Below are 230,686 nucleotides of genomic sequence, written 5' to 3' on the forward strand. Positions count from 1 at the left end.
CCCTGGTACAGGAACATCGTGACCCGGCGCTGGACAAGGTCATGGTGATGGTCACCCAGATCGGTGAGTTCCGCGCCATGTTCGTCATCAGCGCAGTCCTGACCCTGCTGCTGGTGCTGCTGCGCCAGTGGCGCCAGGCGGTATTCGCCGGCGCCACGCTGCTGTGCACCGCGCTGGCCAATACCGCCAGCAAATGGTTCTTCGCCCGAGTGCGTCCCGAGGTGCTGACCGAGCCGCTGACCAGCTTCAGCATGCCCAGCGGGCATTCCTCCGGATCCTTCGCGCTGTTCCTGACCCTGGCCGTACTGGCCGGGCGTGGCCAACCGCCGCGGATGCGCCTGACATGGCTGCTACTGGGCTGCCTGCCGGCGCTGTCGATCGCGATGTCGCGGGTCTACCTGGGAGCCCACTGGCCTACCGACATTCTCGCCGGAGCCATGCTGGCGACCTGCGTCTGTGCTGCGAGCCTGACCCTTTGCCAGTGGCAGGCCCCGCTCAAGCCGATGCCGGCCAAGGCCTGGTGGCTGGTACTGCCGGTGATGGTCCTGCTGTGTGCCTTCATGTCGATGCGGCACCTGCCACAGGCGCTGCTGCGCTACGCCTATTGAGGCGGGCTGCGCGGCGGCTCAGGCGAAGAGCTCGCCCTGCAGCTCGTCCAGCAACTGCTGGATCGCATCCAGACGCTGCTGCGGATCGTCCAATTGCAGCAGGTCGATCTTGTCCAGCTCGGTAAAGGGCAGCAGATAGGCCAGCTGATTGCCCAGGGACAGTTGTCCGGCCGCCTCGGCCCCCATTTCCAGGGCCTCGACCATGGGGTGTTCGGCCAAGGCCTTGAGCAGCGCCACCAAGTCGGCATCGTCGTCCCGCAGCGGCTGCTCCGTCGCCTCCTCCAGCCATTGCACCCGGGCCACCGTCAGCTGGTCCTTCTGCACCTCGCTGTCCAGTACGCGAAAGCGCCGCCCGCCCTTGACCCGGATTCCCAGCAGGCCGTTGTCCTGCTGGTGGAAGTCGGTGATCAGCGCCTCGCAGCCCACCCGGGCATAGCCCTGGGGCGCAAGGCCGGTCTCCTCGCCCTCCAGGATGCACACCACACCGAAACCGCTGCCCTGCTTCATACAGCGACCGATCATGTCCAGGTAGCGCGCCTCGAAGATCTGCAGGTCGAGGATGCACTCGGGAAACAACACGGTATTCAGGGGGAACAACGCCAGACTCATGCCACCATCCTCAAACCAGCAACGACACCGCCAGCGGCAGCAGGACCGCCGTGGCCACGCCCATCAGACTCATCGCCAGCGCCGCGAAGGCGCCACACTCCTCGCTTTCCTGCAGGGCCACCGAAGTGCCCACCGCATGGGCCGTCATGCCCAGGGCCATGCCCCGCGCCTCCGGCGCCTCGACCCCCAGGCGATCCAGCAGCGCCGGGCCGAAGATCGCCCCCAGCACCCCAGTGATCAGCACGAATACCGCCGCCAGCGCCGCCACGCCGCCGATCTGCTCGGCCACCAGCATGGCGATCGGTGACGTCACCGACTTGGGCGCCATGGTCATGAGGATCATGTGCTCGGCACCGAACCACCAGCCCAGCAGCACTCCCAGGCTGGTGGCCAGGACTCCGCCCAACACCAGCGTAGTAAAGATCGGCCAGAACAATTGGCGGATGCGTCGCAGGTTGAGATACAGCGGCACCGCCAGGGCCACGGTGGCCGGTCCCAGCAGGATGCTCAGGATCTCGGTGCTCTTGCGATACTCGGTGTAGCTCAGGCCACAACCGACCAGGACACCGATCACCAGCAGCATGGACACCAGCACCGGTTGCAGGAATATCCAGCGGGTCTTCTCGAAGGCCGCCAGCACCAGTTGATAGGCCCCCAGGGTGATGCCGATGCCGAACAGCGGATGGTGGATCACCGCCGCCCAGGCCCCCTGCCAGTCGAAGGTCATTGGCCATCCTCCCGACGCGCCTGGCGCTTGACCAGGCGCTGCATCAGCACACCGGCGAAGGCCATGGACAGCACCAGCGACAAGACCAGTGCCCCGACGATGGCCCAGAAGTCCGCGGCGATATCCCGGGCATAGACCATCACCCCAACGGCGGGCGGCACCAGCAGCAGCGGCAGGTAGCGCAACAGGCTACCGGCGGCCTGGCTCAAGGGCTCGCCCACCTCACCGCGGATGATCAGGAACACCAGGAGCAGCAACAGGCCGATGATCGGACCGGGAAGCACGGGCAACAGCAAGTGATTGAGCGCCGTCCCGAGCAGCTGGAACAGCACCAGCCATGTCAAACCCCGTAGCAACATACCGCCTCTCCAGCCAGATACCGTGGCGCATTATAAACACGCAGGCGCTATGAACCGGCATTCGCCAAAAGCATGGACGTTTACCCGGGCCGGATCGCCATGATGATCTACAGTGGTGATTCCGGATCGAAAAACACCCTATCGATCACTAAAACCGTTGAAACCAAGGAGAGTGTCAATGCCCTATGTTCCTGCTGCAGAGCTCAAGGACTATGTTGGGAAGGAACTGGGACGTTCCGCATGGCTCACCATCGACCAGGAGCGTATCAACCTGTTTGCCGAGGCCACCGGTGACTTCCAGTTCATCCACGTGGACCCGGTCAAGGCCGCACAGACTCCGTTCGGCGGCACCATCGCCCATGGGTTCCTGACCCTGTCGCTGATCCCCAAGCTGATGGAAGACATCCTGGTGCTGCCCAAGGGCCTGAAGATGGCGGTCAACTATGGCCTGGACAGCGTGCGCTTCATCCAGCCGGTGGCGGTCAACTCCCAGGTGCGACTCAAGGTCGACCTGACCGACGTCACCGAGAAGAAACCCGGCCAATGGCTGCTCAAGGTCACCGCCACCCTGGAGATCGAAGGCCAGGAAAAACCCGCCTACATCGCCGAGCCCCTGTCGCTCTGCTTTGTCTGATGCCTCTCGATGCGAAACAGCTCACGCTGTTTCGCTCGGTCTCTCTATATACAAGGCATACCGCTACGGCATACTCGGCCCCCTAATCATCCGGAACCCGTTATGCGCCCACTTGTACCCCTGGTCATGACCCTCCTGCTCAGCGCTTGCGGTGACGGCGAATCGCTGTTGCCGCCCGATGCCCGCCTACCGGATGGCGGCCGCTACCGGGGCGACCTGGTGGACGGCCTGCTGCAGGGCCAGGGGCGCATCGACTATCCCAACGGCAGCTGGTACGCCGGCCAGTTCGACAAGGGCCAATGGCACGGCCAGGGCGAATGGCACGGCAGCAATGGCGAGGTCTATCGCGGCCAGTTCCAGCAGGGGCTGTTCCACGGCCAGGGCACCCTGACCACCAAGGACAGCAACTACAATGGCGGCTTCAAGCTGGGGCGCCGGGATGGCGAAGGCACCCTCAAGGAAGACGGCATGACCTACCGGGGCGAGTTCAAGGCCGACCTGTACTCGGGCCTGGGCCGCCTGGAGCTCGAGGACGGCAGCCAGTACCAGGGTCAGTTCGCCAAGGGCAAACCCAATGGCGAGGGCCAGCGCAGCGACTCCAGCGGCAACCAGTTCAGCGGCCACTTCGTCGATGGTCAACTGGAGGGCAATGGCACCTTCAACAGCGCCGAAGGCGATATCTACGTCGGTGGCTTCAAGCACAACCAGCTCAACGGCAAGGGCCGCTACGAAAACTCCGATGGCGATGTCTGGATCGGCCAGTTCAAGGAGGGCGCCCTGGGCGGCAAGGGCGAGCTGATCGGCGCCGACGGCAGCCATTACATCGGCACCTTCAGCGACTGGCGCTTCAGCGGCGAAGGCCGCCTGAACCTCACTGACGGCAGCTTCTACATCGGTGGCTTCGACAGCGACAACTACCAGGGCCGCGGGGTACTGGTACTGCGGGACGGCAGCGTGCAAAGCGGGACCTGGAACAACGGCCTGCGAGTTCGCGACGCCGAGGGCAAACTGCTCCCCGACCCGCTTGAAGGCGCCCTGCTGGCCCAGGGCCGCTTGCTTCAGGAGGCCCTCGATGCCGTGCCCGCCTCCACCCCGGCCATCGAGCTCTACAGCCTGACGCTCGCCGGCGATGGCAAGCAGAGCGTATTCCTGCGCGAGGCCGACTACGTCAGCAACATGCTCACCAGCCGCTTCGGCGCCCTGGGCCAGGTTCGCCTGGTCAACCACCGCGACCAGATGATGACCCGCCCCATGGCTACCAGGGAAAACCTGCGCCGTGCCGCCCAGGTCCTGGCCGAACGCAGCGGCCCCGAGGACCTGGTGTTCATCTACCTCACCAGCCACGGCACCAGCGAACATGAGCTGGTCCTGGACCAACCACGCCTGGAGCTGGCGGACCTGCCTGCCGACGAGCTGGCCAGCGCCCTGGCACCGCTGAAGAATCGCGACAAGATCGTCGTCATCTCGGCCTGCTATTCCGGTGGTTTCATTCCAGCCCTCAAGGATGAGCGAACCCTGGTCATGACCGCCTCCCGGGCCGACCGGGTGTCCTTCGGCTGTTCCGAGGAAGCCGACTTCACCTACTTCGGCGATGCGCTGTTCGCCCAGGCCCTGAACCAGACCGACGATCTGGAGCACGCCTTCCTGCTGGCCAAGGCGACCGTGGCCGAACGTGAGCAGGCCGAAAACTTCGAGCCCTCCGAACCACAAATCTGGGCGCCCAAGGGAGTACTCGCCCACTGGCAGCAACTGCGCAAGCAGCAGGCACGAAAAGCGCTGCAGAGTGTCTCTATCAGCAACAAGGAAGCGCAGAGCTACTAAGCTGAAACTGTATCAAGGGGGAATGACCATGTACCTGACGCCTCAGCATATCCTGCTGGCCGGCGCCTCTGGCCTGACCGGAGAGCAACTGCTCGATCGCCTGCTCAGCGAGCCCACCATCAGCCGCGTCCTTGCCCCCAGCAGACGCCCGCTGAGCCAGCACCCGCGACTGGAAAACCCGGTAGGCGACCCTGCTGTGCTCCTGCCCCAGTTGAGCGGCAAGGTGGAGATCGCCTTTTGCTGCCTGGGCACCACCATCAAGCGCGCCGGCTCCGAGGCGGCCTTCCGCGCCGTCGACCTGGACCTGGTCGTAGCGTTCGGCAAGCGCGCCCTGGAAATGGGCGCACGGCACCTGGTAGTGGTCAGCGCCCTGGGCGCGGACCCCAAGTCGTCGATCTTCTACAACCGGGTCAAGGGCGAGATGGAAGAAGCCCTGAAGCGCCAGGGTTGGCCGCAACTGACTATCTGTCGACCTTCCCTGTTGCTGGGCGACCGGGTCGAACCACGCCTGGGCGAACAACTGGCCGGTCCGCTGTCGCGACTGATTCCCGGCAAGTACCACGGCATCGAGGCCTGCCAGCTAGCGCGAGCCATGTGGCGCCTGGCCCTGGAAGAACAAAGCGGCACCCGGGTGGTGGAGTCCGACGAGCTGCGCAAACTGGGTAAATGATCTCGCGCTACAAACCGCCCGTGGCGCGAAACCCCACCCCCAGTGCCGTCAGCACTGACAACGGCAGCAGCAGGGTATCGAGCAAGGCGCTGGCCGGCAGGTCCAGCCCCGGGTAACCGGGAGCCTGGGCGCCGAAGCGATCCACCGGGCAGCAACCGCCCTGCATTGCATACAAGTCCAGGCGCGTTCCGGCGTATACCACCGGCGCCCCGGGCTTCGCCGCATCCAGGGTACGGGCCGTGGCGCAGCCGCCCAACTGCAGGGCGGCCAGCAACATCAGCAGGGCTTTACTCATCACTGCTCAAGTGATGTTCGCCCCAGCGGGGCAGCATGTCCTGGGGAATATTCAGCAGGTTGAGAATCCGCGCCACGACGAAATCCACCAGGTCATCGATGGTCTGCGGCTGGTGATAGAAGCCCGGCGACGCCGGCAGGATGGTCACGCCCAGGTTCGACAGCTTGAGCATGTGCTCCAGGTGAATACTGGAGTACGGCGCCTCGCGCGGCACCAGGATCAATTGCCGACGCTCCTTGAGGGTAACGTCCGCAGCCCGCTCGATCAGGTTGTTGCAGGCCCCGGTGGCGATCGCCGACAGCGTGCCGGTGGAACACGGCACCACCACCATCGCCGCGGGCGAGCCGGAGCCAGAGGCCACCGGCGACATCCAGTCTTCCTTGCCATAGACCCGGATCTGCCCCGCCGCCGCCCCTGTGTATTCGGTGAGGAAGGCCTGCATCAGTTGCGGCTTGGCCGGCAAGGTCACGTCGGTCTCGGTGGCCATCACCAACTGCGCGGCCTTGGAGATCAGGAAATGCACTTCCCGGTCCTCGCGGACCAGGCAGTCGAGCAGGCGCAGGCCATATTGGGCGCCGGACGCCCCGGTCACGGCCAGGGTGATGCGTTCCGGGCCGTTGTTCATTGCAGCGCCTCGGCCAGCTTGCCGTGCAGGCCGCCGAAGCCGCCGTTGCTCATGATCACCACCTGGGTCCCGGGCTTGGCCTGGCTCTTCACTCGCTCGATGATACCGTCCAGCGAATCGCTGACGATCGAGGGTACCGTGCACTGGGCCGCAGTGGCCGCCAGGTCCCAACCCAGGTTGGGCGGCGCGTACCAGATCACCTGGTCGGCCTGGTTGACGCTTTCCGGCAGGCCGTCACGGTGGGCACCGAGCTTCATGGAGTTGGAGCGCGGCTCGATGATGGCGATCACCGGCGCCTCGCCGACGCGCTTGCGCAAGCCATCCAGGGTGGTGGCGATGGCGGTCGGGTGGTGGGCGAAGTCATCGTAGATGGTCACCCCTTGCACCTCGGCGACTTTCTCCATGCGCCGCTTCACGCTCTTGAAGGCACTCAGCGCAGCGATGCCCATGGCCGGCACCACGCCCACATGACGGGCCGCGGCCAGGGTCGCCAAGGCGTTGGCGACGTTGTGCTGGCCGGTCAGTTCCCACTCGACCACGCCTTGGCTCACACCCTCGAACAACACCTCGAAGGCCGAACCGTCTTCGCTGCGCAGCTTGACCTGCCATTGACCACCGGCGCCGGTAGTCTGTACCGGAGTCCAGCAGCCCATCTCGATCACTCGCTGCAAGGCGGGTTCGGTGGTGGGGTGGATCACCAGGCCTTCGCTGGGGATGGTCCGTACCAGATGGTGGAACTGCCGCTCGATGGCCGCCAAGTCCGGGAAGATATCCGCATGGTCGAATTCGAGGTTGTTGAGGATGGCAGTGCGCGGACGGTAATGGACGAATTTCGAGCGCTTGTCGAAGAAGGCGCTGTCGTACTCATCGGCCTCGATCACGAAGAACGGCGTACCGCCCAGGCGCGCCGAAACCGCGAAGTTCTGCGGCACGCCGCCGATCAAAAAGCCCGGGCTCATCCCGGCATGCTCCAGCACCCAGGCCAGCATGCTGCTGGTGGTGGTCTTGCCGTGGGTACCGGCCACCGCCAGGACCCAACGCCCTTGCAGCACATGGTCCGCCAGCCACTGCGGGCCGGACACATAGGGCAAGCCCTTGTTCAACACATATTCCACCGCCGGGTTGCCCCGGGACATGGCGTTGCCGATCACCACCAGGTCCGGCGCCGGGTCCAGCTGGGCCGGGTCATAACCCTGGGTCAGCTCGATGCCCTGGGCTTGCAGCTGGGTGCTCATCGGCGGATAGACGTTGGCGTCGGAGCCGGTGACGTGGTGGCCGAGTTCTTTGGCCAGAACCGCCATCGACCCCATGAAAGTGCCGCAGATACCGAGAATATGGATGTGCATAGTCGACCTCATAAAACATCGGCGCAGGGTAGCCTAGAGGGCTGCAAATCGCACCCTTTAGCTGACGGGGAGATGCCGCCGCGGCCTGGGCCACGGCTGGCGATGGACGTGCCTGGGCTCAGCGCGAAATGCCGTGCTTGCGCAGCTTGCGATACAAGGTGTTGCGACTGACCCCCAGTTGCTCGGCGGTATGGGTCATGTGCCAGCGCTGCTGCTCCAGTGCCGCCAGCAGCGCCTGGCGCTCGGCGTCGTCCAGGGGGCGCTCCGGCTGCGCCTCGAGCGCTTCGCTCGCCGGGGCCAGGCGGCTGCCCTGGCGAATCATCGCCGGCAAGTCGTCGACACCGATCCGACCGTCTTCGCACAAGGCCGCCAGGGTCCGCAGCACATTGCGCAGCTGTCGTACGTTGCCCGGCCAGGAATAGCCCAACAGCGCCTGGCGTGCAGGCTCGTCCAGGCCCACCGGCTGCGTGCCCGCCTCTTCGGCCAGGAGGAAGTCCAGCAACTGGGATTTGTCACTGCGTTCACGCAAAGCCGGCAGGGCGATCTCCAGGCCATTGAGCCGGTAGTACAAGTCTTCACGGAAGCTGCCATCGCGCACCCGCTCCTGCAGGTCGCGGTGAGTGGCACTGATGATGCGCACATTGACCGGTTGCGGCTCGCCGCCGATGGGCACCACCAGCCGATCCTCCAGGACCCGCAGCAAGCGGGTCTGCAAGGCCAGCGGCATGTCGCCGATCTCATCCAGGAACAAGGTGCCGCCGTCGGCCTGCTGCAGCTTGCCGCGCATGCCTTCCTTGCGCGCCCCGGTGAAGCTGCCGCCGCGGTAGCCGAACAGTTCGCTCTCGATCAGGCTTTCCGGAATCGCCGCGCAGTTGAGGGCGACAAAGGCCTTGTCCGCCCGGACGCTGCCCTGGTGCACGGCCTTGGCGAACGCCTCCTTGCCGGAGCCGGTCTCGCCATTGATCAGCAGCGGCACATCACGCTCGAACACCCGCGAAGCCCGGCGAAAATCGTTCTGCAGGCCAGCGTCCCCCAGGCAGATCCCCGGGGCGCGGGGCTGGAGCACTTCCAGCGGCGCGCGCAACAAGGGTGGCGTGACGGGCTGCGGGGCACCGCGCAACAAGGCGAACAAACGCCGTCCGTCCCGGGTTCGCAATGGCCAGCTGGCGCTGGCATTGAGGCTGGCGCGAGCGAACAGCTCATCCAGGGAACAATCGAAAAAACTCTCCACGGGCTTGCCCAGCAGGCCACCGCGAATATGCCCCAGCAGGTTCAGGGCACTCTGGTTCACCGCGCAGATCCGCCCTTCGCCGTCGAACGCCAGCAGCCCCTCGCTGAACAGCCCCACCGACTCGGCCTGCAAGTGAAAGCGCAGCAACCACTGGTTTTCGAAGTAACGCAGGAAGTAACAGCTCTCGATCATCTTCGCCGAGAGATTGACCATGGCCATGGTGTGGAACTGGCTCTGGCGGGAAACATCCTGGCGGGCCGAAGACACGTCCAGTACCGCCAGCAACTCGCCATGGGGATCGAACACCGGGCTGGCGGAGCAGGTCAGGCCGGTGTGCCGGCCACGGAAATGCTCGTCCTGATGGATGGTCAGCGACTGGCGTTCCACCAGGCAGGTACCGATGCCGTTGGTGCCCTCGCGGGCCTCGCTCCAGTCGGCGCCGAGCCACAGGCCGGCATGCTCGAAGATCTTGCGCTCGCTGGGAGCGGTGATGCAGTTGAGGATGACCCCGCGGGCATCGGTCAGCAGCACCGCGTGACCGGCACCGGACAACTGCTGGTGCAGGTTGGCCATTTCCGTGCCGGCGATCTGCAGCACATCGCGCAGGCGTTCGCGGCTCTCCAGCAAGCGACCGTGCTCGAGCACCGTCGGCGCCATGGCCAGTGCCGGGTCGAGGTGATAGTCCTCCAGGCAGCGCAGCCAGGAACGGGCGATGGATGGATCGCTGCCAGGTCCCTGCAGATGGGCCTTGCCCCGGGCGACCGTCAGCACTTGCTGGGCATGGCGGGTCAGATGATTGCTGCTGTGCATTTCTTATTGTTCTCCTGCTGTGCTGTCACGCGCGGGCGCCATCCTGTAGCCGCCGAAAGTTCGGGAATCGCTGCCAGCCGACAAAAACTCCGAGGATTCAGCGGATTTGTCCGACAGGATTCGACACGCGAATCAGCATCCTCCAGCCGTGACCGCATTGCAACGTCGGCTTGACCCACAAGTCACAGGTTGTGCCATCAAGGTTACAAACTGTCACTCGATACTGCGCCAGATTTGCCACAGCCCAGGTCGAGGGACTGCGACCTGTTGTCGCAAGACCTTGATTCACCTGGCATGGAGCACACTGGCCCGGGCTTTGCTCTACGCTTGCCATGCGCTAAAGCGCGTCCTCCCCCATAAGCATAAAAGCCAGGAGATACCCCATGCGTTACGCACACCCCGGTACTGAAGGCGCTATCGTTTCGTTCAAGAGCAAGTACGGCAACTACATCAACGGCGAATTCGTCGCGCCCATCAAAGGCCAGTACTTCACCAACACCTCGCCGGTGAACGGCAAGCCGATCGCCGAATTCCCGCGCTCCACTGCCGAAGACATCGATAAAGCCCTGGACGCCGCCCATGCCGCCGCCGATGCCTGGGGCGCGACCTCGGTCCAGGCCCGCTCGCTGATCCTGCTGAAGATCGCCGACCGTATCGAGCAGAACCTCGAACTGCTGGCCATCACCGAAACCTGGGACAACGGCAAGGCCGTACGCGAGACCCTGAACGCCGACATCCCCCTGGCCGCCGACCATTTCCGCTACTTCGCTGGCTGCCTGCGGGCCCAGGAAGGCAGCGCCGCCGAGATCGACGGCAACACCGTGGCCTACCACATCCATGAGCCACTGGGCGTGGTCGGCCAGATCATCCCGTGGAACTTCCCAATCCTGATGGCCGCCTGGAAGCTGGCCCCGGCCCTGGCCGCCGGCAACTGCGTGGTGCTCAAGCCTGCCGAGCAGACCCCGCTGGGCATCACCGTGCTCATGGAAGTGATCGGCGACCTGCTGCCAAAAGGCGTGCTCAACGTGGTGCAAGGTTTCGGCCGCGAAGCCGGCGAGGCCCTGGCCACCAGCAAGCGCATCGCCAAGATCGCCTTCACCGGCTCGACCCCGGTGGGCTCGCACATCATGAAATGCGCCGCCGAGAACATCATCCCGTCCACCGTGGAACTGGGCGGCAAGTCGCCGAACATCTTCTTCGAAGACATCATGCAGGCCGAGCCGAAGTTCATCGAGAAGGCCGCCGAAGGCCTGGTGCTGGCGTTCTTCAACCAGGGTGAAGTCTGCACCTGCCCATCCCGCGCCCTGGTGCAGGAGTCGATCTACGACGAATTCATGCAAGCGGTGATGAAGAAGATCGAGCAGATCAAGCGTGGCGACCCGCTGGACACCGACACCATGGTCGGCGCCCAGGCATCCGAACAGCAGTTCGACAAGATCCTGTCCTACCTCGACATTGCCAAGAACGAAGGTGCGCAACTGCTCACCGGCGGCAAGGTGGAGAAACTCGAAGGCGACCTGGCAACCGGCTACTACATCCAGCCGACCCTGCTCAAGGGCACCAACAAGATGCGCGTGTTCCAGGAAGAAATCTTCGGGCCAGTGGTGAGCATCACCACCTTCAAGGACGAAGCCGAGGCCCTGGCGATCGCCAACGACACCGAGTTCGGCCTGGGGGCCGGGGTCTGGACCCGCGACATCAACCGCGCCTACCGCATGGGCCGTGGGATCAAGGCCGGTCGCGTGTGGACCAACTGCTACCACCTGTACCCGGCGCACGCCGCGTTCGGTGGCTACAAGAAATCCGGCGTGGGCCGCGAGACCCACAAGATGATGCTCGACCACTACCAGCAGACCAAGAACCTGCTGGTGAGCTACGACATCAATCCGCTGGGCTTCTTCTGATCGACCCTCCCGGCGACCCCAAGGTCGCCGGGAGGTTTTTTTCGCGGCCCTGCCGCACATCTACACCTTCGTGGTCCGGTGCCACTGGCTTGCCGGACGGGACGCTGCTGTCGGAAGTTCTGAGTCAACGACCTCGCGCGCACAGCCCCGGGCTTGAACAAGAGCCTTGAAAAACAATAAGACAAGGGAGCAAAGCAATGGACCAGATCGGCAACTACGTGCTCTACCTCATCATGCTCTGTGCCGTGCTCGGCGCCCTCGCTGCCATCTATGACAGCGATCGCGGGCTGGGCAAGGAGTTCATGGAAGGCATCCACGCCACGGGCTACATCTTCGTGCCGGCGGCGGGGATCATGGCTTCCATCCCCTATCTCACCGTATTGATCGAATCGGTCTTCGGACCCTTCTTCGAATCCCTGGGCGCCGACCCGGCCCTGGCGGCGACCATGATCATCGCCTCGGACATGGGCGGCTACCACCTGGCCTCGGCCCTGGCGGCCAGCAAGGAAGCGCTGGTGATGGCGTTGATCACCGGCTTCATGGGTGGCGCCACCATCGTCTTCTCGATCCCCATGGGCCTGGCGATGCTCGACAAGCGCGACCACAAGTACATGGCCCTGGGGATCATGTCCGGCATCCTGACCATCCCGGTCGGGGTGATGGTGGCCAGCCTGATCCTGGCCTTCAGCAACCCGATGGTCCGCGAGCTGGTCAGCACCAACTCCGAGGCCAGCTACCAGCTGGCCCTGGCCGTGGGCGGCCTGTTCGCCAACCTGCTGCCGATCCTGATCTTCGTCGTGGCCCTGGCCCTGGGCCTGCGCTTCCTGCCGGACCTGATGATCAAGGGTTTCATCATCTTCGGCCGGACCCTGGACGCAGTGATCAAGCTGGTGCTGGTGGCGTCGATCGTCCAGCACTTCACCGGCGTGTTCACCACGGTTTTCGGCAGCTGGGGCTTCCACCCGATCATCGCCGACGCCGAGGACCAGACCCGCGCGCTGGAAACCGCCGGCTACATCGGCATCATGCTGGCCGGGGCCTTCCCCATGGTCTACCTGCTGCGCAAGTACCTGGGCAAGCCCCTGGAGAGCCTGGGCGGCAAGGTCGGCCTGAGCGCCGTGGGCAGCGCCGGCATGCTGGCCACCATCGCCAACATCCTGGCGATGTTCCGCCTGGTGCGCTACATGCCGCCAAAGGACAAGGTGGTCAACATCGCCTTCGGTGTCTGCGCGGCCTTCCTGCTGGGCGACCACCTGTCCTTCACCGCCAACTTCCAGCCGACCATCATCCTGCCGGTGCTGATCGGCAAGCTCAGCGCCGGTTTCGTCGCGGTGGGCCTGGCCTACTGGCTGTCGGTGCCCAAGGCCCTGCAACTGGAAGCCCAGGACCGCGCGGCCGGGATCATCGCCGAGGGCGAATACCTGGGCGATAGCGTGCAGCAAGCACCAGCAGCGCCTGGGCAAAAGGCCACAGCCTGAGCCCGGCACGGCGAGGAACGCCTGCATGCAAGCCATCACGGGCGGCGCACCGGTATTGCTGCTGGGACTGGACTTCGGCTCCACCACCAGCAGCGCGCTGATCGCCCAGGCCAGCCTCAGCAGCCATTGCGTCACCGGACGCATGGCCCTCAATGAACCCCGGGTGCTGTTTCGCGGCGACCCGGTGTTCACGCCGTTCAAGGACGACATCATCGACACCGGGGCCATCGGCGGCTTGATCGAAGGCTGGCTGGAACAGGCCGGAGTCCGTCCGCAGCAGCTGTTTTCCGGCGGGGTGATCATCACCGGCCTGGCCGCCCGGCGGCACAATGCCCAGGCCCTGGCGCACCAGGCAGGACAACTGCTCGGCAACGCCCTGGTGACCCGGGCCGACGACGGCGGCCTGGAATCCTGGCTGGCCTTCATGGGCAGCTGTTCAGCCCTGAGCCGTTTCCATCGCCAACAGCCACTGCTCAACCTGGATATCGGCGGCGGTACCACCAATGCCGCCTGGGGCCTGGATGGCAATGTCCTGGCCACTGGCTGCCACTTCATCGGCGCCCGGCACTTGCAATTCCACCCCGGTAGCTATCGGCTCAGGGAGCTCTCGGCGTTCGGCCGGGCCCTGCTCCAGCACCTGGGCATCGCCAGGGAATCCGGCCAGGAGCTCATGCCCCTGGAGCGAGACGCCGTGCTCGCCTGGTACGTCGCGGCGCTGCTGGCCATCGCCGAAGGCGACCGGGCATTCTTCGCAGGACCGCTGGGCCGGCTGGTCGAGCAATTGCCGCTGCTCTTGCCCCAAGGCCAGGCAAGCGCCGCGCTGACCTTTTCCGGCGGCGTCGGCGAGTTGCTCTATCGCCACCTGCAAGGCGAAACGCTGCCCGGCACCACCTTCTATGGCGATTTGGGCATCGACCTGGCCCTGGCCATCGCTCGCCAGCCCCGACTGGTGGGAGACGCCACCCGACTGCTGCCGGAAAACCGCGGGCGAGCCACGGTCTATGGCCTGACCCTGCACAACACCGAGATTTCCGGCAGCACCCTGTTCTTGCCACGACCACAGGTGCTGCCACTCAAGGACCTGCCCATCGTCGCGCGCCTGCCCATCGATGCCAGCGAGCGCCAACTGGGCGACGCCCTGGGCCTGGCCCTGGGCAGCCGCGACGGCGCCTGCCTGCAATTGCTCGATGACGGCCAGGCTCCCCGGCTGGAGCAGGTCCGCCAGCTGGGCACGCGCCTGGCCCAAGCCCTGCAAACCGCGGCCCCGGAGCCGCAGTGGCCACTGGTGCTGCTGCTGGAAAGCAACATCGGCAAGGTCCTGGGCAACTACGCCACGGACTGGGGGCGCAGTGCCTGCAACCTGATCGTCATCGACGAGGTACGCGAGCGCTCGGCGCACTTCATCAACCTGGGAAAACCCCATCAGCACATCGTGCCCGTCGCCTTCTACGGCGTGCACTGAGGCGATGCGAACCAAGGAGAGTCCTGCCATGCCACTCACCGAACTCCAGCACATCCGCCTGCCCGAGATACCCGCCGAGCGCAGCTACGGCACCCGGGTCCTGGATCGCGAGATCCACTTCGCCAACCTCAAGGCGGTGCTCGGCGCCGCCGACATCAGCAAGGCCGGGGACCGCGTGGCCGGCCTCGCGGCGGCCGACGAAATCACTCGCGAAGCGGCCCGCAAGGTGCTCTCGGAGCTGACCCTGGGCCACTACTTCGAGCACCCTCTCACCGATCGACATGGCCGTATCGACAGCGTGATGCAGGTCAACTACGACATCGACCACCAGGTGTTCGCCGAGATATCCGGGCTGACCCTGGGCGCCCTCAAGGATCGCTTGCTGCGCAGCCACGGCACGCAGATCCGCCGCATCGGCACGGGCCTGACCGGGGTGATGGTCGCCGCCCTGGCCAAGCTTCTGGACGTGCACGAGCTGATCCTGCTGTCCAAGAAGCTCAAGAGCGGTGCAGCCGCCAAGGCCCGGACCCTGGTGGGCCTGCCTGGCACCCTGTCGTCGCGCTTGCAGCCCAACCACCCCACCGACAACCTCAGCGGCATCACCCTGCTGGTGTACACCGGGCTGAGCATGGGCTCGGGCGACGCGCTGATTGGCCTCAACCCGGCCATCGACACCGTGGACAACATCAGCGCCACCCTGCGCCACCTGGACAAATTGCGCCGGGAAACCGGAGCGCCGACGCAGATCTGCGTGCTGTCGCACATCAAGACCCAACTGGCCTGCCTGGACCAGGGCGCGCCGGTGGAAATCATGTTCCAGAGCCTGGCGGGCACCGAGCGCACCCTGACCGACGAGTTCGACGTCACCGTGCAACTGCTCGACCAGGCCTGGCAGGCCATGGCCGAGCGGGGCCCACTAAGGGACGTGGCGGAAAACTTCATGTACTTCGAGACCGGCCAGGGCAGCGAGCTGACCTACGGCAAGCACGAAGGCATCGACATGACCACCTGCGAGGCGCTGTGCTACGGCCTGGCCCGGCGCTACCGCCCGTACATGGTCAACAACGTCACCGGTTTCATCGGCCCGGAAACCCACCTCGACAACTTCGAGATGACCTACGCCTGTCTGCAGGACCAGTTCATGGGCAAGCTGCTGGGCCTGCCCATGGGCATGGCGCCCTGCTACACCTTGCACTCCCAGGTGACCCTGGAAGGCCAGCAGATGGCCACCGAGCTGCTGACTGCGGCCGGCGCCAACTTCTTCATGGACGTGTACCTGAGCACCGACCGCATGCTGGCCTACTTCGACACCAGCGCCCACGACAACCAGACCCTGCGCGAAGTCCACGACCTGGCGCCGGCTCCGGAGTACCTGCGCTGGGCCCTGGGCAAGGGGATCTTCCAGGAAGATGCCCATGGCAACGTCGAGCGCGGGCCGAACTGGGGCAACCCGCGGATCTTCTGCGAGTCGGACATCGACTTCCAGCGCCTGCTGGAATCCACCCCGGCCACCTACGGTTTCGACAATGCCGGGCCGCGCCCGGCCAACAACGTCTCGCGCATCGTGCGGGCCAACCTGGCGGTGGCCCGGGAGGCGATCTACGTCGACCTGCGTCCGGCCGAGTTCGGCGAAATTCCCCTGCGCGAGCTGCGCACCGCCGCCCCGGACAAGCTGGCCCACCTGCAAGACCCGGAACTGGGCGCGCGCCTGACCGAAGAGGTACTGCGCCAGCTACAACCGGAATACAACGACGTGCAGATCGTGATTTCCGATGGTCTCAGCGCCGAGGCCATCCACCACAACATTCCCGAACTATTGCCCGTGCTGATGGACGGTCTGCGCAGCCGCGAACTGCGCGTTGGCCAGCCGATTCTCGCGCCCTATGGCCGGGTCAAGCTGGCGGAATCGGTGGGCGAGGCGCTGCAACCGCAGCTGATCATCGTCTTGATCGGCGAACGTCCCGGCGGCGATGCCCTGGCCTCGCGCAGCATGTCCGCCTACCTGGGCTATCGCCTGCCGGACGACCAGGCCCGGCGCGCGGCGGCGCAGTTCAGCGGCAACCCGCAGATCGGCTACGAATACACCGTGATCTCGAACATCTACAGCGGCGGCCTGCCGCCGCTGGAAGGCGGCAGCCTGGTGGCGGAGAAGGCCTTCGCCATCCTGCAGCACCGGGCTGCCGGCAACCGTCTGGAAAACCTGCTGAAGAAGGTGGCATCCTGATGATCCGCCAGCATTCGGCAACGCCCCTACATCGTTGAAACGGAGACTGAGATGGCCCAATTTTCCCACAGCGTAGGTTCTCAGACCTATCGCTTCGACAGCCTCAAGGAAGTCATGGCCAAGGCCAGCCCCGCGCGTTCCGGGGATTTCCTGGCCGGGGTCGCCGCCCTCAACGACGGCGAGCGAGTGGCCGCCCAGATGACCCTGGCGGACATCCCCCTCAAGCACTTCCTCGAGGAAGTGCTGATCCCCTACGAGTCCGACGAAGTCACCCGGCTGATCATCGACAGCCACGACAAGGCGGCCTTCGCCCCGGTCAGCCACCTGACCGTCGGTGGTTTTCGCGACTGGCTGCTCAGTGACGCTGCCGACGAGCAGAGCCTGCGCGACCTGGCCCCGGGCCTGACCCCGGAAATGGCCGCGGCGGTATCGAAGATCATGCGCCTGCAAGACCTGGTGCTGGTGGCGCAGAAAATCCGCGTAGTGACCAAGTTCCGCGGCACCCTGGGCCTGCGCGGGCGCCTGTCCACCCGCCTGCAGCCCAACCACCCCACCGACGAACCGGCCGGCATCGCCGCGAGCATTCTCGACGGCCTGCTGTACGGCAACGGCGACGCCATGATCGGCATCAACCCGGCCACCGACAGCATCGCCTCGATCTGCGCCATGCTGGAGATGCTCGACGCCATCATCCAGCGCTACGAGATTCCCACCCAGGCCTGCGTGCTGACCCACGTCACCACCTCCATCGAGGCGATCAACCGTGGCGTCCCCCTGGACCTGGTATTCCAGTCGATCGCCGGCACCGAAGCGGCCAACGCCAGCTTCGGCATCAACCTCAACATCCTCAAGGAAGGCTACGAAGCGGGGCTGAGCCTGAATCGCGGCACCCTGGGGCAGAACCTGATGTACTTCGAGACCGGCCAGGGCAGCGCGCTGTCGGCCAACGCCCACTTCGGCGTCGACCAGCAGACCTGCGAAACCCGCGCCTACGCCGTGGCGCGGCACTTCAAGCCGTTCCTGGTGAACACCGTGGTCGGTTTCATCGGGCCGGAGTACCTGTACAACGGCAAGCAGATCATCCGCGCCGGCCTGGAGGATCACTTCTGCGGCAAGTTGCTGGGCGTGCCCATGGGTTGCGACATCTGCTACACCAACCACGCCGAGGCCGACCAGGACGACATGGACAACCTGCTGACCCTGCTGGGGGTGGCCGGGATCAACTTCATCATGGGCATCCCGGGCTCCGACGACATCATGCTCAACTACCAGACCACATCCTTCCACGACGCCCTCTACGCCCGCCAGACCCTGGGCCTGAAGCCCGCGCCCGAATTCGAGCAGTGGCTGGCGCGGACCGGGATCTTCACCCAGGCCGACGGCAAGGTGCATTTCGGCAACAACCTGCCTCCGGCCTTCCGCCAGGCACTGGCCCAGCTGGGATAAGGAACAGGCTCATGCAAAAACACCCGAGCGACTCGCAAAACCCCTGGCTGGAACTGCGCCGCCTGACTCCGGCGCGCATCGCCCTGGGCCGCACCGGCACCAGCCTGCCCACTGGCGCCCAGCTGGATTTCCAGTTCGCCCATGCCCAGGCCCGGGATGCCGTGCACCTGCCGTTCGACCATGCCGGACTCAGCGCCCAGCTGGCCGAGCGGGGCCGCGACAGCCTGCTGCTGCACAGCGCCGCCACCGATCGCCACAGCTACCTGCAACGCCCTGACCTGGGGCGCCGGCTCAGCGACGAGTCGGCCCAGGCCCTGCGCGAATATGCCCAGGCCCACCCCGGCGGGGTCGACCTGGCGGTCGTGGTGGCCGATGGCTTGTCGGCGCTGGCAGTGCATCGCCATACCCTGCCGTTCCTGGCGCGCATGGAAGAACAGACCGCCGCCGAAGGCTGGTCGCTGTCGCCGGTGATCCTGGTGGAACAGGGCCGGGTGGCGGTGGCCGATGAAATCGGCCAGCTGCTGGGCGCCAAGATGACGGTCATCCTGATCGGCGAACGCCCGGGGCTCAGTTCTCCCGACAGTCTGGGGCTATATTTCACCTACCAGCCGAAGGTCGGGCTCACCGATGCCTACCGCAACTGCATCTCCAACGTACGCCTGGAGGGCCTGAGCTACGGCATGGCCGCCCATCGGCTGCTGTACCTGATGCGCGAAGCCTGCCGCCGGCAATTGTCGGGGGTGAACCTCAAGGACGAGGCGCAGGTCCAGACCCTGGACAGCGACTCGCCCGCGGACATGAAGGGCAACTTCCTCCTGGGCCCGCCCCAAGTGTGATTTTGCAAGACGATTGCGCTTTTTAACCGCTTTGGGCAGCATCGCAACGCGGCTGCCCGAGTTCTCCAACCTGTGCCGTCACATCCACTTGAAGTTGAGAGCCATCATGCGGATTACTCAAGCAACCCTCGAGCACCTGGATCTGTTGACCCCGCTATTCGTCAAGTACCGCGAGTTCTATGGCGCCCTGCCTTACCCGGACTCTTCCCGGGCGTTCCTGGAAAAGCGCCTGCGGCGCAAGGAGTCGGTGATCTACCTGGCCCTGGCCGATGACGACAGCAGCAGGTTGCTGGGCTTCTGCCAGCTCTATCCGAGCTTCTCGTCCCTGTCCCTCAAGCGTGTGTGGATCCTCAACGACATCTACGTTGCCGAGGATGCTCGCCGCCAACTGGTGGCCGACAACCTGATGCGCACCGCCAAGAAGATGGCCAAGGAAACCAATGCCGTGCGCATGCGGGTCTCCACCAGCAGCGACAACGAAGTGGCGCGCAAGACCTATGAATCCATGGGATTTCGCGAGGACACGGAGTTCAAGAACTACATCCTGCCCATAAGCGAAGACTGAGAACGGGCCCCGGCCTGATGCCAGTCAATTGAGCAAGGCGATCCTCCGTAGAAGCTGCCGGTCGCCCCTCGATTGCTCGCGATGCGAGCTAACGGTAGTGCGTGTCGACTGGATAAATGCAGCGCCCTGAAGTCCATCGCGGGCAAGCCTCGCTCCTACCCTCTCCTTAACTGATCGGCATTCGCCCCCGGTCCCAGACCGCGGAGCCTGTCAGCGTGCCGACAGGTTGCGGATCGACATGTGCCGCTACAATCTGAACACGCATTTCACCTGCCAGCCTTTATAATGCCGACCTTTCCGCCCCCCCAAGAAAAGTCGCATCCCTTCATAGCCCTTTTCTCATAGCAATCGCACAGGCCTGCCGAGTCAGGCCATCACCACAGGTGCTTCAATGGATTTCAACCCGATCGACCTAATCCTCCATCTCGACGTCTATCTCGACATGCTGGTGACCAACTACGGGCCCTGGATCTACGCCATCCTGTTCCTGGTGATCTTCTGCGAGACCGGCCTGGTGGTGACCCCCTTCCTGCCGGGGGATTCGTTGCTGTTCATCGCCGGCGCGGTGGCTGCCGGTGGCGGCATGGACCCGGTGCTACTGGGCGGGCTGCTGATGCTGGCGGCGATCCTGGGCGACAGCACCAACTATGTGATCGGACGAACGGCTGGAGAACGCTTGTTCAGCAACCCCGACTCGAAGATCTTCCGCCGCGACTACCTGCAGAAAACCCACGATTTCTATGAAAAACACGGTGGCAAGACCGTGACCCTGGCGCGCTTCCTGCCCATCATCCGGACTTTCGCGCCTTTCGTGGCCGGCGTGGCGAGAATGCCCTACCCGCGTTTCTTCGCTTTCAGCGTGGCGGGCACCATCCTCTGGGTCGGTGGCCTGGTGACCCTGGGCTACTTCTTCGGCAACGTGCCGTTCATCAAGAAGAACCTGTCGCTGCTGGTGGTGGCGATCATCCTGCTGTCCCTGGTGCCGATGATCATCGGCGTGCTGCGCAGCCGTTTCGGGCGTGGCGCTGAAAAAGCCGGGAGCCGCTGAGCGGCATGTGGTCCTTGAGTGCCTGGCGCCGTAAACGCCGGCTGGCCAGGCATCCAGTCAGCGACCGGACCTGGCAGCAGGTCCGCCAGCAATTGCCCTTCCTCGACGGCATCAGCGCCGCCGAGGACCAGTGGTTGCGCGAAGCCAGCGTGCTGTTCCTGGACGACAAGCACCTGACAGCCCTGCCAGGGGTCGAGCTGCACCAGGAACAGCGCCTGTTGCTGGCCGCCCAGGCCCAACTGCCGTTGCTGCACCTGGGCGACCTGAACTGGTACCAGGGTTTCCACGAAATCATCCTCTACCCCGACGACTTCAAAAGCCCCCAGCGCCATCGCGATGCTAGTGGCATCGAGCACGAATGGGACGGCGAACACAGCGGCGAAGCCTGGCAACAAGGGCCGGTCATCCTGGCGTGGCCCGGGGTCCTGGCCAGCGGTGGCTGGGAGGCCTACAACCTGGTGATCCATGAGCTGGCCCACAAGCTGGACATGCTCAACGGCGACACCAACGGCCTTCCACCGCTCCACAGGGACATGCGCGTCAGCGACTGGGCCCAGGTCATGCAGACCGCCTACGACGATCTCAATCGCCAGCTGGACGAGGACCCGGATAGCGAGACAGCCATCGATCCCTACGCAGCGGAGAACCCCGCGGAATTCTTCGCGGTGACCAGCGAGTATTTCTTCAGCGCTCCGGATTTGCTGGTAGCGGCCTATCCACAGGTCTATGAACAGCTACGGTTGTTCTACCGGCAAGACCCACTGGCGAGGTTGCAGCAACTTCAGGCCCACGATCCGGTCTATCAAGCGCAGCACTAATGTCTTGCCAGGCAGTTACGTCATTCATCCGAAGGCACTGCGACAGGCCATGCCAGGCTCGCCTGCAAGGCGCCGCGACCAAGGTTCTACGACCCTTGGCACGTGGCATAGATAGCGGAGTGTGTCTATAATCTGCGCCACTTTTTGGTCAATCAACGGGGGCAACGCCCAATGAGCTACAGCAAGATTCCAGCGGGCAAGGACCTGCCGAACGACATCTACGTCGCGATCGAAATCCCGGCCAACCACGCGCCGATCAAATACGAAATCGACAAAGACAGCGACTGCCTGTTCGTTGACCGTTTCATGGCCACCCCGATGTTCTACCCGGCCAACTACGGTTTCATCCCTAACACCCTGGCCGACGACGGCGACCCCCTGGACGTGCTGGTCGTGACTCCCTATCCGGTAGCTCCGGGTTCGGTGATCCGTGCTCGTCCGGTCGGCATCCTGAACATGACCGACGATGGTGGCGGCGACGCCAAGGTGATCGCCGTTCCTCACGACAAACTGTCCCAGCTGTACGTGGACGTGAAGGAATACACCGACCTGCCAGCGCTGCTGCTGGAGCAGATCAAGCACTTCTTCGAGAACTACAAGGATCTGGAGAAAGGCAAGTGGGTGAAGATCGATGGCTGGGGCAACGCTGACGCCGCCCGCGCCGAGATCCAGAAGTCGGTTGCCGCCTACAAGGGCTGAGAAGCAGCTACGAGCTTCGAGCGACACGCTTCAGGAAAAGCCCCGAGTGATCGGGGCTTTTTCATGAGTGACAGAAACCTGGCTGGCAGGCCGCATCCTTTCGTAGCCTGGGTCCCAGGGAAGATATTTTTCTGTTTCAGGCCTCTGGCTCGCGCTTTACGCTGGGAATTCCAGATGAATATGCGTATGCTGCGCCCCACCTTTGCGCATCGGCCCCCATGGCCAGATCGCCCGACGAGGCGGATGACTTTCCCGCCAGTCCCACAGCCAGCCGCAAGAGCTGGGTGTACGTTTTGCAGGCTGGTGCGGCTTACCAAAAATAAGCCAAGCCAGCCCCCGAGAAGCCGGCCACAAGCCGGCTTTTTAATGCCTGTAGCTAAATCTTTAGTGGTTCAAAAGGCCTTTCTGGATCAAAGCCCATGCCTGAATTGGCCTGCAACTAGGCACTCGCCGCCACCTCGCGATATTGGAGTGTTTTTTATCGCCACCAAGCATCTTTATTCGAACGAGTGCGGTCACTCCACTGACCATCTTCGAGGGCAAGCTTTCGGCAGGCATCCTACTGAAAGCCGCATGGTAATCCTGATGAAAGGCGTGAACGAAAACCAAGCCATCGTGATCTAATCTCGATAGGGCTATGTAACCAGCCTGGATGAGCAGATTGCTAGACCGTTAAAACATCCTTGCCATGATGCGTCTATCTCTGGAACACATCTTTTGCAATGATGAGTTTTGCCCCGACTACTCACACTTGCTTTCTGGCGCGAAATCATATGGCCACTATCGTGTCGAGAGTCTTTCAAGGCAACAAAAATGGTGAAATACGGCTGTATCAGGTACTTGCTGCAAGTACCTGACAGAGGCCTTGAGGAGAGATCTCTCCTTGGCTTTGAGCGAACTACATCAAGATGCGGGGACCCCGGTGTACTGGATAATCGGTTCAGACAATTCCCACCGCAAAGCAACAAAGCCTTAAAATGCTCCCCCGATTTTATTATCAGGATGAGTTGGGATATGCTCAGCCGCGCTCCTCATATGGAAACTCAATTCATGACATTGATTTTATGAGAGATTTATATCGGATGTTTTTTAAGGAGACGGGACGATGAACGGAAGCACCAAACTGGCTATTACTGCCGATGACATCCGTTCATCCGAAAGTAATTCGAACCTATCAAGCTCCAGCGCGAGCCTGCATCGGACGGCAACTGACTCGGACTCAGAAGGCGCGTCAAATCAGTCGCGTGGCCGCATACTCATTCCTACTGTTCTTTGCGGCGGCGCCGGCTCCAGATTGTGGCCTGTTTCACGCGAACTGCACCCCAAGCCCTTTATTCGTCTAACAGACGGCCAAAGCCTGTTACAGAAGGCCTTTCTACGCGGAGCCCATCTGCTCGGTGCCGCGGAAGTGCTGACCGTTACCAACCGAGAGTTGTTTTTCAAGACTGACGATGAATATCGCGAGGTTAATGCAGCAGGGCTGGCTACCTCATTCATACTCGAGCCAGTGGGTCGAAACACCGCAGCAGCCATTGCCGCGGCGACATTGCAAGTTGCCGGCACCCATGGCGAAGATGCCATCATGCTGGTATTGGCCGCCGACCACCTGATATCCGATCAGTTCGCTTTTGAAGGAGCCGTCACCACCGCGTGTGCGCTGGCAGAGCAAGGTAAACTGGTAACCTTCGGTATCCAACCCGACTCACCCGAGACCGGTTACGGATATATCGAAGCGTCAGGGCAGAACGTCATTCAATTCGTCGAAAAACCTTCTTTGCAAAAGGCGGAGCAGTACCTGGCAGCAGGGAACTTCTACTGGAACTCAGGAATGTTCTGCTTCACGGCAAAAACGATGCTGCAAGCGATGGAGCAGCACTGCCCCGAAATTCTCAATGCCACTCAAAGTTGCATCACCCAGTCTCAGACCTCCAAGGGCCCTGGGCTTATCCAGGTAAAATTGGACTTGGATAAATTTTCCGCGGTTCCGGAAGACTCTATTGACTATGCGATCATGGAAAAATCCCAGAATGTCGCCGTTGTCCCATGCAACATTGGGTGGAGCGACATCGGATCTTGGACTGCTCTCGGAGACCTGACCCCGTCGGATGCGGAAGGTAACCGAGTAGAGGGCGAGGTTTCGTTGCACCACACCAGAAACTGCACCATTCATAGCAAGGACCGCATGGTTGGAGTCGTCGGTGCGAGCAACCTTGTCATTATTGATACAGCTGATGCTCTTCTGGTTGTTGACAAGTCCTGCACTCAGAATGTGAAACACATTTACTCGGATCTCAAGGCCAGGGGGCATGAAGCGCACAAGCTACACAGGACAGCACACCGCCCCTGGGGAACATATACGGTACTGGAAGAAGGTAAAGGCTTTAAAATCAAGCGAATTGAGGTCAAGCCCGGTTCAAGCTTGAGCCTGCAAATGCACCACCACCGCAGCGAACATTGGGTTGTGGTGAGCGGTCAGGCAAAAGTAGTCAATGGTGAACGAGAAGTTTTGATCAAAACCAATGAGTCAACTTTTATTCCGGCGGGCCACAAGCACAGATTGACCAACCCTGGAACAGAAACTTGTGTGATGATTGAAGTTCAAAGCGGCGAATATCTCGGAGAGGATGACATCGTCCGCTTTGAAGATAATTATGGTCGAGCAAATTAACGAACGTTCGGGATGCATTTCATGCAAGCAAATGGAAGTAACAACCCAAACTTATCTGATAGCTCGTTTTTTCATGGGCGCAAGGTATGGGTGACAGGACATGGAGGCATGCTTGGCGCCGCCATGGTTAGGAACTTGCAGAATAAGGGGGCGAGTTTACTGCTCACTACCAGATCCGAACTGGATCTGACGAACCAATCGGCAGTATTGGAGTGGGCAGAAAAAAACAAACCGGAATTGATTTTCCATATTGCAGCAAAAGTTGGGGGTATCTATGCAAATGCTACCCTGCCCTCTGACTTTCTGCGCGAGAACCTATTAATTCAGACAAGTGTAATTGATGCCGCTTATAAAGTCGGAGCTCAAAAGCTCGTATTTGTAGCATCCAACTGCACTTACCCAACCCAGGCCAAGAACCCGATCTCGGAAGATTCTTTGCTAACGGGCATGTTCGACCAGAATATCCGCGCTTACGCCATCAGCAAAATTGCAGGCATTGAGATGTGCCGTGCATACCATCGCCAACATGGTTGTGATTTCATTTCCATCATCCCGCCCAATCTTTACGGCCCCGGTGACAACTATCACCCCGAGCACGGTCATGTTGTAGCGGGAATCTTGCGAAGAATACATGAAGCGAAGCAGTCAGGAAGTAAAGAGTTCGTAGTATGGGGAGATGGCACCCCGAGAAGAGAGCTTCTTCATGTCGATGACCTTGCCAGTGCTCTGGAGTTCGTCATGAAGTCACCGACAACACACGACCTCTATAATGTCGGCTGTGGCCACGATCTGACAATTGCAGAGATAGCAAAAATAGCCTCTGAAGTTGTTGGATTTGAAGGCAATATCTCCTACGACACATCCAAGCCCAACGGAACCATGCGCAAGCTACTTGATAGCTCACGCATCCGTGATCTTGGATGGCAAGCAAACATCAACGAGCGTGATGGTATGCAAAGCGCCTACGCTGACTTCCTGAGTAGATATTAAGTTCATGACAGAACAACCTTTTGTAATACCGTCCGGCGCAATTGGTCGATTTGCTATCGTAAAGCTTTGGCCTGAAATCAAAACAGCGGAAGACGAGTGTATCGCACGCCTGAAAATAGCCGCGAAAAACCTAGGCATCGAATGCATAGAAGTTCATGCGGACGGCAGTTTTCTTTCTCATCCTCAAGTAAAAGCATCGAAAGAAAATGTAGATTTCGTTCTTCATCTGCACTACGACACACCTAAACAGTACGATGCCTTTTCCATTGTAGCACTCTGGAATCCATTGAGATTTTACCATGAGTGGGGCTACGAAAGAACTTCGCGAAATCTGACTACACACGATGACTTTATAAGTTGTAGTTCAGATGCGGCGGATGATCATGTAGCTAGAATGGTAAGAAATACATTTACCCACCTACCTGCCCGATTCCATCTGTACCACTCTACTGCAGATTTAGTCTATCCACCGGCACTTGGTGACGGTAAACTATTTTATGCGGGAATCAACTGGGAGGCTATTAGCGGTGGAGCCTCTCGCCATCAGGAGGTTTTAAAACGTCTTGATACAACAGGTTTAATGCGCATCTATGGCCCGACTATATTCCAAGGCGTGAGAGTTTGGGCTGGATATGAAAGCTACGTAAAAGAGATTCCCTTTGACGGAATTTCGATGATGGATGAGATATCCAAAGCGGGCATTGCATTAGTCCTATCATCCCAGGCTCATAAAGAGTCTGAGTTAATGTCCAACCGCCTATTCGAGAGTATTGCATCTGGCGCTCTCATTATCTGCGATGAAAACCCCTTCGCTAAAAAATTTTTTGGTGATTCATTACTTTATATCGACAGCCGCTCACCGGTAGAACAGATATATTCTGACATTGTCAAGCATCTCGAATGGATCAAGAAAAATCCATCTCAAGCACTGGCAATGATTGAGAAAGCCCAAGATATTTTCCGGCAGCGCTTTACCCTGACCCGCAACCTCAGAGACCTCTACGAGTCTCTTGCAGATAGAAAGCAGCAGCTACTGGAATTAAGCAATCCTTCCAGCACAACTGCGATCAGCCTGTCCGTCAACCTGTTAATGCCTGAGTACTCACCGGCAGTACTGCAGGATCACCTAAAGAGCATTCAGGTCCAGGACTACTCCGAATTCAAGGCTTTCCTTGTTGTAGACAAGAAAGATGCGAGTACCTTTCGGCGAGACATCGAGGCAGCGGTCAATAGCTCTGGGCTGTCGATTGAGATAGTTGAAGTAGAATTCTTCAAATACGGAACTCACGCCGACATAAGATCTCGTACACGCTTGGGCCAAATCATCAATGAAAGGATAACTGAAAGTCGAATTTTCGATGCCTTCATGGTTGTAGCACCCAACGAAAGATTGCAGTCCAACCATCTTACAATCCTTTGCGGAGCACTCAGACGCGATCCGAATACACAATGTGCGGCAACCGCTGCCCTGTTGATTAACGGCGATGCTCCCATCCATACCATTCATGAGCTAATCGACTTTGGCCATGTAAACCGTGCAGGCCCAACTGGCTACGGTCGGTTTATTTTCCGCACAAAGGGAATACCAGAAGATATTGGTATTGCTTTACCTTATTTGGACGGTCGCCCTTTAGCTGTTTTGGTCGGCGATAATATAATTGCACAACAATTGCCAGCCTCAATTGCTATTGATATCCGCCAAGACTTTCCTGAAAGAACATGGGATGACGCAGCCGAAAATGAGGTTATCCATCACTACAGTTCAAAGGCCATGAACCTTGCTATTGGCTTCGGGCCACGACCTGTCTTAGCCATGCCTAGCGCCCCGATGGTTATCAAATCCAGGCTTATGAGCAAACTATTGAATCGACGCTGGATGATGGCTCAAATGCACGCCATACGTAAGCAAGGTTTAAGCGCGCGCCTCAAAGTCCTGAAAGCCAAGCTGGAGCTTTGAAGCGCTAGTTCAATGTAATGCTCAAAACGGAAAATCGTTCTCAAGAGTGCTGCCTGAGAAGGGGTATCTTTATACCCCTTACAACATCAGAAGAACACCCCATGAGACTTATAATCGTTTAACTTTATAGCTAAAACAAAACAAATTTTAATTCAATTATTTTAAAAACCAAGCCTGGACCACAGCCGTAATCCCGCTGGGAGAATATCAATAATGCAGAGATTTTCCATTTCGCCTGCAGAAATAGTAAGTAGCTTCTGGCGAAACCGAGAGCTCATATTTACGCTAATCAAACGCGAAGTTATAGGTAGATATCGCGGCTCGGCCATGGGAATACTTTGGTCTTTTTTCAACCCGATCCTGATGCTAGCTGTATATACCTTTGTATTCAGCGTAGTGTTCAAGGCTCGCTGGCATAACGGTAGCGATTCGAAAATAGAATTTTCTCTCATACTTTTTGCAGGCTTGATAGTATTCAACCTATTTGCAGAGTGCGTAAACAAATCACCCACACTGATTACATCCCACACCAACTATGTAAAGAAAGTAATATTTCCTTTAGAAATACTACCCTGGGTAACTCTTGGCTCTGCAATGTTCCACTCACTTATCAGCATAGGTGTCTGGTTGATCGCTTATTTTATTTTCTTTGGCACACCTCACCTAACCGTACTCCTGCTACCAGTCGTATTACTGCCCTTACTCATGTTCATCATGGGGATCAGTTGGACTCTGTCGTCGCTGGGAGTCTATCTACGGGACATACCACACTTCATCGGAACAGTTACAACTGTGATGATGTTTCTTTCTCCTATCTTCTACTCTATAAATATTCTTCCCGAGCAATACCGCCCTCTTTTTATGGCAAACCCGCTGACCCCGATCATCGAGCAAACAAGAGAGGTCTTATTTATTGGGGTTGCACCCGACTTTACCGTGCTGGCGCTTTACCTGTTAGGCTCTATACTAATTGCCTGCATTGGATTTATATGCTTTCAGAAAACGCGAAAAGGTTTTGCTGATGTCCTCTGAAATCGCCATCACGGTTGAAAATTTAAGTAAGTGCTATCAAATTTACGAACAACCAAGAGACCGTTTGAAACAAGCTATCATTCCGAGGCTCCAGCGCCTCACAGGAAGTAAAGTAAAGCAGTATTTTCAAGAGTTTTGGGCTCTTAGAGATGTAAGTTTCGAAGTAAAAAAGGGCGAGTCCGTTGGAATCATCGGCAGAAACGGGAGTGGAAAAAGCACCTTACTCCAGTTAATTACTGGCACTTTGATGCCAACCATGGGGACGGTGACCACTCATGGCCGAATCGCCGCCCTGCTCGAATTAGGATCCGGCTTCGACCCAGATTTTACTGGTCGAGAGAATGTGTATCTTAACGGCGCATTGCTTGGCATCAGCAATCACGAGATTGATGAGCGTTTTGATAGCATTGCGTCATTTGCCGATATTGGAGAACATCTCGACCAACCGGTAAAGACTTACTCCAGCGGGATGCTTGTGCGATTGGCTTTTGCAGTTCAAGTCCAAGTAGAACCAGACATATTGATCGTTGATGAAGCACTGGCAGTGGGCGATGCCTTGTTCCAGAAACGTTGCTTTCAACGCATCGAAAAGCTGGTTTCAAATGGCACGACTGTTTTATTCGTCTCCCATGAACAAGAAAGTGTCAGGACGCTGACCAATCGCGCCTTGCTATTGAAGGACGGCCGGCCCCGGGCCTGGGGCCTGTCTTCCGATGTGGTGTTGGAGTATCGGCGCTTGCTGCATGAGGAAGAAACGGCCTATCTATCTTCTATAGTCAAAGAGGCAACGGTAAACAGAAGCGAGGAGGTGCAATCAAGGCCTACGCTTGAGGACAGCACCTCCCTATCGGATAAAATGTCGTTTGGAGACGGCGGAGTGACGATCATTGGCGTCCAGACGCTCAGTGACGAAAATCAGGCTTGCAATATCTACTACCCGGGACAGGTCTTGAGAATCAAGGTCACCTGCCGCTCCACCATAAAAATCGACAAATTGAACGTTGCGATACGTATTCGTAATAAAGAAGGCGTCAAAATATATTCGTGGGGCACCTTGAACCAAGACATGGCAGCCATTGCCTCAGGTAGTGACAGGCAGCTGTTCTGGAACAGGCTCGTTGAGCCTGGAGAACAATTCGAGGTGATTCTAGAGGCACCTTGTGATCTCGGAGCAAATCTATACGAGATTCAAGCGGCCATTTCTCATGAAGACACTCCTGATTATCAATCCCAGCGGATGTTGCACTGGGTCGATGAAGCCGCTTTTTTCCAGGTCATGATGATGATGGACAAATATTTCTTCGGTGGCGTGTCCGACCTGAGAATGGGTGCGAAATGGTGATGACACTGAAAAGTCAGAAGGCTTATTGATGACTGATTATAGAGCTGAGTATGACGACTATTGGTCACGAGCCGATAGAATCGGTGAATCCAGTGGTGACGTTGAGGTCGTAGCAGACCATATTGTCGATACGTGCGGTCTCGGCAGCGTGCTTGACCTTGGATCAGGCGAAGGTCATCTGGTCGGCGCTCTCCTGCGCCGAGGCGTAGATGCGAAAGGCCTTGATGTCAGTGCTGTAGTGGTTGAACGCTGTAATGAAAGATTGCCGGGACGTTTCCTGCATGGCTCGATCCTTGACCTTCCTTTCAATGACGATGCGTTCCATACCATCGTCTCGACAGATTGTATGGAACACCTGGCCAAGGAAGACGTCCCCCAGGCACTCAGCGAGATCTTCAGGGTCGCTGGCAGATATGTATTTTTGCAACTGGCAACCACCCAAGATAGAGACGGGCATTGGCACTTAACAGTCGAAGGGCGAGCATGGTGGGAATCCACATGCTTTGCAGCCGGGTTCAGAAAGCATCCTAATTATTACCGCCTGAATGAATATGAAGCGCTTAATAGCGACGGTTGGCAAATCTATATCCTGTTGGAAAAGATTCCTCCTATAGCACTGAACGACTATCCGTTGGAGTCTCTAAATGCAGAGCGTGGTCTGCATATGGACATGACACGTGACACCGGAGAACGTTCAGACGCTCACATCATTCGCTATCAATGGGCGTGTAATTACATTAAACCAGGTGATCGCGTGCTGGATGCTGCATGTGGACTTGGTTACGGTGGACATATCGTTCGCCATCTGACCGAAGCAGCATCGGTCACCGGTATTGACGGCAGTGAATATGCTATCGATTACGCGAAGAAGTCTTTCCCTTTCAAAGGAGACAGAGCGGAATATCTGGTCGGCATGCTCCCGGAGGCCCTATCGCAATATGAGGATGGCTCCTTCGACATCGTCATCTCGTTTGAAACTTTGGAGCATGTTGAAAAGCCAAGGGAATTGCTTCAGGAATTCTATCGAGTCCTTACCCCCGGCGGCAGGGTCATTGTCAGCGTTCCCAACGACTGGAGTGATGAAACCGGAACCGACCCGAATCCTTTCCATCTTCATGTCTATGATTGGAAGCGGCTGACATCCGAGCTGACTGCCAGCTTTTTGCTGGAAGACGCTTATGCGCAGACTGCCAGCCAAGTGAAAGTTGGAGGGCAAGGTTGTGTCTGGGAGCGCCGTGATCGATCACTCAAGCAGGTGACGCTATCCGATGAGTCACCAATGGACTGCGAATGGTGGCTGATGACAGCAATGAAGTCGCCGCTTGAGTCCAGTCAACATTATGAAGAGCGCGTTTTTTCAAATATCGCCGGTTCCGGGCATCCGTCTATTCGTTACTCAGAATATTTCGAAAGTCCATGGCTCGTTTACGCCATGGTCAATGTCAGTTACCGCCTAAAAAATACAAAGGCACTGGTGGCACTTGCTGAGCAGGTAATTCACACCATGCCCTCGTCATCCAATGATTATGCTGCCGCACTCTGCGTAAAGGCTTATTCTCTTCTTGAATCTAACATCGAAAACACTGCTATTATACATGAGACCCTCGTAAAGATTGATCACCTTACAGCACAAGCTTGTAAGGATCATATGAGCGTACGCTGGAAAGTTTCACTTCTGATGGTCAAAGGAAAATTGCTTCAAGCCATTGGCTGCCTGGAAGAAGCAAGAGATGCCTTTGCTGCATGCGCTGAACTTGATATCCATGAGTTTGGCATTCACTTAGCTACTAAAATCACCGAGTCTTTTTACCAAGCAGGTAAAATTTCCTACTCGCTTGGAAAAATCGATGAAGCGCGGCAGAGCTGGGCGAACGGTATTTCTTTTGGCCAAACCCTGCTTGAAGCTTCGCCTGAAGAAATATTTATCGAGCAAGACTACCCAAATCGCTTCAATAACGGTGATGGAGTCCGCGAGTACACTGTTTCCTGGGACAACATTGCAAGATGCGCGAATGGCCTGTATTTACTGAATCTTGGCTATGGCCTGAGCTATCAATCATTGGAGAGCTGCCTCCAAACTGAATATAGAAGCGTCAACAATCAACTATCTACAGTTCGTCAAACGTTGATTGAGCGTACTCGGCTTCTTGAAAAAACCAAGAATGAACTTGCAGAGCTTAATCGCGACTTGATCGACACTCGTCAGACGCTGATTGAGCGTACTAGGCTGCTAGAGCAAGCCAACAGTGAACTGGTTGATCGAACAGCAGACCTGGTGGACACACGCCAAGCGCTGATCGAACGAACAGAAAGACTGGAAAACCTTTTGAAAACTCACGAGGAATAGCCGCCGAGGAGCTCAAAACGATGGCCATCGTCATTTATGAGCTCCAAAGCTCCAGGCAGGACAAGAACGTTCATTAACGTAAAACTTAAGTGCTGGCTCCCTGCAACTGAAGCCCGCTTTAAATGCAAAAATTGAATTTTCTTATCACTGCCTCTACTCAGGGCCACGTGCCAGGCAATATCAAAAGTAATCAAAACACTGAAAACATCCATCAACATAAGTGCAGATCATGAAAAAAGTAGCTTTAATCACTGGTGTAACAGGTCAAGACGGAGCTTATCTGGCCGAGCTTCTTTTGAGTAAAGACTATGAAGTCCACGGAATAAAGCGCCGTAGCTCCCTGATCAATACCGATCGTATTGACCATCTTTATCAAGACCCGCATGAGCCAGACCAGCGCTTTATCCTTCACTACGGTGACATGACCGATTCTTCCAGCCTGATCCGGATAATTCAGCAGGTACAACCGGACGAAATCTACAACCTCGCCGCCCAGTCACACGTAGCGGTTTCCTTTGAAGAGCCCGAATATACTGCCAACTCGGATGCCTTGGGGGCACTGCGAATCTTAGAAGCCATCCGGATTCTTGGACTGGAAAAGAAAACTCGCTTTTATCAAGCATCCACGTCCGAACTGTATGGATTGGTCCAGGAAATCCCTCAGAAAGAGACTACACCCTTCTATCCACGATCGCCTTACGCGGTCGCCAAGCTTTATGCATATTGGATCACTGTCAACTACCGTGAAGCTTACGGAATGTATGCCTGCAACGGCATTCTGTTCAACCACGAAAGCCCTATTCGTGGTGAAACATTCGTAACTCGGAAGATAACTCGCGCGCTGGCCCGAATCAAACTGGGGCTGCAAGACTGCTTGTACCTGGGCAACATTGATGCGAAACGTGACTGGGGCCACGCGAAAGACTATGTAGAGATGCAGTGGTTGATGTTGCAGCAAGATAAGCCAGAAGATTTCGTGATCGCCACCGGAGTTCAATATAGCGTGCGCGAGTTCGTCGAACTGGCGGCAAAAGAGATCGGTATTGATATTAATTGGAAAGGTGAAGGTGTCGATGAGAAAGGTTACGACGCGCAAGGTAAGTGCATCGTATCCATTGACCCTCGATACTTCCGTCCAACTGAAGTAGAAACACTTCTTGGCGATGCCTCTAAAGCAAGAAAAACTCTCAACTGGGAACCTAAGATTAGCTTCCGTGAATTGGTTTCCGAAATGATGCGTGAAGACATGAAAACAGCAGAGCGAGATGCCCTGGTGACTAAGCATGGATACTCTGCTTACAATCGCCACGAGTAAATAAGCAATGGACAAAGCCTCCAAAATATATATCGCCGGCCATCAAGGCATGGTAGGTTCAGCCATCAAGCGGCGACTTCATGCGGAAGGCTACGTCAATCTGCTGTTTCGCACTCATGCTGAACTAGACCTGACCAATCAACTTGCTGTAGATGAATTCATGCAGCTTGAAAAACCAGACTATATTTTCCTTGCTGCTGGGAAAGTTGGTGGCATTCATGCCAACCAGGTTTATGGTGCTGAATTCATCTACCAGAATTTGATGATCCAGGCGAATGTTATACATTCCGCCTGGAAGGCTGGTGTTCAACACCTGCTATATCTTGGTTCAAGTTGCATTTACCCGCGTGAGTGCCCTCAGCCGATACTAGAGGACTATTTGCTTACAGGCCCCCTAGAGCAGACCAATGAGCCTTATGCTGTCGCAAAAATTGCAGGACTTAAACTTTGCGAGAGCTACAATCAGCAATATGACACAAAATATGTTTCCATTATGCCAACGAATCTCTATGGCCCTAACGACAACTATGATCTGAACAACAGTCACGTATTGCCGGCCTTGATCCGAAAAGCTCATGAAGCGAAGATCAATGATAGAAAGCAACTAATTGTTTGGGGCACGGGAAAATCCAAGCGTGAATTTCTCTTTGTTGACGATCTGGCTGACGCTAGCGTCTTCCTCATGGAAAACTCAATCAATTCCGGTCTATTTAATATCGGAACAGGCAAGGATATAACAATTCATGAGCTGACCAAGATCGTAATGCAGGTCGTCGGCTTTGAGGGAGATATCATCTTCGACAACGACAAGCCAGACGGAACCCCAAGAAAGCTTTTAAATATAGACCGAATGCACAATCTAGGCTGGAGCGCAAAAACTTCACTGCAAGATGGCATCGCCCATGCGTACAAAGACTTTTTGTCCCACGTTGCGGAGTAACTCTGTGCCTGCTCCTTTGATTACCATTGCAGTGCCTTCCTACAATCAAGGACAGTTCCTTGATGATGCTCTTTCGTCTATCTTTCAGCAGGATGTACCTGTTGAGGTTTTTGTGCTAGATGGTGGCTCGAGTGATAACTCCATCGAAATCATTCACAAATGGGAGCACCGCCTAAGCGGATGGCGCAGTCATCGTGACGACGGCCAGGCCGCAGCAATCAATGAGGGTATTTCCCAAGGGACAGCTCCCTATGTTTGCTGGTTAAATAGTGATGACTGGTTCCTCCCGAATGGATTAGCGACTCTGCTTAAGGAGTTACAGGCCTCTGAAGATGTACCGGCAGTTTATGGTCGTGCCTGGAATGTCATTCATAAAAGCGGAAAGCGCACTCCGGTTTGGGTGGAACCCTTCCGGGAGAATCGGCTGGCCTTGCGCTGCATTATATCTCAGCCCGCAACCCTGATTCGTCGTGCTGCTTGGGAAGCAGTGGGCGGGGTTGATGGAAAGCTGCATATGGCAATGGACTATGATTTATGGTGGAGGTTATACAAGCAATTAGGAGCTATGCAGTTTGTAGATGACTACGTGGCTGTAAACCGTGAGCATGAAGCGACTAAAACTAAGACATTGAGAAGACGGCATTATCAGGAAGCGATGGCCGTGGTACTTAAATACCATGGAAGCTTGCCATTAAAGTGGTGGTTAGCCCAGCCCTATGCCGTGTGGTTCAAGTCAATTGTCGGTTAGTTTAAAGGTCCGAACTGGTATGAGAGTTCTTCATTTTTATAAGACATCCTTCCCGGATTCAGTGGGGGGTGTCGAACAGGTTATCAGTCAAATCGCCAGAGGGGCCAGCCGGCTTGGGGTTCAAACGGATGTCCTCTCACTCACATCCGAAAAAGCGCCGAGAACAATAGAGCTCGATGGCTATCTTTCGCATAGGGCAAGACTCGACTTCCAAATTGCTTCAACAGGTTTCTCTGCTTCCGCCTTTTTGCGGTTTGCACAGCTCGCCAAAGAGGCAGACGTCATCCATTTCCACTTCCCGTGGCCATTTATGGACTTACTGCATTTAACGATGCGGATTAAAAAACCTACTGTGGTGACCTATCACTCGGATATCGTACGTCAAAAACATCTACTTAAAATCTATCGCCCGATACAAAAACTGTTCCTTAACAGCATGAACTGTATCGTAGCCACCTCGCCAAATTATCTCGCCACCAGCTCAGTGTTAAACATGTATACCGACAAGGTCAAAGTCATACCTATCGGACTAGATAAATCTAGCTACCCAACACCGGAGGTTGAACGCCTGGAATTTTGGCGAAAAAAGCTTGGAGGCAAATTTTTTCTGTTCGTCGGCATGATCCGTTACTACAAAGGCCTGCACATCCTGATGGAGGCTGCACATGGAACGGACTATCCAATAGTAATAGTGGGTGCTGGACCGATAGAAAATCAGATAAAGGAACAGGCAGCAAGTCTCGGATTGCAAAATATATATTTTCTAGGCCAACTTTCCGATGAAGACAAGGTAGCTCTTCTTGAACTTTGCTATGCCGTAGTTTTCCCTTCACATTTGCGCTCAGAGGCTTTTGGCATTTCATTACTGGAAGGCGCCATGTTTGGAAAGCCGATGATTTCCAGCGAGATAGGGACCGGAACTACATTTATAAATATAGCCAATGAAACAGGCTTAGTTATTCCCCCTAGTGATCCTGACGCGTTACGCCAAGCCATGCGTTATCTTTGGGACAATCCTAAGGAGGCAGCCACGCTCGGTCGAAGAGCCGAAGAACGTTACTGGAAGCACTTCACGGCAGAAAAGATGGTTAACGACTATGTCTGTCTTTATCACAAACTTGCCGAAGCCTAATCACCACCAAGGATCTGATACTGGTTTCGTCATTGCCTCGCGACGGTATAAGTTGAAGGCCATCAGCGTCTGAACGACGCCCCTAAACCTCCAAGAAAGCCGACGGCGACAGCTTGAATGTTGCTTCGCCATACAGTCCGATGCAGTAACTGTGAACCACCACCCAAAGCGCCATTACAAGGCACTTGGCCAGCATTTCAGGGACACTCGCAGCAAGAATAAAATCGCCGCTTTCCAGGACTCTCGGATGACAAGGAATGTGGAATAAAGAAACCGCCATCAGTCACTTGAACTCTCACGCCCACGCTGGCAGCACCGGGCGTTGTGCGGCCTACACCCGGCAGGCCATCGAAGCCGGCGGTGGCGGCGTCATCCTGCACAGGAAGCATTCGGCCAAGGACTTCGGCCCCTCTCTGACCGCGGCTGGGTTCGTCGAACAACCTACCGGCCAGGCACCGCAAGCTGGCGACGTGGTGATCATCCAACCCATCCCCGGCCATCCTCACGGCCACATGGCGATGTTCAACGGCAAGCTTTGGGTGTCAGACTTCAAGCAGATGCACGGCTTCTACCCGGGGCACTCCTATCGGGTACAGAAGCCTGAATACAAAATCTACCGTCATCCGTAAGGGGTTCCCCATGAGAATGCTCTTCTGCTCGCTGCTGGCGGCCATTGCCCTGCACCAGCCGCTGGCCCTGGCCGATTGCGCGAGTTCGCCCAAACCTGCGACCCAGGCGTTCTACAGCTGGTACCTGCAAACCTACAGCCAGGACAAGGATCCGCTGACCGACAACGCCCCCGAGATGAAGAAGTACGTCTCGGAATCGCTGATCGCCAAGATCAAGAAACAGATGGCAAGTCCCGACGGCCTGGAAGAGGACTACTTCCTCAAGGCCCAGGACTACATGGATGAATGGCTGACCCAGATCCAGGTCAGCGAACCGCAGATCCAGGGCTCCAGCGCCAAGGAACAAGTGACCTTGGGCAACACGCCGGACACCACCCAGATCGTCGATGTGCGCATGGTCAAGGACAAGGGCTGCTGGAAGATCGACGAAGTGATCTCCACTGCCGATCAAAGCGACTGAGCCTGTAGCCGATGCCAAGTCGGCTGCTCTTGCCAAAGATCGAGACAGATCGGACGGCGTGCTAATCTGCGCGCCGCCCCGGGCCCGCTCCCGGGGCGTTCCTCTCTGAAAAAGGACTTCCAGTCATGTCGTTGCCGGCTGCAGTACGCCTGCCACTGTCGTTTCTCTCATTATTCTCCATCCTCAGCCTGACCAGTATCGGCGCCCATGCGCAAGCATCGGAAGACGTTGCCAAGGGCCGTTGGCAGGGCCTGGCGGGTATGGCCAACCTGTACCTGGACGATGCCAGTCCCGAAGACTTCATCGAAGCCGGGGACAATGAAAAAAGCCAGCACGACAACTATGCCGGCGCCCTGGCTTACTACCTGACCGCCGCTCGTCTCGACCCGAAGAATGCCTTCGCCTCCTACCAGGCCGCCGGCAGCCTGGCCGCCATGGACAAGAACAAGCGCGCCGCCCAATACCTCGACCAGGCCCGCGAGCGCGGCTTCTGGCAGTTGGTGATCCTCAAGGAGGACGACGAACTGCAAGGCCTTCAGCAAGACCCAGCCTACAAGAAGCTGCTGCAAGCCGCCGAGAAGAACTACCCGGCCAAGGCCAGGGATGCGGGCCTCGCGGCCTTCAGCATTCCCCAGGGCAAGGCGCCGGCCGCAGGCTGGCCAGTGCTGGTCTGGTTGTCGGGGTTCGGTACCGAAGGCAGCAACGACCTCGATATGCGTACCGACCTGCTGGGGGAAAAAGCGGTTCTGGTGGGTATCAATGGCACCCTCAAGCGCGATGAGCATCAATTCATGTGGCAGCAAAAGTCGGTGGCACCGACTCAGGAGGCCGTCAGTGCGGCCCTGAAGAAGCTGGAGCATCGATCGCTCGCGAATTGCCCTGATGGGCTTCTCCCAGGGGGCCGAGCATGCCTCGCACCTGATCGCCGAGTACCCACAGCAGTACAGCGGCGCACTATTGTTGTCACCCGGCGGCTACCGGATTCCCTTTGGCGAATCCAAAGCTCGGGACAAGCGCATCGTCATCGTCCATGGCGCCAAGGAGCACGAAAGCAATCAGAAGCTCACAGTCGCCACGCAACAGGCCCTGGAGCCTGGCAATCAGTTGCAGAGCCACGAACACGATCAGGGCCACAGCTTCCAGGACGACTGGCGCCAAGTGTATCCGGGCTATCTGAAGTTCATCCTCAACCTCTGAGCATTGTCCACGGCGCCGCGGGTCCATGGCTTCAACCTGCGGCGCAGCACCCGTCCAGAACTATTGCTTGCCCGGCGCTATCGGTCCCGGCGCCTTGACCTGGGTCATCAGGTCGTCATCCCACTGTCCCTCCACCTTGACCTGCGCCAGAGCCCCCAGATCCATGGCCTCGATCAGGTTGTGGCTGAGGTACACATAGGTGCCCGGCTGCTTGAAGGTGTAGAGCGCCGCCAGGGCCGAGCCACCGGGGATGAACCAGGTTTCCAGGTTGCGTTGCGGGGCGTTGGCGAACTTGCCGGTGGTCCAGACCCAGTCGCCGTGGCCGCCGATCAGATGCGGGCGGCTGTCGCGATTGGCTTGCGAGTGAATGAACAGCACGCTTTCGCCGACCTTGGCGGTCAGCGCGTTGGCTCCGGTCAGGGCGCCGACCCGACCGTTGAACACCACGTGGCTCGGAGTCAGGGTGCGCATCACCGCGTGGGTATCCGGGTAGCTGGAGGCCAGGTTCGGATAATCCTTGTAATGCCCGTCCTTGTCCTTGGGAATGTAGAGGTCGAACTCGCCGATGGTATAGGCCCGGTCGTAATGCAGGGGCTTGCCAGCCGGGTCTTTCAGGCCATCGCGCGGCAGCACCATAAGGGTGCCACTCATGCCGGAAACCACATGCCACGGCACCATGCCCGAAGGAGCGCAGTGGTAGACGAAGGTGCCACTGCGATCGGCCTTGAAGCGCAATACCACCTCCTGGCCCGGGGTCACCTGGGTCAGCGCCGCACCACCCAGGGCGCCAGTGGCCGCGTGGAAATCGATGTTATGGGGCATGCTGTTGCTGGCCGGGTTGCTCAGGGTCAGCTCGACGTAGTCGCCCTCGTGCACCACCAGGGTCGGGCCGGGCATGGAGCCATTGAAAGTCATGGCTTGCAGCGTGGTGCCCTGGTCATCCACCACCATCTTTTTCTCTTCGACGCGCATGTGGAACTGCATCACCTTGGGCGGTCCGCTGACCACCTGCTCGTGAGCATGCACCTGGGGCGGCGTCACCAACTCCACCTTGACCCGTTGCAGACCGTCCGCACCCGCTGCCAACGCCAGGCCAGAAGCCCAACCGCCAGCTACCACACACCACTTCAACCACGATTGAATAGCACCCATGCTTGCGTTTCCTTGCCGACGAATGGTGATTCATTGCAAGGCAAACGCCAGGCGCCGGTATTGTCTCAGGGCAATAAACCCATGAGCCGTTGACCGGCGCAGATCACGGATAACTGAAGCTGCGCACCAGGGTCAGTTCGCCAGGGGCGCGCATCGGCACGATGAACGACTCGCTCTTCTCGTCCGGCGTGCCTTCCTCGGTGATCACCGTGACCTGGGCGGTGGTCAGGGGCTGCACGGCGTTATCCTGGCCGCCGTCACCGTCGTCGTCAGTGCGATAGCCGCCACCGTAGTAGTTCACATACACCAGGTACTGGCCCTTGAGCGGTACCGGCATGGAGAAGATCTCCGGCCCGTAGCCGGTGGTCACATCGACGTCCAGGGCCGCGCCATTGGGAGCCACTCGATCGCCGTACCAGATATGGGCGCCATCCGGAGTCACCAGGTGCAGGTCCAGGTCGGTGTTGTCGCTGTCCCAGGACAACAGCACCCGCAGCTTGGGCGGCGTGACGCCACCGCCGGTGTTGAGGAACTGCACACGCTTGCGCTGCTGGCCGTCGGGGCTGCGCACCTCGACGCTGTTACTGCCGTTGGGGAACGAATAGGGCCGGTCGAAGCCGCCGTCTTCGTCCACCTTGAGCGGCATGCTGACGCCATTGACGATCAGCTTGCCCGGCTGCGAAGACTTGGGCGCCCCCTTGATCTGCCCACGGATGCGCGCAGTATCGGTCTGGCCTTGTGGAGTGTTAACCGAAGAAGCCGGGTAGTTGACGCTCTGGCGATACTGTTCGCCGTCGTCGGCGCGGGTACGCCAACCACCTTTGGGAGTGTCGAGCTGGATGCCGCTGTCGGCCAGGGCCACAGGCAGGCTGAACATTCCACAAAGGAACAGGAGCACCGGGGAAGCAGGAAATTTCATGACCTATTCCAGTAAGAGATGACGGGCGAGCCCTTCGATGTAGTTTTCATCCTGGCCATTGGGATGGGCTTCGAAGGCCAGGTGCAGGTATTCGTGGGTCAGGTCGAGGCGGTCCTGCAGGGACAGCACGCCACGTACGTAGATGCGTTGTCGCTCGCGATCGACGTAAGGCCGGCCGAAGCCCAGGCGGCACACCGCGAATTGACTGACTTCGTTGTAACCGACCTCCTGCTCCAGCGGCTGGCGCCAGCGCCGCCGTTGTTTCAGCAGCCAGTCCTGGGCCGCCGGCAGGGGTTCGCAGGAGGCCACCGGATTGTCCCAACGGCTGAGGCTGGCACGCGGATAGGCGTGCAGCAGGATAGCGTCGTAGCGCTGGCCTGAACCGGCCTGCTCCACCGCCTGTTGCCAGGACAACTTGTCTGGCGCCTGCAGATCGGAGTGATAGGTGACCTGGGTTCCAGCCAGCACCAGGTCGCCAGTCCAGGCGGCAATGGCCCGGGCCTCGGCAGTGGCCGGACGCGGCGCGACTCGCTGGCGGCTGCTGCTGTCGTCGATGCTCAGGCACTCGCCGCTGCGAGCGGCGTTCTGCAACAGGTAGGTACGGATCGCCACGGCCAGGGCCTTGGCCGCCTCCCGTGGCTCGCTGCTGGCTTCGCGTTGCAGCACCCGGGCCACGTATTCTTCGCGATCCAGGCGCGCCACCAAACGTTGCGCGGCCCCTTCCTGCTGCAGGAACAACTCGCCAGCGCTGTGGATATCCAACTGGTTGCCATTGGCGAACGCCACGCGGTAATCCCCTTGCAGGGCACCGGGCCTGGCAGGTTGGCCATTCTGGCTGACGCCCTTGAGCGGATAGCGGGAAAACAGGCTGACCTCGACGCAGCGGCCCTTGTCCAGCGGCATGTTGACCGGCAACAACTGATCCAGGGCCTGGGCATGCTCCTTGAGGACCCGCTGGCTAGTGCCGCGGCCACCGACCCACAACGGCGTGCCGTCCGTCAGCCAACCGGCGAAACCGCCCTGGCGCGATTGCGGATCGCGCTCGGCCAGCCAACTCCAGGTCTTGACCCGCAGCCGCCCACCGAGCGCCCCCACCACCGTGCCATCACCGGCGTTGAGTACCACGTCCAGCAATACCCGGCGCGCGGTATCCCGGGCCGGCAAGCTGGCCAGGACTTGCAGCAGTTCAGCCACCGGAACCCGAGTCTGTGGCTGCAGCTGCTGCAGATCCTGCAGCCAGCCCGGGGCCTGGCGCGCCTGCCAGTAACTGCGCCAGTCACTGGCCGACACCTTGAGGCGCGCAGGCTCGAAGTACAGGCCGCAGGAACGCACCAGAGCCTGGTCACGGGCGATGCTGTTACCGACCGTGCAGCAGTACACCTCTTCCTTGGACTTGCCCTGGCAGGCATAGGCCGGTTCCTGGGCGCCAGTGTCCGCCAGCCAGGCGTAGACGAAGAGTTTCCAGACGCTGCCCAGGGGCGCTTGCAAGTCCTCGGGCAACGGCTCGCGGGCCAGCACCTGGGTCCTGGAGAGGCTCACCAGCTCGCTGTCCGGTGCGGTTTTCCAGGCCAGGCGCAGAGGTTCGTCCTGGGCCGTCGCCAGCCCAGGAAGCAAACACAAACACAGCCAGGTCCAACGTCGCAGCATGTTACTTGACCGAAACCTGGCCCAAGGCCGGAGTACGCTCCTGGGCCTGATGCTCAGGTGCATAGACCTGGTAGAAACGTGCCGGCGGCAAGTTGAACTGGCCCTTCTGGGAGAAGCGGACCAGATGGCGCAGGCGCACTTCGCTGCTGTCGTTCAGCGCATCCAGCGGCACGCGGTAGCTCATCTGCCCCGGTTCGGCACGGGCCTTCTCCAGCGATGCGGCTTCACTACCCGCAGGACCGGCCAGCTTGATACCCCAGGTGGTGCGCTCGACATCGGCGCCCGGCGGCAACGGCACATCCAGCATGCCGTACAGCAGCGGGCGCTTGCCTTCGTTGGCGATGATCACTTCATCCAGGTACAGGCCGTCGCTGGCGATCGGCTTGTTGCCCACCGGCTCCAGCTTGAAGGTGAAGGCTTCATCCCCCGGTACCAGGCGTAGCAGGCGGCGAGTGATATTCACCGGTGCCGGCGTGCCGGCTTCCTGCTTGCTCAGGTAGCTCACCGAGGCCCGTAGCGGGCGCTCCGGCACCGAGTCCAGGGTCAGCACCGCAGGAACCTGCGGGCCTTGCCATTGCCAGTAGCTTTCGCCGCTGGCGCCCTGGCGCTGTTGCCAGCCTTGCCCCGGGTTGAGGTTCGTAGCCGGCGCCGACTGGGCCACGCTACGTTGCAGCCAGGTCAGGGCCAGGGCCCGCTCCAGGGTCGACTGCGACGGCAGCAGCCGTTGCAGCAAGGCGCGCGTCGCGCCCTGGTCGAACGGCTTGAGCGACAGGCTCAAGGCCTGGGCGAAGGGCTGCGAGCTGATTTCCATCTGCTGTTGCGCCGCTTCCAGCTGGGCGACGAACGCCGGCGGTGGCGTGACCTTGGCGTCCCGCGCCAGGGCCGCAGCCAGCACCCGGGCACTGGCCAGGCCCAGGGCCGAATCCGGGCTGTCCATCACCAGGCTGTCGCCGCTGTCGTCCTGCATGCTGGCTTGCGGTCCCGAGCCGGCCTTGGCCAGGTCGTCCATCAGGCCGCTGACCAGGGTATTGATCGGCAGCTTCATCTCGCGGGCGAAGGACAGGATCAGCGCACGTTGCAGCAACGGCGTATTGCCGGCCTGCTTGGCATAGACCTCAAGCACTCGCTGCCAATGCTCCGGCGGCAGGTTCAGGTCCATCACCTTGCTGGCGTTCCAGTCGGCGTAATAGGCGTAGGCGGTGAGGAAGGCATCCGGATCGGCGTCCTCGCCCCACCAGGTGAATGCCGCTTCCGGCCCGGCCATGTGCACCAGGCGCAAGCGACTGTTCTGCATCATCAGGCGCAAGCGATCACGCACCTGCGGATTGCTGGCCAGGGCCGGATAGGCGACGCTCAGCGGCAACAGCTGGCTGGCGGTCTGCTCGACACCACCGTAGGGGTATTCCAACAGGTCATCCAGGGCGGCGCGGAACAGCGCTTGCGGGCTGTCATCCAGGCGCAGGCGAATCTCCCCGGCATCGGCCGGCAAGCCCAGTGGCGTGCTGTTGGTGACCACGTCCAGGCTCTGGGTCTGCACGGTCTGCCAGCCAGCTCCGTTGCTGGCCAGGCGCACGGCCAGGGTGTCCATGGTCTTGCCGCCCTGCACCAGCTCGGCGCTCCACTCGCCATTGCCCGGAGCGATGGCCGGCAGGGCCACATAGTTGATGCCGCTGTTGAGGGTCAACGGCAAGCGCTGGGACTCACCGGCGTAATGCACCACCAGTTCTGCCTTGACCGGCTGCTCGGACTGGTTGAACGCAAAGACCCCAAGGTCCGGCTTGTCGCCGCTGCGGAAGCGGGTCGGGCCGCTCCACTTCAGGTACAGGGCCTTCTCGGACCGCACGAACTGCTTCTTCTGGCCAACCTGGCCATCCTCGGCGATGGCCCGGGCGGTGATGCGCCAGCGAGTCAGCGAGTCAGGCATGCGGAAGGTGAAGCGCGCCTTGCCGCTGCCGTCGGTGACCAACTCCGGCTGCCAGGCAGCGGTGTCGACGTCTTCACGACGCGGACGCTCCAGCACCTTGACCCCACGCTCGCTACGGTTGGCCTTGCCTGGCGCCGTCGGGCTGCCCGGCAGGGCTACGTCATAGCTGATGAACGACAGGCTGGCGCTGGTGCGCACGTTGTTGCGCCGCGGATGGTAGAAGAACTGGTCGATGCTCGGCGCCACTTCCGGCTGCAGGGCATAGACCATCTCGTCCACCACGCTGACCGTCAGGTGGGCCGGTACCGGCTTGCCGGCGAACTGCGTGGACAGGTCCACGGTGACGGTGTCACCCGGCTGGTATTTTTCCTTGTCGGTCTGGATGGCCACATCGATCTGCGGCGTCAGCACCTTGATCCCGGCGTTCTGGAAGCTGTATTCGCCACCCTTGGTGTAGAGCACGGAGAAGGTCAGGTTCGGCGCGAAGCTGTCCTTGACCTGCACCCGGGCGCGGTACTGGGTCGGGCTGAGTTTTTCCACTTTCAGCCAATCGCCCCCCTGGGACAGCAAGGCGGTGGCCTCGACCTTGTCACGCTCCAGCGACAGCAGCGCATCGTTGATCGGCTCGGGGAAGGTGATCAGCGCCAGGGCTTCGTCGCCAGCTTTGTACTCGGGCTTGTCGAGGACGATCTCCACGGTACCCGGCACGGCCTTGACCCCTTCGCCGGTGACCGAATGGCTGGTGCCGCCCACGACCCGGTCATGCTCATCGCGCAGGGTCAGGTTGTAGGTACCGGGACGTTCGAAGGCCAGGACAAAACCGCTGTCGCCGGCGGCCAGCTTGCCTTCGCCAGTGCTCTGGTCTTCCATGCGCACCCAGCTGTAGCGGCTGGGCAAGACGCTCTTGCTCTGCTCGCTGGTGTTCTGGTTGGCGTAGCTGAACTGCACCTTGTCGCCCACCGCGCTGAAGCGTTGCGGGGCGCTGAGGCTGAAGCTCGCGGCGCCACGCTCGATGAGGATTTCCTTGGTGGTCTTGACCCGATAGGCCGCGCCGTCACTGGCGAATACGGTGAGCATGTAGCGGCTGGGCTTGTCCGCCGCCGGCAGGTCGAGGCTGGCACTGCCCTTGGAATCGGTGGTCAGCTCGGTGCTGGTCAGTTCCACCGGGAACTGGCCCATGTACTGCAACTCGTTGTCCACCATAGACAGCTGCTGGGACCGCAGGCTCAGTTGCAGGCGTGCGTTGGCCACCGGCTTGCCATCGGGATAGAGCAGTACCAGGTTGCCCTTCACCGCCTCGCCGGTCTTGAAGTCCGGCTTGGCCAGGCTCAGGGCGATCTCGAAGTGCGGCTTGATGTACTCGGCTACGCGAAAGGCGCTGCTGTAGACCTGGTCCTTGTAGCGCAGGCGCAGTTCATAACCGCCCGCCAGGGCATTTTCCGGGAGCTGGAAACGCCCCTGGGTGCCGGACTTGGAATCCAGGTTCAGGGTCAGGTTCTGCAGGGCGGTGCCCGCAGCATCCAATATGCTGACATTCACCGTACCGGCACCGGGCAGCACCGAGTCCCGGGCATTCTTGAACTCACGCCCGACGACCTTCAGCGAGACCCAGTCGCCCGGGCGGTACAGCGGCCGATCGGTGAAGGCATAGAGCTTGGTGTCGTAGATTTCACTGTCGTAGTAGAAGTTCTCGGAGACGAACACGCCGCCTTCCTGGTCCTCGCCGATCACATAGGAGCGCTCGGGGCTGACGTGTTTCAAGCGCACCAGGCCCTGCTCATCGGTGGCACCGCTGTTCATCACGCCCAGGCCGTCGGTCCACAGCACGTTGACCTTGGGTGCCGAGTTGCCTTCGTGCTTGCCCGCCGCCCAGACCAGCAGCTCGTCACCGGCGACCTTGCTCACCGCCACGGTATTGGAGACGAACACCATGGTGGTGGCGCGGTACTTGCCCACCAGGGCTTCGACCAGGTAAAGGCCTGGCTTCAACTGCCCCAGGGGAATGTAGACGTTGCCCGGTGCGACGTTGATGAAGTCACTGGAGGAGCCGGCCAGGTTGACCCCGGCTGGCGGCTGGATCGGCTTGGCCTGCCACAGCGGGTAGCGGAACTGGGTCACCAGCGGCAAGCCCGGGACCAGGCCGAACTGCGGCTGGGCGTCATAGGGTGTCGGTGCCAGCAACGAGTTGCCGACCTTCAGCTCCGGAACCTCTTCGGTTACCTGCTTGCGCGACTCATAGGAGAAGGCGCGCTGCATCACCCGGCGCGACTTGCGATACCAGTTGTCCCACAGGTAGGCCAGGGTGTTGGACAGCCCCTCGCCCTTGAACTGGCCATCGCTGACCACTCGGTGCAGGTTTTTCTGGCGCTTGAGGAAGTCCAGCGGCTGGTTGATCCGGTAGACCCGGATATCCGCGCCGCCATAGGGTTCCATGCGAAAGCGCCGGTAATCACGCCCCGGCGCCTCGAGGCGCACCATGGCCTGCTCGTCGCTGGCAAAACTGCTGTCGGACAGCAGGAAGAAACTCTCCCCGGCGACCGCCGCGTAATCGCTGGCGGGCACGGAGTCTTCGGCGTTGACCAGGGCCACGGGGGCCACCAGGGTCAAGGCCAGGGTCAAGCGGAACAGAAAACGGGACATACGCGATTCGCTCATTGGGTGAGGAAGTTCAGCCGATAGATGCCGATGAAGTTGGGGTTGGCGGGGTCGGGTATCCATCGGGTGTCCTTCCATGTCATCAGTTGCTGCACGCTGGCCGAGCGCATGCCGTTATCGGTGGGGGTGGTGGTGCCGGTGTGATAGGCGATGTTGCGGCCCATCCAGATCATCAAGTGCTGGTCGTCGCCCTGGTCGAAGAACAGCAGGTCGCCGGGGCGCGCCTGGCCCAGGTCGCGGCTCACCAGATGGCTGTTGAACTGGATCAGCTTGATCGCATTGACGTAGGGGCCGACCTTGCCGCCGCCCTGCTGCCACTGCTGGGCCAGGGCGCGCTGGCCTTCGCTCAGTTGCAGCTCCGGGGGCAGGTAGCGATTGGACAAACCATTGGCCCGCAGCCATTTGCTGTCATGGGTCTTGAGTGCTTCATTGGCGGCGAAACGCACCAGCCCCGCGCAGTCCTGCTGATACCAGCGCGGGCTCGGGCCCTGGCTCAGCTGCTCCTGGGCGATGCGCACGAACCAGGCGCGAAACACCTGGGACTGCTGCACGTCCAGCGGCGCGGCCGTGGTCGCGCCCACTGCGCTGCTGAGCAACAGGGCCAGCAGGCCAAGGCTGCTCAAGCCGTGGCGCAAGGCTCTCACAGCGCTTGCCATTGCAGCGGCAGCCACTGCCAATGGCCGTTGGGCTCGCTGCCCTCAGGCAGGGTCAGGGCGTACTTGCCATAACCACCGAGGGTGCGCAGCTTCGGCACCAGGTAGGTCTGCGCGGCGTTGTTGAACACCGGCTCCATGTCCTGGGGCAGGCTGTCGAAGGTTTCCTGCTGGATCAGTTGGGCCAGGGACTGCGGTCCCAGGTAGATCGGCATCATGGCGTTCTTCGGCGCCACGTCGGCCAGGGGTGGGAAGCGCTTGTCCAGGGTGCCCAGGGCCTTGCCCACCAGCTTGTCATCCAGGGAGAACACCAGGGTCGAACCATGGCGGGCCAGGCTGACCTGCATGAAGGCGCGGCCGGTAATGGCCTGCGGGTCCTTGGCCTGCTTGGCCGGATACGGCCCGAAGTTCGAGCTGACCTGGCGCTGCCACTGGTGCACGTTGCCGTCCTGCTGCTCGACCACCGGGAAGATCCGCTGCGCCACCTTGCTCTCGCGGGAACCCACCATGGAGCCGAACAACTTGCCCAGGTCGGCGTCGAGCTTGGCGCTGTCCTTGTCCTTGAGGCTGGCCACCAGCAGCGGCGTGTACAGCCGCGAGTCGGCGTACCAGCAGAGCCCGGCGCTGCCGGACATGTGTTCGGTCAGGGCCTGGGCCACCGACTCCTCGGCGCCGAGCTTGACCAGCAGCGGCTTCTGCTGCTGCGCCGCCAGGGGCAGCGCCACGCAGGCGCTGGCGCCCATGGGCATGGCCTGCCAGATCGGCTTGAAGTCGAAGTCCGGCTGGTCCTCTTGTTCTTCCATGGCCAGGTAGCTGTGCCAGCCCTTGTCGTCCATGTCGAAGCGCAGGCCGGCGAAGTTGGGGATGAAGCGCTGGTAACCCATGGCCAGGACGCTGGAGTTGACCGCCAGGCGCTGCTGCACCTCGGGTTTGCGCGCCTCCAGGCCAAAGGCCTCGGGGAACAGCTTGTCGCCGTTGAGCAGCGCTTCCAGGGCCTTGGTGGAGACCGCTCCGTGCACGTCGCTGACGCCAGAGGCCAGGTCATACAGCTGGGTCGGATTGGACAGCACCACCAGCTTGTCGCCGAAGGAGGCGAAGGCCAGGGACTTGTTGGCGTTGAAATTCAGCTGATACAGGGTTACCGCATCGCCGCCGACCTTGAGCTCGGCCAGCTTGCTCAACTGGCTGTCATCCAGGGCAGCCTTGGCCAGGGGCTCGAGCAGCTTGGCCAGGCCGCCACGGTCCATCACCAGCAGGAAGTCCTTGAGCCGGCCATCGACGCCGCGCCACAGGGCGATGTCCGCCGGCTGGTCGAGCAGTTGCTCGATCAGGTTGTCCTGCAGCTTCAGGTCATGCTCGTAGATGATCCGCCGCAGGCTGCCGATCAGGCCCAGGCGGTCGGCATGGGTCTGGTAATAGAAGACGAAGTCCTCGGTCAGGGTTTCACGCAGGAACGGCACCGCCAGCAAGTCCTTGGGCAACTGCGCCAGGGAGTGGGTCTCCAGCAAGCCATCGGGGCGGCTCAGGCCCAGCTTGTCGCCGGGCAGCTCGGCCACCGAGGTCTTGGGCTTGCAGCCCACGCCGGTGGCGACGGCCGCCGCCAGGCACAGGCCCATGACCAGGGCCGGCCAGCGCCGCTGGCTGCCGGGTTGTTCGCTACCGGGGACGCCGGCCGCCGGGGATGCTGTGTTTTCGCTCATGATTCACAAAGCCCAATTCATCCGTGGTGCGGGATGTTCAATAGTTGAAAGACTTGACCAGCAACAGGTCGCCGATGGCCCGCATGGGCACGATGAAGGTCTCGCGTTTCTCATCGACGGTGTTTTCGTTAAGGATCAGGTTGATCTGCGAGGTGATCACTTCGTTCTGGTTGCTGCGTTCATCGAAGTTGTAGCCGCCACTGCCTAAGTTGCCCCAGTAGTTGACGTAGATCAGGTAGGTACCGCGCAGCGGCGCGGTCATGGTGAACATCTCCGGCCCCGGGCCGTCGACCCCGTCCGGGTCCAGGCCGCCGCCATTGGTCAGGCCCGGATGGCCGAAGAACGCATGCTGGCCGTCGGGCGTGATGATATGCATGTCCAGCTCGGCCTTGGGATCGTCCCAGCCGAGCACCACGCGGATACGCGGCGGGGTCTTGTTCGGGTTGGACTCGTAGAACTGCACGCGCTTGAGCGACTTGCCCTCGGAGCTGCGCACTTCGACGCTGTTGGAACCGGCACCGAAGGCGTAGGGCCGGCCGAAGCGCCCTTGTTCGTCGGTGTAGAGATTGAGCGGGTTACCGTTGACCGACAGGCTGTGGGGCTGGCGCAAATGACCAATGGCCTTGAGCTGGCCTTCGATCATGGTGCGGTTGCGCTGGATGCCACGATCGATGGGCGGTGTCGGGTAGGCCACGCGGTCCTGTTCGGTGCGGTCGAGCAAGCCGGAGTAGCGCCAGCCGCCCAGGGGCTCCTGCAATTCGGCCGAAGGTTCGGCCCGTGCACCAGCGGACACCAGCAGGGTCAACAAGAGGAAGGATAGAGCGCGCATGTATTGCGTCCTGCCATGCATGGGAAAACCCTGGCGCCAGATCCTCGGCGCGGCTGCGAAACATTCGGAAGGTCGCCCGACGATAATAGGGCGTTGAAAGGGCGCAGATTATCGATTTGCCGTGTGTTGCACAATTGGGGAAAAGGGATTTTGCGAGGGAGTAGGCATCGGCCTGGAGGCCGCGCCGTTCGTGCCATTACGGTGATATCACCGCCCGCAGGCCAGGAGCAATTCCGCAGGTCCTGCGCCCCTCCCGCTCATTGCTGTCTATGCTGCCGTTGCGCCACCGCCAACAAGTTTCATCAAGGTTTAACGCAGATGATCCCCGGCGGATTTTGATGGCACGCGCACTGGCGATCCAGAGCTTCAGCGGGCGCTTCTCATTTGCCCGAAAACCCGCTGTCTGCTAGTGTCGCGCCGGTTTAACGTCACCCGGGATAGCCGCCATGGCCCGCAAAAAAGCTGCCTTAGATTTCGAACAATCCCTCGCCGACCTGCAAACCCTGGTCGAGCGTCTGGAGAACGGCGAGCTGTCGCTGGAAGACTCGTTGACCGCCTTCGAACAGGGTATCGGCCTGACCCGTGATTGCCAGGCGGCCCTGGCCCAGGCCGAACAGAAGGTACAGGTACTGCTGGAGCGCGATGGCGAGCTGGCGGAACAGCCCTTCGATGCGGAACAGCCAGAATGATCGCCACCTACCAGGCCAGCAGCCAGGCCCGCGTCGACGCGGCGCTACAGTCGCTGTTCAACGCCCCCAGCCCCGAGTTGGCCCGCCTCTATGAGGCCATGCGCTACAGCGTGATGAATGGCGGCAAGCGCGTCCGCCCACTGCTGGCCTACGCCGCCTGCGAAGCCCTGGGCGGCAAGCCGGAACAGGCCAACGGCGCGGCCTGCGCGGTGGAGCTGATCCACGCCTACTCCCTGGTGCACGACGACCTGCCAGCCATGGACGATGACGATCTGCGTCGCGGCCAGCCCACTACCCACAAGGCTTTCGATGAAGCCTGCGCGATCCTCGCCGGCGACGGCCTACAGAGCCTGGCCTTCAGTGCCCTGCTGGACCCGCGCCTGAGCGACGCCAACGCCGAGATCCGCCTGCGCATGGTCACGACCCTGGCCCAGGCCGCAGGCCCGGCGGGCATGGTCGGCGGCCAGGCCATCGACCTGGGCTCGGTGGGGCTCAAGCTCGACCAGAAGGCCCTGGAATACATGCACCGGCACAAGACCGGCGCCCTGATCGAGGCCAGCGTCATCCTGGGCGCCCTGGCCAGCGGTCTTGCCGAGAAAGACGAACTCAAGGCCTTGCAAGCCTATGCCCAGGCTATTGGCCTGGCATTCCAGGTCCAGGACGACATTCTCGACGTCGAGAGCGATACCGCGACCCTGGGCAAGCGCCAGGGCGCCGACATTGCCCGGGACAAGCCGACCTACCCGGCATTGCTGGGCCTGGAAGCCGCCAAGGCCTATGCCATGGAACTGCGTGACCAGGCGCTGCATGCACTGCGGCCGTTTGACGCAGCAGCCGAACCCTTGCGCGAACTGGCCCGGTATATCGTCGCGCGCCGCAACTGACCGACGGCGGTTCACAGGACCGCATATCGGCCAAGTTCGGTGCTCTGCGTGGGCAGCTTGCGATGCATAAGGTAAACTGCCGCCTCTTTCTACACCTATAACGATTCGCCTGATGCCCACGACGTTTCATGAGATTCCCCGCAAACGCCCGAGCACACCGCTGCTCGATCGTGCCCAGACGCCGGACGGCCTGCGCCGGTTAGGCGAAGCCGAGCTGGAAACCCTGGCCGATGAATTGCGCCTGGAACTGCTCTATTCGGTCGGCCAGACCGGTGGGCATTTCGGTGCCGGCCTCGGCGTCATCGAGCTGACCATCGCCCTGCACTACGTCTTCGATACCCCGGACGACCGGCTGGTATGGGACGTGGGCCACCAGGCGTATCCACACAAGATCCTCACCGGTCGCCGCGAACAGATGGGCACCTTGCGCCAGAAAGACGGCCTCGCGGCCTTCCCCCGGCGTTCGGAGAGCGAATACGACACCTTCGGCGTCGGCCACTCCAGCACCTCCATCAGCGCCGCCCTGGGCATGGCCATCGCCGCTCGCCTGCAGAACAGCGAGCGCAAGGCCATCGCGGTGATCGGCGACGGTGCCCTGACCGCGGGCATGGCCTTCGAGGCCCTGAACCACGCGCCGGAAGTGGACGCCAACATGCTGGTGATCCTCAACGACAACGACATGTCGATCTCGCGCAATGTCGGCGGCCTGTCCAACTACCTGGCCAAGATCCTCTCCAGCCGCACCTACGCCAGCATGCGCGAAGGCAGCAAGAAAGTGCTGTCGCGCCTGCCCGGCGCCTGGGAAATCGCCCGCCGCACCGAAGAGTACGCCAAGGGCATGCTGGTCCCCGGCACCTTGTTCGAAGAGCTGGGCTGGAACTACATCGGCCCGATCGACGGCCACGACCTGCCGACCCTGATCGCCACCCTGCGCAACATGCGCGACCTCAAGGGCCCGCAGTTCCTGCACGTGGTGACCAAGAAGGGCAAGGGCTTCGCTCCGGCAGAAGTCGACCCCATCGGCTACCACGCCATCACCAAGCTCGAGCCCCTGGACGCTCCGGCCAGTGCGCCGAAGAAAGCCGGCGGACCGAAGTATTCCGGCGTGTTCGGCGAATGGCTGTGCGACATGGCAGCCGCCGATTCGCGCCTGGTGGGCATCACTCCGGCCATGAAGGAAGGCTCGGACCTGGTGACCTTCAGCGAACGCTTCCCGCTGCGCTACTTCGACGTGGCGATTGCCGAGCAGCACGCGGTGACCCTGGCGGCCGGCATGGCCTGCGAAGGCGCCAAGCCGGTGGTGGCGATCTACTCGACCTTCCTGCAGCGCGGCTACGACCAGCTGGTGCATGACGTCGCGGTGCAGAACCTCGACGTCCTGTTCGCCATCGACCGCGCCGGCCTGGTGGGCGAAGACGGCCCGACCCACGCCGGCAGCTTCGATTTATCCTACCTGCGCTGCATTCCCGGCATGGTGGTGATGACCCCGAGCGACGAGAACGAACTGCGCAAGATGCTCAGCACCGGCCACCTGTACAACGGTCCGGCAGCGGTGCGCTACCCACGCGGCACCGGCCCCAATGCGCCGATCGACAAGGACCTGGAACCGATCGAGATCGGCAAGGGCCTGGTCCGTCGCCAGGGCAAGCAAGTAGCGCTGCTGGTATTCGGCGTGCAAATGGCCGAAGCGTTGAAAGTGGCCGAGAGGCTCGACGCCACGGTGGTCGACATGCGCTTCGTCAAGCCGCTGGACGAAGCCCTGGTGCGCGAGATCGCCGGTAACCACGAGCTGCTGGTGACCATCGAGGAAAACGCCATCATGGGCGGCGCTGGCAGTGCGGTCAGCGAGTTCCTGGCCCAGGAAGGCTTGCTCAAGCAGGTCCTGCACCTGGGCCTGCCGGACACCTACGTCGAGCATGCCAAGCCGGCGCAGATGCTCGCCGAGTGCGGCCTCGACGAAGCCGGCATCGAAGCCTCGATCCGCCAACGCCTGCAACTGCTGGGCCTGGCGTAAGCTGTAGCGCCCCATGCTGAGCGCCCGCCACGCGGGCGCCAGCTTCTCCCCATCCACGGCCCATCACCTCCTGCGGCCGAACCCGCGCCGTGCGAAAAGGAGCAGCCATGAAACTCTCCCGCCTTGCCCTGCCCCTGTTCCTGCTGTCCGGTGGCGAACTGCTGGCCGACACCTCCGAGCGCGATCAGGCCCTGAAACTGCCGGACACCCTGATCAGCGCCAACCGCCAGGTACAGGCGCGCAACGACAGCAGCGCGGCGAACACGGTGTTCACCCGAGAGGACATCGATCGCCTGCAACCCACCAGCCTGACCGACCTGCTGCAACGGGTTCCCGGGGTGCAGGTTGCCCAGACGGGTGGCCGCTCGAGCCTGCCAGGTGTTTACATCCGCGGCACCAATTCGTCCCAGAGCCTGGTCCTGGTGGATGGCCAACGCATCGGTAGCTCCTCCAGCGGTGACAGCAACCTGCAATTCATCAATGTCGAGCAGATCGAACGCGTAGAAGTGCTGCGCGGCTCACGCTCGGCGATCTACGGCAGCGACGCCATTGGCGGGGTGATCCAGATCTTCACCCGGCGCGGCATCCAGCAGGGACTGCAAGGCAGGATGCACCTGGGCTTTGGCAGCAACCAGACCTGGCAACGCAGCCTGGGGCTATCCGGCGGCGACCAGCAGACCCGCTTCAGCCTCGGTGCCAGCCTGGATGAAACCGCCGGGATCGATTCGACCCGGGAGTCCTACCCCAGCGACGACGACCATGACGCCTATCGGAACCAGTCGTTGAGCCTGAGTTTGAGCCATGCCTTCGACGACGATCTGGAAGTGGGGCTGAACCTGCTGGATAACCGTGGTCGCAGCCAGTACGACAGTCCTTTCGGCTATTTCGACATGGCCACTAACAATACCTATCAACAGCAGCCCCATACCGATTTCACGGTCAGCAGCATCAGCAGCTTCATCGACGCCCGTCTCAACGACAGCTGGAAGTCACGCCTGGAACTGGGCCATGCCGAGAATCGTGACGCCAAGCGCGACAAGCTCACCGTGGAACGCAGCACCTTCAATACCTATCGCGACTCGCTGAACTGGCAGAACGACCTGAGTCTGGACGAACGCAACAGCCTGATCCTCGGCGCCGATTGGTATGAGGATCGGCTCAATACCAGCGCGACCTACGGCGAGGACAGCCGCTGGAATCGTGCAGCGTTCATCCAGCACCGCTTCCGTGGCGACAACTTCTCCACGGAGTTGGGCCTGCGCCACGACCGTAACCAGCAATTCGGCAGCCAGAACACCTGGAGCGGAAGCCTCACCGTGCCAGTGAACCCGGACAACGACCTGCTGTTGTCCTACAGCGAAGGCTTTCGGGCTCCGACCTTCACAGATCTGTATTACCCAAACAGCAGCAACCCACAGCTCAAGCCAGAACACTCCAAGAGCTATGAACTACAGTGGCGTAGCCAACTGACCCCAGATAGCCGCCTGGAAGCTTCTCTTTATCGCATCGATCTCAAGGACGCGATCATCTACAACACCAGTGCACGGCGACCAGAAAACATCGGTTCGGCACGGATCAATGGCCTGGAAACGGCCCTGAAACAGGAATGGTTCGGCTGGCAGACCAGCGCAGGCGTCGCCATCATCGATCCACGCAATCGCCAGAGCGGAGAACAACTAGCACGCCGGGCCAAGCGCACCCTGAACCTGGATCTGGACCGTCAGTTCGAGCGGCTGGCATTCGGCGCCAGCTGGCAACTGGTGAGCAGCAGCCGTGAAAATCGCTTCGAACAGAAGCAGGCACGGCTTGGCGGCTATGGCTTGTTCGGCCTGCGCAGCAGTTGGGCAGTCAACCAGGAGCTCAAGCTGGACCTGAAGCTCGACAATGTCTTCGACAAGTCCTACTCACGGGCGCTCTACAGCTACCAGGGCAGTAACTATGGCTACCGCGAAGAAGGCCGGACCTGGATGCTCGGCGTGACCTGGACCCCTGAGCTGTAAAGCTTGCTCAGCGCTCGGGCGCAATCAAGCCGCACAGCTTGGCCACTGCGCCGACCATCTGCCCGCTGGGCCGCTCCAGGCCCTTGTCCGTCACCAGCAACAAGCGCCCCTGCTCGACCGCGGCGATCTGCGGCCAGGCCTTCCAGGCATCCAATTGCCCCTGGGCCGTGGCGAGGATCGCCTGCGGGTTGCGCTGCAGCACCGATTCGATGCTGACCTGGGGTGCCGGCAGCGGTTGATCGGCAAATACATTGCGCGCCCCGCAGACCGCCAGGGCGTCGCTGATGATCTGGCCACCACCCACCGTGTACAGCGGACGATCCCAGACCTGGTAGAACACCCGCAGGGGCGACTCGCGCCGATAGCGCTGGCGCAGTTGCGCAAGTTGCTGGTCCAACTGGGCCGCCAATACCTGGCCGGCTTGCGCTCGTCCCAGGCGCTGGCCGATCTCGGCGACCTGGGCGGTCAGTTGCGCAAGGTCATGGGGTTCGGCAACCAGGGTGGGAATGCCCAGGCGCGCCAATTGCTCCTTCTGGGCCGGGCCGACACTGCCCGGCCAGAGCAGCAGCAAGTCCGGCCGCAGGCTCAGCAAGCGTTCGATGTCCAGCTGGCCATAGCGCCCTACCGAAGGCAGGTCCTTGAGTGGCGCCGGGCGCTCGCCGGCATCCAGCACACCCACCAGCAGATCGGCGGCGCCCAGTTCGACGACGATTTCCGAAAGCGATGGCGCCAGGCTGACGACCCGCTCGACGGCCAGCGCCTGGCCGCACAGAACCAGCAGCAAGACGACCAGCCAACGCTGCATCAACCGAGCTGGCGCGGGATGCGGTAGAGGTAGAACAGCACCGCCGTGGACAGGGCCAGGAGCATCAGCGGCACGGCTTCAAGGCCGACGAATACTGCCAGGGCACCGATCCAGGCCGGCAATGCCGCCACCAGCAAGGCGGTGCGCCGCCGCGCCGCCAGGTCGATCCAGGCCGCTGGTTCTTCCGGGGTATCGAGGGCTTTCTGGGTGGCGATCAAACCATGCTTGTAGGCGCCGAAAAAGCGCAGGCTGACGAACATCGACGCCACCCCGGCGATGAAGAACGGCATCGCCAGCACCGGCAGGATCGGCTCGCCCTGGCCAAATACAGCGTTGAGCACGAACAGCGGCAGCAGCGCCAACGCCAGGTATTGCCACCAGCTGACGGCCAGGCGGCGTCTCACTTGGCCCCGGGTCACGCGCGGTCGACCTCGCCCTGGTGCTCGTTGCCCATCATATGGTCGAGCTTGCTGGCCTTGGTCGCCAGGTACAGCTTGTTGTGCGGGTTGTGGCCGGTGTGCAGCGGCACGCGCTCGGCGACCTGGATGCCCATCTCGGTCAGGGCCTTGACCTTGCGCGGGTTGTTGGTCATCAGGCGCAGGGCCTTGACGCCCAGATGCTCGAGCATCGGCAGGCACATGGCGTAGTCGCGCTGGTCGGCGGCGAACCCCAGGCGCTCGTTGGCCTCCACGGTATCGGCACCGCCGTCCTGCAGCTCATAGGCGCGGATCTTGTTCAGCAGGCCGATGCCGCGACCTTCCTGGCGCAGGTACAGCAGTACCCCGCGACCTTCACGGGCAATCGCCCGCAAGGCGGCTTCGAGCTGCGAGCCGCAGTCGCAACGCTGGCTGAACAGGGCATCGCCGGTCAGGCATTCGGAGTGCAAGCGACCGAGCACCGGCGCGCCGTCGGCGATATCGCCCAGGCTGAGCACCACGTGCTCGCGACCGGTGGCTTCGTCGAGGAAACCGTGCATGGTGAATTGCGCAAAGGGGGTGGGCAGCTTGGAAGCGGCAACAAAAACAACGGGCACTGTTGTGCTCCTGATCTGTATGGGGACTGGAGATTCGCAGAGGCGGCATTGTAACAGCAGCCTCCACTGGGCGCTTAGGCTGAATTATCGTGGATAAAGATCGATAAGTTTGATCAACGGACCGCCGGCCGCGCGTTTCCATCAAAGGGATAAGGCTGCTTCCAGTGCTGGAAGATGGGCCGCAAGCCGCCACTCTTCACCAACTGCTCCATGCGCTGGTCGTACAGGGCCAGCAGGGCGCGGCCCCGGGGCGTGTCGGCGAACCCCAGGTACAACGGCAGCTCCGCCAGGTGCGAACACCTGAAGCGGCTCGGATCCTCGGCCTGCCCGAGCACATACTCGACCTCGGTCTGGCCGTCGATGTAGTAGTCGGCACGGCCGTAGAGCAGCATCGGCAGGATGCCGACCCGGCGGCGGATCTCGTTGTAGCGACGGACATTGGGCAGGTAGTCCTCGTACTTGTAGCCGCGCACCCAGACCAGCCGGTAGTTGCCCAGGCTCGCCAGGGTCAGCTCGGGACTGCTGGCCAGGCCCAAGGCATAGACGTGGTCATTGTCGTAGTTCCAGCGCGGATAGAGCACACCCGGGGACTCGTTGCGATAGGCGCCGGCCTGGGCATCCACCTCGCCACGCTGCACCAGCCCGACCGAACGGGTATAGGGCATGCTGTGGCGTTCCACTGCCACTCCCTGGGGCTCGAACACCTCCCGCAGGATGTCCCAGGACAGTCCCTGGCCATCGGCCTCGCTGTACTGGCTCCACTCTTCGCTGGCGATCCGGATGAACCCCGGCGCTACGGAAGGCTCGCCGGCCCAGGCATCACAGCTACAGACAACCAGTACGACCAGCAGCGCGCGACAGACACCCATGCCTTGCCCCTCAGCCCAAGCACCACACCAACCCCTGCATCGCCAGCCAGGCGAACACGCCGGCCAGGATATCATCGAGCATGATGCCGACGCCGCCGTGGACATGCCGGTCGACCCAGCGAATCGGCCAGGGCTTGAGGATGTCGAAGAAGCGGAACATCAGGAACCCCGCCAGCAGCCATTGCCAGCCTTCGGGCACCAGCCACAGGGTGATCCACATGCCGACCATTTCGTCCCAGACGATGCCCTCGTGGTCATGCACACGCAGGTCGTCGGCCACCTTGCCGCAGAGCCAGAAGCCGAACAGCATGGTGACACCGAGCATCAGCCAGTAGCCCCAGTCCGGCAGCATCTGCCACAACGGGATAAAGGGTAGCGCAACCAGCGAACCCCAGGTGCCCGGGGCCTTGGGCATGGTGCCCGAACCGAAACCGAAGGCGAGGAAGTGCCAGGGATTGCGCCAGACCGACGGCGGTACGAATTCCGCCGGGACCTGCTTGGGATGATCTGTCACGGTGTCTCCGGAAAGTGTTGGTAGCCCCGGATGCCTGGGGTGATGTCCTGCCCGCCGGCATCCAGCAGCGCCACGCCCTGCCCGGCCACCACCTGCCCCACCACCTGCAGCGGCCAGCCGGCTGCCTGCAGCGGTGCCAGCTCTGCGGCAGGCAAGGTGAAGGCCAGCACATAGTCGTCGCCGCCACTCAAGGCCGCGGCGCGCGCGCCCTCAAGGCCGAGAAAGTCCACCAGGGGCCTGGACAGTGGCAGCTTCTCCAACTCCACCTGCAACCTCACTGCGGAGGCGGCGGCGATATGCCCACAATCGGCGAGCAGCCCATCGGAGATGTCCAGGGCCGCCGTGGCCTTGCCGCGCAGGGCCTGGCCCAGGGCCAGTTGTGGATGCGGCGACCAATAGTGAGCCAGCAGCGGATCGGCCACCTCGGGTTCGGCACGGCGCTGGCCCAGCACCAGTGGCAAGGCGCCGGCAGCATTGCCCAGCGGGCCGCCGACACACAGCAAGTCGCCAGGCCGGGCACCGCTGCGGGTCAGGGCCTGGCCTGCGGGCACGCGACCGAATACGGTGACGGTCAGGGTCAGTGGGCCGCGGGTGGTGTCGCCACCGATCAGGCGCACGGCGCAATCCTGGGCCATGGCATTCAGGCCACGGGCATAGGCCGCGAGCCAGTCGGCGCTCACCGTCGGCAGGGTCAGGGCAAGGGTGAAGGCCAGCGGCGTGGCGCCCATGGCGGCCAGGTCGCTGACGGCCACCGCCAGGGAGCGTTGGCCAAGAAGAAACGGCTCGCAGGGATCGGCGAAATGCACGCCCGCCACCAGGGTGTCGGTGGAAATCGCCAACTGCTCGCCAGAAGCAACCGCCAGCAGGGCACAGTCATCGCCGATCCCCAGGGCAACGCCCTCGCCGCCCTGCGCACAAGGCGCGGCAGCGAAGAAGTTACGGATCAGTTCAAACTCGCCCATGGCAGCTGCAAGCGCGGATCAGCGCTTGAACGCCTTCACTTCTGCTGCGCGCAGGCGTGGGGCCAGCTTGTCGAGGACGCCGTTGACGAACTTGTGGCCATCGGTGGAGCCGAAGACCTTGGCCAACTCGATACCCTCGTTGATCACCACGCGGTACGGCACGTCGACACGCTTGAGCAGCTCCCAGGTGGACAGGCGCAGGACCGCCAACTCCACAGGGTCCAGCTCGTCGATGGCCAGGTCCAGGCAAGGTACGAGGGCGTTGTCGATCTCGTTCTTGCTGGCCGGGACCCCGTGCAGGATCTCCCGGAAGTACGCACCGTCGATGTCGGTGAAATCGTTGTCGACCCGGAACTGCGCTTCGATCTCGTTCAGCGAGTGCTTGGCCATGTGCCATTGGTACAGCGCCTGGGTCGCGAGCTGGCGGGCCTCGCGACGCTTGGCGCTCTTGGATGGCTTGCCGGCGTTGGCAGGCTTGGGATCGCGCGGGTTGAAACGATCGCTATCGTCGCTAATCACTTGGCCTCCAACTGCGCCAGCAGGCTGACCATTTCCAGGGCGGACAAGGCAGCTTCAGCCCCTTTGTTGCCGGCCTTGGTGCCGGAACGCTCGATGGCTTGTTCGATCGAGTCGACAGTCAGTACGCCGAAGGCCACTGGTACGCCGAACTCCATGGACACCTGGGCCAGGCCCTTGGTGCATTCGCCAGCCACGTATTCGAAGTGCGGGGTGCCGCCACGAATGACCGCGCCCAGGGCGATGATCGCCGCGTACTCGCCCTTCTGCGCGACCTTCTGGGTCACCAGGGGAATCTCGAAGGCGCCAGGCGCGCGGATGATGGTGATGTCGCTTTCGCTCACGCCGTGGCGGACCAGGGCGTCAACCGCGCCGCTGACCAGGCTTTCGACGACGAAGCTGTTGAAGCGGCCGACCACCAGGGCATAGCGGCCTTTAGGGGCGATGAAGGTACCTTCGATGGTCTTCAGGGTCATTCGACAAATCTCTTAAAGAGCTGGAGCGTGTCTAGTACACGCTCCTGAGTGATGTTTGAACCGCGAATTTCAAGCTGGCAACGACCGGCTTTTATTCGGAGGGCACGTATTCTACAACTTCCAGGTCGAAACCGGATATCGCGTTGAACTTCATCGGCGCACTCATCAGGCGCATCTTGCGCACGCCCAGGTCACGCAGGATCTGCGAACCGGCACCGACGATGCTGTAGGTGGTCGGTTGTTTCTTCACCGGCTGGCGCTCGGCGGTCTCGCGGATATGCGCCAGCAGTTCGTCGCCATCCAGCGGATGGCCCAGCAGCAGCACCACGCCGCTACCGGCCTCGGCCACGGTGGCCATGGCCGCCCGCAGGCTCCAGCGCCCGGGCTGCTTGACCATCAGCAGGTCGCGCAGCGGATCCATGTTGTGCACCCGCACCAGGGTCGGCTGTTCGGCGCAGATCTCGCCCAGGGTCAGGGCCATGTGCACATCGCCCTCCACGGAATCACGATAGGTCACCAGGTTGAACTGGCCCAGTTCGCTGTCCAGGGGCTGCTCGGCAATCCGCTGAACGGTACGTTCGTGGATCATCCGATAGTGGATCAGGTCGGCGATGGTGCCGATCTTGATGTCGTGCTCGGCGGCGAAGGCTTCCAGTTCGGCGCGACGGGACATGGTGCCGTCGTCGTTCATCACTTCGCAGATCACCCCGCTAGGCTCGAAACCGGCCATGCGCGCCAGGTCGCAAGCCGCTTCGGTGTGGCCGGCGCGGGCCAGGGTACCGCCAGGCTGGGCCATCAGCGGGAAGATGTGGCCCGGGCTGACGATGTCCTCGGCCTTGGCGTCCTTGGCCGCCGCCGCTTGCACGGTGCGCGCGCGGTCGGCAGCGGAGATGCCGGTGGTCACGCCTTCGGTGGCCTCGATGGACACGGTGAACTTGGTGCCGAAGCCGCTACCGTTGCGTGGCGACATCAATGGCAACTTGAGCAGCTCGCAACGCTCGCGGCTCATGGGCATGCAGATCAAGCCACGGGCGTGCTTGGCCATGAAGTTGATGTGTTCGGCCTTGCAGCACTCGGCGGCCATGATCACGTCGCCTTCGTTCTCGCGGTCTTCGTCATCCATGAGGATGACCATCTTGCCTTGGCGGATGTCTTCGACCAGTTCTTCGATGCTGTTGAGCGCCACTCGGCACCCCCCTTCTTTCAAAATTTGAGGTTCAGGATTTGAGATAGCCGTTGGCGGCCAGGAAGCTTTCGGTGATGGTGCTGCCCGTGGCCTCGGCGGCCTTGTCGCCCAGCAGCAGGCGCTCCAGGTAGCGCGCCAGCAGGTCGACCTCGAGGTTGACCTGACGGCCTGGCCGGTATTCGGCCATGATGGTTTCGGCCAATGTGTGGGGCACGATGGTCAGCTCGAATTCGGCGCCGTTCACTGCGTTGACCGTCAGACTGGTGCCGTCGACGGTGATCGAGCCCTTGTGGGCGATGTACTTGGCCAGCTCCTTGGGCGCACGGATGCGGAACTGGATGGCCCGGGCATTCTCCTCCCGCGCCACCACCTCGCCGACGCCATCCACGTGACCGCTGACCAGGTGGCCACCCAGGCGAGTGGTCGGAGTCAGGGCCTTCTCCAGGTTGACCCGGCTGCCGGCCTTCAACTGGTTGAAGGCGGTGCAGTCCAGGGTCTCGCGGCTGACATCGGCCCAGAAACCGTCGCCAGGCAATTCCACCGCGGTCAGGCAGACGCCGTTCACCGCGATGCTGTCGCCCAGCTTGACGTCGGCCAGGTCAAGCTTGCCGGTTTCTACATAGACCCGCACATCTCCGCCTTTTGGGGTCAATGCGCGAATGCTGCCGATGGATTCGATGATGCCGGTGAACATGGAGTCCTCCTCGAGAACAGGGCCGCCGGGTAGGCGAAAGTCGGGAATTATACGCTCGCTGACGGGGCGGGAATGGCAGTGACTCGCCAGTCATCGCCAACCGCGCGCATTTCAATGATCTTGAGCATAGGAGCCTCGCTCATCTGCTCCAGCGGCCAGTCGAGCAAGGGCCGGGCCGAGGAGCCAAGGAACTTGCCGGCGACGAAGATCTGGTACTCGTCCACCAGCCCCTGGCGGGCAAAGGCCCCGGCCAGGCGCGGCCCGGCTTCCACCAGCACTTCGTTGACACCTCGGGCCGCCAGCTCCTCGAGCAGGCGCCGCAGGTCCACCTGGCCATCGGCACCGGGCACGATCAGGCATTCGGGGCCGTTGGCATATTGCTCCTCCACCGCGACACAGGTCGCCACCAGGGCCGGACCCGCCTTGAAGAACGGCGCATCCAGCGGCACTCGCAGGCGCCCATCGACCAGCACCCTTAGCGGCGGCCGGCCCATGGCCAGGGCCGTCTGCTCGGCGTCCAGCCCCAGCTCGGCAGCACGCACCGTCAGCCGGGCACCATCGGCCAGCACGGTATCGGCGCCAGTCAGCACCACGCTGGACTCGGCCCGCAGGCGCTGCACCGCCGAACGTGCGGCAGGGCCGGTGATCCATTGGCTTTCGCCGCTGGCCATGGCGGTACGCCCGTCGAGGCTCATCGCCAGCTTGACCCGCACATAAGGCAGGCCATGCTCCATGCGCTTGAGGAAACCCTTGTTGATCGCCCGCGCCTCGCCCTCCAGCACTCCGCTATGCACGACGATGCCGGCCTCGGCCAGGCGTCCCATGCCGCGTCCGGCGACTTGCGGATTGGGGTCCTGCATCGCCGCGACCACCCGCGCCACTCCGGCGCCGACCAGGGCATCGGCGCACGGTGGCGTACGCCCGTGATGACTGCAGGGCTCCAGGGTCACGTAGGCGGTGGCGCCACGGGCCTGGTCCCCGGCCGCGCGCAGTGCATGCACTTCGGCATGGGGCTCGCCGGCACGCACATGCCAGCCCTCGCCCACCACCTGGCCGTCGCGCACGATGACGCAACCGACACGGGGATTGGGATGGGTGGTGTAGCGGCCCTTGCGTGCCAGCTCCAGCGCGCGAGCCATGTAGTGGGCGTCGAGTACCGCCTGCTCCGCGGACTGGCTCATTGCTTGGCCGGCTCGCGGGCGAGGCGGTCGATCTCTTCGCGGAACTCGTCGAGGTCCTGGAAGCGCCGGTAGACCGAAGCGAAGCGGATATAGGCGACTTCATCGAGCTTTTGCAGCTCGCCCATCACCAGCTCACCCACGACCAGCGACTTGACCTCGCGCTCGCCGGTGGCCCGCAGCTTGTGCTTGATGTGCGCCAGCGCCGCTTCCAGGCGCTCGACGCTCACCGGGCGTTTTTCCAGGGCGCGCTGCATACCCGCGCGCAGTTTGTCTTCGTCGAAGGGCTGGCGGCTGCCATCGGTCTTGATCAGACGCGGCATCACCAGTTCGGCGGTTTCGAAAGTGGTGAAACGTTCACCACAGGCCAGGCATTCACGCCGGCGACGGACCTGTTCGCCCTCGGCGACCAGTCGCGAGTCGATGACCTTGGTGTCGTTGGCACCGCAGAAGGGACAGTGCATGGTGGCAGGCAACAAAAAAAGGGAGGGCCATGGTAGCGCATCCCACTGGCAAGACAAGCCATAGCCTTTACGGTATACAGACCGACTATTATGTTTCGCACATGGAAATCTGCCTCGTTGGAGCTTCAAATGCCCCTCAGACCGCTCGTTTTGCTCAGCCTCGTCAGCCTTCTGGTCGCCTGTAGCAGCGATGCGCCGAAGCCCGCGGCCAACACTCCCGCCAAGCCCCAGGCCGTGCAGAACACCCAGGAACCTCTGGACCTCGGCCCCCTGCCGGCCTACCAGCGGGAGTTGAGCGGCAGCCTCAATGGCGTACCAGCGGGGGCCAATGTCGAGCTGGCGCTGCTGGTGATCGATGAACGCGGCCGCCCCCAGCGCCTGTTGGCCAGCAGCAACCTGACCGGCACCGACCGGGTCCTGCCGTTTCGCCTGCGCTTCGCCCCCGAGGCCTTCCCCGCGGGCGCCCGGGTCGAACTGCGCGGCCGCGCCAGCCAGTCCGGGCAGTTGATCCTGCACCTGCCGGCACAACGCATCGACCAACCCACCACCCAGGCCCTGGGCCAACTGCAATTCGTCAAAGCCCCATGACGCCACCGCTCGAACTGCAAGCGGCACTTGGCGAACTGCTGGGGGACGCGCAACTGGTGGCCTGCGAACTGCCCGAGACCGAACTGCGACTGTGGCTGATCGATGATCGCAACATGGACCGCGCCTTCACCCCCGAAGAAACCCGACGCATCCTCCACGAACCGCCCTACTGGAGCTTCTGCTGGGCCAGTGGCCTGGCCCTGGCTCGCTACCTGGCCGAGCATCCGCATTGGGTGCGGGGCAAGCGCGTGCTGGACTTCGGCGCGGGCTCCGGGGTGGCGGCGATTGCCGCAGCCAGGGCCGGAGCGCTGGAGGTGGTGGCCTGCGACCTCGACCCACTGGCCCTGGCCGCCTGCCGGGCCAACGCCGAGCTCAATGGGGTGGAGTTGGGCTACAGCGCCGACTTCTTCAGCGAGGCTGATCGCTTCGACCTGATCCTGGTGGCCGACGTGCTCTACGACCGCGCCAACCTGCCGTTGCTGGACGAATTCCTCAGCCGTGGTCAGCAGGCCCTGGTGGCGGATTCTCGGGTCAGGGACTTCCAGCATCCCTTGTACCAGCGCCTGGAAATGCTCAAGGCCCTGACCCTGCCCGACCTGGCCGAACCCTGGGAGTTTCGCAACGTGAGCCTGTACCACGCACAGCGTCCCGCCAGCGCCAGCATGGCTGCGCCGGCGATGGCGATCTCCCCCGGGCAAGCTTTATAGTGACGCCATTCCCGCTTATTCGAGATACCCCATGAGTCAGGACACGCCGTACATCTTCGATGCCAGCACCGCCGATTTCGACCAGTCGGTAATCGAGAACTCCTTCCACAAGCCGGTCCTGGTGGACTTCTGGGCCGAGTGGTGCGCGCCGTGCAAGGCACTGATGCCGATGTTGCAGCAGATCGCCGAGAGCTATCAGGGCGAGCTGCTGCTGGCCAAGGTCAACTGCGATATCGAGCAGGACATCGTCGCCCGCTTCGGCATTCGCAGCCTGCCGACCGTGGTGCTGTTCAAGGATGGCCAGCCGGTGGATGGCTTCGCCGGCGCCCAGCCGGAGTCGGCGATCCGGGCCATGCTCGAGCCCCATGTACAGATGCCGCCACCCTCTGCGGCCGATCCGCTGGAGCAGGCCGAGACGCTGTTCGGCGAAGGTCGCTTCGGTGACGCCGAAGCGGCGCTCAAGGCCCTGCTGGTCGAAGACAACAGCAATGCCAAGGCCCTGATCCTCTATGCCCGGTGCCTGGCCGAGCGCGGTGAACTGGGCGAGGCCCAGACCGTGCTCGATGCGGTCAAGAGCGATGAGCACAAGGCGGCCCTGGCCGGCGCCAAGGCGCAGATCACCTTCCTCAAGCAGGCGGCGTCCCTGCCGGATGCCGCCGACCTGAAGGCGCGCCTGGCCAAGGATCCCCAGGACGACGAGGCGGCGTACCAGCTGGCGATCCAGCAACTGTCCCGCCAGCAGTACGAGGCGGCCCTGGACGCCCTGCTCAAGCTGTTCATGCGCAACCGCAGCTACAACGAAGGGATCGCCCACAAGACCTTGCTGCAAGTCTTCGACCTGCTGGGCAACGATCATCCATTGGTGACCACCTACCGGCGCAAGCTGTTCGCCGCGCTGTACTGATCGCCCCGGGGCCGGACTGCCACAGCTCAGCTTGGCAGGCCGGCCGCCTTCAGCCCCTCACGATACCCAGCTGTAGATCGGCGTATCCGCGCCGCTGACGACCTTGACCTGGGCGCAATGGCGCAGGCGCACCAACAGCCGCTTGCCCGCCGCCGCGCTACCGGCCAGACCTTCCAGTTGTTCCAGCAACTCCGGCCCGCTGAGCTGGCCAGCCTGGCGCAGCAGGTCCTGGGCGGTCTGCCACAAGGTATCGTCCTGGCTCGGCGGTTTGCTGGCTACTCCGGCCGACGCCGGCTGGGCCGGTTGGGCGGCCTGCAACTGCGCGCCCAACTGTCCTGCCAACTGGGCCCAGTCGCCTGCGTCCAGCTCCAGGGTCAAATCCACCGGCAAGTCGCCGATGCTTCCACGAATCCGCAACATCGCTGTGCTCCCGAAAATTTCTGACGAGCATGCTCCCACGCGTCTTGCGCAACGCCAAGCGGGCGGTCAAACTCTGCCACCGATAGCGTTATAAGATTACATAACATTTATTTCACTTGCGTCCCGGAGACTTGCCATGCGCCGCCTGCTACTCGCCCTGCCGTTCGCCCTGTTGCCACTGGCCGCTACCCAGGTCGCGCAAGCCCATGATCACGAACACGAGCATGAACACGGCAGCCTAGGCGCCCATGAACATGGCGTGGCCCGGTTGAATGCGGTGCTCGACGGCCAGGCCCTGGAGCTGGAACTGGAAAGCCCGGCGATGAACCTGGTGGGCTTCGAGCATGCTCCAGGCAGCGACGCCGACAAGGCCAAGATCAGCGCCGCCCGCAAGCAATTGGAACAACCCCTGGCACTGTTCAGCCTGCCCAAGGCCGCCAACTGCAGCGTGGCCAGCCAGGAACTGGAGAGCCCCTTGTTCGGCGACCAGCCAGCCGTGGCCGACCATGACGATGACGACGAAGGCGCCGCTGGCGATGAACATCACCATGAGCACAGTGAGATCCACGCCCACTACCGCTTCGCCTGTGCCAAGCCCGAGGCCTTGAAGAACCTCGACCTGGGGCAGGTCTTCAAGACTTTCCCCGCCACCCAGAAAATCCAGGTACAACTGATTTCGCCAAGCGGCCAGCAAGGGGTCGAGGCCACCGCCAAGGCCGCCACCCTGAAGTTCTGAGGCAACGCCTTGCTCCAGCCGTGACCCGGACACGGTTGGAGCCGACATTCATTCGCTGATCATCGGCCCGACATGACCCAAGCACTCATCGAACTGTCCGACCTGGGCTTCAACTGGCCCGGCCAGCCCCAGTTGCTGGACATCCCCGCCTTCGCCTTGCAAACCGGTGAAACCCTGTTCCTCAAGGGCCCCAGCGGCAGCGGCAAGACCACCCTGCTGGGTTTGCTGGGCGGGGTGCAGAAACCCACCCAGGGCAGTATCCGCCTGCTGGGCCAGGAGCTGGGCGAGTTGTCCGCCGGTGCCCGCGATCGCTTTCGCGTCGACCACACCGGCTACATCTTCCAGCAGTTCAACCTGCTGCCCTTCCTCTCGGTACGCGAGAACGTCGAGCTGCCCTGTCATTTCTCCAAGCTGCGAGCCAGCCGCGCCGTGCAGCGCCACGGTAGCGTCGACCAGGCTGCCGCGACCCTGCTGGCCCACCTGGGCCTGAAGGACCCCGACCTGCTCGGCCGCCGCGCCGACTCGTTGTCCATCGGCCAGCAACAGCGGGTCGCGGCGGCCAGGGCATTGATCGGCCAACCGGAGCTGGTGATCGCCGACGAACCCACTTCGGCGCTGGACCAAGACGCCCGCGAGGCCTTCATCCAGTTGCTGTTCAGCGAATGCCGCGAAGCCGGTGCCAGCCTGCTGTTCGTCAGCCATGACCAGAGCCTGGCGCCGCTGTTCGATCGTCACCTGTCGCTGGCCGAGCTCAATCGCGCCGCCAAGCCTGCCGAGGTCTGAGATGTATCTGTTCCGCCTAGCCATGGCCAGCCTGGCTAACCGTCGCTTCACCGCGTTCCTCACCGTGTTCGCCATCGCTCTTTCGGTCTGCCTGCTATTGGCGGTGGAACGGGTGCGCACCGAAGCCCGCGCCAGCTTCGCCAGCACCATCAGCGGCACCGACCTGATCGTCGGCGCCCGCTCCGGCTCGGTGAACCTGCTCTTGTATTCGGTGTTCCGGATCGGCAACGCCACCAACAACATCCGCTGGGACAGCTTCGAGCACTTCGCCAGCAATCCCAAGGTGAAATGGGCGATCCCGATTTCCCTGGGCGACTCCCATCGCGGCTACCGGGTGATGGGCACCACCGAGGCCTACTTCCAGCACTACCAGTACGGCCACCAGCAGAACCTGCAACTGGCCGTGGGCCGGGCCTTCGCCAGCGACCCGTTCGAGGTGGTGCTGGGAGCGGAAGTCGCCGATGCCCTGCACTACCAGCTGGGCGACAAGCTGGTGCTGGCCCACGGCGTGGCCGCCATCAGCCTGGTCAAGCACGATGACAAGCCCTTCACCGTGGTCGGTATCCTCAAGCGCACCGGCACTCCGGTGGACCGTACCCTGCACATCAGCCTGGGTGGCATGGAGGCGATCCACATCGACTGGCACAACGGCGTGCCGGCCCGTGGCGCGGGTCGGATCAGCGCCGACCAGGCGCGCAACATGGACCTGACGCCCCAGGCCATCACCGCTTTCATGCTGGGCCTGAACAGCAAGATCTCGACCTTCGCCCTACAGCGCGAGATCAATGAGTTCCGCGGCGAACCGATGCTGGCGATTCTCCCCGGAGTAGCCCTGCAGGAGCTCTGGAGCCTGATGGGCACTGCCGAGAAGGCCTTGTTCGTGGTCTCGCTATTCGTGGTCCTCACCGGCCTGATCGGCATGCTCACGGCGATCCTCACCAGCCTCAACGAGCGCCGTCGGGAAATGGCCATCCTGCGTTCGGTGGGTGCCCGCCCCTGGCATATCGCGACCCTGCTGGTACTGGAGGCCTTCGCCCTGGCCCTGGCGGGGGTCATGGCCGGACTGGCGCTGCTCTACTTGGGCATCGCCCTGGCCCAGGGCTACGTGCAATCGAACTACGGCCTGTACTTGCCGTTGTCCTGGCCCAGCCCGTATGAGTGGACGCTGCTCGGGGGTATCCTGATTGCCGCGCTGCTGATGGGCAGCGTGCCAGCCTGGCGCGCCTACCGGCAGTCCCTGGCCGATGGCCTGTCGATCCGTTTGTGAGCATCGATCCATGAAGATCCAACGCCTGCTTCACTCCCTGTTCGTCCTGTCGCTGCTGGCCAGCCCGGTCTCCTGGGCCGCAGCTGCGCGGGACCTGACCTGGTTGGAAATGATCCCGGCCGGAGCACCAGCCGAGGTGCCGAACATGAAGCCCCTGCACGACCTGTCGCAGATGAGCGATGCGCTGTCGGCCGAGTCGGCGCCGGCGGCCAAGCAGGAGCTGCCCGATGCCCCGGTGGTCCAGAGCCTGGATGGCCAGTCGGTGCGCCTGCCCGGCTACATCGTGCCCCTGGAAGTGAGCGAGGAAGGCCGCACCACAGACTTCCTGCTGGTGCCGTATTTCGGCGCGTGCATCCACGTCCCACCACCACCGTCGAACCAGATCGTCCATGTCACCAGCGAAGTCGGGGTAAAGCTCGACGAGCTCTACCAACCCTACTGGGTCGAGGGCGACATGCAGGTCAAGCCTTCAACCAGCGAGCTGGCGGACGCCGGTTACCAGATGGCGGCGCAGAAGATCTACGTCTACGAGCTGCAAGAGTGAACGTCGATCACAGGGAACCTGGCGACCCGGAAAGCGATGGCAAAAGAGTGCGGGGCAAAAGAATAGTTCAGCGCCGGGGCGAGGGTTCGCGATTTCATTGAGCTGAGTCAAGGTGGTCAACTTGACGATCCTTACCATTGGACATAGCCAATTTGAATCGTCCTTTGGAGCTCCCATGCATAAGTCCCTGCTTAGCGCTTCCCTGGTTGCGCTCGCACTCGCCGCCCCGCTCGCCCACGCCCACGACGCCGGTGACATCATCGTTCGTGCCGGTGCGATCACCGTCAATCCCAAAGCCAACAGTTCCGACGTGAAGGTCGACCGCGGTCCTCTGGCCGGCGCCAACCTGGGCGGCAAGGCGACCATGAGCAGCGACACCCAGCTGGGTCTGAACTTCGCGTACATGGTGACCAACAACATCGGTATCGAACTGCTGGCCGCCTCGCCGTTCGAACACGACGTGAAGATCAAGAACACCGCCCTGGCCCCGGCCAACGGCAAGCTCGGTACCCTCAAGCACCTGCCGCCAACCCTGAGCGTGGTGTACTACCCGCTGGATAACAAGTCGGCGTTCCAGCCCTATGTCGGCGCCGGTATCAACTACACCTGGATCTACGACGAGCACGTAGGCAGTCGCGCCAGCGAGGCCGGTTTCTCGAACTTCCGCGCCAAGAACTCCTGGGGCCTGGCCTGGCAGGTCGGTGCCGACTACATGCTGACCGACAACATCATGCTCAATGCCCAGGTGCGCTACATCGACATCGATACCCGTGCCTACGTGGACAACAACGCGGTGGCCCAGGGTACCCGCGCCAAGGTCAACGTCGACGTCGACCCTTGGGTCTACATGGTTGGCCTGGGCTACAAGTTCTAAGCCCAAGCTCCATGAAAAAAGGCGCCCTCGAGGCGCCTTTTTCGTGTCCGGAAAAAACCTCAGCGACCCAACAGACGGGCCAGGCCGACACTCATCGGCGTGGGCTCGGGAAAGCTGAAGCGCTGCAACAGACGCTGGTTGCTGGCCCGCGAATGACGGATGTCGCCGGAACGGGCAGGCCCATGGCTGATGGGCGGCAATGGGCCCACAACCTCGGCCAGGGCAGCCAGCAGTTGCTTGAGCGTGGTCGCCTGGTTCAAGCCAACGTTGACCGCGCCCTCTTCCAGTCGAGGAGCCTCGATGGCTTGTACCAGCACCTCCACCAGGTCACCGATATAGACGAAGTCCCGGGTCTGTTCGCCATCGCCGAATACCGTGATCGGCAGCCCCTTCTGGGCTCGCTCGCAGAAAATGCTGATCACCCCGGAGTACGGCGACGAAGGATCCTGGCGTGGACCGAAGATATTGAAGAAGCGGAAGATCGCCGGCTCCAGGCCGTGTTGGCGCCGATAGAAATCCAGGTAGTGTTCGCTGGCCAACTTGTCGCTGGCATAGGGGGTCAGCGGTGCCTTGGGCGTATCTTCGTCGATGGACCGGCCTTCGCCATTATTGCCATAGACCGCCGCACTGGAGGCGAACAACACACGTTTCACGCCCTGCTGGCGCATCGCCTCGCAAACGTTCAGGGTGCCGATGAAGTTGCTCTGGTGGGTCTGTACCGGATCGTCCACCGAGGCCTGCACCGACGCCACCGCCGCCAGGTGGACCACGGCGCTGCAACCCTGCATGACCCGATTCACCAGGACGGCATCGGCGACATCCCCCTCGATCAACTCGACACGCGGATTATCCAGCGGCAGGTTGGCTGGCTTGCCTGTGGACAAGTCGTCCAGCACACGCACCGAGTACCCCTTGGCGAGCAGCGCATCGGTCAGATTGGAACCGATGAAACCGGCACCGCCGGTGATCAATACAAAGCCGTCAGCCATGGCGATAGAACCTATCCAGTAAAGCCGGGAGCGCGGCACGCCAGGCGCGCGGCTTGATCCCGAAAGTGTGAAGAATTTTCTTACAGGCCAGGACCGCATGCTGCGGTTCTTCGGCGGCATCGGCGAACGCCGCGTGGGCCTGGGCGGTGGGCGCCTCGACGGCCAGAGGGTGCAGTTGTCGCGCCTCGCCAAGCACCGCCTGGCCCAGGGCCAGGGGCGTGGTCGCTTCCTGGCCGGCATAGTGATAGGTGCCCCACAACGGCGCAGCACAATCGAGCTGCTTGAGTACTGAGATGATCACCCTCGCGGCGTCATCCACCGGCGTCGGGTTCCCCCGGCGGTCGTCCGCCATGAGCAGTTCCTGCGCCGACTCGGCCTGGGCCAGGAAACGCCCGAGAATGCCCTCGGCGCTGTCATCGAGCAGCCAGCCGAAACGCAGCAGCACATGCTGCGGGCAAGTGGCGCGCACGCTTTGCTCGATCCGCCACAACGCCTGCCCATGCAGACCCAGGGGGACGGGCTCGTCCTTCTCGCTGTAGGCGGTAGCCCGCGAGCCGTCGAATACCCGGTAGCTCGAAGGTTGCACCAGGATGATGTTGTGGTGCTGGCAGAGTTCGGCCAGTCGCTCGACCGCCCGCTCCTGGCCAGCCAGGCGCGCCTCGCTCACCGTCTCCGCCTGGAACCAGTCGAAGTAGTAAGCCAGGTTGATCAAGGCATCCGGACGGGTGTCGTCGAGCAATTGCGTGAGGCTCGCGGCGTCCCAACCGTCTTGCGGCGGACGGGGCGCGAGGAAGCTGATGTCTTCCTCCGCACCCAGGCGAATCAGCGCCTGCCCAAGGGCATTTCCGCCGCCCAGTAACATAAGGCGCATTCGCATAGAGTCAGCAGGCCCAGTGTGTTCGGAACGTTGGTTTGGATTGGTCAATTCCCGGGGAGCCAGGCCCGCCGGGAATTGCCGGAATCGTTGCATTTTGCGGGTTTGTGGCGCAAGCGTCACTGAGAAAGTGCAACCCCCATCCCTCGAGCGTCGCCACTGGCGCAGGCCAGGTTGCCGCCAAGCCCCCGGGCCAGGCGGTGGCCGGCATCGCATCGGACAAAAGGCGCGGGTAGTCGCCAGGCGGGCGCTTGCAAGTTGCCCCGGGCGGCCGCATAACGTCAGGCATGAACCTTGCCGAATCCGCGAACCTGTCACTGGACGCTTTCCACCCAGCCGTCCGGGCCTGGTTCCAGCGTACCTTCGCCGCCGTGACCCCGGCCCAGGCCCAAGCCTGGCCGTTGATCGCCCAGCGACGTTCGACGCTGATCGCCGCCCCCACCGGCTCGGGCAAGACCCTGACAGCCTTTCTCGCCGTTCTCGACGACCTGGTGCGCCAGGGCCTGGCCGCAGGTGGCGAACTGCCGGACGCCACCCTGGTGGTCTATGTCTCGCCGCTCAAGGCCCTGAGCAACGATATCCAGGTCAACCTCCAGCAACCCCTGGCCGGGATCACCGAGCAGCTGCGCCTGATGGGCCTGCCGGAGTTGGCCATCCGTACTGCCGTGCGCACTGGCGACACCCCGCAGAAAGAGCGCAACGCCATGCGCCGGAACGCGCCGCAGATCCTCGTCACCACTCCCGAATCGCTCTATGTGCTGCTGGGCTCGGACTCGGGACGTCGGATGCTGGCCAGCACCCGGACGGTGATCGTCGATGAAATCCACGCCCTGGCCGGCAGCAAGCGCGGCAGCCACCTGGCCCTGAGCCTGGAACGCTTGCAGGCGTTATGCAGCGCGCCCTTGCTCCGCATCGGCCTGTCCGCCACGCAGAAACCCATTGAGGCGGTATCGCGCTTCCTGGCCGGACACGACCGCCCCTGCGAGATCGTCGATATCGGCCACTCCCGCCCCCGGGACCTGGACATCGAGGTGCCGCCCGTGCCGTTATCGGCGGTGATGTCCACCGATGTCTGGGGCCTGGTGTACGACCGCCTGGCGAGCCTCGCCCGGGACCATCGCACCACCCTGATATTCGTCAACACCCGGCGCCTGGCCGAGCGCTTGAGCCGCTACTTGAGCGAGCGCCTGGGACGCCAGGCGGTGGCCGCCCACCACGGCAGCCTGGCCAAGGAGCAACGCCTGGCCGCCGAACAGCGGCTCAAGGCCGGCGAGTTGCAAGTACTGGTGGCCACCGCGTCCCTGGAGCTGGGCATCGACATCGGCGACGTCGACCTGGTCTGCCAGATCGGCTCGCCGGGCTCGATCTCGGCCTTTTTGCAACGGGTCGGGCGTTCCGGACACCAGGTTGGCGGCACCCCCAAGGGCCGCTTGTTCGCCTTGACCCGCGACGACCTGATCGAGTGCACCGCCCTGCTCGATTGCGTGCGCCGGGGCGAGCTGGACAGCCTGTCGATCCCCAGGGCGCCGCTGGATGTGCTGGCCCAGCAGATCGTCGCCGAAGTCAGCTGCCAAGAGTGGTCGGAAGACGCGCTGCTGGAGTTGGTGCGCCGCGCCAGCCCCTATGCCGGGCTCGACTCGCAGCACTACCAGGCGCTGCTGCGGATGCTCGCCGAAGGCTTCAATGGCCGCCAGGGCCTGCGCAGCGCCTACCTGCATCGCGACGCCCTGGCCCGGACCCTGCGCGGGCGCCGCGGCGCCAGGCTGACTGCGGTCACCAGCGGCGGCACCATTCCCGACAACGCCGACTACAGCGTGCTGCTCGAACCCCAGGGCCTGAACATCGGCAGCGTCAACGAAGACTTCGCCGTGGAAAGCCATGCCGGCGACGTGTTCCAACTGGGCAACAACTCCTATCGCATCCTGCGGGTGGAAACCGGCAAGGTGCGGGTCGAGGACGCTCCCGGCCAGCCACCGAGCCTGCCGTTCTGGCTCGGCGAGGCACCTGGGCGCAGCACCGAATTGTCGGCGGCCGTGGCGCGCCTGCTGGCCCGCCTGGATCAATTGCTGGGCGCCGCCCCGGGCCAGCTGCAAGCGGCCATCGACTGGCTGCGAGAGGAACCGGGCCTGAGCCAGGCCTGCGCCGAACAGCTGGTGGAATACCTGGCGCCGGCTCGCCAGGCCCTGGGTGCCCTGCCGTCCCAGGGCACCTTGATCATGGAGCGCTTCTTCGATGAGTCCGGCGGCACCCAGCTCGTAATCCACAGTCCCTTCGGCAGCCGCATCAACCGCGCCTGGGGCCTGGCCCTGCGCAAACGCTTCTGCCGCACCTTCAATTTCGAGCTGCAGGCCGCGGCCAGCGAAGACGCCATCGTCTTGTCGCTGTCCACCAGCCACAGCTTCGCCCTGGATGAAGTGTGGCGCTACCTGCATAGCAACAGCGCCGAGCACATCCTGGTCCAGGCCCTGCTCGATGCCCCGCTGTTCGGCGTGCGCTGGCGCTGGAATGCCGGGGTGGCCCTGGCCCTGCCACGCTACAGCGGCGGACGCAAAGTGGCGCCGCAGATCCAGCGGATGAAGAGCGAAGACCTGATCGCCAGTGTGTTTCCCGACCAGATCGCCTGCCTGGAGAACCTCGCCGGCGAACGGCAGATTCCCGATCACCCGCTGGTGGAGCAAACCCTGGACGACTGCCTGCACGAAGCCATGGACAGCGCAGGCTGGCTGCAACTGCTGCGGCGCATGGAACAAGGCCAGGTACGCCTGCTCAGCCGTGACCTGCCGGCGCCCTCGCCACTGGCGGCGGAGATCCTCAGCGCCAAGCCCTATACCTTCCTCGACGATGCGCCCCTGGAGGAGCGCCGTACCCAGGCAGTGCTGGCCCGGCGCTGGAGCGACCCTACCGCCAGCGACGACCTGGGCGCCCTGGACCCTGGCGCCATCGCCGCAGTGGCCGAGGAAGCCTGGCCGACTCCCGCCGGCACCGACGAAATGCACGAGGCCCTGATGAGCCTGGCCTGCATCAGCGACGCCGAGGCGAAAGCCAACCCGGGGTGGATCGAGTGGTTGCAGGCATTGGCCATCCAGGGACGCGCCTGTTGCTTGCGGGCGCCCAGCGACACCCGGTTGTGGCTGGCGGTGGAGCGCATCGCTTGCCTGCAGGCCCTTTATCCACAAGCGTCGCTGCAACCGCCGTTGCTGCCGATAGCGGGTTTCGACCCGGCCTGGGAGCCGGAGGATGCCTTGGTGGAAGTGATCCGCGCCCGGCTCAGCGGTTTCGCGCCGCTGACCCTGGAACAGGTCGCCACGCCCCTGGGCCTGCCCGAGGAGCAAGTGGCCCGGGCCCTGGCCCGGCTCGAAACCGAGGGTTACGTGCTGCGCGGCCGCTTCAGCCCCGGAGGCGATGCGCAGCAGTGGTGTGAACGTCATCTGCTGGCACGGATCCATCGCTACACGGTCAAGCGCCTGCGCCGGGAAATCGAGCCTGTGGCGTTGCAGGATTTCATGCGTTTCCTGTTCGACTGGCAGCGCCTGTCAGCGGACACCCGGGGCCAGGGCAGCGCCATGCTGGGCGAGGTGGTGGGCCAGCTCGAAGGTTATCCGGCGGCCGCCTCGGCCTGGGACAGCGACCTGTTGCCGGCACGCCTGAAGGACTACTCCAACCACTGGCTGGATGAGCTGTGCCGCAGCGGCAAGGTGGCCTGGAGCCGGATCAACGCCAGCGGCAAACCGGCCAACGGCGCCTTGCGCAGCACACCGATCGTGCTCCTGCCGCGGGCCCAGGCCCCCATCTGGAACAGCCTGGCCACCCCGCTCGGCGCCGAGCTTTCGGCCAAGGCGCAAAAGGTCCAGGCCCTGCTGGGCCAGCAAGGTGCGCTGTTCTTCGATGAACTGCTGCATGAAAGTCACCTGCTGCGCAGCGAGCTGGAAAGCGTGCTGCAGGAACTGGTGGGGGCCGGGCTGGTGAACGCCGACAGCTTCGCCGGCCTGCGTGCCCTGATCACTCCGGCGAGCAAGCGCCAACAACGCAGTAGCCGACGCGGACGCGGTGTTTTCAGCGGCGGCATGGACGACGCCGGGCGCTGGGCCCTGCTCCGGCGCTCGGTGAGCCAGGATCCGAGCGCCACCCTGGAACATGTGGCCATGACCCTGCTGCGCCGTTATGGCGTGGTGTTCTGGCGTTTGCTGGAGCGCGAGGCCGACTGGCTGCCCAGCTGGCGCGAACTGCTGCGCACCCTGCATCGCCTGGAGGCCCGTGGGCAGATCCGTGGCGGGCGTTTCGTCAGCGGCCTGGCCGGGGAACAATTCGCCTTGCCGGAAGCCATCCCGCTGCTGCGCGAAGTACGCCGGCGCCCTCACGACGGCAGCCTGGTGGCGGTGTGCGGGGTGGACCCGCTGAACCTCGCCGGGACCCTGCTGCCCGGCCCCAAGGTCCCGGCCCTGGGCGGCAACCGCCTGGTGTACCGCGATGGTCTGCCGGCCGCCGCCGAGATTGCCGGGGTCCAGCATATCTGGCTGCAACTGCCCCCCGAGCAAGCCCAGGCCCTGCGCCACAAGCTGGTACAGCACCGCCTGTAACCGCAGCCGCCGGCCCCGCAAGCACTGCTGCCAGCCCCCTCAAGCAGGCATGCGGCCCGGCCGCTTCACTGCGCGCGCGGCGACTCGGGCAGCAGCAGCGCCGACTCATCCTGCTCCGACTCGTCTTCATGGAGCCGCCGCGCCGGCAGCATCACCTGTTGTGGATAAGTCTGGGCGAAATGCACCCACGGGGAGTTATCCACAAGCTTCTTCAAGCGCTGGTTGAACGCCCGAGTGACTGCGTACTGGCCACCGGACACCGTACGGAACTGCGCCGTCAGCACCACGCCGTTGAGGTCCATCTTGTCCACCCCGAACACGTCCAGGCCGCCTTGCAGGCTGTACTTGAGGAACGGGTCGTCACTGATCGAGCGACCGGCCTCGCGGATCAGCTCGATGGCCTTGTCGACATCCGAGTCATAGGTGAACTGCACCGAGAAGAAGGCGAAGGCGAACTGCCGCGACTGGTTGGTGACCGCCTTGATCTGCCCGAACGGCACCGAATGCACGAAGCCCTTGCCGTCGCGCAGGCGCAGGGTCCGGATGGTCAGGCCTTCCACGGTCCCGGCATGGCCGGAATCCAGCACCACCCAGTCACCGACGGACAGGGTGTCCTCGATGATGATGAACAGGCCGGTGATCACGTCCTGCACCAATTGCTGGGAGCCGAAACCGATGGCCAGGCCGACCACCCCGGCACCGGCCAGCAATGGTGCGACGTTGATCCCCAGATTGGCCATGGTGGTGATCGCGCAGATCACCACCAGGATGATTTTGATCGCGTTGCGCAGCAGCGGCAGGATGGTCTTGACCCGGGTGCTGGGCTGGCGTGCCGAGCGCTTGTTGGCCGGTGGTTTCAAGGCCTCCTGGATCGCCGTGTCCAGCACCACCCACAGCAACCAGGTCACCAGGAAGATCAGGCCGATGCTGCTCAGCGAATCGCTGATGGCCCGACCCACGGTATTGCGCTGGGCGAATTCGAACAGCGAGAGGCCCCAGATGCGCCCGAGGATCTCGATGAAGGCGATGGCCATGACGATGCGCAGAAGCGCATGCAGCAGGCTGAGAAAGCGCTCCTTGTAGGCGCTGCTGCGCTGGATCGACTGGGCACTGCGGGACTTGAACAGGTGCTGCAGCAGCGTGCTGAGAAAGACCGTGGCGATCAGCAGTGCGGTGGTCAGCAAGGCACAGCGCAGGGCTTCCTGGCTGTCCTCGCCGGCGCCGATCAGGTTGACCGCCGAGACCAGCGCCATCAGCAGGATGGGCCAGTACCAGAGCCCGGAAAAGATCCGCAGCGACTCCTGCAACGCCGGCTGCCCGAGACGCTGGGACAGCGGGCGATTGCGGATCAGTTGCGCCACCGGCCGGCGCAGGCGGACCACCAGCACGGCGAAGATCACCGTGGCCAGCAATCCGGTGACCACCGCCACGCTGCTGGTGATGTTGCCCCCCAGCTGGCGAGCGATCTGCGGGCTGGCCAGGGCATCGCTGAGGGCGGCCAGAAAGCCCATGAGAAATAATGGTTTGGGACAATAGTCGCGGATCACCCGGACCGCCGGGCGTTTGTGTCCCACGTTGAACAGCACGATCAGGCACAACAGCACGCTGGTGGAGACGATGCCGCTGCTGGTGGCGTAGGCCAGGCACAAGGCCAGGGCCCGCCCCACGGAGCCGGACAACGAGTGGCTGACGTACAGCGTAAGGGGCAGGCTGATCAGGGCCGGCAAGGTGTAGGGCAGAAGGTATTCCAGCAAGGCCTGGCCACGGGGGCGGGCCAGCAACCAGCGTTGTCGCGCCAGACGGCGGAGCAGCCAGCCTCCCAGCAGCGTCAGCAGCACGAAGCTGCCGAGCCAGGTGCCGGACAGCACCAGGAAGTCCCCGGCCACGCTCCAGCCAGAACGGTCCGACGGCTGGTTGACCAGGCGCCCCACCTCGTCCGCCGCACGATCGGCGCGCAGGCGCCAGGCATCGAGCAGGTTCTGGTTGAGGTCGAGCTTGTCCTGGACCTCATCGAGGCTTGAAGTGATGGCGCCCAGCAACCCTCCCTCGACCAGCAGTTCCGGCTTGGCCGGAGTCTCGGCCGGGGCGGTGGGCGCGGGGGCGGCATCCAGCTCGCGGCTGCCCAGCAAGAGCAGCACCCCGAGCAGAATCGCGGTCTTGAAATTCAACACAACGCGGGGCTCCTTCAGCAGGGTCTGTAAGGAACTGATCAGCAAACGCCCGGCAAGTTCGCCTGGATTACCCTTCTCCGGTCATTGCTTCACCGCGATCCTTGACCTGGCGACAAGTATGTTGTGCCGATATCCGTATTTTTCTGCACGAGTCGAAACCGGACACTGCGCGCCATTCAACTTCAACCGGAGTCGCAGTGATGCCCATTGCCTTGCTCGCGCTGACCCTCAGCGCATTCGCCATCGGGACGACCGAATTCGTCATCGTCGGCTTGTTACCCACCATCGGTGCCGACCTCGGGGTCAGCTTGCCGTCCGCCGGGCTGCTGGTCAGCCTCTACGCTCTCGGGGTAGCCATCGGCGCCCCGGTACTCACCGCCCTGAGCGGCAAGGTTCCACGCAAACTGTTGCTGCTGTCGCTGATGGTGCTGTTCACCCTGGGCAACCTCTTGGCCTGGACCGCGCCCGGCTATGAATCCCTGGTGCTGGCACGGATCGTCACCGGCCTGGCCCACGGGGTGTTCTTCTCCATCGGTTCGACCATCGCCACCAGCCTGGTGCCCAAGGAAAAAGCCGCCAGCGCGATCGCCATCATGTTCACCGGGCTGACCGTGGCCCTGGTCACCGGCGTTCCCCTGGGGACCTTCATCGGCCAGCATTTCGGCTGGCGGGAAACCTTCCTCGCGGTAGCCGCCCTCGGCGTGATCGCCTTCATCGGCAGCCTGCTGTACGTCCCCGGGCAGATCGCCCACAGTCGTCCGGCGTCGCTGCTGCAGCAGTTGCAGGTACTCAAGCAGCCTCGCTTGCTGCTGGTCTACGCCATGACTGCGGTCGGCTACGGTGGCTCGTTCATCGCCTTCACCTTCCTGGCGCCGATCCTCCAGGAGATTTCCGGCTTCAGTGCCAGCACCGTGAGCCTGGTGCTGCTGGTGTACGGCGTGTCGGTGGCGGTGGGCAATATCTGGGGTGGCAAGCTGGCGGACCGGCGTGGCCCGATCGGCGCGCTGAAGATCATCTTCGCCCTGCTGGCCAGCGTCCTGCTGTTGCTCACCTTCACTGCAGGCAACCCATGGCTGGCGCTGCTCACCGTGCTGCTGTGGGGTGCGGTGGCCTTCGGCAACGTGCCCGGCCTGCAGGTCTATGTGGTTCGCCAGGCCGAACATCACACGCCCCAGGCGGTGGATGTGGCCTCGGGCCTGAACATCGCCGCGTTCAACCTGGGCATCGCTGGAGGCGCCTGGCTAGGCGGCCTGATCGTCGCCCAACTGGGGTTGATCCATACCGCCTGGATCGGTGCGCTGGTGGTGCTGGTGGCCCTGGGCCTGACCGCCCTCAGCGGTCGCCTGGACCGCCGGGACCCGGCCTTCGCGGCAACGACCGACAACGCTCGGGTCGCAACGGGTCACTGAGGCAGGTTTTGCGCAACGGGGTGCGGCCGGCACCCAGCCAGGCTGCACTCAGGCCCAAGGCAAGCCGCCCGCAGCTCAGGGGGTGCGGCCGGCGCCGAAGCGATTGCGATACTCGCTGGGCGCAAGCCCGGTAATCTTCTTGAACAGGCTGCGAAAGGTCGCCGGGTCCTGGTAGCCCACGGTCCAGGCGATGTGGTCGATGGTGCCGTTGGTGAACTCGAGCATTTCCCGCGCCTTGCCCACCCGCAGGTGCTGGCAGTACTGGGTCGGCTTGAGCCCGGTGGCCGCGCGGAAACGCCGCAGCAGGGTGCGTTCTTCGAGGCCCGCCTGCTGCGCCATCGCCGCCAGCGATACATCCACCGCGCCATTGGCCTGCAACCAGTGCTGCAGCTTGAGGATCGCGGCATCGCCGTGGCTGAGGATCGGGGCGAAATTGCTGCCGCACTGGCTGGCGCTGTCACTGTGCTCCATCACCAGAAAGCGTGCCGTGGCCCTGGCCACTCCCGGCCCCATCAAGCGGTCCACCAGGCGTAGCCCCAGCTCGGCCCAGGCCATGAGGCCGGCAGTGGTGATCAGGTCGCCATCGTCGACTATGGGCTGCTCGGCCTCGAGCCGCACCTGTGGATAACGGGCGGCGAAGGCCTTGGCCGAGGTCCAGTGGGTGGTGGCGCTGCGCCCGTCGAGCAAGCCGCTCTCGGCCAGCACGATCGAACCCACGCACACTCCCCCCAGGGTCGCCCCGGCGGCATGCTGCTGGCGCAACCAGTGGACCAGGGGCGCAGAGACCTGGCTGGTGCAGAAACCGGCCAGCGCCGGTGGGATCACTAGTGCCTGCAACCCGCCGTCAGCACCTTGCCGGCTGTCGTACACCCGGATCGGAGCGTGCTCGGCATCCACCTGCCAATGGCTGACCCGCAGCAGCGGCAGGTGCCCGTCGGACTGCTCGCCGGCTACCCGGTTGGCCACCGCGAACAGATCGGTCAGGCCATGCACCGCGGCCATCTGCACGCCCGGATAAAGCAGTACGCCCAGCTCGGCGACCGCACCTTGAATAGCCACTGTCAGTTTTCCCCCGGTTTATGTCGATGCGGCCAATCCTCGAAGCGCCGCTGCAAGCCGATACTGGGCCCCAGGTCGAACACTCACTTGGAGACAATCCCATGGCCAGACAGGCACTCATCGTAATCGATATCCAGAACGACTACTTCGCCGGGGGCAAATGGCCGCTGGAGGGGGTCGAAGCCGCTGCCGACAACGCCGCCCGGCTGATCCGGGCCTTTCGCCAGAAAGCCGCACCGGTGGTGCATATTCGCCACGAATTCGCCTCCGCCGACGCGCCGTTCTTCACTCCAGGCTCGGAAGGTGCGCAATTGCACGCCAAGGCTCGCAACCAGGGCGACGAGCCGGTGGTGCTCAAGCACCACGTCAACGCATTCCGCGAAACCGAGTTGCAAACGCTCCTCCAGCAGCAAGGCATCGAGGAACTGGTGATCGTCGGCAACATGAGCCACATGTGCGTGGAAGGTACCGCCCGGGCCGCCGCCGACCTGGGTTACCCGGTGCAGGTGATCCACGACGCCTGCGCCACCCTGGACCTGGAGTTCAACGGCAGGCAGGTGCCCGCGGCCCAGGTGCAGAGCGCCGTGATGGCGGCCCTGGCATTCGCCTATGCCAGCGTCCTGTCCACCGATGAGTTCCTGGCCTCAGCCTGACACTCCCGAAGCTCCAGCGCTGCGTTCGCAGGTTGCCTGGCTCAACAGGCAACCTGTACACGGACGCTGCCCAGCACAACTAGACGGCAGCACTGGCTGGGCTGTCGTTCAACTAAAAAAGATCAAGCTGGCATTCAACTTAAAAGCAATCATGAGAATGAGTTTCATTAATACCGGAAGTTTAATTAAACATACGATTAATCTAAGAACCAATGAATCGATTCAATTAAATGGAATTAAAAACAAGCCAGCTATTCAGTAGCCTGCTAATCGTTAGTATCGAGATCGCTTGAAGCCCTTCAACTTTCATCCTCACCAAGACCCCGGCCCTGCTAGCCGAAACCCGCCTTAATATCTTTTCAGAATAGTTTCCCTACGAGCCATAAAACTGCGTTATGAGCCAGTTCATTCGCCTTGCTTGCAAAAACCAAGGCCTTGGCTAACTTGATAGCTACTCGCCACTGAAGTGCTCTTCAGCCGCTAGAAAACCAATAAGAAACCAGCCGAGGAAGCAACTACCCGCACGCTCGAATTCGCACTATCGACATGGAATCGGTCATTTCAATCAAGAGGGATGCTTGATGAAGCGTAGTTCGTTGCCTCGTGCCTTTTCGTTGAAGGGTACAACTGAAAACTATTGGCTCTCACTGCTGGTCTTCTCGGTCCTGGTGATCGCCAGCTTCCTGCTGTTCGAAGAGCAGATCCAGCAGTTGCTCGAACATCTGGGCAACTTCCTCCCCGACGATCCCGTGCAACGCACCAGCCTCGCCCTGTTGCTGGTGGCGCTGCTGGCCCTGGATGTACTGCTGCCGGTGCCTTCGAGCCTGGTGGCACTGCTGGCGGTGGCCGCCCTGGGTGCCATCGGCGGCTACCTGGTGATCTTCGTCGGCCTGTGCCTGGGCGCAGCCCTGGGCTATTGGCTGGGCGCCGGCTACTTCCGCCTGCTGTCCAGCTGGCTGGGCCTGCGTACCTGGCAGCCCGGGCAGATGGCCTACCGTCTCAGCACCTGGTCGCTGATCTGCCTGCGGGGAGTTCCGGTACTGGCGGAAACCTCGGTACTGGCCGCCGGTATGCAACGCTACCCGCTGCGCCAGTTCCTGCTGGTCACTACCCTGGCCAATGCCGGCCTGGCCCTGGCCTACACCGCCATCGGCAGCCTGCTGGTGGAACAGAACGCCCTGTTGGCGACCATCCTCGCCAGCATGGTGCTGCCAGGCCTGTTCCTCGGCGCCCGCAGCCTGTTCAAGCCACGCCCCATGCAATCCCGCATCGCCCAGCCTGAGGTGCTGGAGGGGCGCTTCGAGGTCAGCTACCACTACCCGGTGCTCTTCAGCGACCACTTGTTCCAGGTCGATAATCCCTGCCTGCGCCAGCAACTGCTGCAAACGAGCGGCACACGCGCCACGGTGCTGGTCTTCGCCGATGAACAACTGCTGCACTGCTGCCCGCAATTGGCACAGCAGATCGGCGACTACTTCAGCGCCCATGCCCCCGAGCTGTACCTGAAGGCCGCGCCGATCACGGTGCCGGCCGGAGAGCTGTGCAAGACCCCAGACGTGCTGCAACAGCTGTATGCGCACATGCTCGAACATGGCCTGGATCGTCATTGCCACGTCCTGGCCCTGGGTGGTGGCGCGGTGCTCGATGCCGTGGGCTACGCCTGCGCCACGTTCCACCGGGGCATGCGCCTGGTCCGCATTCCTACCACGGTGCTGGCGCAGAACGATGCCGGCATCGGGGTGAAGAACGGCATCAATGCCTTCGCCCAGAAGAACCTGCTGGGCGCCTTCTACCCGGCCACGGCGGTGATCAACGACTTCCAGCTGCTGCTCAGCCTCTCACCGCGCGACCAGATCGCCGGGCTGGCCGAGGCGGTGAAGGTGGCGGTGATCAAGGACGCGCCGTTCTTCCAGTGGATGGAGGAACAGGCCGAGGCCCTGGCCGGTTTCGAGCACAGCGCCAGCCGCTACGCCATCCGTCGCTGCGCCGAGCTGCACCTGGGGCATATCACCGGCGCCGGCGACCCTTTCGAGCGGGGCAACGGCCGGCCGCTGGACTACGGCCACTGGGCCGCCCACAAGCTGGAGAACCTCAGCCAGCACCGCTTGCGCCATGGCGAGGCAGTGGCCGTGGGCATGGCCCTGGACGCGCTCTACGCCAATGCCAGCGGCCTGCTGAGTGATGCCGAGACCCGGCGCCTGCTGCAATTGCTCGATCGCCTGGGCTTCAACCTGTGCCCTGCGGAGCTGAACCTCAAGGATGCCCAGGGCCGCTCGCTGGTGCTGCAAGGGCTGGAAGAGTTCCGCCAGCACCTGGGAGGCCAGTTGTCGATCCCGATGCTCAAGCGCCTGGGACAGTCCATCGACCTGCATCACATCGAACTGCCGCTGATGGAGCAGGCCCTGGCGCGCCTGGCCGGCAGCCATGGCCCGGACTTCGCCTGGACCGAGGGCTGCGCGCAATGAGCCAGTCGCCCCTGACCACCTGGCTGACCCTGGGCCGAGTCTCCAACCTGCCGACGGTGTGGACCAACGCCGCAGCCGCGGCCCTGCTGGCCAGCAGCGCGACGACCCTGGACCCGCCCTCGCCGCTGGTCTGGACCTTGCTGCTGGTGGCGCTGTCGGCGCTGTACCTGGCGGGCATGCTGCTCAATGACTTGCTCGACGCCGACTGGGACCGCCGCCACCAGAACCCGCGGCCGATCGTCCTGGGGCTGGTCAGCAGTACCCAGGTGAGCCTGGCCACCGCCGCCCTGCTATCGCTGGCGGCCCTGGCGGTGCTCGGCCTCAGCCACTTGATCGCCCAGCCCCATTGGCTGCTGGCCAGCGCTGGGTTGCTGCTACTGTTCATCCTGGCCTACGACCTGCTGCACAAGAAGTACCCCCATAGCGTCTGGCTGATGGGCGGCTGCCGCTCGGCCCTGTACCTGACCGCCGCCGCCAGCCTGGCCATGCCGCCGCAGCCGTTGTGGCTGTGCGCCGCGCTGCTGGGCATCTACATCGCCGGCCTGACCTACCTGGCCCGCCTGGAACACCGCAACCAGCTGCTCAGCCGCCTGCCGCTGTTGCTGATGCTCAGCCCCCTGGCCCTGGCCGCCTATGCCGACAACAGCGCGTTCTGGCTGGTACTGCTGCTGTGGCTGGGCTGGCTGGGCTGGCACTACCAGCGCCACCTGGCCAATCCGCGCCAGCGGCAGATCCGTGCCTTCATCGGAGCAGGACTGGCAGCCCTGCCGCTGTTCGATGCCCTGGTACTGGCCCTGGCCCACCAGCCGCTGGGCAGCCTGCTGTGCGTGCTGGTGTTCTTCCTGCTTCCCCACCTTCAACGCTGGATCAAGCCGACATGAACATGGACGTCACCGCTTCCTCGCCAGCCCTCGCCATGCGCCATGAGGCCTTTGCCCAGCGCCGCCAGTTGCTGGAGCAGCAACTGGACAGCGACACCCGCCATTGGTGGCGACAAGCCCTGGAGCAACTGGCCAGCCAGCCATCGGCCAATACCCTGGTACTGCTCAGCGCCCAATGCCGGCGGCGGCTTGGCGATACGCCGGTGCCGCAGGAGCCGGGCTGGAACCTGACCCAGCTGGCCCGTGCAGTGCTACTGGGACAACTGCTCGAACAACAAGGCGCCGCAGGACAGCTGCCGTTGCTGCGCCAGTTGTTCCTGTGGGGCGACGACCAAGAGAAATGCGTGCTGCTCAAGGTCCTGGACGACCTCGACAACCAGGGCCGCAGCCTGGAGCTGGCACTGCAGGCGGGGCGCACCAACAACCGCGAGGTGTTCGCCGCCATCGCCCTGGACAACCCCTTCGTCGCCCGCCACTACCAGGGACGGGCCTTCCACCAGCTGCTGCTCAAGACCCTGGGCATGGGCCTGGACTGCGGGCGCATCGCCGGCCTGGAACAGCGGCGCAGCGTCGACCTCAACCAGCTGGCCCTGGAGCACATGGAAGAACAACTGGCCGCGGGTCGCAGCGTCAACGACAGCCTGCCCCAGGCCATCGCCTTCGAGCTCTTGAGCCCGGTCCAACTCCAGCGCTTGCGCGGCTTCTGTCAGCAGCAGCGCCTGCCGGCGCACTGGCTGGGGCATTTCCCGCCTGGCACCTGAAGCGCCCGCACCTATCGAGCTTCCTCCACCACTACCTCAGGGATTCACCATGGCCAAGTATTTCGATCCGCATATCCATATGGTCAGCCGCACCACCGACGACTACCAGAACATGGCCGCCGCCGGCATCACCGCGGTCATCGAGCCAGCCTTCTGGCAAGGCCAGGCGCGCACCAGCGTCGGCAGCTTCATCGACTACTTCGACACCCTGCTGGGCTGGGAGCGTTTTCGCGCCAGCATGTTCGGCATCCACCATTTCTGCACCATCGGCCTGAATCCCAAGGAGGCCAACGACCTGTCGGTGGCCAACGAGGTGCTGGAGATCCTGCCGCGCTACCTGGTCAAGGACGGCGTGGTGGCCGTCGGCGAGATCGGCTACGACGACATCACCCCCGAAGAGGATCGCTTTCTCGCTGCCCAGCTCGAACTGGCCAGGCAATTCAACCTGCCGGTCCTGGTGCACACCCCGCACCGGGACAAGATCGGCGGCACCAAGCGCACCCTGGCGGTGATCCGCGAGGTGGGGATCGCCGAACACCTGGTGATCATCGACCACCTCAACGAGCTGACCCTGCCCCTGGTGCTGGACAGCGACTGCTGGCGCGGGCACTCCATCTACCCCAACACCAAGATGTCCGAGCAGCGCATGGTGGCCCTGCTGCAGCAGTACGGCACCGAGAAGATGGTGGTCAACAGCGCCGCCGACTGGGGCATCAGCGACCCGCTCAAGGTGCCCAAGACCGGGCAGGCGATGCTTGCCGCCGGCTTCAGCGAAGCCCAGGTGGAGCAGGTGCTGTTCCACAACCCGGTGGACTTCTTCGCCCAGAGCGGGCAACTGGACAAGCAGTTGGTCAGCACTGCGCTGCCCATCGACCAGCGTCGGCAGTGGCAAGACAACTCTGCCCTGCGGGGCCAGGAGCCGGTGGTCAAATGAGCAGCCGGAGCGGCTGGAGCGCTGCGCAACTGGGCTATTGCGGCAACGTGCACCCGGCGCCGGACCTCGCGGCCCTGCGGGCGTCGATCCTGGAACAGTTCCAGGGCGTGCGCCGGCAGCGGGGGCTGGCGGTCCAGGACAGCGGCCTGTGGATCAGCGCCCGGGCCGCCGCCCAGTTGCAGCAGCCAGAGGCCCGCGAGGCCTTCCTCGACTTGCTGCACGAGTGCGGGCTGCGCCTGACCTCGCTCAATGGCTTCCCCTATGGCCAGTTCCATGAGGGCGTGGTGAAGGCCGAGGTCTACCGGCCAACCTGGGCCGAGCCGCCGCGCCTGGAATACAGCCTGCAATTGGCCCATTTGCTGGCTGCCGCGCTGCCCCTGGACTGTCACCAGGGGGTGATCTCCAGCGTGCCCCTGGGCTATGCCGCCAGCTGGGACCCGGCCCAGCAACAGCAGGCCGAGGAGCAACTGCGGCAACTGACCGCCGAACTGGCCAGCCTGCATCGTCAGAGCGGCAAGCGGATCCTGGTGTGCCTGGAGATGGAGCCGGACTGCGTGCTGGAGAATACCGAGCAGGCCATCGCCTTCTTCAAGCACTGGCGCAGCGTCGATCCCCATCACGGCTACCTGGCCTTGTGCTTCGATGTCTGCCACCAGGCGGTGATGTTCGAAGACTGCTACCAAGCCCTTGAGCGCCTGCTGGCGGCCCGGGTACCGGTGGGCAAGATCCAGCTGTCCAACGCCCTGGTCTGCCAGCTGCCATTCGCCGATCGCCGGCGCCGCGAGCAGGTCCTGCAGGCCCTGGGCAACTTCGTCGAAGCCACCTACCTGCATCAGGTCAAGGCCCGGGATGCCAGCGGGCAACTGCTGGCCTGGGCCGACCTGCCCGCTGCACTAAAGGCAACGGCGCCGGCGCTGGGACAATGCCCGGAGTTGCGGATCCATTTCCATGTGCCGCTGTTCAGCGAGCAGTTCCTGCTGGCCGAGCTTCACGGCAGCCAGCAAGCCCTGCTGCGCACCTTCGACTTCCTCGCCGAGCATCCGCATTTCCAACCGGTGCTGGAGGTCGAGACCTACAGCTGGAACGTGCTGCCCGACACCCTGCGTCCGGATGGCCAGCAGGCGCTGCTGCGGGGTATTGCCGCGGAATTGCAGTGGGTCGAGGGACAACTGCGCCAGCGCCAGTTGCTGCGTGCCCAATCCAGCACCCTGGAGAGCCCCGCCCATGCCTACTGAGCGCGCCCGCCAGCCGCTGCTGCTGATCAACGTGGTGGGCCTGACCCCCAGCCTGCTGGGAGCGGCCACGCCACGGATCAACGCCTTGTTGCAAAGGGCGCGGATGGCCAAGCTGCGCCCGGTTTTCCCGGCGGTGACTTCGACGGTACAAGCTTCGTTCATCACCGGCCTGCCCCCTTCGGGGCACGGTATCGTCGGCAACGGCTGGTACTTTCGCGACCAGGCCGAAGTGCGCTTCTGGCTGCAACCCAACGCCCTGGTCCAGGGCGAAAAGGTCTGGCAGGCCCTGCAACGGGAGATCCCCGGCCTGCGCTGCAGCCAGTTGTTCTGGTGGTTCAATATGTACGCCGAGGTGGACGCCGCGATCACCCCGCGCCCCCACTACCCGGCCGACGGGCGCAAGTTGTTCGGCCTGTACTCCTCGCCTTCGGACCTGCACCAGCGCATCGAGCAGCAGATCGGCGAGTTTCCGTTCCCGGGTTTCTGGGGGCCGGCCGCCGGGATCGCCTCCAGCCGCTGGATCGTCGACTGCGCCATGGCCGAGTTCCAGATCACCCGTCCCGACCTGCAACTGGTCTACCTGCCGCACCTGGACTACAGCCTGCAACGGGTAGGACCCGAGCACCCGTCCATCGCCGATGAGGTACGGGCCATCGACCATGAGGTCGGGCGTTTGCTGGACTTCGCCCGGGCACAGGATGCGGCGGTGATGCTGGTTTCCGAATACGGCATCGAGGCGGTGCAGCAGTCGATCTCCATCAACCGCATCCTGCGCGAACAGGGTCTGTTGCAAGTGCGCCACTCGGTGGCCTGGGAGCTGCTGGACCCCGGCGCCAGCGCTGCCTTTGCGGTGGCCGACCACCAGATTGCCCACGTGTATGTGCACCGTGCGCAAGACATCGCCCGGGTCAAGGCGCTGCTGCAACGCCAGCCCGGCATCGAGCAGGTGCTGGACAAGCACGAGCAGCGGGCCTGGCAGCTCGACCATCCGCGCAGCGGCGAGCTGGTGGCGGTGGCCGCACCGGGCTTCTGGTTCGATTACTACTACTGGCTGGACGACCGCCTGGCCCCGGACTTCGCCCGCACCGTGGATATCCACCGCAAACCGGGCTACGACCCACTGGAGCTGTTCGTCGATCCGGCGATCCGCTTTCCCAAGCTGCGAGTGGCGCGCCGCCTGCTGCAGAAGAAGCTCGGCTTTCGCTACTACATGGACTTGATCCCCCTGGACACCGGACTGATTCGCGGCAGCCATGGACGCTTGCCGAGCAACGAGCAGGTCGGCCCCTTGTTGATCACCGATTGCGATTTACCACTGCCGGAGCAGTTACCGGCCACTGCGGTAAAGCACCTGCTCCTAGCGCATTTCCTAGGGCGCCCCTATGACGATACGGCTCAGGCCAAGGAGATTCCATGCGGCGAACCATCCCTATAGTGCTCGGTATGCTGGGTTGCCTCGCGCAAGCCCAGGCAGCCAGCACTTTCGAATGCAAAGACTTCCTCAATTTCGCGGGTGACCGGGACGGCACCTTCAAGACCTTCCAGCAAAGCCCGGACACCATGGCCTGGAACTGGTTCGTGTGCCTGAACAAGCCCGATCCATCCAAAAGCTCACAACTGCTCTGGGAATCCTTCAAACCCTCCAACGAGGTATACCTCAGCAACGGCGGACCACCCCTGCCGTACAACATGCCTGCCAACGTTCCGGTCGAGGTGACCCAGGCAGCCGGTGGCATCCCCGGAATGGACCCCAACGGGCTGTTCCTCAACCTGGGCGACGACCGTGACGGCAGCACCAACAACGGCATCCAGCAGGTCGATGGCCTGGCCCTCTACATGGGCAACAAGGCACCACCGGCGCAGGCTGGCCAGCCCGTGCGCTTCCACCTGTTGATGGGCGAGCAGACCTACAACTACATCGTCAATAAGAAGGTCTACAACCGTAACGGCCTCTCCACCCTGACCACCGATCTGGTGTTTCCCGCCACCGCCTGGGAACTGAAGACCTCCTGGCTGTGGATCGGTGGCGATGCCACCTTCAAGCAGCAACTCGCCACCCAGGGTTACTACATCGCCCAGGGCTTCTACATCGACAAGATGGGTAACTACCACGTAGGTTTTGCCGGGCTCAGCGGCATGCATGTGATCAACAAGCTGACCGATGGTTGGGTCTGGACCACCTTCGAAAACCGCCACAACCCCGACTACACCGTGACCAACCAGCCCAAGCCGCAGCCAATGACCAACACCACCGGTCCGACCGAGGCCGCCCAGAAGGTGAATCCGCAGTTCCAGCAGCAGAACCCGACGCTGGCCAACTACGAGCTCATCGGCGTGCAGTACAACCCCGATAATCCAGAGCCCAAGCTGCTGGCCAACTCGCAGTTGGAGTCGGCCTTCCAGAGCAGCTCCTCGTGCCTGGCCTGCCATAACACCGCCGCCATCAAGAAGAACACCTTCTTCGACTTCGCCATCCCGGAGAACGACGGCATCGTCTACCCCACCGCCGTACTGCCGCCTTCCGACTTCGCTGGCTACCACAAACTGGACTATGTCTGGTCGCTGAAACGCGCCCAATGGCAACGCTAAGGAGCAGCTCATGAGCGTCTTGAACTTTCCACGGATCTACTTCAACGGCCACATGTACTGGAACCCGCCAACCGCCAACAACAACGACGTATTTCCGCTGTACGACGCGGTGAACATGTGCATGAACTGGAAGTTCCTCAACAAATTCGGCATCAACGATGCCAACGCCAGCAGCAAGCTGCTGCCCTGGATGATCACGGGCCTGAAGTACGAGGAGGTGCCGGACTATGTCCTGCAAGTGCCCGGTAACGGCAGTCCCAAGGGCTATCCGATGATTCCCGCCGAATGGGACCTGTTCGGCGATAACTCCTGCGGCACGGTCGACTACAAGAACATCCGCTCGACCATCGTTGGCGGTGAACTCCAGGCCAGCAACTATATTTCCAACGACGCGCTGATCAACAAGGGCTACCAGTTCTATGGCGCCCCCTTCGGCGGTACCGAACCGACCCCCGCGCGCTTCGTCGATATCAGCCCCTGGCAGAACACCTTTACCGCGCTGTATTTCGACAACATGACCATCGGCGATGATCAGTGCGGGCTGGTCATGCCGCGCCAGTACCGCATGCTCGACCGCTTCCTTAACTTCAACTGGGGGGCTTTCGGTGGCCTGAACTACGTGACCACCACCTGGCAGACCTGCTTCCCGAAAGAGACCCTGCAATGGAACGTCGGTCATTCCGCGCTGTTGCAGACCTTGTTCGAGCAGATGAATAAACAAGGCGCCCAGGGCCTGATGTTCAGATTCACCACCTTCCTGACCTTCTACGACCTGAACGGCATCTTCAACGACTTCCCGCCGGTGAACAGCCACTCCAAGAGTGAAGCGGCCCTGCAGGCGATGCATGACATGTACCAGAAGGGCCTGAACAACGTGGCCGATATCTTCTACAACCCGGCCTACAGCCGTACCGTCGGTACGCTGGGCCTGTGGTTCGCCGACAAGGAGTACCCCACGGCGCCGGCCGGGCTGCGCCTGGCTCCCAAGGAGCCGGTACCGTTCTTCAAGGCGGTTCCGGGCGACTCGATCATCTACCCGCCGACCCGGGATCAGACGGTCACCCTCGGTGTCATCAGCGCCCAGGCCAATGGCGATGTACTGTCCCTGGATCTGGGCAATACCTTTCCGTTCTTTCCGGTCGGTGACGATCCACTGGTGCCTCCAGCGATCGTTGAGGCGAACAAGGGGGTCCCGGTTCCCGGCAAGTTCTACGTCGGCAGCTACGACGTGGTCTATCGCACCACGGACAGCCCGACGCCCATTACCCTGGCCAGCTTCGGTTTCGAGCATTACCGCCAGAGCGAGTACGACAAGCGGGCCGGTCTGCTCGACCTGCCGCTGAGCCCGCAGGCCCAGGAGCAGCTGAAGCAGGAAGGCCGGCTAGAGCTGCACTTGCAGGGCAGTTCCCCGACACTGGTCGCCGCCGCGCAACAGACCTGGACCGCCGAGGTCATCGAAAGCGGCAGCTTCATCAATGTCGGCGATCCCCAGCCGCTGACCCTGAAGATCATGGTGCAATGCAACGGCAAGCCTGCGCCCAAGGGCACCCGGCTGCGAGTCGCCGAATACAACAACGCCTTCAGCGCGACCACCAGTAACTACTACCTGGGGTTCACCAACGATGAAGTCGATTTCACCCTGATCAATGACTATCCGGAGGATCGCGGTCAAAACACCGAGAACCTGCCGCAGTTCGTCAACAGCCGGGTTACTGCCAACTTCCTGACCGTGGGCAGTGGTCGCAGGCTCCAGGCCCTGTCGAAGGCCGAGAAGCAAGCGTCCGTGCCGATCACCTACAAGGCGTTCCTCGGCCAGCCCTCGGCCTTGTCCTTGAAGGCCTGCCTGCAACTCGTCGGCGGCCAGCCCCAGCAAACCCCCTTGGATGGTTCGAACATCAATGTGAACTACAGCGTGGCGCTGATCGAGACCGACGACCAAGGGGTGGCGCAAATCTCGGTGAAAGGCATAGCGCCCGGCTTCCCGACCCTGCGCTTCTTCTTGGCGGATGAACCGGTGGCGTTCAGCTTCAACGTCAACGACGCCTACACCGACTTCCTAGCACCGATCCGGGTGCTGCCGGAGGAACCAAATCTGCTCGAGGAGTTCGTCGAGACCTGGAACCAGGTGTACGAGTACACCGACTCCAACGTGCGGATCTGGAACCAGTTCATCTTTCCCAGGATCCTCCGGCCCTTCTACTACCTGTACCCGATCATGAACAAGTTCATGCCGCTGGACTCGCTGCAGCGCATCGAAGGAGCGATCGATCAGTTCACCCGCCTGATCAGCCAGAAGTACCAGGAGGAAAGCACCCTGGCGATGCCCATCACCCGGGATCTGCCGCAAAGCCGGCGCAGGGTGCTGGAGACCTGGGCCAACCAGTTGGTGAAACAGGGATACCCACCCCAGAAGCTCAATCTCACCGAGTGCCCGTGATCCCCAACTACGACCATCACTGAACGGATGCCGAGCGCGCCACGCGCGCCCGGTCCATCCCAAGGAGTGTGCGATGCGAATCCGTCTTTTCAGGCACCTGCTGGCAGCCACCACCTTGCTCTGCGCCAGCCAGGCGGTACTGGCCGGCCAGAACGGCGACAACGTGTATTTCAACATGGGCGTGCACAACACCAAGGGCTGCACCGTCCTCAACAACAACTGCATCGCCAAGCGCAAGGCCGGTGAGCCGGCTGACCCGCAGTTCCCCGCGACCTGGATCAGCGACTGGACCATGTACCGGGTCACCAACAACTACGAGAAGAACCAGCCGCCCTACAGCAGCCCGCCCAGCACCCTGCAACCGAGCGACTACACGGTGTCCCAGGGCACCAGCTACTACGACAACACCTACGTCCCGGCCGACGGCGACGGCACCGGGGCGATGATGGAGCACTACGAGAAGTACTGCCTGCCGATCTTCCCGATCAAGGACAACAACTACACCTGCTCCTTCGTCTCCCTGGGCAACAAGGCCTACTTCCTCACGTACCCCGAGGACCGGCCCAAGGACATGCCGGCCTGCTGCATGTTCTCGCCAATGAACCATCCGCCGCGCCAGGACTTCGTCAAGCACCTGCCCTACAGCGCCAGCCGCAGCCAGAACCTGGGCGGCAGCGTGCTGGCCTATGCCCTGGAGCTCAAACCCCAGGGCCAGCCACCGATCCTGTTCGGCTATGCCTTCAACAAGCAGGCCACCAGCGACGGTCCGGGCCAGCCGGCCTACCAGCACCCGCAGTCGTTCTACTTCTCCGGCGATGCCAGCGTGGCCAACGCCCCCATCGTCAGCCAGAACTACCGCAACTGGAGCAACGCCAAGCCGGACCCGGCCAAGACCTGGGACCAGGTGGCGCAGATGTGCCCGTCCAACCCGCCGGACTGCCAGCTCTTCACCCCACCGCCATCGCTGAAGAACGGTGCACGGCCGCAGTGGAACCAACTCGCGCCCATTTCGCAGTGACAGGAGCCGCCTCATGAATCATTGGAGCCGTTTCACCGCGCTGCTGCTGTTGGCCGCGGCCAGCCTGCCGGCCAGTGCCCTGCAGCCCACGGCGGTGACCTCGCAGACCGTCGGCCAGTGCCCGCCGCTGCCGGTGGCCCCCCCGGCCGGGGCATCGCAGCAGGCCTTCGATCAATACAGCTGGCAGCTGTTCATCGCCTTGAACTGGCCGGCCCTGGCCGGGCAGCGTGGCGTCGCCGATTGCAGCAAAACCCTGGGCAGTCCTGGCGATACCGTGTGGCAGAGCTACAAGGGCGTGAATGAGGTCTTCCTGCCTCAAGGGCAGGACCCCGGTCCATGGAATTCGCCACCTATGGCCAAGGTCCTCAAGCTGATCAATATCGCAGGGCGCAAGAACACCGCAACGGCCAACGACAACCAGGCCGTGGGCGGCTGGCTGATCGACCAGAACGGCAATCCGACCTATTACCAGATTGCCGCCAATCAGGTTTCCTACGACTACATCGTCAACAACCAGTTCTACAACGCCGATGTCGTTGCAAAGGCCAGCAACATCAACTTCCCCAATGCGACCAACGAGATCAAATCCAGCTGGCGAATACTCACCTCAAAGGATGATCCCAGCCGCTACCTGCACATGCAGGCCCAGATCACCACGTTCGATGCACAAGGCGTGGCCAACGGTACGGCTCAAGCGACGCTAGGCCTGGTGGGGCTGCACATCGTCAACAAGATCGAGGGGTTTCCACAGTGGATCTGGTCGACCTTCGAGCAGGTCGACAATGTGCCGCCCAAGGTCAAGCAAGGGGACCAGTGGGTCAATCAACCGCAGCCAGGAATCGCGTACTCCTACTTCGATGCCAAGGCGCCTGCCGACAAGGTCAATCAGAGCCCCTGCGACTGGACCCTGAACAATGGCCACATGACCTGCACGCCGAAGCCGGGGATGAGTTTCACCACCCCCAACCCACTGGACCGTTTTACCCCGTTGACCGACGCCACGACCAAGCTCAACAGCGAGTACCAGGCGCTGCCGCAGGTTCAGGCCTCGGTATTCAAGTACTACCAGTTGATCACCACCCAATGGAGTACTACGCCCAACCCTGGCGCGCCCATGGGCCAGACGACCCCTGAACTGTCGGCCAACGTGACCATGGAGAGCTACATCCAGCCCAACAGCAGCTGCACCAACTGCCACTCCATGGCAACGCCGATCAACAGCCTGCAAAAGGCCGATTTTTCCTACCTGTTCAAGTTCGCCCAATCCCCCAGCAGCCCAGCCACCAAGGGCAAGGAGTGAATCATGAGTATTCTCAATGGACCGCGGCTGAACTTCTGGGGCGGGATCGAGGCCAACGTCAGCCTGCCCAACAACTCGCCCACCATTCCCAGCGATCCCACCAATCCCGACAGCAAAGCAACACTGTCACTTTTCGACCTGACCACCTCGACCCTGTACCCCGAGGCCGAGGTCTATAGCGACGACCAACTGACCGAAATGATCAATGCACCGACAGGCACCTACTACACCGCCGGTGGCTGGAACCACTACGGGCAGCATGTCGTCACCCTGGACAGCGTCGCCATCAGTTCCCAGGGCACGCCCGGCAACATCAGCACTCAGGGGGATCTTGTCGGCGAACCGTTCTACCTGCTGGGGTCGGTGGACCCGGTCACCGGCGCGGCACCGGTGACCGGGCCGATGATGGTCGACCTGGACCCGACCGGCACCATCAGCTCGCAGATTTTCCTCGGCGGCCTGCAGATCGGCAACAGCACGCCCCCGCAGTTGCTGGTCAAGGGCAATACGGTATGTAGCAGTTATGACGTGGCCATCCGGATTCTCGACCCAGAGCAGGATGCGCCGGGGTCCAACCGTATCAGCGGCAGTTTTCAGGTCACTTTCTCTCGCGACCAGATCGTCAGCTACAACAAGGACAACCCGCTCCTGTGCTCCATCATCGAGGCCCCCGGCGCGACCGGCATCGTCGTGCGCTTCGTCATGTTCGAGATGTGCCCGAAAATGACCACGGCGCAACTGGACGCCGACTACGCCGCCCACCAGTACACCTCCAACCCAAGCATCGGCCGCGTGGTCGGCACCCTGGCTCCCGCCTTTGCCGGGGAACCACTGATCGTCACCGCCGGGCGCCAGCTCATCAATCCGTCCACAGGCAGCGCCGGCTACGCGAGCGTGCTCGACAACAACCTGCTGAGCCTCGACATGCTCAATATCATTCCCAAGCAGGCGTTTCGCAGCGTTCGAACCGACAACACCTCGCCCATCGGCCCCAATGCGAACTTCGGCAATGTTTCGATCAACCTTGGCTCGACGACACTGACTACCCTGGATCCGCTCAAGACTCCGCTATCGGACTACTACGTATATGGCGGCATCCTTGACCTGCCGCTGACGCCCGCACAACGCCAGTTGGCCAGCCAGGAGCCAATTGCCATCAAGGCTCCGCTGACGCGCTACTACCCCACCACCCCCAAGCCCAGACCGATCAACATCGACGCCATCGAACAGACTTATCGCCTGAGTTCCAATCAACGCAATCTGTATCTTGAGGATTACCCCGAGGGCCTCGATATCACCTTGAGCTTGAGTCAACTGGGCCAACCGGTGACCAAGGACACGGTGATCATCATCACTCCCGGCCCCTGCAACGACGATCCGAAAGCCCCCTACATAAGCCCCGAGTTCTGGGACTTCCTCGACTTCGCCCCCCGGCAAACGATCAAGGCAGGCCAATCCAGCGTGAGTTTCAAGGTCAGCCTCAGGCCCGGTTCCGCGGCGCAGGCCGGTTTTGTCACCTTGAACTGCGCGGTCGAAAACAGCGACGACAACGGTTTTTTCATCAACCTGCGCAAATACGCCATCACCGATTTCGGTATTGCGCCGGGTAGTACTGTCACCTGGGACCAGGTGTACAAGCATGTGCTGCGTTTTCACTACCTGGCCTTCCCCGCCATGTCCCGCTACATCGCACTCGATCAGCAGGACGCCGTCTGGGGATCACGCCAGATGATCCTGGCACGCACCTCCCAGGAATACCTCGGCACCACCTTGTACATGCCGGTGGTGCGCTCGATGTCCGCCAGCCAGAGAGCCCTGCTCAAGTGCTGGTTCACCAATGAACCCTGGCAGCCGCTGCAGTGATGGGTCGCGCTAATTGTGAGGGAGAACCCGTATGCCAATTGCATTGCTCATCCCCGGCCAAGCCCAGGAAAACCTGCGCCCCAGCAAGGTGGTCGTCGAAGGGTTGGTGAACCCCCGCGGCCTCTGCCTGCAAGCCGACGGCAGCCTGCTGCTGGCCGAAGCCGGCTCCGGGCTGGCGGACCAACCCTTCAGTGGGCGCATCAGCCGCCTGCGTCCGGACCCGCAAGCTCCCGGTGAATACTTGCCACCCGAGGTCCTGGCCCAGGGCTTTCGCTCGATGAACATGCAGTCGCGGATGTTGCGCGATGAAATCATGGGCCTGTCGGACATCGCCCTGGGAGCCGGGCGCTGCCTGGCCAGCCAGACCGACTATGTCGCCGGCTCGAAGCTCGTCGACCTGCAATACAGCCCGCCCGAACCGGTATTCCACAGCCGCGGCAACCTCAACTCGCTGTGCTACCACCCTGGGCGTCGCAGCTGGCTGGCGGTCAAGCCCGATACCAACCAGTTGGTGGAGTTCGTCGATGACGGCGAACAGGTCCTGGCGCAATTGCCCGACCTGGACCAGGGCCAGGAAGCCGTGCCGGTAACCCTGGTGTACGAGCCGCAGACCGGGGCGGTGCTGATCAGCCTGTTTTCCGGCGAACTGCGCCGCGACCCGGCGCGCCTGGGTATCGAGTTCGCCGACAAGGCCGGCCAGGTGATCCGGGCCTGGCCCGACAACGGACGGATCGAGGTGTTGGTACGCGGGCTGCAATTACCCACCGGGCTGGCCCTGGACCCACAAGGGCGGATCCTGGTGCTGGAGTTGTGCGACCGGCTGTTGCAACCCTTGCAGCCGGACTGGTCCGGCGAGGCCTTGCACGGCGGATTCGCCCGTTTCAGCGGGCGCCTGCTGCGCTGCGACCTGCAACAGCGCAGCGTACAGGTTCTGGCCAGTGGCCTGGATACGCCCTCCAACTTGTGTTGTGTCGAGGGCGCGGTGCTGGTCAGCGAGGGCATGGGCCTGAGTGGCCGGGCGATTCCCACGCCAGACCAGCGGGTGGTGGCCCTGGCTGGGCGCCTGCGGCGGGTGGCGCTGTAGGAACCCGGTCGGCCAATGTGGCTGAATTGGCTGTGCGCTACGGCTGCCTTCAGCGGACCGCAGCGCACAGCGCATCAGCGATGCTCGGGCGGTGAGGGCCAGCGACCCCCTGCGTCAATCTGCGAAAGCCCCGGGGTAGAGGTCGTTGTAGGCCTTCCTGAGCCGATCATCGTTCATGCCCAGCACCCGGACCAGCGTCCCGCTGAACATGCAAGGCATCACGGCCAGGACGATCAGCAAGCCGAGCATTGCCATGGCTGTGCTTGCGCCCAACGTCTCGGCGAATGCGCCACCGACCAGGGCACCGAAGGGAATGACGCCAGCAGGCGCTGGCGGTCATACTCATCGCCCAGCCAGCCGCACAAGGCCCGGGACAACACATCGGCGAAGGTGGCAATGGCAACGAGAACAGCAGCGGATCGCCCGTCTTGTCCAGAACCCACCAGGCAATCGCCAACTGGCCGCAACGGGCCCCCACTGCATTCAGCAATGCCGCGAGCTGGAGCAAATAGAAGCTGCGCCCCAGGCCACTGAACGACGACACGGTCATCGCGCCTGGCGTCCGAGGGCGATACCGGTGCCCAGGCCAATCGACAGATGGTGGCCTGGCGGCCCATTCACGATGCCCCCAGGCAGCCGCTTGCAGCGCCTCATGTAAGACCTCCATCCATGGTGTCTTGCTCATGCCCCGGGCGATTGCCGACGCACCGGGGGTTTGTACGTCGGGTAGAAATGAAAACCCCCGCTAGGCGGGGGTTTTCGCAGGAGACTTCAGAGAAGTTCCGGGGAGCAGCTTAGAACGGAATATCGTCATCGAAGCTGTCGAAGTCCGGTGCCGGCTGCGGAGCAGGCTGTTGTGGCGCTGGACGCTGCGGAGCCTGTTGCGGACGTGGTGCCTGCTGGCGAGGTGCGGACTGCTGGTAGTTGTTGCCGCCGCCCTGTTGGTCGCCCTGTTGAGGACGGCCGCCCAGCAGCTGCATGGTGCCCTGCATGTCGACGATGATCTCGGTGGTGTAGCGCTTGATGCCGTCTTTTTCCCACTCGCGGGTCTGCAGCTTGCCTTCGATGTACACCTGCGAACCCTTGCGCAGGTATTCGCCGGCGATCTCCGCGACCTTGCCGAACATCGATACACGGTGCCACTCGGTACGCTCGACCTTCTGGCCGGTCTGCTTGTCGGTCCACTGCTCGCTGGTGGCCAGGCTCAGGTTGGTCACGGCGTTACCGTTAGGCAGGTAGCGAACTTCGGGATCCTGGCCGCAAGTGCCGACCAATATGACTTTGTTAACCCCACGGGCCATAACGTTCTCCTAGGCTTCGCGCGACGACGGCGCTGGATTGACCAGCTGCTCGAGGGTCGCGCGATCCAATAATTCGGTGTCCAATTTGATGTAAATGGCAGCCTCCTCGGCCACCACCACGGCATCTGTTACCCCTGCGACAGCCTTCAGGCGCTCGACCAGGCCGGCTTCGCGGATCGCTTCGGGCGATAACGGCAAGCGCAGGCTCGTCACATACGGGGGCTCGCGCATGGTAACAGCAAAGGCCAGCCAGAGTGCAGCCAGACCTGCGCATCCGAGGAACACAACCGACAAACCGCCATGCTGGAACAACCAGCCGCCGAGGATGCCGCCCAATGCCGAACCGAGGAACTGGCTGGTGGAGTACACCCCCATCGCCGTTCCCTTGCCGCCCGCCGGCGAGACCTTGCTGATCAGCGATGGCAGGGAAGCCTCCAGCAGGTTGAAAGCGGTGAAGAACACCACGGTGCCGATCACCAGCGCTTGCAAGCCGTTGCCGAACTCCCAGAAGAATAGTTCGGTGAGCAGCAGCGTACTGACCGCGCCCAGCAGAACTCGTTTCATTTTGCGTTTCTTCTCGCCATAGATGATGAACGGGATCATGGCGAAGAACGAAATCAGCAGCGCGGTCAGGTACACCCACCAATGCTGCTCCTTGGGCAAGCCGGCTTTTTCCACCAGGGCCAGGGGCAATGCGACGAAGCTCGACATCAGCATCGCGTGGAGCACGAAGATGCCCAGGTCCAGGCGCAACAGGTCGGGGTGCTTGAGCGTCGGAACCAGGGCCTGGCGCGCTACGCCAGACTCGCGGTGCTGCAGCGGGCCGGTAGAACGCGGCACGATGAAGGCGATGATCAGGATGCCCACCAGGGCCATGGCCCCGGTGGCCAGGAACAGCCCCGAAAGGCCGAAGCTACGGGTCAGCAGCGGACCGACCACCATCGCCACGGCGAAGGACAGACCGATGGTCATGCCGATAATGGCCATGGCCTTGGTCCGGTGCTGCTCGCGGGTCAAGTCGGACAACAGCGCCATCACCGCCGCGGAAATCGCTCCCGCGCCCTGCAGGATACGTCCGGCGATCACGCCCCAGATCGAATCCGCGTTGGCTGCCAGCACGCTGCCCAGGGCGAACACGATCAGCCCCAGGTAGATCACCGGGCGCCGCCCGATGCGGTCGGAAATGATGCCGAAGGGAATCTGGAACAACGCCTGGGTCAGGCCGTACGCGCCGATCGCCAGGCCGATCAGGGCCGGGGTGGCACCCGCCAGATCCATTCCATAGGTCGCCAGGACCGGCAACACCATGAACATGCCAAGCATACGGAAGGCGAACACCAGGGCCAGGCCGCTTGCCGCGCGGGTCTCGCCACCACTCATGCGTTCGCTGTGGGGATCGTGCATGGAATAACCTCGTATGAACCGGCGGCGATTCTACCAGTCCGATCGATTGAGGGGATATATGGCGACGCTTTGCCGCGCAGCCCTTCCCGGCGATCGAAAAACCGCCGCCAATGGTGTGCATCCATCCAGTGTTTAGTTTTATACTCCTGCCTTTACGCCCGCCGATCGAGGCCTCTTTTGGACAAGATTCTGATTCGTGGGGCCCGTACCCACAACCTGAAGAACATCGACCTGACCCTGCCCCGGGACAAGTTGATCGTCATCACCGGTCTGTCTGGGTCCGGCAAGTCATCCCTGGCTTTCGACACCTTGTACGCCGAAGGCCAGCGCCGCTATGTCGAGTCGCTGTCGGCCTACGCCCGGCAATTCCTGTCGATGATGGAAAAGCCCGATGTGGACACCATCGAAGGACTGTCCCCGGCGATTTCCATCGAACAGAAATCCACTTCCCACAACCCGCGCTCGACGGTCGGCACCATCACCGAGATCTACGACTACCTGCGCCTGCTCTATGCCCGCGTCGGTACTCCGCGCTGCCCGGACCACGATATCCCGCTGGAAGCCCAGACCGTCAGCCAGATGGTCGACCTGGTACTGGCCCAGCCCGAGGGCAGCAAACTGATGTTGCTGGCGCCGGTGATCCGCGAACGCAAGGGTGAGCACCTCTCGGTATTCGAGGAGTTGCGGGCCCAAGGCTTCGTTCGCGCCCGGGTCAACGGCAAGCTGTTCGAACTGGACGAGCTGCCGAAGCTGGATAAACAGAAGAAGCATTCGATCGATGTGGTGGTCGACCGCTTCAAGGTGCGGGCCGACCTGCAGCAGCGCCTGGCCGAGTCCTTCGAGACGGCCCTGAAACTGGCGGATGGCATTGCCCTGGTGGCGCCGATGGACGACGAGCCCGGGGAAGAAATGATCTTCTCCGCCCGCTTCGCCTGTCCGATCTGCGGCCATGCCATCAGCGAGCTGGAACCCAAGCTGTTTTCCTTCAACAACCCGGCCGGCGCCTGCCCGACCTGCGATGGCCTGGGGGTCAAGCAGTTCTTCGACATCAAGCGCCTGGTCAATGGCGAACTGACCCTGGCGGAAGGGGCGATCCGCGGCTGGGACCGGCGCAACGTCTATTACTTCCAGATGCTCGGTTCATTGGCCGCCCACTATGGCTTCAGCCTGGAGGTTGCGTTCAACCAGCTGCCGGCCGACCAGCAGAAGGTCATCCTCAATGGCAGCGGCACGCAGAACGTCGACTTCAAGTACCTGAACGATCGGGGCGACATCGTCAAGCGCTCCCATCCGTTCGAGGGCATCGTGCCGAACCTGGAGCGCCGCTACCGCGAAACCGAGTCGGCCACCGTGCGTGAAGAACTGGCCAAGTTCCTCAGCACCCAGCCCTGCCCGGATTGCCGGGGTACGCGGCTGCGTCGCGAGGCGCGGCATGTATGGGTCGGAGAAAAAACCCTGCCGGCCGTCACCAGCCTGCCTATCGGCGATGCCACCGATTACTTCGGTACCATCAAGCTCACCGGGCGCCGTGGCGAGATCGCCGACAAGATCCTCAAGGAAATCCGCGAGCGCCTGCAGTTCCTGGTCAATGTCGGGCTCGACTACCTGACCCTGGACCGCAGTGCCGACACCCTGTCCGGCGGTGAGGCCCAGCGTATCCGCCTGGCCAGCCAGATCGGCGCCGGCCTGGTGGGAGTGATGTACATCCTCGACGAGCCATCCATCGGCCTGCACCAGCGGGACAACGATCGCCTGCTGGGCACCCTCAAGCACCTGAGGGACATCGGCAACACGGTGATCGTGGTCGAACACGACGAAGACGCCATCCGCCTGGCCGACTATGTGGTGGATATCGGACCGGGAGCCGGAGTACATGGCGGCCAGATCGTCGCCGAAGGCACCGCGGCCGAGGTCATGGAGCACCCGGATTCCCTGACGGGCAAGTACCTGTCGGGGCGGGTGAAGATCGTGGTCCCGGCCAAGCGCACGCCGCGCAACAAGAAGCTGTCCCTGACCCTCAAGGGTGCCCGTGGCAACAATCTGCGCAATGTCGACCTGGAGATTCCAATCGGCCTGCTGACCTGCGTCACCGGGGTATCCGGCTCGGGCAAGTCGACGCTGATCAACAATACCCTGTTCCCACTAAGCGCCACCGCGCTGAACGGCGCTACCACCCTGGAAGCCGCACCGCACGACAGCATCAATGGGCTGCAGCATCTGGACAAGGTGGTGGACATCGACCAAAGCCCGATCGGTCGCACGCCCCGTTCCAACCCAGCCACCTACACCGGGTTGTTCACCCCGATCCGCGAGCTGTTCGCTGGCGTGCCGGAGTCTCGCTCCCGCGGCTACGGCCCTGGACGCTTCTCCTTCAACGTCAAGGGCGGTCGCTGCGAGGCGTGCCAGGGCGATGGCCTGATCAAGGTGGAGATGCACTTCCTGCCGGACATCTACGTGCCCTGCGATGTGTGCAAGAGCAAGCGCTACAACCGCGAGACCCTGGAGATCAAGTACAAGGGCAAGAGCATCCACGAGGTCCTGGAAATGACCATCGAGGAAGCGCGGGAGTTCTTCGATCCGGTACCGGCCCTGGCGCGCAAGCTGCAGACCCTGATGGATGTGGGACTGTCCTACATCAAGCTCGGCCAATCGGCCACCACCTTGTCCGGTGGTGAGGCGCAGCGGGTCAAGCTGTCCCGTGAGCTGTCCAAGCGCGATACCGGCAAGACCTTGTATATCCTCGACGAACCGACCACCGGCCTGCATTTCGCGGATATCCAACAGTTGCTGGATGTCCTGCACCGCCTGCGCGACCACGGCAACACCGTGGTGGTGATCGAGCACAACCTGGATGTGATCAAGACCGCAGACTGGCTGGTGGACCTGGGTCCGGAAGGCGGCTCCAAAGGTGGCCAGATCATCGCGGTGGGTACACCGGAACAGGTGGCCGAGATGCCTCAGTCCCACACCGGCCACTATCTGAAGCCGTTGCTGATCCGCGACCGGGCCTGAGGGCCATGAAAAAGCCCCTGGCACCTTAGGGCGCCAGGGGCTTTTTTATTTCTTGCGTTCGCCAATGGCCAACGCCGTCTGCGATCAGAACTGCGATTGCAGGTAGTTCTCCAGGCCGATGGACTTGATCAGACCCAGTTGCTTTTCCAGCCAGTAGGTGTGGTCTTCCTCGGTGTCCGCCAGTTGGACCCGCAGGATGTCACGGCTGATGTAGTCCTTGTGCAGTTCGCACAACTCGATGCCTTTGCACAGTGCCGCGCGCACTTTGTATTCCAGGCGCAGGTCGCTGGCCAGCATGTCCGGCACAGTGGTGCCAGTGTCGAGATCGTCAGGACGCATGCGCGGCGTGCCCTCGAGCATCAGGATGCGGCGGATCAAGGCGTCAGCGTGTTGTGCCTCTTCCTCCATCTCGTGGTTGATGCGCTCATAGAGCTTGGTGAAGCCCCAGTCTTCGTACATCCGCGAATGAATGAAATATTGGTCGCGTGCTGCCAGTTCTCCCGTCAGCAACGTGTTGAGGTAATCGATTACGTCGGGATGACCTTGCATCGCCCTACATCTCCCTGCTTGAAAGTGGATAGTTTGAACCAAGCTGACTCGCAGGTCACTCAAAAACAGCAGGAAAAGTGAAGATTATCCGAGAAAAGTAGTACAAATAACGCAAAAACCGCCCAAATGAGGGCGGTTCTGCTTCTTATTTAGACTTACTTGAGCGATACGCCCAAGGCTTTGGCAATACCTTCTCCATAGGCTTGATCAGCCTTGAAGAAGTGTTGCAACTGACGCTGCACTACATCGGCCGTAACGCCGGCCATGGCGCCAGCAATGTTGTTGATCAACAAAGCCTTCTGCCCGTCATCCATGAGACGGAACAGAGCGCCTGCGTGGCTGTAGTAGTCCGTATCCTCACGATGATCGTAGCGATCGGCTGCGCCACTCAGAGCCAGCGCTGGCTCTGCATAACGTGGTGCTTGCTTCGGCGCGTCACTGTAGCTGTTCGGCTCGTAGTTCGGCGCTGCGCCACCATTGGTGCCAAACGCCATCGCTCCATCGCGCTGGTAGCTGTTGACCGGGCTCAGCGGCGCATTCACCGGCAGTTGCTGGTGATTGGTACCAACGCGATAGCGATGCGCATCGGCGTAGGCAAACACCCGGCCCTGCAGCATGCGATCTGGCGACAGGCCGACACCGGGAACCATGTTGCTTGGACCAAACGCCGCCTGTTCGACCTCTGCGAAGTAGTTAAGCGGGTTGCGGTTCAACTCCAGTTCACCCACCTCGATCAACGGGAACTCCTTCTGCGACCAGGTCTTGGTCACATCGAAGGGATTCTCGTAGTGCGCTGCAGCCTGGGCCTCGGTCATGATCTGGATGCAAACGCTCCATTTCGGGAAGTCACCACGCTCGATAGCATTGAACAGGTCACGCTGGGCGTAGTCCGGATCGGTGCCAGCCAAGCGAGCAGCCTCTGCCGGAGCCAGGTTCTTGATCCCTTGCTTGGTCTTGTAGTGCCACTTGACCCAGTGCCGCTCGCCCTTCGCGTTGATCAGGCTATAGGTATGGCTGCCGAAACCGTGCATATGACGGTAGCCATCCGGGATACCCCGGTCGGAGAACAAGATGGTGACCTGGTGCAGAGCCTCTGGCGAGTGCGACCAGAAGTCCCACATTGCCTGGGCGCTCTTCAGGTTGTTCTGGGGAAGACGTTTCTGGGTGTGGATGAAGTCCGGAAACTTCAGCGGATCTCGAATGAAGAACACCGGAGTGTTGTTACCGACGATGTCCCAGTTGCCTTCCTCGGTATAGAACTTCAGAGCAAAACCACGCGGGTCACGCTCGGTATCGGCCGAGCCACGTTCACCACCTACAGTGGAAAAGCGCAGGAAGGTCGGGGTCTTCTTGCCTACCGACTCGAACAGCTTGGCGCTGGTGTACTGCGTGATGTCGCGGGAAACCGTGAAGGTGCCATAGGCGCCCGAGCCCTTGGCGTGCACACGGCGCTCAGGAATGTTTTCGCGATTGAAATGGGCGAGCTTTTCGATCAGGTGGAAATCGTCGAGAAGCAGCGGGCCACGGGGGCCAGCAGAACGGGAATTCTGGTTGTCAGCGACAGGAGCGCCACTTGCGGTCGTAAGAACTTTGGTCTGGCTCATGCTCAATATTCCTCTGTCTGTCTTGGAACTGCCGGCTAATCGGCTGAGAAAGAGTATTGACCATGATTGTTACAACATCCAATGCATTAGATTTCGCAAAACGATAGAAATTAACAATGAATGGACACACAAAAAACCGGGCACTAGGCCCGGTTCCTTGTTTCAGACTGACGTCTTACTCAGCGGATACAGCTTCGCCGCCAACAGCACGATCAACCAGTTCAACGTACGCCATAGGAGCGTTGTCGCCAGCGCGGAAACCGCACTTGAGGATGCGCAGGTAGCCGCCCTCACGGGTAGCGTAACGCTTGCCCAGATCGTTGAAGAGCTTACCAACGATAGCTTTCGAACGAGTACGGTCGAATGCCAGACGACGGTTAGCAACGCTGTCTGTCTTGGCCAGAGTGATCAGCGGCTCGGCAACGCGGCGCAGTTCTTTGGCTTTCGGCAGGGTAGTTTTGATCAGCTCGTGCTCGAACAGCGACACCGCCATGTTCTGGAACATGGCCTTGCGGTGCGAGCTGGTGCGGCTCAGGTGACGCCCACTTTTACGATGACGCATGGTTCATTCCTTACCAAACACAACGTTCGGTGATTACGACGATCAGGCAGTCGCCTTGTCGTCCTTCTTAAGACTTGCAGGCGGCCAGTTATCGAGGCGCATGCCGAGGGACAGACCGCGGGAGGCCAGAACATCCTTGATTTCAGTCAAGGATTTCTTGCCCAGGTTCGGAGTCTTCAACAGTTCTACTTCGGTACGCTGAATCAGGTCGCCGATGTAGTAAATGTTTTCCGCCTTAAGGCAGTTAGCCGAACGTACAGTCAGTTCCAGATCGTCAACCGGGCGAAGCAGGATCGGATCGATCTCGTCTTCCTGCTCGACTACCACTGGCTCACTGTCACCTTTGAGGTCGACGAACGCAGCCAACTGCTGTTGCAGGATGGTTGCAGCACGGCGGATAGCCTCTTCAGGGTCCAGAGTACCGTTGGTTTCCAGATCAATAACCAGCTTGTCCAGGTTGGTACGCTGCTCGACACGGGCGTTTTCCACCACGTATGCGATACGGCGAACCGGGCTGAACGAAGAGTCGAGCTGCAAGCGACCAATGCTGCGGCTTTCGTCTTCATCGCTTTGACGCGAGTCGGCCGGCTCATAACCACGACCACGAGCTACTACGAGCTTCATGTTCAGAGCGCCGTTAGACGCCAGGTTAGCGATTACGTGATCGGGATTAACGATCTCGACATCATGATCCAGCTGAATATCGGCAGCGGTAACCACCCCCGAACCCTTCTTCGACAAGGTCAGCGTAACTTCGTCACGGCCGTGCAGCTTGATAGCCAGACCTTTAAGGTTCAACAGGATTTCAATTACGTCTTCCTGTACACCTTCGATGGCGCTGTACTCGTGGAGCACACCGTCAATCTCGGCCTCGACTACTGCACAGCCGGGCATTGAGGACAACAGGATGCGGCGCAGCGCGTTGCCCAGGGTGTGGCCAAAACCACGCTCGAGAGGCTCGAGGGTGATCTTGGCGCGGGTTGGACTGACAACCTGCACATCAATATGGCGGGGTGTCAGGAACTCATTTACCGAAATCTGCATGGATGCACCTATTTTCTAGCCCTTACTTGGAGTAGAGCTCGACAATCAGGCTTTCGTTGATGTCGGCGGACAGATCACTGCGAGCTGGAACGTTCTTGAAAACGCCCGACTTCTTCTCAGTGTCTACTTCTACCCATTCTACGCGGCCACGTTGAGCACACAGATCGAGAGCTTGGACAATGCGAAGTTGGTTTTTTGCTTTCTCGCGAACAGCGACCACGTCACCAGCACGAACCTGGTAGGACGGAACGTTAACGGTCTGACCGTTTACGCTGATCGACTTGTGCGATACCAGCTGACGGGATTCGGCACGAGTAGAACCGAAGCCCATGCGGTATACAACGTTGTCCAGACGGCATTCCAGCAGCTGCAACAGGTTCTCACCAGTTGCGCCCTTCTTGCCGGCGGCTTGTTTGTAGTAACCGCTGAATTGACGCTCCAGAACGCCGTAGATACGACGAACTTTTTGCTTTTCACGCAGCTGGGTACCGTAGTCGGATTGACGACCACGACGCTGGCCGTGGATGCCAGGAGCTGCTTCGATGTTGCACTTGGATTCGATAGCGCGCACACCGCTCTTCAGGAAGAGATCGGTGCCTTCGCGACGAGCCAGTTTGCATTTTGGACCAATGTAACGAGCCATTCTTTACAATCTCCTGGATTACACGCGGCGCTTCTTCGGCGGACGGCACCCGTTGTGCGGGATTGGCGTCACGTCGGTGATGCTGGCGATCTTGTAGCCACAGCCGTTCAGAGCACGAACTGCGGATTCACGACCTGGACCTGGGCCCTTGACGTTAACGTCGAGGTTCTTCAGGCCATATTCCAGCGCAGCTTGGCCAGCACGCTCAGCAGCTACTTGAGCAGCGAACGGAGTGGACTTACGAGAACCGCGGAAACCCGAACCACCGGAGGTTGCCCAGGAAAGAGCGTTACCCTGACGGTCGGTGATGGTCACGATGGTGTTGTTGAAAGACGCGTGGATATGGGCGATGCCATCAACCACTGTCTTTTTGATTTTCTTACGAGGACGAGCAGCAGGTTTTGCCATGACTAAATTCCTGTCGATTCGCTGGTGCGATTACTTGCGGATCGGCTTACGCGGACCTTTGCGAGTACGCGCGTTGGTCTTGGTACGCTGACCGCGTACTGGCAGACCACGACGATGGCGCAGACCGCGATAGCAGCCCAGGTCCATCAAGCGTTTGATTTTCATGTTGTTTTCGCGACGCAGGTCACCTTCAGTGGTGAACTTCGCCACTTCGCCACGCAGCTGTTCAATTTGCTCGTCGCTCAGATCCTTGATCTTCGCAGCTGGGTTGACCCCAGTCACTGCACAGATTTTGTGTGCAGTAGTGCGACCAACACCATAGATGTAGGTCAGCGAGATAACAGTATGCTTGTTATCTGGAATGTTAACGCCTGCAATACGGGCCATTCAGTGGGACTCCAATTGACAGCTACCTACGCCCCGGAAGCCAAGAAATAGGGCGCGAGATAATATCGCTGTAATAACAAATAATCAACCCGGCAGCGCACTAGCTGCCGGGCTTGAAGCACAATCACACTCAGCCTTGGCGCTGCTTGTGACGTGGTTCCGCGCTGCAAATTACTCGAACAACACCTTCGCGGCGAATAATCTTGCAGTTACGGCACAGCTTTTTCACCGATGCACGAACTTTCATCACCAACTCCTCGAACCTTATGGATTAGCGCAGCATGCCGCTGCCGTAACCCTTCAGGTTGGCTTTCTTCATCAGGGATTCGTACTGGTGGGAAACGAGGTGCGATTGTACTTGCGACATGAAGTCCATAACAACCACGACCACGATCAGCAACGAGGTCCCGCCAAGGTAGAACGGAACGTTTGCAGCAACCACCAGGAACTGTGGCAACAGGCAGACGGCCGTCATATATAGAGCACCGAACATGGTCAAGCGGGTCAGAACGCCATCAATGTAGCGTGCCGATTGCTCACCTGGACGGATGCCCGGAATAAAGGCACCGGACTTCTTCAGGTTTTCCGCTACGTCTTTCGGATTGAACATCAACGCCGTATAGAAGAAGCAGAAGAAAATAATCCCTGCACTAAACAGCAGAATATTCAACGGCTGACCAGGAGCGATCGACTGCGAGATGTCCTGCAACCAGCCCATACCTTCAGACTGACCGAACCAGGCACCCAACGAAGCCGGAAACAGCAAAATGCTGCTCGCGAAGATAGCAGGAATAACACCGGCCATATTCACTTTCAGCGGCAAGTGGCTGGTCTGCGCAGCAAACACCTTACGGCCCTGCTGACGCTTGGCGTAGTGAACAGCAATACGACGCTGGCCACGCTCAATGAACACCACAAAACCGATGATCGCTACTGCCAGCAAACCGATCGCAACCAAGGCGAAAATGTTGATATCACCCTGACGTGCAGACTCGAAAGACTGCCCGATCGCTCTCGGAAGACCGGCGACGATACCTGCGAAAATCAACATCGAGATACCGTTGCCAACACCACGCTCAGTAATCTGCTCACCCAGCCACATCATGAACATCGCGCCAGCCACGAAAGTGGATACCGCGACGAAATGGAAGCCAAAGTCACCAGTGAACGCAACGCCCTGCCCGGCCAGACCAACGGACATGCCGATAGCCTGAACCAGAGCGAGGACGACAGTGCCGTAGCGGGTGTACTGGCTGATCTTGCGACGGCCAGCTTCACCTTCCTTCTTCAACTGCTCCAGCTGTGGGCTGACAGCGGTCATGAGTTGCATGATGATCGATGCCGAGATGTACGGCATGATCCCCAATGCAAAGATACTCATGCGCTCCAGCGCACCACCGGAAAACATGTTGAACAAGCTAAGAATGGTCCCCTCATTCTGTCGAAACAGGTCTGCGAGTCGATCAGGGTTGATACCTGGAACCGGGATGTGCGCACCTATCCGATAGACGATAATCGCCATGAACAGAAAACGCAGACGAGCCCAGAGTTCAGACATACCGCCTTTGCCGAGCGCAGAGAGAGCACCTTGCTTAGCCATTTATTCCTCGAACTTGCCGCCAGCTGCTTCGATAGCCGCACGCGCACCTTTGGTGGCTGCGATGCCCTTGATGGTCACAGCGCGAGTAACTTCACCGGACAGCATGATTTTCACACGCTGAACGTTCTGGTTAATCACGTTGGCATCTTTCAGGGACTGCACGGTGACGATGTCGCCTTCCACTTTAGCCAGCTCGGACAGACGCACTTCTGCGCGATCCATGGCTTTCAGGGAAACGAAACCGAACTTCGGCAGGCGACGATGCAGCGGCTGTTGACCGCCTTCAAAGCCTGGAGCAATGGTGCCACCGGAGCGGGAAGTCTGACCTTTGTGACCACGGCCACCAGTCTTACCCAAACCGCTACCGATACCACGGCCCGGACGATGCTTTTCGCGACGGGAACCCGGCGCTGGACTCAGATCATTGAGTTTCATCGATTAACCCTCGACACGCAGCATGTAGTAAGCCTTGTTGATCATCCCGCGATTCTCGGGAGTATCCTGGACTTCTACAGTGTGACCGATGCGACGCAGGCCCAGACCCTTAACGCACAGTTTGTGGTTAGGGATACGGCCGGTCATGCTTTTGATCAGCGTTACTTTAACGGTAGCCATGATCAGATGATCTCCTGGACGCTTTTGCCACGCTTGGCGGCAATGGATTCAGGGGACTGCATCGCCTTCAAACCCTTGAAAGTGGCGTGAACCACGTTTACTGGGTTAGTCGAGCCGTAGCACTTGGCCAGAACGTTCTGAACGCCAGCAACCTCGAGGACAGCACGCATAGCGCCGCCAGCGATGATACCGGTACCTTCAGAAGCAGGCTGCATGTACACCTTGGAAGCGCCGTGGGCAGACTTCATTGCGTACTGCAGGGTAGTGCCGTCCAGATCAACTTGGATCATGTTGCGACGAGCAGCTTCCATTGCCTTCTGGATCGCAGCAGGCACTTCACGCGACTTGCCACGGCCGAAGCCAACACGGCCCTTACCATCACCAACCACGGTCAACGCGGTGAAAGTGAAGATACGGCCACCTTTTACGGTTTTGGCTACGCGGTTAACTTGAACCAGCTTCTCGATGTAGCCTTCGTCGCGCTTTTGGTCGTTATTGGACATAACTTAGAACTCCAGCCCAGCTTCACGAGCAGCCTCAGCCAGCGCCTTGACGCGGCCGTGGTACTTGAAGCCGGAACGGTCGAAAGCCACTTGCGAGACACCAGCGGCTTTTGCACGCGTAGCGACCAGCTGGCCAACCTTAGTAGCCGCGTCGATGTTGCCAGTGGCGCCATCACGCAGTTCTTTATCCAAAGTCGAGGCGCTTGCCAGGACCTTGTTGCCGTCGGCCGAAATGACCTGGGCGTAGATGTGCTGCGAAGAGCGGAACACGCAGAGACGCACGACTTCGAGTTCGTGCATTTTCAGGCGTGCTTTGCGAGCGCGACGCAGTCGAGTAACTTTTTTGTCGGTCATTTGCTATGCCCTACTTCTTCTTGGCTTCTTTACGACGGACGACTTCGTCCGCGTAGCGCACACCTTTACCTTTGTAAGGCTCTGGTGGACGGAAGTCGCGGATCTCAGCGGCCACTTGACCTACCAGCTGCTTGTCGATGCCCTTGATCAGGATATCGGTCTGGCTAGGAGTCTCAGCGGTGACGCCTGCCGGCAGTTCGTAATCCACTGGATGCGAGAAGCCGAGGGCCAGGTTCAGCACTGTGCCTTTTGCCTGTGCCTTGTAACCAACACCGACCAGCTGGAGCTTGCGCTCGAAGCCTTGGCTTACGCCCTGGACCATGTTGTTAACCAGTGCACGAGTAGTACCGGCCATTGCGCGAGTTTGCTGGTCGCCATTGCGAGCAGCAAAACGCAGCTCACCGGCTTCCTGAACAATTTCAACGGAGGCGTGTACGTTCAGTTCGAGAGTACCCTTGGCACCCTTCACCGAAAGCTGTTGGCCGGCGAATTTTACTTCGACGCCAGCTGGCAGCTTAACGGGGTTCTTAGCGACGCGAGACATGCTTATCCCCCCTTAGAACACAGTGCAAAGAACTTCGCCGCCGACACCGGCAGCGCGCGCAGCACGATCAGTCATCACACCTTTGTTGGTGGAGACGATAGACACGCCGAGGCCGCCACGTACTTTCGGCAGCTCTTCAACGGACTTGTACTGACGCAGGCCTGGACGGCTAACGCGCTTCACTTCCTCGATGACCGGACGGCCTTCGAAGTACTTCAGCTCGATGGACAGCAGAGGTTTGATTTCGCTGCTGATCTGATAACCCGCAATGTAACCTTCGTCCTTCAGGACTTTTGCTACAGCCACCTTCAAAGTGGAAGACGGCATGCTCACGACGGACTTTTCAGCCATCTGGGCATTACGGATTCGAGTTAGCATGTCCGCTAACGGGTCCTGCATACTCATGGGCTAGATGCTCCTGATACAAAAAGAATTAGCCTTGCGGCTACAGCTTTCGCCAAAGAAGCCCGGGCAAAAAACACGGGCTCAGGCGAGCCGGTCATTCTAGACACACCCCAGAAATGAATCAAGCCCCAAAAGGGGCTTGATTCATGCTCGAACTCACCGGTGATCGGGATTTTTCACCCCTATCACCATGAGCCTGTCGCCATTACCAGCTGGCTTTTACCAGACCTGGAACGTCACCACGCATTGCGGCTTCACGCAGCTTGTTACGGCCCAGGCCGAACTTGCGGTAAACGCCATGCGGACGACCGGTCAGGCGGCAACGGTTACGCATGCGCGAAGCGCTTGCGTCACGTGGTTGCTTCTGCAGAGCTACGGTAGCTTCCCAACGGGCTTCTGGACTTGCGTTCAGATCCACGATGATCGCTTTCAGCGCTGCACGCTTGGCGGCGTACTTGGCAACGGTGAGCTGACGCTTCAGCTCACGGTTCTTCATGCTCTTCTTGGCCATTTTCCTACTCCAATCAGTTGCGGAACGGGAATTTGAAAGCACGCAGCAGAGCGCGGCCTTCATCATCGTTCTTGGCAGTGGTGGTCAGGGTAATGTCCAGACCGCGGAGAGCATCGATCTTGTCGTAATCGATTTCCGGGAAAATGATCTGCTCTTTCACGCCCATGCTGTAGTTGCCACGACCATCGAAGGACTTGGCATTCAGGCCGCGGAAGTCGCGAACCCGAGGCAGGGAGATCGACAGCAGACGATCCAGGAACTCGTACATACGCTCGCGGCGCAGGGTCACTTTGACGCCGATCGGCCATCCTTCGCGGACTTTGAAGCCAGCGATGGATTTACGAGCGTGAGTCACAACGACTTTCTGGCCGGTGATCTTTTCCAGGTCAGCAACAGCGTGCTCGATGACTTTTTTGTCGCCGATCGCTTCGCCCAGACCCATGTTCAGGGTGATCTTGGTAACGCGCGGAACTTCCATCACGTTCGAAAGCTTAAGTTCTTCCTTAAGCTTCGGGGCGATTTCCTTCCGGTAAATCTCTTGGAGTCGTGCCATGGTCTTCTACCTAGCAGTGTTCAAGCATCAACCGCTTTTTGGGTCGACTTGAAGACACGAATTTTCTTGCCGTCTTCTACTTTGAAGCCAACGCGGTCAGCCTTGTTGGTTTCGCTGTTGAAAATAGCAACGTTGGAAGCGTGCAGTGGCGCTTCTTTCTCGACGATACCGCCTTGTACGCCCGACATCGGGTTAGGCTTGGTATGACGCTTGACCAGGTTCAGGCCACCTACGACCAGACGGTCGTCAGCCAGAACCTTAAGCACCTTACCGCGCTTACCTTTGTCTTTGCCGGCGATCACGATGATCTCGTCGTCACGACGAATCTTTTGCATGTCGGATCTCCTTACAGCACTTCTGGGGCGAGCGAGACGATCTTCATGAACTTCTCAGTACGAAGTTCACGGGTCACTGGCCCAAAGATACGGGTGCCGATCGGCTCTTGCTTGTTGTTCAGCAGAACAGCAGCGTTGCCATCAAAGCGGATGATCGAGCCATCTGCACGGCGAACGCCGTGACGAGTGCGGACTACGACAGCAGTCATCACTTGGCCTTTTTTCACCTTACCGCGAGGAATTGCTTCCTTGACGGTAACCTTGATGATGTCACCGATACCAGCGTAACGACGATGGGAGCCACCCAGCACCTTGATGCACATAACGCGGCGAGCGCCGCTGTTATCGGCCACATCGAGCATGGATTGAGTCTGAATCATATAATTTCTCCGACCCCTAGCCCTTAGACTTCCACAGCGCGTTCGAGAACATCAACCAGGGCCCAGGACTTGGTCTTGGCCATCGGACGGGTCTCACGGATAGTGACCTTGTCGCCGATGTGGCACTGGTTGGTTTCGTCGTGCGCGTGCAGCTTAGTCGAACGCTTAACGTATTTACCGTAGATAGGGTGCTTAACGCGACGCTCGATCAGAACGGTGATGGTCTTGTCCATCTTGTCGCTGACAACACGGCCAGTCAGCGTACGGACAGTTTTTTCGGCTTCAGCCATGATTACTTACCTGCCTGCTGGTTGAGCACAGTCTTCACGCGAGCGATGTCACGCTTAACTTGCGAGAGCAGATGAGACTGCCCCAACTGGCCAGTTGCTTTCTGCATGCGCAGATTGAACTGGTCGCGCAGCAGGCCGAGCAGTTGCTCGTTCAGCTGCTGTGCGGATTTTTCACGAAGTTCATTCGCTTTCATCACATCACCGTCCGCTTAACAAAGGAGGTGGCGAGAGGCAGCTTTGCAGCAGCCAGGGCGAAAGCCTCACGCGCCAGCTCTTCAGAAACACCCTCGATTTCATACAGGACTTTGCCTGGCTGAATCTGGGCAACCCAGTATTCGACGTTACCCTTACCTTTACCCATCCGAACTTCGAGTGGCTTCTTGGAAATAGGCTTGTCCGGGAATACACGGATCCAGATCTTGCCGCCACGTTTTACGTGACGGGTCAGGGCACGACGTGCCGACTCGATCTGACGAGCGGTGAGACGACCACGAGCAACAGACTTCAGCGCGAACTCGCCGAAGCTGACCTTGCTACCGCGCAGTGCCAGACCACGGTTGTGGCCGGTCATCTGCTTGCGGAACTTCGTACGCTTTGGTTGCAACATTTGGCGTACCCCTTACTTAGCAGCTTTTTTACGAGGCGCTGGCGCTTGCGGCTTCAGCTCTTCTTGGCGACCACCAATTACTTCGCCTTTGAAGATCCAAACCTTCACACCGATCACACCGTAGGTGGTGTGAGCTTCGTAGGTGGCATAGTCGATATCGGCACGGAGGGTGTGCAGTGGCACACGACCTTCGCGATACCATTCAGTACGTGCGATTTCAGCACCGCCGAGACGACCGCTCACTTGGATTTTGATGCCTTTGGCACCAATGCGCATGGCGTTCTGTACGGCGCGCTTCATGGCACGACGGAACATTACGCGACGCTCCAGCTGCTGAGCTACGCTCTGCGCAACCAGCATACCGTCGAGTTCCGGCTTGCGGATCTCTTCGATATTGATGTGCACAGGCACACCCATTTGCTTGGTCAGGTCCTGACGCAGTTTTTCAACATCTTCACCTTTCTTGCCAATCACGATGCCGGGACGAGCGGTGTGGATGGTGATGCGTGCAGTTTGAGCCGGACGATGGATATCGATACGGCTTACGGACGCGCTTTTTAGTTTGTCTTGGAGATACTCACGCACATTCAGATCTGCGAGCAAATAGTCCGCATAAGTCCGACCGTCTGCGTACCAGACGGAGGTGTGCTCCTTGACGATTCCCAGGCGAATGCCAATGGGATGTACTTTCTGACCCATCTCTTCGACTCCGTTACTTGTCAGCAACCTTGACAGTGATATGGCAAGACCGCTTGACGATGCGATCAGCACGGCCTTTGGCACGTGGCATGATGCGCTTCAGCGAACGCCCTTCGTTGACGAAAACGGTGGAGACCTTCAGGTCATCAACGTCTGCGCCTTCGTTATGCTCGGCGTTGGCTACGGCCGACTCCAGCACTTTCTTCATGATCTCGGCGGCTTTCTTACTGCTGAAAGCCAACAGGTTGAGCGCGTCGCCCACCTTCTTCCCGCGGATCTGGTCGGCGACCAAGCGGGCTTTCTGGGCGGAGATTCGAGCGCCCGACAGCTTAGCGGCTACTTCCATCGTTCCTTACCCCTTAACGCTTGGCTTTCTTGTCAGCCACGTGCCCGCGATATGTACGGGTACCGGCGAACTCGCCCAGTTTGTGGCCGACCATGTCTTCGTTCACGAGAACTGGAACATGCTGACGACCGTTATGCACAGCAATGGTCAGACCGACCATTTGTGGCAGGATCATGGAACGGCGCGACCAGGTCTTAACTGGTTTGCGATCGTTCTTTTCCGCCGCCACTTCGATCTTCTTCAGTAGGTGAAGATCAATAAAAGGACCTTTTTTCAGAGAACGTGGCACTGTCGTATCCCTCTATTTACTTGCGACGACGGACGATCATTTTGTCGGTACGCTTATTACCACGAGTCTTCGCGCCCTTAGTCGGGAAGCCCCATGGCGATACCGGATGACGACCACCGGAGGTACGACCTTCACCACCACCATGTGGGTGGTCAACCGGGTTCATGGCAACACCACGAACGGTTGGGCGAACGCCACGCCAGCGTTTGGCACCAGCTTTACCCAGCGAACGCAGGCTATGCTCGGAGTTCGAGACTTCGCCCAGGGTCGCGCGGCATTCAGCCAGCACTTTACGCATCTCACCAGAACGCAGACGCAGGGTCACGTAGACACCCTCACGAGCGACCAGCTGAGCCGAAGCACCAGCCGAACGAGCGATTTGCGCGCCTTTACCTGGCTTCAGTTCGATGCCGTGTACGGTGCTACCAACTGGAATGTTACGCAGCTGCAGAGAGTTGCCCGGCTTGATCGGTGCCAGGGCACCTGCGATCAGCTGGTCGCCAGCACTCACGCCTTTAGGGGCGATGATGTAGCGACGCTCGCCATCGGCGTAGCACAGCAGAGCGATGTGAGCAGTACGGTTTGGATCGTATTCGATACGCTCGACGGTGGCAGCGATGCCATCCTTGTCGTTGCGACGGAAGTCGACCAGACGATAATGCTGCTTATGACCACCACCAACGTGACGAGTAGTGATACGGCCATTGTTGTTACGACCACCAGACTTCGATTTTTTCTCGATCAGCGGTGCGTGAGGAGCGCCTTTATGCAGCTCCTGGTTGACCACCTTGACCACAAAACGGCGGCCAGGGGAAGTCGGTTTGCATTTAACGATTGCCATGATGCGCCCCTTCCTTACTCAGCACTGCTGCTGAAATCGAGATCTTGGCCTGGCTGAAGGGAGATAACTGCCTTCTTCCAGTCATTACGCTTGCCCAGACCACGTGCGGTACGCTTGCTCTTACCCAGAACGTTCAGGGTAGTAACGCGCTCCACTTTCACGCTGAACAGGCTTTCGACGGCCTTCTTGATTTCCAGCTTGGTTGCATCGGTAGCAACCTTGAAAACGAACTGGCCTTTCTTGTCTGCCAGAACCGTAGCCTTCTCGGAAACATGCGGGCCAAGCAGAACTTTAAATACGCGTTCCTGGTTCATCCCAGCAGCTCCTCGAATTTCTTCACGGCCGACACAGTGATCAACACTTTGTCGTATGCGATCAGACTAACTGGATCGGAACCTTGCACATCACGAACATCAACGTGAGGCAGGTTACGAGCAGCCAGGTACAGGTTCTGATCAACAGCGTCAGACACGATCAGAACGTCGGTCAGACTCATGCCGTTCAGCTTACCCAGCAGATCTTTGGTTTTCGGAGTTTCGACAGCGAAATCCTGAACCACGACCAGACGATCAGTGCGCACCAGCTCAGCAAGGATGGAACGCATTGCTGCGCGATACATCTTCTTGTTCAGCTTCTGGGAGTGATCTTGAGGACGAGCTGCGAAAGTGGTGCCGCCGCCGCGCCAGATTGGGCTGCGGATAGTACCAGCACGAGCACGGCCAGTACCTTTCTGACGCCATGGGCGCTTACCGCCACCAGAAACGTCGGAACGGGTCTTTTGCTGCTTGCTACCCTGACGGCCGCCAGCCATGTAGGCCACGACTGCTTGGTGAACCAGCGTCTCGTTGAATTCGCCGCCAAATGTCAGTTCGGAAACTTCGATCGCTTGAGCGTCATTTACATTTAATTGCATGTCAGCTTCCCCTTAACCGCGAGCCTTGGCCGCCGGACGCACAACCAGGTTGCCGCCAGTAGCGCCAGGAACAGCGCCCTTGACCAACAACAGATTGCGTTCAGCGTCGACGCGCACTACTTCGAGGGACTGCACGGTCACGCGCTCAGCGCCCATATGACCGGACATTTTCTTGCCCTTGAATACACGACCAGGAGTCTGGCACTGGCCAATAGAGCCCGGGACGCGGTGGGAAACGGAGTTACCGTGGGTGTTATCTTGACCGCGGAAATTCCAACGCTTGATGGTACCGGCGAAGCCTTTACCTTTCGACTGACCGGTAACATCTACCAGTTGGCCAGCTGCGAAGATTTCTGCGCTGATCAGATCGCCAGCTTGGTACTCGCCTTCTTCAAGACGGAATTCCCAAACGCCACGACCAGCAGCAACATTTGCTTTAGCGAAGTGACCTGCCTGAGCGGCAGTCACGCGCGAAGCACGACGCTCACCTACAGTGACTTGCACTGCACGATAGCCATCGGTTTCTTCAGTTTTGAACTGGGTGACACGATTCGGTTCGATCTCGATGACCGTGACCGGAATGGAGACACCTTCTTCGGTGAAAATGCGGGTCATACCGCACTTACGACCGACTACACCAATAGTCATGTTGTAAACCTCATGAGTGTACGGGGCTTTCACCCGCTATGGCCGCCCATTTCAGAGCGTTACACGACCAAGACCGAGTCTTAGCCGAGGCTGATCTGCACTTCCACACCTGCCGCAAGATCAAGCTTCATAAGTGCATCAACGGTTTTATCCGTTGGCTGAACGATGTCCAGCACGCGCTTATGAGTACGGATCTCGTACTGGTCACGCGCGTCTTTGTTGACGTGCGGGGAGACCAGAACGGTGAACCGCTCTTTACGAGTAGGCAGTGGAATTGGACCACGCACTTGAGCACCAGTACGTTTCGCGGTTTCCACGATTTCCTGGGTGGATTGGTCGATCAGGCGATGGTCGAAAGCCTTCAACCTGATACGGATTTGCTGATTTTGCATTGGATTTCAGACTCCAGGCTGCTATTCCCACCGGGCGCAATACGCCCGTTAAAAGGAGGCGCAATTCTATAGACGGCCCCACAGAGTGTCAACCCAATAAAAAAGCCCCCGCAAGCGGGGGCTTTTTCATGAGTCGTCGATTACTCGATGACTTTGGCTACGACGCCAGCGCCGACGGTACGACCGCCTTCACGGATAGCGAAACGCAGACCATCTTCCATCGCGATGGTTTTGATCAGAGTGACAGTCATCTGGATGTTGTCACCTGGCATTACCATTTCAACGCCTTCTGGCAGTTCGCAGTTACCGGTCACGTCAGTAGTACGGAAGTAGAACTGTGGACGATAGCCTTTGAAGAACGGAGTATGACGGCCGCCTTCTTCTTTGCTCAGAACGTAAACTTCAGCAGTGAACTTGGTGTGCGGCTTAACGGTACCCGGCTTAACCAGAACCTGGCCACGCTCAACGTCGTCACGCTTAGTGCCACGCAGCAGAACGCCGCAGTTCTCACCAGCACGACCTTCGTCCAGCAGCTTGCGGAACATTTCAACGCCGGTGCAGGTAGTTTTCTGAGTATCGCGCAGACCCACGATCTCAACTTCTTCCTGGATGCGAACGATGCCACGCTCAACACGGCCAGTTACCACGGTGCCACGACCGGAGATCGAGAACACGTCTTCGATTGGCATCAGGAACGGCTTGTCGATAGCACGCTCTGGCTCTGGGATGTAGGTGTCCAGAGTTTCTACCAGACGCTTAACAGCGGTGGTACCCATTTCGTTGTCGTCTTGGCCGTTCAGAGCCATCAGAGCCGAACCGATGATGATCGGAGTGTCATCACCTGGGAAGTCGTAAGTGCTCAGCAGATCGCGCACTTCCATCTCAACCAGTTCCAGCAGCTCAGCGTCGTCAACCATGTCAGCCTTGTTCAGGAAGACAACGATGTACGGAACGCCTACCTGGCGGGACAGCAGGATGTGCTCACGAGTTTGTGGCATCGGACCATCGGCAGCCGAGCAAACCAGGATCGCGCCGTCCATCTGGGCAGCACCAGTGATCATGTTTTTTACGTAGTCGGCGTGACCCGGGCAGTCAACGTGCGCGTAGTGACGAATGTTCGAATCGTACTCTACGTGCGCAGTGTTGATGGTGATACCACGAGCTTTTTCTTCTGGAGCGCTGTCGATCTTGTCGAAGTCAACACGAGCCGAACCGAAAACTTCGGAGCAAACGCGAGTCAGAGCAGCGGTCAGAGTGGTTTTACCGTGGTCAACGTGACCGATGGTGCCAACGTTGACGTGCGGTTTGTTACGTTCAAATTTTTCTTTAGCCACGACTATTAACTCCTAGCCTAAAGGGGAGGCTGAATCAGCCTTGTTTTTTAACGAGAGCTTCGACGATGTTCGACGGAGCTTCGGCGTATTTGGAGAATTCCATGGAGTAGCTCGCGCGACCCTGAGACATGGAACGAACGTCGGTTGCATAACCGAACATCTCACCCAGCGGCACTTCGGCGCGGATAACCTTGCCGGACACCGAGTCATCCATACCCTGGATCAGACCACGACGACGGTTCAGGTCACCCATCACGTCACCCATGTAGTCCTCTGGGGTTACTACTTCAACCTTCATGATCGGCTCAAGCACAACACCGCCGCCCTTCTGGGCCAGCTGCTTGGTCGCCATGGAGGCCGCTACCTTGAACGCCATCTCGTTGGAGTCGACGTCGTGGTAGGAACCATCAAACACGGTAGCCTTCAGGCCGATCAGCGGATAGCCGGCAACGACGCCGTTCTTCATCTGCTCTTCGATACCCTTCTGGATAGCCGGGATGTATTCCTTAGGAACCACACCACCAACGACTTCGTTGGTGAAGACCAGGCCTTCGGTAATGTTGCCGTTCGCATCGACGTCCGGCTCCGAGAAACGGATCCAGCAATGACCGAACTGGCCGCGACCGCCAGACTGGCGAACGAACTTGCCTTCGATCTCAACGTTGCTCTTGCTGATCTTCTCGCGGTACGAAACCTGCGGTTTGCCGATGTTGGCTTCGACGTTGAACTCGCGCTTCATGCGGTCAACGAGGATGTCCAGATGCAGCTCGCCCATACCAGAGATGATGGTCTGGCCGGTCTCTTCGTCGGTCTTGACACGGAACGACGGGTCTTCCTGAGCCAACTTGCCCAGTGCGATACCCATCTTCTCCTGGTCCTGCTTGGTTTTCGGCTCTACCGCTACCGAAATCACGGGCTCAGGGAAATCCATACGCTCAAGGATGATCTGCTTCTCGATATCGCACAGGGTGTCACCAGTGGTGACGTCCTTCATGCCGATCAGAGCAGCGATATCGCCTGCACGTACTTCCTTGATCTCTTCACGCTGGTTGGCGTGCATTTGCACCATACGACCAACGCGCTCTTTCTTGCCCTTGACCGAGTTGATCACGGAGTCGCCCGAGCTCAGGAAGCCCGAGTAAACACGCACGAAAGTCAGAGTACCAACGAACGGGTCGGTAGCGATCTTGAACGCCAGAGCCGAGAACGGTTCAGCATCGTCCGCATGACGCTCGTCGTAATCCGCCTCTACCAGCTCATCCTTCGGCTTCTCGATGAGGTCCGGATGGATACCCTTGATCGCAGGGATCTCGGTTGGAGCAGGCAGGAAGTCGATAACGGCGTCGAGAACCAGGGGAACACCCTTGTTCTTGAACGAAGAACCACAGACAGCTGGAACGATCTCGCTAGCCAGGGTGCGCGCACGCAGACCAGCCTTGATCTCCTCAGGAGTCAAGTCACCTTCTTCAAGGTACTTGTTCATCAGCTCTTCGTTGGCTTCGGCAGCAGCTTCAACCATGTTGGAGCGCCACTCGTTAGCCAGGTCCAGCATATCGGCAGGAATTTCTTCCTCGCGATAGGTAGTACCCTTGTCGTCGTCGTTCCAGTAGATAGCCTTCATCTTGATCAGGTCGACCTGACCCTGGAAGTTATCTTCCGAGCCGATAGCCAACTGAACCGGAACCGGAGTGTGGCCCAGACGGTTCTTGATCTGACCAACAACACGCAGGAAGTTGGCACCAGCACGGTCCATCTTGTTCACGTAAACAACACGTGGGACGCCGTACTTGTTGGCTTGACGCCATACGGTTTCGGACTGCGGCTCAACACCGGAAGTACCGCAGAACACCACGACCGCGCCGTCAAGCACACGCAGAGAACGCTCTACTTCAATGGTGAAGTCTACGTGGCCAGGGGTATCGATAACGTTTACACGATAGTTATCGTATTGACCGCGCGAACCTTTCCAGAAGGTAGTTACAGCAGCGGAGGTAATGGTAATCCCACGCTCCTGCTCCTGAACCATCCAGTCGGTGGTAGCAGCGCCGTCATGCACCTCACCCATCTTATGGCTGAGACCTGTGTAGAACAGGATCCGCTCGGTAGTGGTAGTCTTGCCCGCGTCAACGTGGGCACAGATACCGATGTTACGGTAGCGGTTGATTGCTGTAGTACGAGCCATAAAGCCCTCGCAAATTGAATGATGCCGATATTAGAAGCGGTAGTGCGAGAAAGCCTTGTTGGCTTCAGCCATACGGTGTACGTCTTCACGCTTCTTAACTGCAGCACCTTTGCCTTCGGCAGCGTCCAGCAGTTCGCCAGCCAAACGCAGAGCCATAGACTTCTCGCCGCGCTTGCGCGCGAAGTCTACCAACCAGCGCATTGCCAGAGCGTTACGACGGGACGGACGAACTTCGACCGGAACCTGGTAAGTAGCACCACCTACACGGCGCGACTTCACTTCGACCAGCGGAGCGATGGCGTCGAGAGCTTTCTCGAAGATTTCCAGGGGATCGCTGTTCTTGCGTTCTTTAACTTTTTCCAGCGCGCCATAAACGATACGCTCGGCAACGGCTTTCTTGCCGCTCTCCATAACGTGGTTCATGAACTTGGCGAGGATCTGGCTTCCGTATTTTGGATCGTCCAGAATCTCACGCTTGGCTGCTACGCGACGTCTTGGCATTGATAAGCCCTCAAACGGTCTTCAGGTTAGCTCGGGACAGTTGATCCAGAAGGAAACGTGCCCGACCTTACTCTTATCGACTCAATATAAATAAAATCTGCAAAACGACCGATTACTTCGGACGCTTGGTACCGTACTTCGAACGACCTTGGTTACGACCTTTAACGCCGGAAGTATCCAGGGAGCCGCGAACGGTGTGGTAACGAACACCTGGCAAGTCTTTTACACGGCCGCCACGGATCAGGACGACGCTGTGCTCTTGCAGGTTGTGGCCTTCACCACCGATGTACGAGGAAACCTCGAAACCGTTGGTCAGACGCACACGGCATACTTTACGCAGTGCCGAGTTAGGTTTTTTCGGCGTAGTGGTGTACACGCGAGTGCACACGCCACGACGTTGCGGGCAGTTCTGCAGCGCAGGCACGTCGGATTTCTCGACGATACGCTTGCGCGGCTGACGTACCAGCTGGTTGATAGTTGCCATCTACTAGCTCCACTGTTGTCTTTCGACATAAACAAAATGGCAAAGCACACGCTCTACCAATTTTAGGGGTACAAGAGTCTAAAGAGGATCTTGGCCCCAGTCAAGACAAGGCCCCGACCTCCCCGATCAGTGAAACTCGACATATTTGTCTCGTTTCTCAGTCGGAAAGGTCGGGGCCTCGGTCTCAATCTACTGCAGGCATCAGCTACCGCTGGAGTTCAGCGCTTCGGTCAGTGCTGCTTCGACTTCACTTGCGCTCACACGCAGAGGTTTGTCGGCATCACGACGACGCTTACGCTCGTTGTGGTAAGCCAGGCCAGTACCAGCCGGGATCAGACGACCCACGACAACGTTTTCTTTCAGGCCGCGCAGGTAGTCGCGCTTGCCGGTTACCGCCGCTTCGGTCAGTACGCGAGTGGTCTCTTGGAAAGAGGCCGCCGAGATGAACGATTCGGTAGACAAGGACGCCTTGGTGATACCCAGCAGTACGCGGGTGAACTTGGCGATGAACTTGTCTTCGGTGCTCAGGCGCTCGTTTTCCACCAGCACGTGAGTCAGTTCCATCTGGTCGCCCTTGATGAAGCTGGAATCACCGGACTCGGAGATCTCGACCTTACGCAGCATCTGACGCAGGATCGTCTCGATGTGCTTGTCGTTGATCTTCACGCCCTGCAGACGGTAAACGTCCTGGATCTCGTTGACGATGTACTTGGCCAGCGCACTTACACCCAGCAGACGCAGGATGTCGTGTGGATCGCTTGGACCGTCGGAGATAACTTCGCCGCGGTTCACTTGTTCGCCTTCGAAGACGTTCAAGTGACGCCACTTCGGAATCAGCTCCTCGTATGGATCGCTACCATCGTTCGGGGTGATGACCAGGCGACGCTTGCCCTTGGTTTCCTTACCAAACGCGATGGTACCGCTGACTTCCGCCAGGATCGACGCCTCTTTCGGACGACGAGCCTCGAACAAGTCGGCAACGCGCGGCAGACCACCGGTGATGTCACGGGTCTTCGAGGTTTCCTGCGGAATACGAGCGATAACATCACCGATCGCAATCTGGGCACCGTCGGCAACACCAACCAGGGCGTTAGCCGGCAGGAAGTACTGGGCCGGTACGTCGGTACCTGGCAGCAGCAGATCCTTGCCATCCATACCCACCATCTTCACGGCAGGACGAATGTCCTTACCGGCAGCTGGACGGTCTTTGACATCGAGCACTTCGATGTTGGTCATACCGGTCAATTCGTCGGTCTGACGCTTGATCGTGATGCCTTCTTCCATGCCCACGTAGGTCACGGTACCTTTCATTTCGGTAACGATCGGGTGGGTGTGCGGGTCCCACTTGGCCACGATGGCACCAGCGTCGACCTTGTCGCCTTCCTTCACCGAAATCACGGCACCGTATGGCAGCTTGTAGCGCTCGCGCTCGCGACCGAAGTCGTCGGCAATCGCCAACTCACCAGAACGAGACACGGCAACCAGGTGACCGTCGACACGCTCTACGTGCTTCAGGTTATGCAGGCGCACAGTACCGCCGTTCTTCACCTGGACGCTGTCGGCTGCCGAGGTCCGGCTCGCCGCACCACCGATGTGGAACGTACGCATGGTCAGCTGGGTACCCGGCTCACCGATGGACTGAGCGGCAATTACACCTACAGCCTCACCAATGTTCACCTGGTGACCACGAGCCAGATCGCGGCCGTAGCACTTGGCGCAGATGCCATAGCGGGTTTCACAGCTGATCGGCGAACGCACAACCACTTCGTCGATGCTGTTGAGCTCGATGAACTCGACCCACTTCTCGTCTACCAAGGTACCGGCAGGAACGATAACGTCCTCGGTGCCTGGCTTGAATACATCACGGGCGATAACACGACCCAATACGCGCTCACCCAGAGGCTCTACTACGTCACCGCCTTCAATGTGCGGAGTCATCAGCAGGCCGTGCTCGGTACCGCAATCGATCTCGGTAACCACCAGGTCTTGCGCCACGTCTACCAGACGACGAGTCAGGTAACCGGAGTTCGCAGTCTTCAATGCGGTATCCGCCAGACCTTTACGAGCACCGTGGGTCGAGATGAAGTACTGGAGTACGCTCAGACCTTCACGGAAGTTCGCAGTAATCGGCGTCTCGATGATGGAGCCGTCCGGCTTGGCCATCAGACCACGCATACCGGCCAGCTGACGGATCTGGGCCGCGGAACCCCGCGCACCCGAGTCGGCCATCATGTACATCGAGTTGAACGACTCTTGCTCGACTTCATCGCCATTACGGTCGACGACCTTCTCCTTCGAGAGGTTGGCCATCATCGCCTTGGAAACTTCGTCGTTGGCCTTCGACCACAGGTCGATCACCTTGTTGTACTTCTCACCCTGGGTTACCAGGCCGGAGGCGTACTGGCTCTCGATCTCTTTCACTTCGTCGGTGGCAGCACCGATGATGCGGGCTTTTTCATCCGGGATAACGAAGTCGTTAACACCGATGGAAACGCCGGAAATGGTCGAGTAGGCAAAACCGGTATACATCAACTGGTCAGCGAAGATCACGGTCTCTTTCAGACCGACCACGCGGTAGCACTGGTTGATCAGCTTGGAAATCGCCTTCTTCTTCATCGGCAGGTTGACGACGTCGAACGACAGACCCTTCGGCACAACCTGGAACAGCAGCGCACGGCCGACAGTGGTGTCGACGATACGGGTGGCGCTCACGCTGCCGCCATCACGATCATTGACGGTTTCGCTGATACGAACCTTGATCTTGGCATGCAGAGCAGCTTCGCCAGCGCGGAATACGCGGTCGACTTCCTGCAGGTCCGCGAACACACGACCTTCGCCCTTGGCGTTGATCGCTTCACGGGTCATGTAGTACAGACCCAGTACCACGTCCTGCGACGGAACGATGATCGGCTCACCGTTGGCTGGCGACAGGATGTTGTTGGTCGACATCATCAACGCACGCGCTTCCAGCTGGGCTTCCAGCGTCAGCGGTACGTGCACGGCCATTTGGTCACCGTCGAAGTCGGCGTTGTACGCCGCACAAACCAGAGGGTGCAGCTGGATAGCCTTACCTTCGATCAGTACGGGCTCAAACGCCTGGATACCCAGACGGTGAAGGGTCGGTGCACGGTTGAGCAGTACGGGGTGTTCGCGAATCACTTCGGCGAGAACGTCCCAAACCTCTGGCAGCTCACGCTCGACCATCTTCTTGGCGGCCTTGATGGTGGTCGCCAGACCACGCATTTCCAGCTTGCCGAAAATGAACGGCTTGAACAGCTCGAGAGCCATCTTCTTCGGCAGACCGCACTGGTGCAGACGCAGGGTCGGACCTACGGTAATTACCGAACGGCCGGAGTAGTCAACACGCTTACCGAGCAAGTTCTGACGGAAACGACCTTGCTTACCCTTGATCATGTCGGCCAGGGATTTCAGAGGACGCTTGTTCGAACCGGTGATGGCGCGACCGCGACGACCGTTGTCGAGCAGTGCATCGACCGCTTCCTGCAGCATGCGCTTTTCGTTGCGCACGATGATGTCAGGCGCAGACAGATCCAGCAGGCGCTTCAGACGGTTGTTACGGTTGATCACTCGACGATACAGATCGTTGAGGTCGGAAGTAGCGAAGCGACCGCCATCCAGCGGAACCAGTGGACGCAGATCCGGCGGCAGAACCGGCAGAACGGTCAGCACCATCCACTCAGGCAGGTTGCCGGAGCCCTGGAAGGCTTCCATCAACTTCAGGCGCTTGGACAGCTTCTTGATCTTGGTTTCCGAGTTGGTTTGCGGAATCTCTTCACGCAGGCGGCCGATCTCGTGCTCCAGGTCGATAGCGTGCAGCAGTTCGCGGACAGCTTCGGCACCCATGCGGGCATCGAAGTCATCACCGAACTCTTCCAACGCCTCGAAGTACTGCTCGTCGTTCAGCAGCTGACCCTTCTCCAGGGTGGTCATGCCCGGATCAATAACGACGTAGCTCTCGAAGTAGAGCACGCGCTCGATATCACGCAGGGTCATGTCCATCAGCAGGCCGATACGGGACGGCAGCGACTTCAGGAACCAGATGTGGGCGACTGGAGAAGCCAGTTCGATGTGCGCCATGCGCTCACGACGAACCTTGGCCAGCGCGACTTCAACGCCGCACTTCTCGCAGATCACACCACGATGCTTCAAGCGCTTGTACTTACCGCACAGGCACTCGTAATCCTTCACTGGACCAAAGATCTTGGCGCAGAACAGGCCGTCGCGCTCAGGTTTGAACGTACGGTAGTTGATGGTTTCCGGCTTTTTAACTTCACCGAACGACCACGAACGGATCATCTCAGGCGAGGCCAATCCAATACGGATGGCGTCGAACTCTTCGACTTGACCCTGGTTTTTCAGCAAATTCAGTAGGTCTTTCAAGGCCTTTCCTCCTGGCGGAGCAGGAAGCGGGCAATACCTGCCCCACTCCCCTTCGCGTCACGTGTTATTCGGTTTCCAGATCGATATCGATGCCGAGGGAACGAATTTCCTTGATCAACACGTTGAAGGACTCGGGCATGCCCGGCTCCATACGGTGATCGCCATCCACGATGTTCTTGTACATCTTGGTACGGCCGTTCACGTCGTCCGACTTCACTGTGAGCATTTCTTGCAGAGTGTACGCAGCACCGTATGCTTCCAGTGCCCAGACCTCCATCTCCCCGAAACGCTGACCACCGAACTGCGCCTTACCACCCAGCGGCTGCTGGGTAACCAGGCTGTACGAACCAGTAGAACGAGCGTGCATCTTGTCGTCTACCAGGTGGTTCAGTTTCAGCATGTACATGTAGCCAACGGTAACTGGACGCTCGAACTTGTTGCCGGTACGGCCGTCAGTCAGTTGCATCTGGCCGCTTTCTGGCAGGTCCGCCAGTTTCAGCATGGCCTTGATTTCGCTTTCCTTGGCACCGTCGAACACCGGAGTGGCCATCGGCACACCGCCGCGCAGGTTGTTCGCCAGGTCCAGGATCTCCTGGTCGGAGAAGCTGTCCAGGTCTTCGTTGCGACCACCGATCTGGTTGTAGATCTCGTCCAGGAAAGTACGCAGTTCTGCGACCTTGCGCTGTTCTTCGACCATGCGGTTGATCTTCTCGCCCAGACCTTTGGCCGCCAGGCCAAGGTGAGTTTCGAGAATCTGACCAACGTTCATACGCGAAGGTACGCCCAGAGGGTTCAGTACGACATCGACCGGAGTACCGTTGGCGTCGTGCGGCATGTCTTCGACCGGCATGATCACGGAGACCACACCCTTGTTACCGTGGCGACCGGCCATCTTGTCACCAGGCTGGATACGACGACGGATTGCCAGGTAGACCTTGACGATTTTCAGCACGCCCGGAGCCAGGTCATCACCTTGCTGCAGCTTACGCTTCTTGTCTTCGAACTTGTCGTCCAGCAGGCGACGGCGATCGACGATGTAGGCCTGGGCCTTCTCGAGCTGCTCGTTCAGAGCATCTTCCGCCATGCGCAGCTTGAACCACTGGCCGCGCTCAAGACCATCGAGCACTTCGTCAGTGATGTCCTGCCCCTTCTTCAGGCCTGCACCACCTTCGGCCTTATGGCCGACCAGGGCGGCACGCAAACGTTCGAAGGTCGCGCCTTCTACGATGCGGAACTCTTCGTTCAGATCCTTGCGGATCTCGTCCAGCTGGCTCTTCTCGATCGACAGGGCACGCGAGTCACGCTCGACGCCGTCACGAGTGAAGACCTGAACGTCGATGACAGTACCTTTGGTACCGGTAGGTACGCGCAGGGAGGTGTCTTTAACGTCGCTGGCCTTTTCACCGAAGATCGCACGCAGCAGCTTCTCTTCCGGAGTCAGCTGGGTCTCGCCTTTCGGAGTGACCTTACCAACCAGGATGTCGCCGGCGCCGACTTCAGCACCCACATAAACGATACCAGCCTCGTCCAGCTTGTTCAGCGCAGCCTCACCCACGTTCGGGATGTCCGCGGTGATTTCCTCTGGGCCAAGCTTGGTGTCACGCGCCACGCAGGTCAGTTCCTGGATGTGGATCGTGGTGAAGCGGTCTTCTTGAACCACGCGCTCGGAGAGGCAGATGGAGTCTTCGAAGTTGAAGCCGTTCCATGCCATGAACGCGATGCGCATGTTCTGACCCAGCGCCAGTTCACCCATGTCGGTGGACGGACCGTCAGCCATGATGTCGCCACGCTGGACCTTGTCACCCTTGCTCACCAGCGGACGCTGGTTGATGCAAGTGTTCTGGTTCGAGCGGGTGTACTTGGTGAGGTTGTAGATATCCACACCAGCTTCACCAGTTTCGACCTCGTCATCAGCTACGCGAACGACGATACGGCTGGCATCAACCGAGTCGATCACGCCACCGCGGCGAGCAACCACGCAAACGCCGGAGTCACGGGCAACGTTGCGCTCCATGCCGGTACCTACCAGCGGCTTGTCGGCACGCAGGGTTGGCACAGCCTGACGCTGCATGTTGGAACCCATCAATGCACGGTTGGCGTCGTCGTGCTCCAGGAACGGAATCAGCGATGCTGCGACCGAAACTACCTGCTTAGGCGAAACGTCCATCAGGGTGACGTCTTCCGGCGCCTTGACGGTGAATTCGTTCAGGTGACGAACAGCTACCAGCTCATCGATCAGCTGGCCTTTTTCGTTCATGGTCGCCGAAGCCTGGGCGATCACATGATCGGCCTCTTCAATGGCGGACAGGAACACGATCTCGTCGGTTACCAGACCTTCCTTCACCACGCGATACGGGCTTTCCAGGAAGCCGTACTGGTTGGTGCGGGCATAGGCTGCCAGGGAGTTGATCAGACCGATGTTCGGACCTTCAGGCGTTTCGATCGGGCATACACGACCGTAGTGGGTCGGGTGTACGTCACGGACTTCGAAGCCTGCACGCTCACGGGTCAGACCGCCTGGGCCGAGTGCAGAAACACGGCGCTTGTGGGTGATCTCCGACAGCGGGTTATTCTGGTCCATGAACTGCGACAGCTGGCTGGAACCGAAGAACTCCTTCACAGCCGCAGCCACAGGCTTGGCATTGATCAGGTCCTGCGGCATCAGGCCTTCGCTTTCAGCCATCGACAGACGTTCCTTGACCGCGCGCTCAACACGCACCAGACCTACGCGGAACTGGTTCTCGGCCATCTCGCCTACGCAACGCACACGACGGTTACCCAGGTGGTCGATGTCGTCGACGATGCCTTTACCGTTACGGATGTCGACCAGGGTCTTCAGAACAGCAACGATGTCTTCCTTGCACAGCACGCCCGAACCTTCGATTTCGGTACGACCGATACGACGGTTGAACTTCATCCGGCCAACGGCGGAGAGGTCATAGCGCTCTGGGCTGAAGAACAGGTTGTTGAACAGAGTCTCGGCGGCGTCCTTGGTCGGCGGCTCACCAGGACGCATCATGCGATAGATCTCGACCAGTGCTTCCAGTTGGTTGCCGGTGGAGTCGATCTTCAACGTGTCGGAAATGAACGGACCACAGTCGATATCGTTGGTGTACAGGGTCTCGATGCGAACGACCTGAGCCTTGGCAATCTTTGCCAGCAGCTCGGTGTTCAGCTCGGTGTTGCACTCTGCCAGGATCTCACCGGTTGCCGGATGCACGATGGCCTTGGCGGTGGTACGGCCCAGGACGTAGTCCAGAGGCACGTCGAGTTCCTTGATACCGGCTTTTTCCAGCTGGTTGATATGACGAGCGGTGATACGACGACCTTGCTCGACAATAACCTTGCCTTTGTCGTCCTGGATATCCAGAACCGCTACTTCACCACGCAGGCGCTGAGGCACCAGCTCCAGGCTCAGGCTCTCGCCTTTCACGTGGAATACGTTAGTGGTGTAGAACGCGTCCAGCACTTCTTCAGTGGTGTAGCCCAGCGCACGCAGCAGTACCGAGGCAGGCAGCTTGCGACGACGGTCGATACGTACGAACACGCAGTCTTTCGGGTCGAACTCGAAGTCCAACCACGAACCGCGGTAAGGAATGATTCGCGCGGAGTACAGCAGTTTACCGGAGCTGTGCGTCTTGCCACGGTCGTGGTCGAAGAACACGCCAGGGGAACGGTGCAACTGGGAAACGATCACACGCTCGGTACCGTTGATAACGAAGGTACCGTTCTCAGTCATCAGGGGAATTTCACCCATGTAGACTTCTTGCTCTTTGATGTCCTTGATCGCTTTGTTCGACGATTCTTTGTCGAAAATGATCAGACGAACTTTTACCCGCAAAGGTACGGCGTAAGTTACACCACGCAACACGCATTCTTTGACATCAAATGCCGGCTCGCCCAGACGATAACCGACATACTCCAACGCAGCATTGCCGGAGTAGCTGATGATCGGGAAAACGGATTTGAAGGCCGCATGCAGGCCCACGTCGCGGAACTGATCTTTAGTCGCTCCCGCTTGCAAGAATTCACGATACGAATCCAGCTGGATGGCCAGGAGGTAAGGCACATCCATGACGTCCGGCAACTTGCTAAAGTCCTTGCGGATACGTTTTTTCTCAGTGTATGAGTAAGCCATCAGCGTTCCCCAGCTTGGTCACCTGCTTATTCGGCTGACCCCGACGGGGGCAGCCAGAAAATCGTGCAAACCCTTTGGTTTGCGCCACCGCACAGGGTGGGTTACAGCACGTTAAAGGCACCGACCCAGTCGGTAGCCAATAACGGAAAAAGGCCGGTGGCAAAAGCCACCAGCCATCAGCCGTTCGCTCAACGCTCGGGCTGGAGACACAAAGTCGATGCTTACTTGAGCTCGACTTTAGCGCCTGCTTCTTCCAGAGCTGCTTTGGCTTTGTCAGCGGCTTCTTTAGCAACGCCTTCCAGAACCATGCCAGGAGCGCCGTCAACTACAGCCTTGGCTTCTTTCAGGCCCAGACCGGTCAGTTCACGTACAGCCTTGATCACGTTCACTTTCTTATCGCCAGCGTCAGCCAGGATAACGTTGAACTCGGTTTGCTCTTCAACAACAGCAGCGGCAGCAGCTGGGCCAGCAGCGGCAACAGCAGCGGTAACGCCGAAGGTTTCTTCCATCGCTTTGATCAGCTCAACAACTTCCAGAACGGTTTTCTGGCCGATTGCTTCGATGATTTGCTCGTTAGTCAGAGACATGACTATAGATTCCTGTATTGGGGTGACAGCCTACGCAGCTATCAAATTAAACGTATGATTTAGAAAGAGCTTGCGGAGCCTTAGGCTGCAGCAGCTTCTTTCTGGTCGCGAATAGCCGCCAGAGTACGAGCCAGCTTGCTGGTAGCGCCTTGGATCACGCTCATCAGCTTCGCAATAGCCTCGTCGCGAGTTGGCAGCGAAGCCAACACGTCGATCTCGTTTGCTGCGAGGTACTTGCCCTCGAACGCAGCTGCCTTGATCTCGAACTTTTCCTGACCCTTTGCGAACTCTTTGAAAATACGAGCAGCAGCGCCCGGATGTTCCTTGGAGAATGCAATCAGGGTAGGGCCGACGAACGCGTCGTTGAGCACGTCATATTGAGTGCCTTCAACAGCGCGCTTCAGCAGGGTGTTACGTACAACGCGTACATAAACACCAGCTTCGCGGGCCTCTTTACGGAGTCCGGTCATAGCGCCTACTGTCACACCACGGGCATCAGCCACAACAGCGGACAGGGCAACTTTGGCAGCCTCGTTGACTTCAGCGACGATGGCCTTCTTGTCTTCGAGTTTAATTGCCACGGGTTTAACTCCTGCTTGTTACCGTTTCATCCAACCTGGGCTGGATGTCGTTTTGGTGTCTGATTCGGTAAGGAACCGGGAGCACCATCTGCGTAGGCTTGTGGTTTAAGACTTGCGTCGCCTACGGTCTTGGATAGCCCCCGCCAGGCAGGGACCCCAATTTTTTCAACTGACGCAATCGCTCGCGCCAGTTCGTATTTATACGTCCAGCGAGCTTTGGTCGATGACCAGGCCTGGGCCCATAGTGGTGCTCAGGGTAACGCGCTTCACGTAGATACCTTTCGAAGAAGCCGGCTTGATACGCTTCAGATCAGCGATCAGAGCTTCAACGTTCTCCTTCAGCTTGACGGCGTCGAAGCCGACCTTGCCAACGGAGGTGTGGATAATGCCGTTCTTGTCGGTACGATAGCGAACCTGACCAGCCTTGGCGTTTTTAACAGCCGAAGCGACGTCTGGAGTCACGGTACCTACTTTCGGGTTAGGCATCAGACCACGAGGACCCAGAACCTGACCCAGCTGACCCACAACGCGCATCGCGTCCGGAGAAGCGATAACCACGTCGTAGTTCAGGTCGCCGCCTTTCATTTCGGCAGCCAGTTCATCCATACCTACACGGTCAGCACCGGCAGCCAGAGCGGCTTCAGCAGCTGGACCCTGGGTAAACACAGCAACACGAACGGTCTTGCCAGTGCCGTGTGGCAGCACAGTAGCGCTGCGAACAACCTGGTCAGACTTACGTGGGTCTACGCCCAGGTTCACAGCTACGTCTACGGACTCGTTGAACTTAACGGTCGACAGTTCGGTCAGGAGAGCGGCGGCATCTACGAAATTGTAGGCTTTGCCTGCTTCAATCTTGCCGGCGATAGCCTTTTGGCGCTTGGTCAGCTTAGCCATTACACACCCTCCACGTTAAGGCCCATGCTACGAGCAGAACCGGCGATAGTACGCACGGCTGCATCCATATCAGCTGCGGTCAGATCAGCGTTTTTGGTTTTCGCGATCTCTTCCAGCTGAGCACGGGTAACAGTGCCAACCTTAACGGTATTCGGACGAGCGGAACCGCTAGTCAAACCAGCAGCCTTCTTCAGCAGAACCGAAGCGGGGGTGCTCTTGGTTTCGAAAGTGAAGCTACGGTCACTGTACACAGTGATGATCACTGGAGTCGGCAGACCTGGCTCAAGACCCTGAGTACGGGCGTTGAAGGCCTTGCAGAATTCCATGATGTTCACGCCGTGCTGACCCAGAGCTGGACCAACGGGCGGGCTTGGGTTGGCCTGAGCGGCCTTAACTTGCAGCTTGATGTAAGCAGTAATCTTCTTAGCCATGAGGCACTCCAATTACGGGTTCAGACGCCTAAAAAGGCTCCCCGGTTACTTGCGCGTTTATCCCAGTGACGACAAAACCCCACAGCCTAGGGCTGCGGGGTATGGGATTCTCGTTCAGTTATGCCTTTTCGACCTGACTGAACTCCAACTCTACCGGAGTAGAGCGACCGAAAATGAGCACAGCCACTTGGATCCGGCTCTTTTCGTAGTTAACCTCTTCGACCGTGCCATTGAAATCAGCGAACGGACCGTCAGTAACCCGGACCACCTCACCTGGCTCAAACAGGGTCTTAGGTTTGGGCTTGTCGCTACCATCAGCGACACGACGCAGAATTGCTTCCGCTTCCTTATCAGTGATCGGCGCCGGCTTGTCAGCGGTACCACCAATAAAGCCCATTACACGAGGAGTATCCTTGACCAAGTGCCAAGTACCCTCATTCATATCCATCTGGACAAGCACATAACCAGGGAAGAATTTACGCTCACTCTTGCGCTTCTGGCCGTTGCGCATCTCAACCACTTCTTCAGTGGGGACCAGAATTTCGCCGAAGCCATCTTCCATGCCAGCCAGCTTCACACGCTCGATCAGCGAGCGCATTACATGCTTCTCGTAACCCGAGTAAGCATGCACAACGTACCAACGCTTAGCCACGGGACACCCTTAGCCAACAATCAAGGAAACGATCCAACCCAGAAGGGAGTCAAGCCCCCACAACAGCAACGCCATAACCAAAACTACAGCCACGACAATCAGCGTGGTCTGAGTGGTTTCTTGACGGGTTGGCCATACGACTTTACGAATCTCAGTGCGAGCTTCTTTAACCAGGACAAAGAACGACTTGCCTTTTGCAGTTTGCAGACCCACGAAGGCAGCAACAGCAGCAATAACAAGCAGCGCCAGGACGCGGTACAGGATCGGCAGACCAGAATAATACTGATTACCAACAACACCAACGACCACCAAAGCGACAACAACGAGCCACTTCAGCAGATCGAAGCGAGAACCTTGAGCTTCAGCCTTAGGAGTCATCTATGAAGATCCTGTGAAAAGAAAGCCAGACACATTGAGTGAATCTGGCAGGTCAGGAGGGAATCGAACCCCCAACCTACGGTTTTGGAGACCGTCGCTCTGCCAATTGAGCTACTGACCTAAAAACAAAATCAGGCCGACCATTATATCGGCCTGACGGGGACTTTGCAAGAACTTACTCGATGACTTTGGCTACGACGCCAGCGCCGACGGTACGACCGCCTTCACGGATAGCGAAACGCAGACCATCTTCCATCGCGATGGTTTTGATCAGAGTGACAGTCATCTGGATGTTGTCACCTGGCATTACCATTTCAACGCCTTCTGGCAGTTCGCAGTTACCGGTCACGTCAGTAGTACGGAAGTAGAACTGTGGACGATAGCCTTTGAAGAACGGAGTATGACGGCCGCCTTCTTCTTTGCTCAGAACGTAAACTTCAGCAGTGAACTTGGTGTGCGGCTTAACGGTACCCGGCTTAACCAGAACCTGGCCACGCTCAACGTCGTCACGCTTAGTGCCACGCAGCAGAACGCCGCAGTTCTCACCAGCACGACCTTCGTCCAGCAGCTTGCGGAACATTTCAACGCCGGTGCAGGTAGTTTTCTGAGTATCGCGCAGACCCACGATCTCAACTTCTTCCTGGATGCGAACGATGCCACGCTCAACACGGCCAGTTACCACGGTGCCACGACCGGAGATCGAGAACACGTCTTCGATTGGCATCAGGAACGGCTTGTCGATAGCACGCTCTGGCTCTGGGATGTAGGTGTCCAGAGTTTCTACCAGACGCTTAACAGCGGTGGTACCCATTTCGTTGTCGTCTTGGCCGTTCAGAGCCATCAGAGCCGAACCGATGATGATCGGAGTGTCATCACCTGGGAAGTCGTAAGTGCTCAGCAGATCGCGCACTTCCATCTCAACCAGTTCCAGCAGCTCAGCGTCGTCAACCATGTCAGCCTTGTTCAGGAAGACAACGATGTACGGAACGCCTACCTGGCGGGACAGCAGGATGTGCTCACGAGTTTGTGGCATCGGACCATCGGCAGCCGAGCAAACCAGGATCGCGCCGTCCATCTGGGCAGCACCAGTGATCATGTTTTTTACGTAGTCGGCGTGACCCGGGCAGTCAACGTGCGCGTAGTGACGAATGTTCGAATCGTACTCTACGTGCGCAGTGTTGATGGTGATACCACGAGCTTTTTCTTCTGGAGCGCTGTCGATCTTGTCGAAGTCAACACGAGCCGAACCGAAAACTTCGGAGCAAACGCGAGTCAGAGCAGCGGTCAAAGTGGTTTTACCGTGGTCAACGTGACCGATAGTACCCACGTTAACGTGCGGCTTATTACGTTCGAACTTTTCCTTAGCCATCGAAGTCACCCCTAGGAGAAGAATTAAGCAAGTCACCCAAGCCATTAAAACAAAGGCAGATATTTTCATATCTGCCTTGTTATATGGAGCTCTTGAGCGGATTTGAACCGCTGACCTCACCCTTACCAAGGGTGTGCTCTACCAACTGAGCTACAAGAGCGTAACACCTTGCAAAACCTGCAAACTTGGAGCGGGTAGCGGGAATCGAACCCGCATCATCAGCTTGGAAGGCTGAGGTTCTACCACTAAACTATACCCGCGGAGCCTGCAGCTCTCGCTAAATCTGGTGGAGGGGGAAGGATTCGAACCTTCGAAGTCGTAGACGTCAGATTTACAGTCTGATCCCTTTGGCCGCTCGGGAACCCCTCCTAAGCGAGGCGACATTCTACATCATGCCACCCTTCTGTCAAGCATTTTCTCAATTAAATCTTGAGGTTAGCTGCATTGACGCTGCCCTGCTGCTTTAACCTCTAGAGGTCTTCGCTGCGGAGCGGGCGCCATTCTATGCAACCTATTCGACAGTTGCAACCCCCTCGCAGGGCATTATTTTATGTTTTAACTCATTGAATTCCTTAGCAAGGTTCTGGAGCTGGGAATCATCCAGTAAATGCTTGCTTTCAGGGGCAATGCGCAACCAGAAGCCCGGCGCTGTAGCAATACTCAAAGACTGCAGGCGAGCCTCCACCCCAAAACCTACCAGGCGCTGCTCAAGAGATAAAGCAGGCTCTCGACGAACAAAACCACCAAGATAGAGGCACCCCGCATCAACCTGCGCTCCTTTTCCTCTATCCCGTCTCTCCACCGATTCTGCAGACTCGCTCAGCAAACGGATATCCTGCTGGTCACCCCGATACAACGACAAAGGCATGACTTCTTTTGCACGAAGCGGCGCTTCCTGCTGATGCCAGATGTAGTAAAAGCCATTGAGGACCAACAACAAAAGAAACAGCCAGCGCATAAAAACCTCAGGAGAAGGAGCAAGGCTGCTCCTAACATAGATCAGACAAAATACCTGGAGGCGCCCGCGGGAGCAGCGCTTCACTATTATGGAGACCCGCTCCAGCTAATAATTGAACATCCCCCAGGCCAAATGCATCCAATCTTAACTGGAGGAGCGCGCGGGCTAGTCCCCAAAAGCGCCCAGCGCTCGGAGGGCGGCCCCCAACCGTACAGAGCGGCTCGGCTTCTAGCCTGGCGATCAGGACTCGCCGTGCAGCCTCAAGCTGAGTTCACCACCACTGAATACCTTCTCCTCACCAGCAACACTCAAGCGCAAGGCACCCTGTCTATCGATGCCCAATACAGTACCGATAACACTGTGCGCCCCCGCAATGAGGCTCACTGAGCGCCCCTGCCAAAGGTGGTGTCTTTCCCACTCTTCCTGGATAGCGGCGAAACCTTCAGAGCGGTGACGCTCCAGGTAACCCGCTAAAACCTCATTCAAACGGGCAATCAGATAATTGCGATCGATCAACTTGCCAGACTGAAGTCTGACCGAGGTCCATTCTTGATCAACCTCCTCGGTCAACTGCATATTCACATTAATCCCGATCCCCAGGACCACGTGGCACACGTCTGCCGGGTCTCCAACCAGCTCCAAAAGAACTCCGGCAATCTTCTTTTGACCAACCAGGACGTCATTTGGCCACTTCAATCCAGCCCCTGGCACTCCACATTCTTTGAGGGTATGCATAACAGCCAGCCCGACAACCAGGCTAAGCCCTTCAAGCTGACGCATCCCACGCTCAATACGCAGCACAAGGCTGTAATAGATGTTCTCTGCAAAGGGGCTCACCCACTTACGACCTCGTCGACCACGCCCTGCAGTCTGGCGCTCTGCCAATACAAGGAGCGGTGCTTGAGTTCCGCGCTCGATAGAGCGCAAGGCCTCGGCATTCGTAGAGTCGATTGAGTCGTGGATCTGAATACACCAGGCATCGTTTGAAGAGTGCTGGGAAATATCTAAAGAGCTAAGCAAGGCAATTGGAGAGGCCAATTGATATCCCCGGCCTCGCACCTTATGTACGACAAGGCCCAACTCGGCCTCAAGGAGCTGCAACTGTTTCCAGATAGCGCTACGACTAACACCCAATGCTTCCCCAAGGGCTTGCCCCGAGTGAAAGCGCCCATCCTTAAGAAGCTCTAACAACGTTGACATCAGGTTCCGCCTCACAGTGAGGCAGGCATCATAGCCATGCCAAGGTTCATTGCATAGAAATCACCGCGGTGGATCCTGCTGAGTACGACCATGGGATTTCGGAACAAAATGCCCGCCAGAAGAAGGATAGGTACTTGCCTGAGCCAGGTCAGCCCGGCAAGTGCCGGGCCACTCTGCTAGTTTTCGTTCGCGCAAAGACAAAACCCCAACTGCTTTCGCAGTTGGGGTTTCGGAATTTAATCTTGACGATGACCTACTCTCACATGGGGAAACCCCACACTACCATCGGCGATGCATCGTTTCACTGCTGAGTTCGGGATGGGATCAGGTGGTTCCAATGCTCTATGGTCGTCAAGAAATTCTGTAGCTGAGCCGTTGTTTGGGCAACGTTCCAGCGAATGGGTATGTAATAGGTTTGTGTGTCAAACTTTCGGTTGGTCATCTTCACACACCGCAATCTGGTCTCTGTCGAGTTCGCAAATTGCTTGGGTGTTATATGGTCAAGCCTCACGGGCAATTAGTATTGGTTAGCTCAACGCCTCACAGCGCTTACACACCCAACCTATCAACGTCGTAGTCTTCGACGGCCCTTTAGGGGATTCAAGATCCCAGTGAGATCTCATCTTGAGGCAAGTTTCCCGCTTAGATGCTTTCAGCGGTTATCTTTTCCGAACATAGCTACCCGGCAATGCCACTGGCGTGACAACCGGAACACCAGAGGTTCGTCCACTCCGGTCCTCTCGTACTAGGAGCAGCCCCTCTCAAATCTCAAACGTCCACGGCAGATAGGGACCGAACTGTCTCACGACGTTCTAAACCCAGCTCGCGTACCACTTTAAATGGCGAACAGCCATACCCTTGGGACCGGCTTCAGCCCCAGGATGTGATGAGCCGACATCGAGGTGCCAAACACCGCCGTCGATATGAACTCTTGGGCGGTATCAGCCTGTTATCCCCGGAGTACCTTTTATCCGTTGAGCGATGGCCCTTCCATACAGAACCACCGGATCACTAAGACCTACTTTCGTACCTGCTCGACGTGTTTGTCTCGCAGTCAAGCGCGCTTTTGCCTTTATACTCTGCGACCGATTTCCGACCGGTCTGAGCGCACCTTCGTACTCCTCCGTTACTCTTTAGGAGGAGACCGCCCCAGTCAAACTACCCACCATACACTGTCCTCGATCCGGATAACGGACCTGAGTTAGAACCTCAAGGTTGCCAGGGTGGTATTTCAAGGATGGCTCCATGAGAACTGGCGTCCCCACTTCAAAGCCTCCCACCTATCCTACACAAGCAAGCTCAAAGTCCAGTGCAAAGCTATAGTAAAGGTTCACGGGGTCTTTCCGTCTAGCCGCGGATACACTGCATCTTCACAGCGATTTCAATTTCACTGAGTCTCGGGTGGAGACAGCGCCGCCATCGTTACGCCATTCGTGCAGGTCGGAACTTACCCGACAAGGAATTTCGCTACCTTAGGACCGTTATAGTTACGGCCGCCGTTTACCGGGGCTTCGATCAAGAGCTTCGCTTGCGCTAACCCCATCAATTAACCTTCCGGCACCGGGCAGGCGTCACACCCTATACGTCCACTTTCGTGTTTGCAGAGTGCTGTGTTTTTAATAAACAGTCGCAGCGGCCTGGTATCTTCGACCGGCATGGGCTTACGGAGCAAGTCCTTCACCCTCACCGGCGCACCTTCTCCCGAAGTTACGGTGCCATTTTGCCTAGTTCCTTCACCCGAGTTCTCTCAAGCGCCTTGGTATTCTCTACCTAACCACCTGTGTCGGTTTGGGGTACGGTTCCTGGTTATCTGAAGCTTAGAAGCTTTTCTTGGAAGCATGGCATCAACCACTTCGTCACCTAAAAGGTAACTCGTCATCAGCTCTCGGCCTTGAAATCCCGGATTTTCCTAAGATTTCAGCCTACCACCTTAAACTTGGACAACCAACGCCAAGCTGGCCTAGCCTTCTCCGTCCCTCCATCGCAATAACCAGAAGTACAGGAATATTAACCTGTTTTCCATCGACTACGCTTTTCAGCCTCGCCTTAGGGACCGACTAACCCTGCGTCGATTAACGTTGCGCAGGAAACCTTGGTCTTTCGGCGTGCGAGTTTTTCACTCGCATTGTCGTTACTCATGTCAGCATTCGCACTTCTGATACCTCCAGCAAGCTTCTCAACTCACCTTCACAGGCTTACAGAACGCTCCTCTACCGCATCACTTACGTGATACCCGTAGCTTCGGTGTATGGTTTGAGCCCCGTTACATCTTCCGCGCAGGCCGACTCGACTAGTGAGCTATTACGCTTTCTTTAAAGGATGGCTGCTTCTAAGCCAACCTCCTAGCTGTCTAAGCCTTCCCACATCGTTTCCCACTTAACCATAACTTTGGGACCTTAGCTGACGGTCTGGGTTGTTTCCCTTTTCACGACGGACGTTAGCACCCGCCGTGTGTCTCCCATGCTCGGCACTTCTAGGTATTCGGAGTTTGCATCGGTTTGGTAAGTCGGGATGACCCCCTAGCCGAAACAGTGCTCTACCCCCTAGAGTGATACATGAGGCGCTACCTAAATAGCTTTCGAGGAGAACCAGCTATCTCCGAGCTTGATTAGCCTTTCACTCCGATCCACAGGTCATCCGCTAACTTTTCAACGGTAGTCGGTTCGGTCCTCCAGTCAGTGTTACCTAACCTTCAACCTGCCCATGGATAGATCGCCCGGTTTCGGGTCTATACCCAGCGACTAAACGCCCTATTAAGACTCGCTTTCGCTACGCCTCCCCTATTCGGTTAAGCTTGCCACTGAATATAAGTCGCTGACCCATTATACAAAAGGTACGCAGTCACAGAACAAAGTCTGCTCCCACTGCTTGTACGCATACGGTTTCAGGATCTATTTCACTCCCCTCTCCGGGGTTCTTTTCGCCTTTCCCTCACGGTACTAGTTCACTATCGGTCAGTCAGTAGTATTTAGCCTTGGAGGATGGTCCCCCCATATTCAGACAAGGTTTCTCGTGCCCCGTCCTACTCGATTTCACTTCTAAGATCCTTTCGCGTACAGGGCTATCACCCACTATGGCCGCACTTTCCAGAGCGTTCCGCTAAAATCAAAGAAGCTTAAGGGCTAGTCCCCGTTCGCTCGCCACTACTAAGGGAATCTCGGTTGATTTCTTTTCCTCAGGGTACTTAGATGTTTCAGTTCCCCTGGTTCGCCTCTTGCACCTATGTATTCAGTGCAAGATAACCATCTTATGATGGTTGGGTTCCCCCATTCAGAGATCTCCGGATCAAAGTCTGTTTGCCGACTCCCCGAAGCTTATCGCAGGCTACCACGTCTTTCATCGCCTCTGACTGCCAAGGCATCCACCGTATGCGCTTCTTCACTTGACCATATAACCCCAAGCAATCTGGTTATACTGTGAAGACGACATTCGCCGAAAGTTTGAATTCACAAACTTTACCTTAGCCTGATCCACTACCAGTGAAAGTAGTGTTCAGTCTATCTTTCTATCACATACCCAAATTTTTAAAGAACGATCTAATCAAAAGACTAGAAATCAACATTCGATTTGAATGCTCATTTCTAAGCTTTCAGAAGCAGTTTATGGTGGAGCCAAGCGGGATCGAACCGCTGACCTCCTGCGTGCAAGGCAGGCGCTCTCCCAGCTGAGCTATGGCCCCATAACAAAATTGGTGGGTCTGGGCAGATTCGAACTGCCGACCTCACCCTTATCAGGGGTGCGCTCTAACCAACTGAGCTACAGACCCAATTTCGAGCTTGTAACTGTTAGCTTGGAGCTATCAGCTTGGAGCTTAAAGCTGCTTCTATCGTCTTCTTCAATGAATCAAGCAATTCGTGTGGGAGCTTATGAAGCAGCTGATGTCGTCGATTAAGGAGGTGATCCAGCCGCAGGTTCCCCTACGGCTACCTTGTTACGACTTCACCCCAGTCATGAATCACACCGTGGTAACCGTCCTCCCGAAGGTTAGACTAGCTACTTCTGGTGCAACCCACTCCCATGGTGTGACGGGCGGTGTGTACAAGGCCCGGGAACGTATTCACCGCGACATTCTGATTCGCGATTACTAGCGATTCCGACTTCACGCAGTCGAGTTGCAGACTGCGATCCGGACTACGATCGGTTTTGTGGGATTAGCTCCACCTCGCGGCTTGGCAACCCTCTGTACCGACCATTGTAGCACGTGTGTAGCCCAGGCCGTAAGGGCCATGATGACTTGACGTCATCCCCACCTTCCTCCGGTTTGTCACCGGCAGTCTCCTTAGAGTGCCCACCATAACGTGCTGGTAACTAAGGACAAGGGTTGCGCTCGTTACGGGACTTAACCCAACATCTCACGACACGAGCTGACGACAGCCATGCAGCACCTGTGTCAGAGTTCCCGAAGGCACCAATCCATCTCTGGAAAGTTCTCTGCATGTCAAGGCCTGGTAAGGTTCTTCGCGTTGCTTCGAATTAAACCACATGCTCCACCGCTTGTGCGGGCCCCCGTCAATTCATTTGAGTTTTAACCTTGCGGCCGTACTCCCCAGGCGGTCAACTTAATGCGTTAGCTGCGCCACTAAAGTCTCAAGGACCCCAACGGCTAGTTGACATCGTTTACGGCGTGGACTACCAGGGTATCTAATCCTGTTTGCTCCCCACGCTTTCGCACCTCAGTGTCAGTATCAGTCCAGGTGGTCGCCTTCGCCACTGGTGTTCCTTCCTATATCTACGCATTTCACCGCTACACAGGAAATTCCACCACCCTCTACCATACTCTAGCTTGCCAGTTTTGGATGCAGTTCCCAGGTTGAGCCCGGGGCTTTCACATCCAACTTAACAAACCACCTACGCGCGCTTTACGCCCAGTAATTCCGATTAACGCTTGCACCCTCTGTATTACCGCGGCTGCTGGCACAGAGTTAGCCGGTGCTTATTCTGTCGGTAACGTCAAAACAGCAAGATATTAGCTTACTGCCCTTCCTCCCAACTTAAAGTGCTTTACAATCCGAAGACCTTCTTCACACACGCGGCATGGCTGGATCAGGCTTTCGCCCATTGTCCAATATTCCCCACTGCTGCCTCCCGTAGGAGTCTGGACCGTGTCTCAGTTCCAGTGTGACTGATCATCCTCTCAGACCAGTTACGGATCGTCGCCTTGGTGAGCCATTACCTCACCAACTAGCTAATCCGACCTAGGCTCATCTGATAGCGCAAGGCCCGAAGGTCCCCTGCTTTCTCCCGTAGGACGTATGCGGTATTAGCGTCCCTTTCGAAACGTTATCCCCCACTACCAGGCAGATTCCTAGGCATTACTCACCCGTCCGCCGCTAAATCCGTGAGCAAGCTCACTTCATCCGCTCGACTTGCATGTGTTAGGCCTGCCGCCAGCGTTCAATCTGAGCCATGATCAAACTCTTCAGTTCAATACTGCTTGGGTTTTTAAGAAACCCTAAACTTGGCTCAGCAATCTCAAATGACTATGTGATTTCTCGCATGGTCACTCGTGATGCTGATAATCTTTTTGACTATCAGTCTGACTACACAAGCACCCACACGAATTGCTTGATTCAGTTGTTAAAGAGCGGTTGGTTAAGATCTTTCGTCTCAACCGAGGCGCGCATTCTACAGCAGCCTCATTTGCTGTCAAGTGATTTTTTTAAGAAGTTTTCAAAGTTTCCTTTGTAACTTCAACCACTTGCGCTTTCGATCTCTCGTTAGCGGGAGGCGAATTCTACAGCGTTACACGCTGCTGTCAACACCTCTTTTTAACCGCTTTCGATCGAGAGGATCGAAACGCTAACAAGGCTACTTTCGCTGCCTTATCAGCTCCTTTCGGACTTCGATGAACTGAAGCGTGACCGCTGCCGAAATCTTCGTAACTCGTTGAATTTCAAGGAGTTTTCCGTTTCGACTGCGCCGGAAGTGGGGCGAATTATAGAGACATTAAACTCGCCGTCAACACTTATTTTCAGGTTTATTCGGATTTAAGCGTAATGCGCGCAAAAGCCTTCTTGCCGGCCTGGCAGACATAGGTAGAACCCAGCACACATATAAAGGCACGATCCACTACCTGACCATCCACGCGCACACCGCCAGACCCGAGAAGATCGCGAGCCGCGGCGGAGTTCTTCACCAGCCCTGCCTTATTAAGGACAGCAGCAATCGGCATATCTTCATCCGCCACCAGCTCAACCTCTGGCAGGTCATCCGGAAGCTCGCCATCCTTCATACGGTTACCGGCAGCACGATGAGCATTCGCAGCAGCTTCTTCGCCATGGAAACGCGCCACGATCTCTTCGGCCAGCTTGATCTTGATATCGCGCGGGTTGGTACCAGCCTCCACGTCAGCCCGGAATGCATTGATTTCATCCATCGAGCGGAAGCTGAGCAGTTCGAAATAGCGCCACATCAAGGCATCAGGGATGGAAACCAGCTTGCTGTACATCACTCCCGGTGCTTCCTGGATACCTACATAGTTACCCAGGGACTTGGACATCTTCTTGACGCCATCCAGCCCTTCAAGCAAAGGCATCGTCAGGATGCACTGCGCTTCCTGGCCATAGCTACGCTGCAGCTCACGCCCCATCAGCAAGTTGAACTTCTGATCGGTACCACCCAACTCGACGTCGGCACGCAGGGCTACCGAGTCGTAGCCTTGCACCAGCGGATAGAGGAACTCGTGAATGGCGATCGGTTGATTGGTGGAGTAGCGCTTGTCAAAGTCATCTCGCTCCAGCATGCGCGCAACCGTGTACTGGGAAGTCAGGCGAATAAAGTCCGCCGGCCCCATCTTGTCCATCCAGGTTGAGTTGAATGCCACTTCGGTCTTGGCGGGATCCAGGATCTTGAAGACCTGGTTCTTGTAGGTTTCGGCGTTATCCAGAACCTGCTCGCGAGTCAGCGGTGGCCGAGTAGCGCTCTTGCCACTTGGATCGCCGATCATCCCGGTGAAGTCGCCGATCAGGAAGATCACCTTGTGCCCCAGCTCCTGGAACTGGCGCAGCTTATTAATAAGCACTGTATGACCGAGATGCAGGTCCGGAGCAGTCGGGTCGAAGCCTGCCTTGATACGTAGCGGCTCGCCACGCTTGAGCTTCTCGATCAGCTCGGACTCGACCAACAACTCTTCCGCACCACGTTTGATCAGCGCTAGCTGTTCTTCAACCGACTTCATAACAGACCCGCAAGGCTCAGATTCAAAAAGGAACCAACCATACAAGATCACGGACTAATTACAAGTTTTGCCCGGCGTACGGATACATCAGGAGACGGGAGTGTCCGTGCGCTTGCGTCACAGATGATTTGGTTATATTTTATACAGTTATTTCATCTTCATCATGTCATTCATCTTTTCCATTTCATCTTTTCAAAGTCAAATTACCTATGAGCACCGAACCGCCTAAAGCGCCACCGCTTTATCCGAAGAGCCACCTGCTCGCCGCCAGCGGCATAGCAGCCCTCCTCAGCCTGGCCTTGCTGGTATTTCCTTCCAGCGATGTCGAGGCAAAGAAAACGACATTGAGTCTTGATCTGGAAAGTCCGATCGAGCAACTGCGACAAGATCAAGACGCTGCATCCGTCGAGCAAGCCACAAATGAGGCGGTTGCATCGCCATTTGCGCAGATCGACGACGCAGCCCAAGCCCCCACCGAAACGGCCGAAAGCGAGCCAGCCCCTCCCATCGCGGAAGAACCCAAGGCTCCAGGACATCGAGAAGTCATAGTCGCGAAGGGTGACACCCTCTCGACCCTGTTCGAGAAGGTCGGCCTGCCAGCCACGGCTGTCCATGAGGTGCTGGCCAGCGACAAGCAAGCCAAGCAATTCTCCCAGCTCAAGCACGGCCAAAAGCTCGAGTTCGAGCTCTCGCCCGACGGCCAGTTGAACAAGCTTCACAGCAAGGTCAGCGACCTTGAGACCATCACCCTGACCAAGGGCGCCAAAGGCTTCTCCTTCGCCAAGGTCACCACCAAGCCGGTAGTTCGCTCAGCCTATGTCCACGGGATCATCAACAGCTCCCTGTCGCAATCCGCTGCCCGCGCCGGCCTTTCCCATAGCCTGACCATGGATATGGCCAACGTCTTCGGTTATGACATCGACTTCGCTCAGGACATTCGCCAAGGCGACGAGTTCGATGTGATCTACGAGCAGAAGGTGGTCAACGGCAAGGTGGTGGGCACCGGCAATATCCTCTCCGCGCGCTTCACCAACCGCGGCAAGACCTACACCGCCGTGCGCTACACCAACAAGCAAGGCTCCAGCAGCTACTACACCGCAGACGGCAACAGCATGCGCAAGGCGTTCATCCGCACCCCTGTGGACTTCGCCCGTATCAGCTCGCGCTTCTCCGCCGGCCGCAAGCATCCCATCCTGAACAAGATCCGCGCCCACAAAGGGGTCGACTATGCCGCGCCACGAGGCACGCCAATCAAGGCCGCCGGCGATGGCAAGGTCCTGCTGGCAGGTCGTCGCGGTGGTTACGGCAACACCGTGATCATCCAGCACGGCAATACCTACCGCACCCTCTACGGCCACATGCAAGGCTTCGCCAAAGGCGTCAAGACCGGCGGCTCGGTGAAACAGGGTCAAGTGATCGGCTACATCGGCACCACCGGCCTGTCCACTGGACCGCATCTGCATTATGAGTTCCAGGTCAACGGCGTCCACGTCGACCCTCTGGGCCAGAAGCTGCCCATGGCCGACCCAATCGCCAAAGCCGAGCGCGCGCGCTTCCTTCAGCAGAGCCAGCCGCTGATGGCCCGCATGGACCAGGAAAAGGCCACGATGCTGGCCTCGAGCAAGCGCTGAGCCATGGCGCTTTATATAGGAGTGATGTCCGGGACCAGTCTTGATGGCCTGGACATCGCCCTGATCGAGCAGAGCCCGGCGATCAAACTGGTCGCCACCCACTACATTCCCATGCCCTCTTCCTTGCGCGCCGAGCTCCTGAGCTTGTGCGCCAGCGGCCCCGATGAGATCGCCCGCTCCGCCATCGCCCAGCAGCACTGGGTCCAACTGGCGGCCGAGGGCATCCAGGCCCTACTGCGACAACAGCAGCTGCAGGCCCTGGATATCCGGGCCATCGGTAGCCATGGGCAAACCGTACGCCATGAGCCGAGCCGCGGCTTCACCATACAAATCGGCAACCCAGCGCTACTTACCGAGCTCACTGGAATCACCGTCGTCAGTGATTTCCGTAGCCGTGACGTAGCCGCGGGCGGGCAAGGCGCCCCCCTGGTCCCGGCATTTCATGAAGCACTGTTCGAGCAGCGCTCGGGCAACCGGGCAGTCCTGAACGTGGGCGGTTTCAGCAACCTGAGCCTGATCGAAACCGCCAAGCCAGTCGCCGGCTTCGACTGCGGACCAGGCAACGTACTGCTCGATGCCTGGATCCAGTTGCAGCGCGGAGAGAGTTTCGATCGCGGCGGCCAATGGGCTGCCAGTGGCCAGGTCGATCCATTGCTCTTGAAGACCCTGCTCAGCGACTCGTTCTTCGCCACTCGCGGGCCAAAGAGTACGGGACGCGAAGTCTTCAACCTCCCATGGTTGCAGCAGCAATTGGCGCAACACCAGACCATCACCGCCGAGGATGTCCAGGCCACGCTGCTGGAGTTGACCGCACAGACCATTGTCGAGTCCCTGCAATCTGCCCAGGACTCCACCCAGGAGTTGCTGGTATGTGGCGGCGGCGCTCACAACACCGCCCTGATGCAACGCCTGGCGACCCTGCTACCGGCGACCCAGGTCAACAGCACCGCGATTTATGGCGTGGATCCGGACTGGGTAGAGGCCATGGCCTTCGCCTGGCTGGCCCATTGCTGCCTGGAGGGAATTGCCGGCAACCGCCCTAGCGTTACTGGTGCACGCGGCCCACGCATCCTCGGTGCTATCTATCCCACCTAAGCACCAGACAGCAGAACGCCGCAGGGTCATGGACCACTGCGGCGCTCTAAAACGGCTCTTGCTGATCGATCAGATCGAGAACGACGATCCACAACCACAGGTAGTGGTGGCATTAGGGTTCTTGATCACGAAACGCGAACCTTCCAGGCCTTCCTGGTAGTCCACCTCAGCACCTGCCAGGTACTGGAAACTCATGGGGTCGACAACCAGGCTCACACCTTCGCGCTCAACGATGGTGTCATCCTCGGCCACTTCTTCATCGAAGGTGAAACCGTACTGGAACCCCGAACAACCGCCGCCCGTAACGAATACGCGCAGCTTCAAGCGATCATTACCCTCTTCATCGACCAGGGTCTTCACCTTGTGCGCTGCACCTTGAGTGAATTGCAAAGCCGTGGGGGTGAAGGATTCAACGCTCATGCTGACTATCTCCCGGCGTTACGCCGCCATACTGCGTGATGACGCGCATTATCCGCTTCTCCCAGAAAAGCGGTCAACTATTGTTACGGTATATCAATAGTCGTACAGCAATGCCCAGAACGCAAAAAGGCCCGTCAAACGGGCCTTTTTCTCCAACGCAACAACGACCCTAAGGCAGCATGCCCGCATGGGACAGGCCCAGGCGCTCATCCAGGCCGAACAGGATGTTGAGGTTCTGGACGGCCTGGCCGGAAGCGCCCTTGACCAGGTTGTCGATCACCGACAGCACCACCACCAAGTCATCACCTTGCGGCCGGTGCACGGCAATCCGGCAGACGTTGGCACCACGCACGCTACGGGTCTCGGGGTGGCTCCCTGCCGGCATCACATCGACGAACGGCTCGTTGGCATAGCGTTTCTCGAACAGCGCCTGCAGATCGACCGACTTGTCCACGACAGTGGCATAGAGCGTGGAGTGGATACCCCGGATCATTGGCGTCAGGTGCGGCACGAAGGTCAAGCCGACGTCCTTGCCCGCCGCCCGGCGCAGGCCCTGGCGGATTTCCGGCAGGTGGCGGTGACCCTTGACCGCATAGGCCTTCATGCTCTCGGAGGTTTCGGAATACAGCGAGCCCACGCTGGCACCACGGCCTGCACCGCTGACACCGGACTTGCAGTCGGCAATCAGACGGGACGTATCAGCCAGGCCAGCTTCCAGCAGCGGCAGGAAGCCCAGCTGGGTCGCCGTCGGATAGCAGCCCGGAACCGCAATCAGGCGCGCCTGCTTGATCTTCTCGCGATTGACCTCCGGCAAACCGTAGACCGCTTCGTCCAGCAGCTCGGGAGCACCGTGGGGCTGGCCATACCACTTGGCCCACTCATCGGCGTCCTGCAGGCGAAAGTCCGCCGACAGGTCGATGACCTTGGTTCCGGCAGCCAGCAGCTCGCCAGCCAGCGCATGGGCCACGCCGTGAGGGGTGGCGAAGAACACCACGTCGCAGGCGCCGAGGGTCTTGATATCAGGCACGCTGAAAGACAGGCCGTCATAGTGGCCACGCAGGTTCGGATACATGTCGGCTACGGCCAGGCCCGCCTCGGATCGCGAGGTGATGACCTCTACCCGCGCCTGTGGGTGCTGTGCCAGCAGACGCAATAGCTCGACCCCGGTGTAACCCGTGCCGCCGACGATACCGACCTTGACCATAAACCTTGCCCTCAACGAACCCACTGGAAAGCTGCCGATAATAGGGGCGGCAACCCCCTGCGACAACCGTCAAGGTGACGTATGGACGCTCTAGCCTCTACTATCGCGCCACCGTGAATCTGGGGGATAACCAAAAATGCTCTATCTATGGCTCAAGGCCTTTCATATCGTCAGCGTGGTCTGCTGGTTCGCCGGCCTGTTCTACCTGCCGCGCCTGTTCGTCTATCACGCCCAAAGCGAGGACAGCATCAGTCGCGAGCGTTTCTGCGTCATGGAGCGCAAGCTCTATCGTTTCATCATGGGCCCGGCAATGATCGCAGCGCTGGTCTTCGGCATCGGGCTGATCAGCCTCAATCCCGGCGCCTACTTCAGCCAGGGCGGCTGGATGCACGCCAAGCTCACCCTGGTAGTGATACTGATCGGCTACCACCACATGTGCGGCGCCCAGGTGAAACGCTTTGCCCGTGGCGAAAACGCCCGCAGCCATGTCTTTTATCGCTGGTTCAATGAAGTACCGGTTCTGTTATTGCTGGCTATTGTAATTCTGGTCGTCGTACGACCGTTCTAACTCTATCTAGCTGCTTTCCCGGGGGTATACCGATGTCTCTGCCCGCTTTGCTCGAACAACGCTTGCGCCTGCCCGTCGTGGCGGCACCGATGTTCCTGATCTCCAATCCAGAACTGGTTCTGGCCTGCTGTCGCAACGGCGTGGTCGGCAGCTTTCCGGCGCTCAACCAGCGTGAAAGCAGTGGGTTCAAGGCCTGGCTGGAGGAGATCGAAGCGGGCCTGGCCAACCTGGAGAATCCTGCGCCCTATGCCGTGAACCTGATCGTGCACAACAGCAACCCCCGATTGCAGGCCGATCTGCAGATCTGCATCGAGCACAAGGTACCGATCGTCATCACCAGCCTGGGGGCGGTCAAGGAAGTGGTGGATGCCGTACACAGCTACGGCGGCCTGGTATTCCATGACGTGACCACTCGCCGCCATGCGGAAAAAGCCGCCGAGGCCGGGGTCGATGGGCTGATCGCCGTCGCTGCGGGAGCCGGTGGCCATGCCGGGACCTGGAGCCCGTTCTCGCTGGTCGCCGAGATCCGCCAGTTCTTCGACAAGACCCTGCTGCTGGCCGGCTGCCTGAACCACGGGCATGAGATTCTCGCCGCCCAGGTGCTGGGCGCCGACCTCGCCTACCTCGGCACCCGTTTCATCGCCACCAGCGAAAGCCACGCGCCCCAAGGCTACAAGGACATGCTCCTGGGCTCCCATGCCGCCGATATCGTGCACACCGCCGCCGTATCCGGAGTGCCCGCCAGCTTCATGCGCCAGAGCCTGGAGAACGCCGGCTTCGACGTGGCTGCCCTGCAAGGCAAGGGCGAGGTCAACTTCGGGGCCAAGCTCAAACCCATCAGCGACGAGGCCAAGGCCTGGAAAACCGTCTGGTCCGCCGGCCAGGGCGTTGGCGAGATCGACGACCTACCCGGCATCGACCAGTTGATCGAGCGCCTGGACAAGGAGTACCGCCGGGCCCAGGAACGTTGTGCCCAGCTACCCAAACGCTGGCCACGATAACCAGTTCTCATAGTTTTTTGGCCAGCCGGGGGGCGCTGGCCTTAAACTACGCGACTTTATGTAAGCCTTCATTTCAAGTGACAGGGAAGCCCCCATGAGCGAGATCCGCTACAAAATCGTCTTCGACGGCACTTTGCTGCCCGGTGTCGAAAAGTCCACCGCGCAACTGAACCTCGCAGAACTGTTCAAGACCGATACCGCAGCAGTGGAGCGTCTGTTCAGCGGCCAACCGGTCGAACTCAAGCGCGACCTGACCCAGGCCGATGCCCAGCGCTATCTCGAAGCCCTGAAAAACGCCGGCCTCGATGCTCGGATCGAAGCCGAACCAGGCCTGGAGCTGAACCTGGAGGCCGTAACCCCGGCCGCATCGCGCCCAGCCAACGTCGCGGATTCGCCTTACGCGCCGCCACAGGCCACCGTCGGCGACGCCGTTCCCCAATACGCGACACTCAACGTCTTCAGCTTCGAAGGGCGTATCGGCCGCCTGCGCTACCTGGCCTGGACCCTGGTGCTGACCGTGGCCCTGTTGGCGGTGATCGGTGCCGGTGCCTTGTTCGGTGTCATTACCACAGCAGTCCTCAACTCCACCCTGCTCATGGGCCTGGGAATTCTCGCCGGCGCCGTGGTGTTCATCGGCTTCATCGTCGTCAGCATCCAGATCAGCGTACAGCGCCTGCATGACCTGGGCTGGTCGGGCTGGCTGTGGCTGCTGAACTTCGTGCCCATCGTCGGCAGCGTCTTCCCCCTGGTGCTGATGGTCAGCCCCGGCAGCAACGTGGCCAACCGCTATGGCGCCCCACCGCCGCCCAACACCACTGCGGTCAAGGTCCTGTCCTGGATGTGGGTGGTGCTGCTGGTCGCGATCATCATCGGCATGGTCGCTGGCGGCCTGAGCTCCCTGGAAGACCGCTACAGCGAAACCAGCTACAGCGAATCCTACGACTCCAGCAGCGACGAGGCCGAAAGCGCTGCCGATGCCGCGGCCGCAGCGGCTGAAGCCGCCGATGCAGCGAGCACTGTAGAATCCGAGGAAGAATAAACGCGTCCGAGCCTGCGACCCTTCCCGTCGCGGGCCGTCGGCCGTTGCGATGGAGAACTGCATGACCCGTTACGCTCTGATCACCGGTGCTTCCAGCGGCATAGGCCTGGCCATGGCCGAAGCCCTGGCCCGGCGTGGCCGCAACCTGCTACTGGTGGCCCGCCAGCGTGATCAGCTGGAAAGCATCGCCCTGGAACTGACCCAGCGCTTCGGCGTCGAGGTCCTGTTCCGCGCCTGCGACCTGGGCGAGCCCCTGAGGCTGTCCGGGTTCCTGCTGGAGCTGGAGGAAGGTGACCGGCAGATCGACCTTTTGGTCAACTGCGCCGGCATCGGCACCAGCGGGCCGTTCCTGGCTCAGGACTGGATGACCGAGCAGGACCTGATCGAAGTCAACATCCTCGCCCTCACCCGCCTGTGCCATGCCCTGGGCAACAGCATGGCGTTGCTGGGCGGCGGGCAGATCCTCAATGTCGCTTCGGTGGCCGCTTTCCATCCCGGCCCCTGGATGAGCACCTACTACGCCAGCAAGGCCTATGTCCTGCATTTCTCCGAAGGGCTGCGCGAAGAACTGAAAAAATGCGCGGTCAAGGTCTCGGTACTCTGCCCCGGGCCGACCCGGACCGCCTTCTTCCAGAACGCCCAGATGGACACCCGCAAGGTCGACGACAGCAAGTGGCTCATGAGTCCCGAAGAAGTGGCGCTGTATACCGTCCGAGCCCTGGAGAAGAACCGCGCCATCATCATTCCCGGGCGCCTGAACCGCTGGATGGCCCAGCTTGGCCGCCTGAGTTCACGCTGGTTGACCCGCAAGATCGTCGGCTACGTCAACCGAGCCTACTGCCCACGCTAGACACCCCGTCGGGGCTGGGCGCAGGGCTTGCGCCTGAGTACACTCAGCCCGGACCAACCAATGGAGAAACAGCTGTGGATACTCTGTTCACCAAGATCATCAACAGAGAAATACCCGCGAAGATCATCTACGAGGACGACCAGGTCCTGGCCTTCCACGACATTGCCCCGCAAGCGCCGGTGCACTTTCTGGTGATCCCGAAGAAACCCATCCGGACCCTCAACGACCTCACCGAGGACGACAAGGCCCTGGCCGGACACATCCTGTTCACCGCCCAGCGCCTGGCCAAGGAGCAAGGCTGCGAGGATGGCTTCCGGGTGGTGATGAACTGCAATGAGATGGGCGGCCAGACCGTCTACCACATTCACATGCACGTCCTGGGTCAGCGCCAGATGAACTGGCCTCCGGGCTGATCGAACATCCCCTCTTCCAGCGCCCTTGCGCCCGCCCCGGGCGAAGGTGCGCTGATCCAGCGCAGGTTTCACCCCATCGATTGGAGTAAACTGGCCGCCGTGATTCTTCCCGGAGATAAGCATGACTACCCAACGTCACTACTCGCCGATCGACCGCCTGCTGCTGCAAGCCGATATGGCCATGCGCACGCTGCTGCCGTTCAGCGGCCAACCTTATCGCCCGTCGCCGGCCATCGTGCAGCCGGAAGCGCAGATGAGTGACGAGGACACCCGGCACGTGGCCGGCCTGATGCGCATCAACCATACCGGGGAAGTCTGTGCCCAGGCGCTGTACCAGGGCCAGGCCCTGACCGCCAAGTTGCCCGAAGTGCGCCAAGCCATGGAGCACGCGGCCGAAGAAGAAATCGACCACCTGGCTTGGTGCGAGCAACGCATCCGCCAGTTGGGTAGCCATACCAGCGTACTCAATCCGCTGTTCTACGGGCTGTCGTTCGGTATCGGCGCCGCCGCCGGGCTGATCAGCGACAAGGTCAGCCTCGGGTTCGTCGCCGCCACCGAGGACCAGGTCTGCAAGCACCTGAACGACCACCTGGAGCAATTGCCGCCCGAGGACGAAAAATCCCGGGCCATCCTCGAGCAGATGCGCATCGACGAAGAACACCATGCCGAGACCGCCCTCGAAGCGGGCGGCTTCCGCTTCCCGGCACCGGTGAAATTCGGCATGAGCCTGCTGGCCAAGGTCATGACCAAGAGCACCTACCGGATCTGAAAGCGAAACAAGAAGGGCGCCCCCAGGGCGCCCTTTTCTTTTGCCGCTGCCTGGGTTCAGCCCAGCTCGACGATCTCGTAGTCATGGGTAATGGCCACGCCGGCGGCGCCGAGCATGATCGAGGCCGAGCAGTACTTCTCGGCGGACAGCTCCACGGCGCGCTTGACCTGGGCTTCCTTCAAACCACGGCCCTTGACCACGAAGTGCAGGTGGATCTTGGTGAAGACCTTGGGATCTTCACTGGCACGCTCGGCCTCCAGGAAGGCCTCGCAGCTCTCGACCGCCTGGCGGGACTTTTTCAGGATGCTGACCACATCGAAGTTACTGCAACCGCCCACGCCCAACAGGAGCATTTCCATGGGACGCACACCCAGGTTGCGCCCACCGGCCTCAGGCGGACCATCCATCACCACCACGTGGCCACTGCCCGACTCACCGAGGAACATGGCCTCTCCAGCCCATTGGATGCGTGCCTTCATCGCCCAGACTCCACTGCTTTTAAAAAAGGGTCGCCAGCTTAGCACAGGGGTTTGGACTCGCAGCGAGCGGCATCTTGATGCCAAAAGCGACCTACCTGTAAGAAAATTCTTAAATCTGCCTAGGATGTGTCTGTTAAGCTGACGCCAAATGAATGGCGCATCGCCAGCTTTATGCGCCGATGCTTTCCGCCCCATAAGAAAACCACCCCATACCGTGCAGGCTTTCCGGGATACAACCATGGTTGCTATTGCCCCAACTCCCAAGATCAAACACCTCGACAAGCTGCTGGTGCACTGTCAGCGCCGTCGCTACCAGGCCAAGAGCAACATCATCTGCGCCGGTGACGTAGCCGACAGCCTGTACTTCATCATCAAGGGTTCGGTGACCATCCTCATCGAAGACGATGATGGCCGGGAGATGATCATCGCCTACCTCAACGCCGGGGACTTCTTCGGCGAGCTGGGGCTGTTCGAGGACGCGGGACACGAGCAACTGCGTAGCGCCTGGGTCCGGGCCAAGGTGGAATGCGAAGTGGCCGAGATCAGCTACGCCAAGTTCCGCGAGTTGTCGCAGAGCGATCCGGACATCCTCTATGCGCTCAGCGGCCAGATCGCCCAACGCCTGCGCGACACCACTCGCAAAGTGGGCGACCTGGCCTTCTTCGATGTGACCGGGCGTGTCGCCCGTTGCCTGCTGGAACTGTGCAAGCAGCCGGACGCCATGACTCATCCGGACGGCATGCAGATCAAGGTCACCCGCCAGGAGATCGGGCGCATCGTCGGCTGCTCCCGGGAAATGGTCGGTCGCGTCCTCAAGGATCTGGAAGAGCGCAACCTGGTGAACGTCAAGGGCAAGACCATGGTGGTCTTCGGTACCCGCTAGCCCGGCAGGAAACTGCCGAGCATCTGTCGATACAGATTGTCCAGGCGCGCCATGGCATCCGGGGCGGCAAACGCTTCATGCAAGGCGATATGGCTTTCGGCCCGGCAACGCTGCTCCAGTGCGCAAGCCTGGTTGAAGGTATTGACCGCTCCCACCATGGATTCGCGCTCGTCATCCAGCAGCAGCGCCCCATGCACCAGGCCCACCGGCCGCTGACCACCTTTGCTCTGGCGCCAGCGCTGGGCCGTGCCGACCATCTTGCGGCCATTGAGATTGACGTTGAACCGCCCATCGCAGAAGGCCCCCTCCACTTCCCCCAGCGACGGATTGCCGCCCAGTTCGCTGAGCAGATCGCAGATCGGCTGGCATAGGCGCCGGTAGGCGGTTTCGATCCGGCCCTGGTCGCCTTCGCTGCGCGGCGGGGCATACACCAGCGCGATATTCACCGTGGCCGCCGATTGCGGCACCGGCTCGCCGCCGGTTTCTCGCAGCAATACCGGCCAGCCATTGGCTCGCGAGGCCTCGCAGGCCTGTTCGAACCCCGGCAAGCGGCTCAAGCGCCGGGGCATCACCAGCGCCCGGTCACTGGGCTGCCAGAACAGCAGGCCGAATTCCTGGTCACCGGCACAAACCTGGGCCAGCAGATCCTGCTCGGCCTGCAGGCCGGCTTCGACGGTAAGCGCGAGGGGTTGGGTCATGGCAGCGGCAATTCCTTGGCAATAATCATGAAAAAGCCGGCATTGCCGGCTCGTTCATCGTCTCAGGTTCAGTCCAGGGTCGAGCCCGTCACCGGCACGCCACGCTCCGGGAAGAACAGGCGCTGCAACTCGGTGCCCGGGTTCTCGGCCCGCATGAAGGCCTCGCCCACCAGGAACGAATAGACGTCGCTGATCTCCATCAACTCGACATCGGCACGGTTGAGGATGCCGCTCTCGGTAATCACCAGGCGCTCGCGAGGAATCCGCGGCAGCAGGTCGAGAGTGGTTTCCAGATCGACCTCGAAGGTGTGCAGGTTGCGGTTGTTGACCCCGACCAGCGGCGTGTCGAGGGTCTTCAGCGCCCGCTCGAGTTCATCGCCATCGTGTACTTCCACCAGTACATCCAGGCCAACGCCCTTGGCCACCGATGCCAGCTCGGCCATTCGCCCGTCGTCCAGCGCGGCGACGATCAGCAGCACGCAATCGGCGCCCAGGGCCCGGGCCTCGACGATCTGGTAGGGATCGATCATGAAGTCCTTGCGGATCACCGGCAGCTTGCACGCCGCTCGCGCCTGCTGCAGGTAGAGGTCGGCACCTTGGAAATAATCCACGTCGGTGAGCACCGACAGGCAAGTGGCGCCGCCCTTCTCATAACTCTTGGCGATATCGGCAGGCACGAAGTCCTCGCGGATCACGCCCTTGCTTGGCGAGGCCTTCTTGATCTCGGCGATCACCGCTGGCTGCTTGAGCTTGACCTGCTCCTGCAGCGCCTTGGCGAATCCACGCGGAGCATCGGCCGCCCGGGCCAGGCTCTCCAGCTCGGCCAGGGTGACGCGCGCGCTGCGCTCGGCAACCTCCTCGACCTTGCGGGCGAGGATATTCTCCAGAACTGTCGGCACACTCATCCTTCATTCTCCTGCTTGAACACCGCGGTAAAGGCTCCCAACTCCTCGAGCTTCTCCCGGGCAAGGCCGGTGTGCAAGGCATCGTGGGCCAGGGCCACCCCTTCTTTGAGGCTGCTGGCGTGATCCGCAGCATACAAAGCGGCGCCGGCATTGAGCACGATCATCTCGGCGGCCTTCTGGCCATGTTCGGTCTTGCGCCGCCCCAGGGCATCACGGATCAGCTCCAGGGAAGCCGCCGGGCTCTCCACCACCAGGCCGAACAGGCTCTGGCTCTTGATGCCCAGATCTTCCGGCTGCACCCAATATTCGGTGATCTGGTCGTTTTTCAGCTCCGCGACATAAGTCGGCGCCGCCAGGCTGAATTCGTCCAGGCCATCCTGGGAATGCACCACTAGCACATGCTTGCTGCCCATGCGCTGCAGCACTTCGGCCAACGGCCGGCACAGGGCCTGGGTGAACACGCCCACTACCTGGTGCTTCACGCCAGCCGGATTCGTAAGCGGGCCGAGCATGTTGAACAGGGTGCGCAGGCCCAGGTCACGACGCGGGCCGGCGGCATGTTTCATGGCGCCATGGTGGGATTGGGAGAACATGAAGCCAATGCCGACGTTGTCGATGCAGCGCGCCACCTGGACCGGGGTCAGGTTCAGGTAGACACCCGCCGCTTCCAGCAGGTCGGCGCTGCCGCTCTTGCCGGATACCGCGCGGTTGCCATGCTTGGCCACGGTGCAGCCGGCGGCGGACACCACGAACGCCGAAGCGGTGGACACGTTGAAGATGTTGGCGCCGTCACCGCCGGTGCCGACCACATCCACCACGCCGTCGAGGGTCTTGAGTTCGACCTTGTCGGCCAGCTCACGCATCACCGACACGGCACCGACGATCTCGTCGATGCTTTCGCTCTTCATGCGCATGGCCATCATGAAGGCGCCAATCTGCGCATCGGTGCATTGGCCGGTCATGATCTCGCGCATGACATCGCGCATCTCATCGGTGCTCAGGTCCAGGTGGCCGACGATACGGCTCAGGGCAGTCTTGATATCCATGAAAAGTCCTTAGCGCGTGCCGCCGCTCTGTTTGAGGAAGTTGGCGAACAGCTCGTGGCCCTGCTCGGTGAGGATGGATTCAGGGTGGAATTGCACACCCTCGATGTTCAGTGTCTTGTGCCGCAGCCCCATGATCTCGTCCACGGAGCCGTCGTCCAGTTGGGTCCAGGCGGTGATCTCCAGGCACTCGGGCAGGGTCTCGCGCTTGACCACCAGGGAGTGGTAGCGGGTCACGGTCAGCGGCATGTTCAGGCCGCTGAACACCCCCAGGTCACGGTGGAATACCGGGCTGGTCTTGCCATGCATCACCTGGCGGGCCCGCACCACCTGGCCGCCGAAGGCCTGGCCGATGGACTGGTGGCCCAGGCAGACGCCGAGGATCGGCAGCTTGCCGGCGAAATGCATGATGGCCTCGATGGAAACCCCGGCCTCGGTCGGCGTGCAGGGACCTGGGGAGACCACGATGCGCTCGGGCTTGAGCGCCTCGATCTCGGCCACGGTCAGTTCGTCATTGCGCACCACCTTCACCTCGGCACCCAGTTCGCCCAGGTACTGCACGACGTTATAGGTAAAGGAGTCGTAGTTATCGATCATCAGCAACATAGGTGGAAACTCCTCAAGCCTTGGATGCGGGGGTTTGTTCAGCCAGTGCCACGGCACGGAACATTGCACGACGCTTGTTCAGCGTCTCTTCCCACTCCAGGGTCGGGACCGAGTCGGCGACGATGCCGCCGCCGGCCTGGACATGCAGTTCACCATCCTTGATCACCGCCGTGCGGATGGCGATGGCGGTATCCATGTTGCCGTTCCAGGCGAAGTAGCCCACGGCTCCGCCATAGATCCCGCGCTTGACCGGCTCCAGTTCGTCGATGATTTCCATGGCGCGGATCTTCGGTGCGCCGGACAAGGTGCCCGCCGGCAGGATCGCCCGCAGTGCGTCCATCGCGGTCAGGCCTGCCTTCAGTTGGCCGGTGACGTTGGACACGATATGCATCACGTTGGAATAACGCTCGATGACCATCTTCTCGGTGAGCCGCACCGAGCCGATTTCCGAGACCCGCCCGGTGTCGTTGCGCCCCAGGTCGATCAGCATCAAGTGCTCGGCGATCTCCTTGGCGTCGGACAACAGGTCCTGTTCCAGGGCCAGGTCGGCTTCCTCGGTGGCGCCCCGCGGACGAGTACCGGCGATCGGCCGCACGGTGATCAGGTTGTCCTCGACCCGCACCAGCACCTCCGGCGAACTGCCCACCACGTGGAAGTCACCGAAGTTGAAGAAGTACATGTAGGGAGTCGGGTTGAAGCAGCGCAAGGCCCGGTACAGGTCGATGGGTGCGGCGTGGAAGTCGATGGACATGCGCTGGGACGGCACCACCTGCATGCAGTCACCGGCCAGGATGTACTCCTTGATGGTGTCCACCGCACGCTCGTAGTCGCCCTGGGTGAAGCTGGAGCGGAATACCGGCTCGGCGGCCGGCGGGCGGTCCAGGTCCAGGCCGCGACGTGGCGTGATCGGCTGGCGCAGCTGCTCGAGCAACTCTTGCAGGCGCGCCTGGCCAGCTTCATAGGCATTGTCCTGGCTCGGATCGGCCAGCACGATGGCGTGCATCTTGCCCGCCAGGTTGTCGAACACCACCACCGCATCGGAAACCATCAGCAGGATGTCCGGTACGCCGATCGGGTCGGGGTTCGGGCACTGGCCCAGCCGAGGCTCCACATAACGCACGCAGTCATAACCGAAATACCCCACCAGGCCACCGTTGAAGCGTGGCAGGCCGGCGATGGTCGGGACGTTGTAGCGCGCCTTGAATTGTTCGACGAAGGCCAACGGGTCGGCCACTTCGTGGCTTTCGATCTCGACGCCGTCGTGGGTCACGCTGACCCGGTAGCCGTGCACCCGCAGGACGGTGCGGCACGGCAGGCCGATGATCGAGTAGCGTCCCCATTTCTCGCCGCCCTGCACCGACTCCAGGAGGTAGGAGTTGGGCTGGTCGGCCAGTTTCAGGTAGATCGACAACGGGGTGTCGAAGTCGGCAATGGTCTCGCAGGCCAGCGGGATACGGTTGTAGCCGGCTGCGGCCAGGCGCAGGAATTCTTCGCGAATCATGGGATGCCTCGTGGCTTGAGGGTCTAACAGTCAGGTATGCAAACACGCCGGCAGGGCCGGCCAGACAAAAATCAGGCGCGCCAACGCCAACGGGCCAAGGCCTTGATGACTTTCATCCAGAGTTTGCGAGTGACCACCACGATGGAATTTCCAGAAGGGGATGGGACAGCGTCGGGCAACGTTATCTCAGCGGCAGGTTCTAAGCAACCGGGGATCAGCGCCCGCAAGTCGTCGATTACCAGGGCCGGGGACTCCTCGGCAATCGGCCGTCCATGGTTGTAGCCGTAGCTCAGCGCCACGCACTTGACCCCCGCCGCCCGCGCCGCCAGCACGTCGCTGCGCGAGTCGCCGACGAACAGCGACTGCGAGGCCGGGATGCTGGCCATCTTCATCACGAAGAACAGCGCCGCCGGGTCGGGCTTCTTCTGCGGCAGGGTATCGCCGCCGATGATCCAGCGGAAATAGCGACCGATGCGCATCTGGTCCAGCAAGGGCGCGACGAAGCGCTCGGGCTTGTTGGTGATCAGCGCCAGCTCCACGCCCTGCTTGTACAACCACTTGAGGGTCTCGCGCGCACCGGGATAGACCACGGTCAGCTCATGGCTACCCTCGTAGGCAGCGTTGAACAGCTCCAGGGCCTGGGCGACTTCGGCATCGTCGATGTCCTGGGGATCCAGGCTGTTGGCCAGGGCCCGGCGCACCAGCATCGGTGCACCATTGCCGACCCACTGGCGCACCGCCTCGATCCCCGCGGGCGGACGGCCCAGCTCGAGCAGCATCTGGTCCACGGCGGCGGCCAGGTCGGGCACCGAGTCGACCAGGGTGCCATCCAGGTCGAACATCACCAGCCGTGGCAGCTTCCCCGAGAACAGCTGCTCGAAGGCACTCATGATCGAGCCAGCGCCAGCTCGGCGCGCATCTTCTCGATCACTTCCTGGTAGTTGGGTGCATTGAAGATCGCCGAACCGGCGACGAAGGTGTCTGCACCGGCCGCAGCGATCTCGCGGATGTTGCCAACGTTCACGCCACCGTCGATCTCCAGGCGGATGTCCCGGCCGCTAGCGTCGATCAATGCCCGCGCTTCACGCAGCTTGTCCAGGGTGCCGGGAATGAACTTCTGGCCACCGAAGCCCGGGTTGACGCTCATCAGCAGCACCATGTCGACCTTGTCCATCACGTACTTGAGCACGTCCAGCGGGGTCGCCGGGTTGAACACCAGGCCGGCCTTGCAGCCACCCTCGCGGATCATCTGCAGGGAACGGTCCACATGCAGCGTGGCCTCGGGGTGGAAGGTGATGTAGGTGGCGCCCGCCTCGATGAAGTCGCCGATGATGCGATCCACCGGGCTGACCATCAGGTGCGCATCGATCGGCGCAGTGATCCCGTACTTGCGCAGTGCAGCGCAGACCATCGGACCGATGGTCAGGTTCGGCACATAGTGGTTGTCCATGACATCGAAGTGGACGATATCGGCACCGGCGGCCAGGACATTGTCCACTTCCTCGCCCAGGCGGGCGAAGTCGGCGGAAAGAATCGACGGAGCAATAGCGAAGGGCTGCATGACGCACCTTTTTTGAGCGGAATCACGATGGCGCGCATTGTATACCTCATGCTTTGGAGCGCACACCGTCACGGCAATGATCAGTAGGCCGCCCGATAGATCTGCTCGATATCGGCGGGGCTCAGCCGGCGCGGATTGTTGCGCATCAGCCGCTCGATACCGGCGGCCTCCCGGGCCATGGCTGGGATCGCGTCCTCCGGCACGCCGAAACCGCGCAGGCCAGTGGGAATTTCCACGGCGGCGCACAAATCGGCCATGGCCTCTACGGCCCGGTCCGCCGCTTCGCTGGCGCTCAAGCGCGCCGTGCGCACGCCCATGGCGGCGGCGATATCCTGCATGCGCTCGACGCAGGCCATCTTGTTCCAGGTCATGACGTAGGGCAGCAACAAGGCATTGCTGACCCCATGGGACATATGGAAGCGCCCGCCCAACGGATAGGCCAGGGCATGCACCGCCCCTACCCCGGCGTTACCGAAAGCCATGCCGGCCATCAGGCTGGCCGTGGCCATGTCCTCCCGGGCCTCTAGGTTGGCCGGATTGGCGAACGCCTTGGGCAGGGCCCTGGCGATCAGGCGGATGGCCCCCAGGGCCAGGGAATCGGTGATGGGCGAGGCATTGAGCGACAAGTAGGCTTCCACCCCGTGCACCAGGGCGTCGACACCGCTGGCGGCAGTGACATGGCGCGGGCAGGTCAGGGTCATCTGCGGGCTGACCAGCGCCACATCCGGCAGCAGGTAGTCACTGACGATGCCCTTCTTCAACTGTGCGGCCTTGTCGGAAAGGATCGCCACGTTGGTCACCTCCGAGCCGGTACCGGCGGTGGTGGGAATGGCGATCAGCGGTGGCCCCTTGCGCGGCACCAGGTCGACGCCGAACAGGTCCTCCAGGGCGCCGTGGTAACCGGCATAGGCCGCCACGCTCTTGGCGATATCGATGGCGCTGCCACCGCCCAGGCCGATCAGGCCGTCGTGCCCGCCATCACGATAGACCTGCATGCAGTCCTCGACGATGGCGATTTCCGGATCCGGCCGTACCCGGTCGAAGATCTCGTAGTCGCGCGCCCCCAGGTGGGCCAGCGCCAGCGCCACGGTGCCGGATTCGACCAACGCGGCATCGGTGACGATCAGCGGGTTATCCACATCCAGGCGGGTCAGTTCGGTGGCCAGTTGCTCGATGGCGCTGGTGCCGGTGAGCAGCTTATGGGCGATCTTGAAAGAGGAAATACTCATGCGCGCAGCCTCTTGTATAGAGATGGGAGCCGGCACAAGCGTAGCTGGGGATTGCACAACCGGACCGCCGCGATGCCCGATCGGCATCGCCACGGCCCGTTGCCGGCGGTCCAGGCCTCAGGCCGCCTCGTTCTTCGCCACTGCATGGGCCTTCACCCCGGGTTCCGGCCGAGCCTCTGGCGCCGGGGCGTCAGGACTGTCCAGGTCCTTGGTGAAGGTATTGTCGTTCTCGCCCTTGAAGAAGTTCTTGCCGTAGATCAGCAGGCACAGCACCACGCCGATGGCGAAGCCCCAGCTCGCGCCCTTGATCGCCAATACCGCGCCGATCACCCCGGCGATGCCCAGGTCGCGCTGGCTGCGGGCCTCGAGAATGCCCAGGCGCACGCTGACATAACCCTGGATCAGCAGGGTCAGGGCCAACGCCACCCCGAGGATCGGCTGCACCAGGGTCACCACCGGCAACAGCAGCAAGCCGGTGTTGGTGCCCCAGCGGAACGAACCCATGCCGCCATAGATCGAGCCCATGGCCTTGGGCCCGCCCTTGAAGCGTTCGATGATGACCACCAGCATTGCCGCCCATTTCGGGCCGCACATGGCGATGTCCGGGCCGAAGATGCTCATGAAGGCGTTACGCCCACCGAAGATCAGGTGCGAACGGTCCGGGTCGTAGTCCACCTTCTCGTCCTTGCGGATCTGCCCGGCCTCGTCCAGCAACACCTTGGCGCTCAGCACATCGCCAAAGACGATGATGTACACCGCCAGCATGGTCGGCAGCGCGCTGAGGAACATCGACAGCGGCGGCATGCCCAGGCCGAATACCGTGTAGTTGTTCCACAAGCCGGCGAAGTCCGGTTTGCTCAGGCCCCACTGGATGGTCGGCCACGGCGCTTCGCCGAACAGCGGCGCCAGCACCACCGCCAGCAGGATGATCGGCAGGATCCCCAGCTTGGCGAAGTTCCACCAGAAGCGGCTCTGCAACTTCAACTTGGCGAAGTGCTGGGAAAAGATCAGGTAGAAGGCGATGCCGATGGCGATGGAAATGGTCCAGGGAAAGCTGTCGAACTTGCCGCCCACCTGGAACACCGTGGTCACCGCGCTGAGCCCGGCGCCCACGATGACCCCCGACTTGATCGCCGATGGCACGAACCCCACCACCTTGCGCGCCATGCCGGTAGCGCCCAGGGCAATGGAGAACACTCCGAGCATCAGCTGGAAGGCGATCAGCGCATGGACCCGCTCCGGCCCCACCGGGAACTGTGCGCAGTAAGCCATCAACAATGGCACCGCCGGGGTGATCCAGCCGGGCACCACCGGGTCGCCCAGCAGATGGTGGGCCAGGTACAACAGGCCATTGAGCATGACCACGGCCAGGGCCATTTCGAAGGGCATGCCGAGGAATTCGGTCATCAACGGGATGGCCGCCAGGTCCACGGCGCACATCAGCAAGCCCTGCAGGTAGTCCGGCAGCTCGAGCTTGTAGTGGATGAACGGCAAGCGCACCTTGAACGGGCCAAGGGCGAAATACGGCGTTTCGTGCCGGGTGTCGGAAGGGGTTGGCATCAACTGCACCTGTCTTATTGGTATTGGTGGCGGTGTAAGGCGCCCCACGCCAGCCCGGCGTGGGGCAGGTCGCTCAATAGGCGGCCCGGTAGATCTGCTCGATATCGGCAGCGTTCAGCTGGCGCGGGTTGTTGCGCATCAGGCGCTCGATGCCCGCGGCCTCCACGGCCATGGCCGGGATCGCCTCCTCCGGCACGCCGAAGCTGCGCATGCCGGTGGGAATAGCCACCGCTGCGCACAACGCCGCCATGGCCTTGACCGCCTGCTCCGCCGCTTGCTCGTCACTGAGGCCGATGACGGGCACATCCATGGCCTGGGCGATGTCCCGCAGGCGCTCGACGCAGGCCAGCTTGTTCCAGGCCATGACATAGGGCAGCAGCAGCGCATTGCTCACACCGTGGGCGATGTTGAAGCGCCCGCCCAGGGGATAGGCCAGGGCGTGCACCGCGCCGACCCCGGCATTGCCGAAGGCCATGCCGGCCATCAGGCTGGCGCTGGCCATGTCTTCCCGGGCCTGCAGGTGCCCGGGGTTGGCATAGGCCTTGGGCAGCGCCTTGACGATCAGGCGGATCGCCCCCAGGGCCAGGGCATCGGTGATCGGCGAGCCGTTGAGCGACAAGTAGGACTCCACCGCATGCACCAGCGCGTCGATACCGCTGGCTGCGGTTACGCTGCGCGGGCAGGTCAGGGTCATGGCCGGACTCACCAGCGCTACGTCCGGCAGCAGGTAGTCACTGACGATGCCTTTTTTCAGCTGGGCCTGCTTGTCCGAGAGGATCGCCACGTTAGTGACTTCCGAGCCGGTGCCGGCCGTGGTGGGGATGGCAATCAAAGGTGGGCCCTTGCGCGGCACCTGGTCGATGCCGAAAAGCTGCTCCAGCGCACCTTCATGGCCGGCGAAGGCGGCCACGGCCTTGGCGATGTCGATGGCACTGCCGCCGCCCAGGCCGATCAGGCCGTCATGGCGACCGGCGCGATAGGCATTGGCGCACTCCCGGACGATGGCGACCTGCGGTTCGGGCTCGACCCCATCGAAGATCCCATGGCTGCGCCCACCCATGTGGGCCACAGCCAGGTCCACGGTGCCGCAGGCCACCAGGATCGCATCGGTGACGATCAGCGGATTGTCGACCCTGAGGCGCGCCAGCTCGGCGTCCAGTTGCTCGATGGCCCCCTGGCCGGTAATCAGTTTGTTGGCAATTTTGAATGCACGGATGCTCATCGGTTCGGCCTTGATTCATTGTTGTGGCAAGAGCGCCGCCAGGCGGGCTCTCGTATGGGCTCGAAGCTTGTAGAGCGAAAGCTGTGCCAAGACGCCAGAAGCCTTGGTTTACAAGGCTCGGGCAGTAGATTCCGGGAAATGACCGGGGCGTCGCGATTGTTTTGTTGATCGCCAGCGGGGCTTCTGATCAGGATCCTAATCAGAGTGTTCCCAGCGTTTCATTTTCTGCACCACCGTGGCCTGGCTCACGCCCAGGGCCTTGGCGGCCAGGCGGGTGGTCTTGTGCAGTTGCAAGGCCGCGCGGATGGCCTGGCGCTCGGCGTTCTCCACCACTTTGCGCAGGGGCAGGCGGCTGTCGTCGAGATTGCGCGCCTGCTGCCCGACCAGCTCCTCCGGCAGGTCCAGGGCCTCGATCACCTGCCCCGGGCAAGTCACCACCAGGCGCTCCACCACATTGATCAGCTCGCGGATGTTCCCCGGCCAGGCGTATTCGCCCAAATGCTCCAGGGCTTCCAGGCTCCATTGCACCTGCCGCTGGTAGCGCTGGTTGAAGTGCTCCAGGTAGTACTCCAGCAAGGGGCCGATCTCCTCGCTGCGCTCGCGCAGGGCCGGGATGGCGATCGGCACCACGTTCAAGCGGTAATAGAGGTCGGCGCGAAACTTGCCCTCGGCCACCCGCTGCTTGAGGTCGTGATGGGTGGCGCTGACGATCCGCACATCCACCTCCTTGAGCTCCAGGCCGCCCACGGGGATGAAGCGGTTCTCCTCGATGACCTTGAGCAACTTGACCTGCACCGCCAGCGGCAGGTCGCCGATCTCGTCGAGAAACAGCGTGCCGTTGTGGGCCAGCTCCAGCAGCCCGCGCTTGCCCTTGCTGCCCGCGCCGGTGAACGCCCCCGGGGCGTAGCCGAACAGCTCGGCCTCGATCAGGTTCTCCGGCAAGGCTCCGCAGTTGAGGGCCAGGAACGGTTCCGCGGCGCGAGCGCTGGCATTGTGGATGAACTGCGCCACCAGGGTCTTGCCGACCCCGGTTTCCCCTTGCAGCAGCACCTTGACGTCGCAGTCGGCCACTTGCCGGGCCTGGGCGAAGATCCGCCCGGAGACTTCCTGGTCGGCCATCAGCGGCGATTGCAGGAGATCGTCACGCTGGCCGGCGTGCAGCCGCGCGGTGCTGTTGCGCAGTTGCTTGAGTTGCTGCAGCTCGTCGCGCTCGCGCTTGATACGCAGCAGCTCGGTCATGTCGCGCACGGTGCTGACCACATAGCGGATGCTCCGGTCGGCGGCGAGGATCGGCGTGGCGCTGACCAGCAGCTTCTTGCCCTGGCTGAGGCTCTGCATCATCGAGACCGGCCGGCCATCCTGCAGGACCCGCAACGATGCAGACTGGGAAATCACCCCGCTTTTCACCAGTTCCTGCATCGGCCGCCCCAGCAGCTCGGCGCCGTTCAGGCCGGTGAGACGCTCGTAGGCCTGGTTGACCTTGAGGGTCTGGCCCTGGCCGTCGGTGATGTAGACACCGTCATGCAGTGCATTGAGCAGCTCTTCGAAACTGGCATCGTTGAAGTTCACCCGTGACTCCGCAGTAAGCATGGCAAGCACGCAGTTTACGGGTGAACGCCAGGCAGCGGCACGCCGGCGGCCTCGACGTTAGTCCAAGGCCGCCAAGGGCATCAGGCCTGGGCAGTGCGCAGTTTTTCGCTGCGCCCGCGCAGCCATTCCAGGGTCAACAGCAGGATCACCGAGAAGGCGATCAGCAGCGTGGCCGCGGCGGCGATGGTGGGGCTGAGGTTCTCGCGAATACCACTGAACATCTGCCGGGGCAGCGTCGCCTGCTCGGGTCCGGCGAGGAACAGGGTCACCACCACTTCGTCGAACGAGGTGGCGAAGGCGAACAACGCACCACTGATCACGCCCGGAGCGATCAACGGCAGGGTCACCCGGCGAAAGGTGGTCAGCGGCGAGGCGCCCAGGCTGGCCGCCGCCCGCACCAGGTTGTGGTTGAAGCCCTGCAAGGTCGCCGAGACGGTGATGATCACGAACGGCACCCCGAGCACCGCATGCACGATGATCAGCGACAAGAAGCTGTTGCCCATGCCCAGCGGAGCGAAGAACAGGTAGCTGGCGACCCCGATGATCACCACCGGCACCACCATCGGCGAGATCACCAGGGCCATGACCAGCGACTTGCCGGGAAAATCGCCGCGGGTCAGGCCGATGGCCGCCAGGGTGCCGAAGACCATGGCCAGCACAGTGGCCGCCGGGGCCACGATGATGCTGTTCTTCAGGGCGCGCATCCATTCGGCGGAGGCGAAGAAGTCCTGGTACCAGTGCAGCGAGAAGCCCTGCAGCGGATACACCAGGAAGCTGCCCGAGTTGAACGACAACGGGATGATCACCAGCACCGGCAACACCAGGAACAGCAGGATCAAGCCGCAGAGGATCCGCAAGCTGTAGAACCAGACCCGCTCGACGGGCGACATGTAGGGGCTCAGCATTTCGATTCTCTCCTTAGCTCAGGCGCAGGCGACTGGCGCCCACCAGCCAGCTGTAGATCAGGTACAGCACGATGGTCGCCAGCAACAGCAGGCCGCCCAGGGCGGTGGCCATGCCCCAGTTGATGCTGGTGTTGGTGTAGAAGGCCACGAAGTAGCTGACCATCTGGTCGTTCGGGCTGCCCAGCAGGGCCGGGGTGATGTAGTAGCCGATGGCCAGGATGAACACCAGCAGGCAACCGGCGCCGACCCCTGCATAGGTTTGCGGGAAGTACACCCGCCAGAAGCTGGCGAACGGATGGCAGCCCAGGGAGATCGCCGCGCGCATGTAGGTCGGCGAGATGCTCTTCATCACGCTGTAGATCGGCAGGATCATGAACGGCAGCAGGATGTGCACCATGGAGATGTAGACCCCGGTGCGGTTGAACACCAGCTCCAGGGGCTTGTCGATCACGCCCATGGCCAGCAAGGCGCTGTTGATCAGGCCGCCGGACTGCAGGAGCACGATCCAGGCCGCCACCCGCACCAGGATCGAAGTCCAGAACGGCAGCAGCACCAGGATCATCAGCAGGTTGCTCTTGCGCGCCGGCAGGTTGGCCAGCAGGTACGCCAGGGGATAGGCCAGCACCAGGCAGATGGCGGTGATCACCAGGCCCATCCAGAAGGTCCGGGCGAAGATATCCAGGTAGATCGACTGGTCCGGGGTCGCCGGGGCCAGCTCGCCCAGGTCGTCGATCCGGTGGTCCAGCGCCGCCAGCAGGTAGTAGGGAGTCAGGCTGCTGGTATTGCGCCGGATCGCCTGCCAGTAGGCCGGGTCGCCCCAACGCTCGTCCACCCCCTCCATGGCTTCTTTATAGGATTCGGGCTCGGCCTTGAACGGCAAGGCGCGGGCAGTCTTGGTCAGCAGGCTGCGATAGCCGGCCAGTTCCATGTTCAGGCGCTTGGACAGGTCGCCCAGGCCCTGGTTCTTGCGGGCCTCGGCCAGGTCTTCGCTCAAGGCCTTGTAGGCGGCCTCGCCGGGCAAACCACGGCCGTCCCAGGCATTCACGGCCACCACCGTGCGCGGCATGCCGCCGACCACTTCCGGGTTGCCGACGCTCTTGTACAACAGCGCCACGATCGGTACCAGGAACACCAGCAGCAGGAACAGCACCAGCGGCGCGATCAGGGCCTGGGCCTTCCAGCGGTTGACCCGCTCGGCACGGGCCAGTCGCTGCTTGAGGGTCGGGCCGGCGACCGCATCCAGGGGAACGGTGATGGTCATGACAAACTCCGCGAATCGATCTTTCGAATACACCACCGACAGGAGCGGGCCAGCCCGCTCCTGCCACTAGCGATGCTTACTTGGCCGCCCAGGCGTTGAAGCGCTGCTCCAACTGCTCGCCGTTGTCAGCCCAGAAGCTGACGTCGATCTGCACCTGGTTGGCGATGTTCTCCGGAGTGGTCGGCATGTCCTTGAGGATGTCCTTGGCCAGCAGCGGCACGGCCTGGGTGTTGGCCGGGCCATAGGCGATGTTTTCCGAATAGGTCTTCTGCTGCTGCGGCTGCACCGAGTAGGCGATGAACTTCTTCGCCGCTTCGGCACGGGTCTTGTCCAGGCCCTTGGGGATAGCCCAGGCATCGAAGTCGTAGATGCCGCCGTTCCACACCACCTTCAGGTTGCTTTCCTTCTGCACCGCGGCGATCCGGCCGTTGTAGGCCGAGCTCATGACCACGTCGCCCGAGGCCAGGTACTGCGGTGGCTGGGCGCCGGCTTCCCACCACTGGATGTTGGGCTTGAGCTCATCGAGCTTCTTGAAGGCACGGTCCTGGCCATCCTTGCTGGCCAGCACCTTGTACACATCCTTGGGCGCGACGCCGTCGGCCATCAGGGCGAACTCCAGGGTGTACTTGGCCCCCTTGCGCAGGCCGCGCTTGCCCGGGAATTTCTGCGTGTCCCAGAAGTCCGCCCAGCTGCCTGGCGGCGCCTTGAGCTTGTCGGCGTTGTAGGCCAGCACCGTGGACCAGACGAAGAAGCCCACGCCACACGGCTGGATGGCGCCCTTGACATAGTCTTCGCCCTTGCCGAACAGCGCCGGGTCGAGAGGTTCGAACAGGTCTTCGTCGCAACCGCGGGACAACTCGGGGGACTCCACTTCCACCAGGTCCCAGGACACGCTCTTGGTGTCGACCATGGCCTTGACCTTGGCCATCTCGCCGTTGTACTCGCCGGCGACGATCTTGCCGTTGCCCGCCGCTTCCCACGGAGCGTAGAAGGCCTTGACCTGGGCGGCCTTGTTCGCCCCACCAAAGGACACCACGGTCAGGTCCGGTCCCGCCGCCAGGGCGTGCGCGGCCCCCAGCATGCCCAGCGTCAGGGCTGTGAGTTTCAGGGATCTCAGCATTTTATTGTGTTCTCCACGTGCAGGTTGGTGTTGCAAGGGGGGGCGATCAATTCGCCTCTAGAAGCGGGTCGAGCGCACGAACGTGCTCGACTTGCCAGCCAAGCGGTACCACGTCGCCCACCGCCAGCGCTGGATCGAGCTCGGCAATCGGCTGTTTCACGAAGAAGTCGCTCTTGCCGCAGACTTCCAGGCGCACTCGGACGTGGTCGCCCAGGTAGATGAACTCCGCCACCCGCCCGGAAAAGCGGTTGGCGCAGTGTTCGCTGGAACCGTTGAGGCTCACCCGCTCCGGGCGGATGGACAGGGTCACCGGGCCACCGACCTGGCCGACGTTGACCGCCAATGCCTCGACTTTCTCACCACGCCCCAGCTCCACCACGCAGCGCTCGCCGTCGTGGCTGTGCAGGCGACCGCTGAGGCGGTTGTTCTCGCCGATGAAGTTGGCGACGAAGGTGTTCTTCGGTTCTTCGTAGAGGGTCCGCGGCGGGGCGATCTGCTGGATCTCGCCCTGGTGGAACACCGCCACCCGGTCGGACATGGTCAAGGCCTCGCCCTGGTCGTGGGTCACGTAGACCACGGTCAAGCCCAGGCGCTGGTGCAGGTGCTTGATCTCCATCTGCATATGCTCGCGCAGCTGTTTGTCCAGCGCCCCCAAGGGCTCGTCCATCAGTACCAGCTGCGGCTCGAACACCAGGGCCCGGGCCAGGGCGACCCGTTGCTGCTGGCCACCGGACAGTTGCGCCGGATAGCGCTGGGCGAAAGAGTCCAGCTGGACCATGCTCAGCACGCGCTTGACCCGCTCGCTGATGTCGGTCTTGCCCAGGCCCCGTACCGACAGCGGGAACGCCAGGTTCTCGGCCACGGTCATGTGCGGGAACAGCGCGTAGTTCTGGAACACCATGCCGATATCGCGCTTGTGCGGCGGCACATTGTTGATCGAGCGCCCGGCCAGCTGGATCTCGCCGGCGGTCGGCGTCTCGAAACCGGCCAGCATCATCAGGCTGGTGGTCTTGCCGGAGCCGGACGGCCCGAGCAGGGTGAGGAACTCGCCCTTGCGAATTTCCAGGTTGAGGTCCTTGACGATCAGGTTCTCGCCGTCGTAGCTCTTCTGCACACCACGAAAGCTGACCAGAACATCATTGGCCCCAGCGCTTGAATCGACCTCGCTCATACCCGCACCTTTTTGTTTTAGACGGCTGTAGGGCAAGCCTAGTGCAGCCCACAAGGCCCGAAAATCGGGGGGTAGGAGAGATTCGCCTCAGCCGCCTGGAAGGCTGCCTGTAGGGATTGCCCTACAAGAATGGCGGAAACAGACAAGAGCAGGGGCAAGCTTGAAGCGGCAAGCCCCAAGAACAGGCATAGGCCGGGAAGTGGCGATGTCGTAAACGGATATGCCCCGCCAATGCCTTGGCCAGGACCATCGACCTGGGGGCGTATCCATTGTGGCGGGGGGAACTGACTCCCGCTGGCTCAGAGCAGCTTGTGCTCCATGGCGTACTTCACCAGCTCGGCCAGTGAGGTGACGTTGAGCTTTTGCATCAGCCGCGCCTTGTGGGTGCTGATGGTCTTGTTGCTCAAGGCCAATTGCTGGGCGATGTCGTTGACATTGGCCCCCTGGGCCAGGCGCTCGAACACCGAGAATTCACGCTCGGACAACAGCGAATGCAGTGGCCGGGCATCGGTCAGGCCGACCTCGAAGACCATGCGATCCGCCAGTTCCGGGTCGATGTAGCGCCCACCGGACGCCACCTTGCGGATGGCCGTCAGCAGCAGTGACGGATCGCTGTCCTTGGTGGCGTAGCCAGCGGCGCCGATCTTCAGGGCCCGGGCGGCCATCTGTGCCTCGTCATGCATCGACAGCACCAGGATCGCCGGCGGATCGCTCAGGGCGCGGATTCGTGGGATGGCTTCCAGGCCGTTCACCCCGGGCATGGAGATGTCCAGCAATACCACCTCGCAAGGCACCTGGCGCAGGGTCTCCAGCAGTTGCTCGCCATTGCTCGCCTCCCCCACGACCGTCAGGTCCTTGGCCAGGCCGATCAGTTGCTTGATGCCTTCGCGGACAATGGTGTGGTCTTCGGCTACCAGTACACGGATCACGCGGTTCTCCTCGTTATTGTTGTCGGTCCAGGGGCACCCGGACGGTCAGGCTGGTGCCCTCCCCCGGCTCGCTGTGCAGCGCCAGGCTACCGCCCATGATCAGCACCCGCTCGCGCATGCCCACCAGGCCAAAGGAGGTGGGGCGCGTGGCGGCGGTATCGAACCCCAGGCCATCGTCGCTGATGCTCATGCACAACTGTGGCCCGTCCAGTACCAGGGACAGCTCCACAGTATGCGCCTGGGCATGGCGCATGACGTTGGTCAGGGCCTCCTGGAGGATGCGGAACAGGCCGATGGCCTTGGCGTCGCTCAGGCGTGGCAGGTTATCCGGCACGTCCACCAGGCACGGGATCTGCGTGCGCGCCTCGAAACGCCGGGCCTGCCATTCGATGGCCGAGGCGATACCGGCATCCAGGATCGGCGGGCGCAGGGCCGTGGCCACGTCGCGCACCAACTGGAACAGCTGGGTGATCAAGCGCTTCATGCTGTTGAGGCGCTCGTTCAGCCCGGGATCGAGCTGAGCGTAGGCCAGCTCGCACATGGAGGTCTCCAGCTTGAGCACGGTGAGCATCTGCCCCAGTTCGTCATGGACTTCCCTGGCAATGCGGGCCTTTTCCTCTTCCCGCACGCTCTCCAGGTGCGCCGACAGCTCGCGCAGCTGCTCGCGGGAACTGGCCAGCTCCAACTCGATGCGCTTGCTCTCGCTGATATCCCAGACGATGCCGTCCCAGACGAAGGTGCCGTCGTCCAGCTGCCGGGTAATCGCCTTGATCTCGGCCCAGCGCTGCTGGCCCTGGCGGGTGAGGATACGCCCCTGCCAGGACCAGTCGCTGTCGGTGTCCAGGGCCTGGTCCTGGGTCTGGTGGTAACTGGCCTTGTCATCAGGGTGCACCAGGCTGCGCAGGCCCTTGTCGCGATGGGCGAGCACCGCAGGCGAGTAGCCCACCAGGGTCTGGCTGCCCTCGCTGATGTAGGCGAAGTCGATCTGCCCGCTGACTGGCGCGCGCTCCAGGCGAAACACCAGGCCCGGCACGTTGGCGGCGATGCCTTGCAGCCGCGCTTCGCTCTCGCGCAGGGCCGCCAGGGCGCGACGGCGCTCGGTGACATCGGTGAGGTAGACCACCAGGTACTCGCTGTCGCGAAAACGCAGGAAGCTCAAGGACACGTCCGTCGGCAGGATGCTGCCGTCGGCCCGTACGCACTGGCTTTCGAAGCTCTGCACGCCCCCGGCGCTGGCCCGGGCGCGCTTCCACAGGTTGAGCCAGCGATCCATGTGCAGGTTGGGTTCGAAATCGATCAGCGGCCGCTCGATCACTCCACCCGGGGCATAGCCGAGCATTTCTTCGGCGGCGCGGTTGGCATAGCGCACGTGGCTGTCCCAATTGACCCAGAGGATGCCCACAGTGCTCTGGTCGATGGAAAACTGGGTCAGGCGCAAGGCCTCCTCGCTGGCGGCGCGCAAGGCGATGTCTTCCCGGGCCGCCAGCAGCTGCTGCTCCAGCCCACGTTGCTGGCGGCGCAGCCAGAGGATCAAGCCCAGGCTGCCCAGCAACAGCAGGGCCAGCAACAGGCTGAGGCTGCGCCAGGCGCCAGGGGACTCGCCCAGGCGCGGATACTTGGGTTGCAGCCAGCGGTTGTGCAGTTGCTCCAGCTCCTTGGCGGGAATCGTGCGCAGGGCGGTTTGCATGATGCTGGCCAGTTCCGGCCAATCGCGCCGGGTGGCCACCCGCAACAGCTGCGGCAGGCCGATATCGCCCACCACCGCCAGGCCGGAGAACTCCGCCTCGGCGGACAGGCGGCTGAGCTGGGCTTCATCCACTACCGCGTAGCGGGCCTGCTGGCTCAATAGCAACTGCAAGGCCTGGCGCTCCTGGGGCACGCCCTGCAAGTTGAGGTTGGGGTAGGTCTGGCGCAGGTACTCGGACACCGCGCTAGGCATGCGCACCGCCACCCGGGCCTGGCTGTCGAGCTTCTCCAGCTCCACCGCCCCGGAAGCCTTGCGCTCTCCCACCACCAGTTGCGGCACCCGCATGTAAGGATCGCTGTACAGCCACAGGCGCAGGCCGGCTGGGGTCTGGGTCAGGCCCGGGGCCATATCGATCTCACCGTCGCGCAGGGCCTTTTCCAGTTGGACCTGGTCGGGAAAGTTGCGCCAGCTGAACTCGGTGCCCAGGGTCCTGGCCACGGCCTGCATCAACTCGACGTTGGCCCCGGACAAGCGTTGCAAGCGCCGGTCGTACTGGGCCAAGGGCGCCTGTAGCACCACCCCCACGCGCAGCTCCGGGTGCTGCTCCAGCCACTGGCGCAGCTCGTGGCCCAGGACCGCGGCAGGCTCGTGGGCCGCCGGCGCCGCCGCGCCTATCAAGGGAAGGCACAGACAGCCGATAAGCAAGAGGCAGCGAAAGCGCATCATCTGAAGTCTCACACCCTGACAAATACTGACCAACCCATTAGGCTGCCGGAATTACTTCTGGCCTGGAATATCCGATGCCCCTCGTCCCCCGCTCGGCACTGCCCGTATTGTGCCTGTCGCTGATCCTGCCCTGGAGCTTTTCCGCCCACGCCGACGATCCGGCTCCCGAGGCCAAGCCTGCCGAGGAACAACCGGCGCCACGCCCCGCCCTGCCCGAACGCAGCCAGGAAGATGCCACCGCCCTGGAACGCCGCTTGCCCACCCAGGAACAGCAGCAACTGCAAGCTGGCGACAGCAGTTTCCTGGCCCTGTGGAAACCGGCCAACACCAGCGAGCCCAAGGGCGTGGTGATCATCCTCCCTGGAGCCGGGGAAAGCGCCGACTGGCCACAGGTGGTGGCGCCATTGCGCAATCGCCTGCCCGACACCGACTGGGGCAGCCTGAGCCTGACCCTCCCCGATATGCAAAGCGAAGCGGCACAACCGCGAATTGTCGAGGCGGTTCCCGCGGCACCGACCGAAAGCGCCAATACCGCCAAGGACGCCAGCACCGAGGCCAAGCCCATCGAGCAGGTCGCCGGCGGTGAAGCCGATGTGGCCGATCATCCGGTCGCCGAAACCACCGAGGAGCAGGTCAAGGCCGACGCCGAGCGCATCTTCGCCCGGGTCGACGCGGCCCTGGCCTACGCCGAACAGCAGAATGCCCGCAGCATCGTGCTACTGGGCCATGGCACCGGCGCCTATTGGGCCGCGCGCTACCTGAACGAAAAACAGCCATCGCAGGTACAGAAACTGGTGCTGGTCGAGGCCCGTTCGCCAAGCAACGGCAAGCCGCAACTGGCGGAACTGACCCCGACCTTGAAACTGGCCACTGCCGATATCTTCTATGTCGACACAGCGGTGGCGCGCAAGGAGGCACTGGAGCGACTGCAGGCCAGCAAGCGCTTGAAGCACTCGAACTTCAGCCAGATCTCCCTCAAGGCCCTGCCCGGCAACGACAGCGCCCAGCAGGAGCAGCTGTTCCGCCGGGTCCGTGGCTGGCTCAATCCGCAAAACGCCGATAACTGAAAACACCGGGCCCCGCTGCCAGAGAAGCAGCGGCGACCCGGCCTTGCCTTCAGCGAAAGGCCCGGCGCTGGCGCACCAGCGCATAGGCGCTGTGCAGTTCGCGGGTTTTCTCCGTGGCAGTGCGCACCTGCTCCGGCGTCGCGCCGCTACCGGCGACCTTGTCCGGGTGGTGGCGACTGAGCAGCCGCCGGTAGGCACGCTTGATCTGCGCCGGCTCGGTGGTCGCCGCCACCCCCAGCAGGCGCAGAGCCTCCTGGTAACTCATGCCGACTTCAGCGGTGTCTCTCCTGGCGGGACCGTAGTCCTGGGCCAGCGCCTGGATCTGCTCGCTGCTCCAACCCAGCCATTTGCCCCAGGACTGGATCAACTCGCGCTCCGCCGCACCGACTCGGCCGTCGGCCCAGACCATGCGCCAGCAGGCGCGCAGCACGCCTTCGGCGGCATAGGGCTGGCTACCCAGGCGGCGCAGGTAGCCGCGCAGATGGTCATTGCCCGACTTGCCACGGTTGAAGGCGGCAATGGCCCGGCGCTGCGCCACTTCGTTCATGTCCAGCGAACGCATTTCCTGGCGCGCCTGCTGGATATGCCCATCCACCACCCGACCGTCGCTTTTCGCCAGGCGCCCGAGCAAGACGAACAGCAACTCATCGTTGCGCAGCGCCGGACGCCCACCCAGGCGTTCACGTAGATGTGCCCAGCTGTGCAGTTGCATGCGCCGATCCAGCGCCTGCCCCAGCAACGCACCAAGCATGGCCCCCGGAATGCTGGCTATGGCAAAACCTGCTCCGGCTCCGATCAGAGTCCCTGGCCACCACATGTCAGCGCCCCGCTTGCAGCAGGTGCTCGACCTGCGCCAGACGCTCGACGGTTCCCACATCGACCCATTGGCCGCGCATGTGTTCACCACTGACCTGGCCCCGGGCCATGGCCTCGCGCAACAGCGGCGCCAACTTGAAGGCGCCGGCGGCGCTGTGCTGGAACAGGCGAGGATGCAGCACCGAGATACCGCTGTAGGTCAGGGTCGGCGCACCCGGCTGGCCGTCGTGCAGCAGGCCGTTCTCCAGGCAGAAGTCGCCACCGGTGGGATGGTGTGGCGGGTTGTCGACCATCACCAGGTGAGCCAGGCCATCCAGGGGCCGGCGCAGGCTGGTGAAATCGTAGTCGGTCCAGATATCGCCATTGACCACCAGGAAGGGCTCGTCGCCCAGCAACGGCAAGGCCTTGAAGATCCCGCCACCGGTCTCCAGCGGCTGGTCTTCCGCCGAATAGCGGATGCTCAGGCCCCAGCGCTGGCCGTCGCCCAGGGCATCCTCGATCTGCTGGCCAAGCCAGGCATGATTGATGACGATCTCGCGAAAACCTGCGGCCGCCAGGGCCCGCAGGTGGTATTCGATCAGAGGCACGCCGGCCACCGGCAGCAGGGGCTTGGGGGTGGTCAGGGTCAATGGGCGCATGCGCTCGCCCTTGCCCGCCGCCAGGATCATCGCCTTCATGCCTGGGCTCCTGCCGGCTGGCTCAAGCTGAACAGCAGTTGCGCCAGTTCCGACAACTCAGGCCGACGGGCCAGCACCGCTTCTATATAAGCCAGGAACCGCGGGACATCGGCCAGGTAGCGCGGCTTGCCGTCGCGGTGGCAGATGCGCGAGAAGATCCCGATCACCTTGAGGTGGCGCTGCACGCCCATCAGGTCGCTGGCCCGCAGGAACTCCTGAAAATCCTCCTGGACCGGAATACCCAGGGCCCGGGCGCGGGTCCAGTAGTTTTCCTGCCAGAGCCGCACGCGCGGTTCCGGCCAGCTGAGGAAGGCGTCCTTGAACAGACAGGTGATGTCGTAGGTCACCGGGCCGTAGACCGCGTCCTGGAAGTCCAGCACCCCCGGGTTCGGCGTGCTGAGCATCAGGTTGCGCGGCATATAGTCGCGATGGACCAGAACCTGGGGTTGTGCCAGGGCGCTGTCGATCAACAGGTCGCTGACCCGTTGCCATTGCTGGCGCTGCTCGGCGGTAAGGGTAATGCCCAGCTCACGGCCGACGTACCACTCCGGGAACAGCTCCAGCTCGCGGCGCAGCAGGGGCACATCGTAGCTGGGCAACGGGGCATCCATGGGTAGTTGCTGGAAGGCCAACAGCGCTTGCAATGCGTCTTCGAACAGCCCGTCGGCATTGTCTTCGTTTATTACATCCAGGTAGGTCTGGCTACCCAAGTCATTGAGCAACAGGAAGCCACGCTCCAGGTCCTGGGCAAAAATTTTCGGCACATTGATACCGGAAGTCGCCAACAGGCCGGCGATTTCCACGAAGGGCCGGCAGTTCTCCAGGGGCGGCGGGGCATCCATCACCACAAAGCTGCGACCTGCGCCCTGCCAACGGAAATAACGGCGGAAACTCGCGTCGCTGCTGGCCGCGACCAAGGTAGCCGGGGGCACTTCACCCCAGCCCTGTGCTGCATAGACAATCGCCAACTGTTCATCGAGCCAAACTTTCAGGTGTTGCAAGCGTACATCTTGGTCAGGCATTACAAGGGTCTCCGACGGCCCTAGCCGTCAAGCGGGTCATGCTTTATTATCCAGCATCTTTTTCAGACCATCGAGAGGCGTGCGGCCCAACACCGCGGGCAGATGGCACGCAGGAAGCCCGGACTAATAAGATGGCATTGAAATCCCCCGCGTTTCGTAAAAAATTCCCGTTGCTGGTCACCGGCGGTTTGCTGGCCCTGCAACCTCTAGCCACTTCCTTCGTGGTCGCCGCGGAACAGTACGACTGTTCGGTCTCCGCTTCCGGCGGCTGGGCCTGTGCCCCCAAGACCAGTGCAGCCCAATTGCCGCCGCGCCCGGTCCACGACGCCAACTCGCTCACCTCCAGCGGCGCCACCGACAGCGGTGCGGCGCAAGATGCTGGCGACAAGCCAGTATTGGTGACCGAAGCCAAGGGTCGTGGCCTGAAGTCCCGCAGCGCGGACTACAGCCATCTCGACTGGGTACCGCGTGAGCAGCTCACCGCCGCCCAACTGGCCGAGACCGGTCCTTACTGCTCTGGTTCCTATATCGAACCGATTCGTCCTGGCATGAATGACAAGACGAAGAAAAGTGACGCACCGACCTTCATCGGCGCCAAGGCCTCGCGTTATCAGCAGGAGCAGCAGGTGGCGACCCTGGCCGGCGACGTGGTCATGCGCCAGGGCAGCATGCAGGTCGAGGCCGACGAGGCCAACCTGTACCAGGCCGAGAACCGCGGAGAACTGAGCGGCAACGTGCGCATCCGCGACAACGGCACACTGATGGTCGGCGACCACGCCGACGTCCAGCTCGACACTGGCGAGGCCAAGGTCGACAACGCCGAGTACGTGATGCACAAGTCGCGGGTTCGCGGCAGTGCGCTATATGCCAAGCGTGCGGAAAACGCCATCATCCGCCTCAAGGATGGTACGTACACTACCTGCGAACCGAACAGCAACGCCTGGCAGCTCAAGGGCAACAACATCACCTTGAACCCGGCGACCGGCTTCGGTACCGCGACCAACGTAACGCTGCGGGTCAAGGACTTCCCGGTTCTCTATACCCCGTACATCTACTTCCCGATCGACGATCGCCGCCAGTCCGGCTTCCTGCCACCGAGCTTCAGTACCGGCAGCGACACCGGCTTCATGCTGGTCACCCCGTACTACTTCAACCTGGCACCGAACTACGATGCCACGTTGTATCCACGCTACATGGCCAAGCGCGGCATGTTGATGGAAGGCGAGTTCCGCTACCTGACCAAGAACAGCGAGGGCCAGTTCGGCGCCGCCTACCTGAACGACGAAAGCGACGATCGCAAGAAGCAGACCGACTACGAAAAAACCCGCTACATGCTCAACTGGCAGCACAAGGGCGGGCTCGATTCGCGGACGATGACCGAGGTCGACTACACCAAGATCAGCGACCCGTACTACTTCCAGGACCTGCAGACCGACCAGATCGGCGTGAAGTCCACCGACTACGTCAACCAGCAGGGCGCGGTAACCTACCGTGGCGACGACTACACCGCACGCCTCAACGTGCAGGCGTACCAGCTGGCAACGGTTTCCAACATCACTCCGTATGACAAGCTGCCGCAGATCACCTTCAACGGTTCCCTGCCCTACCACCCCGAAGGCCTGGATTTCACCTATGAAACCGAGCTGGTGCGTTTTGATCGGGATCTGCAGAAAGGCAACTATTTCGACAAGGATGGCGGTCCGTTCGACCAGTTCGGCAATGCCATAGGCACTCGCCGCCTGGATGCCAACGTCGCCGGCCTGGACCGCGCCAACGGCGACCGCCTGAATCTCAAGCCCGGTGTCAGCTTGCCGCTGAACTGGACCTATGGCTACCTGACGCCGTCGCTCAAGTACATGTACACCCGCTACAACCTTGACCTCGACAGCACAGGCAAGCAGGGCATTATCACGGCACGCAACGCCGCTGCCGCTAACGGCACCCGTTACATTGGCGGCGACTACAACAGCTCGCAAAGCCGTGGCGTGCCGATCGCCAGTGTCGATGGCGGCCTGTACTTCGACCGCAATACCCAATGGTTCGGCAAGAACTATCGCCAGACCCTGGAACCACGGATGTTCTACCTCTACGTCCCGGAAAAGGATCAGGAAGACATCCCGGTATTCGATACTGGCGAACCAACCTTCAACTACTCCTCGCTGTTCCGGGATAACCGCTTCAGCGGTTCCGACCGTGTCGGCGATGAAAACAAGCTGTCGCTGGGCGTGACCAGCCGCTGGATCGAAGACAATGGCTTCCAGCGCCAGCGCATCAGCGTCGGCCAAGCCTTCTACTTCAAGGACCGTACCGTCCAGCTGCCAGGTATCGACTACCGTACCCGCGACGACGCCAAGTCCAACGTCTCGCCTTATGCGCTGGAATACGAATACCGCTACAACCGCGACTGGCGCACTACCGCCGAGTACAACTGGGACCCGGACAGCCGTAGCCCACGCTCCGGCAGCGCAATGTTCCACTACCAGCCCGAAGACAACCCGAACAAGGTGGTCAACGTCGGTTATCGCTATCGCAACGACCAGATCCGCTATGACCAGAATAGCGGCAGCTGGAAGATGGGCGGTGACTACGGGACCCCAGGCCAACCTGGCTACGTGAAGGACTACTACAAGATCCAGCAGCACGACTTCTCGGTGATCTGGCCGATCGTGCCGCAGTGGAACGCCATCAGCCGCTGGCAGTACGACTACAACCGTAACCGCACGCTCGAGGCCTTCGGTGGTTTCGAATATGACAACTGCTGCTGGAAACTGCGCCTGATCAGCCGGTACTGGGTCAAGTATGACGAGTTCAGTCAGGAGGCTCCGCAAAACGAAAGTGGCGACCGCGGCATCTTCCTCCAAATCGTTCTGAAAGGTCTCGGTGGCGTCATGGGCACCAAGGTAGAGAGCTTCCTCGACAAAGGCATCCAAGGTTATCGTGAACGTGAAGACCAAGCTTTCTGATTGTCTGCGCCCGCTGATGCTGGGCGCGCTGTTCCTGAGCACTGCGGCCAGCGCCGCGGTGCAGTCCCTCGACAAGGTCGTGGCCATCGTCGATAACGACGTGGTCATGCAGAGTCAGCTGGACCAGCGGGTAAACGAAGTCCAGCAAACCATCGCCAAGCGCGGCGGCGGCATGCCACCTGCCAGCGTCCTTGAACAGCAAGTACTGGAGCGCCTGATCGTCGAGAACCTGCAACTGCAGATCGGCGAGCGTTCCGGTATCCGCATCACCGATGAAGAACTGAACCAGGCCATTGGCACCATCGCCCAGCGCAACAACATGAGCGTCGAGCAGTTCCGTGGCGCCCTGGCCCGTGACGGACTGTCTTATCAAGATGCTCGCGAGCAGGTACGCCGCGAGATGGTCATCAGCCGTGTGCGCCAACGCCGTGTGGCCGAGCGCATCCAGGTATCGGAGCAGGAAGTGAAGAACTTCCTCGCCTCGGACCTGGGCAAGATGCAGCTCTCCGAGGAACTGCACCTGGCCAACATCCTGATCCCGACTCCGGAAAGCGCCAGCTCCGAAGCCATCCAGGGCGCTGCCCGCCAGGCCATGGAGGTGTACCAGCAGCTCAAGCAGGGCGCCGACTTCGCCCAGCTGGCCATCGCCCGCTCCGGCAGCGACAACGCCCTGGAAGGCGGCGACATGGGCTGGCGCAAGGCCGCGCAATTGCCACCTCCGTTCGACCGTGAACTGAGCGCGATGTCGGTTGGCGACATCACCCAGCCGGCTCGTACTCCTGGCGGCTTCATCATCCTCAAGCTGCTGGACAAGCGTGGCGGTGGCAACCAGGTGCGCGACGAAGTGCATGTGCGCCACATCCTGATCAAGCCTAGCGAGATCCGCAGCGAAGAAGAGACCAAGCGCCTGGCGCAGAAGCTCTACGAGCGCATCACTGCCGGTGAAGACTTCGCCGAACTGGCCAAAAGCTACTCGGAAGATCCGGGCTCGGCACTCAACGGTGGCGACCTCAACTGGATCGACCCGAACGCCCTGGTGCCGGAGTTCCGCGAAGTGATGGCCAAGACCCAGCAGGGCCAGCTGTCCAAGCCGTTCAAGAGCCCTTATGGCTGGCATGTACTGGAAGTCCTTGGCCGTCGCGCCACCGACAGCACCAGCCAGGCCCGCGAGCAGCAAGCCATGACCGTCCTGCGTAACCGCAAGTACGACGAAGAGCTGCAGACCTGGTTGCGGCAGATCCGCGACGAGGCCTACGTTGAAATCAAGCTGCCTGGCGCTGAACAGGCGGCACAGTGAAACCCGCACGCTTCGCCCTGACACCCGGCGAGCCGGCGGGTATAGGCCCCGACCTATGCCTGCTGCTCGCCTCGCAACCCCAGCCCCATCCCCTGATTGCCATTACCAGCCGCGACCTGCTCCTCGAGCGGGCCGCGCAACTGGGAGTGGCCGTCACCCTGCTGCCGGTGGAGCCGGAGCACTTGCCGGATGCTCCGGCAGCGGCGGGCAGCCTCTATGTCTGGGATACCCCCCTGGGTAAACCCGTAGTCAGCGGTCAACTGGACCAGGCCAATGCCGCCTTCGTCCTGCAGACCCTGACTCGCGCCGGCCAGGGTTGCCTGGACGGCCGCTTCGCCGGGATGATCACCGCTCCCGTACACAAGGGCGTGATCAACGATTCCGGGATCGCCTTTTCCGGGCATACCGAGTTCCTCGCGGACCTGACCCAGACCCAGCAGGTGGTCATGATGCTGGCCACCCGCGGCTTGCGCGTGGCACTGGTGACCACCCACCTGCCGCTGCGGGATATCGCCGATGCGATCACCCCCGAGCGCCTGGAACGGGTCACGCGGATCCTGCATGCCGACCTGCAACAGAAGTTCGGCATCGCCCAGCCGCGAATCCTGGTCTGCGGGCTCAACCCCCATGCCGGCGAAGGCGGCCACCTGGGCCGCGAAGAAATCGACATCATCGAACCCACCCTGGAGCGTCTGCGCCAAGAAGGCATGGACCTGCGCGGTCCGCTGCCGGCCGACACTCTGTTTACCCCCAAATATCTGGAGCACTGCGATGCAGTGCTGGCGATGTACCACGACCAGGGCCTGCCCGTGCTGAAGTACAAAGGCTTCGGCGCCGCCGTCAACGTGACACTAGGCTTGCCGATCATCCGCACTTCAGTCGACCACGGCACCGCCCTGGACCTGGCCGGCAGCGGCAGGATCGATACCGGCAGCCTGCAGGTCGCCCTGGAAACCGCCTACCAGATGGCCGAGAACCGTATATGAGCGAGCAATACCAACACCGGGCGCGCAAGCGCTTCGGTCAGAACTTCCTGCATGACGCCGGCGTCATCGACCGCATCCTGCGGGCCATCAACGCCAAGCCCCAGGACCGCATGCTGGAAATCGGCCCGGGCCAGGGCGCCCTCACCGAGGGCCTGCTGGGCAGCGGCGCGCAACTGGACGTGGTGGAGCTGGACAAGGACCTGGTGCCGATCCTCAACCAGCAGTTCGCTGGCCGCGGCAACTTCAAGCTGCACCAGGGCGATGCCCTGAAGTTCGACTTCAACACCCTGGGTGCCGCGCCAGGCAGCCTGCGGGTGGTGGGCAACCTGCCCTACAACATCTCCACGCCGCTGATCTTCCATTTGCTGCACAACGCCAGCCTGATCCGCGACATGCATTTCATGCTGCAGAAGGAAGTGGTGGAGCGCCTGGCCGCCGGCCCAGGCGGTGGCGACTGGGGCCGCTTGTCGATCATGGTCCAGTACCACTGCCGCGTGGAGCACTTGTTCAATGTCGGCCCTGGCGCCTTCAACCCGCCGCCGAAAGTCGATTCGGCAATCGTGCGCCTGGTACCCCACGCAGTGCTACCGCACCCGGCCAAGGACCATCGGTTGCTGGAACGCATCGTTCGCGAAGCCTTCAACCAGCGTCGCAAGACCCTGCGCAACACCCTCAAGGCCCTCCTGAGCAATGCCGAGATCGAAGCCGCCGGCGTCGACGGCAGCCTGCGCCCTGAACAGCTGGACCTGGCCGCGTTCGTGCGCCTGGCCGACCAACTGGCCGACCAGGCCAAGCCCGCCAGCTGAGCAACCCCTCCCAGCGCCAGCGGGTAGGACGTCAACCAGGATGTCTGGTGTCCTACCCGCTACTTGACCTAGACTGACCTGCGTCAATCCTGTCCCGCGCCCCGCTTTGCTTTAAAGGCCCTTTGCATGTCCGATCCCCGCTATCAGATCGACGTCAGCGTCGTCACTCGCTTCCTGGCAGACCAGTCGCAACCCGAGCACAACCGTTTCGCCTTCGCCTACACCATCACCGTGCAGAACAACGGCCTGCTGCCAGCCAAGTTGTTGTCCCGGCACTGGGTGATCACCGATGGCGACGGGCACGTGGAAGAGGTACGCGGTGCCGGCGTGGTTGGCCAGCAACCGTTGATCGCCGTCGGCAAGAGCCACACCTACAGCAGCGGCACAGTCATGACCACCCAGGTCGGGAACATGCAGGGCAGCTACCAGATGCTGGCCGAGGACGGCAAACAGTTCGATGCCATCATCGCGCCCTTCCGCCTCGCGGTCCCCGGGGCACTGCACTGATGGCAACCTACGCCGTTGGCGACCTGCAAGGCTGCCTGGAACCGCTGCAGTGCCTGCTGGAGCAGGTAGCCTTCGACCCCACCCGGGACCGCCTGTGGCTGGTCGGCGACCTGGTCAATCGCGGCCCACAGTCCCTGGAGACCCTGCGTTATCTCCATTCCATCCGTGAGTCGCTGGTCTGCGTACTGGGCAACCACGACCTGCACCTGCTGGCCGCATGGCGCAATATCGAGCGCCTGAAGAAGTCCGATACCCTGCGCGAGATCCTGCAAGCCCCGGACTGCGAGGAACTGCTGCAATGGCTGCGCCAGCAGCAACTGATGCACTACGACGAAACCCGCAACGTCGCCATGGTGCATGCCGGCATCGCTCCGCAATGGTCCCTGAAGAAGGCGCTCAAGTACGCAGCGGAAGTCGAGCAGGCGCTGCGTGACGACAACCTCTTCGAGCCCTTCCTGGACGGCATGTACGGCAACGACCCAGCGAAATGGGACAGCGAGCTCAAGGGTGTCACCCGCTTGCGGGTCATCACCAACTACTTCACGCGTATGCGCTTCTGCACCAGCGAGGGTAAGCTCGACCTCAAGACCAAGGAGGGCCTGGATACCGCGCCTGCCGGCTATGCCCCCTGGTTCAGCCACAAGGAACGCAAGACCCGGGAGTTGAAGATCATCTTCGGCCACTGGGCGGCCCTGGAAGGCCAGTGCAACGAACCGGGCGTCTTCGCCCTGGACAGCGGTTGCGTCTGGGGCGGCTCCATGACCCTGATGAACGTCGATACCGGCCTGCGCCTGACCTGCGACTGCGATGCCCATGGCCATACAGCACCCGCCCCCATCCCTACCCCGCCCGTCGCCTAGACGGCGCCGACCCAACCCAGGAGTCCGCCATGAGCGAATTCAAACGCATCCCTCCAGAACAGGCCCAGGCCCTGCGCGAACAAGGCGCCGTCGTGGTGGATATCCGTGACCCGCAAACCTACGCCCTGAACCACATCAGCGGCTCGCTGCACCTGGACAACCACTCCATCTCGGACTTCATTCGCAACGCCGACCTGGACGCCCCGCTGGTGGTGGTGTGCTACCACGGCAACTCCAGCCAGAGCGCCGCGGCCTACCTGGTCAGCCAGGGTTTCTCCGACGTCTACAGCCTCGATGGCGGTTTCGAGCTATGGCGCAGCACCTATCCTGCGGAAACTGCCCGGGACAACGCCGAATAATTTTTTTCCACCGCTCTAGCCCGCGTACTACGCGGGCTGACGCGCCACCAGACGAACGGTAGCGTGTAACTAATCCGCCATCTCGCCTTGACCTCTGCGATTCCGAACTATCCTTAGCCACAGGCCATCCAAATCAGGGGAGAGCCGGTACACCGGCGAGCGGGTCATCGGTACTAGCTTTCAAGCTCGATAGCTTTGAAAGTGTTCTGGGGGGTAAACAGCAACTGGAACTTCATCAGTTGCATGCCAGCACTTGACTGACTGATCCGCGGCCGGCTCCACGTATCGAGCGAGGTGACGTCATGAGTATTTTTAGCCACTTCCAACAACGCTTCGAATCCACGCGCCAGGAAGAGTTTTCCCTGCAGGAATACCTCGAACTGTGCAAGAAGGATCGCAGCGCCTATGCCTCGGCCGCAGAACGCCTGCTATTGGCCATTGGCGAACCCGAGCTGCTGGACACCTCGACCAACTCGAGGCTGTCACGAATCTTTTCCAACAAAGTGATCCGGCGCTATCCGGCCTTTGAAGACTTCCATGGCATGGAAGAATGCATCGACCAGATCGTTTCCTATTTCCGCCATGCCGCCCAGGGCCTGGAAGAGAAGAAACAGATCCTCTACCTGCTGGGCCCGGTTGGCGGCGGTAAATCGTCCCTGGCCGAAAAGCTCAAGCAACTGATCGAGAAGGTGCCCTTCTACGCCATCAAGGGCTCGCCCGTCTTCGAGTCGCCACTGGGGCTGTTCAACGCCACGGAAGATGGCGCCATCCTCGAGGAAGACTTCGGCATTCCACGGCGCTACCTGAACACCATCATGTCGCCCTGGGCGACCAAGCGCCTGTCGGAGTTCGGTGGCGACATCAGCCAGTTCCGCGTGGTTAAGCTGTATCCATCGATCCTCAACCAGATCGCCGTGGCCAAGACCGAGCCTGGCGACGAGAACAACCAGGACATCTCGGCCCTGGTGGGCAAGGTGGATATCCGCAAGCTCGAGGAGTTCCCGCAGAACGACGCCGATGCCTACAGCTATTCCGGGGCGCTGTGCCGGGCCAACCAGGGCCTGATGGAATTCGTCGAGATGTTCAAGGCCCCCATCAAGGTCCTGCACCCGCTGCTGACCGCGACCCAGGAAGGCAACTACAACAGCACCGAGGGCCTGGGGGCGATTCCGTTCACCGGCATCCTCTTGGCTCACTCCAACGAGTCGGAGTGGCACACCTTCCGCAACAACAAGAACAACGAGGCCTTCATCGACCGGATCTATATCGTCAAGGTGCCGTACTGCCTGCGCGTGACCGACGAAGTGAAGATCTACGACAAGCTGCTGTTCAACAGTTCCCTGGCCAAGGCCCATTGCGCCCCGGACACCCTGAAGATGCTCGCGCAGTTCACCGTGCTCTCGCGCCTCAAGGAGCCAGAGAACTCCAACATCTATTCCAAGATGCGGGTCTACGACGGGGAAAACCTCAAGGACACCGATCCCAAGGCCAAGTCGATCCAGGAATACCGCGACAGCGCCGGTGTCGACGAGGGCATGAACGGCCTGTCGACGCGCTTCGCCTTCAAGATCCTGTCCAAGGTCTTCAACTTCGACCCCCACGAGGTGGCGGCCAACCCGGTACACCTGCTGTATGTGCTGGAGCAGCAGATCGAACAGGAGCAGTTCCAGGCTGAAACCCGCGAGCGCTACCTGCGCTTCCTCAAGGAATACCTGGCGCCGCGCTACATCGAGTTCATCGGCAAGGAAATCCAGACGGCCTACCTGGAGTCCTACAGCGAGTACGGTCAGAACATCTTCGACCGCTACGTGCTGTACGCGGACTTCTGGATCCAGGACCAGGAATACCGCGATCCGGAGACCGGCGAAATCCTCAACCGCGTAGCGCTCAACGAAGAACTGGAAAAAATCGAGAAACCGGCGGGCATCAGCAACCCGAAAGACTTCCGCAACGAGATCGTCAACTTCGTGCTGCGCGCCCGGGCCAACAACAACGGCAAGAACCCCACCTGGCTCAGCTACGAGAAACTGCGGGTGGTCATCGAGAAGAAAATGTTCTCCAACACCGAGGACCTGTTGCCGGTCATCAGCTTCAACGCCAAGGCCAGCAAGGAGGATCAACAGAAACACAACGACTTCGTCACCCGGATGGTGGAGCGTGGCTACACCGACAAGCAGGTACGCCTGCTGTCGGAATGGTACCTGCGGGTCAGGAAATCGCAATAAAGCGGCAAGCGACAAGCCGCAAGCTGCAAGTCGTCCGGCGTCGGGTTCGAACCCGCGCCGCGGCTTGCGGCAGCGGTGGCTGCTCTTTCTTGCAGCTTGAAGCTTGAGGCTTGCGGCTGCATCCAGTCACCGGAGGAATCATGAGCTACGTAATAGACCGACGCCTGAACGGCAAGAACAAGAGCACGGTGAACCGCCAGCGGTTTCTGCGGCGCTACCGCGACCACATCAAGAAGGCCGTGGAGGAGGCCGTCAGCCGCCGCTCCATCACCGACATGGAGCATGGCGAACAGATCAGCATTCCCGGACGAGACATCGACGAACCAGTCCTGCACCACGGACGCGGCGGCAAGCAGACCGTCGTGCATCCGGGCAACAAGGAATTCACCGCCGGCGAGCATATCGCCAGGCCCCAAGGGGGTGGCGGAGGCGGCGGGGGCGGCGGCAAGGCCGGTAACTCCGGCGAAGGCATGGACGAGTTCGTCTTCCAGATCACCCAGGAGGAGTTCCTCGAATTCATGTTCGAGGACCTTGAGCTACCCAACCTGGTCAAGCGCAACCTGACCGGCATCGATACCTTCAAGACCGTACGCGCGGGTATCAGCAACGAAGGCAACCCATCGCGGATCAACATCATCCGCACCCTGCGCTCGGCCCATGCACGGCGCATCGCCCTGTCCGGCAGCAGCCGGGCCAAGCTGCGCGAAGCGAAAGAGGAACTGGCCCGCCTGAAGCGCGAAGAGCCGGACAACTTCGGCGATATCCAGGAACTTGAAGCTGAAATCGAGCGCTTGAGCGCGAGAATTCACCGCGTGCCCTTCCTCGACACCTTCGACCTCAAGTACAACTTGCTGGTGAAGCATCCCAACCCCAGCTCAAAGGCGGTGATGTTCTGCCTGATGGACGTCTCCGGATCCATGACCCAGGCCACCAAGGACATCGCCAAGCGTTTCTTCATCCTTTTGTACCTGTTCCTCAAGCGCAACTACGACAAGATCGACGTGGTGTTCATCCGTCATCACACCAGCGCCCGGGAAGTGGACGAGGAAGAATTCTTCTACTCACGGGAAACCGGCGGGACCATCGTCTCCAGCGCCCTGAAGCTGATGCAGGAGATCATGGCCGAGCGCTATCCAAGCAACGAGTGGAACATCTACGCCGCCCAGGCCTCCGACGGCGACAACTGGAACGACGACTCGCCCATCTGCCGCGATATCCTGATCAACCAGATCATGCCGTTCGTGCAGTACTACACCTACGTCGAGATCACACCCCGGGAACACCAGGCCCTGTGGTTCGAATATGAACGCATCGCAGAAGCCTTCTCCGAGACTTTCGCGCAGCAACAACTGGTTTCGGCCGGAGATATCTATCCGGTCTTCCGTGAACTCTTCCAGCGCAGGTTAGTGACATGACCGCCAGAGAGCAGAAACGCCAGCCCATCTCCACCGGCTCGGAATGGACCTTCGAGCTGATCCAGGCCTACGACCGCGAAATCAGCCGCATCGCGGCCCGCTACGCCCTGGACACCTACCCCAACCAGATCGAAGTGATCACTGCCGAGCAGATGATGGACGCCTACGCCTCGGTGGGCATGCCCCTGGGTTACCACCACTGGTCCTACGGCAAGCACTTCCTCAGCACCGAGAAATCCTATAGCCGTGGCCAGATGGGCCTGGCCTACGAGATCGTCATCAACTCCGACCCGTGCATCGCCTACCTGATGGAGGAAAACACCATCTGCATGCAGGCCCTGGTGGTGGCCCATGCCTGCTACGGCCACAACAGCTTCTTCAAGGGCAACTACCTGTTCCGCACCTGGACCGATGCCAGTTCGATCATCGACTACCTGGTCTTCGCCAAGCAGTACATCTCGCAGTGCGAAGAACGCCATGGCATCGATGCTGTGGAAGACCTGCTGGACTCCTGCCACGCCCTGATGAACTACGGCGTCGACCGCTACAAGCGGCCTTATCCGATTTCCGCGGAAGAAGAACGACGCCGGCAGAAAGATCGGGAAGAGCACCTGCAAAAGCAGATCAACGACCTGTGGCGCACCATTCCCAAGAACGCCGACAAGCTCAGCGACAAGGACAACGCACGCTTCCCCGCCGAACCCCAGGAGAACATCCTCTACTTCATCGAGAAACATGCGCCCTTGCTGGAGCCCTGGCAGCGGGAGATCGTGCGCATCGTGCGCAAGATCGCCCAGTACTTCTATCCACAACGCCAGACCCAGGTGATGAACGAGGGCTGGGCCACTTTCTGGCACTACACCCTCATGAACGACCTGTATGACGAGGGCCTGGTCACCGACGGCTTCATGATGGAGTTCCTCGCCTCCCATACCAGCGTGGTGTTCCAGCCGGGCTTCGACAGCCCCTACTACAACGGCATCAACCCCTATGCCCTGGGTTTTGCCATGTATCGCGACATCCGGCGCATGTGCGAGGAGCCCACCGAGGAGGACCGCCGCTGGTTCCCCGAACTGGCCGGCACCGACTGGCTATCGAGCATCAAGTTCGCCATGAGCAGCTTCAAGGACGAGAGCTTCATCCTGCAGTACCTGTCGCCCAAGGTGATCCGCGACTTGAAGCTGTTCAGCATCCTCGACGACGACCAGCGGGACGACTTGCTGGTCCCGGCGATCCATGACGAAAGCGGCTACCGCATCATCCGCGAGACCCTGGCCGCGCAATACAACCTGGGCAACCGCGAACCCAACGTGCAGATCTGGAGCATCGATCGGCGCGGCGATCGCTCGCTGACACTGCGCCACCAACAGCATGACCGCAAGCCGCTGGGCGACTCCACCGACGAGGTGCTCAAGCACCTGCACCGGCTCTGGGGCTTCGATATCCACCTGGAAACCCTGCAGGGCGACCAGGTAATGAAGACCCACCACGTACCGCCCAGGAACGAGCACGGCGAAAGCGACTACGGGCGGCTGGACCTGGCGGTCATCCACCTCTGAGGCCGACGACAAGCCTCCGTTGGCACGACACAAGGGTTATCCTGTCGCGCTAACGGAGGTTTTCTATGCAGATTTACAAAGTCGGTGGCGCGGTACGGGATCGCTTGCTGGGTCGAGCGATCACCGATATCGACTGGGTGGTGGTCGGCGCCAGCGCCCAACAAATGCTCGACCAGGGTTTTCGCCCCGTGGGCGCGGATTTCCCGGTATTCCTGCACCCGCGCACTGGCGAGGAATATGCCCTGGCCCGAACCGAACGCAAGAGCGGGCATGGCTATGGCGGTTTCACCTTCCACGCCAGCCCCGATGTGACGCTGGAAGAAGACCTGATCCGCCGCGACCTGACCATCAATGCCATGGCCGAGGATGACCAGGGCAAGATCACCGACCCCTACCACGGCCAGAAGGACCTCGAAGACCGAATTCTTCGCCATGTTTCCCCGGCGTTCGCCGAAGATCCCTTGCGAGTGCTACGGGTTGCCCGCTTCGCCGCCCGCTATGCCGAGCTGGGTTTCAGCGTGGCCCCGCAGACCCTCGACCTGATGCGCCAGCTCAGCCAATCAGGCGAGCTAGAGGCCCTGACAGCGGAGCGCAGCTGGAAGGAGATTTCTCGCGCCCTGATGGAAGATCAGCCCCAGGTGTTCATCCAGGTACTGCGCGAGTGCGGTGCGCTGGCGGTGCTGATGCCGGAGGTCGATGCGTTGTTCGGAGTGCCGCAACCGCCCACCCATCATCCGGAAGTGGACACCGGCCTGCACATCCTCAGCGTCTTGCAACAAGCAGCCCTGCACCGGCAGCCATTGAGCGTGCGCTGGGCCTGCCTGCTGCACGACCTCGGCAAGGGCGCCACTCCCGAGGAGCAATGGCCACGGCATATTGGCCATGAGCAGGCTGGCCTCGAACTGATCAAGGCGCTCAACGAGCGCTTCAAGGTTCCCCGGGAATGCCAGGAGCTGGCCTTGCTGGTAGGCCAGTACCACACCCATGGGCATCGCGCCCGGGAGCTCAAGGCCTCGACCTTGCTGGAACTGCTGCAGCACTTCGATATTTTCCGGCGCCCCCAGCGCTTCGAGGAATTCATCGCCGCCTGCGAAATGGACGCCCGTGGCCGCCAGGGCCTGGAATCACGACCTTATCCACAGGCCGACTACCTGCGTGGCGCAGCCAATGCCGCACGCTCGGTGGCCGTGCAACCTTTGCTGGAACAAGGATTCAAGGGGCCGGAACTGGGCGAAGCCTTGCGCCTTGCGCGCCTGAAAGCGATCAAGGCCTACAAGGAACAGCACGCTGCTTGAAAGCCTACGGGCAAGGTCTTGTGCCTTGCCCGCAGGCCAAGGGGACCTTACAGATCCGGGGGAGTCAGTTGCTGGCCGCGCCATTCGAAGGGCACGGGCGCCAGCACCTGGTCTATCTGCGCTTGCCGCCAGAGTTCCGCCAGGCTCCTGTCGGCCAATGGATGCACACGTTCTGGAGCCATCAGCGACAACGGCCACAGCACGAAGGCATTCTTCAGGATTTCTGCTCGGGGCAATACCAGGCCATCGAAGTTGCCGGTCAGGTCGCCGTACAGCAGCACATCGATATCCAGCGGCAGGCCCTTGCGGTCCGGCGCATAGCGGCCGTTGTCCGCCTCGATGAACTTGAGCCGCCGATCGAGCTCGATCAAGGGCAGGTCGGTGAAGGCCGACACCACCAAATTGAAGAACGGGCCGCTCTTGATGCCCACCGCCTGGCTTTCGAACACCGCTGAACAGCGCATGTCCACCAGGAACCCGGCCAGTGCATCGAGCCCGGCACGCAAATGGGTTTCACGCTCGATATTGCTACCAAGCCCTAGGAATACCTGAGTCAGCGACATCCGCGCTCGATCTCCACGCCCACGCCCTTGGCAGCCGGGACAGCGCCTGGCTTGGTCAACTTCAAGCGCAGCCAGGGAATGTTGAACTCGCTCATCAATACCTCGGCGAGACGCTCGGCAAAGGTCTCCACCAACTGATACTGGGCCTGCTCGGCAAACGCCTGGATCCTTGCCGAAACACTGGCGTAGTCCAACGCCAGGGTCAGGTCATCGCCTGCTGCGGCCGGGCGGTTATCCCAGGCAAAGCTCAGATCAAGCCGCAGGCACTGGCGGATCCCCCGCTCCCAGTCATAGGCGCCAATCACGGTGTCCACTTCCAGTCCTTCGATAAACACTCTGTCCAAGCACTCTTCTCCGCAGCACGACAAGGGCGCAATGCCCCGTTAGAATCAGGGCGTCCTCGCCCGGAATAGTTAGCATGTTTTGGTTACTGGCGATTCTCGCCTACCTGCTCGGCTCTCTGTCCTTCGCCATCCTGCTCAGCCGCCTCACGGGCAATCCCGACCCGCGCATGAGCGGTTCCGGCAATGCCGGCGCCACCAACATGCTGCGCCTGGCCGGCAAGAAGCTCGCCATCCTGACCCTGCTGGGGGATCTGTGCAAAGGCCTGTTGCCTGTGCTGATCGCCAGCCTCGCAGGGCTTTCATTGCAGCAACAGGCTTGGATCGGACTCTATGCCGTGCTCGGCCACCTGTTCCCGCTGTATTTCCGTTTTCGCGGCGGCAAGGGCGTCGCCACCGCCGCCGGCATGCTGCTGGGGCTGTATCCCCCCGCGGCCCTGGTCGCTATCGCCGCCTGGGTCCTGACCTTCTACCTCACCCGCACCAGCTCGCTGGCGGCGCTCATCGCCACGCCCCTGAGCCTGCCGCTGCTGGCCTGGCAGGAACCCGAGGCGCTGTTGCCGATGAGCGTGCTCACGCTGCTGATCGTCTGGCGCCACCGCGGCAATTTACGCGACCTGTTCGCCGGGCGCGAACGGCATTTTTGAATCCCGCAGGTGAAAAACCTTCGGCTTGCCACCTGGCGCAGCACCATCAGATGGCCGACAACTGCTCCATCGGCCAACGCGCCTGCACAGTGATCGCCAGGCCTTCCTGTTGCCCGGCCTGCAGCCGCTGGCAACCAGCGAAGGCGATCATCGCGCCGTTGTCGGTACAGAATTCGGGGCGAGCGTAGAACACGTTGCCCTTCATCTCGCCAAGCATATTCTCCAGGGAAGCCCGCAGCGCCTTGTTGGCGCTCACGCCCCCGGCGATCACCAGGCTCTTGAGGCCGGTCTGCTTCAGGGCGCGCTTGCACTTGATGGTCAGAGTGTCCACCACCGCTTGCTGGAACGCGAGGGAGATGTCGCAACGGGTTTGCTCGCCGTCGTCCCCAGCGCTGACGCACTGCTGCCAGGTGTTCAGGGCAAAGGTCTTGAGGCCGCTGAAGCTGAATTCCAGGCCAGGACGATCGGTCATGGGCCGTGGGAAGACGAAGCGCCCCGGTACACCCTGGGTGGCCAGGCGGGCGATTTCCGGACCGCCCGGATAGTTCAGGCCGATCAGCTTGGCTGTCTTGTCGAAAGCTTCTCCGGCGGCATCATCCAGACTCTCGCCCAACAGCTCGTATTTACCGATGCCGTCGACCCGGACCAGCTGGGTATGACCACCGGATACCAACAAGGCGACGAACGGAAACTGCGGCGGCTGGGCTTCCAGCATTGGCGCCAGCAGGTGCCCTTCCATATGATGCACACCCAGGGCCGGAATGCCCCAGGCGAAGGCCAGCGCCTGGGCGCAGGAAGCACCCACCAGCAGCGCCCCCACCAGGCCTGGGCCAGCGGTGTATGCAATGGCGTCGATCTCGGTGGGCACGCAGTCGGCCTGCGCCAGAACCTGGCGGATCAACGGCAGCATGCGCTTGACGTGGTCACGGGAGGCCAGTTCAGGCACCACGCCGCCATAGACGCGATGCAGGTCGATCTGGCTGAACAGCGCGTCGGCCAGCAGGCCCCGCTCGCTGTCGTAGAGCGCGACGCCGGTTTCGTCGCAGGAAGTTTCTAATCCCAGTACTAGCATGGGTTTGCGCCTTGCAGAGGCTGAATTCGAAGGCGCGCATGATAGTCGCCACTCCCTCGCCCGACCAGCGGTTTTCGATCAGAGGCTTTGCATTCCTGGCGGCGAGGGGTTAACATCCGCAACCCTTAAAAACCGACGATCTCAGCCGCGATTTTATTGCGACGAGAACGTTGACCCCGGTAATGAATGAAGGTAGCTCTGGATGCCAGCCGTCAAAGTTAAAGAGAACGAACCCTTCGACGTAGCTCTGCGTCGTTTCAAGCGCTCCTGCGAAAAAGCCGGTGTTCTGGCTGAAGTTCGTAGCCGCGAATTTTATGAGAAGCCGACTTCCGAGCGTAAGCGCAAAGCAGCTGCTGCTGTTAAGCGTCACGCCAAGAAAGTTCAGCGCGAACAGCGCCGCGCCGTACGTCTGTACTAATACACAGACGTTCGCTGCAAGCTTCTGCCAAGCCCGGCCTCTCGCCGGGCTAATGGCATTTGCGGATCACGCTTGATGCTTCATCGTCGAAGTCGCCCTGGCGACCAAGACAAATCTGCTTCACCACGTCAGACCTGGCTAATGCCAGCGGTGCACGTCTTTTCTGACGAGCCTTCCAAGGCTACTGACGAGCACACCTTTTAATGATTCCTGCAGACACCCAGCCCAAGGCGCCCTCCTCGATGCTCGCCCGGTGGCCCCTGCCGGACTCGGCGCAACACCTTCAGATAGTCGAATACTGATTACGATTAACGTCAGTGGACGCTCGGCAGATACACTTCCTGACTGCGATCACGCCGAAATCCCGGGTCGAGCCGTGCATTCCTCATGCCTTGCCGCCCCTGATCCTTCGACTGCATCGCCAGGGCTATTTTTCCGCGCAGTGATGACGAGAACGCCATGGCCGGGCTCATTCCCCAGAGTTTCATCGACGACCTCCTGAACCGCACCGACATCGTCGATGTTGTCAGCTCGCGCCTGCAGATCAAGAAAGCCGGCAAGAACTACACCGCCTGCTGCCCGTTCCACAAGGAAAAGACCCCTTCGTTCAGCGTCAGCCCCGACAAGCAGTTCTACTACTGTTTCGGCTGCGGCGCCGGCGGCAACGCCCTCGGCTTCATCATGGACCACGACAACCTGGACTTCCCCCAGGCCGTCGAGGAACTGGCGAAAGCCGCAGGCATGGAGATCCCCCGCGAAGAAAGCGGGCGCGGCCAGCGCAAGCCCCGCCAGCCTACCGACTCACCGCTGTACCCATTGCTCACCGCGGCGGCCGATTACTACCGCCAGGCCCTCAAGGGCCATCCCGCGCGCAAGGCGGCCGTGGACTACCTCAAGGGACGCGGCCTCACCGGCGAAATCGCCCGGGACTTCGGCCTGGGGTTCGCCCCACCCGGCTGGGACAACCTGTTCAAGCACCTGAGCAGCGATACGCTGCAACAAAAGGCCATGATCGACGCCGGCCTGCTGATCGAGAATGCCGAGACCGGCAAGCGCTACGACCGCTTTCGCGACCGGGTGATGTTCCCCATCCGCGATACCCGCGGTCGGATCATCGCCTTCGGCGGCCGGGTCCTGGGCGACGACAAGCCCAAGTACCTGAACTCCCCGGAAACCCCAGTGTTCCACAAGGGACAGGAGCTCTACGGCCTGTTCGAAGCACGCAAGAACAATCGCAACCTCGAGGAAATCATCGTCGTCGAGGGCTACATGGACGTGATCGCGCTGGCCCAGCAAGGCCTGCGCAACGCGGTCGCGACCCTGGGCACCGCCACCAGCGAAGAACACCTCAAGCGCCTGTTCCGCATAGTGCCCAGCGTGCTGTTCTGCTTCGACGGCGACCAGGCCGGACGCAAGGCCGCCTGGCGCGCGCTGGAGTCAGCCCTGGGCTCGCTGCAGGACGGGCGCCGTGCACGCTTTCTGTTCCTGCCCGAGGGAGAAGACCCGGACACCCTGGTCCGCTCGGAAGGCACCGATGCCTTCCAGGCCCGGATCAACCAGCACGCCCAGCCGCTGGCCGACTACTTCTTCCAGCAATTGATCGAGGAAGCAGATCCGCGCTCGCTGGAAGGCAAGGCCCACCTGGCGACGCTGGCCGCCCCGCTGATCGAGAAGATCCCCGGAGCCAACCTGCGGATCCTGATGCGCCAGCGCCTCACCGAAATCACCGGCCTGACCAATGAAACGGTCAACCAGCTGGCGCACAACCCCATGCCGGAAGCCACGCCGACCTACGACGCAGGCATCGACTACGACGGCATGCCGGACTACGCCGACTACCACCATGAACCTCAGCAGGAAGCCTATGCTCCCCAGCAGGAGTGGACGCCGAAGAAGAACGGTGGCGGCAAGAAATGGGAAAACAAGCCGTGGGACAAGAACGGCAAGGGCAGGCGAGACCGCGACCAGCCACGGGCCCCGCGCGTTCCCGCAGCGGTGGAGCCGCCAACCCTGGCCGCACTGCGGACCCTGTTGCATCACCCGCAACTGGCAGAAAAAGTTGAAGATGCCGGGCACTTTGCCGATGACGACAACACCAACACCCAGTTGCTGGTGGCCCTGATCGAAGCCGTGCAGAAAAATCCTAAGCTACGCTCTATTCATCAGCTGATGGCGCGCTGGCACGGCACCCAGCAGGGGAACCTGCTCACCGCCCTGGCGGAAAAAGAGTGGTTGATCGACGGAGATAACCTTGAACAACAGTTTTTCGACACCATTAATAGCTTGTCCGCCCGCCAACGCGAGCGTGTTTTAGAACAACTTCTCAGGAAATCGCGTCAAAGCGAGCTCAGCAGTGAAGAGAAAAAACAGCTGGTGGAGCTTCTAAGACGCAATGTTCCCGCATCAAACCCGACCTCAACTGGCGCGTGAGGTCATAGCTCGGGTATAATCCTCGGCTTGTTTTTTGCCCGCCAAGACCTTCAGTGGATAGGGTGTTATGTCCGGAAAAGCGCAACAGCAGTCTCGCCTCAAAGAGTTGATCAGCCGTGGACGTGAGCAGGGTTACCTGACTTACGCGGAGGTCAACGACCACCTGCCGGAGGATATTTCAGATCCGGAACAGGTGGAAGACATCATCCGCATGATCAACGACATGGGGATCAACGTATTCGAGAGTGCTCCGGATGCGGATGCCCTTTTGTTGGCCGAAGCCGATACCGACGAAGCAGCAGCTGAAGAAGCCGCCGCAGCGTTGGCGGCTGTGGAAACCGACATCGGTCGCACTACCGACCCGGTGCGCATGTACATGCGCGAAATGGGCACCGTAGAGCTGCTCACTCGCGAAGGCGAAATCGAAATCGCCAAGCGTATCGAAGAGGGTATCCGTGAAGTGATGGGCGCCATCGCGCACTTCCCTGGCACGGTTGATCACATCCTCTCCGAATACACTCGCGTCACCACCGAAGGTGGCCGCCTGTCTGACGTTCTCAGCGGTTATATCGACCCGGACGACGGCATCACGCCGCCTGCCGCCGAGGTACCGCCGCCTGTCGACACCAAGTCGGCGAAAGAAGACGACGACAGCGAAGACGAAGACGGTGAAGCCTCCGATGACGAGGAAGAAGCCGAAAGCGGTCCTGATCCGGTCGTCGCAGCCCAGCGCTTCGGCGCCGTGGCCGACCAGCTGGAAGTCACCCGCAAGGCGCTGAAGAAGCACGGCCGCGAGAACAAGCAGGCTATCGCCGAGATGCTCGCCCTGGCCGAGCTGTTCATGCCGATCAAACTGGTGCCCAAGCAATTCGAGGCTCTGGTCGAGCGTGTACGCAGCGCCCTGGATCGCCTGCGTCAGCAAGAACGCGCCATCATGCAACTGTGCGTGCGTGACGCTCGCATGCCGCGTGCCGACTTCCTGCGCCAGTTCCCGGGCAACGAAGTGGACGAAAGCTGGACCGACGCCCTGGCCAAAGGCAAGAGCAAGTACGCCGAGGCCATCGCTCGCCTGCAGCCGGATATCGTCCGTTGCCAGCAGAAGCTGACCGCCCTGGAAGCCGAGACCGGCCTGAAGATCCTCGAGATCAAGGAAATCAACCGTCGCATGTCGATCGGCGAGGCCAAGGCCCGTCGCGCGAAGAAAGAGATGGTTGAAGCCAACTTGCGTCTGGTGATCTCCATCGCCAAGAAGTACACCAACCGTGGCCTGCAATTCCTCGACCTGATCCAGGAAGGCAACATCGGCTTGATGAAAGCGGTGGACAAGTTCGAATACCGTCGTGGCTACAAGTTCTCGACCTACGCCACCTGGTGGATTCGCCAGGCAATCACCCGTTCGATTGCCGACCAGGCCCGCACCATCCGTATTCCGGTGCACATGATCGAGACGATCAACAAGCTCAACCGTATTTCCCGGCAGATGCTGCAGGAAATGGGTCGCGAACCGACTCCGGAAGAGCTGGGTGAACGCATGGAAATGCCTGAGGACAAGATCCGCAAGGTATTGAAGATCGCCAAGGAGCCGATCTCCATGGAAACCCCGATCGGCGACGATGAAGACTCCCATCTGGGCGACTTCATCGAGGACTCGACCATGCAGTCCCCGATCGACGTGGCCACCGTCGAGAGCCTGAAGGAAGCCACCCGCGACGTGCTTTCCGGTCTCACCGCCCGCGAAGCCAAGGTGCTGCGCATGCGTTTCGGCATCGATATGAACACCGACCACACCCTCGAGGAAGTCGGCAAGCAGTTCGACGTGACCCGCGAGCGGATCCGTCAGATCGAAGCCAAGGCACTGCGCAAGCTGCGCCACCCGACGCGAAGCGAGCATCTGCGCTCCTTCCTCGACGAGTAACACCAAGACCCCCAGCCCTGCTGGGGGTTTTGCTTTCTGCAGCCTCCCTGCGCCGATACCCCGTCTACACTCGAAGCATTCTCCCGTTCCTCCACAACGAGACGGTTATGCCCAGACTGTCGGCCATGCTTCTGCTGGCGTTGCTTACCTGGACCGCAACGGCTGGCGCGCTGACTCTCACCGATGAAGAACGTAGCTGGCTCAAGTCCCACCCGGAGCTGCGCCTGGGCGTGGATGCCTCCTGGCCACCTTTCGAGTATCGGGACGAGGAAGGTCGCTACCAGGGCCTGGCAGCGGACTATATCCAGCTGATCCAGGAACGCCTCTCCATCAGCCTCAAGCCCGTGGAACCGGCCAGCTGGACCGCCGTGCTGGAAGATGCCCGGCAAGGCAAGCTGGACCTGCTGCCTGGGATCATGTCGACCCCCGAACGCCAGAGCTACATGGCCTTCACCCGGCCCTACCTGGACTTTCCCATCGTGATCCTGGCCCACAAGGGCGGCGCCCAGCCCCGCAATCTCGAAGACTTGTACGGGCTCAAGGTGGCCGTGGTGGAGAACTACGCCCCCCACGAACTGCTGCGCTCCCATCACCCGGACCTGAACCTGGTGGCCCTGCCCAATGTCAGCTCGACCCTGCAAGCCCTGGCCACTGATAAGGTGGACGCGGTAGTGGGTGACCTGGCCTCCAGCGTCTGGAGCCTGCGCCAGCTCAAGCTCGAGGGCCTCTACGTCAGCGGTGAGACCCCTTACCGCTATCAACTGGCCATGGCCGTGCCACAGGAGAATAAGACCCTGGTAGGCATTCTCGACAAGGTCCTCGCCGATCTCAGCCCGGACGAAATCAGCACTATCCAGCAGCGCTGGGTCGGCAGCGTGCTCGACCACCGCACATTCTGGCGAGATGTGCTGGTCTATGGCCTGCCAGGGCTACTGCTGTTGGTCACCGTGCTGGCCGTGGTGATCCGCATAAACCGCCGCCTGAGCTCGGAAATCTCCCGCCGGGTAGCCCTGGAGCAGGAACTGCGCAGCAGCGAATACCACTACCGCAGCCTGGTGGAGAGCCTCTCGGCCATCGCCTGGGAGGCCCGTGTCAGCGATTTCACCTACAGCTATGTCTCGCCCCATGCCGAGCCGCTGCTGGGCTATCCCCTGGCCCATTGGCTGGTTCCCGGCTTCTGGCGCAACATCATCCACCCCGCCGACCTGACTCGCGCCCAGGCGTTCTGCGATCACGAACTCGAGGCCGGACGCGACCACAGTCTCGACTACCGGGTGATCGCCGCCGATGGCCGCTGCCTCTGGGTCCGGGATATCGTCAGCCTGATCGAGCACGGCCACGAACCGGTGATGCGCGGCCTGATGATCGACATCAGCGAGGCCAAGCACACCGAGGAAGCCCTGCGCCTGTCCGAACAGAAATTCGCCTCGGTGTTCCAGCAATGCCCGGATCTCCTGGTGATCGCCCGCTTGTCGGACGGCTGCCTGCTGGAGGTGAACAAGGCCTTCGAGGAGCAGATCGGCCTGAGCGCCGCGCAAGTGATAGGCCAGACCGCCACGCAACTGAACATATGGGGCATCCCCGGGGTCGGTCCCAGCCTGCTGCAACGCTTGCAGGCCGGTAGCATCCGCAACCTGGAGATGCCCTTCCGGCGGCACAACGGCCAGTTGTTCACCGGGCTGATCTCCGCCGAGCCCTTCGACCTCGACACCACCCCGGCACTGGTCGTGGTAGTGCGCGACATCAGCCCGCTCAAGGAAACCCAGCAACGGCTGCAGACCTCCGAGGAAAAGTTCGCCAAGGCCTTCCACGCCTCCCCGGACGGCCTGCTACTGAGCCGACAACGCGATGGCCTGCTGTTGGAGGTCAACGAGGGTTTCAGCCGCATCACCGGTTTCAACAGCGCCATGTCCCTGGACCGCTCGACCCTTGACCTGGGAATCTGGGTCAATCTCAACGAACGCAAGCAGCTGCTCGATCTATTGCAACGGGACGGATTCGTCCGGGACTTCACCTGCCATATCCGCCGCAGCGATGGCCAGGTCCGACTCTGCGAAGTCTCCAGCCGCCCCCTGCCCATCGGCGATGACGACTGCATGCTGACCATCGCCCGGGATATCACCGACCGCCACCTGATGCAGGAAAAACTGCAACAGGCCGCCACGGTCTTCGAGAGTACCGCCGAAGGCGTGATGATCACCGACACCCAGCAGCGCATCAGCGCGGTCAACCGCGCCTTCAGCGAGATCACCGGCTACAGCGAAAGCGAGGCCCTGGGCCACACTCCGCGCCTGCTGGCCTCGGGGCTGCACGACAGCGCCTTCTACGCGGCGATGTGGCACCAACTGACCCTGGAAGGGCACTGGCAAGGCGAGATATCCAACCGCCGCAAGAACGGCGAGCTGTACCCCAACTGGCTGACGATCAACGCGGTACGCAACCAGGAACACCAGACCACCCACTTCGTCGCGGTGTTCGCCGACATCTCCAGCCTCAAGCATGCCCAGGCCCGGCTCGACTACCAGGCCCACCACGACCCGCTGACCGGCCTGCCCAATCGCACCCTGTTCGAAAGCCGGCTGCTGGCGGCGCTCAACAGCCAACAGGACAGCGGCGGCCAGGGCGCGGTGCTGTTCCTCGACCTGGACCGCTTCAAGCACATCAACGACAGCCTCGGCCACCCGGTGGGCGACCTGCTGCTCAAGGGCATCGCCGTGCGGCTCAAGGAGCAACTGCGCGACATCGATACCGTGGCCCGCCTGGGCGGGGACGAATTCATCATCCTGCTCCCCGGCCTGCACCAGCCCAGCGACGCCGACCACATCGCCAGCAAGCTGCTGAACTGCTTCAACGCACCATTCCAGGCCGGCGAACACGAGTTCTTCATCAGCGCCAGCATCGGTACCAGTCTGTACCCCAAGGACGGCTGCGACGTCGCCACCCTGATCAAGAACGCCGATGCCGCCATGTACCGCTCCAAGGCCAAGGGCCGTAACCGCGTGGAACGCTACACCCGCGAACTGACCGCCCAGGCCAGCGAGCGCGTGGCCCTGGAACATGAACTGCGACGCGCCATCGAGCGCAACGAACTGACCCTGTACTTCCAGCCCAAGATCAGCCTCGGCAACCATGAATTGGTCGGCGCCGAAGCCCTGATTCGCTGGCGCAATCCCAGCTTCGGCGAAGTTCCGCCGGAACACTTCATCCCGCTGGCCGAAGAAAACGGCTTGATCCTGCCGATTGGCGATTGGGTACTGGAACAGGCTTGCCTGCATCTTCAGCACTGGAACCAGCACTATGAAAGCTTCGGCCCACTGTCGGTCAACCTGGCCGGCGCCCAGTTGCGCCAACCCGACCTGCTGAACCGTATCGAACAATTGCTGCGCGACCACGACCTGCAACCCGGGCTGCTGCAACTGGAGATCACCGAAAACTTCATCATGAGCCAGGCCGAAGAGGCGCTGGAGGTCCTGCACCAACTCAAGCGCCTGGGCGTGCAACTGGCCATCGACGACTTCGGCACCGGCTATTCATCCCTGAGCTACCTCAAGCGCCTGCCGCTGGACTTCCTCAAGATCGACCAGTCGTTCGTCCGCGGCCTGCCGGACGACCCCCACGACGTGGCGATCGTGCGCGCCATCATCGCCCTAGGTCGCAGCATGCAATTCACGGTGATAGCCGAAGGCGTGGAGAACCAGGAACAGCAAGCCTTCCTCGCCCTGGAAGGCTGTGAACAGATCCAGGGTTACATCGTCAGCCTGCCGCTGGAAGCCGAAGAGTTCTGCGCGCGCTTCCTGCAGATCCGCGTTTCCGGTTTTTCGGATAGCACAGCCGAGAAACCATCGTTATAATCCGCCGCCTACTGAGGGCCTATAGCTCAGTTGGTTAGAGCAGAGGACTCATAATCCTTTGGTCCACGGTTCAAGTCCGTGTGGGCCCACCATATTCAAAGCCGCGCATTGCGCGGCTTTCGTGTATCTCGAGTTGTGGACACAGTTTGTCCACACCGCAGCCCAGAAATTTCTCTACCGCCCCTCCACATATGTTCCCTGCACCTGAAGAAGTTCGGGGGGACCTGTACTAGTATCTACGAAAATAATTCGCTCCAGCTTCCCAGCTAGGTAGTCTCGGCTCTAGGCCCTGGATACCTACAAAGTGATCACGTAAGTCGCTGCAGGATTACTTCAATTGCCAACCGCGTGGATTGCTAGGCATGCCGCGCGCTCCTGCTGCTTTGCTCTCCACACCAGCTAGGTGCCCTGGGCTGAAGAAGCCATGGTCAAGGTAGTGAGGCGAAGAGGCCCAGGTTGTAAAGATGCCATCGTCCGTCATGTAATGGCTGACGACGGCGTGAGCTAGTAAGCAATCCCGCTGCCCTTTTGGACGTACCAGCCGCTGTATCTTCAAGCTTCGAACAAGCGGCATGCTGCCTTCAAGGCGTACCACTCTCATGCTCAATCTCAACTCTAAGTTGGTCTTTGTCTCCCTCGGATGCTTCTGTAGCTCTTCCGGGCGTTCAAATTCAGTACCCATCATTTTAAGGGTTACCGGTCTTGCCAAACCTGGAAAATCACCATGAGCAAGCGACTAAAGCCACCACCTCGCACAACAAAAATAGAGCAGAGCGACAATCGGCAACAGAAACTGAGGCAGGCACGGCATAATGGCACTTCGAAATCACTGAAGATTGATTTACAACCCAAGGATTGAACATGCCAAAACTGAGCAAGTACGAACAACACGCACTCAAGGAGATTCACAACTGGAAGGAGCCTGACATCGGCTGGTTTGGTCAGGCATTGAAAGTGATAAACCAACCGCTAGATAAAGCAGGTGATCTGCTGTTCAAGGCCCCCGGTGTCGGTCCCGCGATCCAAGGCGCGATCGAAGGTTTGACCAGCGTGTGCAATGACGCAGCACAATGGAGCGTTAGACCAGAAGCAATTTTTGAAGAATTCCGTGGCGATGGGCACAGCACAATCAAAACCCATAAAGACATCCACGACCTGGACCTAGAGCAAATAGACAAAGTCGTTGGCTTCCTCGGCGCTAAGTACAAAGGGATCGCGTTGGTAGAAGGTGCTGGAGCAGGGGCCGTTGGGATAGCAGGCTTGGCCGTTGATATTCCGGCCTTGATCACACTCAACCTTCGAGCGATCGGAGAATACGCGGCCTACTACGGTTTTGATGCCTCTCACCAGGAGGAACGCTTGTTCGCCTTCAACGTACTGGGCCTTGCGTCCTCTCCCACCGACAGCTCCAAAGCACTCGCCATGGCTCAATTGATCAAGCTTTCCCAAGATGTCGCAAAGAAAACGACATGGCAGGAGTTGGAAAAAAGCGTTTTTGTGAAAATTATCCAAGAAATCGCTAAGGCTCTGGGTATACGCCTCACAAAAGCAAAACTCGCCCAAACAATTCCTGCAGTGGGTGCAGCAGTGGGCGGCGGTTTTAACGCCTACTTCACGATGAAAGTCTGCGACGCAGCTTTCTACCTCTATCGAGAGCGCTTCCTTGCGCACAAGTATGGCCCGGAAGTGATTGAGGTGACCGTAAAACCCGCCAGGGACTATGACCCGCACTACACCGAGGCCGAACAGGCGGTGTGAGATCACCAACTGTAAAGGCTTTATTAACCCGGCACTCGTTTAGACGAAATTTTTCGCTAGATAGAGCTGTCTGAGAGCCAAGCTGCTCCGTTCACTTCCAGCTGAGTTCAAGCACGAGGCCAAAAGCCTCTTGCTTGAAGGGGACTAAAGGCAACAGTTGGGTAGCCAAATATCCCAACGGGATCCCCCGGTAGCTAAGCCGAGTGAGCTCTGAAACGGTGAAATCTAGTACGCCTTGCATCCAGCCCGGGATCGATCAGCTAATCCGCCACGGAGTGGTTGGGCATTTTCGCCGAGGACTGATACTCGCGGATTGATCAACACTTTAAACATGGCAACGCTGCCATCTACCTGGCCATCGAATCGCCAGCTTAAATCCCGCTGTTTTCCCGCCGTCATATCGATGTCCAACCAGGACAAAAGACACCCCGTTGTCTTTCACGATAAGAAAGGGATCTATCGATGGTTGAGATTACGCGCCGATCACTGGTGGGACTCGCGTCCGCCTTGCCGTTGCTTGCACTACCAGGATGGAGCCGGGCCGCCGAGCCCGCCGCACCGCCCCTCCAATCGCCTTCCGGCGATGTCCTGATCAACTTCAACGAGAGCCCCTGGGGGCCCTCTCCCGCCAGCCGCCAGGCCATGCAGCAAGGCATCGCCATCAGCGGTCGCTATCCCTACAAGATCCAGTACCGGCTCAATGCGCTGTTCGCTCGCCAGCAAGGTATTCCCGAGGATCATGTGCAGAGTTTCTGCGGCTCCAAGGCAGCATTGCAGCATGCGGTCATGGCCTTTACCCAAGACACCAGCCTGGTCATGGCCACCCCCTCCTACGAGGCGCCCAGGGAAGCTGCCGAAGGGCGCCAGGCCAAGGTGCACGAGGTACCGCTGGATGCCAGCCACGCCCACGACCTGCAGGCGATGCTCGCTATCGATCCCGCGCCGGGCCTGCTCTACCTGTGCAACCCCAACAACCCCACCGGCACCCTGACGCCACGCAAGACCATCGAACAGGCCCTGGCGCGCCTGCCCAAGGGCACGGTCATGCTGATCGACGAGGCCTACATCGACTTCTCCACGGCCAGCACCTGCATCCCGCTGGTCAAGGAACACCCGCAACTGCTGGTGCTGCGCACCTTCTCCAAGATCTACGGCATGGCCGGGGCGCGACTGGGCCTGGCCGTAGGCCAGCCGGCGCTGCTCGAACGCCTGGAAACCTACGGCGGCTACAACGTGCCGGCGGCGTCGACCTTGCTGGGAGGACTGGCCAGCCTGGAAGACCCGAAGCTGCTGGGCGAGCGCAAGCGGCACAACCAGCAACTGCGCGACCAGACCATCGCCTGGCTGCAGCAACGCGGATTCAACTGCACCGCCTCCCAGGCCAACTGCTTCATGGTCGATGTCCGGCGTCCGGCCCAGGAAGTGGTGGATGCCCTGGCGGCACGCCAGGTTAAGATCGGCCGGGTCTGGGACAGCTGGCCGAACTGGGCACGGGTCAGCATCGGCGACGAACAGGACATGCAGCGCTTTCGCCACGCCTTCGCCCAGGTCATTCCCGCCTGAGCCCATGCCGCCCAGGCCCCGACCCGGGCAGCGAGCGGCGGACCGTGGGAGACGCTAACATGTGCGCTCCCCGACCACCGCGCTGGAGCCCATCTTGTCCGATAGCCGCCCTCCCGTTCTCGACGAAGTCGACCGTCAGCTGATCGCCGCCTTGCAGATCAACGCACGTGAAAGCGTGGCCATGCTGGCGCGGCAACTGGGCATCGCCCGCACCACCGTGACCTCGCGCCTGGCACGCCTGGAGAAAACTCGGGTCATTACCGGCTACGGCGTGCGCCTGGGCCAGCGGGTGGTCGATGGCGGGCTGCAAGCCTATGTCGGCATCAAGGTCCAGCCACGCTCCGGCAAGGAAGTCCTGCGTCGCCTGAGCGGCATGGCCCAGGTCCAGCAGTTGTGCGCGGTCAGTGGCGAGTTCGACTACGTGGCCTGGCTGCGCACCGAATCCCCGGAGCAACTGGACCAGTTGCTGGACCAGATCGGCAGCATCGATGGCGTGGAAAAGACCACTACCTCGATCATCCTCAGCAGCAAGATCGATCGCGGGCACGCACTGTGACAAGCAGTTCGTCACTCTGAACACAGATTTCGTCATATTGAAAAATAACAATGCATAACGACGACAGTTTGCGTCTTATTTACGAGTTTCCCCCTCTCTAGAATGGCTGCCATCTTTTCCTATACTCAGCATTCCGCTGAGCCGCCCGCCAAGGTCAGCCATGAACAAGAACAATCGCCATCCTGCAGACGGCAAAAAACCGATCACCATCTTCGGCCCGGACTTCCCTTTCGCCTTCGATGACTGGATCGAGCATCCCGCCGGCCTGGGCAGCATTCCAAAGGCCCAGCACGGCGCCGAAGTGGCGATCGTCGGCGCCGGCATCTCCGGGCTGGTTGCAGCCTATGAATTGATGAAGATGGGCCTCAAGCCGGTGGTCTACGAAGCATCGAAAATGGGCGGCCGCCTGCGTTCGGAAACCTTCGAAGGCGCCGATGGCATCATCGCCGAGCTGGGTGGCATGCGCTTCCCGGTGTCCAGCACCGCCTTCTACCACTACGTCGACAAGCTCGGCCTGGAAACCCGCCCCTTCCCCAACCCGCTGACGCCAGCCTCGGGCAGCACCGTGGTCGACCTGGAAGGCACTAGCCACTACGCCGAGAAGATGGACGACCTGCCGGAGATCTTCCGCGAAGTGGCCCGGGCCTGGGCCGACGCCCTGGAAGACGGCGCACGCTTCTCGGAAATCCAGGACGCCATCCGCGAGCGCGATACGCTCAAACTCAAGGCCCTGTGGGACGAGCTGGTACCCAAATGGGACGACCGCACCTTCTATGACTTCGTCGCCACCTCCAAGGCGTTCTCGCAGCTGTCCTACCGCCACCGCGAGATCTTCGGCCAAGTGGGCTTCGGCACCGGTGGCTGGGACTCGGACTTCCCCAACTCCATGCTGGAAATCTTCCGCGTGGTGATGACCAACTGCGACGACCACCAGCACCTGGTGGTGGGCGGCGTCGAGCAAGTGCCTCGCGGCATCTGGAGCCACGTTCCGGAAAAATGCGCCCACTGGCCGGCCGGCACCTCCCTGGCCAAGCTGCACAACGGCGCACCGCGTCCCGGTGTGAAGAAGATCGCCCGCGCCGCCGATGGCACCTTCGCCGTCACCGACTACTGGGGCGATACCCGCCACTACGCGGCAGTGTTGGCCACTTGCCAGACCTGGCTGCTGACCACCCAGATCGAGTGTGAGGAAGCGCTGTTCTCGCAAAAGATGTGGATGGCCCTGGACCGCACCCGCTACATGCAATCGTCGAAGACGTTCGTCATGGTCGACCGGCCATTCTGGAAGGACAAGGACCCGCAGACCGGCCGCGACGTGATGAGCATGACCCTCACCGACCGCCTGACTCGCGGCACCTACCTGTTCGACAACGGCGACGACAAGCCCGGGGTGATCTGCCTGTCCTACTCCTGGATGAGCGATGCCATGAAGATGCTGCCGCATCCAGTGGAGAAGCGCGTGCAGCTTGCGCTGGACGCATTGAAGAAGGTCTACCCGAAGGTCGACATCGCCGGCCACGTCATCGGCAACCCGATCACCGTCTCCTGGGAGGCCGACCCACACTTCCTCGGCGCCTTCAAGGGCGCGCTGCCGGGCCACTACCGCTACAACCAGCGGATGTATGCGCACTTCATGCAGGACGACATGCCGGCCGAACAGCGCGGCATCTTCATCGCCGGCGACGACGTCTCCTGGACCCCGGCCTGGGTCGAGGGTGCGGTGCAGACTTCGCTCAACGCCGTGTGGGGCATCATGAAGCACTTCGGCGGCGCCTCCCATCCGGAGAATCCGGGACCGGGCGATGTGTTCAACGAGATCGGCCCTATTGCCCTGGCCGACTGAGCCATACCGGGCCGGGCCGGCGCCTGCGAAGGCAGCATCCGGACCTGGCCCGAGTCTGCGGTAGCGGCGAAGATAGCCGCTACCGCAAGTCAGAGGAGTGAAGAACATGCGCGTCGCCTTGTATCAGTGCCCACCACTGCCGCTGGATGTGGCCGGCAACCTGCAACGCCTGCACCAGGTGGCCATGCAGGCCACCGAGGCCGACCTGCTGGTGCTGCCGGAGATGTTCCTCAGCGGCTACAACATCGGTCCCGAGGCCGTCGGCGCCCTGGCCGAGGCCCAGGATGGCCCGGCCGCCCAACGGATCGCCGCCATCGCCCAGGCCGCCGGCATGGCGATTCTCTACGGCTATCCGGAGCGTGACGCCGACGGCCGGATCTACAACGCCGTGCAGTTGATCGACGCCAACGGCCAGCGCCTGTGCAATTACCGCAAGACCCATCTGTTCGGTGACCTGGACCACTCGATGTTCAGCGCCGGCGCAGACGACTTCCCCCTGGTGGAACTCAACGGCTGGAAACTCGGCTTCCTGATCTGCTACGACATCGAGTTCCCGGAGAATGCCCGGCGCCTGGCCCTGGCGGGCGCCGAGCTGATCCTGGTGCCGACGGCGAACATGATTCCCTACGACTTCGTCGCCGACGTGACCATTCGTGCCCGAGCCTTCGAGAACCAATGCTACGTGGCCTACGCCAACTACTGCGGCCACGAGGAACAGATCCGCTATTGCGGCCAGAGCAGCATTGCCGCTCCGGATGGCAGCCGGATCGCCCTGGCCGGGCTGGACGAGACCTTGATCATCGGCACCCTGGACCGCGACTTGATGAACGAATCCCGGACCTTGAATCGCTACCTGGCCGATCGCCGCCCCGAACTTTACGCAGCGCTGGGCAAGCGCTGATCCGGGGATATCCGCTAGCATGGGCGCCTCTCTGTCCTGGATGTGCCCATGCCCGCGCCGAACCACCCCCTGCCCCACCTGGAAACCCTGGCCAACGGCCTGCAGGTCTCCCTGCGCCATGCTCCCCACCTGAAACGCAGCGCCGCGGCGCTGCGGGTCGCTGCTGGCAGCCATGACGTACCACCGGCCTGGCCGGGCCTGGCGCACTTCCTGGAACACCTGCTGTTTCTCGGCACCGAGCGGTTTCCTGCCGAGCAGGGGTTGATGGCCTACGTTCGCGCCCAGGGCGGACAACTGAACGCCAGCACAGGCGAGCGCAACACCGAGTTCTTTTTCGAATTGCCAATCAACGCCTTCGCCGGCGGCCTGGAGCGCTTGTGCGATATGCTCGCCCAGCCCCGCCTAGGCCTCGCCGACCAGCGCCGGGAACGCGAAGTGCTGCATGCGGAATTCCTCGCCTGGTCCCGGGACGCCAACGCCCAACGCCAGTTCGCCTTGTGCGACGGCCTGTCCGCGACCCATCCGCTGCGGGCCTTCCATGCCGGCAACCGCTATAGCCTGAACCTGGCCAACCCGGCCTTCCAGCAGGGCCTGTGGCAGTTCCACCGCGATTTCTACCAGGCTGGGCAGATGACCCTGAGCCTGGCCGGACCACAACCCCTGGCCGAACTCCGGGCCCTGGCCGAACGCTACGGCGCGGTCCTGCCTACTGGCCCGCACCAGCAACAAATAGCACCAGTGCCACTGCTGGCCAGCAACGCCAACAACTACCAACGGTTCGACGGCGAACGCCTGGACCTGCTGTTCGCCCTTGAAGGGCTGCCGGCAGGCGCCGGCGTGGCGCTGGACTTCCTCTGTACCTGGCTGCAATCGGGTAAACCCGGCGGATTGCTTGCCAAGCTCCAACAACAGTCACTGGCCCGCAGCCTCAAGGCCCAGGTGCGGTATGAGTTCGCCGGGCAAGCATTGCTGCACCTGGAGCTGGACCTGGGCCAGGCGCCCAGCGAGGCGCCAGCACAAATCCACCAGTTGGTGCTGGACTGGCTGGGGTTCTTCGGCGCCCAGGGCGACTGGCCGCACTTGTGCGAGGAATACGCCCTGCTGCAACAACGCCGGCTGCGGGTCGACAGCGCCCTGGAACTGGCCCGTCGGGACAGCCAGCACGCCGCCCAGGAGCTGGGCGCCGCCGGACTCGTGGCCCTCAAGGCGCTGCTGCGGCAATTGCAGCCCCAGGTTGTGGATGACTTCAGCGGCGACTGGCAGTTGCCGCCCGCCAACCCGTTCTTGCGCGGCGCCGTCGAGGAGCCCCAGGCCGGCCTGATTCGCGGCCAGAGCAGCAAGCATCGCGGCCTGCGGACCTTCGCCCAGGACCGCAGCCGAGGCCGCCGGGACAACCCGGCCCTGAGCTTCAGCCAGGCTTTGCCCATCGATACCGAGGCAGGGCAGTTGCTGTTGCGCTGGCGCCTGGCCAGCCCCGCGCCGAGCGGCCTGCACCGGCGTTTGCAGCACAGCCTGGCAGCCCTGGCCGGGGATGCCCGGCAAGCCGGGGTGGAACTGAGCTTCAGCTCCTGCGGCATGGACTGGCTGCTGCAGTTGCGCGGGCTGCAGCAACCCATGCCAGCGGTGCTGCAACAAGCGCTACGACAACTGGGCCAACCATCCCCGGAGTTCTGGCAAGCAGGCAGGATCGACGTCGAGACACCACCGATGCCCCTGCGCCAACTGCTCAAGACCTTCGCCGAACAACCACTGCCCGACAGCGGTACGACCTTGAACGCCGACGCCCTGCAGGCGCTATGGGCCGCGGCCCGCTGGGATGGCTTGGCGCTGGGCGTGCCACCCCACGGACAGGACGCCTTCGCCCGGGCCCTGCAACGGATGCCCGGGACCGCGGATGCCAACCTGGGCCAGGCGCCGCAGCCAGGAACCGGCCATGCCTGGCAGACGGTGCCCATGGACAGGGCAGAGCAGGCACTGCTGCTGTTCTGCCCAAGCCCATCGAGCCTGCTGGCTGACGAAGCTGCCTGGCGCCTGCTGGGGCAACTCTGCCAGACCCCGTTCTACCAGCGTCTGCGGGTCGAGCTGCAACTGGGCTATGGCGTATTCAGCGCGGTGCGCCAACTCGATGGCCGCACCGGCCTGCTGTTTGGGGTGCAGTCGCCGAACGCCAGCCTGGGCGAGATCCTCGGCCATCTGGAACAGTTCTTCCTGCGTTTGCCCGAACAGTTGCAGGCCCTCGATGCCCAGGCTTGGCTCGACCAGCGCCAAGCCCTGGCCCAGCAGTTGCGGGCCTCTGAGTTGCCCCTGGAACAGGCGGCGCAACTGCTGTGGCAGGCGCGGTTGGCCGGTCATCCGTCGGACTACCTGGAACGATTGCAAGCCAGCATCGAAGCCTTGACGCCCACGCTGGTGATCCAGGCCGCCCGGCAGTTGCAGCAAGCCGCCGGAGGCTGGAGAGTCCTGGCCAACGGGCCTGCCCCGGGCTCGCCCTGGCAAGGGGCAAAATGATCGTTACCAGCGCTGTAATGAGCTTTCTTTAGAATTGCAGGCAAGCCGTTATGGGAATTTAGTAAGATAGCCGCCTAAGCATCTGAACATCTCCGCCCGGAGGTGGACTATATGTATAGGCAACACCCGTCCCACCCACCTCAAAGGAGCATTTTCATGACTTGGTCCAAACCTGCTTACACTGACCTGCGCATCGGCTTCGAAGTCACCATGTACTTCGCCAGCCGCTGATTTCTGACCTAGGTCGGAACATCCAGCGCAACGCCTCGGCCCGTCCGGGGCGTTTTCATTTTCAGTCGTCCACAATCTTCAAGTCACAGCCCAGGGAGCGCCCATGTTTGTCCAGATTCTAGGTTCCGCCGCCGGCGGTGGTTTTCCGCAGTGGAACTGCAACTGCGTGAACTGCGCGGGATTTCGCGACGGCAGCCTGCGCGCCCAGGCCCGTACCCAGTCGTCCATCGCGATCTCCGATGACGGGGTGAACTGGGTGCTGTGCAACGCTTCTCCGGATATTCGCGCCCAACTGCAGGGCTTTGCCCCCATGCAACCCGGCCGAGCCCTGCGCGATACCGGGATCAGCGCCATCATCCTCATGGACAGCCAGATCGACCACACCACTGGCCTGCTCAGCCTGCGCGAAGGCTGCCCGCACCAGGTCTGGTGCACTGACATGGTCCACGAGGACCTGAGCACCGGTTTCCCGCTGTTCAAGATGCTCAGCCACTGGAACGGCGGCCTGCAATGGAACCGCATCGAACTGGACCAGAGCTTCAGCGTGGCCGCCTGCCCCAACCTGCGCTTCACCCCTCTGCCCCTGCGCAGCGCCGCGCCGCCCTACTCGCCCCATCGCTTCGACCCGCACCCGGGCGACAACATCGGCCTGATCGTCGAGGACCTGCGCACTGGCGGCAAACTGTTCTACGCGCCGGGCCTGGGCAAGGTGGACGCGCCGCTGCTGCAGATCATGGCCGCCAGCGACTGCCTGCTGGTGGACGGCACCTTGTGGGAAGACGACGAGATGCAGCGCCGTGGCGTCGGCACCCGCACCGGCCGGGAGATGGGCCACCTGGCGCAGAACGGCCCCGGCGGCATGCTCGAAGTGCTGGAGCAGCTGCCACGCCAGCGCAAGGTGCTTATCCACATCAACAACACCAACCCGATCCTCGACGAAGACTCCGCCGAACGTGCCGAACTGGTACGCCGAAAGGTGGAAGTGGCCTACGACGGAATGAGTATTGAGCTGTAGGGCCTATCCCCCACAAGCTCGGCCCCAGCGCCCTGGGGCCGTGTGCGCAACCGCGGGCCCGCCCGCGACCAGGCCAAGCCCCGGAGAACCCAGATGACCGACACCCCGCTGTCCCCCGCCGAATTCGAACAGGCCCTGCGCGCCAAGGGCGCCTATTACCACATCCATCACCCCTACCACGTGGCGATGTACGAAGGCCGGGCCAGCCGTGAGCAGATCCAGGGCTGGGTCGCCAACCGCTTCTACTACCAGGTGAACATCCCCATGAAGGATGCGGCGATCCTCGCCAACTGCCCGGACCGGGAAGTACGCCGCGAGTGGATCCAGCGCCTGCTGGACCATGACGGCGCACCAGGCGAGGACGGAGGCATCGAGGCCTGGCTGCGCCTGGGCCAGGCCGTGGGCCTGGACCCGGACCAGTTGCGCTCCCAGGAGCTGGTATTGCCGGGGGTGCGTTTCGCCGTGGATGCCTACGTCAATTTCGCCCGGCGCGCCAGTTGGCAGGAAGCCGCCAGCAGTTCCCTGACCGAACTGTTCGCCCCGCAGATCCACCAGTCGCGCCTGGACAGCTGGCCCCAGCACTATCCGTGGATCGACCCGGCCGGCTACCAGTACTTCCGCACGCGCCTGGGCCAGGCCCGGCGAGACGTGGAGCACGGCCTGGCCATCACCTTGCAGCACTACACCACCCGCGCGGGCCAGGAGCGCATGCTGGAAATTCTCCAGTTCAAACTGGATATTCTTTGGAGCATGCTCGACGCCATGAGCATGGCCTATGAACTGAACCGCCCGCCTTATCACAGCGTCACCGAGCAGCGGGTCTGGCACAAAGGGATCACCTTATGAGTTTCGATCGCAGCAAAACCCCACGCTGGCGCCCCGGCTACCGCTTCCAGTACGAGCCGGCGCAAAAGGGCCATGTCCTGCTGTACCCCGAGGGCATGATCAAGCTCAACGACAGCGCTGCCCTGATCGGCGGCTTGATCGATGGCGAGCGCGACGTGGCGGCGATCATCGGCGAACTGCAGGTACAGTTCCCCGGGGTCGCCGAGCTCGGTGACGATATCGAGCAATTCATGGAGGTCGCCCGTGCCCAGCACTGGATCGAACTCGGCTGACTCCAACGTGCCCGCCAAGCCGGAGATCGGCCTGCCACTGTGGCTGCTGGCCGAGCTGACCTATCGCTGTCCGCTGCAATGCCCGTACTGCTCCAACCCGCTGGACTTCGCGGCACAGGGCAAGGAGCTCGATACCGCCCAGTGGCTCAAGGTGTTTCGCGAGGCCCGGGAGATGGGCGCCGCGCAGCTGGGCTTTTCCGGCGGCGAACCGCTGGTGCGCCAGGATCTGGCCGAACTGATCGGCGAGGCGCGCAAGCTGGGGTTCTACACCAACCTGATCACCTCCGGCATCGGCCTCACCGAGCAGAAAATCAGCGACTTCAAGAAGGCTGGCCTGGACCATATCCAGATCAGCTTCCAGGCCAGCGACGAGCAGGTGAACAACCTGCTGGCCGGCTCCAAGAAGGCCTTCGCGCAGAAGCTGGAGATGGCCCGTGCGGTGAAGGCCCACGGCTACCCGATGGTGCTGAACTTCGTCACCCATCGGCACAACATCGACAAGATCGACCGCATCATCGAGCTGTGCATCGCCCTGGAAGCCGACTTCGTCGAATTGGCCACCTGCCAGTTCTATGGCTGGGCCCAGCTCAACCGCGTTGGCCTGCTACCGACCCGCGAGCAGCTGGTGCGCGCCGAGCGCATCACCAACGAGTACCGCGCCCAGCTGGAGGCCCAGGGCCACCCGTGCAAGCTGATCTTCGTCACTCCGGACTATTACGAGGAACGCCCCAAGGCCTGCATGAACGGCTGGGGCAGCCTGTTCCTCACCGTGACCCCGGACGGCACCGCCCTGCCTTGCCACGGCGCGCGGCAGTTGCCGGTACAGTTTCCCAATGTGCGCGAGCACAGCATGCAACACATCTGGTATGAATCCTTCGGCTTCAACCGCTTTCGCGGCTACGACTGGATGCCCGAGCCATGCCGCTCCTGCGACGAGAAGGAACAGGACTTCGGTGGCTGCCGCTGCCAGGCGTTCATGCTGACCGGCGACGCCAGCAATGCCGATCCGGTATGCAGCAAGTCGCCGCACCACGGGATGATCCTCAAGGCCCGGGAAGAATCCGAAACCGCCACCCAGACCATCGAACAACTGGCATTTCGCAATGAACGAAACTCACGCCTCATCGCCAAGGGTTGAGCCCTTCAGCGCCAGCCAGGCCACGGCCGCCGGCGTCGACTTCGCCGAGCTGCAACTGACGTCCCACGGTTTGTTCTGGAACGAGTACCGCCCCGAGGACGGTGCCTGCCGGATCTGGCATTGGCACCAGGGCCAGGCCCGCTGCCTGACACCCACGGGCTTCAGCGTCCGCAGCCGGGTCTATGAATATGGCGGCGGCGCCTTTTGCGTCGGCCAGGACAACCTGGTGTTCGTCAATGAACGCGACCAACAGCTGTACCGCCAGCCGCTGGATGGGGGCGCCCCCGTGGCCCTGACCCAGGGCGAGTGCCGCTACGGCGACCTACAGCAGCACGCCGGCCAGGTGCTGGCCGTGGAGGAATGCGCCGACCGGCACCAGTTGGTGGCCTTCGACGGCGCCAGCGGCCAGCGCCAGCTCCTGGCGACCGGCGCCGACTTCTATGCCGCGCCGACCCTGACCCCCAACGGCCAGCGCCTGGCCTGGATCGAATGGGACCGCCCGCACCAACCCTGGACCAGCACCCGCCTGATGCTCGCCGAGCGCCTGGCCGACGCCAGTTGGGGCGAACCGCGCTGCGTGGCGGGCAACGACGAACCGGAATCCTTGCAACAACCGCGCTTCGACCGGCACGGCAAGCTACATTGCCTCACCGACCGCCAGGGTTTCTGGCAGCCCTGGGCCGAGTCGGGCCTGGGCTTGCGCCCACTGCCCAGCGCGCCGGCGGACCATGCCCCGGCCCCCTGGCAACTGGGCGGCTGTACCTGGCTGCCACTGGGCGACGATAGCTGGCTGGGCACTTGGACCGAAGAAGGCTTCGGCCGTCTCGGGCTGCACCAGGCCGATGCTGCACCGCAGGATTTCACTGGCGCCTACAGCCGCTTTCGCAGCCTGGCCCTGGATTCGCAGCGGCTGTATTGCATCGCGGCCTCGCCCACCAGCCCCTCGGCAGTGCTGGCCATCGACCGTGCCACGAGCCAGGTCCAGGTCCTGGCCGGAGGCGTCGCCCCCCTGCCTGCGGAGCTCATCAGCCGTCCGCAGACCCTTCGCTATCCCAGCGGCGGGGGCCAGGCCCATGGCTTTTTCTACCCGGCCATGAATGGCGCGGGACGTCCACCCCTGGTGGTGTTCATCCACGGCGGCCCGACCTCGGCCTGCTATCCGATGCTCGATCCGCGCATCCAGTTCTGGACCCAGCGCGGTTTCGCCGTGGCCGACCTCAACTACCGGGGCAGCAGCGGCTACGGCCGGGCCTATCGCCAGGCCCTGCATCTGCGCTGGGGCGAAGTGGACGTGGAAGACGCCTGCGCGGTGGTGGCCTACCTCGACCAGCAAGGCCTGATCGACCCCGGGCAAGCGTTCATCCGCGGCGGCAGCGCCGGTGGCTACACCACCTTGTGCGCACTGGCCTTCGCCCGGGTCTTTCGTGCCGGCGCCAGCCTCTATGGCGTCAGCGATCCCCTGGCACTGGCACGGGTCACCCACAAGTTCGAAGGCGACTACCTGGACTGGCTGATCGGCGATCCCGAGCAGGACCGCGAGCGCTACCTGGCCCGGACGCCCTTGCTGCACGCCAGCAACATCCAGGTGCCCGTGGTGTTCTTCCAGGGTGAACTGGACGCGGTGGTGGTGCCCGAGCAGACCCGGGTCATGCTCCAGGCCCTGCAAGAACAGGGAATTTGCGCCCAGGCCCATTACTACCCGGAGGAACGCCACGGCTTTCGCAAGGCCGAGAACCAGGCGCACGCCCTGGAGCAGGAATGGTTGTTCTACCGCAAAGTGTTGCAGGCGCAGCACTGAATATCAGGCCCGCCCAGGGCGGGCCTGATGGTTTCTAGCAGGCCGTTGAAAAACGTAGGCGAGGCAGCCAGCGCAAGGCGAAAACAGACGAAAAAGCGCAGTTTACGAGTGGTAGATGAGCATTTTGACCGGGCTGGCGCAACAGCTTGTTTTCAACGCAGCGATGGCAACGCAGGTAGTTTTTCAGCAGCCTGCTAGCGCTTGGCGATGATGTAGACCGCATGCACGATACCGGGGATGTATCCGCACAAGGTCAACAGGATGTTCAACCAGAAGGCGCCGCCGAATCCCACTTGCAGGAACACGCCAAGGGGTGGCAACAGAATGGCGAAGATAATGCGGATCAGATCCATGGATGACTCCTGACAGAAATGGCTCGGATGAGCCCTACCTGCAATCGACCCTGGCCCCAGGCCAGGGTTCAGCCCAATTGCCAAGCGGCCCATGGCCCGCTCAGGCGCGGATCTCGATCCCATGTTTGTGCACCATGCTCAGTAGCTTGAGAGCCATGCCGCTGGGGATGTTCGGGCCTGGAAAAGACGGGGACAAAAAAACGCCCCGTGCGAAAGATCAGGCACGGGGCGATGCGTTATACCGCGAGACGGTTCAGGAGTTCTGTCAGCGCAAGGTCGGCAGGGGCCCGGACAAGTAGTCCAGCACTCGGAACAGGGTCGGCGCCAGGCCGCTGCAATGGGGGATGCCGGCGAGGATCGCCTGGCGGTCTTCGACGCTTTCAGGCCCGGCATCCTGCTCGGCGCTCAACCAACCCCGGGGGCGCGATTGCAGCAACGCCTCGATGCTCTGCAAATCGCTCTGCAGCAGGCACTGCAAGCCAATGGCCCGTTCCTGCCAGATGAACCCCTGGTTGGCACAGGCGGCGGAGCGATACAGCGGCAGGGCACCCTTGGGCAGATCGAAACTTTCACCATGCCAGTGGAAAGCCATCAGGCGTTCCGGCAACGCCAGCCCCAAGGGCGAATCCTGGGCGCTGGGATACTTTTCCACCGGCCACCAGCCAATCTCGCTGACCGCGCAAGGACGTACCTGGGCGCCCAGGGCCTGGGCCAGGAGCTGGCCGCCCAGGCCGATGCCCAGCACCCGCTTGCCGGCGGACAGGGTCTTGCGCAGCAGGCGCTTTTCCGCAACCAGCCAGGGCGCCTGGACTTCGTCATGCACACTCATGGGACCGCCCAGCAGGATCAGCAGGTCGAAGCTGTCGAGCCGTGGCAGGCGGGCCTGGGCATGCACATGGCAGATATGCACCGAGGTGGCGCGCTCCAGCAGCCACTGGTTGATTCGCCCCGGACCGGCAGCCGCGCTGTGCTGCAGGATCAATACACGCATCAGACGGCTACTCCCTTGCGATATTGCAGCTGCGCGGTGCGGACCCGGGCGAAGGCTCGTGCCAGGCGCAGCAGCATTTCATCGATATTGCCCTTGCTCACGGTCAGCGCCGGGGTGAAACGCAGGCAGTCCGGTTGCGCGGCATTGAGCAGCAACCCTTCCTGCAAGGCGGCCTTGACCACTGCCTCGGCCGAGGCATCGGCCAGGGTCATGCCCCAGAGCAGACCTTGGCCACGAACCTGGCCCTGGGCATGACGGCTGGCCAGGCGAACCAGGCCCTGGCCCAGGTACTGGCCATTGCTGCGCACTTGCTGCAAGAAGCCCTGCTCCTGGAGGCAGTCGAGTACCGCCAGCCCGGCCGAGGTCATCAGGGCATTGCCGTGGTGAGTGCCATCCAGTTCGCCATGCTCGAAACAGCAGGCCTTGCCCCGGGCCAGCAGGGCCGCCAGCGGCACTCCGCCACCCAGGCCTTTGCCCAGGGCAATGATGTCGGCGCGCACGCCATACAGTTGTTCGGCCAGCAAGGTGCCGCAACGACCGATACCGGTCTGGACTTCGTCGAAGATCAACAAGATGCCCAGCTCGCGGCACAGTCGCTCCACGCCCTTGAGGTAGTGCTCGGTGGCCGGCACCACACCCGCCTCGCCCTGGATCGGCTCGAGCATGATCGCTACGGTTTGTGCATCCACCGCCGCATGCAGGGCCGGCAGGTCATTGAACGGCACCTGGCTGAAACCCGGCAGGCGCGGCTCGAACCGATTGCCGGTGGCATTGCCCGCAGACGCCGACAGCGCGGCGAACCCCCGGCCATGGCAAGCCTGGCTGGCGGTGATGATGCCCGCCGCGCCACCGCGATGCAGTTGCCCCCATTTGCGCGCCAGCTTGATCGCCGCTTCACACGCCTCGCTGCCGCTGCCCAACAGATAGGCCTGGTCGCTGCCGGTGCTGCGGCACAACCGCGCGGCGAGCTTGAGCATGCCGCGGTTGTAGAACCCGGAACCCGGGTTGATCAGCGATTGCGCCTGGGCGGTCAGGGCGTTGACCAGCACCGACGGGCTATGGCCAAGGCTGTTGGCGGCTCCGGCCTGGGTGAAGTCGAGGTAGGTTCGGTCATCGCTGTCCCATAACCAGGAGCCCTGGCCACGGACGAATACCGGTTGCGGCCTGGGTACGCTGGGCATCAGGCAGTCGCTGGAGAGGTTGTCGACCACAGTGGCCGCGCTCGGGGCCATGGCCAGCTGGTCCAGGCTGGGCGGGGTGCGACGCAGGTTGAACAGGTTCATGCCCGCAGGCTCCATGACCATGATCCGAGCTGCTTTGCAAGGGTACGTTGGCCCTCGCCATGGACCTGTCCTGGGTCGATGTTTGTTGCCTTTCCTATGTAAGAACCATCGACCTGAACGCTACTCATCTTCTTTCGTGGCCCTGTAAGCCCTGTGAATGGGCGTAGACTAGGCCCCTACGGGGCTTTGGGCCATTTCGATTTTTAAGCTTTTTCGATAAGAATTACTTATGGATTTCAAGCAACTGCGTTATTTCGTCGCGGTGTATGAAGAAGGTCACGTAGGGCGCGCCGCAGAGCGCCTTTCGATCTCCCAACCAGCGCTTTCCCAGCAGATTCGCCAGCTGGAGCAGCACCTGGATGTGAGCCTGTTCGAGCGCAGCAGCAAGCGCCTGTTGCCGACCCTGGCCGCGCATACCCTGTACAACCATGCCCTGCCCCTGCTCGATGGCCTGCAGCAGGCCCGCGAAGCCCTGCGCAACTTCAAGGGCCAGGCCCTGCGGACCCTGGCCATCGGCGTGCTGCAAACCGTGCACAGCAGCCTGGTGCCGCAGATGCTCGAACGGGTGCGCAAGGCCCAGCCGCACCTGGTGGTGCAGATCTACGAATTGACCGGCCTGGAAATCGAACGGCGCTTGCTCAATGGCTCGCTGGATATCGGCATCAGCTATCTGCCACCGCGGCAACCGGGGCTGCATGGCGTACCGTTGTACGAAGACGAACTGACCCTGGTCATTCCCGAGCAGCATCCCCTGCGTGAATTCAAGAAAGTCTCCATGAGCCAAGCGGCCGAACTGCCGATGCTGCTACTGGGGGAGGAGTTCCAGATCCGCCAGATCTGGCAGGCCCAACTGGCCAACCTGGGGCGCCGCCCGCAGGTACAGGCGGAGCTGAACAACATGGCCGGGATTCTCGACAGCCTGCCCCATACCCGGCTGGCCACCGTACTGCCGGGACGCTCCCAGCAGCAGAACGGCAATCGGCAATTGCTCTGGAAACCCTTGAGCGAGCCCAGAGTGCCGTTGAAAGTCGGATTGGTTTGCCGTGACCTGCAGCGTCAGCAGGGAACCCTGGAATTGCTGCGCACGCTATTGGAAGATCCGCTGCACAGCCAGGACACGCGGCTGGGCGGGCCGGCACTACCAGAAACCCTGGCCTGAAGCGGATCGGGAAAAAATCCGCACAAAAGAAAAACCCCGCCGAAGCGGGGCTTTGCAGACTGTTTCCCTGACATCCATTTCACTCCACCATCCTGGCGGAATCCTACGTGTCCGTGTTATTTCTTTGCGCTTCCTGCGCTACGTCCATGTAACGTAGATTAGCGATGCCCCTCGTTCGCCGATATGGGCGATCTGCAGCACGTAACGTAAGAAATGACTTACAGGCACTTTGCCTCTTAGAACTGCTCCGCCGGCAACAGATACAGCGATTCGCTGCCCGCCTTGACCGAAGCGCTCAAGGAGTGGATGCGCGGCAGCAGGCGGGCGAAGTAGAAGCGCGCAGTCCCCAGCTTGCTGGCGTAGAACTCGTCTTGCTCCTCCTTGCCCAACGCCGCCTTGGCCATCAGTGCCCACATGTAGGCGTAGGCGGTGTAGCCGAACGCTTGCAGGTACTCCACGGACGCCGCGCCAATCTCGTTGGGATTGCTGGCCGAGCGATCCAGTACCCAGGCAGTCAGCTCATCCAGATTGTCCAGCGCGGCATTCAACGGCCGCACGAACTCCCCGAGCTGGGCATCGGCGGTGGCGGTGAAGTGGCGGATCTCATCGGCGAACAACTTGTAGAACGAGCCGCCGCTGCCGACGATCTTGCGCCCCACCAGGTCCAGGGCCTGGATGCCGTTGGTGCCTTCGTAGATCTGGGTGATGCGCACATCGCGCACCAGCTGCTCCTGGCCCCACTCGCGGATGTAACCGTGGCCACCAAAGATCTGCTGGCCATGGACCGTGGTCTCCAGGCCCAGGTCGGTGAGGAATGCCTTGGCCACCGGAGTCAGCAACGCCACCAGGCTTTCCGCACGCTTGCGGGTCTCGGCGTCCTCGCTGAACTTGGCGGTGTCCAGTTGCATCGCGACATAGGTGGAGAAAGCCCGGCCGCCTTCGTTGGCGGCTTTCATGGTCAGCAGCATGCGCCGCACGTCCGGGTGGACGATGATCGGGTCGGCAGTCTTGTCCTTGGCTTGCGGGCCGGTCGGGGCACGGCTCTGCAGACGATCGCGGGCATATTCCACGGCGTTCTGGTAGGAACGCTCGCCCGTGGCCAGGCCCTGGATACCTACGCCGAGGCGCTCGTAGTTCATCATGGTGAACATGGCCGCCAGGCCCTTGTTCGGCTCGCCCACCAGGTAGCCAACGGCCTGGTCGAAGTTCATCACGCAAGTAGCGGAAGCCTGGATGCCCATCTTGTGCTCGATGGAGCCGCAGCTCACCAGGTTGCGCTCGCCCAGGCTGCCATCGGCATTGACCATGAACTTGGGCACCAGGAACAGGGAAATGCCCTTGGGCCCGGCTGGGGCGTCCGGCAGCTTGGCCAGTACCAGGTGGATGATGTTTTCGGTCAGGTCGTGCTCACCGCCGGTGATGAAGATCTTGGTCCCGGTGATGGCATAGGCGCCGTCCGCCCGTGGCTCGGCCTTGGTGCGGATGATCCCCAGGTCGGTGCCGGCATGGGGTTCGGTCAGGCACATGGAACCGGCCCAGACGCCGGCATACATGTTCGGCAGGTAGGTGGTCTTGAGCTCGTCGCTGGCGTGGGCGTTGATCGACAGGCAGGCGCCGGCGGTCAGCATCGGATACAGGCCGAAGGCCAGGCTGGCGGAGTTGACCATTTCCTCGACCTGGGCCGATACCGCCTTGGGCATGCCCATGCCACCGAATTCAGGATCGCCGCCGACACCGACCCAGCCACCTTCGGCATAGGTCTGGTAGGCCTGCGGGAAACCTTCCGGAGTGCTCACCACGGTGTCATTCCAGCGACAACCTGCTTCGTCGCCGCTACGGCTCAACGGGGCAATGCTGCGGGCAGTGACCTTGCCCGCTTCTTCCAGGATCGCCTCGACAGTCTCGGCGTCCACTGTTTCCGCCAGCGCTGGCAACTGGGCCCAGAGCTTGGCGACCTCGAACACTTCATTGAGGACGAAGCGCATATCGCGCAGGGGCGCTTTGTAGTCAGCCATGGCAAACCTCGCAAGATCTAAACAGGCGGGCCGGAACGGGCCCATTCACGAAAAACCGAGTGTACCCGAACAACTTTTGCGACACATAGGGTCATCTAGTGACCTTTTTGTTATTTTTAGTCAACTTCCAGCCATGACAAAGAAAAACCCGCCAAGGGCGGGCCTTGCCGGGAATACGCCCGTTTGTCCGCTGGGCCAGACGCTCTGCCGGCAGTTAGCCGTGGGCAGGTGAAAACATCCACGGGCAGCCTCGCGCCCAGGCAGAGCCGCTGGCAAAAAGTCATCGAGTAGAAACGCGCGAAAGCGCTTGGCCCTGAGCCATGGCGACGCCCCGACAGCAGGTCGTTGCAACCTACTGTCGGCACCGGGGCCTGACAATCACCCTGCGGACGCTGAATGCGTCGCCATCAGTCAGCCTGCCGCGGTGTCCATCCGCACCGCACCACGGCGGTTCTGCCCGAAGGCCATGACACAGTTGCGCCCCGCGCCCTTGGCGCTGTAGAGCGCCTGGTCGGCTGACTTGAGCACTTCCTCGGGAGTACGGTGCTCCATCAACCGCTCGGCGACACCGATACTGATGGTCACCGACACGCTGGAAGCACCGGCCGCCCCGCGCCGCTGGCGCCCCTGCTGGTCGTCCTGGGGGCGGTTTTCCTGGTTGCGCAACTGGATGTTATAGCCGGCGATGATCTCGCGGATCATCTCCAGGTGCGGCATGCATTCGTCCAGGCTCTTGCCGGCGAACACCACGGCGAACTCTTCACCGCCATAACGGTAGGCGCGACCGCCACCGGTGACCTTCGACAACTTGCTGGCCACCAGGCGCAGCACCTGATCGCCAACGTCGTGACCATGGGTGTCGTTGAATTTCTTGAAGTGATCGACGTCGGTCATGGCCAGTACGTAGTTGCGTCCCAGTCGCTGCATGCGTTCGTTCAGGGCACGGCGCCCCGGCAGCCCGGTCAGCTCATCGCGAAAGGCCATCTGGTAGGCCTCGTGGGCCACCGCGGCGGCGATCATCAGCATCACCTGGCTGCACATGATGTTCAGCGTGAAGGGCAAGATGAAGGTCTTGGGCAACATCCAGAACAGCCCGAGCAAGCCCACCAACTGCGCCGCATGCAAGGGGCGCGGGCTGCGCCAGTACTGGATCGCCAACAGCAGGAAGGCCGCAAGGAACACCGGATAGGACAACTGGATCAGGCTCATCCAGCTGCCATGCAGGGCTGGCCAGCGGATCTCCGCCAGCCACGCCAGCAGCGCCTGGGGATAACTCTGCTCCAGGCCCAGGGCCACGCTGCCGAAGGCGAGCAGCACGGCGAAGCGCGCCACCATGTCCTGGAACAGGTGCGTGCGCTCCTGCCAGGCGGCGAACAAACCGAACAGCAAGGGCAGCAACAGGCAACACAGGTGGAACACCACCGCGGCATCCTCACGAACCCGGCCATTGTCACGGTAGAAGTCGGTCTGGGTATCCAGCAGGAAGTAGGCGATATACACCGTGACCATCAGGAACAGCTCGCGCTGGCGTCGATACACGGCGCAATACGCCCCGCCGAGCAACAGCACCAGGGTCGGCAACACGTTGAACAGCGAAGTGAAGAATACGTTGAGATCCTTGACGTAGGCGGCCGCCAGCCCAGCAAGCAGAAGCAGTAAAGACGGAAGAAAGTGACTGAAACGTACAGCGGAAGAACGCGGCAAGGGTAAAACTCCAACCCGGCTTATCAGTAGATGGCATTGTGCCTTCATTGAAGAAGTTAAGCACATGCGATGTGACAGGCGTCACATTGCCACCTCTGTAACGGCAGGGAATCGCTTCAGCTTAGCGTTTTAGTCGGGAATTTTTACCGACGGTCCGCAGATACAAAAAAGCCGCTCGTCCCGGGGGGGCGAGCGGCTTCGCAGTGGAGCCGGACGGGCTTAGTAAGCCAGGCCGAAATCCTCTTCCTTCATGTCCATCAGGTTGTTGGCGCCCGACAGCATGGTGGCGACATGGGTACGGGTACGCGGCAGGATGCGCTGGAAGTAGAAGCGCGCGGTCTGCAGCTTGGCGGTGTAGAAGGCCTCTTCGGTGGTGCCGGCGGCCAGCTTCTCGGCTGCCAGGCGTGCCATGTCGGCCCAGAAGTAGGCCAGGCAGGCGTAACCGGAGTACATCAGGTAGTCCACCGAAGCGGCACCGACTTCTTCGCGGTCTTTCATCGCGGCCATGCCCACTTTCATGGTCAGCTCGCCCCATTCCTTGTTCAGTGCCGCCAGCGGTGCCACGAACTCCTTCACGGCCTCGTTGCCTTCGTTGTTCTGGCAGAACTTGTGGACGATCTTGGTGAAGCCCTTCAGCGCTTCGCCCTGGGTCATCAGCACCTTGCGACCCAAGAGGTCCAGGGCCTGGATGCCGGTGGTGCCTTCGTACAGCATCGAGATACGGCTGTCGCG

Annotated in this window: 208 protein-coding genes, 7 tRNA genes and 3 rRNA genes (2 of these 218 cut by a window edge); 95 read left to right on the forward strand and 123 right to left on the reverse strand. The window is 61.2% G+C overall.

All coding sequences use genetic code 11. The annotated features are described in order from the left end of the window. Window positions 1-608 carry the end of a bifunctional DedA family/phosphatase PAP2 family protein gene (locus C4K40_RS27645; protein WP_053134812.1) on the forward strand. The gene continues 709 nt to the left of window position 1, outside the view, so only the last 608 of its 1,317 coding nucleotides appear in the window; its start codon lies beyond the left edge, outside the window; the stop codon is at window positions 606-608. Window positions 609-626: 18 nt separating this feature from the next. On the opposite strand, the gene C4K40_RS27650 is transcribed toward C4K40_RS27645, so the two are convergent. The 3 genes from C4K40_RS27650 to C4K40_RS27660 are packed head-to-tail and all read right to left on the reverse strand — an operon-like array spanning window position 627 to window position 2,303. Continuing rightward, window positions 627-1,217, reverse strand: a complete 591-nt coding sequence (locus C4K40_RS27650; protein ID WP_022641212.1) for an LON peptidase substrate-binding domain-containing protein — start codon at window positions 1,215-1,217, stop codon at window positions 627-629. 10 nt (window positions 1,218-1,227) lie between these two features. After that, window positions 1,228-1,944: an LrgB family protein gene (locus tag C4K40_RS27655; protein WP_053134815.1), complete on the reverse strand. Its 717-nt coding sequence runs from the start codon at window positions 1,942-1,944 to the stop codon at window positions 1,228-1,230. Continuing rightward, complete coding sequence (locus C4K40_RS27660) at window positions 1,941-2,303, reverse strand: CidA/LrgA family protein (RefSeq protein ID WP_022641214.1); 363 nt, start codon at window positions 2,301-2,303, stop codon at window positions 1,941-1,943. The genes C4K40_RS27655 and C4K40_RS27660 overlap by 4 nt, the downstream gene beginning before the upstream one ends. Window positions 2,304-2,481: 178 nt before the next feature. On the opposite strand from C4K40_RS27660, the gene C4K40_RS27665 reads away from it, so the two are divergent. From C4K40_RS27665 to C4K40_RS27675, 3 genes are all read left to right on the forward strand, one after another. Beyond that, a complete protein-coding gene (locus tag C4K40_RS27665) occupies window positions 2,482-2,937 on the forward strand; it encodes a MaoC family dehydratase (protein WP_022641215.1) in 456 nt (151 codons plus the stop codon). A 102-nt stretch (window positions 2,938-3,039) separates the two neighbouring features. Next, window positions 3,040-4,758 (forward strand): C13 family peptidase, encoded by a 1,719-nt coding sequence (locus C4K40_RS27670; protein WP_053134818.1) that lies wholly within the window; start codon window positions 3,040-3,042, stop codon window positions 4,756-4,758. A gap of 28 nt (window positions 4,759-4,786) precedes the next feature. Continuing rightward, window positions 4,787-5,428, forward strand: a complete 642-nt coding sequence (locus C4K40_RS27675; protein ID WP_053134955.1) for an oxidoreductase — start codon at window positions 4,787-4,789, stop codon at window positions 5,426-5,428. A 7-nt stretch (window positions 5,429-5,435) separates the two neighbouring features. Here the strand turns inward: C4K40_RS27675 and C4K40_RS27680 are convergent, their stop codons facing one another. The 4 genes from C4K40_RS27680 to C4K40_RS27695 form a co-directional block, all read right to left on the reverse strand. After that, window positions 5,436-5,723, reverse strand: a complete 288-nt coding sequence (locus C4K40_RS27680; RefSeq protein WP_053134820.1) for a YceK/YidQ family lipoprotein — start codon at window positions 5,721-5,723, stop codon at window positions 5,436-5,438. Then, a complete protein-coding gene (gene ubiX, locus C4K40_RS27685; protein WP_053134823.1) occupies window positions 5,716-6,348 on the reverse strand; it encodes a flavin prenyltransferase UbiX in 633 nt (210 codons plus the stop codon). Before ubiX ends, C4K40_RS27680 begins: the two co-directional genes overlap by 8 nt. Then, complete coding sequence (gene mpl / locus C4K40_RS27690; protein WP_022641220.1) at window positions 6,345-7,694, reverse strand: UDP-N-acetylmuramate:L-alanyl-gamma-D-glutamyl-meso-diaminopimelate ligase; 1,350 nt, start codon at window positions 7,692-7,694, stop codon at window positions 6,345-6,347. Before mpl ends, ubiX begins: the two co-directional genes overlap by 4 nt. A 118-nt stretch (window positions 7,695-7,812) precedes the next feature. After that, entirely contained in the window at window positions 7,813-9,735 is a 1,923-nt protein-coding gene (locus C4K40_RS27695; RefSeq protein WP_022641221.1) for a sigma-54-dependent Fis family transcriptional regulator, read from the reverse strand. Between the two features lie 383 nt (window positions 9,736-10,118). Between C4K40_RS27695 and C4K40_RS27700 the strand changes: the two genes are divergently transcribed. From C4K40_RS27700 to C4K40_RS27775, 16 genes are all read left to right on the forward strand, one after another. Further along, the gene (locus C4K40_RS27700; RefSeq protein WP_022641222.1) at window positions 10,119-11,639 is read left to right on the forward strand and encodes an aldehyde dehydrogenase family protein; all 1,521 of its coding nucleotides are present in this window, start codon (window positions 10,119-10,121) and stop codon (window positions 11,637-11,639) included. Window positions 11,640-11,836: 197 nt separating this feature from the next. Then, on the forward strand, window positions 11,837-13,117 hold the full coding sequence (eutH, locus tag C4K40_RS27705) for an ethanolamine utilization protein EutH (RefSeq protein WP_022641223.1): 1,281 nt from the start codon (window positions 11,837-11,839) through the stop codon (window positions 13,115-13,117). Window positions 13,118-13,142: 25 nt separating this feature from the next. Further along, window positions 13,143-14,579, forward strand: coding sequence for an ethanolamine ammonia-lyase reactivating factor EutA (locus C4K40_RS27710; protein WP_053134826.1), 1,437 nt, complete (start codon window positions 13,143-13,145; stop codon window positions 14,577-14,579). Between the two features lie 28 nt (window positions 14,580-14,607). Beyond that, window positions 14,608-16,803, forward strand: coding sequence for an ethanolamine ammonia-lyase (locus C4K40_RS27715; RefSeq protein WP_053134829.1), 2,196 nt, complete (start codon window positions 14,608-14,610; stop codon window positions 16,801-16,803). Window positions 16,804-16,854: 51 nt separating this feature from the next. Then, complete coding sequence (locus C4K40_RS27720) at window positions 16,855-18,249, forward strand: ethanolamine ammonia-lyase subunit EutB (RefSeq protein WP_022641227.1); 1,395 nt, start codon at window positions 16,855-16,857, stop codon at window positions 18,247-18,249. Between the two features lie 11 nt (window positions 18,250-18,260). Continuing rightward, window positions 18,261-19,085: an ethanolamine ammonia-lyase subunit EutC gene (gene eutC, locus C4K40_RS27725; RefSeq protein WP_022641228.1), complete on the forward strand. Its 825-nt coding sequence runs from the start codon at window positions 18,261-18,263 to the stop codon at window positions 19,083-19,085. 106 nt (window positions 19,086-19,191) lie between these two features. Continuing rightward, window positions 19,192-19,650, forward strand: coding sequence for an N-acetyltransferase (locus C4K40_RS27730; protein ID WP_053134832.1), 459 nt, complete (start codon window positions 19,192-19,194; stop codon window positions 19,648-19,650). Between the two features lie 391 nt (window positions 19,651-20,041). After that, on the forward strand, window positions 20,042-20,698 hold the full coding sequence (locus tag C4K40_RS27735; RefSeq protein WP_022641230.1) for a DedA family protein: 657 nt from the start codon (window positions 20,042-20,044) through the stop codon (window positions 20,696-20,698). 5 nt (window positions 20,699-20,703) lie between these two features. Then, complete coding sequence (locus tag C4K40_RS27740) at window positions 20,704-21,516, forward strand: zinc-dependent peptidase (protein WP_053134834.1); 813 nt, start codon at window positions 20,704-20,706, stop codon at window positions 21,514-21,516. Between the two features lie 171 nt (window positions 21,517-21,687). Then, window positions 21,688-22,215, forward strand: a complete 528-nt coding sequence (gene ppa / locus C4K40_RS27745; RefSeq protein WP_022641232.1) for an inorganic diphosphatase — start codon at window positions 21,688-21,690, stop codon at window positions 22,213-22,215. Window positions 22,216-23,320: 1,105 nt separating this feature from the next. Further along, complete coding sequence (locus C4K40_RS27750; RefSeq protein WP_083456941.1) at window positions 23,321-24,883, forward strand: mannose-1-phosphate guanylyltransferase/mannose-6-phosphate isomerase; 1,563 nt, start codon at window positions 23,321-23,323, stop codon at window positions 24,881-24,883. A 12-nt stretch (window positions 24,884-24,895) separates the two neighbouring features. After that, the gene (locus C4K40_RS27755; protein WP_256224185.1) at window positions 24,896-25,873 is read left to right on the forward strand and encodes a GDP-L-fucose synthase; all 978 of its coding nucleotides are present in this window, start codon (window positions 24,896-24,898) and stop codon (window positions 25,871-25,873) included. A gap of 4 nt (window positions 25,874-25,877) precedes the next feature. Then, complete coding sequence (locus C4K40_RS27760; RefSeq protein ID WP_053134837.1) at window positions 25,878-27,830, forward strand: glycosyltransferase; 1,953 nt, start codon at window positions 25,878-25,880, stop codon at window positions 27,828-27,830. A gap of 213 nt (window positions 27,831-28,043) precedes the next feature. Continuing rightward, a complete protein-coding gene (locus C4K40_RS27765) occupies window positions 28,044-28,862 on the forward strand; it encodes an ABC transporter permease (protein WP_053134840.1) in 819 nt (272 codons plus the stop codon). Continuing rightward, complete coding sequence (locus C4K40_RS27770) at window positions 28,852-30,204, forward strand: ABC transporter ATP-binding protein (protein WP_053134843.1); 1,353 nt, start codon at window positions 28,852-28,854, stop codon at window positions 30,202-30,204. The genes C4K40_RS27765 and C4K40_RS27770 overlap by 11 nt, the downstream gene beginning before the upstream one ends. Window positions 30,205-30,232: 28 nt before the next feature. Next, on the forward strand, window positions 30,233-32,551 hold the full coding sequence (locus tag C4K40_RS27775) for a methyltransferase domain-containing protein (protein ID WP_083456942.1): 2,319 nt from the start codon (window positions 30,233-30,235) through the stop codon (window positions 32,549-32,551). On the opposite strand, the gene C4K40_RS27780 is transcribed toward C4K40_RS27775, so the two are convergent. Continuing rightward, the gene (locus C4K40_RS27780) at window positions 32,539-32,769 is read right to left on the reverse strand and encodes a hypothetical protein (protein WP_053134852.1); all 231 of its coding nucleotides are present in this window, start codon (window positions 32,767-32,769) and stop codon (window positions 32,539-32,541) included. The two genes, C4K40_RS27775 and C4K40_RS27780, sit on opposite strands and share 13 nt — an antisense overlap. A gap of 11 nt (window positions 32,770-32,780) precedes the next feature. Here C4K40_RS27780 and gmd point away from each other — a divergent pair, with 11 nt between their 5' ends. From gmd to C4K40_RS27810, 6 genes are all read left to right on the forward strand, one after another. Beyond that, window positions 32,781-33,866: a GDP-mannose 4,6-dehydratase gene (gmd, locus tag C4K40_RS27785; RefSeq protein WP_053134963.1), complete on the forward strand. Its 1,086-nt coding sequence runs from the start codon at window positions 32,781-32,783 to the stop codon at window positions 33,864-33,866. A 7-nt stretch (window positions 33,867-33,873) separates the two neighbouring features. After that, window positions 33,874-34,806 carry a GDP-L-fucose synthase gene (locus C4K40_RS27790; protein WP_053134855.1) on the forward strand — a complete coding sequence of 311 codons (933 nt, stop codon included), beginning with the start codon at window positions 33,874-33,876 and terminating at the stop codon, window positions 34,804-34,806. A 4-nt stretch (window positions 34,807-34,810) separates the two neighbouring features. Beyond that, window positions 34,811-35,554, forward strand: coding sequence for a glycosyltransferase family 2 protein (locus tag C4K40_RS27795; protein ID WP_053134858.1), 744 nt, complete (start codon window positions 34,811-34,813; stop codon window positions 35,552-35,554). A gap of 19 nt (window positions 35,555-35,573) precedes the next feature. Beyond that, complete coding sequence (locus tag C4K40_RS27800; protein WP_083456944.1) at window positions 35,574-36,686, forward strand: glycosyltransferase family 4 protein; 1,113 nt, start codon at window positions 35,574-35,576, stop codon at window positions 36,684-36,686. Window positions 36,687-36,943: 257 nt separating this feature from the next. Further along, window positions 36,944-37,315, forward strand: coding sequence for a hypothetical protein (locus C4K40_RS27805; RefSeq protein WP_031320599.1), 372 nt, complete (start codon window positions 36,944-36,946; stop codon window positions 37,313-37,315). A 10-nt stretch (window positions 37,316-37,325) separates the two neighbouring features. Next, window positions 37,326-37,775, forward strand: coding sequence for a DUF3828 domain-containing protein (locus C4K40_RS27810; protein ID WP_053134861.1), 450 nt, complete (start codon window positions 37,326-37,328; stop codon window positions 37,773-37,775). 170 nt (window positions 37,776-37,945) lie between these two features. Here C4K40_RS27810 and C4K40_RS31750 read toward each other — a convergent pair whose 3' ends face one another. Then, window positions 37,946-38,635 (reverse strand): hypothetical protein, encoded by a 690-nt coding sequence (locus C4K40_RS31750; RefSeq protein ID WP_172681668.1) that lies wholly within the window; start codon window positions 38,633-38,635, stop codon window positions 37,946-37,948. A 22-nt stretch (window positions 38,636-38,657) separates the two neighbouring features. Between C4K40_RS31750 and C4K40_RS31755 the strand changes: the two genes are divergently transcribed. Next, complete coding sequence (locus C4K40_RS31755; RefSeq protein ID WP_172681669.1) at window positions 38,658-38,972, forward strand: hypothetical protein; 315 nt, start codon at window positions 38,658-38,660, stop codon at window positions 38,970-38,972. Window positions 38,973-39,032: 60 nt separating this feature from the next. On the opposite strand, the gene nirK is transcribed toward C4K40_RS31755, so the two are convergent. From nirK to C4K40_RS27850, 7 genes are all read right to left on the reverse strand, one after another. Then, window positions 39,033-40,124 (reverse strand): copper-containing nitrite reductase, encoded by a 1,092-nt coding sequence (nirK, locus tag C4K40_RS27820; protein WP_053134863.1) that lies wholly within the window; start codon window positions 40,122-40,124, stop codon window positions 39,033-39,035. Between the two features lie 103 nt (window positions 40,125-40,227). Continuing rightward, complete coding sequence (locus C4K40_RS27825) at window positions 40,228-41,043, reverse strand: YfaP family protein (protein WP_053134865.1); 816 nt, start codon at window positions 41,041-41,043, stop codon at window positions 40,228-40,230. A gap of 3 nt (window positions 41,044-41,046) precedes the next feature. After that, entirely contained in the window at window positions 41,047-42,690 is a 1,644-nt protein-coding gene (locus tag C4K40_RS27830; RefSeq protein WP_022641255.1) for a DUF2300 domain-containing protein, read from the reverse strand. A 1-nt stretch (window position 42,691) separates the two neighbouring features. Then, window positions 42,692-47,269: an alpha-2-macroglobulin gene (locus C4K40_RS27835; RefSeq protein WP_083456945.1), complete on the reverse strand. Its 4,578-nt coding sequence runs from the start codon at window positions 47,267-47,269 to the stop codon at window positions 42,692-42,694. Beyond that, window positions 47,266-47,925 carry a DUF1175 domain-containing protein gene (locus C4K40_RS27840; protein WP_031320602.1) on the reverse strand — a complete coding sequence of 220 codons (660 nt, stop codon included), beginning with the start codon at window positions 47,923-47,925 and terminating at the stop codon, window positions 47,266-47,268. The genes C4K40_RS27835 and C4K40_RS27840 overlap by 4 nt, the downstream gene beginning before the upstream one ends. Beyond that, window positions 47,910-49,622, reverse strand: coding sequence for a DUF2138 domain-containing protein (locus C4K40_RS27845; RefSeq protein ID WP_022641258.1), 1,713 nt, complete (start codon window positions 49,620-49,622; stop codon window positions 47,910-47,912). Before C4K40_RS27845 ends, C4K40_RS27840 begins: the two co-directional genes overlap by 16 nt. Window positions 49,623-49,659: 37 nt before the next feature. Next, a complete protein-coding gene (locus C4K40_RS27850; protein WP_053134870.1) occupies window positions 49,660-50,451 on the reverse strand; it encodes a YfaP family protein in 792 nt (263 codons plus the stop codon). A gap of 446 nt (window positions 50,452-50,897) precedes the next feature. Here C4K40_RS27850 and C4K40_RS27855 point away from each other — a divergent pair, with 446 nt between their 5' ends. The 4 genes from C4K40_RS27855 to C4K40_RS27870 all read left to right on the forward strand — a co-directional run bounded on the left by C4K40_RS27855 (window position 50,898) and on the right by C4K40_RS27870 (window position 56,038). Next, a complete protein-coding gene (locus tag C4K40_RS27855; protein WP_022641260.1) occupies window positions 50,898-51,140 on the forward strand; it encodes an exodeoxyribonuclease VII small subunit in 243 nt (80 codons plus the stop codon). Continuing rightward, complete coding sequence (gene ispA / locus C4K40_RS27860; protein WP_053134874.1) at window positions 51,137-52,024, forward strand: (2E,6E)-farnesyl diphosphate synthase; 888 nt, start codon at window positions 51,137-51,139, stop codon at window positions 52,022-52,024. Before C4K40_RS27855 ends, ispA begins: the two co-directional genes overlap by 4 nt. Before the next feature lie 112 nt (window positions 52,025-52,136). Continuing rightward, window positions 52,137-54,038 carry a 1-deoxy-D-xylulose-5-phosphate synthase gene (dxs, locus tag C4K40_RS27865; protein WP_022641262.1) on the forward strand — a complete coding sequence of 634 codons (1,902 nt, stop codon included), beginning with the start codon at window positions 52,137-52,139 and terminating at the stop codon, window positions 54,036-54,038. A 107-nt stretch (window positions 54,039-54,145) separates the two neighbouring features. Further along, window positions 54,146-56,038 carry a TonB-dependent receptor domain-containing protein gene (locus C4K40_RS27870; RefSeq protein WP_053134877.1) on the forward strand — a complete coding sequence of 631 codons (1,893 nt, stop codon included), beginning with the start codon at window positions 54,146-54,148 and terminating at the stop codon, window positions 56,036-56,038. A gap of 7 nt (window positions 56,039-56,045) precedes the next feature. On the opposite strand, the gene C4K40_RS27875 is transcribed toward C4K40_RS27870, so the two are convergent. From C4K40_RS27875 to nrdR, 12 genes are all read right to left on the reverse strand, one after another. Beyond that, window positions 56,046-56,843, reverse strand: a complete 798-nt coding sequence (locus C4K40_RS27875; RefSeq protein WP_053134880.1) for a cobalamin-binding protein — start codon at window positions 56,841-56,843, stop codon at window positions 56,046-56,048. Next, window positions 56,843-57,262 carry a hypothetical protein gene (locus C4K40_RS27880; protein ID WP_022641265.1) on the reverse strand — a complete coding sequence of 140 codons (420 nt, stop codon included), beginning with the start codon at window positions 57,260-57,262 and terminating at the stop codon, window positions 56,843-56,845. The genes C4K40_RS27875 and C4K40_RS27880 overlap by 1 nt, the downstream gene beginning before the upstream one ends. Then, the gene (gene ribA, locus C4K40_RS27885) at window positions 57,259-57,876 is read right to left on the reverse strand and encodes a GTP cyclohydrolase II (protein ID WP_022641266.1); all 618 of its coding nucleotides are present in this window, start codon (window positions 57,874-57,876) and stop codon (window positions 57,259-57,261) included. Before ribA ends, C4K40_RS27880 begins: the two co-directional genes overlap by 4 nt. 113 nt (window positions 57,877-57,989) lie before the next feature. Next, complete coding sequence (locus tag C4K40_RS27890; RefSeq protein ID WP_022641267.1) at window positions 57,990-58,745, reverse strand: ABC transporter substrate-binding protein; 756 nt, start codon at window positions 58,743-58,745, stop codon at window positions 57,990-57,992. A gap of 10 nt (window positions 58,746-58,755) precedes the next feature. Further along, entirely contained in the window at window positions 58,756-59,259 is a 504-nt protein-coding gene (locus C4K40_RS27895) for a phosphatidylglycerophosphatase A (protein ID WP_022641268.1), read from the reverse strand. Next, a complete protein-coding gene (thiL, locus tag C4K40_RS27900) occupies window positions 59,256-60,221 on the reverse strand; it encodes a thiamine-phosphate kinase (RefSeq protein WP_053134882.1) in 966 nt (321 codons plus the stop codon). The genes C4K40_RS27895 and thiL overlap by 4 nt, the downstream gene beginning before the upstream one ends. An 18-nt stretch (window positions 60,222-60,239) precedes the next feature. Beyond that, entirely contained in the window at window positions 60,240-60,740 is a 501-nt protein-coding gene (gene nusB, locus C4K40_RS27905) for a transcription antitermination factor NusB (RefSeq protein WP_022641270.1), read from the reverse strand. Continuing rightward, window positions 60,737-61,213, reverse strand: a complete 477-nt coding sequence (ribE, locus tag C4K40_RS27910) for a 6,7-dimethyl-8-ribityllumazine synthase (protein WP_022641271.1) — start codon at window positions 61,211-61,213, stop codon at window positions 60,737-60,739. The genes nusB and ribE overlap by 4 nt, the downstream gene beginning before the upstream one ends. Before the next feature lie 91 nt (window positions 61,214-61,304). Beyond that, window positions 61,305-62,399 carry a bifunctional 3,4-dihydroxy-2-butanone-4-phosphate synthase/GTP cyclohydrolase II gene (gene ribBA, locus C4K40_RS27915; RefSeq protein WP_022641272.1) on the reverse strand — a complete coding sequence of 365 codons (1,095 nt, stop codon included), beginning with the start codon at window positions 62,397-62,399 and terminating at the stop codon, window positions 61,305-61,307. 31 nt (window positions 62,400-62,430) lie between these two features. Further along, window positions 62,431-63,093 carry a riboflavin synthase gene (locus tag C4K40_RS27920; protein ID WP_053134885.1) on the reverse strand — a complete coding sequence of 221 codons (663 nt, stop codon included), beginning with the start codon at window positions 63,091-63,093 and terminating at the stop codon, window positions 62,431-62,433. Between the two features lie 47 nt (window positions 63,094-63,140). Then, a complete protein-coding gene (gene ribD, locus C4K40_RS27925; protein WP_053134889.1) occupies window positions 63,141-64,274 on the reverse strand; it encodes a bifunctional diaminohydroxyphosphoribosylaminopyrimidine deaminase/5-amino-6-(5-phosphoribosylamino)uracil reductase RibD in 1,134 nt (377 codons plus the stop codon). Then, on the reverse strand, window positions 64,271-64,735 hold the full coding sequence (gene nrdR, locus C4K40_RS27930; RefSeq protein WP_031320603.1) for a transcriptional regulator NrdR: 465 nt from the start codon (window positions 64,733-64,735) through the stop codon (window positions 64,271-64,273). The genes ribD and nrdR overlap by 4 nt, the downstream gene beginning before the upstream one ends. Before the next feature lie 129 nt (window positions 64,736-64,864). Between nrdR and C4K40_RS27935 the strand changes: the two genes are divergently transcribed. Genes C4K40_RS27935 through trxA form a run of 3 tightly spaced genes read left to right on the forward strand, consistent with a single transcriptional unit; the run spans window position 64,865 to window position 66,934 of the window. Continuing rightward, on the forward strand, window positions 64,865-65,323 hold the full coding sequence (locus C4K40_RS27935; protein WP_031320604.1) for a hypothetical protein: 459 nt from the start codon (window positions 64,865-64,867) through the stop codon (window positions 65,321-65,323). Beyond that, window positions 65,320-66,030 (forward strand): methyltransferase, encoded by a 711-nt coding sequence (locus C4K40_RS27940; protein WP_022641277.1) that lies wholly within the window; start codon window positions 65,320-65,322, stop codon window positions 66,028-66,030. The genes C4K40_RS27935 and C4K40_RS27940 overlap by 4 nt, the downstream gene beginning before the upstream one ends. Window positions 66,031-66,061: 31 nt before the next feature. Beyond that, window positions 66,062-66,934 carry a thioredoxin gene (trxA, locus tag C4K40_RS27945; RefSeq protein ID WP_053134892.1) on the forward strand — a complete coding sequence of 291 codons (873 nt, stop codon included), beginning with the start codon at window positions 66,062-66,064 and terminating at the stop codon, window positions 66,932-66,934. 57 nt (window positions 66,935-66,991) lie between these two features. Here the strand turns inward: trxA and C4K40_RS27950 are convergent, their stop codons facing one another. Continuing rightward, complete coding sequence (locus C4K40_RS27950; RefSeq protein WP_022641279.1) at window positions 66,992-67,354, reverse strand: hypothetical protein; 363 nt, start codon at window positions 67,352-67,354, stop codon at window positions 66,992-66,994. Between the two features lie 136 nt (window positions 67,355-67,490). Between C4K40_RS27950 and C4K40_RS27955 the strand changes: the two genes are divergently transcribed. The 5 genes from C4K40_RS27955 to C4K40_RS27975 all read left to right on the forward strand — a co-directional run bounded on the left by C4K40_RS27955 (window position 67,491) and on the right by C4K40_RS27975 (window position 71,558). Beyond that, window positions 67,491-68,090: a DUF2796 domain-containing protein gene (locus C4K40_RS27955; RefSeq protein ID WP_053134895.1), complete on the forward strand. Its 600-nt coding sequence runs from the start codon at window positions 67,491-67,493 to the stop codon at window positions 68,088-68,090. 72 nt (window positions 68,091-68,162) lie between these two features. After that, entirely contained in the window at window positions 68,163-68,873 is a 711-nt protein-coding gene (locus C4K40_RS27960; RefSeq protein ID WP_053134898.1) for an ABC transporter ATP-binding protein, read from the forward strand. Between the two features lies 1 nt (window position 68,874). Beyond that, entirely contained in the window at window positions 68,875-70,140 is a 1,266-nt protein-coding gene (locus C4K40_RS27965) for an ABC transporter permease (protein WP_053134901.1), read from the forward strand. 10 nt (window positions 70,141-70,150) lie between these two features. After that, entirely contained in the window at window positions 70,151-70,684 is a 534-nt protein-coding gene (locus tag C4K40_RS27970) for a DUF3299 domain-containing protein (protein ID WP_022641298.1), read from the forward strand. Between the two features lie 175 nt (window positions 70,685-70,859). Continuing rightward, window positions 70,860-71,558 (forward strand): OmpW family protein, encoded by a 699-nt coding sequence (locus C4K40_RS27975; protein WP_022641299.1) that lies wholly within the window; start codon window positions 70,860-70,862, stop codon window positions 71,556-71,558. 59 nt (window positions 71,559-71,617) lie between these two features. Here C4K40_RS27975 and C4K40_RS27980 read toward each other — a convergent pair whose 3' ends face one another. Beyond that, window positions 71,618-72,547: an NAD-dependent epimerase/dehydratase family protein gene (locus tag C4K40_RS27980; RefSeq protein WP_022641300.1), complete on the reverse strand. Its 930-nt coding sequence runs from the start codon at window positions 72,545-72,547 to the stop codon at window positions 71,618-71,620. After that, on the reverse strand, window positions 72,540-73,424 hold the full coding sequence (locus C4K40_RS27985) for a sugar nucleotide-binding protein (protein ID WP_053134904.1): 885 nt from the start codon (window positions 73,422-73,424) through the stop codon (window positions 72,540-72,542). Before C4K40_RS27985 ends, C4K40_RS27980 begins: the two co-directional genes overlap by 8 nt. Before the next feature lie 284 nt (window positions 73,425-73,708). Between C4K40_RS27985 and C4K40_RS27990 the strand changes: the two genes are divergently transcribed. Beyond that, entirely contained in the window at window positions 73,709-77,998 is a 4,290-nt protein-coding gene (locus C4K40_RS27990) for a DEAD/DEAH box helicase (RefSeq protein ID WP_053134906.1), read from the forward strand. A gap of 65 nt (window positions 77,999-78,063) precedes the next feature. Here C4K40_RS27990 and C4K40_RS27995 read toward each other — a convergent pair whose 3' ends face one another. Further along, a complete protein-coding gene (locus tag C4K40_RS27995; protein ID WP_031320612.1) occupies window positions 78,064-80,169 on the reverse strand; it encodes a mechanosensitive ion channel family protein in 2,106 nt (701 codons plus the stop codon). A 200-nt stretch (window positions 80,170-80,369) separates the two neighbouring features. Here C4K40_RS27995 and C4K40_RS28000 point away from each other — a divergent pair, with 200 nt between their 5' ends. Then, entirely contained in the window at window positions 80,370-81,578 is a 1,209-nt protein-coding gene (locus C4K40_RS28000; RefSeq protein ID WP_053134908.1) for an MFS transporter, read from the forward strand. Window positions 81,579-81,653: 75 nt separating this feature from the next. Here C4K40_RS28000 and C4K40_RS28005 read toward each other — a convergent pair whose 3' ends face one another. Next, window positions 81,654-82,580, reverse strand: a complete 927-nt coding sequence (locus tag C4K40_RS28005) for a GlxA family transcriptional regulator (protein WP_371263484.1) — start codon at window positions 82,578-82,580, stop codon at window positions 81,654-81,656. A gap of 158 nt (window positions 82,581-82,738) precedes the next feature. Between C4K40_RS28005 and C4K40_RS28010 the strand changes: the two genes are divergently transcribed. The 13 genes from C4K40_RS28010 to C4K40_RS28070 all read left to right on the forward strand — a co-directional run bounded on the left by C4K40_RS28010 (window position 82,739) and on the right by C4K40_RS28070 (window position 99,857). Next, a complete protein-coding gene (locus tag C4K40_RS28010; RefSeq protein WP_053134913.1) occupies window positions 82,739-83,290 on the forward strand; it encodes a cysteine hydrolase family protein in 552 nt (183 codons plus the stop codon). Window positions 83,291-83,871: 581 nt separating this feature from the next. After that, on the forward strand, window positions 83,872-85,755 hold the full coding sequence (locus C4K40_RS28015; RefSeq protein WP_022641307.1) for a 3-dehydroquinate synthase: 1,884 nt from the start codon (window positions 83,872-83,874) through the stop codon (window positions 85,753-85,755). Then, a complete protein-coding gene (locus C4K40_RS28020) occupies window positions 85,752-86,636 on the forward strand; it encodes a UbiA family prenyltransferase (RefSeq protein WP_053134916.1) in 885 nt (294 codons plus the stop codon). Before C4K40_RS28015 ends, C4K40_RS28020 begins: the two co-directional genes overlap by 4 nt. Further along, complete coding sequence (locus C4K40_RS28025; protein ID WP_053134920.1) at window positions 86,633-87,397, forward strand: EboA domain-containing protein; 765 nt, start codon at window positions 86,633-86,635, stop codon at window positions 87,395-87,397. The genes C4K40_RS28020 and C4K40_RS28025 overlap by 4 nt, the downstream gene beginning before the upstream one ends. A gap of 49 nt (window positions 87,398-87,446) precedes the next feature. Continuing rightward, window positions 87,447-88,331, forward strand: coding sequence for a TatD family hydrolase (locus C4K40_RS28030; protein ID WP_022641311.1), 885 nt, complete (start codon window positions 87,447-87,449; stop codon window positions 88,329-88,331). Beyond that, window positions 88,328-89,566: a metabolite traffic protein EboE gene (gene eboE, locus C4K40_RS28035; RefSeq protein ID WP_053134923.1), complete on the forward strand. Its 1,239-nt coding sequence runs from the start codon at window positions 88,328-88,330 to the stop codon at window positions 89,564-89,566. Before C4K40_RS28030 ends, eboE begins: the two co-directional genes overlap by 4 nt. Next, on the forward strand, window positions 89,556-91,001 hold the full coding sequence (locus tag C4K40_RS28040; protein ID WP_022641313.1) for an alkaline phosphatase family protein: 1,446 nt from the start codon (window positions 89,556-89,558) through the stop codon (window positions 90,999-91,001). Before eboE ends, C4K40_RS28040 begins: the two co-directional genes overlap by 11 nt. Next, complete coding sequence (locus C4K40_RS28045; protein WP_031320613.1) at window positions 90,980-92,155, forward strand: hypothetical protein; 1,176 nt, start codon at window positions 90,980-90,982, stop codon at window positions 92,153-92,155. The genes C4K40_RS28040 and C4K40_RS28045 overlap by 22 nt, the downstream gene beginning before the upstream one ends. A gap of 10 nt (window positions 92,156-92,165) precedes the next feature. After that, a complete protein-coding gene (locus tag C4K40_RS28050) occupies window positions 92,166-94,592 on the forward strand; it encodes a hypothetical protein (protein WP_053134926.1) in 2,427 nt (808 codons plus the stop codon). Between the two features lie 73 nt (window positions 94,593-94,665). Beyond that, the gene (locus C4K40_RS28055) at window positions 94,666-95,610 is read left to right on the forward strand and encodes a hypothetical protein (RefSeq protein ID WP_022641316.1); all 945 of its coding nucleotides are present in this window, start codon (window positions 94,666-94,668) and stop codon (window positions 95,608-95,610) included. A 13-nt stretch (window positions 95,611-95,623) separates the two neighbouring features. Then, window positions 95,624-96,910 carry a hypothetical protein gene (locus C4K40_RS28060; RefSeq protein ID WP_053134927.1) on the forward strand — a complete coding sequence of 429 codons (1,287 nt, stop codon included), beginning with the start codon at window positions 95,624-95,626 and terminating at the stop codon, window positions 96,908-96,910. A gap of 3 nt (window positions 96,911-96,913) precedes the next feature. Continuing rightward, a complete protein-coding gene (locus tag C4K40_RS28065) occupies window positions 96,914-98,773 on the forward strand; it encodes a hypothetical protein (protein WP_053134931.1) in 1,860 nt (619 codons plus the stop codon). A gap of 31 nt (window positions 98,774-98,804) precedes the next feature. Further along, on the forward strand, window positions 98,805-99,857 hold the full coding sequence (locus C4K40_RS28070; protein ID WP_053134934.1) for a hypothetical protein: 1,053 nt from the start codon (window positions 98,805-98,807) through the stop codon (window positions 99,855-99,857). Window positions 99,858-99,971: 114 nt separating this feature from the next. On the opposite strand, the gene C4K40_RS31675 is transcribed toward C4K40_RS28070, so the two are convergent. The 3 genes from C4K40_RS31675 to C4K40_RS28080 form a co-directional block, all read right to left on the reverse strand. Then, complete coding sequence (locus tag C4K40_RS31675; protein WP_157064365.1) at window positions 99,972-100,112, reverse strand: hypothetical protein; 141 nt, start codon at window positions 100,110-100,112, stop codon at window positions 99,972-99,974. A 539-nt stretch (window positions 100,113-100,651) separates the two neighbouring features. Continuing rightward, window positions 100,652-101,158, reverse strand: a complete 507-nt coding sequence (locus tag C4K40_RS28075; protein WP_022641321.1) for a single-stranded DNA-binding protein — start codon at window positions 101,156-101,158, stop codon at window positions 100,652-100,654. A 9-nt stretch (window positions 101,159-101,167) separates the two neighbouring features. Then, on the reverse strand, window positions 101,168-102,562 hold the full coding sequence (locus C4K40_RS28080) for an MFS transporter (protein WP_053134937.1): 1,395 nt from the start codon (window positions 102,560-102,562) through the stop codon (window positions 101,168-101,170). 177 nt (window positions 102,563-102,739) lie between these two features. Between C4K40_RS28080 and uvrA the strand changes: the two genes are divergently transcribed. Then, entirely contained in the window at window positions 102,740-105,574 is a 2,835-nt protein-coding gene (gene uvrA / locus C4K40_RS28085) for an excinuclease ABC subunit UvrA (RefSeq protein WP_022641323.1), read from the forward strand. Window positions 105,575-105,658: 84 nt separating this feature from the next. On the opposite strand, the gene bfr is transcribed toward uvrA, so the two are convergent. From bfr to tyrS, 55 genes are all read right to left on the reverse strand, one after another. Further along, window positions 105,659-106,123, reverse strand: coding sequence for a bacterioferritin (bfr, locus tag C4K40_RS28090; protein ID WP_022641324.1), 465 nt, complete (start codon window positions 106,121-106,123; stop codon window positions 105,659-105,661). 155 nt (window positions 106,124-106,278) lie between these two features. Next, on the reverse strand, window positions 106,279-107,727 hold the full coding sequence (locus C4K40_RS28095) for a catalase (protein WP_053134941.1): 1,449 nt from the start codon (window positions 107,725-107,727) through the stop codon (window positions 106,279-106,281). Window positions 107,728-107,902: 175 nt separating this feature from the next. After that, window positions 107,903-108,289, reverse strand: a complete 387-nt coding sequence (rplQ, locus tag C4K40_RS28100) for a 50S ribosomal protein L17 (RefSeq protein ID WP_007955635.1) — start codon at window positions 108,287-108,289, stop codon at window positions 107,903-107,905. A 42-nt stretch (window positions 108,290-108,331) separates the two neighbouring features. Continuing rightward, entirely contained in the window at window positions 108,332-109,333 is a 1,002-nt protein-coding gene (gene rpoA / locus C4K40_RS28105) for a DNA-directed RNA polymerase subunit alpha (RefSeq protein WP_007970428.1), read from the reverse strand. 22 nt (window positions 109,334-109,355) lie between these two features. Next, window positions 109,356-109,976, reverse strand: a complete 621-nt coding sequence (gene rpsD / locus C4K40_RS28110; protein WP_011063772.1) for a 30S ribosomal protein S4 — start codon at window positions 109,974-109,976, stop codon at window positions 109,356-109,358. Between the two features lie 18 nt (window positions 109,977-109,994). Continuing rightward, complete coding sequence (gene rpsK / locus C4K40_RS28115; protein ID WP_007924177.1) at window positions 109,995-110,384, reverse strand: 30S ribosomal protein S11; 390 nt, start codon at window positions 110,382-110,384, stop codon at window positions 109,995-109,997. 30 nt (window positions 110,385-110,414) lie between these two features. After that, a complete protein-coding gene (rpsM, locus tag C4K40_RS28120; protein ID WP_022641369.1) occupies window positions 110,415-110,771 on the reverse strand; it encodes a 30S ribosomal protein S13 in 357 nt (118 codons plus the stop codon). 130 nt (window positions 110,772-110,901) lie between these two features. Next, window positions 110,902-111,018, reverse strand: coding sequence for a 50S ribosomal protein L36 (gene rpmJ / locus C4K40_RS28125; RefSeq protein ID WP_002555468.1), 117 nt, complete (start codon window positions 111,016-111,018; stop codon window positions 110,902-110,904). A gap of 24 nt (window positions 111,019-111,042) precedes the next feature. Beyond that, complete coding sequence (gene secY / locus C4K40_RS28130) at window positions 111,043-112,371, reverse strand: preprotein translocase subunit SecY (RefSeq protein WP_022641370.1); 1,329 nt, start codon at window positions 112,369-112,371, stop codon at window positions 111,043-111,045. Next, window positions 112,372-112,806 carry a 50S ribosomal protein L15 gene (gene rplO / locus C4K40_RS28135; RefSeq protein WP_007924183.1) on the reverse strand — a complete coding sequence of 145 codons (435 nt, stop codon included), beginning with the start codon at window positions 112,804-112,806 and terminating at the stop codon, window positions 112,372-112,374. Window positions 112,807-112,809: 3 nt separating this feature from the next. After that, entirely contained in the window at window positions 112,810-112,986 is a 177-nt protein-coding gene (gene rpmD, locus C4K40_RS28140; protein ID WP_003176408.1) for a 50S ribosomal protein L30, read from the reverse strand. Between the two features lie 2 nt (window positions 112,987-112,988). Continuing rightward, the gene (gene rpsE, locus C4K40_RS28145; protein WP_022641371.1) at window positions 112,989-113,489 is read right to left on the reverse strand and encodes a 30S ribosomal protein S5; all 501 of its coding nucleotides are present in this window, start codon (window positions 113,487-113,489) and stop codon (window positions 112,989-112,991) included. 3 nt (window positions 113,490-113,492) lie between these two features. Continuing rightward, complete coding sequence (gene rplR, locus C4K40_RS28150; protein ID WP_022641372.1) at window positions 113,493-113,843, reverse strand: 50S ribosomal protein L18; 351 nt, start codon at window positions 113,841-113,843, stop codon at window positions 113,493-113,495. 10 nt (window positions 113,844-113,853) lie between these two features. After that, a complete protein-coding gene (gene rplF / locus C4K40_RS28155) occupies window positions 113,854-114,387 on the reverse strand; it encodes a 50S ribosomal protein L6 (protein ID WP_022641374.1) in 534 nt (177 codons plus the stop codon). 12 nt (window positions 114,388-114,399) lie between these two features. Further along, a complete protein-coding gene (gene rpsH, locus C4K40_RS28160; protein ID WP_011063773.1) occupies window positions 114,400-114,792 on the reverse strand; it encodes a 30S ribosomal protein S8 in 393 nt (130 codons plus the stop codon). Between the two features lie 205 nt (window positions 114,793-114,997). Beyond that, window positions 114,998-115,303 (reverse strand): 30S ribosomal protein S14, encoded by a 306-nt coding sequence (rpsN, locus tag C4K40_RS28165; protein WP_022641375.1) that lies wholly within the window; start codon window positions 115,301-115,303, stop codon window positions 114,998-115,000. Window positions 115,304-115,316: 13 nt separating this feature from the next. Beyond that, window positions 115,317-115,856 (reverse strand): 50S ribosomal protein L5, encoded by a 540-nt coding sequence (gene rplE / locus C4K40_RS28170; RefSeq protein WP_022641376.1) that lies wholly within the window; start codon window positions 115,854-115,856, stop codon window positions 115,317-115,319. A gap of 20 nt (window positions 115,857-115,876) precedes the next feature. Next, window positions 115,877-116,191 (reverse strand): 50S ribosomal protein L24, encoded by a 315-nt coding sequence (gene rplX / locus C4K40_RS28175; RefSeq protein WP_010443924.1) that lies wholly within the window; start codon window positions 116,189-116,191, stop codon window positions 115,877-115,879. Window positions 116,192-116,202: 11 nt separating this feature from the next. Next, the gene (rplN, locus tag C4K40_RS28180) at window positions 116,203-116,571 is read right to left on the reverse strand and encodes a 50S ribosomal protein L14 (RefSeq protein ID WP_002555479.1); all 369 of its coding nucleotides are present in this window, start codon (window positions 116,569-116,571) and stop codon (window positions 116,203-116,205) included. Between the two features lie 23 nt (window positions 116,572-116,594). Then, window positions 116,595-116,861, reverse strand: coding sequence for a 30S ribosomal protein S17 (rpsQ, locus tag C4K40_RS28185; RefSeq protein ID WP_003194644.1), 267 nt, complete (start codon window positions 116,859-116,861; stop codon window positions 116,595-116,597). Window positions 116,862-116,863: 2 nt separating this feature from the next. Beyond that, a complete protein-coding gene (gene rpmC, locus C4K40_RS28190) occupies window positions 116,864-117,055 on the reverse strand; it encodes a 50S ribosomal protein L29 (RefSeq protein ID WP_002555481.1) in 192 nt (63 codons plus the stop codon). Further along, window positions 117,055-117,468, reverse strand: a complete 414-nt coding sequence (rplP, locus tag C4K40_RS28195; protein ID WP_003228729.1) for a 50S ribosomal protein L16 — start codon at window positions 117,466-117,468, stop codon at window positions 117,055-117,057. Before rplP ends, rpmC begins: the two co-directional genes overlap by 1 nt. Before the next feature lie 12 nt (window positions 117,469-117,480). After that, entirely contained in the window at window positions 117,481-118,167 is a 687-nt protein-coding gene (rpsC, locus tag C4K40_RS28200; protein ID WP_007924192.1) for a 30S ribosomal protein S3, read from the reverse strand. 13 nt (window positions 118,168-118,180) lie between these two features. Further along, window positions 118,181-118,513, reverse strand: a complete 333-nt coding sequence (rplV, locus tag C4K40_RS28205; protein ID WP_003304070.1) for a 50S ribosomal protein L22 — start codon at window positions 118,511-118,513, stop codon at window positions 118,181-118,183. A 13-nt stretch (window positions 118,514-118,526) separates the two neighbouring features. Next, window positions 118,527-118,802: a 30S ribosomal protein S19 gene (gene rpsS / locus C4K40_RS28210; RefSeq protein WP_002555486.1), complete on the reverse strand. Its 276-nt coding sequence runs from the start codon at window positions 118,800-118,802 to the stop codon at window positions 118,527-118,529. Between the two features lie 16 nt (window positions 118,803-118,818). Beyond that, on the reverse strand, window positions 118,819-119,643 hold the full coding sequence (rplB, locus tag C4K40_RS28215; protein ID WP_083456946.1) for a 50S ribosomal protein L2: 825 nt from the start codon (window positions 119,641-119,643) through the stop codon (window positions 118,819-118,821). A gap of 14 nt (window positions 119,644-119,657) precedes the next feature. Beyond that, window positions 119,658-119,957, reverse strand: coding sequence for a 50S ribosomal protein L23 (gene rplW / locus C4K40_RS28220; RefSeq protein ID WP_002555488.1), 300 nt, complete (start codon window positions 119,955-119,957; stop codon window positions 119,658-119,660). Further along, window positions 119,954-120,556 (reverse strand): 50S ribosomal protein L4, encoded by a 603-nt coding sequence (rplD, locus tag C4K40_RS28225; protein WP_068577550.1) that lies wholly within the window; start codon window positions 120,554-120,556, stop codon window positions 119,954-119,956. The genes rplW and rplD overlap by 4 nt, the downstream gene beginning before the upstream one ends. Before the next feature lie 12 nt (window positions 120,557-120,568). Continuing rightward, the gene (gene rplC, locus C4K40_RS28230) at window positions 120,569-121,204 is read right to left on the reverse strand and encodes a 50S ribosomal protein L3 (protein WP_022641381.1); all 636 of its coding nucleotides are present in this window, start codon (window positions 121,202-121,204) and stop codon (window positions 120,569-120,571) included. A gap of 80 nt (window positions 121,205-121,284) precedes the next feature. After that, complete coding sequence (gene rpsJ, locus C4K40_RS28235) at window positions 121,285-121,596, reverse strand: 30S ribosomal protein S10 (protein ID WP_003186070.1); 312 nt, start codon at window positions 121,594-121,596, stop codon at window positions 121,285-121,287. A 140-nt stretch (window positions 121,597-121,736) separates the two neighbouring features. Next, entirely contained in the window at window positions 121,737-122,930 is a 1,194-nt protein-coding gene (gene tuf, locus C4K40_RS28240; RefSeq protein ID WP_011063776.1) for an elongation factor Tu, read from the reverse strand. A 34-nt stretch (window positions 122,931-122,964) separates the two neighbouring features. Next, window positions 122,965-125,112, reverse strand: coding sequence for an elongation factor G (fusA, locus tag C4K40_RS28245; RefSeq protein ID WP_053138922.1), 2,148 nt, complete (start codon window positions 125,110-125,112; stop codon window positions 122,965-122,967). Window positions 125,113-125,142: 30 nt separating this feature from the next. After that, window positions 125,143-125,613 carry a 30S ribosomal protein S7 gene (rpsG, locus tag C4K40_RS28250; protein WP_007925959.1) on the reverse strand — a complete coding sequence of 157 codons (471 nt, stop codon included), beginning with the start codon at window positions 125,611-125,613 and terminating at the stop codon, window positions 125,143-125,145. Window positions 125,614-125,725: 112 nt separating this feature from the next. Further along, window positions 125,726-126,097 carry a 30S ribosomal protein S12 gene (gene rpsL, locus C4K40_RS28255; RefSeq protein WP_003186084.1) on the reverse strand — a complete coding sequence of 124 codons (372 nt, stop codon included), beginning with the start codon at window positions 126,095-126,097 and terminating at the stop codon, window positions 125,726-125,728. A 201-nt stretch (window positions 126,098-126,298) separates the two neighbouring features. Continuing rightward, window positions 126,299-130,498: a DNA-directed RNA polymerase subunit beta' gene (gene rpoC / locus C4K40_RS28260; RefSeq protein WP_053138919.1), complete on the reverse strand. Its 4,200-nt coding sequence runs from the start codon at window positions 130,496-130,498 to the stop codon at window positions 126,299-126,301. A gap of 64 nt (window positions 130,499-130,562) precedes the next feature. After that, window positions 130,563-134,636, reverse strand: a complete 4,074-nt coding sequence (rpoB, locus tag C4K40_RS28265; RefSeq protein WP_053138916.1) for a DNA-directed RNA polymerase subunit beta — start codon at window positions 134,634-134,636, stop codon at window positions 130,563-130,565. Window positions 134,637-134,857: 221 nt separating this feature from the next. Continuing rightward, on the reverse strand, window positions 134,858-135,223 hold the full coding sequence (rplL, locus tag C4K40_RS28270) for a 50S ribosomal protein L7/L12 (RefSeq protein ID WP_053138913.1): 366 nt from the start codon (window positions 135,221-135,223) through the stop codon (window positions 134,858-134,860). Between the two features lie 80 nt (window positions 135,224-135,303). Further along, window positions 135,304-135,804: a 50S ribosomal protein L10 gene (gene rplJ / locus C4K40_RS28275; protein ID WP_053138910.1), complete on the reverse strand. Its 501-nt coding sequence runs from the start codon at window positions 135,802-135,804 to the stop codon at window positions 135,304-135,306. Window positions 135,805-136,002: 198 nt separating this feature from the next. Further along, entirely contained in the window at window positions 136,003-136,698 is a 696-nt protein-coding gene (gene rplA / locus C4K40_RS28280; protein WP_053138906.1) for a 50S ribosomal protein L1, read from the reverse strand. Next, window positions 136,698-137,129: a 50S ribosomal protein L11 gene (rplK, locus tag C4K40_RS28285; protein ID WP_003176435.1), complete on the reverse strand. Its 432-nt coding sequence runs from the start codon at window positions 137,127-137,129 to the stop codon at window positions 136,698-136,700. The genes rplA and rplK overlap by 1 nt, the downstream gene beginning before the upstream one ends. A 118-nt stretch (window positions 137,130-137,247) precedes the next feature. Further along, on the reverse strand, window positions 137,248-137,781 hold the full coding sequence (gene nusG, locus C4K40_RS28290; RefSeq protein WP_002555501.1) for a transcription termination/antitermination protein NusG: 534 nt from the start codon (window positions 137,779-137,781) through the stop codon (window positions 137,248-137,250). 9 nt (window positions 137,782-137,790) lie between these two features. Beyond that, window positions 137,791-138,159 (reverse strand): preprotein translocase subunit SecE, encoded by a 369-nt coding sequence (gene secE / locus C4K40_RS28295; protein ID WP_053138903.1) that lies wholly within the window; start codon window positions 138,157-138,159, stop codon window positions 137,791-137,793. A gap of 45 nt (window positions 138,160-138,204) precedes the next feature. Then, window positions 138,205-138,280: transfer RNA gene (locus C4K40_RS28300), tRNA-Trp, on the reverse strand. 54 nt (window positions 138,281-138,334) lie between these two features. Beyond that, on the reverse strand, window positions 138,335-139,528 hold the full coding sequence (gene tuf / locus C4K40_RS28305) for an elongation factor Tu (protein WP_011063776.1): 1,194 nt from the start codon (window positions 139,526-139,528) through the stop codon (window positions 138,335-138,337). Window positions 139,529-139,612: 84 nt separating this feature from the next. Further along, a tRNA-Thr gene (locus C4K40_RS28310) sits at window positions 139,613-139,688 on the reverse strand. Window positions 139,689-139,714: 26 nt separating this feature from the next. Further along, window positions 139,715-139,788: transfer RNA gene (locus C4K40_RS28315), tRNA-Gly, on the reverse strand. Window positions 139,789-139,812: 24 nt separating this feature from the next. Beyond that, window positions 139,813-139,897 (reverse strand) — tRNA-Tyr (locus C4K40_RS28320). Window positions 139,898-140,039: 142 nt separating this feature from the next. Continuing rightward, window positions 140,040-140,486 (reverse strand): hypothetical protein, encoded by a 447-nt coding sequence (locus tag C4K40_RS28325; RefSeq protein ID WP_053138938.1) that lies wholly within the window; start codon window positions 140,484-140,486, stop codon window positions 140,040-140,042. Window positions 140,487-140,726: 240 nt separating this feature from the next. Beyond that, window positions 140,727-141,686, reverse strand: coding sequence for a bifunctional biotin--[acetyl-CoA-carboxylase] ligase/biotin operon repressor BirA (birA, locus tag C4K40_RS28330; RefSeq protein ID WP_053138935.1), 960 nt, complete (start codon window positions 141,684-141,686; stop codon window positions 140,727-140,729). 240 nt (window positions 141,687-141,926) lie between these two features. After that, window positions 141,927-142,042: ribosomal RNA gene (gene rrf / locus C4K40_RS28335) — 5S ribosomal RNA — on the reverse strand. A gap of 140 nt (window positions 142,043-142,182) precedes the next feature. Then, window positions 142,183-145,074 (reverse strand): 23S ribosomal RNA (locus tag C4K40_RS28340). Window positions 145,075-145,289: 215 nt separating this feature from the next. Further along, window positions 145,290-145,365, reverse strand: a tRNA-Ala gene (locus C4K40_RS28345). Between the two features lie 10 nt (window positions 145,366-145,375). Continuing rightward, a tRNA-Ile gene (locus C4K40_RS28350) sits at window positions 145,376-145,452 on the reverse strand. A gap of 123 nt (window positions 145,453-145,575) precedes the next feature. Then, a 16S ribosomal RNA gene (locus tag C4K40_RS28355) occupies window positions 145,576-147,112 on the reverse strand. Together the 16S, 23S and 5S rRNA genes with 2 tRNA genes alongside form the textbook arrangement of a ribosomal RNA operon. A 551-nt stretch (window positions 147,113-147,663) precedes the next feature. Next, entirely contained in the window at window positions 147,664-148,863 is a 1,200-nt protein-coding gene (gene tyrS, locus C4K40_RS28365) for a tyrosine--tRNA ligase (protein ID WP_053137560.1), read from the reverse strand. Between the two features lie 209 nt (window positions 148,864-149,072). Here tyrS and C4K40_RS28375 point away from each other — a divergent pair, with 209 nt between their 5' ends. Continuing rightward, complete coding sequence (locus C4K40_RS28375; protein WP_031320628.1) at window positions 149,073-150,494, forward strand: peptidoglycan DD-metalloendopeptidase family protein; 1,422 nt, start codon at window positions 149,073-149,075, stop codon at window positions 150,492-150,494. Window positions 150,495-150,497: 3 nt separating this feature from the next. After that, window positions 150,498-151,589, forward strand: coding sequence for an anhydro-N-acetylmuramic acid kinase (locus tag C4K40_RS28380; RefSeq protein WP_053137562.1), 1,092 nt, complete (start codon window positions 150,498-150,500; stop codon window positions 151,587-151,589). A 69-nt stretch (window positions 151,590-151,658) separates the two neighbouring features. Here the strand turns inward: C4K40_RS28380 and erpA are convergent, their stop codons facing one another. Next, window positions 151,659-152,009 carry an iron-sulfur cluster insertion protein ErpA gene (erpA, locus tag C4K40_RS28385; protein ID WP_011063789.1) on the reverse strand — a complete coding sequence of 117 codons (351 nt, stop codon included), beginning with the start codon at window positions 152,007-152,009 and terminating at the stop codon, window positions 151,659-151,661. A 169-nt stretch (window positions 152,010-152,178) separates the two neighbouring features. Next, complete coding sequence (gene argC, locus C4K40_RS28390) at window positions 152,179-153,213, reverse strand: N-acetyl-gamma-glutamyl-phosphate reductase (protein ID WP_053137563.1); 1,035 nt, start codon at window positions 153,211-153,213, stop codon at window positions 152,179-152,181. Window positions 153,214-153,349: 136 nt separating this feature from the next. Between argC and hemJ the strand changes: the two genes are divergently transcribed. The 6 genes from hemJ to coq7 all read left to right on the forward strand — a co-directional run bounded on the left by hemJ (window position 153,350) and on the right by coq7 (window position 157,853). Next, window positions 153,350-153,781 carry a protoporphyrinogen oxidase HemJ gene (hemJ, locus tag C4K40_RS28395; RefSeq protein ID WP_053137565.1) on the forward strand — a complete coding sequence of 144 codons (432 nt, stop codon included), beginning with the start codon at window positions 153,350-153,352 and terminating at the stop codon, window positions 153,779-153,781. Between the two features lie 32 nt (window positions 153,782-153,813). Next, on the forward strand, window positions 153,814-154,782 hold the full coding sequence (locus C4K40_RS28400; protein ID WP_053137567.1) for a nitronate monooxygenase family protein: 969 nt from the start codon (window positions 153,814-153,816) through the stop codon (window positions 154,780-154,782). Window positions 154,783-154,876: 94 nt separating this feature from the next. Beyond that, on the forward strand, window positions 154,877-155,821 hold the full coding sequence (locus C4K40_RS28405; protein ID WP_053137570.1) for a DUF805 domain-containing protein: 945 nt from the start codon (window positions 154,877-154,879) through the stop codon (window positions 155,819-155,821). A 61-nt stretch (window positions 155,822-155,882) separates the two neighbouring features. Beyond that, window positions 155,883-156,671, forward strand: a complete 789-nt coding sequence (locus C4K40_RS28410; protein ID WP_022641394.1) for an SDR family oxidoreductase — start codon at window positions 155,883-155,885, stop codon at window positions 156,669-156,671. Window positions 156,672-156,745: 74 nt separating this feature from the next. After that, window positions 156,746-157,084, forward strand: a complete 339-nt coding sequence (locus C4K40_RS28415) for a histidine triad nucleotide-binding protein (protein ID WP_022641395.1) — start codon at window positions 156,746-156,748, stop codon at window positions 157,082-157,084. A 121-nt stretch (window positions 157,085-157,205) separates the two neighbouring features. Continuing rightward, on the forward strand, window positions 157,206-157,853 hold the full coding sequence (coq7, locus tag C4K40_RS28420) for a 2-polyprenyl-3-methyl-6-methoxy-1,4-benzoquinone monooxygenase (RefSeq protein ID WP_053137573.1): 648 nt from the start codon (window positions 157,206-157,208) through the stop codon (window positions 157,851-157,853). Between the two features lie 56 nt (window positions 157,854-157,909). On the opposite strand, the gene C4K40_RS28425 is transcribed toward coq7, so the two are convergent. Continuing rightward, window positions 157,910-158,332: an OsmC family protein gene (locus C4K40_RS28425; RefSeq protein ID WP_031320630.1), complete on the reverse strand. Its 423-nt coding sequence runs from the start codon at window positions 158,330-158,332 to the stop codon at window positions 157,910-157,912. A gap of 238 nt (window positions 158,333-158,570) precedes the next feature. Here C4K40_RS28425 and crp point away from each other — a divergent pair, with 238 nt between their 5' ends. Continuing rightward, window positions 158,571-159,215, forward strand: a complete 645-nt coding sequence (gene crp, locus C4K40_RS28430; protein ID WP_022641398.1) for a cAMP-activated global transcriptional regulator CRP — start codon at window positions 158,571-158,573, stop codon at window positions 159,213-159,215. Here the strand turns inward: crp and C4K40_RS28435 are convergent. The 17 genes from C4K40_RS28435 to C4K40_RS28515 all read right to left on the reverse strand — a co-directional run bounded on the left by C4K40_RS28435 (window position 159,212) and on the right by C4K40_RS28515 (window position 178,929). Continuing rightward, window positions 159,212-159,913, reverse strand: a complete 702-nt coding sequence (locus tag C4K40_RS28435) for a lipoate--protein ligase family protein (protein ID WP_053137576.1) — start codon at window positions 159,911-159,913, stop codon at window positions 159,212-159,214. The genes crp and C4K40_RS28435 overlap by 4 nt on opposite strands. 68 nt (window positions 159,914-159,981) lie before the next feature. Then, window positions 159,982-160,818: an indole-3-glycerol phosphate synthase TrpC gene (gene trpC, locus C4K40_RS28440; protein WP_053137579.1), complete on the reverse strand. Its 837-nt coding sequence runs from the start codon at window positions 160,816-160,818 to the stop codon at window positions 159,982-159,984. Then, window positions 160,815-161,864, reverse strand: a complete 1,050-nt coding sequence (gene trpD / locus C4K40_RS28445) for an anthranilate phosphoribosyltransferase (protein WP_022641401.1) — start codon at window positions 161,862-161,864, stop codon at window positions 160,815-160,817. The genes trpC and trpD overlap by 4 nt, the downstream gene beginning before the upstream one ends. A gap of 9 nt (window positions 161,865-161,873) precedes the next feature. Next, entirely contained in the window at window positions 161,874-162,467 is a 594-nt protein-coding gene (locus C4K40_RS28450) for an aminodeoxychorismate/anthranilate synthase component II (RefSeq protein ID WP_022641402.1), read from the reverse strand. Window positions 162,468-162,480: 13 nt separating this feature from the next. Next, window positions 162,481-163,968, reverse strand: coding sequence for an anthranilate synthase component I (gene trpE, locus C4K40_RS28455; RefSeq protein WP_022641403.1), 1,488 nt, complete (start codon window positions 163,966-163,968; stop codon window positions 162,481-162,483). A 71-nt stretch (window positions 163,969-164,039) separates the two neighbouring features. Further along, window positions 164,040-164,858: a phosphoglycolate phosphatase gene (locus C4K40_RS28460; protein WP_022641404.1), complete on the reverse strand. Its 819-nt coding sequence runs from the start codon at window positions 164,856-164,858 to the stop codon at window positions 164,040-164,042. Continuing rightward, a complete protein-coding gene (gene rpe, locus C4K40_RS28465; protein ID WP_022641405.1) occupies window positions 164,855-165,529 on the reverse strand; it encodes a ribulose-phosphate 3-epimerase in 675 nt (224 codons plus the stop codon). Before rpe ends, C4K40_RS28460 begins: the two co-directional genes overlap by 4 nt. Window positions 165,530-165,609: 80 nt before the next feature. Beyond that, window positions 165,610-166,758, reverse strand: coding sequence for an iron-containing alcohol dehydrogenase (locus C4K40_RS28470; RefSeq protein ID WP_053137582.1), 1,149 nt, complete (start codon window positions 166,756-166,758; stop codon window positions 165,610-165,612). A 117-nt stretch (window positions 166,759-166,875) separates the two neighbouring features. Further along, a complete protein-coding gene (locus C4K40_RS28475) occupies window positions 166,876-168,318 on the reverse strand; it encodes a hypothetical protein (RefSeq protein ID WP_053137585.1) in 1,443 nt (480 codons plus the stop codon). Window positions 168,319-168,391: 73 nt separating this feature from the next. Continuing rightward, on the reverse strand, window positions 168,392-169,540 hold the full coding sequence (locus C4K40_RS28480; protein WP_053137588.1) for an iron-containing alcohol dehydrogenase: 1,149 nt from the start codon (window positions 169,538-169,540) through the stop codon (window positions 168,392-168,394). A gap of 195 nt (window positions 169,541-169,735) precedes the next feature. Continuing rightward, window positions 169,736-171,109 (reverse strand): sigma-54-dependent Fis family transcriptional regulator, encoded by a 1,374-nt coding sequence (locus C4K40_RS28485; protein ID WP_022641409.1) that lies wholly within the window; start codon window positions 171,107-171,109, stop codon window positions 169,736-169,738. A gap of 101 nt (window positions 171,110-171,210) precedes the next feature. Further along, window positions 171,211-172,035: an ABC transporter permease gene (locus C4K40_RS28490; protein ID WP_022641410.1), complete on the reverse strand. Its 825-nt coding sequence runs from the start codon at window positions 172,033-172,035 to the stop codon at window positions 171,211-171,213. Window positions 172,036-172,048: 13 nt separating this feature from the next. Next, window positions 172,049-173,296, reverse strand: a complete 1,248-nt coding sequence (locus tag C4K40_RS28495; protein WP_053137591.1) for an ABC transporter permease — start codon at window positions 173,294-173,296, stop codon at window positions 172,049-172,051. A 76-nt stretch (window positions 173,297-173,372) separates the two neighbouring features. Beyond that, window positions 173,373-174,416, reverse strand: a complete 1,044-nt coding sequence (locus C4K40_RS28500; RefSeq protein WP_022641412.1) for an ABC transporter substrate-binding protein — start codon at window positions 174,414-174,416, stop codon at window positions 173,373-173,375. Between the two features lie 46 nt (window positions 174,417-174,462). After that, window positions 174,463-175,587, reverse strand: a complete 1,125-nt coding sequence (locus C4K40_RS28505) for an ABC transporter ATP-binding protein (protein ID WP_022641413.1) — start codon at window positions 175,585-175,587, stop codon at window positions 174,463-174,465. 299 nt (window positions 175,588-175,886) lie between these two features. Beyond that, window positions 175,887-176,516: a response regulator transcription factor gene (locus C4K40_RS28510; protein ID WP_022641414.1), complete on the reverse strand. Its 630-nt coding sequence runs from the start codon at window positions 176,514-176,516 to the stop codon at window positions 175,887-175,889. A 13-nt stretch (window positions 176,517-176,529) separates the two neighbouring features. After that, window positions 176,530-178,929: a PAS domain S-box protein gene (locus tag C4K40_RS28515; RefSeq protein WP_053137593.1), complete on the reverse strand. Its 2,400-nt coding sequence runs from the start codon at window positions 178,927-178,929 to the stop codon at window positions 176,530-176,532. 74 nt (window positions 178,930-179,003) lie between these two features. On the opposite strand from C4K40_RS28515, the gene C4K40_RS28520 reads away from it, so the two are divergent. Next, window positions 179,004-179,996 carry an alpha/beta hydrolase family protein gene (locus C4K40_RS28520; protein WP_053137595.1) on the forward strand — a complete coding sequence of 331 codons (993 nt, stop codon included), beginning with the start codon at window positions 179,004-179,006 and terminating at the stop codon, window positions 179,994-179,996. 49 nt (window positions 179,997-180,045) lie between these two features. Here the strand turns inward: C4K40_RS28520 and C4K40_RS28525 are convergent, their stop codons facing one another. Genes C4K40_RS28525 through C4K40_RS28535 form a run of 3 tightly spaced genes read right to left on the reverse strand, consistent with a single transcriptional unit; the run spans window position 180,046 to window position 182,511 of the window. After that, window positions 180,046-180,813, reverse strand: coding sequence for a TerB family tellurite resistance protein (locus tag C4K40_RS28525; protein ID WP_053137598.1), 768 nt, complete (start codon window positions 180,811-180,813; stop codon window positions 180,046-180,048). Between the two features lies 1 nt (window position 180,814). Next, window positions 180,815-181,489 (reverse strand): N-acetylmuramate alpha-1-phosphate uridylyltransferase MurU, encoded by a 675-nt coding sequence (gene murU / locus C4K40_RS28530; RefSeq protein WP_053137601.1) that lies wholly within the window; start codon window positions 181,487-181,489, stop codon window positions 180,815-180,817. Further along, window positions 181,486-182,511 (reverse strand): aminoglycoside phosphotransferase family protein, encoded by a 1,026-nt coding sequence (locus C4K40_RS28535; RefSeq protein ID WP_053137605.1) that lies wholly within the window; start codon window positions 182,509-182,511, stop codon window positions 181,486-181,488. Before C4K40_RS28535 ends, murU begins: the two co-directional genes overlap by 4 nt. A gap of 131 nt (window positions 182,512-182,642) precedes the next feature. Here C4K40_RS28535 and C4K40_RS28540 point away from each other — a divergent pair, with 131 nt between their 5' ends. The 11 genes from C4K40_RS28540 to C4K40_RS28590 all read left to right on the forward strand — a co-directional run bounded on the left by C4K40_RS28540 (window position 182,643) and on the right by C4K40_RS28590 (window position 196,783). Then, window positions 182,643-185,474 (forward strand): LPS-assembly protein LptD, encoded by a 2,832-nt coding sequence (locus tag C4K40_RS28540; RefSeq protein ID WP_053137609.1) that lies wholly within the window; start codon window positions 182,643-182,645, stop codon window positions 185,472-185,474. Next, window positions 185,455-186,771, forward strand: coding sequence for a peptidylprolyl isomerase SurA (surA, locus tag C4K40_RS28545; RefSeq protein WP_143494776.1), 1,317 nt, complete (start codon window positions 185,455-185,457; stop codon window positions 186,769-186,771). Before C4K40_RS28540 ends, surA begins: the two co-directional genes overlap by 20 nt. Beyond that, a complete protein-coding gene (pdxA, locus tag C4K40_RS28550) occupies window positions 186,768-187,757 on the forward strand; it encodes a 4-hydroxythreonine-4-phosphate dehydrogenase PdxA (protein ID WP_053137616.1) in 990 nt (329 codons plus the stop codon). Before surA ends, pdxA begins: the two co-directional genes overlap by 4 nt. Then, window positions 187,754-188,563 carry a 16S rRNA (adenine(1518)-N(6)/adenine(1519)-N(6))-dimethyltransferase RsmA gene (gene rsmA / locus C4K40_RS28555; protein WP_022641424.1) on the forward strand — a complete coding sequence of 270 codons (810 nt, stop codon included), beginning with the start codon at window positions 187,754-187,756 and terminating at the stop codon, window positions 188,561-188,563. The genes pdxA and rsmA overlap by 4 nt, the downstream gene beginning before the upstream one ends. A gap of 126 nt (window positions 188,564-188,689) precedes the next feature. Then, the gene (gene apaG, locus C4K40_RS28560; RefSeq protein WP_022641425.1) at window positions 188,690-189,070 is read left to right on the forward strand and encodes a Co2+/Mg2+ efflux protein ApaG; all 381 of its coding nucleotides are present in this window, start codon (window positions 188,690-188,692) and stop codon (window positions 189,068-189,070) included. After that, window positions 189,070-189,930: a symmetrical bis(5'-nucleosyl)-tetraphosphatase gene (locus C4K40_RS28565; protein WP_053137619.1), complete on the forward strand. Its 861-nt coding sequence runs from the start codon at window positions 189,070-189,072 to the stop codon at window positions 189,928-189,930. Before apaG ends, C4K40_RS28565 begins: the two co-directional genes overlap by 1 nt. Window positions 189,931-189,959: 29 nt before the next feature. Beyond that, window positions 189,960-190,289: a thiosulfate sulfurtransferase GlpE gene (gene glpE / locus C4K40_RS28570; protein WP_022641427.1), complete on the forward strand. Its 330-nt coding sequence runs from the start codon at window positions 189,960-189,962 to the stop codon at window positions 190,287-190,289. Window positions 190,290-190,591: 302 nt separating this feature from the next. After that, entirely contained in the window at window positions 190,592-192,514 is a 1,923-nt protein-coding gene (locus C4K40_RS28575) for a PrkA family serine protein kinase (protein WP_011063831.1), read from the forward strand. Between the two features lie 140 nt (window positions 192,515-192,654). Then, complete coding sequence (locus tag C4K40_RS28580) at window positions 192,655-193,929, forward strand: YeaH/YhbH family protein (protein ID WP_053137622.1); 1,275 nt, start codon at window positions 192,655-192,657, stop codon at window positions 193,927-193,929. After that, entirely contained in the window at window positions 193,926-195,488 is a 1,563-nt protein-coding gene (locus C4K40_RS28585; protein ID WP_053137625.1) for a SpoVR family protein, read from the forward strand. The genes C4K40_RS28580 and C4K40_RS28585 overlap by 4 nt, the downstream gene beginning before the upstream one ends. 65 nt (window positions 195,489-195,553) lie before the next feature. Beyond that, window positions 195,554-196,783, forward strand: a complete 1,230-nt coding sequence (locus tag C4K40_RS28590; RefSeq protein WP_053137628.1) for a multifunctional CCA addition/repair protein — start codon at window positions 195,554-195,556, stop codon at window positions 196,781-196,783. Between the two features lie 47 nt (window positions 196,784-196,830). Here the strand turns inward: C4K40_RS28590 and folK are convergent, their stop codons facing one another. Both folK and folB read right to left on the reverse strand, forming a co-directional pair. Continuing rightward, a complete protein-coding gene (gene folK / locus C4K40_RS28595; protein ID WP_053137631.1) occupies window positions 196,831-197,346 on the reverse strand; it encodes a 2-amino-4-hydroxy-6-hydroxymethyldihydropteridine diphosphokinase in 516 nt (171 codons plus the stop codon). Then, on the reverse strand, window positions 197,337-197,690 hold the full coding sequence (gene folB / locus C4K40_RS28600) for a dihydroneopterin aldolase (protein ID WP_053137633.1): 354 nt from the start codon (window positions 197,688-197,690) through the stop codon (window positions 197,337-197,339). The genes folK and folB overlap by 10 nt, the downstream gene beginning before the upstream one ends. 74 nt (window positions 197,691-197,764) lie before the next feature. On the opposite strand from folB, the gene plsY reads away from it, so the two are divergent. Next, window positions 197,765-198,334: a glycerol-3-phosphate 1-O-acyltransferase PlsY gene (gene plsY / locus C4K40_RS28605; RefSeq protein WP_053137636.1), complete on the forward strand. Its 570-nt coding sequence runs from the start codon at window positions 197,765-197,767 to the stop codon at window positions 198,332-198,334. Between the two features lie 46 nt (window positions 198,335-198,380). Here the strand turns inward: plsY and tsaD are convergent, their stop codons facing one another. Continuing rightward, the gene (tsaD, locus tag C4K40_RS28610) at window positions 198,381-199,406 is read right to left on the reverse strand and encodes a tRNA (adenosine(37)-N6)-threonylcarbamoyltransferase complex transferase subunit TsaD (protein WP_022641434.1); all 1,026 of its coding nucleotides are present in this window, start codon (window positions 199,404-199,406) and stop codon (window positions 198,381-198,383) included. A gap of 202 nt (window positions 199,407-199,608) precedes the next feature. Here tsaD and rpsU point away from each other — a divergent pair, with 202 nt between their 5' ends. The 17 genes from rpsU to C4K40_RS28695 all read left to right on the forward strand — a co-directional run bounded on the left by rpsU (window position 199,609) and on the right by C4K40_RS28695 (window position 222,449). Further along, the gene (gene rpsU / locus C4K40_RS28615; RefSeq protein ID WP_002551877.1) at window positions 199,609-199,824 is read left to right on the forward strand and encodes a 30S ribosomal protein S21; all 216 of its coding nucleotides are present in this window, start codon (window positions 199,609-199,611) and stop codon (window positions 199,822-199,824) included. Between the two features lie 459 nt (window positions 199,825-200,283). Beyond that, window positions 200,284-202,254 (forward strand): DNA primase, encoded by a 1,971-nt coding sequence (gene dnaG / locus C4K40_RS28620; protein WP_053137639.1) that lies wholly within the window; start codon window positions 200,284-200,286, stop codon window positions 202,252-202,254. 67 nt (window positions 202,255-202,321) lie between these two features. Next, the gene (gene rpoD / locus C4K40_RS28625; RefSeq protein WP_022641436.1) at window positions 202,322-204,169 is read left to right on the forward strand and encodes an RNA polymerase sigma factor RpoD; all 1,848 of its coding nucleotides are present in this window, start codon (window positions 202,322-202,324) and stop codon (window positions 204,167-204,169) included. 107 nt (window positions 204,170-204,276) lie between these two features. Continuing rightward, entirely contained in the window at window positions 204,277-208,020 is a 3,744-nt protein-coding gene (locus tag C4K40_RS28630) for a bifunctional diguanylate cyclase/phosphodiesterase (protein WP_053137642.1), read from the forward strand. Window positions 208,021-208,035: 15 nt separating this feature from the next. Next, window positions 208,036-208,112 (forward strand) — tRNA-Ile (locus C4K40_RS28635). Window positions 208,113-208,881: 769 nt separating this feature from the next. After that, window positions 208,882-209,778 carry an EcsC family protein gene (locus C4K40_RS28640; RefSeq protein WP_053137644.1) on the forward strand — a complete coding sequence of 299 codons (897 nt, stop codon included), beginning with the start codon at window positions 208,882-208,884 and terminating at the stop codon, window positions 209,776-209,778. 462 nt (window positions 209,779-210,240) lie between these two features. Then, window positions 210,241-211,341: a pyridoxal phosphate-dependent aminotransferase gene (locus C4K40_RS28645; protein WP_053137647.1), complete on the forward strand. Its 1,101-nt coding sequence runs from the start codon at window positions 210,241-210,243 to the stop codon at window positions 211,339-211,341. A gap of 94 nt (window positions 211,342-211,435) precedes the next feature. Beyond that, window positions 211,436-211,897, forward strand: a complete 462-nt coding sequence (locus tag C4K40_RS28650) for an Lrp/AsnC family transcriptional regulator (protein WP_022641446.1) — start codon at window positions 211,436-211,438, stop codon at window positions 211,895-211,897. A 160-nt stretch (window positions 211,898-212,057) separates the two neighbouring features. Then, entirely contained in the window at window positions 212,058-213,740 is a 1,683-nt protein-coding gene (locus C4K40_RS28655; protein WP_053137650.1) for an NAD(P)/FAD-dependent oxidoreductase, read from the forward strand. A 106-nt stretch (window positions 213,741-213,846) separates the two neighbouring features. Further along, entirely contained in the window at window positions 213,847-214,641 is a 795-nt protein-coding gene (locus C4K40_RS28660) for a carbon-nitrogen hydrolase family protein (RefSeq protein WP_053137652.1), read from the forward strand. A 48-nt stretch (window positions 214,642-214,689) separates the two neighbouring features. Further along, window positions 214,690-217,149: a pyrroloquinoline quinone biosynthesis protein PqqF gene (gene pqqF / locus C4K40_RS28665; protein ID WP_053137655.1), complete on the forward strand. Its 2,460-nt coding sequence runs from the start codon at window positions 214,690-214,692 to the stop codon at window positions 217,147-217,149. 156 nt (window positions 217,150-217,305) lie between these two features. Next, complete coding sequence (gene pqqA, locus C4K40_RS28670) at window positions 217,306-217,380, forward strand: pyrroloquinoline quinone precursor peptide PqqA (protein ID WP_003194766.1); 75 nt, start codon at window positions 217,306-217,308, stop codon at window positions 217,378-217,380. 103 nt (window positions 217,381-217,483) lie between these two features. Continuing rightward, entirely contained in the window at window positions 217,484-218,395 is a 912-nt protein-coding gene (gene pqqB / locus C4K40_RS28675) for a pyrroloquinoline quinone biosynthesis protein PqqB (RefSeq protein WP_022641450.1), read from the forward strand. A gap of 93 nt (window positions 218,396-218,488) precedes the next feature. Beyond that, window positions 218,489-219,241 (forward strand): pyrroloquinoline-quinone synthase PqqC, encoded by a 753-nt coding sequence (pqqC, locus tag C4K40_RS28680; protein ID WP_053137658.1) that lies wholly within the window; start codon window positions 218,489-218,491, stop codon window positions 219,239-219,241. Continuing rightward, on the forward strand, window positions 219,238-219,513 hold the full coding sequence (pqqD, locus tag C4K40_RS28685; protein WP_022641451.1) for a pyrroloquinoline quinone biosynthesis peptide chaperone PqqD: 276 nt from the start codon (window positions 219,238-219,240) through the stop codon (window positions 219,511-219,513). Before pqqC ends, pqqD begins: the two co-directional genes overlap by 4 nt. Beyond that, window positions 219,485-220,651: a pyrroloquinoline quinone biosynthesis protein PqqE gene (pqqE, locus tag C4K40_RS28690; protein WP_022641452.1), complete on the forward strand. Its 1,167-nt coding sequence runs from the start codon at window positions 219,485-219,487 to the stop codon at window positions 220,649-220,651. Before pqqD ends, pqqE begins: the two co-directional genes overlap by 29 nt. Beyond that, window positions 220,617-222,449 (forward strand): S9 family peptidase, encoded by a 1,833-nt coding sequence (locus C4K40_RS28695; protein WP_053137661.1) that lies wholly within the window; start codon window positions 220,617-220,619, stop codon window positions 222,447-222,449. The genes pqqE and C4K40_RS28695 overlap by 35 nt, the downstream gene beginning before the upstream one ends. Before the next feature lie 194 nt (window positions 222,450-222,643). Here C4K40_RS28695 and C4K40_RS28700 read toward each other — a convergent pair whose 3' ends face one another. The 3 genes from C4K40_RS28700 to C4K40_RS28710 all read right to left on the reverse strand — a co-directional run bounded on the left by C4K40_RS28700 (window position 222,644) and on the right by C4K40_RS28710 (window position 225,076). Further along, window positions 222,644-222,802: a YqaE/Pmp3 family membrane protein gene (locus C4K40_RS28700; protein WP_011063854.1), complete on the reverse strand. Its 159-nt coding sequence runs from the start codon at window positions 222,800-222,802 to the stop codon at window positions 222,644-222,646. A gap of 265 nt (window positions 222,803-223,067) precedes the next feature. Continuing rightward, a complete protein-coding gene (locus C4K40_RS28705) occupies window positions 223,068-223,793 on the reverse strand; it encodes a type 1 glutamine amidotransferase (RefSeq protein WP_053137664.1) in 726 nt (241 codons plus the stop codon). Then, window positions 223,793-225,076 carry an aspartate aminotransferase family protein gene (locus C4K40_RS28710; protein WP_053137667.1) on the reverse strand — a complete coding sequence of 428 codons (1,284 nt, stop codon included), beginning with the start codon at window positions 225,074-225,076 and terminating at the stop codon, window positions 223,793-223,795. Before C4K40_RS28710 ends, C4K40_RS28705 begins: the two co-directional genes overlap by 1 nt. Window positions 225,077-225,305: 229 nt before the next feature. Between C4K40_RS28710 and C4K40_RS28715 the strand changes: the two genes are divergently transcribed. Further along, window positions 225,306-226,235, forward strand: coding sequence for a LysR family transcriptional regulator (locus C4K40_RS28715; protein WP_022641456.1), 930 nt, complete (start codon window positions 225,306-225,308; stop codon window positions 226,233-226,235). A gap of 236 nt (window positions 226,236-226,471) precedes the next feature. Here the strand turns inward: C4K40_RS28715 and C4K40_RS28720 are convergent, their stop codons facing one another. From C4K40_RS28720 to C4K40_RS28730, 3 genes are all read right to left on the reverse strand, one after another. After that, window positions 226,472-228,250, reverse strand: a complete 1,779-nt coding sequence (locus tag C4K40_RS28720; RefSeq protein ID WP_053137670.1) for an acyl-CoA dehydrogenase C-terminal domain-containing protein — start codon at window positions 228,248-228,250, stop codon at window positions 226,472-226,474. Window positions 228,251-228,661: 411 nt separating this feature from the next. Further along, window positions 228,662-229,954: a GGDEF domain-containing protein gene (locus C4K40_RS28725; RefSeq protein WP_022641458.1), complete on the reverse strand. Its 1,293-nt coding sequence runs from the start codon at window positions 229,952-229,954 to the stop codon at window positions 228,662-228,664. A gap of 219 nt (window positions 229,955-230,173) precedes the next feature. Further along, window positions 230,174-230,686 carry the 3' end of a phenylacyl-CoA dehydrogenase gene (locus C4K40_RS28730; protein ID WP_053137672.1) on the reverse strand. The gene runs 1,293 nt beyond the window's last position, so the window shows 513 of its 1,806 coding nt (coding positions 1,294-1,806); its start codon lies beyond the right edge, outside the window — the gene reads right to left on this strand; the stop codon is at window positions 230,174-230,176.

It is taken from the genome of Pseudomonas sp. CMR5c (assembly GCF_003850545.1).
Lineage (GTDB): Bacteria > Pseudomonadota > Gammaproteobacteria > Pseudomonadales > Pseudomonadaceae > Aquipseudomonas > Aquipseudomonas piscis.

Coding starts and splice junctions, on each gene's coding strand:
- C4K40_RS27650 (WP_022641212.1), bottom strand. CDS start 1,217: ATGAGTCTGGCGTTGTTCCCCCTGAATACCGTGTTGTTTCCCGAGTGC.
- C4K40_RS27655 (WP_053134815.1), bottom strand. CDS start 1,944: ATGACCTTCGACTGGCAGGGGGCCTGGGCGGCGGTGATCCACCATCCG.
- C4K40_RS27660 (WP_022641214.1), bottom strand. CDS start 2,303: ATGTTGCTACGGGGTTTGACATGGCTGGTGCTGTTCCAGCTGCTCGGG.
- C4K40_RS27665 (WP_022641215.1), top strand. CDS start 2,482: ATGCCCTATGTTCCTGCTGCAGAGCTCAAGGACTATGTTGGGAAGGAA.
- C4K40_RS27670 (WP_053134818.1), top strand. CDS start 3,040: ATGCGCCCACTTGTACCCCTGGTCATGACCCTCCTGCTCAGCGCTTGC.
- C4K40_RS27675 (WP_053134955.1), top strand. CDS start 4,787: ATGTACCTGACGCCTCAGCATATCCTGCTGGCCGGCGCCTCTGGCCTG.
- C4K40_RS27680 (WP_053134820.1), bottom strand. CDS start 5,723: ATGAGTAAAGCCCTGCTGATGTTGCTGGCCGCCCTGCAGTTGGGCGGC.
- ubiX (WP_053134823.1), bottom strand. CDS start 6,348: ATGAACAACGGCCCGGAACGCATCACCCTGGCCGTGACCGGGGCGTCC.
- mpl (WP_022641220.1), bottom strand. CDS start 7,694: ATGCACATCCATATTCTCGGTATCTGCGGCACTTTCATGGGGTCGATG.
- C4K40_RS27695 (WP_022641221.1), bottom strand. CDS start 9,735: ATGCACAGCAGCAATCATCTGACCCGCCATGCCCAGCAAGTGCTGACG.
- C4K40_RS27700 (WP_022641222.1), top strand. CDS start 10,119: ATGCGTTACGCACACCCCGGTACTGAAGGCGCTATCGTTTCGTTCAAG.
- eutH (WP_022641223.1), top strand. CDS start 11,837: ATGGACCAGATCGGCAACTACGTGCTCTACCTCATCATGCTCTGTGCC.
- C4K40_RS27710 (WP_053134826.1), top strand. CDS start 13,143: ATGCAAGCCATCACGGGCGGCGCACCGGTATTGCTGCTGGGACTGGAC.
- C4K40_RS27715 (WP_053134829.1), top strand. CDS start 14,608: ATGCCACTCACCGAACTCCAGCACATCCGCCTGCCCGAGATACCCGCC.
- C4K40_RS27720 (WP_022641227.1), top strand. CDS start 16,855: ATGGCCCAATTTTCCCACAGCGTAGGTTCTCAGACCTATCGCTTCGAC.
- eutC (WP_022641228.1), top strand. CDS start 18,261: ATGCAAAAACACCCGAGCGACTCGCAAAACCCCTGGCTGGAACTGCGC.
- C4K40_RS27730 (WP_053134832.1), top strand. CDS start 19,192: ATGCGGATTACTCAAGCAACCCTCGAGCACCTGGATCTGTTGACCCCG.
- C4K40_RS27735 (WP_022641230.1), top strand. CDS start 20,042: ATGGATTTCAACCCGATCGACCTAATCCTCCATCTCGACGTCTATCTC.
- C4K40_RS27740 (WP_053134834.1), top strand. CDS start 20,704: ATGTGGTCCTTGAGTGCCTGGCGCCGTAAACGCCGGCTGGCCAGGCAT.
- ppa (WP_022641232.1), top strand. CDS start 21,688: ATGAGCTACAGCAAGATTCCAGCGGGCAAGGACCTGCCGAACGACATC.
- C4K40_RS27750 (WP_083456941.1), top strand. CDS start 23,321: ATGAACGGAAGCACCAAACTGGCTATTACTGCCGATGACATCCGTTCA.
- C4K40_RS27755 (WP_256224185.1), top strand. CDS start 24,896: ATGCATTTCATGCAAGCAAATGGAAGTAACAACCCAAACTTATCTGAT.
- C4K40_RS27760 (WP_053134837.1), top strand. CDS start 25,878: ATGACAGAACAACCTTTTGTAATACCGTCCGGCGCAATTGGTCGATTT.
- C4K40_RS27765 (WP_053134840.1), top strand. CDS start 28,044: ATGCAGAGATTTTCCATTTCGCCTGCAGAAATAGTAAGTAGCTTCTGG.
- C4K40_RS27770 (WP_053134843.1), top strand. CDS start 28,852: ATGTCCTCTGAAATCGCCATCACGGTTGAAAATTTAAGTAAGTGCTAT.
- C4K40_RS27775 (WP_083456942.1), top strand. CDS start 30,233: ATGACTGATTATAGAGCTGAGTATGACGACTATTGGTCACGAGCCGAT.
- C4K40_RS27780 (WP_053134852.1), bottom strand. CDS start 32,769: ATGTTGATGGATGTTTTCAGTGTTTTGATTACTTTTGATATTGCCTGG.
- gmd (WP_053134963.1), top strand. CDS start 32,781: ATGAAAAAAGTAGCTTTAATCACTGGTGTAACAGGTCAAGACGGAGCT.
- C4K40_RS27790 (WP_053134855.1), top strand. CDS start 33,874: ATGGACAAAGCCTCCAAAATATATATCGCCGGCCATCAAGGCATGGTA.
- C4K40_RS27800 (WP_083456944.1), top strand. CDS start 35,574: ATGAGAGTTCTTCATTTTTATAAGACATCCTTCCCGGATTCAGTGGGG.
- C4K40_RS27805 (WP_031320599.1), top strand. CDS start 36,944: ATGTGGAATAAAGAAACCGCCATCAGTCACTTGAACTCTCACGCCCAC.
- C4K40_RS27810 (WP_053134861.1), top strand. CDS start 37,326: ATGAGAATGCTCTTCTGCTCGCTGCTGGCGGCCATTGCCCTGCACCAG.
- C4K40_RS31750 (WP_172681668.1), bottom strand. CDS start 38,635: ATGCTCCAGCTTCTTCAGGGCCGCACTGACGGCCTCCTGAGTCGGTGC.
- C4K40_RS31755 (WP_172681669.1), top strand. CDS start 38,658: ATGGGCTTCTCCCAGGGGGCCGAGCATGCCTCGCACCTGATCGCCGAG.
- nirK (WP_053134863.1), bottom strand. CDS start 40,124: ATGGGTGCTATTCAATCGTGGTTGAAGTGGTGTGTGGTAGCTGGCGGT.
- C4K40_RS27825 (WP_053134865.1), bottom strand. CDS start 41,043: ATGAAATTTCCTGCTTCCCCGGTGCTCCTGTTCCTTTGTGGAATGTTC.
- C4K40_RS27830 (WP_022641255.1), bottom strand. CDS start 42,690: ATGCTGCGACGTTGGACCTGGCTGTGTTTGTGTTTGCTTCCTGGGCTG.
- C4K40_RS27835 (WP_083456945.1), bottom strand. CDS start 47,269: ATGAGCGAATCGCGTATGTCCCGTTTTCTGTTCCGCTTGACCCTGGCC.
- C4K40_RS27840 (WP_031320602.1), bottom strand. CDS start 47,925: ATGGCAAGCGCTGTGAGAGCCTTGCGCCACGGCTTGAGCAGCCTTGGC.
- C4K40_RS27845 (WP_022641258.1), bottom strand. CDS start 49,622: ATGAGCGAAAACACAGCATCCCCGGCGGCCGGCGTCCCCGGTAGCGAA.
- C4K40_RS27850 (WP_053134870.1), bottom strand. CDS start 50,451: ATGCGCGCTCTATCCTTCCTCTTGTTGACCCTGCTGGTGTCCGCTGGT.
- C4K40_RS27855 (WP_022641260.1), top strand. CDS start 50,898: ATGGCCCGCAAAAAAGCTGCCTTAGATTTCGAACAATCCCTCGCCGAC.
- ispA (WP_053134874.1), top strand. CDS start 51,137: ATGATCGCCACCTACCAGGCCAGCAGCCAGGCCCGCGTCGACGCGGCG.
- dxs (WP_022641262.1), top strand. CDS start 52,137: ATGCCCACGACGTTTCATGAGATTCCCCGCAAACGCCCGAGCACACCG.
- C4K40_RS27870 (WP_053134877.1), top strand. CDS start 54,146: ATGAAACTCTCCCGCCTTGCCCTGCCCCTGTTCCTGCTGTCCGGTGGC.
- C4K40_RS27875 (WP_053134880.1), bottom strand. CDS start 56,843: ATGCAGCGTTGGCTGGTCGTCTTGCTGCTGGTTCTGTGCGGCCAGGCG.
- C4K40_RS27890 (WP_022641267.1), bottom strand. CDS start 58,745: ATGGGTGTCTGTCGCGCGCTGCTGGTCGTACTGGTTGTCTGTAGCTGT.
- thiL (WP_053134882.1), bottom strand. CDS start 60,221: ATGGGCGAGTTTGAACTGATCCGTAACTTCTTCGCTGCCGCGCCTTGT.
- ribE (WP_022641271.1), bottom strand. CDS start 61,213: ATGACCCTGAAGACCATCGAAGGTACCTTCATCGCCCCTAAAGGCCGC.
- C4K40_RS27920 (WP_053134885.1), bottom strand. CDS start 63,093: ATGTTCACCGGCATCATCGAATCCATCGGCAGCATTCGCGCATTGACC.
- ribD (WP_053134889.1), bottom strand. CDS start 64,274: ATGAGCCAGTCCGCGGAGCAGGCGGTACTCGACGCCCACTACATGGCT.
- nrdR (WP_031320603.1), bottom strand. CDS start 64,735: ATGCACTGTCCCTTCTGCGGTGCCAACGACACCAAGGTCATCGACTCG.
- C4K40_RS27935 (WP_031320604.1), top strand. CDS start 64,865: ATGCCCCTCAGACCGCTCGTTTTGCTCAGCCTCGTCAGCCTTCTGGTC.
- C4K40_RS27940 (WP_022641277.1), top strand. CDS start 65,320: ATGACGCCACCGCTCGAACTGCAAGCGGCACTTGGCGAACTGCTGGGG.
- trxA (WP_053134892.1), top strand. CDS start 66,062: ATGAGTCAGGACACGCCGTACATCTTCGATGCCAGCACCGCCGATTTC.
- C4K40_RS27950 (WP_022641279.1), bottom strand. CDS start 67,354: ATGTTGCGGATTCGTGGAAGCATCGGCGACTTGCCGGTGGATTTGACC.
- C4K40_RS27955 (WP_053134895.1), top strand. CDS start 67,491: ATGCGCCGCCTGCTACTCGCCCTGCCGTTCGCCCTGTTGCCACTGGCC.
- C4K40_RS27960 (WP_053134898.1), top strand. CDS start 68,163: ATGACCCAAGCACTCATCGAACTGTCCGACCTGGGCTTCAACTGGCCC.
- C4K40_RS27965 (WP_053134901.1), top strand. CDS start 68,875: ATGTATCTGTTCCGCCTAGCCATGGCCAGCCTGGCTAACCGTCGCTTC.
- C4K40_RS27970 (WP_022641298.1), top strand. CDS start 70,151: ATGAAGATCCAACGCCTGCTTCACTCCCTGTTCGTCCTGTCGCTGCTG.
- C4K40_RS27975 (WP_022641299.1), top strand. CDS start 70,860: ATGCATAAGTCCCTGCTTAGCGCTTCCCTGGTTGCGCTCGCACTCGCC.
- C4K40_RS27980 (WP_022641300.1), bottom strand. CDS start 72,547: ATGGCTGACGGCTTTGTATTGATCACCGGCGGTGCCGGTTTCATCGGT.
- C4K40_RS27985 (WP_053134904.1), bottom strand. CDS start 73,424: ATGCGAATGCGCCTTATGTTACTGGGCGGCGGAAATGCCCTTGGGCAG.
- C4K40_RS27990 (WP_053134906.1), top strand. CDS start 73,709: ATGAACCTTGCCGAATCCGCGAACCTGTCACTGGACGCTTTCCACCCA.
- C4K40_RS28000 (WP_053134908.1), top strand. CDS start 80,370: ATGCCCATTGCCTTGCTCGCGCTGACCCTCAGCGCATTCGCCATCGGG.
- C4K40_RS28005 (WP_371263484.1), bottom strand. CDS start 82,580: ATGGCCGCGGTGCATGGCCTGACCGATCTGTTCGCGGTGGCCAACCGG.
- C4K40_RS28010 (WP_053134913.1), top strand. CDS start 82,739: ATGGCCAGACAGGCACTCATCGTAATCGATATCCAGAACGACTACTTC.
- C4K40_RS28015 (WP_022641307.1), top strand. CDS start 83,872: ATGAAGCGTAGTTCGTTGCCTCGTGCCTTTTCGTTGAAGGGTACAACT.
- C4K40_RS28020 (WP_053134916.1), top strand. CDS start 85,752: ATGAGCCAGTCGCCCCTGACCACCTGGCTGACCCTGGGCCGAGTCTCC.
- C4K40_RS28025 (WP_053134920.1), top strand. CDS start 86,633: ATGAACATGGACGTCACCGCTTCCTCGCCAGCCCTCGCCATGCGCCAT.
- C4K40_RS28030 (WP_022641311.1), top strand. CDS start 87,447: ATGGCCAAGTATTTCGATCCGCATATCCATATGGTCAGCCGCACCACC.
- eboE (WP_053134923.1), top strand. CDS start 88,328: ATGAGCAGCCGGAGCGGCTGGAGCGCTGCGCAACTGGGCTATTGCGGC.
- C4K40_RS28040 (WP_022641313.1), top strand. CDS start 89,556: ATGCCTACTGAGCGCGCCCGCCAGCCGCTGCTGCTGATCAACGTGGTG.
- C4K40_RS28045 (WP_031320613.1), top strand. CDS start 90,980: ATGCGGCGAACCATCCCTATAGTGCTCGGTATGCTGGGTTGCCTCGCG.
- C4K40_RS28050 (WP_053134926.1), top strand. CDS start 92,166: ATGAGCGTCTTGAACTTTCCACGGATCTACTTCAACGGCCACATGTAC.
- C4K40_RS28055 (WP_022641316.1), top strand. CDS start 94,666: ATGCGAATCCGTCTTTTCAGGCACCTGCTGGCAGCCACCACCTTGCTC.
- C4K40_RS28060 (WP_053134927.1), top strand. CDS start 95,624: ATGAATCATTGGAGCCGTTTCACCGCGCTGCTGCTGTTGGCCGCGGCC.
- C4K40_RS28065 (WP_053134931.1), top strand. CDS start 96,914: ATGAGTATTCTCAATGGACCGCGGCTGAACTTCTGGGGCGGGATCGAG.
- C4K40_RS28070 (WP_053134934.1), top strand. CDS start 98,805: ATGCCAATTGCATTGCTCATCCCCGGCCAAGCCCAGGAAAACCTGCGC.
- C4K40_RS31675 (WP_157064365.1), bottom strand. CDS start 100,112: ATGGCAATGCTCGGCTTGCTGATCGTCCTGGCCGTGATGCCTTGCATG.
- C4K40_RS28075 (WP_022641321.1), bottom strand. CDS start 101,158: ATGGCCCGTGGGGTTAACAAAGTCATATTGGTCGGCACTTGCGGCCAG.
- C4K40_RS28080 (WP_053134937.1), bottom strand. CDS start 102,562: ATGCACGATCCCCACAGCGAACGCATGAGTGGTGGCGAGACCCGCGCG.
- bfr (WP_022641324.1), bottom strand. CDS start 106,123: ATGCAAGGTCATCCCGACGTAATCGATTACCTCAACACGTTGCTGACG.
- C4K40_RS28095 (WP_053134941.1), bottom strand. CDS start 107,727: ATGAGCCAGACCAAAGTTCTTACGACCGCAAGTGGCGCTCCTGTCGCT.
- rplQ (WP_007955635.1), bottom strand. CDS start 108,289: ATGCGTCATCGTAAAAGTGGGCGTCACCTGAGCCGCACCAGCTCGCAC.
- rpoA (WP_007970428.1), bottom strand. CDS start 109,333: ATGCAGATTTCGGTAAATGAGTTCCTGACACCCCGCCATATTGATGTG.
- rpsD (WP_011063772.1), bottom strand. CDS start 109,976: ATGGCTCGTTACATTGGTCCAAAATGCAAACTGGCTCGTCGCGAAGGC.
- rpsK (WP_007924177.1), bottom strand. CDS start 110,384: ATGGCAAAACCTGCTGCTCGTCCTCGTAAGAAAATCAAAAAGACAGTG.
- rpsM (WP_022641369.1), bottom strand. CDS start 110,771: ATGGCCCGTATTGCAGGCGTTAACATTCCAGATAACAAGCATACTGTT.
- rpmJ (WP_002555468.1), bottom strand. CDS start 111,018: ATGAAAGTTCGTGCATCGGTGAAAAAGCTGTGCCGTAACTGCAAGATT.
- secY (WP_022641370.1), bottom strand. CDS start 112,371: ATGGCTAAGCAAGGTGCTCTCTCTGCGCTCGGCAAAGGCGGTATGTCT.
- rplO (WP_007924183.1), bottom strand. CDS start 112,806: ATGAAACTCAATGATCTGAGTCCAGCGCCGGGTTCCCGTCGCGAAAAG.
- rpmD (WP_003176408.1), bottom strand. CDS start 112,986: ATGGCTACCGTTAAAGTAACGCTGATCAAAAGCATGACCGGCCGTATC.
- rpsE (WP_022641371.1), bottom strand. CDS start 113,489: ATGTCCAATAACGACCAAAAGCGCGACGAAGGCTACATCGAGAAGCTG.
- rplR (WP_022641372.1), bottom strand. CDS start 113,843: ATGACCGACAAAAAAGTTACTCGACTGCGTCGCGCTCGCAAAGCACGC.
- rplF (WP_022641374.1), bottom strand. CDS start 114,387: ATGTCTCGCGTCGCTAAGAACCCCGTTAAGCTGCCAGCTGGCGTCGAA.
- rpsH (WP_011063773.1), bottom strand. CDS start 114,792: ATGAGTATGCAGGACCCGTTAGCGGACATGCTAACTCGAATCCGTAAT.
- rpsN (WP_022641375.1), bottom strand. CDS start 115,303: ATGGCCAAGAAGAGCATGAAGAACCGTGAGCTGAAGCGTCAGCTCACC.
- rplE (WP_022641376.1), bottom strand. CDS start 115,856: ATGGCACGACTCCAAGAGATTTACCGGAAGGAAATCGCCCCGAAGCTT.
- rplX (WP_010443924.1), bottom strand. CDS start 116,191: ATGCAAAAGATTCGTCGTGACGACGAGATCATCGTGATCGCCGGCAAA.
- rplN (WP_002555479.1), bottom strand. CDS start 116,571: ATGATTCAGACTCAATCCATGCTCGATGTGGCCGATAACAGCGGCGCT.
- rpsQ (WP_003194644.1), bottom strand. CDS start 116,861: ATGGCTGAAGCCGAAAAAACTGTCCGTACGCTGACTGGCCGTGTTGTC.
- rpmC (WP_002555481.1), bottom strand. CDS start 117,055: ATGAAAGCGAATGAACTTCGTGAAAAATCCGCACAGCAGCTGAACGAG.
- rplP (WP_003228729.1), bottom strand. CDS start 117,468: ATGTTGCAACCAAAGCGTACGAAGTTCCGCAAGCAGATGACCGGCCAC.
- rpsC (WP_007924192.1), bottom strand. CDS start 118,167: ATGGGTCAGAAAGTACATCCCATTGGCATTCGCCTGGGAATCGTCAAG.
- rplV (WP_003304070.1), bottom strand. CDS start 118,513: ATGGAAGTAGCCGCTAAGCTGTCGGGCGCTCGAATCTCCGCCCAGAAA.
- rplB (WP_083456946.1), bottom strand. CDS start 119,643: ATGGCAATCGTTAAATGCAAACCGACTTCCCCTGGCCGCCGTTTTGTG.
- rplW (WP_002555488.1), bottom strand. CDS start 119,957: ATGAACCAGGAACGCGTATTTAAAGTTCTGCTTGGCCCGCATGTTTCC.
- rplD (WP_068577550.1), bottom strand. CDS start 120,556: ATGCAATTAAATGTAAATGACGCTCAAGCGATCGAAGTTTCCGAACTG.
- rplC (WP_022641381.1), bottom strand. CDS start 121,204: ATGACTATTGGTGTAGTCGGTCGTAAGTGCGGTATGACCCGCATTTTC.
- rpsJ (WP_003186070.1), bottom strand. CDS start 121,596: ATGCAAAATCAGCAAATCCGTATCAGGTTGAAGGCTTTCGACCATCGC.
- fusA (WP_053138922.1), bottom strand. CDS start 125,112: ATGGCTCGTACTACAGCAATCAACCGCTACCGTAACATCGGTATCTGT.
- rpsG (WP_007925959.1), bottom strand. CDS start 125,613: ATGCCAAGACGTCGCGTAGCAGCCAAGCGTGAGATTCTGGACGATCCA.
- rpsL (WP_003186084.1), bottom strand. CDS start 126,097: ATGGCAACTATCAACCAGCTGGTACGTCAGCCGCGCAAGCGTATCGTC.
- rpoB (WP_053138916.1), bottom strand. CDS start 134,636: ATGGCTTACTCATACACTGAGAAAAAACGTATCCGCAAGGACTTTAGC.
- rplL (WP_053138913.1), bottom strand. CDS start 135,223: ATGTCTCTGACTAACGAGCAAATCATCGAAGCAATCGGCCAGAAAACC.
- rplA (WP_053138906.1), bottom strand. CDS start 136,698: ATGGCTAAGCTGACCAAGCGCCAAAAGGCTATCGCCGGCAAGATTGAA.
- rplK (WP_003176435.1), bottom strand. CDS start 137,129: ATGGCTAAGAAGATTACTGCTTACATCAAGCTGCAAGTTAAGGCCGCT.
- secE (WP_053138903.1), bottom strand. CDS start 138,159: ATGACTCCTAAGGCTGAAGCTCAAGGTTCTCGCTTCGATCTGCTGAAG.
- tuf (WP_011063776.1), bottom strand. CDS start 139,528: ATGGCTAAGGAAAAGTTCGAACGTAATAAGCCGCACGTTAACGTGGGT.
- C4K40_RS28325 (WP_053138938.1), bottom strand. CDS start 140,486: ATGCGCTGGCTGTTTCTTTTGTTGTTGGTCCTCAATGGCTTTTACTAC.
- birA (WP_053138935.1), bottom strand. CDS start 141,686: ATGTCAACGTTGTTAGAGCTTCTTAAGGATGGGCGCTTTCACTCGGGG.
- tyrS (WP_053137560.1), bottom strand. CDS start 148,863: ATGAAGTCGGTTGAAGAACAGCTAGCGCTGATCAAACGTGGTGCGGAA.
- C4K40_RS28375 (WP_031320628.1), top strand. CDS start 149,073: ATGAGCACCGAACCGCCTAAAGCGCCACCGCTTTATCCGAAGAGCCAC.
- C4K40_RS28380 (WP_053137562.1), top strand. CDS start 150,498: ATGGCGCTTTATATAGGAGTGATGTCCGGGACCAGTCTTGATGGCCTG.
- erpA (WP_011063789.1), bottom strand. CDS start 152,009: ATGAGCGTTGAATCCTTCACCCCCACGGCTTTGCAATTCACTCAAGGT.
- argC (WP_053137563.1), bottom strand. CDS start 153,213: ATGGTCAAGGTCGGTATCGTCGGCGGCACGGGTTACACCGGGGTCGAG.
- hemJ (WP_053137565.1), top strand. CDS start 153,350: ATGCTCTATCTATGGCTCAAGGCCTTTCATATCGTCAGCGTGGTCTGC.
- C4K40_RS28400 (WP_053137567.1), top strand. CDS start 153,814: ATGTCTCTGCCCGCTTTGCTCGAACAACGCTTGCGCCTGCCCGTCGTG.
- C4K40_RS28405 (WP_053137570.1), top strand. CDS start 154,877: ATGAGCGAGATCCGCTACAAAATCGTCTTCGACGGCACTTTGCTGCCC.
- C4K40_RS28410 (WP_022641394.1), top strand. CDS start 155,883: ATGACCCGTTACGCTCTGATCACCGGTGCTTCCAGCGGCATAGGCCTG.
- coq7 (WP_053137573.1), top strand. CDS start 157,206: ATGACTACCCAACGTCACTACTCGCCGATCGACCGCCTGCTGCTGCAA.
- C4K40_RS28425 (WP_031320630.1), bottom strand. CDS start 158,332: ATGAAGGCACGCATCCAATGGGCTGGAGAGGCCATGTTCCTCGGTGAG.
- crp (WP_022641398.1), top strand. CDS start 158,571: ATGGTTGCTATTGCCCCAACTCCCAAGATCAAACACCTCGACAAGCTG.
- C4K40_RS28435 (WP_053137576.1), bottom strand. CDS start 159,913: ATGACCCAACCCCTCGCGCTTACCGTCGAAGCCGGCCTGCAGGCCGAG.
- trpC (WP_053137579.1), bottom strand. CDS start 160,818: ATGAGTGTGCCGACAGTTCTGGAGAATATCCTCGCCCGCAAGGTCGAG.
- trpD (WP_022641401.1), bottom strand. CDS start 161,864: ATGGATATCAAGACTGCCCTGAGCCGTATCGTCGGCCACCTGGACCTG.
- C4K40_RS28450 (WP_022641402.1), bottom strand. CDS start 162,467: ATGTTGCTGATGATCGATAACTACGACTCCTTTACCTATAACGTCGTG.
- trpE (WP_022641403.1), bottom strand. CDS start 163,968: ATGATTCGCGAAGAATTCCTGCGCCTGGCCGCAGCCGGCTACAACCGT.
- C4K40_RS28460 (WP_022641404.1), bottom strand. CDS start 164,858: ATGAGTGCCTTCGAGCAGCTGTTCTCGGGGAAGCTGCCACGGCTGGTG.
- rpe (WP_022641405.1), bottom strand. CDS start 165,529: ATGCAGCCCTTCGCTATTGCTCCGTCGATTCTTTCCGCCGACTTCGCC.
- C4K40_RS28470 (WP_053137582.1), bottom strand. CDS start 166,758: ATGAGTATTTCCTCTTTCAAGATCGCCCATAAGCTGCTCACCGGCACC.
- C4K40_RS28475 (WP_053137585.1), bottom strand. CDS start 168,318: ATGCCAACCCCTTCCGACACCCGGCACGAAACGCCGTATTTCGCCCTT.
- C4K40_RS28480 (WP_053137588.1), bottom strand. CDS start 169,540: ATGAGCATCCGTGCATTCAAAATTGCCAACAAACTGATTACCGGCCAG.
- C4K40_RS28490 (WP_022641410.1), bottom strand. CDS start 172,035: ATGCTGAGCCCCTACATGTCGCCCGTCGAGCGGGTCTGGTTCTACAGC.
- C4K40_RS28495 (WP_053137591.1), bottom strand. CDS start 173,296: ATGACCATCACCGTTCCCCTGGATGCGGTCGCCGGCCCGACCCTCAAG.
- C4K40_RS28500 (WP_022641412.1), bottom strand. CDS start 174,416: ATGCTGAGATCCCTGAAACTCACAGCCCTGACGCTGGGCATGCTGGGG.
- C4K40_RS28505 (WP_022641413.1), bottom strand. CDS start 175,587: ATGAGCGAGGTCGATTCAAGCGCTGGGGCCAATGATGTTCTGGTCAGC.
- C4K40_RS28515 (WP_053137593.1), bottom strand. CDS start 178,929: ATGATGCGCTTTCGCTGCCTCTTGCTTATCGGCTGTCTGTGCCTTCCC.
- C4K40_RS28520 (WP_053137595.1), top strand. CDS start 179,004: ATGCCCCTCGTCCCCCGCTCGGCACTGCCCGTATTGTGCCTGTCGCTG.
- C4K40_RS28525 (WP_053137598.1), bottom strand. CDS start 180,813: ATGTGGTGGCCAGGGACTCTGATCGGAGCCGGAGCAGGTTTTGCCATA.
- murU (WP_053137601.1), bottom strand. CDS start 181,489: ATGAAGGCGATGATCCTGGCGGCGGGCAAGGGCGAGCGCATGCGCCCA.
- C4K40_RS28535 (WP_053137605.1), bottom strand. CDS start 182,511: ATGCCTGACCAAGATGTACGCTTGCAACACCTGAAAGTTTGGCTCGAT.
- C4K40_RS28540 (WP_053137609.1), top strand. CDS start 182,643: ATGGCATTGAAATCCCCCGCGTTTCGTAAAAAATTCCCGTTGCTGGTC.
- rsmA (WP_022641424.1), top strand. CDS start 187,754: ATGAGCGAGCAATACCAACACCGGGCGCGCAAGCGCTTCGGTCAGAAC.
- apaG (WP_022641425.1), top strand. CDS start 188,690: ATGTCCGATCCCCGCTATCAGATCGACGTCAGCGTCGTCACTCGCTTC.
- C4K40_RS28565 (WP_053137619.1), top strand. CDS start 189,070: ATGGCAACCTACGCCGTTGGCGACCTGCAAGGCTGCCTGGAACCGCTG.
- glpE (WP_022641427.1), top strand. CDS start 189,960: ATGAGCGAATTCAAACGCATCCCTCCAGAACAGGCCCAGGCCCTGCGC.
- C4K40_RS28575 (WP_011063831.1), top strand. CDS start 190,592: ATGAGTATTTTTAGCCACTTCCAACAACGCTTCGAATCCACGCGCCAG.
- C4K40_RS28580 (WP_053137622.1), top strand. CDS start 192,655: ATGAGCTACGTAATAGACCGACGCCTGAACGGCAAGAACAAGAGCACG.
- C4K40_RS28585 (WP_053137625.1), top strand. CDS start 193,926: ATGACCGCCAGAGAGCAGAAACGCCAGCCCATCTCCACCGGCTCGGAA.
- C4K40_RS28590 (WP_053137628.1), top strand. CDS start 195,554: ATGCAGATTTACAAAGTCGGTGGCGCGGTACGGGATCGCTTGCTGGGT.
- folK (WP_053137631.1), bottom strand. CDS start 197,346: ATGTCGCTGACTCAGGTATTCCTAGGGCTTGGTAGCAATATCGAGCGT.
- plsY (WP_053137636.1), top strand. CDS start 197,765: ATGTTTTGGTTACTGGCGATTCTCGCCTACCTGCTCGGCTCTCTGTCC.
- tsaD (WP_022641434.1), bottom strand. CDS start 199,406: ATGCTAGTACTGGGATTAGAAACTTCCTGCGACGAAACCGGCGTCGCG.
- rpsU (WP_002551877.1), top strand. CDS start 199,609: ATGCCAGCCGTCAAAGTTAAAGAGAACGAACCCTTCGACGTAGCTCTG.
- dnaG (WP_053137639.1), top strand. CDS start 200,284: ATGGCCGGGCTCATTCCCCAGAGTTTCATCGACGACCTCCTGAACCGC.
- rpoD (WP_022641436.1), top strand. CDS start 202,322: ATGTCCGGAAAAGCGCAACAGCAGTCTCGCCTCAAAGAGTTGATCAGC.
- C4K40_RS28630 (WP_053137642.1), top strand. CDS start 204,277: ATGCCCAGACTGTCGGCCATGCTTCTGCTGGCGTTGCTTACCTGGACC.
- C4K40_RS28640 (WP_053137644.1), top strand. CDS start 208,882: ATGCCAAAACTGAGCAAGTACGAACAACACGCACTCAAGGAGATTCAC.
- C4K40_RS28645 (WP_053137647.1), top strand. CDS start 210,241: ATGGTTGAGATTACGCGCCGATCACTGGTGGGACTCGCGTCCGCCTTG.
- C4K40_RS28655 (WP_053137650.1), top strand. CDS start 212,058: ATGAACAAGAACAATCGCCATCCTGCAGACGGCAAAAAACCGATCACC.
- C4K40_RS28660 (WP_053137652.1), top strand. CDS start 213,847: ATGCGCGTCGCCTTGTATCAGTGCCCACCACTGCCGCTGGATGTGGCC.
- pqqF (WP_053137655.1), top strand. CDS start 214,690: ATGCCCGCGCCGAACCACCCCCTGCCCCACCTGGAAACCCTGGCCAAC.
- pqqB (WP_022641450.1), top strand. CDS start 217,484: ATGTTTGTCCAGATTCTAGGTTCCGCCGCCGGCGGTGGTTTTCCGCAG.
- pqqC (WP_053137658.1), top strand. CDS start 218,489: ATGACCGACACCCCGCTGTCCCCCGCCGAATTCGAACAGGCCCTGCGC.
- pqqD (WP_022641451.1), top strand. CDS start 219,238: ATGAGTTTCGATCGCAGCAAAACCCCACGCTGGCGCCCCGGCTACCGC.
- C4K40_RS28695 (WP_053137661.1), top strand. CDS start 220,617: ATGAACGAAACTCACGCCTCATCGCCAAGGGTTGAGCCCTTCAGCGCC.
- C4K40_RS28700 (WP_011063854.1), bottom strand. CDS start 222,802: ATGGATCTGATCCGCATTATCTTCGCCATTCTGTTGCCACCCCTTGGC.
- C4K40_RS28705 (WP_053137664.1), bottom strand. CDS start 223,793: ATGCGTGTATTGATCCTGCAGCACAGCGCGGCTGCCGGTCCGGGGCGA.
- C4K40_RS28710 (WP_053137667.1), bottom strand. CDS start 225,076: ATGAACCTGTTCAACCTGCGTCGCACCCCGCCCAGCCTGGACCAGCTG.
- C4K40_RS28715 (WP_022641456.1), top strand. CDS start 225,306: ATGGATTTCAAGCAACTGCGTTATTTCGTCGCGGTGTATGAAGAAGGT.
- C4K40_RS28720 (WP_053137670.1), bottom strand. CDS start 228,250: ATGGCTGACTACAAAGCGCCCCTGCGCGATATGCGCTTCGTCCTCAAT.